This window comes from Neorhizobium sp. PAMB6630, from assembly GCF_058242775.1.
In genome coordinates this window covers 838,575-1,066,090 of record NZ_CM177836.1, presented here as the reverse complement: position 1 = coordinate 1,066,090, position 227,516 = coordinate 838,575, and the positions used below count along the sequence as shown (strand labels likewise).

The window sequence follows — 227,516 nt, the reverse complement described above, 5'->3', positions numbered from 1 at the left end:
CCGGCGTATGCTCTATGAATTGATGTGCCGATCCGGAATGCGGGCATTTTCCGAGCGCGCCTACCGGTAAGCGGTGATCCCAAGACCTTACGAAACCGTAACATCATAACAGGGACGTGACCGGCGCCAGCGCTTGAATCACCCAACGGCTGCACTTATCTGTTAGCTGGATGGGTGCGGGGTCGAGGGAAGGACCTGCATCATACGGCTCGCCGAGCGATTTATAACAGTCGAGGGAGCCGGAACACGATCAGAAGGGGGTGCTTTATGGCCCGCAATTCTCTGCCTTCGATTACTGCCGGCGAAGCTGGCCTTAATCGTTATCTCGATGAAATCCGCAAGTTTCCGATGCTGGAGCCCCAGAAGGAATACATGCTTGCCAAGCGTTATTCCGAACATGGGGATCGCGACGCCGCGCATCAACTCGTCACCAGCCATTTGCGCCTTGTTGCCAAGATCGCGATGGGCTATCGCGGTTATGGCCTGCCGATCGGCGAAGTCGTATCGGAGGGCAATGTCGGCCTGATGCAGGCGGTGAAGAAGTTCGATCCGGAGCGCGGTTTCCGCCTTGCGACCTATGCCATGTGGTGGATCAAGGCCTCGATCCAGGAATATATCCTGCGTTCGTGGTCGCTGGTGAAGATGGGCACGACGGCCAACCAGAAGCGTCTGTTCTTCAACCTGCGCCGCCTCAAAGGCCGCATCCAGGCCATCGACGAAGGTGACCTGAAGCCCGACCAGGTGACGGAAATCGCCACCAAGCTGCGGGTCTCCGAGGAAGAAGTCGTTTCGATGAACCGTCGCCTGTCCGGCGATGCTTCGCTGAACGCGCCGATCCGCGCTGCCGAAGGTGAAGCTGGCCAGTGGCAGGATTGGCTGGTGGACGAGCACGAAAGTCAGGAAGCCGTGCTTATCGAGCAGGACGAGCTGGAAACGCGCCGGCGCATGCTGGACAAGGCGCTGAGCGTGCTCAACGAACGCGAACGCCGCATCTTCGAGGCCCGTCGCCTGTCGGAAGATCCGGTGACGCTGGAGGAATTGTCCACCGAGTTCGACATCAGCCGCGAGCGCGTGCGCCAGATCGAGGTGCGTGCGTTTGAAAAGGTGCAGGAAGCGGTGCAGCGGGAAGCGCTGGCTCAGGCCAAGGCACTCAGAGTGGTTGACGCCTGATCCAGGTGTCCAGCGAGCGTCATGCCTTGCTTCCAATCGATAACCATCGAAGCCCGGCCCGTGCCGGGCTTTTCCGTTTCTGCCGGTCGGTCCGTCAGGCCACCGTCACATCCTTGCCTTCGGCGTAGCGGCGCAGGCGCTCCTCGAGCGTGCCGGTATGCAGTTCGAACATGTGGTTGTCGTCGTCGTAGAAATAGATCGAGTGCCCCTCACCTTCGACGCGGGCCCGCCCATCGCGCAGGTCAAGGCCCAGCGCCTCGATGGCGGACAGTCGCTCCGCCACTTCATCGTCGCGGATCTTGAAGGCGACGTGGTTATAGCTTCGGGCCGTCACGGTGGCGCCTTCCATAATGGCAATCCACACCTGCGCACTCCCTTCGCCGACGAGGAAAAACCGCTCCTTCGACAGGGAGAACTGCTGTGCGCTACCGTCATAGACCTTGCGCGCCTTCAGCACCGCCGTGAGGATTTCCTCCATGCGGTCGACGTTTTTAGTAACCAAGGTGATGTGGCTCAAACCGTCCGCCATTGCTGCTCTCCCGCCTGCCAGAACCGCCCCTTGCAACAGCGACGGTTCCTTCCACCTTCGCCGCGATGATGGCGGCAGGATGACGTTTTGGAACACCCCGCACGAAAAAAATCCGCCGGGCGAACCCGGCGGATTTTTGATAGAGTGTCAGCTCTGGAGCGAAACCTTACTGGCCGTTCGGGGCAAGGGCTGCCCATTCGCTGATGGCCTGATCGAACGCCTTCACGCCTTCCGGACTCTTCTGCAATGTCAGAAGCGCGCGGCGGCCTGTGCCGTAGATGATCGGCACATCCAGCCAGTTGCGGCTCTTCAGAAGTTCCATGTTGCGGGCACGCGCATCGGGGAAATCATTGAGCGCGATCATGTGGAAGTCCGGCGTGATCTTGGCCGGAACCGCAATCAACGGATCGCCACGATCCTGCTCGGTGGCCTTCATCGAAATACGCTGCACGCTTTCGATGGCGCCGCCCTCGAAATCAGCCGGAAGCGAGAAGACGAATTCCACCAGATGGCTGGCCGGAAGCGACGCATCCGCATTGCGCTTGAAGGTGACGAGCGCCGTCAGCCCGCGTTCCGGTAGGTTGATGCGTCCCTGCACCACAGGCTCAGGCTTGCCGTTTTCGCCCGTTTCGCTCTGCAGCGACCAGGAGACGCTGCCTTCGATGGCGGTCGGCGAGGATTGGCCGATGCGTTCTTCGTAAAGGAAGATCTTTTCACCGGAAACGGCAGGCGTTGCGGCGGGGTTTGCAGCCGGGGCACTGCTGCTTGGCGCGGCCGGTGCAGTCGCCGCATTGGTGTTAGCGCCAGCTTCCGGCGCTGCAGCCGGGGCGTTCAGCTGGGCAATCGACTGGCTGGTGCTGCCCACTGCCGGGCCGCCGACGCCTTCATCGACTTCCGTTCCGTTTGCCAGAAGGCGCTGCGTGAACTTGTTGGGCCCGGCGGCCTCTGGCGTGACGGCACCTGCAGCACCTGCAGGCGTGCCGTTTGCCGGTTTGCCGGCAGCGCCCGTTGCGACGTTCGTTCCGGTTTGCGGCGGGGTCGCGGGTGCCGTGCCCGTCTGGGCAGCCGGCGGTGCAGAGGCCGTCTGCGGTGCCGCAGTCTCACCCGTCACGTTGCCGACGATGTTATCGAGCGCATCGCGGTTTTGCCAGATGGCGTAACCGCCGCCGCCAAGCACGGCAAGGCCGAGCACGGCCAGCACCAGAACGCCGTAATTGCGCTTCGGCTTGGACTGGACGCGGTAGGCACGCGCCGGTGCGGCATCTGCAAGATCGGGTTCTTCCGACGGCAGATCTTCCCCACGCCCACCCTTTTCAGCGGCCGTCTTGTCGTAACCGATCAACTGCTCCAGATCGTTCCACGGATCGCTTGCCTTGGCAGGCGCTTCAACCCTTGCCGGCGTCTGGACCGGCTGCAGATAGGTGGCCAGCGGATCGTTTTCCGGCGGCACCGCCTTGTCGGTTGCCGGATAATCCGGCAGATCGGCGACAGCCGGCATCTCGACACTTGCCCTTGCATGGGCTTCCCGGTCGAAATGCGCATCAAAGAGATCGGCGGCCTGACGATCATCGAAGTTCGATGCCGGCGCAACCGGTTCGTCATTCAGCTTTTCGTCCGGCAGCTTTTCGTCCAGTGCCTGCCAATCAGCACTGGCATTCCACTCGGTCGTGGTGTTCCAGCCGGAAGACGGGGCCGGATCGGCGACATGCTGGCTATCCTCGGCAAGCGGCTCGGCAGTGCGGTCCAGCTCCTGCGAAGAGGCCGGCGTCACAGACCATGGATCGCTCGCCTGCTCCTGCACGCCAGCCTCTGCGGGACGCGCATGGGGATCGTCGAGATCGGAGGCAAAGGGATCAGCCGTTTCGAGCGAAGGGGCCGTCGATGGCGCATCCGGCCAGGCCGGCGCCATTTGCGAGCGGCTGCGCGGCGGCTCGTCATAGGCTGGAAAGCGCGGTTCCTCGACGGCTGCAACGGGCGCGGCAACCTCCTGCGAGGTCGCGAGCGGCTCGTCGTCAGCAAAGGGGTTTTCGTCGCGCGGCGCATAAGTCTGCGGTGCATCGGCCGGCAGATCCGTCAGATCCTGGTGTTCTTCCAGCGCCTGCGGTGCCCGGGCATAGGAGGCCGGCTCTTCAACATAAGGTGCAGGTTCCGGCTCAACCGGCAGCTGGGTAACGGGCTCTTCTGCGTAATGCGACGCAGGTTCCGGCTCGACCATGGGCTCAGGCGCCGAATAGGCCGGCTCCACCTCTTCCGGTGCCACTTCGGCGTAAGCCTCAGCGTCTGCAGGGTATTCAACTTCCTGCACAGGCTCCGCAACGGGCGCCGGTTCATAGGCAGCCTGTTCCGCAACCGGCTGTTCTACAACCTCTTCAGGGGCATGCTCTTCAGCCGCTGGCTCCTGCCAGGCCGCAACGGCCGGAGCCGCCGCCATGACTGCCGGCGCTGCATCCTCAAACGGAACATCTGGCGCGTCAGCGGCAGGCGCAGCTTCCCGATGCTCGGCCTCGACCTCGCGGATCGCAGCTTCCAGCTTGTCCATCTGGCGGCGCAGCATCTCATCGGAGGGGCGCGGCTTCATGTTCTCCAGCTGCCGTTGAACGGCGCCGCGAGCCTTCTCGTAAACCCGAATACGCATTTCGGGATTATTGTTCGCCAGGCCATCCACGGCCCGGCGAATAACCGCTACAAAATCAGCCATTGATACTTTCTCTTGATCACCGGCAGCGCGCCGAGTGAAAAGGTAGATAGCGCTGGACTTTAATCTTCAAAAGGGTCTGTCACAAGTATCGTGTCATCCCGCTCGGGGCTGGTGGACAGAAGCGCCACCGGCGCGCCGATCAACTCCTCCACCTGACGGACATACTTGATTGCCTGAGCCGGCAGATCCGCCCACTTGCGGGCACCGACGGTTGAACCCTTCCAGCCTTCCAGCGTGATGTAAATCGGTTCGACACGCGCCTGCGCCGCCTGGGCAGCCGGCAGGTAATCGATTTCCTGTCCGTCGAGCGTGTAGCCGACGCAGATCTTCAGCTCATCCAGGCCATCGAGCACGTCGAGCTTGGTGAGCGCGATGCCGGTGATGCCGTTGGTGGCAACCGACTGGCGCACGAGTGCGGCGTCAAACCAGCCGCAACGACGCTTGCGCCCGGTGACGGTGCCAAATTCATGGCCCTTTTCACCCAGGAACTGGCCGATTTCATCGGTCAGTTCCGTCGGGAACGGGCCTTCACCGACGCGCGTCGTATAGGCCTTGGTGATGCCAAGGATATAACCGAGCGAGCCCGGACCCATGCCGGAACCGGCAGCGGCCTGGCCGGCAACCGTGTTCGACGAGGTGACAAACGGATAGGTACCGTGGTCGATATCCAGAAGGGACCCTTGCGCGCCTTCAAACAGGATGCGCGAACCCTTGCGGCGTTCCTTGTCGAGCAGGCGCCAGACCGAATCCATGAAGGGCAGCACGCGATCGGCAATCGAGGTCAGCTCTTCCATGATCGTGGAATGCTCGACTTCCGGCGCGCCAAAACCACGGCGCAGCGCGTTGTGATGGGTGAGGATGCGTTCCACCTTGGCTTCCAGCGCATCGAGATCAGCCAGATCCATGACGCGGATGGCACGGCGGCCGACCTTGTCTTCATAGGCCGGGCCGATGCCGCGGCGGGTGGTGCCGATCTTGGTGCCGCTGTTGGAGGCGGCGTCTTCGCGCATGCCGTCCAGTTCGCGGTGGAGAGAGAGAATGAGCGTGGCGTTTTCGGCAATGCGCAGGTTTTCCGGCGTCACTTCAACGTTCTGCGCCTTCAGGCGGCCGATTTCGGCGATCAGCGCATGCGGATCGACCACAACGCCATTGCCGATGACGGCCATCTTGCCGGGGCGCACAACGCCCGAGGGGAGAAGCGACAGCTTATAGCTGACGCCATCAATCACCAACGTATGGCCGGCATTGTGGCCGCCCTGGAAACGCACGACGATATCGGCCCGTTCCGAGAGCCAATCGACGATCTTGCCCTTGCCCTCGTCACCCCATTGCGAACCGATTACCACGACATTCGTCATCTTAAAGCTTTCCTGCTCTGTCGCCAGGCTTCAACGCCCTGCCCAAACCGGCGCATCTATACTGTGTGATTTCCGGGAAAGCGACCCGTTTATGACCTTTTCGCCTGTTTTTACGTGACAGGCTGGCGTTCAAGCGGTTATTCCCACGATAAAACAACCGGAAAGCCATGTTCTTTCCGGGGTCTCGCCCGGGAGAGCACCCTTGCATATCAAAGCCTATGCCTATCTCATCATCGCCACGCTCTGCTGGGGCGGCAATGCCGTCGTGGGAAAGCTCGCGGTCGGCCATGTCAGCCCGATGATGCTGACCATGTGGCGCTGGATCTTTGCCTGCGCCATCATTTTTGCCATTTCGCTGCCGCAGTTGAAGCGCGACTGGCCGGTGGCCCGCAAACATCTGCCGCTGATGATCTTTTTAGGCGCTGTCGGATACACGCTGTTTAACGTGCTTTTGTACAACGCCGTGCATTATACGACGGCGATCAATGTCGCCATCGAACAGGCCGGCATTCCGTTCCTGATCTTCCTTGCCAATTTCGTGTTTTTCCGCATCCGCGTATCACTGGCACAGATTCTCGGATTTTCGCTGACCCTGATCGGTGTGGCGCTGACCGTCTCGCATGGGGACCTCACGACACTTCTGTCGTTGACGGTGAATTTCGGCGATGCGCTGATGGTGATCGCGGTCATCGCCTATGCCGCCTATACGATCGTGCTGCGCTGGCGCCCGCCGGTGGACTGGCGCACGCTAATGGCCATCCCGGCGCTGGTGGCACTGATCTGCACGTTTCCGCTGGTCTTGTGGGAATATTCGGCCGGAACCATGATGTGGCCGGACGCATCCGGCTGGACGGCGGCGCTTTATACGGGCCTATTTGCCTCGCTGGTGGCGCAGATCTTTTATATCCAGGGCATCGGCCATATCGGCGCCAACCGGGCCGGCCTGTTCATCAACCTGGTGCCGGTGTTCGGCACGCTGTTGTCCGTGCTTGTGATCGGCGAACAGCTGCAGCTGTTTCATGTGCTGGCGCTGGTGCTCGCCCTTGGCGGCATTGCCATTGCCGAGCGGTGGAAGCCGGCCCAGTCCGTCCCATAATTCTCTCTGGCGGTCTGCAATGGCATTTTCTCTACGCCAGAGAGAATTCTTGAACAGACTGTGAGAGCAGAAAATCAGATCTGCGGCACGCGGTTGTCGAGCACGAGGTCGCCATTGCCGGTGGACACGATCAGCACACGCTCGACCGTTCCGGCCGGCGTCATCAGAAAGCCGATGCGCAACTCGTCCGCCGGCTGGCCGCGCTCAACCAGCGCCTCCTGCTTGATGCGGGCGCAATCGGTGCAAAGGCCGGGACCGGCCGGCTTGCCGGTGGCATCGGCCGCAAGGCTGTCAAAATAACCGTCCAGCGTTCCGATGGTCTCGTTGACGGCAATGTTCAGCGCCTGCACCGCCTGGTAATCCGTCTCATACGGTGCTGCCGGCGCAACCTCGGCTGTCGCAAGTTCGTGGTGCTGCGACAGGCCAATGAAAGCGCTGCGGGCAAAACCACCGGGACCGGCTGCTTCGGCTGTACCGCAGGTGAGGACCGAGAGAAGGGTCGCTACGGCTACAATGGTTTTCGACATGTCGTCTGCCCTGTCGTTTCGGACTGCGTGGAGGCGCCGTCCCGTTTCGGTTCACCGGCCCCGCTTGCGGCGCCGCCCGGACATCTGTTCCGAGAATGACCCCGTTATAAACCGCTGCTTTTGCTGGCCGCTTAAGCCAGTTTCGACAATTTTAGCGAAACGCAATTTTTTCCCGAAACGGGATTGGTCCAAAAAGAACCAGCTGACGTGCGCGCAAAAAGGCATCAAGCCGCACGAAATTTGGCGCTTTTCGGACCCGCTGCGATTGCCGTATCCAAGAGAACAAGAGCGCGAGAGGATATGCGATGGCCAAGCCGTTTTACTGGAATGAACTGAACACCCATGATTTTGCCGGCCTTTCGCCCGACCGAACCATCGCCATCCTGCCGCTTGCCTCCACCGAACAGCACGGGCCGCATCTGCCGATCGCAACCGACGTTGCGATTGCAAACGGCATGCTGGCGGAGCTGAAGACCCAGCGTCCTGACGATCTCGACATTCTGGTTCTGCCGACGCAGGAAATCGGCAAGGCAAACGAACATGTCCATGGCCCCGGCACGCTGTCGCTCGGCGCCGATATCCTCATTCCCGCCTGGACCGCCATCGGCGGCAAGGTGGCCGAGGCCGGCGTGCGCAAACTGGTGATGGTCAATTCGCACGGCGGCAATCTCGACATCATGAGCATCGTGTCGCGCGAAATGCGGGTGCGTTTCGGCATGGCCGCGGTTGCCACGCAATGGGCACGCTTTGGCCAGCCGGAGGGTATGATCAGCGAACACGAGCAGAAATTCGGCATCCATGGCGGCGAGGTGGAGACATCGCTGATGCTGCACTTCCGCCCCGAACTGGTGCGGATGGACAAGGCTGAAAATTTTGCCTCGCGCGCCGAGGAGATGAAGAAAAGCTCGCGCTTCCTGCAGCCGCTGCCGCCGCATGCGCTGGCCTGGATCGCCCATGACCTTAACCCGGCAGGCGTTGTCGGCAATGCGGCGGCCGGCACTGCGGAAAAAGGCGCTGCCATCTGCCGCCATCAGGTGGCTGGCTTTATCGAACTGCTGCGGGATCTCACACACTACCCGCTCTCCAACCTCTATACGCCGTGATCCTCAATCGCGCGCACTCGCCTCGCGGCCGTGTTGCGGCGGCACATGGCCCTTGGCCTCCAGCTCGGCCACCTGCGTGCCCAGTTCGGCGAGCAGGAATTCGACAAACAGGCTGGTTGCCGTGTCAAGCGTGGCGCGCGAGCGGGCAAACAGCTTCATCGGCTGGTGACGACGCTGCGATTCGGCAAGCGGGCGAAACACCAGTTCGCCGCGGCTGCAATCGCCGATCACATCGAGCGGATTGAGGAAGGTGAGGCCGGTTCCGCGCTTCACCAGATGGCGCAGCGTTTCCGGCGCGCCGGTTTCCACCACCGGCTCCACCGACATCGGCAGCGGTGACAGGATGAGGTTGATCATGGTGCGAAGGCTCATGCCGGGCTGGGCCAGAACCAGCGGTTCCTGCAAGACTTTCGCCAGATCCACCGGCCCCTCCTCGCCTGCCAGCGGATGATCGGGCGGCATCACGACGCCGATCGGGATATCGAAGGTGGCAAGCGTGCGTAGCCCCGGTGTTGCGGGGATATTAAAGCCGATGCCGAGATCGACCTCGCCTGAGAGCACCGGATTGGCGGTGGTGGTCGCCCCGTCAATGGCCAGCTGGATGCGCATGCGCGGATGTTTTTCGACGAAACGTGCAATAATTTCCGGCAGCGGGCCGGCCGCAAGCCCGACCGTGGAAATCATCGAAACACGGCCCACCTGCGGCATTTTGAGGCCGCGCACCCGCGTTTCCAGCTTGTCATAAGCCTTCAGCACCTCGCGGATATGTTCGATGCACAATTCCCCCGCAGCCGTCAGCCGCAGGCCGCGCGGCAGGCGTTCGAAGATCTGCGCGCCAAGCTCCTCCTCCAGCGCCAGGATCTGACGGTTGATGGCAGACGAGGCAACATTGAGCCGCGCCGCCGCCTTGCGAATGGAGCCGCAGCGGGCGATTTCATCGATGTACTGGAGTTTTCGCGAGTGCAGCATGACAGGTCCCATTGCTTAAGTTTTGATCATGACGCACAATTTGTGCAGCGGCTAGACCACCGCTGCCATAAAGGCATCAATCCGTGCGAATTTTGATGCTTTTCAAAGCGCGAAAGCAATGGCTGAAATGTTTCAAAGGGACGCCGCAAAGAGCATCCCGGCACCGAAAAAGGGAACAGGTCGAATGGACACGCTGCGAAATTTGAAGACCACTCTGGCCGGCATGGCTCTTTGCACCGGCATCGCGCTGGGCGGGCAGGCTTTTGCGCTGGATGAAGTGACCTATGGCACGAACTGGCTGGCGCAGGCCGAACATGGCGGCTTTTACCAGGCCGTGGCCGATGGCACCTATGAGAAGCATGGCCTTAAGGTCACCATCGTACAGGGCGGGCCGAATGCGGCCAACCGGTCGCTGCTGATTGCCGGCAAGGTGGATTTCTACATGGGCGGGCCGCTCGGCGACATGGATGCCGTCAAGCAGGGCATCCCGCTCGTCTCGGTTGCCTCGATTTTCCAGAAGGATCCGCAGGTGCTGCTGGCGCATCCGGATGCCGGCGTCGAAAAGTTCGGTGACCTTGCCAAGCTCGATACCATCTTCATGGGCAAGGAAGGTTACGTCACCTATTTCGAGTGGATGAAGAAGAACTTTGCGGGCTTCAAGGAAGAGCAGTACAAGCCCTACACGTTCAACCCGGCCCCCTTCATCGCCGACAAGAAATCTGCCCAGCAGGGTTATCTCACCTCCGAGCCTTACGAGATCGGCAAGCAGGCCGGCTGGACGCCAAAGGTGTTCCTGCTGGCTGACGCCGGCTACAGCCCCTATTCGACGATGATCACCACCACACAGACGATGATCGACACCAAATCGGATGTGGTGCAGCGTTTCGTCGATGCCACGATCGAGGGCTGGTACACCTATCTCTACGGTGACAATTCCAAGGCGAACGCGCTGATCAAAAAGGACAATCCGGAGATGACGGATGGCCAGATCTCCTATTCCATCGAAAAGATGAAGGAATACGGCATCGTGGAATCCGGCGATGCGCTCACCAAGGGCATCGGTTGCATCACCGACGAGCGCTACAAGAAATTCTTCGAGGAGATGGTGCAGATTGGCGTGCAGCCGGCCGACCTCGATTACAAAAAAGCCTATTCCACCAAGTTCGTCTGCAAGGGCGTCGGCATGGCGCTGAAGAAGTAGGCGGCAAAGTCCCCTCTCCCCGTCTTGACGGGGGAGAGGGCCAGGGTGAGGGGGCGCTTTTTGGGAATACCCGCAAAGGCGATCTTTCTGGAAATCCTGTTGGCAAACCAACCAGACGTTGCCGCCGGCTTTCCAGCCCCCCGCCCCACACACATGCCAATCGAACAAGGCCTTTCATGACCGAGACTGAAGCCACACCGCCCACCGCCTCCCACAAGCGTCCGCTGGTGGCGATGCGCAATGTGTCCAAGAGTTTTTCGAGCGGCACGCTGGCGTTGTCGCAGATGTCGCTGACCGTACAGGGCGGCGAGTTCGTGAGCCTGCTCGGCCCCTCCGGTTGCGGCAAGTCGACGGCGCTGCGCATCATTGCGGGCCTTGGCGATGTCACCACCGGCGAGATCGATTGGCCAAGCTCGCGCATCAATTCCAAGGGCCTGCCGGAGGGCGATATCTCCTTCGTTTTCCAGGAACCGACGCTGATGCCGTGGCAGACGGTGTTCGGCAATGTCTACCTGCCGCTGCGGCTGACCGGCATATCCAAGGCCACCGCGCGCGAAAATATCATGGCCTGTCTCGATATGGTGGGGCTCAAAGATTTCGCCGACGCCTATCCGCGCGAGCTTTCAGGCGGCATGAAGATGCGCGTTTCGATTGCCCGCGCGTTGGTGACCAAGCCGAAGCTGCTGCTGATGGATGAGCCGTTTGCCGCCCTTGACGAGATCACCCGCCAGAAGCTGAACGACGACGTGCTGCGGCTCTGGCGCGAAACGGGCATCACCGTCATCTTCGTCACCCATTCCGTGTTCGAAAGCGCCTATCTCTCCAACCGCATCGTGGTGATGAAGGCGCGGCCCGGCCGCGTCCATGCGGATTTTCCGCTGGTCACCAGCCTCGACCGCGGGCCCCTTTACCGCACGTCGGAAGAATACCGCGCCACCTGCGAGAAGGTGTCGCATTCGCTGATGGAAGCGATCGGCTTTCCGCTCGCCGACGGCATGGAGATGCATTGATGAGCCAGACCGCCATGCCTCCATCCTTCCTCGCCCGCAACCGCGAAACCCTGCTACGCATCGCCATTCCAATTCTCGTCGTCGTCTGCCTTATCCTCCTCTGGCAGATCCTCGTCACGGCGACCGGCGTGCCACAATATATCCTGCCTGGCCCCGGTGCGGTGTCTGTCGCCCTCGTCAAGGACTGGGGCACGCTGTCGCCGGCGCTTTGGGTCACCACAAAGATCACGCTGTCGGCTTTGGCGCTGGCACTAGTTGGCGGCGTTGGCATCGCGGTGTTTCTCGTCCAGTCGAAATGGATCGAGACGGCGTTTTATCCGATCGCCGTCATCCTGCAGGTCACCCCCATCGTTGCCATTGCACCGCTGATCCTCATCTATGCCCCGACGACGCAGGTGGCGCTTCTCATCTGCGCCTTCCTCGTTGCCTTCTTTCCGATCCTCTCCAACATGGTGCAGGGGCTGAAGAGCGTCGATCATAACCTCTTGAACCTGTTTGATCTCTACGGCGCCTCGCGCTGGCAGACGCTGATTTACCTGAAACTTCCGGCGTCGCTTCCCTATTTCATGACCGGACTTCGCATCGGCGGCGGTCTGTCGCTGATTGCAGCCGTGGTGGCCGAATTTGCCGCGGGCTCGGCCGGTGCCGGCTCCGGCCTCGCCTTCCGGCTTCTCGAAGCCCAGTACCGCCTCAACATTCCGCGCCTGTTTGCGGCCCTCATTCTCCTCTCGGCGCTTGGCGTGGTGATCTTTGCCATCACCTCCTTCATCGCCTGGCTCGGGCTTCACCGCTGGCACGAGAGCAGCATAAGGAGAGAAAACTGATGTCCTTTCTCGATCTTCCAAAGGCCGACCATTTCGTTCTGGCCAATGCCACCCTGCCCGCGATCACCGTCGAAGGTTATGACGCCCCAGCAACGGAAGGCCTCGTTGCAGCCGACCTGATCATTGCCGGCGGCAAAATCGAAAGCATCGTTTCGCCCGGCACGGCACCGGCTGCCCTTCCCCGCGCCGATCTGCGCGATGGCATGGTGTTTCCCTGTTTTGTCGACATGCACACCCATCTCGACAAGGGCCACATCTGGGAGCGCCGCCGCAATCCGGACGGCACCTTCTTAGGCGCGCTCGAAAACGTCAGTGCCGACCGCACGGAAAACTGGTCGGCGGAAGACGTGCGCGCCCGCATGGAATTTTCGCTGAAGACAGCCTATGCCCACGGCACGAAACTCATCCGCACCCATCTCGACAGCATTCCGCCGCAACACGGCATTTCCTTCGAGGTCTTCTCCGAACTGCGCGCGGAATGGCAGGACCGTATCGCCCTGCAGGCCGTGGCGCTTCTGCCGCTGGAGCAGGTGCTGAATGAACCGGTGTTTGCCGATATCGTAGCGGTCACCAAACGCCATGGCGGCCTTCTCGGCGGTGCCACCCGCATCCTGCCCGACTTCGAAAAGATCCTCGAAACCCTGTTTCGGGCAGCCGCCGACCATGGCCTCGACATCGACCTGCATGTGGATGAGACGGAAGACCGGCAGGTCTTGACGCTGAAAACCATTGCCGAGACAAAACTGCGGCTCGGTTTTGAGGGCGCTGTCACCGTCGGTCATTGCTGCTCGCTGGCGCGCCAGGACGAGGAACTGGCCAAGCGGACGGTGGATCTGGTGGCCGAAGCCGGCCTTTCGGTCGTGTCGCTTCCCATGTGCAACATGTATCTGCAGGATCGCCATGCGGGGCGCACACCACGCTGGCGCGGCGTCACACTGTTTCATGAACTGACGGCGGCCGGCGTCAAAACCTCCGTCTCCTCCGACAACACCCGCGATCCCTTTTATGCCTATGGCGACCTCGATGCCGTGGAAGTGTTTCGCGAATCGGTGCGCATCCTGCATCTCGACCATCCGCTCGATGAGGCCGCGCGCGTGGTGACGACGACCCCCGCCGACAGTCTCGGCCGCTCCGATATCGGCCGCATCAAGGCGGGCCTTGCCGCCGATCTCGTGTTGTTTTCGGCGCGCCGCTGGAGCGAATTTCTTTCCCGTCCGCAGGCGGACCGCATCGTGATGCGGAATGGCATGGGCATCGACCGCCGCCTGCCGGATTACCGTGACCTTGACCCCATTCTGGACCGATAACATGGCCGATTACGCGCAGATCAAGAAAGACCTCGACGGCATTGCGGTCGAAGATAATCCGGCGCTGGTGCGCCAGAAAAGCCGGGATTTCTACTGGTATTCCCCCATCCTGAAGGCCGAGCTTGACCATGTGACGGCCGATCTCGTGGTGTCGCCAACCTCGGAAGAAGAGGTCATCCGCACCCTGAAAGTGGCTTATGCGCATGGCGTGCCGGTCACGCCGCGCGGAGCGGGAACCGGCAATTACGGGCAGGCCATGCCGCTTGCCGGTGGCATCGTGTTGAACCTCATCAACATGAACAAGGTGAAGGAAATCCATCCCGGCCGCGTCATCTGCGAACCCGGCATCGTGATTGCCGAACTGGACCGCCAGACGAAAGCCCATTCCGGACAGGAGCTGCGTTTTCACCCCTCCACGGCGCAATCGGCCACCATCGGCGGGTTCGTGGCCGGCGGCTCCGGCGGCGTCGGCTCCATTCATTGGGGCGGGCTTCGCGATCTCGGCAATATCCTGTCGCTGCGCGTCGTCACCATGGAGGCGGAACCGCGCGTGCTCGACCTCAAGGCCTGGGACCTGCAGAAGGTGACCCATGCCTATGGCACCAATGGCATTATCACGCAGGTGGAAATGCCGCTGGCCCCCGCCTATGACTGGGTGGATGTGCTCGTCGGTTACGACGATTACATGGATGCCGTCCGTCTTGCCGATGCGCTCGCCCACAAGAACGGCATTTTGCTCAAGGAAGTCGCGCCGATTGCAGCGCCGATCCCGTTCGATTTCTTCCCCCGCCACAAGCCGTTCATCCGCCACCGCGACCAGTCCATCGTGGTCCTGATGGTGGCGCCGCAGTCCATGGAGCCGTTCCTGGCGCTGACGGACAAGATGAAGGGCGAAGTGCTGTTCCGCTCCGATACCGTGGAGAGCATGAAGGGCATTCCACATGCCTACGAACTCGGCTGGAACCACACGACGCTGCGGGCGCTAAAAGTCGATCCGAGCTTCACCTATCTGCAGGTGCAATATCCGGGGCCGGACCATGTGGCAAAGGTTGCCAAGATGACGGAGATCTTTGGCGACGAGGTGCCCGGCCATCTGGAATTCATCAAGTTCGACGGGCGCATGCAATGTTCCGGCCTGCCGCTGGTGCGCTACACTACAAAAGAGCGGCTGGAAGAGATCATCCGCATCCACGAGGAGAATGGCTGCCCGGTGTTTAACCCGCACCGCTATACGCTGGAAGAAGGCGGCATGAAGCAGACGGACGAAGTCCAGCTTGCCTTCAAGAAGGAAACCGATCCGCAGGGGCTTCTCAACCCCGGCAAGATGATCGCCTGGGACAATCCGGATTTCGATTTCAAGGCGGGCCAGAACTACCTGTTTCCGGGCCTGCAGGCCTTTTCCGAAGCGGGGGAGTAAGATCGCGCAGGTTTTCGTCCAGGGCTCCCCCTCACCCGCCCTCCGCTTCGCTCGGCCACCCTCTCCCCAAGGGGAGAGGAGAGCCACAAACGGTGCGGCTTCCTCCCTTCTCCCCCTCGGGGAGAAGGTGCCGGCAGGCGGATGAGGGGGCTGCCCCGCTCTCAACATCGCATCACACGAAGGACCTTATTTAACAATCACCGCCACTTTACTCACTCCGAAGGTACTCCCGGCCGGTCTTTCCGGCCCATGCAGGATTTCCGGCATGGCAGCTTTGATCCCCGGCCTGGCGGCGGTGGATAAAGGTGCTGGGACAAACGGCGCGGAAGTTTTGACCTGAAGCCCGAGTGCGATTGCATCGGGCGAAGATTTGGAGCTTTTCTCATGCGCGTACTCGTTCTGCATTCCCATCCCGTTGAGGAAAGTTATGGCAAGGCGCTGTTTCGCCAGACCTGTGAAAGTCTGGCGCAGGCAGGTCATGTCGTTGACGCCTGCGATCTTTATGCGGAAGGGTTCGATCCGGTACTCTCGGCCCACAGTCGGCGCATCTACCACGATTATCCCGAGAACATGGCGGGGCTTGAACCCTATGTGGAACGGCTGAAACAAGCCGAGGGTCTGGTGATCTGCACGCCGGTGTGGAATTTCGGCTTTCCTGCGATGCTGAAGGGTTATTTCGACCGGGTCTGGCTGCCGGGCGTGTCCTTCGCGCTCGAAAACGGCAAGCTGACGCCGACGCTTCGCCACATCCGCAAGCTGGCTGCGGTGATGACCTATGGCGGCACACCGATGCGGGCTTTTCTCGTTGGAAACCCGCCGAAAAAGGTCATCAAACGTGTCATCCGGGCACAGATCGCCATCGGCGCACCGGTGAAATTTCTCGCCCATTACGACATGAACAACTGCACCGAGGCCACGCGCGCCGCATTCCTTCAGCGTGTAAAGACCGAAATGGCACGCTTCTAAAGTTGTATCGTTTAAAGACATAATTAAATTTTCATCGCTATAAATCTCTTGGAACAAGAGGTTAAGCGATGCGCATTGTCCTACTAATCGCCCTTCTGATGCTCGTTGGGTGCGGTACCGCCCCCAGCAGGATCGACAATGCCTGCGCCATATTCGCACAACGTGATGGACTGTTTAACAACTGGGCCCGCGAAGCCAAAAATGCTTCACAACGATACGGTGTGCCGGTGCCGGTTCTGATGGCGACGATCTATACGGAATCCGGTTTCCGCGCCCGCGCACGGCCGCCCCGCACGAAGCTGCTGGGCTTTATTCCCTGGACACGCGCGTCGTCTGCCTATGGTTATGCGCAAGCGCTTGATGGCACCTGGGAAAGCTATCGCCGCGAAACCGGGCGCTGGGGCGCCAGCCGCTCCGACTTCGGCGATGCCATCGATTTCGTCGGCTGGTATCACCGCAAGAGCCATGACCGTAACGGCATTCCGCTCGAAGACGGCTACCGTCTTTATCTCGCCTATTATTCTGGCCATAGCGGTTATGAGCGTGGCGCGTTTTCCTCCGGCACCCGTCAGGCAGCACAGCGTTCGGCCAGCATGGCAAGCCGTTACGAAAACCAGTTGCGCGCCTGCGGCTACTGAGGACGAAAGACCTCCCGGACGACGCTGCCGCAGCGTCGTCCTTGCGCCAAGACGTCGCAGCCTCAACTCCTGCCGGCTCCATTTGCGCAAACGCAAGGCGCGCCCCTTTTCTGTCATGCCATCGTCAACTCCGCAGCGCAGCCTTGGCGCCAGACAATGCGGAGACCAACATGCTTCAGGTACAGACCTATAACGAAATCGCGGATGACGCTGCGGAAGCGGCGGCCACCAAGGCCATCGCGGCGCTCGGCGGAGATACGGCCGATGCCGGCGAGTTGAAAGCCGTGTTTGACGAGGTTGCGGCGCTGCGTTCAGCGATTGCCGATGCATCTCAGCCGCTGGCCGAAGAGCTTTTCGGCGCAACGCCCCTGCTTGCCGCAGATGCCGCGCGTCTTGCCAATCTTTCCCACTACCTCACGCTGCGCCGGCGCGACATCCGGCCCCTGCAACGCCAACTGATGCGCCTTGGCTTTTCCTCGCTCGGACGGCTTGAGAGCCGCGTTCTGCCCACGCTCGATGCCGTTCTGGCAAGCCTTGCGGCCGCAACGGCTTCTGCACCGCCCTTTTCACGCCCGACGGAAGAAACGTTCTTTCACGGGGAGCAAGCCCTTGCCGCAGCGGCAGGCGATCTGCTGGGGGCCGCGCCCTCCCATCGCCGTTGCCGCATCATGGTCACGCTGCCGAGCGAGGCCGCCGATGCGCCCGACATGGTGGCCGATCTCGTCAAGCGCGGCATGACGATTGCCCGTATCAACTGCGCCCACGACGATCGCGATGCCTGGCTTGCCATGGCAGGCCACGTGCGCGCAGCCGGCGAAAGGCTGGCACGCCCGGTAAAGGTGCTGATGGACATTGCCGGCCCCAAAATCCGCACGGAAACCGTGGCGCCGGCAAAGGGCGCCAAGCTGCAGGTGGGCGACCTGTTTCGGCTTGCGGCCGAGGGAGAACCCGGCCTTGCCGGCGGCGCAAGGGTCTGCGCGTCCGTGTCGCTGCCGCAGATCGTGACCCGCCTCTCGCTGGGCGACCGCATCCGCTACGACGATGGCAAGCTGGAAGGCGTGGTGGAGGCCCTGTCGGAAACGGCCGCCCTGGTGCGCGTCACCCGCTGCAAGACCGGCGGCGCCAAGATCAAGCCGGAAAAGGGCCTCAACCTGCCCGATACGGCGCTTGGCCTGTCGCCACTCACCGCCAAGGACGAAGCAGACCTCATGAGCGTTGTCGAATGCGCCGACATGATCGGTTATTCCTTCGTCAGCCGGCCGGAAGATATCGATCTTCTGGAGGCAGCCCTTGCCCGCCACGATGGCACAACGCCCGGCGGGGCAGAGAGGGCCGCCATGCGAAAAGGCAAGCTTGGCCTCGTTGCCAAGATCGAGCATCCGGATGCCGTGCGCAACCTGCCCGCCCTCATCGCAACAGCACTCCGCCACCGGCGCCCGTTCGGCGTGATGATCGCGCGCGGCGATCTGGCGGCCGAAATCGGCTTTGAACGGGTGGCGGAAATGCAGGAGGAGATCCTGTGGATCTGCGAGGCCGCCGCCGTTCCCACCATCTGGGCGACCCAGGTGCTGGAAGATCTGGTAAAGACCGGCCTACCCTCGCGCGGCGAAATGACCGATGCAGCCATGGCCGCGCGCGCCGAATGCGTGATGCTGAACAAGGGCCCGGCCGTGGCCGAGGCCGTCTCGCTGCTTGACCATCTGCTTTCGCGTATGGACGGCCACATGATGAAGAAGACGCCAATGCTGCGGGCATTAAAGAGCTGGCCCGACTGAGCCAACCCCAAGCCGCCGTCAAAACACTTTGGCGGCGGTGACTTCCACCTCGACCAGAAATTCCGGCCGGGTAAAGCCGCCAACGATAATCAGCGTGGAGACCGGCTTCGGCTCCGCCGTATAGCGATCGCGCACGGCCATATAGGGCGCAAAATCCTCGCGCTTCGTCACGAAACCGGAAATGCGGATGACATCGGCAAAACTCATACCCGCCTCGACCAGAATTGCCTCTATCGCCTGAAAACACAGCTCTGCCTGGCCTGTCACATCGGGGGGAATGCTGTCGTCTTGCGCAATGCCGAGCTGTCCCGACGTCACCAGCAGCGAAGCGCCCGGCGGCACGAGAAGCCCATGATTATAGTGCCCGAACGGCTTTCTGACCGAGGGGGGATTAAAGACCTGTTTGTCCAAGAAAACTCTCCGGAATGGCTGCATGCATGGCGGGTGGAGAGACTATCGGCCAGGGTTTTTGCCCATGCAAGCGGGAATACGGGCAAGCGGGAATGATGTCGGGCGGGAAATTGGAATTGGCCGGTCGCTTTGCCGCAAGGTGCCCCTCATCCCGTTGCCGCGACCTTCTCCTCGTTTTGACGGTAGGGCTACCGTATCTGAAATAAGACCCTCTCTGCCCTGCCGGGCATCTCCCCCGCAAGGGGGGAGATACGACGTGGCAATCGTCCCATTCTGCAAAAAGGGGCGCGGCGGGGTTAAGCCCTCCCCCTTGTGGGGAGGGTTTGGGAGGGGACTTGCGTCATATGCGATTGTCCTGGATCGGACGGGGAGAAGGGAGCATGCGGCCACCCAACGCGACCAGACCATTTGCCCTCCCGATCAGGCGCCGTAGGGCTGAAGGAAAGCCTTGAGCGCTTCGATTTCGTTGGGGCGGATTTCGTGGCCGCCGGGGTGCCAGTCCAGCGTCACGTCTTCGCCTTGCGCAACGAAATAATCCGCCAGCGCCTGTGTGAGCGGGACCGGGCAGATCGGATCGCGTTCGCCGGCGGTGATCAGCACCTTGCCGGATCCCGGACGCGGTTCTGGCGCGAACGGGATCAGCGGATGCATGAGCACAGAGGCGGCAAAAAGGTCCGGCTGTTCGATCACGACATTGGCCAGAATATTGGCGCCGTTGGAAAAGCCGAGACCGAGAACCGGCCCCGCCTGGTATTTGTCGCGGTTGGCGGCCACAAACTCCGCCATCCGCTGGGTCGCCCGCGCCAGATCGTCGAGATCATAGATGCCTTCCGCCTTGCGGCGGAAGAAGCGGGCGGCGCCGTGTTCGGCAACGTCGCCGCGCGGCGAGATCACCGTTGCCTCCGGCAAAAGCCGGCTGCCGAAATCAAAAAACTGGTTTTCGTCGCCGCCCGTGCCGTGAAACACGAAGAAGATGGGTGCGCCCGGTTTTCCCGAGCGCACGCGGTGCAGATAACTTTCCGTGCTCATGATGCCTCTCCTCAGCCTTCCAGCTTTTCCAGATGCTCTTCGAGATAGGAACGCAGGTGGCGGTGCTGGGCCGGAAGCTGCAGCGCCTGACCGAGATGCGCGGTGTCTTCATCGCGATCGAAGCCCGGTTCGTTGGTGGCGATTTCGAAAAGAACGCCGCCCGGCGTGCGGAAATAGATCGCCCAGAAGTAATCGCGGTCGATGACAGGCGTGACCTGATACCCGGTGTCCATCAGCGCCTTGCGCACTTCCAACTGCTTTGCGCGGTTTTCGACGGCAAAGGCAATGTGATGCACGGAGCCTGCCCCCTGCTGGGCACGCGCAATGTTCGGCATGGTCTCGATATCGATCGTATCGGCGCCATTGCCGCCGGGAATGGCCAAGCGTGTAACGCCATCCTTGCGGTCGACTTCCTGATAGCCCATGAACTTCAACAGCTCGACGGTTGCCCCTTCATCGCGAAGACGCATGGAGGCCGAGTGAAAGCCGCGGATGGCATGATCGGCATCGACACCGTTTCCGGTCCAGCCGGCGCGGGCATCGTCCTTGACTTCGGCAAGCGCAAAACCATCGCCATCGGGGCCAAAAAAGTTGAGGCGCTTTTCGCCAAAGGCTTCATCGGCCGTCATCTCCAGGCTGCCCTTGGCGGCAAGACGGTTGGCCCAGTAACCGAGCGAACCATCCGGCACGGCAAAGACCGTCGTGCCGACTTCGCCGGTGCCGGGACGGCCCTTGGCGATGTGCGGGAACGGGAAATAGGTCATGACGGAACCGGGTGTGCCCTGCTCATCGCCATAATAGAGATGGTAGACGTCAGGCGCATCGAAATTGACCGTCTGCTTGACGCGGCGAAGGCCGAGCGTATCGGTGAAGAACTTGTTGTTGCCGCGGGCGCTTGCGGCCATTGATGTAACGTGATGCAGGCCCTTGATCTGGTCGATCATGTGAAAAACCCCTTGTTTCCAGCGATCCGTCAACCGGCCCGCTTGTCTGGGGTGAAGATGGCCCTCTTCGGCTAAATTGCATAGAGTGAACGATCAGAACGGATCGTTCACAAAATAGAACTGGACGTCCTCATACATCCTGAACCGGCGTAGCGGGCAATTGCCAATCAATGGGATCACGCCCGTTGGAGATCAGGTAGGCGTTCGCCTTGGAAAAGTGCCCGGAGCCGAAAAAACCGTTATGGGCAGACAGCGGCGAGGGATGCGGCGCCTTCAGCACCAGATGCCGGCGCTGATCGACAAACCCCGCCTTCTTCTGGGCGTAAGCGCCCCAGAGCATGAAGACGACATGGGCGCATTCCTCGTTCACCACGCGGATCACCGCATCGGTAAACCGTTCCCAGCCCTTGCCCTGGTGGGCGGCGGCGCGCCCCTCCTCCACCGTTAAAACGCTGTTGAGCAACAGCACGCCCTGTCGCGCCCAATGCTCCAGAAAGCCATGCGCCGGCTGTTCGATGTGAAGATCCGTGCGCATTTCCTTGTAGATGTTGACGAGCGAGGGCGGCACGCGCACGCCGGGGCGCACGCTGAAACACAGGCCATGCGCCTGCCCTGCCCCATGATAAGGATCCTGCCCCAGAATCACGACCTTCACCTGGGGTAAAGGCGTCAGGTCAAGGGCGCGGAAATATTCCGGCCCCTTCGGAAAGATGTGCTTTCCCGCCTCTTTTTCCGAGAGCAGGAAAGACCGGAGAGCGCCCATGTAAGGCTCTGAAAATTCAGGCGCCAAGGCCTTTTTCCAGCTCTCTTCCAGTTTGACGCCCGTCTCCGTCATCGCGCTACCCTTTATCAGTTCAGGTGGAAATTGGCCTTGGAATGCCAGTCCCAGGCAGAGCGGATGATGTCGTGCAGCGAATATTGCGGCTCCCAGCCCAGCACGGCCTTTGCCTTGTCGTTGTTGGCAACCAGTGTGGTGGAATCGCCATCGCGACGGCCGACATACTCGACCGGGAACGGCTTGCCGGAGACTTCGGAGATCGTCGCCAGCAGTTCCTTCACCGTCGTGCCGGTGCCGGTGCCAAGGTTCAGTTCCACCGTCTCGCCGCCGGCCAGCAGATAATCGACGGCGCGCACATGGGCGTCAGCCAGATCGAGAACGTGGATGTAATCGCGCACGCAGGTGCCGTCGCGCGTGTCATAATCATCGCCGAACACCTTAAAACCCTGGCGGCGGCCAAGGGCTGCCTCGATGGCAAGCGGAATGGCATGGGTTTCCGGCGTATGCCATTCGCCGATGCGACCTTCGAAATCGGCGCCGGCCGCGTTGAAATAACGCAGCATCACCGAGCGCAGGCCCTTGTAGGTGCCGTAATCCTTCAGCGCCTGTTCGACGATAAATTTTGTGCGGCCATACGGGTTGATTGGGGCCTGCGGATGGGTTTCATCCATCGGCACCTGCACCGGCAAGCCGTAGGTGGCGCAGGTGGAGGAGAAAACGAAGGCTTTGACGCCGGCATCCATGGCAGCCGACAGAAGTGTGAGCGCGCCGATGACATTGTTGTCGTAGAAGGCGACCGGGTTCTTCACCGATTCGCCGACCTCGATCAGAGCTGCAAAGTGCAGGACGGCATCCGGCTTGTACTTTTCAAACACCTCGTCCAGACGCGCCCGGTCGCGGATATCGCCCTGTTCCAGCGGCCCCCATTTAGCAAATTCGGCATGCCCGTTCGACAGGTTGTCGAAAACAATCGGCTGATAGCCGCGCTCTGCCAGAAGAAGGCAATTATGCGAGCCGATATAACCGGCACCACCGACAACAAGAACCTTCTTCTGCGACATGGGGAACTGCAACTCCATTGATGTTGCGCGGCAATATAAACGGCGAAAACAGGATTACCAGCGCGGAAGTTCCACGATGGTCACCTTGGAACTGCCACCCCCGCACAATCGTTGGCAAAGAACATGATTGCGAAAGGCAGGTTTCCCAATCACCGGCTTTCCGCTATCATCGTCTCCACATACCTCTCAGGATTTCTCATCAATGCGTTGGTTGTTTCTGGGCCTCGGCTGGCTGTTCGTGGCGCTTGGCGTGGTGGGCGCTTTCCTGCCGGTCATGCCGACGACGCCGTTTCTGCTGCTGGCAGTTGCCTGTTTCACGCGCTCTTCGCCTCGGTTGGAAGCGTGGCTTTTGAACCATCCGCGCTTCGGAAAACCGTTGCGCGACTGGCGCAGCAATGGTGCGATTTCGCGCAAGGCCAAGATCGCCGCCGTTTCGTTGATGAGCGTCAGCTACGGCATCTTCTTCTTTGGCATGGCGCCGCCTCTGTGGCGGGCGTTGCTGGTGGCGGCAGTGATGGCCGGCTCGTCGCTGTTCATCCTGACAAGGCCGGATGCAGCTTGAGTTTTTAAAGCGATGCGCGGTGGCGCGATTGCGGCAGCACGAAGGGAATGTGGGCGGCGGGCATGCGCCCGACGGCACCGGCGATGCCATAGACATCGGCAACGACCGTATCGCTCAGCGTGTCCGCCGCCGGCCCCTCCGCCACCACTTTTCCGCGTGACAGTACCACCACCTGATCGGCAAATTCGGCGGCAAGGTTGAGGTCGTGCAGGATGGCAAGCACGGCCCCGCCGCCGCGGGCAAAACCGGCGGCAATTTCCAGCACCGAAATCTGGTGGCCGAGGTCGAGGCTTGCCGTCGGTTCATCGAGAAACAGTGCGCGCGGCCGGCCCCCTTCCACCGGGTTCGGCACCTGTGCCAGCGCGCGGGCAAACTGCACCCGCTGCTGTTCGCCGCCCGATAGCGACGGATAAGGCCGCCCCTCGAAACCGGCAAGACCGACGCGGGCGAGCGCCCGGCGTGCTTCGGCCGCCGGATCGAGCGCACCTCTTGCCACCGCCCCCATGCGCACGATTTCCAGCGCTGAAAAGGGAAAGGCAAGCTCGCTTGCCTGCGGCAGCACGGCGCGGCAGGCGGCCAGTTTTCTCGGATCGAGCAGTGATACATCGATGCCGTCGTAACGGACATGGCCGGCGGTCAGTGCAATCTCGCCGGAGAGCGCCTTCATCAGCGTCGATTTGCCCGCACCGTTCGGGCCGATGACAACCGTCACCTCGCCGGGGCGAAGGGTGAGCGACACGGTATCGATAAGGCGCCGGCCGGCGCGTTCGATTGTCAGCGAATGGGCACGGATCATCACAAACCTCCCATGCCGGCACCGCCCTTGCGGCCCAGCAGCAACATCAGGAAAACCGGCGCACCGAAGAGGGCGGTGATGATGCCGATCGGCAGTTCAGCAGGCGACACGATGGTGCGCGCCACGCTGTCTGCAATGAGAAGAAGGGCTGCACCGCCAATCGCCGAGCCCGGCAGCAGGAAACGGTGCGATGGACCGATGACGAGCCGCAGCAGGTGCGGCACGACGATGCCGACAAACCCGATGGAGCCGGCAACGGCAACCGTTGCACCACAAGCGGCAGCGACGGCCAGAATGACCAGCCGCTTCAGCCGCTGCACCGGAATGCCCATGTGAAAGGCTGCCGCATCGCCGAGGATCAAAGCATCGAGCCCGCGCGCCACAAACGGAATGATGCCGGTAACAACAACGACGAAAGGCAGGATGGAGATGACGCGGGTAAAAGTGGCACCGCCGAGCGAACCAAGATTCCAGAAGGTGATGTCGCGCAGCTGCCGGTCATCGGCCATAAAGATCAGGAGGCCCATGGCGGCAAGGCTGAGGGCCCCGACGGCGATGCCCGACAGGATAAGCTTTGACGTAGAGGTTTCGCCATCGCGGGTGGCGATGAGATAAAGAACCCAGGTGTTCAGAAGCCCACCGAGAAAGGCCATCAATGGCAAAAAGTGGCTGCCGAGTAGCAGTGACACCGGCGCAAGGATCGTGGAGCCGAGCACGATGCCGGCCACCGCAAAAAGCGCCGCCCCGGATGTGACGCCGACAATGCCGGGATCGGCGAGCGGATTGCGAAACAGCCCCTGCATCATGGCGCCGGATACGCCAAGGCCGGCCCCGACGAGAACGCCAAGCGCCGTGCGCGGCAGGCGCACCGCTTCCAGCACCACCCGTTCCTGCACGGCCAGTTCTGCACTTCGGCCTGTGAGGTAAAGCCAGAGATGGCCAAGATCGGCGCCGGTCGGACCGCTGCCGAGCGAGATGAGGCAGGCGACCACCAGAAGCAGCGTCAACACGACGAGCATGATCATGCCCTGGCGCGAGCGGTCGCCGTTATCCTCGCCGAAATGGAAGGGGAGCGTCAGGCTTTTCATCCCGGAAAGGCTTCCGGATAAAGATGGGCGGCAAGCGAACGTCCGGCTTCCGGCGTGCGCGGCCCAAAGCCTAAGAGCAGCAGGCCATCCATCTGGATCAGCGATTTCGTTTCGGCCGCCGGCGTCGACTGGAAGGCCGGGAGTGCAAACACTTCATCCGGCTTTACGCCATGATTGCCCGATTGCATGACGAGGATGACATCGGGCCGCGATCCAATCACCGCCTCATCGGTCAGCGGCTTGTAGCCCGAAATGCCCTCTGCGGCATTAATGCCGCCAGCCATCTCGATGATGGCAGCGGCTTCCGTATCCTTGCCGCCGGCCATGATGCGGCCGCCGGAGAGAGACAGCACGAACAGCACGCGCTTGCGCTTTTCCGGCAGCTTCGCCACATCTGCGGCAAGCGACTTCAGATCCGCATCGGTCTTGTCGGCAAGCACGGTTGCCTTGTCATCAAGGCCAACGGCATGGCCGACATCGCGGATCTTCTTGCCGATGGCAGCACCTTCAGGCGGTGTATCGATGGTGACGACGGCAATTTCGCTGGCTTTCAGAATGGCAAGCGCATCCGGCGGGCCGGCACCGTCTTCGGTGAGGATGAGATCAGGCGTCTTGCCGAGAATGCCTTCGGCCGAGAGCGCGCGCATATAACCGACATCCGCCTTGCCCTTGGCTTCAGGCGGATAGCTGCTGGTGGAGTCGACCGCGACGATGCGATCGGAAGCGCCCAGCGCATAGAGAATTTCGGTGACGGTACCGCCGATGGACACGATGCGTTGTGCCTTGGGATTTTGTGCTTCCGAGGCAAACACGGCCGTGCCGGAAAGCGGCCATGCGACCAGAAGCGCCAGAAAACCCGTCTTGAGAAAAGCCTGCATCGTCTTATCATCCAGAAAAGGCGGGCGCGCTCACCGGTCGATCCGACTGTCGCTTCCCGATATAACATGAGTAATGGCGACAAGATTTAGGGCTTTTCAAGCGACGGGGCAACAGATATCTTGAGCCATCACCACCACTTTAAATGAGGATCTTCCATGTATATTGCCATGAACCGTTTTCGCGTCGTCCCGGGCTTTGAAGAAGCGTTCGAAGAGATGTGGCGCAGCCGCCAGCGCCATCTGTCGACGGTTCCGGGCTATATGGAATTTCACATGCTGAAGGGGCCGAAGCACGAGGATCACTCGCTTTATGCCTCGCACACGCTGTGGGAAACCCAGGAGCATTTCACCGCCTGGACGAAGTCGGAACAATTCCGCGCCGCCCATGCGCGCGCCGGCGAAAACCGCGGCAAGGTGGAATATCTTTCCGGCCCGCATTTCGAAGGGTTTGAAGTCATCATCCACGAGGGCCGCGACGGCAATTCGGCGGAGGCCGCATGAGCGCGGCGCTCTCGATATCCTCAAGCGACGATGAGGCGCGCCGGGCCCGCGCGATTGCAGCACTTGGCGAAAAGCCGGATGGCGTGGTGGAAGCGATTGCCGCAAAAGCCGAGGTGACGCCAGCCGAAATTCTGGCGCTGCTGCCGGATGGTGCCGCGACATCGGCACCGGAAGATGCGTTCGAGGCGATCTGGGCCGAGATGACCGGCTGGGGCGAGGTTCTTTTTATCGTCCACACCGATGATATCGTGCTGGAGGCCGAGGGCTCCCTGCCCGCCGGGTCCGAAGGTCATGGCTGGTTCAACATCCATGGCGATAGCCCCATCGGCGGCCATATCGCGCGAAAGAACTGCGCCGGCATCACCTTTGTCGACCGCGCCTTTCACGGTCGCCGCTCCTGTTCCGTCTGGTTCATGAACCAGAAGGGTGCGGCCATGTTCAAAGTCTTCGTCAAACGCGATGCGGCCCGCGAACTGATCGGCGAACAGCTCGCAAAGTTCGAGGCGCTGCGCGACAGTTATGCCAAGGCCTGAATAACCAGTGCCGGAGCGGGCGATCCGCTCCGGCACATTGAGGCGCTTACGAGCCCTGATTTTCCTGTCCGCCATCCTGCAGAAGATTGGCAAGCACGGCGCAGTTCGGATCGCTCTGGTCGAGAATCTGCGCCGGCGCGGTCCAACCGATGGTTACGCCGATGGCGGTGGTTACCGCCCACATCGGTTCCTGTCCCGCCCGCTCGATCAACTGGGGACCGTGGGTGGAAATACATTGCTGAACCTGCCGTGCGGTCTCGGCAGAGGCGTTGGCGTTCTGCAGATGCGATTGCACTTCTGACTGGATGGGGGTGATTACGAACATGGTGATGAACCACGCGGTCATTTCCGAGAGCATGTCTGGCCTTCAAATCGACGGTGATGTCGTAAAAAGGTCCGACATCGTGAAAGCGTCGATTTCTTTCACCAGAGGGGCCCGGACCATCGGGTCTAGCCTCTAGATGGTGATCGCCAGCGGCGGTTCAAGATGATGATGCCGATCAAAGTGCCGGCACCCACTTCCACATGACCGCCTCCTTACGCTCGGCATAATGCTTGAATTCGCAGTCATGGCGGCGGGCAAACTTTTCCGCCGCATCAAGCGCCTCGGGACTGACCGGGTCCATGCCGGTTCCCGGCGCAAACCAGTCTTCCAGCAGGTCATCGGGCACGTAGACACCTATGCGCAGGGGAAGCGATTTTAGCGCCTGCGAGAGGGCGGCAAGCTCTTCTTCGGCGACAGGCAGATCAATCATGATTTCGATGCGTGTTGCGGTTTTCCCTCGCGGCTGGTGGCCGCCATGTCATGCAGCGCCTTTTCCGACATGGATTTCTCCATGCTTTTGGAAGCGCCTTGAAGTTCGCTCTTCTTGATATCGCCGCGCTTGGCGGCAAGGGCAGCCCCCGCCGCCTTCTGCTGTGCCTTGGATTTGGCCGGCATAGTTCTCTCCTGTGTTTTGCCCGCTTCGAAAGCCAAACCGGCGGCCGGCGCGGTGGTTCCATCGCCGTGACCGTCGGCTCCAAGGGAACCGCAGGCCATGCCTGCGGGTTTCTCTCGCGAACCGGATATTCCCCGAAAGGAACAGACATCATGACTGCCAAGGAAAACCAGGACGCCAGGGACAAGATGACCGACGAAGGTTCGCGCCGTTTTACCGAAGATGGCCGCGAACGCGTGGAAGACGCGCTGCATGGACAGATCGACCAGACCAACCTCAAGGCCCAGCAAGAGGCCTCGCGCCTTGGCGGCGGTGATACCTATCTGGTCAAGAGCGACCTTGAAGACCAGGATGAGCGGCTTGGCGAAGACCAGCCCGATGGCCGCCCGAGCCCGATGGCAAATGCCGACAATCCGGAGCGCTGAGCGCTTCGTTTGAAGGACATCTGCTTGCCCCATGCGCTGGAAACGGCGCATGGCGCGTTTAATTTTTTCGGCGTCGGCGTGGTGTTGCGGAACCGGCATGCCCTCTCCACGTTGGGCAGGCTCGAACTCTCTCCCAGAGATAGACCACAAGCGTCGGAGGCGCACGAGCTTGACGATCCCCACATCGACCTACCGTATTCAGTTCCGCAACGGCATGACTTTCGACCGCGCGGCGGCGCTCGTGCCTTACCTGAAGCGCCTGGGCATCAGCCACCTTTATGCCTCGCCAATCTTCACCGCCGCGGAAGGTTCCACCCACGGGTATGACGTGGCTGATGCCAACGAAATCGCCGAGGAGCTTGGCGGACGCGAAGGGTTCGAGCGCATGAGTGCCGCGCTGCAGGAAAACGGCCTTGGCCTTATCCTCGATATCGTGCCGAACCATATGGCAGCGGCGCTGGAAAACCGTTGGTGGCGCAGCATCATCGAATGGGGACAGGAGAGCCCCTTCAGCCATTTCTTCGACGTCAACTGGCAACGCCGCCTGACACTTCCGGTCCTGGGCGAAGATTTTGATGCTGTGGCGGAAAAAGGTGATCTTTCCGTCGGCTTCGACACCAAGGCCGCCTGCCTGACGCTGTCCTATTTCGACAGCCACTATCCGCTTTCCCCGGCAAGTTATGGGCAGGCGCTGGACGGCATCGACCTTGCGCTCGCAGACAAGATCCGCGCCGCAGCCGCCTCTGCCACGGCGGCCGGCGAAGAGGCATTTCATGACGCGATGCGCGCGTTTGCCGCCGATCCCGAAGCCTCACGGCTTGCGCAAAAGCTTAGCGATCGCACACTCAACCAGGAGCAGATCACCGCCCTCCACGCGGCGCAGCCATACTGCCTGATGAACTGGCGCAAGGCGCCGAGCGAGCTGAGTTATCGCCGTTTCTTCGAAATCACCGGCCTTGCCGGCTTGCGCGTCGAGACCGAGGAAGTGTTTCTTGAAAGCCATCGCCTGATCCTCGATCTGGTGCTGTCCGGCAAGGTGGATGGCTTGCGCATCGACCATGTGGATGGTCTGGCCGATCCGCGCGCCTATCTGCAGCGGTTGCGCGAGGCGGTCGGTCCGGATTGTTATCTGGTGGTCGAAAAGATCCTCGGGCACGGTGAGCGCCTGCCGTCCGACTGGCCGGTCTCCGGCACAACCGGCTACGAATTCATTGCAAGCCTGTCTGATGTTCTGGCAGAGCCGGAAAACCTTGCCGCCTTCCACAGCCAGTATAGCGAGGTGACCGGCCGTCCGCTCGATCTGGATGCGGAAATGCAAAAGGCCAAGGGGCTGATGGTCGATGTCAATTTCGCCGGCGAAGTCAGCACCCTCCTGTCGATCGCACTCGACATTGCCGCCGGCCATCAGGATAGTGGCCGCTTTGACGAGGATGCGATGCGGGATGCCCTGCGCGCACTGCTGATCGCCTTTCCCGTCTACCGCACCTATGGCAACACCCTTGGCCTTGAGCCGGCGGACCGGCAGCGCCTGAGCGACGTGCTCTCGGAGGTGCGGTCGCGAAAAGATCCGCCGCAATCGCAACCGCTCGGTTTCCTCGCCCGCATCATCGTCGGCGATGTCAGTGAAGAATTCGATGCGCAGGCCGGTGAATTCCGCACGCGCTTCCAGCAGCTTACCGGCCCGTTGATGGCGAAATCGCTGGAAGATACGCTGTTTTTCCGCATCAACCCGCTGATTGCGCTGAACGAAGTGGGCGGAGAACCGCTGCCGCCGCTGAACGGCGTCAGCCAGTTTCACGCCGAAATGCAGGCAAGGCTGAAAGATGAGCCGCAGGGGCTTTCCGCCAGCTCCACTCATGACACCAAACGCGGCGAGGATGCCCGCGCCAGGCTTTATGCGCTGTCGGAAGCGCCCGATCTCTGGCGCGCGGCATTTGATCGCTGGCGCCAGATGAACCGGGATCTTGTGGTGGAGCTTGATAACGGAAAAGCGCCGGAGCCGGAGGTGGAATGGCTGATCTACCAGGCGCTTGTCGGTGTGTGGCCGCACAATCTTGGCGCCGACGACACGCAGGGCCTGAAGGCACTGGAGGAGCGATTTGTCGTTTATCTCGAAAAGTCGCTGCGCGAAGCCAAGCTGAAAACCGGCTGGAACGACCCCGACAGCGCCTATGAAGAGGCGGTAACCGGTTATGCCCGCCATCTGCTGGGGCCGGATGGCGAAGGTTTCCGGCAGGATTTTATCGCCAGCATGCAGCCCGTGTTTGCCGCCGGCGGTTTAAACAGCATCACTCAGACGCTGATCAAGCTTGCCGCACCCGGCATTCCCGACATCTACCAGGGCAGCGAAGGCACCGATCTCAGCCTTGTCGATCCGGATAACCGACGCGCGCCGGATTTCGAAGCGTTGATGGCCGGGCTCGATTGTGCCTGGGATCCGGCCGATCCGGAAGCCTGGCTGGATGGGCGGCTGAAGCAGCGGGTGATCGAGGCCGTTCTGCCCTTGCGGGCGCGCGAGCCGGCACTGTTTCTGGAAGGCAATTATGTGGCGCTGGCGATTGCCGGTGAAAAATCCAGCCATCTCGTCGCTTTCGCGCGCAAGTTCCAGGACAAGGCCGTGATCGTCGTCGCCCCGCGCCTGATGCTCCAACATCTGCTGAGCGAGGCAGTGCATCTGCCTTCTGCCGATTTCTGGACAGATGCCGTTTTGAAGCTTGATGCGAGCCTTGCCCACCATAGCTACCGGGACCTCCTGTCGGAGGACATCATTCAGCCGACGTCCGAACTTGCCCTTGGCGAACTTCTGGTCAAGCGGCCGTTCTGCGTGCTGCTTTCGGCCTGATCTTCACCCAGCGCAGGGAGGACAGTTCCTTCCTGCGCTGGGCACGGATGCGGGCTTGAATGCGCCCACGAAAAAAGGTGCCGCCCGAGGAGGACAGCACCTTTTAAACAACGTTCCAAAGTCAGTCGTCGAGGTCAGGCAAGACCGACAAAAGACAGGATTGCGATCACGATAACCACGGCGCCAACGAGCCATACGATGCTGTTCATGTTTCTCTCCTTTGATCAGATTGCCGCCACTGCCGGCAGCTCTTGAGGTTCGAGATCAGGCGAACCCGACCAGATTGAGGACCGCAATGACGATGACAACGGCTCCAACAAGCCAGACGATGCTGTTCATACCCAAGCTCCATTTTGTTTCGCTCCATCAACGACAGAGCACGCCAAAGGTTCCATCGCCGGTAGCAGGAACCTTTGGCGCAACAACGGGTTCGGGCGCCGCGTCCGGGCTTTGTCGCAACCGGACACGAGAGGAATGCCGATGAGCTTTCACCCCTATACCGCCACGCTGCAAAGCGATCAGCCGATGCCGGCCACCAGTGGAACGGACTTAAAAAGGCCGCAGCGAGTGGTGATCATCGGCGCCGGCTTTGGCGGGCTTGCCGTTGCCCGCGAGCTTGGCAATACCGTGCTCGACGTGACGGTCATCGACCGGCGCAACCACAATCTTTTCCAGCCGTTGCTCTATCAGGTGGCAACGGCAGCACTGTCGCCGGCCGATATTTCCGAGCCGATCCGCCGCACGCTTGGCCGCTATCACAATATCAAGGTGATGCTGGCCGAGGTGACAGGGATCGATACCGTGACCAAGACCGTGCAGTTCGCCACGGCGCCGTCCGTTCCCTACGACCGGCTGATCATCGCCACCGGTTCGGAATATAATTATTTCGGCCATGACGAATGGCGGGCGCTGGCACCGGGGCTCAAAACCATCCATGAGGCACGCCAGATCCGTCACCGGTTGCTGCTGGCCTTCGAGCGCGCCGAGGTTTCGCAGGACCATGAGGAAAAGAAGGCGCTGCTCACCAGCGTCATCATCGGCGGCGGGCCGACCGGCGTGGAAATGGCCGGCGCGATTGCCGAGCTTGGCCGCTTCATGATCACCCGGGATTTCCGCAGGCTGGCACCTGAACATTTCCGCGTGCTGCTGCTGGAGGCGGGGCCGCGTATTCTGGCCGCCTTCCCCGAGGAGTTGACCACCTATGCCACGCGCGAGTTGGACCAAATGGGCGTGGAGGTGATGACCGGCCGCATGGTCGAGGACATTTCAGACGGGGTTGTGATTGCCAATGGCGAGACGATCCGCACCGCAAACGTCATCTGGGGTGCAGGCGTCAAGGCATCGCCGGCGGCCGGCTGGCTCGGCATCGAGGGCAAGGCGGGCGGGCGTATTCCTGTCGATGGCGATCTGAGGGTCACCGGTTTCACTGACGTGTTTGCGCTCGGCGATACGGCGCTTGGTGTCGACGAGGCGGGAAAACCGCTGCCGGCGCTGGCACAAGTGGCCAAGCAGCAGGGCCAGTATCTGGGCAAGGCACTCCGCCACGAACTGCTCGATGCTACCCCATCAAAACCCTTCCATTTCAACAATCGCGGCAATACCGCCGTCATCGGGCGAAACGCCGCCATCTTCGATTTCGGCAAATGGCGCCTCAAGGGGCGGCTCGCATGGCTGCTCTGGGCGCTCGTCCATGTCTACCTGCTGGTCAATTTTGAAAAGCGGCTGCTGGTGACGATCCAGTGGATCTGGCGTTATCTCACCCGCCAGCGCGGTGCGCGCCTGATCGACGAAAATGTGACGCGATCCATCAACCCCGGGAGGGAGCCATGAACACCGCCAATCCGCAGCTGGAAGGCCTTTATCTGGCACTTGCCGCCATCAACCGCCTGCTGGTGGAAAAACAGCTGCTGACGCATGAGGAAATACGCGAAACGCTGCGCGAGGTGGAGGCTGGCGTGATGAAGGCAGAGGAGCCGGATGTTTCCAGCGCGCACCGCAAGGCCGTTGCCTTCCCGATCCGTCTTCTGATGCTGGCCGATGAGGCGGCAGAACGCGGAGAGGAAGCGAATTTCGACGTTCTCGCCCGACAAGTTGGCCGCAACAACTGACACGTTTTCGGGCTGACGAAAAAGGGCGACGGGTATCCCCCGCCGCCCTTTGCACATTTTGACATCGATCAGATGATCGGCTTGCCGCCGGTCACCGCAATCGTTGCACCGGAGACGTAGCTGGAGAGCGGATCGGCCAGCATCACATAGGCAGTTGCCAGTTCCGCCGGCTGTCCCGGGCGCTTCATCGGCACCTGCTGGCCAAAGGATTTAACCGATTCCTCCGGCAGCGTGGAGGGAATGAGCGGCGTCCAGATCGGGCCGGGCGCAACCGCATTGGCACGAATGTCCTTCTCCGCCAGCAATTGCGCCAATCCTGCGGTAAAGTTCTGGATCGCGCCCTTGGTGGTGGCATAGGCGAGCAGCGACGGGTTGGGGCTGTCGGAATTGATCGAGGCGGTGTTGATGATGGCACTGCCCGGCTTCATGTGCGCGACGGCAGCCTTGGTGAGGTAGAACATGGCGTGGATGTTCACCTTGAAGGTCAATTCCCACTCCTCGTCGCTGATCTCCCCGATTGTCGGAAACGAGGCCTGGTGGGCTGCGTTGTTGACGAGAATATCGATACCGCCAAGCTGTTCGACAGCCGTGTCAATCACCTTGCGGCAATGGGCGGCCGATTGAAGATCGCCCGGCACCAGCACGGCCTTGCGGCCAGCCTCTTCCACATGGCGTTTCGTTTCCGCCGCATCCTCTTCCTCGTTGAGATAGGAAATCAGCACGTCGGCACCTTCGCGGGCAAAGGCAATGGCGACGGCGCGGCCGATGCCGCTATCGCCACCGGTGATGACGGCCTTCTTGCCGGCAAGGCGGCCGGAGCCCTTATAGGAGCTTTCGCCGTGATCCGGCACCGGCTGCATCTCTTTCGTCAGACCCGGCATCTGGATTTTTGGCTGCGGAAAGGGCGGCGTGGGATATTGCTGTGACATGAGTCAACCTCGCTTTTAATCTGGGGTTCGCGGGTCCAACTCGCGCCAAGGGGTGGATGTTCCAACAGTGCCCAACCGGCGTCCGGTGTGCAGGCAAGGCAAATCACCCTCCCCGGCCGCATTCAAAATGGCCACATCTCGCGCCCTGCCTGTCATTGGCGTGGACAGGCGCGAGATCGGCATGGCACGTCTGCCATCGCGACAGCGGTCATAAAAATTCTGTCATCCATCCGTGTTAGGGGCCACAATCCTGCGCGCTTGCCGTTCGACAAAGGGCGCTTGTTACAGTTGAAGGTATCGCAATGCTTCTCCACTCCCCGCCCGGTCTCGAAATCATCCACGCCGGGCACCGCACAAGGCTCAAATGGCACCGGCTGCGCCTTGGCCTTTCGGCGCCGCTTTTTTCAGCCGAAACCATGGCACTGGGGTTTGAAGCGGGCGCTTCGATGGAGCTGGATCTTCGGATGCGCGGCGATGGCGGTTTCGTGGTGCTGCATGATGCGGACCTCGAAGGCGAAACCAGTGGCCATGGCCCGGTGCGAAAAGCCTCGGCACAGGATCTGCGGAAACTTACCATAACGGCCGGCGGCACGCCGCCGATCCTCAGCGAAGACCTGGCGCAAATGCTGACGACGGCACATCCGGACGCGCTTTTGCAGTTTGACATGAAGGACGATCTTAAAACGATCGGCAGTGCGGGACTTGCGCATCTGGTGGAGTTTTTTGGCGCCGCCGGGCGCTCGATCATCGTCAGCGCCGGCGATCTCGACCTTATCGTTGCCATCCGCAACCACCTGCCCAACCTTGCGCGCGGCATAGACCCCACAGACAAGCTGGTGGCGATCCTTGCGCAACAGGGACCGGCCGCGGCACGGCAGGACCTTCTGTCTGATATCAAGGGAGAAACCGCGCCGGACACGGTTTATCTGTCCTGGCCGCTGGTTCTGGAGGCCGCCGCGCGCGATCTCGATCTCATCGGCCTTTGCCATGAGAACGGCTGCAAGGTGGATGCCTGGACCTTTAACCTGAAAAACCCCGACATGGGGTTCAGCGATGCGGAATGGGCGCAGTTTTCCGCCCTGATGGCTCTGAAGCCCGATCAGGTGACAACGGACGAGGCTCCGGCAACCGAACGTGCCTGGAACGCCCGGAGCACCGGCTGAAAATATGAAAAAACCCGCCGGACGGGCGGGTTTTCGAGGCATGAGCCGGTTGCGCGCTGGCGATCAGATTTCCGGGCAGCCGCGTTCATTGGCAAACGTGATGCGGCTCGGGCCGCGGCGGGTAAACCCCTGCACGACAACGCGGCCGGGCGTTACGCGCACAACTTCCGGATCGCGCAGGCCCGCATCGCGGGCAGCAGAGCGGGCTTCGCGCTCGCTGCATCCGCGGCGCGGCGGCGGTCCACGACGGTCGCGATCGTTTTCGCGGATCACCGGACGGATGCCATCCGGCCCGACCCGCAATTCCATCTGTTGCGCCTGCGCCGACGTGCCGGCACAAACGCCCGCAGCCGCCATGGCAAGAGCAAGCCCCGCCGTCTGGATCACCTTCAGCATGATAGTCTCCTTGCTGCACGCCTGATGTCGGCGGCCCTGTTATTTAGCCAGCCCAAAACGCGGTGCCGGCTCATTTGTTCCAATACCTCCCTCAACTGTAACGACGAGACAAAGTGGAGAAAAACAACACAAACACGCGCAAATGCCGCCGCGATTATTATAGTCTGTCATGATTGTTATACGCAGGCTTAACCAATTTGCCCGAGTGTCCGTGACGGGCAGGATGGAAAAATTTCTTTGATCGAGCGATTTGCTGCCTTTTCCCGGCAGGAAGGAGGAGACAGGACGTCGCCTTGCTTCAGCCTTTGCGTTTTCACGTAGGTCAAAGATGTTACGACACCTGTCGATTCGGACAAAAATCCTATCCGTCATCCTGTTTCTCGGGCTGGTCTCACTGGCCGGTTTGTCTTACCTCAGCAGCCGTTTTGATGGCGTCAACGATCGTTATGCGGATTTCATCGCCAATAACGCCGCCGCCGCCGTTCTTGGCGCGCGCTCGTCTGCGGGCATGTGGACGGCCGTCAACGCCATTACCCGCGTTGCGCTGAACGAGACCGGCTCGCCGGCTTACGAGGAAGGCAAGGCCGCCTTCGTGCGCAACCTTGATGGCGCAAAGGCAAAAATGGTCGATATCGGCCGCATGGTGCCGGCGCTGAAGCCGCCGTCGGATGAACTGATGGGACTGATGGACCAGTTCGGTGCTGTCTACGAAAAGATCGTGGTCGCCAAGCAGGCCGGACGCAATGACGAGGCGGTGGCCCTGGTGCGTTCGCTCGATCAACTGGCGCCAGCCTTCTCCACCAAATCCGGCGCCAACAACACCGCGCTGAACGAAATGGTGGCCAATGGTGGCAAGACCATTTCCAGTGATACGTCCTCGATCATCTTCACCAGCATGGTGGCGCTTGGGCTTGCCGTGATCGCCACGATCGGCCTTGCCTATTATGTCGCAAGCGCCGGCATCACCCGCCCGATGGAGGCGCTTCGCCAGCGCATGGCAACGCTTGCCGGCGGCGAAACGGAGGCTGCTGTTTCCGGCACCGATCGCCGTGACGAGATCGGCGCCATGGCCCAGACGGTGGAAGTGTTCCGCAGCAATGCCAAGGAGCAGGCGCGCCTTTCGGCCGCAACCGAGGCAACCCGCCGCCAGGCGGATGCCGAGCGCGCCTCACACGAGGCAATCCGTACGGAAGAAGCCGGAACGCTGGCGGATGTGGTGCAGGCACTGGCCACCGGTCTGAAGGCCCTGGCCGACGGCGACCTGTCACACCGCATCGAGCGCCCGTTCACGGCCAAGCTCGACACCCTGCGCACCGACTTTAATCATTCGGTGGAAAAGCTGAACCAGGCCATGCAGCTGGTCGGCACCAATGCCCATGCCATCACGGCCGGGGCCAACGAGATCCGCACCTCGAGCGACGATCTTTCGCGCCGCACCGAGCAGCAGGCGGCTTCCGTCGAGCAGACGGCAGCGGCCCTGGAAGAGATCACCACCACCGTGCGCGATGGCGCAAAACGTGCCGAAGAAGCCCGCAAGCTGGTGGTGGCAACCGGCGAGGATGCCCGCAATTCCGGCACCGTGGTGCGCTCGGCGGTTGACGCCATGCACGCCATCGAAAAATCCTCCGGCGAGATTTCCAACATTATCGGGGTGATCGATGAAATCGCCTTCCAGACGAACCTCCTGGCGCTGAATGCCGGCGTGGAAGCGGCACGTGCCGGTGAAGCGGGCAAGGGTTTTGCCGTCGTTGCCCAGGAAGTGCGCGAGCTTGCCCAGCGCTCCGCGCAGGCTGCGAAAGAAATCAAGGGCTTGATCAACACGTCCAGCAGCCAGGTGGCCAATGGCGTGACGCTGGTTGGCAATACCGGCAAGGCGCTGGAAGGCATTGTCAGCCAGGTGCAGCACATCACCGGCCATGTGCAGGCGATTGCCGATGCCTACCGCGAACAGTCGCTCGGCCTGCAGGAGATCAACACCGCCGTCAATACGATGGACCAGGGCACCCAGCAGAACGCCGCCATGGTGGAAGAGGCAACGGCGACGGCCCACCAGCTTTCCGGCGAAGCCGAAACCCTGACCCGCCTGCTCGGCCAGTTCCGCCTTGCCGAAGCCCAGCGCTCCAACCAATACGGCCGCGCGGCCTAACGGCTGCGGGCATCGTCTTCAAATCGGTGAAAAGGCTCCGGGTCATTCCGGGGCCTTTTTCATGGACCGCTTGCGACATCCGGAAAGCCAGCTCAACAGCGGCAGGATGAACAGAAGCCCCTGCCATTCCGGCTGATCCAGCGGATCAGACAGCGGATGCCTGACGCCGCGGCTGCCCGGCCTCGCCCGCTTCAATTCAAGCCATAGAACCACCCCTGCGAGCAGCATTTCCGTTCTCCCCTTGCACAATATGTGGCGCTGAGGAGACCGATAAGACACCGAGGCAGACCGCCCGGTGTAGACCCATGTTTGCAACGGGTCTTTCATCCATGCACGATGGACCCGCCATCAAGGCGCGGATAAACTGACCTGATGCAGCACACCGACTGGGACGACCTCAAACTCTTTTTCCATGTGGCCCGCGAGGGTGGCCTGTCGGGTGCTGCCGAACGCACTGGCTTCAGCGCACCCACGATCGGCCGGCGCCTGCAGGCGCTGGAGCGCCAGATGGGGCGCACGCTGTTTATTCGCAGCCAGCAGGGTTATCGTCTGGCCCCCGATGGAGAGATCCTGCTCGGCCAAGTGCGCGCCATGCAGGAGGCCGCCGAAAACATCACGCAATGGCACCAGCGCGCCTTCACCCTGCCGAACGTCTCGATTGGCAGCGACGGCTGGTTATCCGGTTTCATCGCAGACCGCACTGCAGAGATCAGGCATCCCTCCGATCCGTTTCGGCTGTGCTGCAAGACGGCAAACGATGTGGGGGATCTGGCCTTTCGCGCGACGGATGTCGGCGTGGTGGCGCGGCGGCCGCAATCGGGTAACCTTGCTGTCCGTCGTTCCGTCGACGTCACCTACGCCGTCTATCACGCGGCCATTCATGAGGATCCGGAGCGGCTGCCCTGGACCTCCATTGGAACCGAAAGCGCCGTCACGCCCTCGGATAAATGGGTCTTTCAGAATTTCGAGGCGGATATCACCACCTGGACGAACGCACCGCAGCTTTTGCTGCGGCTTCTTCTGTCCGGAAACGGACGCGGCGTGCTGCCCTGTTTTGTCGGCGATGCCTTGCCGGATCTGCACCGCGCCGGCCCCGTCATCGCCGATCTCACGCACACGCTGCATATCGTTGCCAATGACGACGACCGTCACCGGCCGGAAATGCGCACCGTGATTGAGCGGCTGGCGGCTCTTCTGAAGCGGGAGGAAAGCCGGCTGAAGGGCGAAAGGCACCCTGCCCCTTAAGCCGCCGCGTCACACATCCAGCGCATCCTTCAGAGCAAGGCCTTCGCGCACGCGCAGATCAAGATCGGCCTCGATGTGGTCGATATGGTGCAGCATGAGAGCCGAGGCGCGGGCGGCATCCCGGCGTTCCAGCGCATCGAGGATCTCGCCGTGTTCGCCATGGCCGCAGCGGGAGACGCCGGTGCTGCCATAAAGCGCGATGACCAGCGAGGAGCGCGCCACAAGCTCATCCATGAAACGCTGCAAAATCGCATTTCCGGCAACGCTTGCCAGCATCAGGTGAAAATCTCCCGAAGCCTTGATTTCGGCGCGGCGGGCGGCCGGGCCGTGCTCGCTCATGTAACGCGCCTCTTCCTGCAGCTGGTGGCGAAACGTATCGAGATCAGCGCTGGTAATGCGTTCGATGGCGGCAGCGACAATGCCGGGCTCGATCAGACGGCGTGAAGAGAAAACCTGACGGGCTTCTTCCGGCGTCGGATTGGAGACAAACGCGCCGCGATTTCGCTCCGCCCGCACCAGCCCTTCGAAGGCCAGCATCTGCAGTGCCGCACGCACCACCGTGCGGCTGGCATCAAACAGCGCGCCGACTTCACTTTCCGACAGTTTGGTGCCCGGCACGAGGCGGCGATCGACAATGGCGTTGCGCAGGGCCTCTCTAATGGCGAGCGCCCGATCATCCGGCACCAGGTCGAAGGGGCTGATTTTGTCGCTGATCTGCATTGCGAGTTCCCGTTTTGCCCTTTTGTAACGCGAACGGCCGTCAGTGCAAAGCGGGAAGCGCGGCTCATTCGCGCGTTGAATACAATCGGCCTACTGCATCGTACACAATCGTCTATTTTTTACGCAGACATAGCTCAGTCTGTGTGCATCCAATTGGGCGCGCCGCACGTCGACACCGATTAAGTGCCCGAGATTGCAGATAAAGCGGCAACTGGCACGGCGCATGCATTGCTGTTGGCCAAGACAAGGGAGTTCCCATGACAAAAGCCGCAGAAATAGACATCGCTTCGGTCTCGAAGGTCTACGGCACCACCACGGCCGTACATTCGATCAGCCTGAAGATCCCCGCCGGCAGTTACTGCTGCCTTCTCGGGCCCTCCGGCTGCGGCAAGACAACGACGCTGCGCATGATTGCCGGCCATGAAACGATTACGACCGGCGATGTGCTGCTCGGCAACAAGAACGTCACGGATCTGGCGCCGGCCGAACGCGGCACGGCGATGATGTTCCAGTCCTATGCGCTTTTTCCGCATCTCGACCTCGTCGACAATGTCGCCTTTTCGCTGAAGATGAAGGGCATCGACAAGGAAACCCGCCGCGCCAAGGCGATGGAGATGCTGAAGCTGATGCAGCTTGAAGCCTATGCCTCGCGCCGGCCCGCACAGCTTTCCGGCGGCCAGCAGCAGCGCGTGGCGCTGGCTCGCGCGCTGATTACCGATCCGGAAGCGCTATTGCTCGACGAGCCGCTGTCGGCGCTCGATCCTTTCCTCAAGGTGCGCATGCGCGCCGAGTTGAAGAAGCTGCAGACCTCGCTCGGCATCACCTTCGTCCACGTCACCCACAGCCAGGAAGAGGCGATGGCGCTCGCAGACATCGTCGTCGTGATGAATGACGGCCGCATCGAGCAGGCAGCGCCGCCGCGCACGGTGTTCGAGCGTCCGGCCACCGCCTTCGTTGCCCGTTTCATGGGCGATCACAACGTGATTTCCGGGCGCGTGACCGACAAGGACGACACGAGCCTGACGCTTGCAGTGGCGGCCGGCGCCAGTTTTTCGGCACCTGCGGACAAGGTCGAAATCGGCCAGCCCGCCGATATCGCCATCCGCACGGATCGCGTCACTGTTGGCGCTGAGACGGCTGCCGGTTACGGCTTTACCGGCACGATCAGCAATATCGAATACCGTGGCTCCTCCGTGAAGCTCGCCGTCAGCGGCGCCGGCATCGAGGATTTCACGGCGATCCTCAGCGACAAGGTGTTCTTTGCCCAGCCCGTCAAGGTTGGCGAAGCCATCCAGCTGTCCTGGAACGCCGAGGACGTGATCGTTCTCGGGCGCCCGCACTAACCACCACAACAAGCACAATCAAAAACCTTCAGAGGAGACATGGCATGACGAACACTCCCATCAAGCCCACGGGCATCAGCCGCCGCAGCCTGCTGAAAACGGCTTCTGCCGCAGCAGGCCTCGCCGCCGGCTCGGGCGCCATCACCGGCTTCCCGACCATCTGGGCGCAGAACCCGATCACGCTTCGCCAGTTCGGCACCGGCGTGTCTAACATCAATGCCATTGCCGAAAAGTGCAAGGCAGACCTCGGCATCACGCTGGAAATGACGGCAACCGATTCGGATGCTGCCGCCCAGCGCGCCGTCACCCAGCCGAATTCCTACGACATCGCCGATATCGAATACTGGATCCTGAAGAAGGTCTTTGCCGCCGGCGTCATCCAGCCGATGGATGTGAAGAAGCTGAAATATTACGACAAGGTCGTTCCGCTGTTCAAGAACGGCAAGCTGAAGCCGGACAGCGTGATTGCGCAAGGGACAGCGCCGCACACGGTCGGCTTTGTCGAAAAGCCCGGCGACAAGAAGTTCGCCAAGGGTGAGACCCAGTGGTTCACCATGATGCCGACGATCTACAATGCCGATACGCTCGGCATCCGCCCCGACCTCGTCGGCCGCGAGATCACCTCCTGGGCCGATATCATGGACCCCGCCTTCAAGGGCAAGACCTCCATCCTCAACATCCCCTCGATCGGCATCATGGACGCTGCCATGATCATGGAAGCGATGGGCAACATCAAGTACAAGGACAAGGGCAACATGACGAAGGAGGAGATCGACAAGACGATCGACTTCCTCATCAAGGCCAAGCAGGCCGGCCAGTTCCGCGCCTTCTGGAAGTCCTTCGACGAATCGGTCAACCTCATGGCATCGGGCGAAGTCGTCATCCAGTCCATGTGGTCGCCGGCGGTTGCTGCCGTGCGCTCCAAGGGCATTGCCTGCAAATACCAGCCGCTGAAGGAAGGTTATCGCTCCTGGGGCGGCGGTCTGGGTCTGGCCTCCCACCTCAAGGGTGCGCAGCTGGAAGCCGCTTACGAATATATCAACTGGTACACATCCGGCTGGGTCGGCGCCTACCTCAACCGCCAGGGTTATTATTCGGCCGCCATGGAAACGGCAAAGGGCCATATGTCGGCTGACGAATGGGGCTACTGGATCGAAGGCAAGGCAGCCCAGGGCGACATTCTCTCCCCGGAAGGCAAGGTCATGGAAAAGGCCGGCGCCGTGCGCGATGGCGGCTCTTTCGAAGACCGCATGGGCAAGGTCGCCTGCTGGAACTCCGTGATGGACGAAGACCGCTACATGGTCCGCCGCTGGAACGAGTTCATCGCAGCCTGATCTCGGCACCGACCCTTTCTGCCGGGGTGGCCCCTCACCCTAACCCTCTCCCCGCATGCGGGGAGAAGGAACGCCGCAGACGAAGGGGCAGTGAGACTTGAAAGAGTGCGGCCCATCCTTTCCCGCTTGCGCAGGAGAAAGAACAATGGCGCCGCGGGCAGTGCTAAAAATCCCTTCTCCCCGTTCTTGACGGGGAGAAGGTGGCGGCAGCCGGATGAGGGGCTGCGGCACACATTCCGATCTGGAGACGAGACGACATGACCACAGTACGCTTTCTCGGTGTCGGCGAACCGAAGCCGAAACGCAGCATCCGGCTGCCGCTCAAGCTTGTCTCCTACATGCAGGCAACGCCGCTGACCCTCATCCTTGCGGCATTCCTGCTTTTGCCGCTGCTGATGATCGTCACCGTCAGCTTCTGGGATTATGACTTTGCCCAGATGTATCCCGATTTCGTCACCTTCAACTATACCGAGACGCTGGGCTCGTGGGTGACCTGGAAGACCTATCTCAACACGCTGAAATTTGCCTTCCTGGTCTGGGTGATCACCCTCTTCATCGGCTTCTGGGTCGCCTATTTCCTTGCCTTCCACATCCGCACCGCCGCCATGCAGATGGTGCTGTTTCTCGTCTGCACCGTGCCGTTCCTCACTTCCAACATCATCCGCATGATCTCGTGGATCCCGGTTCTCGGGCGAAATGGCCTGATCAATTCCGGCCTCGTCAATTCCGGCCTCGTGTCGGAACCGGTGGAATGGCTGCTCTATTCAGATTTCGCCGTCGTGCTCGCCATGGTGCATCTCTACACGCTGTTCATGGTCACGCCGATCTTCAACACGCTGATGCGCATCGACAAAAGCCTTGTGGAAGCCGCACGCGATGCCGGCGCCTCCAGCCTTCAGGTGCTGACAAACGTCATCCTGCCGCTGGCAAAACCCGGCATGGCGATCGGCACCATCTTTGTCGTCACGCTCGTCATGGCCGATTTTTCCACCGTGCAGGTGATGTCGGGCGGGCAGAGCGCGTCGGTTGCGCTGATGATGAAGAACCAGATGTCACTGCTGCAATATCCGGCCGCTGCCGCCAATGCCGTGGTGCTGCTCGTCCTCGTTCTCCTGATGGTCGCCGGCATCCTGCGCATCGTCGATATCCGCAAGGAGCTTTAACCGATGTATGCCGACAAACGCTCCCGCGAATTTTATATCCTCGCCATCTTCTTCGCCCTCTTCGTGCTGTTTCTCTACGGCCCGCTGTCTGCCATCGTCATTCTCTCCTTCCAGGGGCCGAACGGGGGGCTTACCTTTCCGCTCAACGGCGTGTCGCTGCGCTGGTTTGCCAATCTCATGGAAACGCAGGCGGTGGGCGATTTCGGCGGCTCGTTCCGGCGCTCGCTGATGCTCGGCATCATGGTGATGCTGGTCACAGTCACCGTATCGCTGCTCGCCGGCCTTGCCTTCCGGCGCAAGTTCTTTGGCGCAACCGTGCTGTTTTATCTGTCGGTCGCAAGCCTTGTCGTGCCCTCCATCATCATCTCGCTCGGCATCGGCGTCGTCTTCCAGCAGTTCGGCTTCCAGCCCGCCTGGTATTCGTCGGCCTTCGGCGCCCATCTCACCTGGACGCTGCCGTTTGGCGTGCTGATCATGTTTGCCGTGTTCAACCGCTTTTCGCCCTCCTACGAGGAAGCCGCACGCGATCTTGGCGCCACCTCCTGGCAGACGTTTCGCTACGTCGTGCTGCCGATGATTGCGCCCTCCCTCATTGGTGTCGGCCTGTTCGGCTTCACGCTCTCCTATGACGAATTTGCCCGCACGCTGATGACATCTGGCACCTACAACACGCTGCCGCTCGAAATTTACGGCATGACGACCAATGTCACGACGCCGGTGCTTTATGCGCTCGGCACCGTCACCACCGTCTTTTCTTTCCTCGTCATTGCCGGCACGCTCGGGCTGATCATCGCCATGAACCGCCGCCGGTCCAAAGGCTGATTAATGCGCATTCTCCTGATCAATCCGAACACGACCGCAAGCATGACGGCAACGGCGGCGGATGCCGCCCACCGCGTGGCCGCTGCCGGCACCGAGATCCTGCCCGTAACCTCCACGATGGGGCCGGTTTCCATCGAAGGTTATTATGACGAGGCGCTCGCCGTGCCCGGCCTGCTTGTGGAACTCGCCAAGGGCGAAAAGGCCGGCGCCGATGCCGCCATCATCGCCTGTTTCGATGATACCGGGCTCGATGCCGCACGCGCCCTTGCCGGCATTCCCGTCATCGGCATCTGCGAGGCAGCCCTTGCCTGCGTGTCCTTCATTTCCCAGCGCACCACCATCGTCACCACCATGGAACGCTCGCGTCTGCCCATCGAACATCTGGTGCATCGTTATGGCATGGCCGGCCGAGTGAAGGTGCGCGCTGCCGATATTCCGGTGCTCTCGCTGGAAGACCCGTCTTCCAATGCCGGTGAACGGTTGCGCGCCGAAATCACGGCGGCTCTCCGCGACGACCGGGCAGATGCCATCGTGCTTGGCTGCGCCGGCATGGCGGATCTCACGGCCGAACTCTCCCGCGAATTCGGCGTGCCGGTCGTGGATGGCGTGGCCGCCGCCGTGAAGCAGGCGGAAGCGCTGGTGACACTCAAGCTTTCCACCGCCAAGCGCGGCGCCTATGCCTTTCCGGTCGAAAAACCGTACACGGGGATCCTGGAAGCGTTTCAACCAAAAGCGATGACCGCATGACCACGACCGGGATCCGGGTGCTGACACCTGCCGAACTCAGCCAGTTGCTCGGTTGGGCAGAGGCGGAAGGCTGGAACCCCGGTCTCGATGATGCCTTGGCCTTTCACGCCGCCGATCCTTCCGGATTCTTCGGCTGTTTTGTCGAAGGGCAGATGGTCGCCGGCATCTCCGCCGTCGCTTATGGCAAAAATTTCGGCTTCATCGGGCTTTACATCTCTCACCCCGATCACCGCGGCAAAGGTTATGGGCTGAAGGTGTGGGATCACGCCATGCACTCTCTTGCCGGCCGCAGCATCGGGCTTGATGGCGTGCCGGCGCAGCAGGCAAATTATGCCCGCATGGGTTTTGCGCCGACCTATGGCACCGTGCGCTGGAGCGGTCACACTCCGGCGCTGCCGGCAAGCCATCCCGACGTCGTCGCGGTGACACCAGACCATTTCAAGGACATCGAGGCATTTGACGCCCGCGCCTTTCCGGCGCCGCGTCCGGCTTTCCTCAAAGCATGGCTACAGCCGCCGCATATCGCCCGTGCGATTTTTCGGGACGGTCAGCTCACCGGCTACGGTGTGGCGCGCCGTTGTCATGACGGGTTCAAGATCGGGCCGCTGTTTGCCGAAACCGATGGCCATGCGGAAGGTTTGTTTTCTGCACTGGCCATGGCGGCAGGGTCAGAAATCCTGCATATCGACGTGCCGGAAAACCGAACCGTGTTCTCCGCCCATCTCTCGGGCCTTTGCTTTACGAAGGGTTTTGAAACCCGCCGCATGATCCACGGCGCTCCCCCTGATGATGAGGAGCGCCTTGTTTTTGGCGTAACGACGCTGGAGCTTGGCTGATCAGCGGGCAATCAGAACCGGCACGGGTGCCGCTTTCAGAAGCGCCTGCGTGACGCCGCCAAAAACCCGCTCGCGCAAGCGTGAATGGCCATAGGCTCCCATCACGATGAGATCGGCACCGATCTCGCCCGCATGGCTTTTCAGCACATCCTCGACGGGACGCCCGCCGCTCGGCAGTTGGTCGACCACCACATTAACGCCGTGGCGCGCCAGAAACGCTGCCACATCCGCCCCCGGTTCGCCGCCATTGGCACTGTAGGAGGCATCGGGATCGATTAGCGTCACATGCACGCTTTCGGCCTGAGACAGGATATCGATGGCTTCGCGTGCGGCGCGGCCGGCTTCAGCGCGGGAATTCCAGGCGAGCAGCACCGTCTTCACCTTGACCGGCGCATCGCCGGCCGGCAGCAGCAGCAGGGGGCGTCCTGCCTCGAACACGGCGCCATCCACCACCGCATTGATAAGACCGGATTGCGCCCGCAGTTTCTGGCCCACCACGACGAGATCGGCGTAAAGCGCGCGCTGGAAGATCGTGTCGGCCAGAAAAGTCCGCTCGGTGTAATAACGGTCGATGTCGAAGGGAATTTCCGCCGTTTCGCAATGCGCACGCGCCATGTCGGCGACAGCGTGAAGCCGCTTCAGGTCCTCGACGCGCTGATCGAGCCAGGCGGTGCCGACCGGATAATCGCCAACCGTAGGCGACACGGCAATATCGACGACCAGCAGCGAGAGATGCGCGCCAAGCTGCGCGGCGAGATCCGTGGCGCGGTTGATGTCGGCCGCCTCTTCATGGCTGCCGATAATGGCCAGAACTGTCTTGAACAACATGATGATGCTCCCTTTCCCTTGGCCAAGGCCGCATCGGCCTTGTTGAGACTGAGCTTAGGAGCATCCTGCCCGCACCAATATGATCTCCGTCAAACCGGTCGCAGAAACCCAGGGCCTTAACCCAGTGCTTTGTCAGTTTGCGTTGACCGAAGGTCTCAGGCGCTTGCCAGCCAGGCGGCCGCCTGTTCCTCGTGGCGGGCAGCGCAGGCGTCTGCGCAGAGCTTCAGGATATCGGCCCGGCGGCAAAGCTGCGTCCCCTCCGTCATCACCGCAGCGGCGCCCGCAGCAAGGCCGAAGCGGAAGGCTTCCCGGATATCCTGCCCCTTCGACAGCGCCCAGACGATGGCACCGACAAAGCTGTCTCCGGCGCCGACTGCCGAGCGCACCTCGACCTTGATCGCTGGCATCAGCAGGCGCCCTTCCGGACCAACCAGCATGGCACCGTCCTCGCCCAGCGTCAGCGCCACGTAACGGGTGACGCCACGCGCGACGAGGTCTGCGGCAAACGCACCTGCCGTCTCGATATCCAGCCCGTGGCCGACGAGCCGTTCCAACTCGCTCAGGCTTGGCTTGAAGAGAAAGATGCCGCCCTCGGCAATCGCTGCCGAAAGCGCCTCGCCGGACGCATCCAGCACGAAGCGGCCACCGGTTTCGGCCGTGCGGCGTGCCATGTGGGCATAGGTATCGGTGGACACGCCGCGCGGCAGACTGCCGCTTGCCACGACATAGCCGGCTTTCTGCCGGTCTATGAGGCGCATGACCGGTTCGATCTCCAAGGCCGAGACCACAGGGCCTTCCGGAACGAAACGATATTCCAGCCCGCTTTCGTCCTCATGCACCATAAAGGCGATGCGCACCGAGCCCTTGATCGGAAAAATGTGCAGCCCAAGCGGAAGCGCTTTCAGCGCTTCGACAAGAATAGCGCCTGTTGCACCGCCGGACAGCACCGCCACATCCGCCTCGCCCCCCATTTCGGCAATCACCCGCGCCACATTGACACCGCCTCCCCCAACCTCCTGGCGCTGATTGCGCACGCGCATCTTGTGGGTCGGCACGATGCGCGTGACATCATTGGAGAGATCAAGCGTCGGATTGAGGGTGATGCAGAGAATGGCGGTCGATGACATTGGCGGGGAGATCAATGGGGGCATCGGCGGGGCTCCTGAGCGGGATCAACGGGCGCAACCATGATCAATGGCGCGCAAGGCTTCACAGCGCTAACACGCACAAGGCAAAATGGTTTGATCCAGCGCATCCGAGAGCCGGCATTTTTCCGGACTTCGCCGGTGCAGGCAGCGCGTTGAGACGGCGTTGTCCGGGCGGCGATTGCCACGTGAGCACGGCCACGTCCCGCCCGGGATTTGCCCATTATACAAGATATTTCTAATTTACACTAATCGGCAAGCATCTCGCTAACTGGCGCCGTGTATACAAGGATGACGGGCAACCATTCCCGAACGCGGAACAAAATATGCACGTGTGCGGCCCTGCCGCCTGCGCAAAACCTTGGACTCTGCGGCAGAAAAGACTATCTATGTTGCGCTGCAGCAAGTTCACAGCGTATCGCGCAGCGTCCTTTGAGCTGATGCCCAAATTTTCCGACTTCGGTCGGCACTACCAAAGGAGTTGATAATGACCATGTCCCAAACAAATTTTGATGAAAGCCAGCCCGTATCCATCGCCGACACGATCGCCGAAGGTCGCCGCGCGTCCGGTTACAGCCTAGAAGACCTCGCCATTACCTGTGGCCTGACGGTTGAAGAACTGGAAGCCATCGAAGCTGGCGCGGATCAGGATCCCGCTCATGTCCGCCGCGTCGCCGCGGCGCTGCAATTGCAGACACTGACCATCTGATCAGCCGCCTATCGCAGAGCGGGCCAAAAGCCCGCTCTCATACGCCCTGCTGGCCGCAAGGCTTCACGAACATCTTGATAAACTGGAGAGTTTGGTAGCGGGGGGCGGAATTGAACCGCCGACCTCAGGGTTATGAATCCTGCGCTCTCACCAACTGAGCTACCCCGCCAAGAGCGACTGCCGTGTGTCTGTTTCGTGACCCGTCCGGCGTGCTGGGGGGCTTATAAAGGGATGCTCCGACCAAAGTCAAGCACGCTTGCGGCAAAAACCAAGCCTTTGCGACAGCGAATTTCGAAACGCCGTTCAGGCCGCCGCCGGCGTCAGGAGAAGCGCCTTCAACGAGGCTTCCGCTGCCGCATCCCGTTCGGACCGGTCGATGAAACCGCCGCCATAAACGCGCGCATCCGCACCTTCTGCCGAATAGAGTACGCAGGCCTGGCCGGGCGCGACACCGGCTTCACCGATGGCGAGATCGACATAGATGCCGTTTTCATCCGCGTGCAGCGTGGCAGGCGTTGGCGGGCGCGTGGAGCGCACCTTGGCAAAACAGTCAAAGCCATCGCGCGCGTCGTCAAACAGCGCGGAATCGCCGATCCAGTTGACGTCGCGCAGGTAGACGCGGCGGGTTTCCAGCGCTTCCTTCGGGCCGACGATCACACGGCGACCACGGGCATCGAGGTAAACCACGTAGAGCGGCTCGCCTGTGGCGACGCCCAGACCCTTCCGTTGGCCGATGGTGTAATGCAGGATGCCCTCGTGGCGACCGAGCACACGTCCGTCGATATGGACGATCTCGCCCGAAAGTGCAGCGTTCGGCTTCACCTTGTTGATGATATCGGCATATTTGCCCTGCGGCACGAAGCAGATATCCTGGCTGTCGGCCTTTTTGGCAACGACAAGCCCCATGTCTTCAGCCAAAAGCCGTACATCGGCCTTCGACATGCCGCCCAGCGGAAAGCGCAGATAATCGATCTGCTCCTGGGTGGTCGCAAACAGGAACCAGCTCTGGTCGCGATCGGCATCGATGGGACGGAACAGCGCGCGGCGGTTCGGGTTTTCCGCAGAGGGGTTGAGGCTGGAGCGGATGTAATGGCCGGTCGCCAGCGCATCGGCGCCGAGATCCTTTGCCGTTGCCAGAAGATCGGCAAACTTAACGGTCTGGTTGCAGGCAACGCAGGGGATCGGCGTTTCGCCCATGGCATAGGCTTCGGCAAACGGGTTGATCACTGTTTCGCGAAAGCGCTTTTCGTAATCGAGCACGTAATGGGGAATACCGAGCGTTTCCGAGACACGGCGCGCATCGTCGATATCCTGGCCGGCACAGCAGGAGCCGGCGCGGTGGACGGCGGCACCATGATCGTAGAGCTGCAGCGTGATGCCGAGCACGTCATAACCCTGGCGTTTCAGAAGACCGGCAACCACGGAGGAATCCACGCCGCCCGACATCGCCACGACGACGCGCGTATCCTCCGGCCTCTTGTCAAAATCCAGCGTATTCACAGGAACTCTCTTCGTCATCTCGCCGGGTTGCCTGCACGATAACATCGCGCCCCGCTGCCACGGCCCATCTCGGTGCCACGCATTTAGAGTGTGGATATAGAAAGGACGCGGCAAAAACGCAAGGTTCGTCGCACTTGCAGGCGATTGGCGAGCAGCCGTTACTGCTGCATCATGCGGCCTTCAGTGCCGGCGGCAACACCTGCGGTGCGCAGGTCTTCGCCACCGGAGCCTGACGCGCGCACCTTGGGCAGTGCATGCGGATACTCGCGCTGGATGAAATCCACCAGCTTTTCACGCACTTCGCAGCGCAGGTCGAACGCCTTGCCGGCATCGGCTGCCGAGACGAGGATGCGGATTTCCATGACGTTCTGCTTGAAATCGGTCACCGCGACATTGACCACCTGCCGGTCCCAGAGTTTGGAGGCGGCAGCGATCTCCTCCACCTTCTGGCGCAGAACCGACACCGGCACCGTATAATCCAGATAGATCATGACAGTGCCGATGAGGGCTGCCCCTTCCCGCGTCCAGTTCTGGAACGGGTTTTCGATGAAATAACCGAGCGGCAGGATCATCCGCCGCCAGTCCCAGAGTTTCACCACCACATAGGTGGCGGTGATTTCCTCGACCTTGCCCCACTCACCCTCCACCAGAAGCGCATCATCAATGCGGATCGGCTGGGTGATGGCAAGCTGAATGCCGGCAAACAGGTTTTTCAGCACCGGCTGCAAAGCAAGACCGAGAACGATACCGGCCACACCGGCTGACGCCATCAGCGACACGCCATACTGGCGCACCGCCGGAAAGGTCATCAGGGCAAAGGCGAGCGTGAAGGCAATGATGAGTGTCGCTGCCACACGCTCCATGATGCGCGACTGCGTGACGTGTTTTCGCGCCAGAAGATTGTCTTCCGCATCCAGCTTGAAGCGGCGCAGATAGACGGTCGTCCAGATGTGCAGCGTCGTGCGCGCCATCCAGCCGATCAGAACGATGAAGCAGAGCAGCAGTCCGTGGCGGAGAAGGCCCGTCTGCTGATCGGTCAGCGGCGCGATGCCGATGGCCGGCACCATGACCCAGGCGACGATGGCAAGCCGCATCGGCCTTTCCGTGCGCGAGACGAGCGAGCGCAGGAAAAGATCGCGATCCTTGACGATACGGGTGAGAAGCCGAAAAACGAAGCGGTGAATAAGGGAGCCCACCAGCACCGCGAGGATGAGCACGATCATTGCCAGAAGCCAGTTGGGCAGCCAGGCGATGACGATATAGAAATATTCTTCGAGACGCTGTTCCATCTGAAGGCACTTAGGGTGCAGTGCAGCAGAGGAAAGGGAGAAGGGCTGACATTCCCGTGAGGCCGGCGCATCACCCCATTTGAAACACAATGGCGGCCGCAGCGTTCGGTGTCCGGTATCAAGAGTGCGATTTAAGGCGGAGGCTTAAAATGGCGGATCAGGGATCTTTGCGGCGGTTCATCGAGGCGCAGGCGCCCGTTTACGCGCAGGCGCTGGACGAGTTGCAACAAGGCGCCAAGCGGTCCCACTGGATGTGGTTCATCTTTCCGCAGATTGCCGGCCTTGGGCATTCCTCGACTGCTCGCTTCTACGCCATTGCCGACCGGGCGGAGGCGGAAGCCTATCTTGCCCACCCTCTCCTCGGCAGCCGGCTTGTCGAGTCGACGCAGGCCATGCTGATGCACCCGGAAAAATCGACCCACGCCATCCTCGGCTCACCTGATGATATGAAGTTCCACTCGTCCATGACGCTGTTTAACGCCATGTCGGAAGCAGACGGCAAAAAGGGCTCGCCTTTCGGCCAAGCCCTTCTGACATTTTATGATGGCAGGCCGGACGAAGCGACGCTTGCCCGGCTCTAGCCTCAGTTGACGCCCTGAATGGCGGATACCTTCCAGTCCTCGCCGCCCTTGCGCACGAAGGTCCAGATTTCCGTCGCCTCCGTCGCATGCGCCGGGTCGCCAGAGACGACCTTGCCGGTATCACGGTCCACCATCACGTCGATGCTCTGGTAGCGCATGGCAACCGTTGCATATTCGAGGCCGTTTTCGCGCCAAGCTTCGGACAGATCGCCCTGCAGAAGCTGCACGTCCTTAACGTCATTGCGGTGGCCGTTGGTGGCGTTTTCGCCCAGTTCCTCGGCGAGATAGGACATGGCTTCCGGCGTCGTCAGGGCGCGCAGGCGGCCGTAATCCTCTGCACCATAGGCGCTCTGCACCTCGGTCAAACGCTTTTCGAACTGATCGAAATCGCGGTTGGTGATGCCGATCTCATCCGTGCGGGCTGACGCGACACGCGGCTTTTGCGCAGCCGGTGCGGAACCGCCACCGAGCGAACCCATTTGCGGGATCTTGAAGCCACCGAAATTATTGCCCTGCGGCGCCTGCGAATTATAGCGATCGAGACCGCCGGCCGGGCCGCTGGCGGCCGGCTGCTGGCGACGCGCAAAGAAGCGCATGGCAAGGAAGATCAGGCCACCGATCAGCAGCATCTGGAACAACATGCCGAACATGCCGGCCATGCCGCCGAAGCCGTTGCCCATCAGCATGCCGAACATGCCGCCAAGGAGCAGGCCGCCGAGAATGCCGCCGCCGAAACCGCCGAACAGGCCACGGCGCGGCTGAGTTGCCTGCGCACCGGCTGCTGCGGAAGGATTGGTTGCCTGGTTATTCGGCGTCATGGAACGCTGGATCGGCGCAGCCGTCGTCGGTGCGGTGCTGGTGGAAGGCGGGGCGGAATAGGTGCGTGTGCCGCGGCTGCCGAAACTGCTGCCGCCACCGGCGCGACGCGCCTCGGCGAAATCAACCGCCGCCAGCGACACCACCATTCCGAGCGCCAGCACGGACAGAACGTGCTTGAAGCGTCGAAGCGTTGAAAACATCTCTCTCTCCTCATAGATCCGCTTTTAAGAGCGTGCCATCTATATAGAGAGCGTAAGTTGCAGCTGTTAGGGAGGCGGGGCGATTTTTCGAAATCGTGATCAGTGTTGATCGGCTTTTCCCCCACGGCTCCCTTTCATTCGCGCAACAAAAACCCGGCGCGAAAACATCCGGCCGGGTTATTGTCGTTCAAAATGTGGAAAGGCTTATTCGACGTTGAACGTAAGCGGCTTTGCCTGCTTGATCGCCGGATTGGCGGTCAGCTGGTCGAGCACTGCCTGAGCCACGGGACCATCGACATAAAGAAGCGCGATGGCGTCGCCATTTTCCTTCTCGCGGCCGAGCTGGAAGTTGGCGATGTTGACGCCGGCATTGCCGAGCGTCGTGCCCATGAAGCCGATCATGCCGGGAACGTCGGTGTTGGAGATGTAGATCATGTTGGTGCCGACATCCGCATCCATGTTGATGCCCTTGATCTGGATGAAGCGCGGCTTGCCATCGGAGAAGACAGTGCCGGCAACCGAACGCGTCTGCTTTTCGGTCGTCACCGTTAGCTTGATGTAGCCGTCATAAACGCCGGTCTTGTCGCGCTTGACCTCGGAGAGCACGATGCCCTTTTCCTTGATCATGATCGGGGCCGAAACCATGTTCACATCGGCGACCTGATTGCGGATCAGGCCGGCGAGAAGTGCTGAGGTCAGCGCCTTGGTGTTCATGCCGGCGGTGATGCCGTCATAGAGGATCTCGATCGCCTTGATCGGGCTCTCGGTGACCTGACCGGCAAACGAACCGAGCACATCGGAAAGACGAATGAACGGCTTCAGGATCGGGGCTTCTTCCGCCGTGATCGAGGGCATGTTGATGGCGTTGGAAACGGCACCCTTCACCAGATAGTCCGACATCTGCTCGGCCACCTGAAGCGCCACGTTTTCCTGCGCTTCCGTGGTGGAAGCGCCAAGGTGCGGCGTGCAGACGACGTTCGGCAGGCCAAACAGCGGGCTTTCCGTGGCAGGCTCCACTTCGAACACGTCAAAGCCTGCACCGGCGACATGGCCAGCCTTGATGGCATCGGCCAACGCGGCCTCATCCACCAGACCACCACGGGCGCAGTTGATGATGCGAATGCCGGGCTTGGTCTTGGCAAGCGCTTCCTTGTTGAGGATGCCGCGCGTCTTGTCGGTCATCGGCACGTGCAGCGTGATGAAGTCTGCCTTGGCAAGCAGCTCATCCAGCTCAACCTTGGTGACGCCCATTTCCTGCGCCCGCTCAGCCGAGAGGAAGGGGTCGTAAGCGAGCACGTGCATCTTTAAGCCGAGTGCGCGCGAGCAGACGATGGAACCGATATTGCCGGCGCCGATGACACCGAGCGTCTTGCCGGTGATTTCGACACCCATGAATTTCGACTTTTCCCACTTGCCGGCCTGGGTGGAGGCATCGGCCTGCGGCAGCTGGCGGGCAACGGCAAACATCAGCGCGATAGCGTGTTCAGCCGTGGTGATCGAGTTGCCGAACGGGGTGTTCATGACGATGATACCGCGGCGCGAGGCGGCGGGGATATCGACATTGTCGACGCCGATGCCGGCGCGGCCGATGACCTTGAGATTGGTCGCAGCGGCAATCAGCTTTTCCGTTGCCTTGGTGGCGGAACGGATGGCAAGGCCATCATAATTGCCGATGATTTCAGCAAGCTTGTCCTTGTCCTTGCCGAGCTTCGGCTGGAAATCAACTTCAACGCCGCGATCGCGGAAGATCTGGACGGCAGTTTCCGACAGTTCGTCGGATACGAGAACGCGAGGTGCCATGAGAGGCCTCCTTCAGAAGGGTTCAATCTGTATGGGGAAAAGCGGCTTCGCCCTGATGGCGAAGCCGAAAGCACTTCAAAGCTTTAAGCGGCAGCCTTGGCGAGCGCTGCCTTCTGGGTCTCATAGGCCCAGGTCAGCCACGGCATGACAGCCTGCATGTCGGCAGTCTCGATGGTCGCACCGGCCCAGATGCGAAGGCCGGACGGCGCATCGCGGTAGGCGCCGATATCAAGCGCGACATTTTCCTTTTCCAGAAGCGCCACGACGCCCTTGGCAAAGGCTGCCTGCTGGTCGGCGTCGAGGTTTGCCACCTCGGGATCAACGATCTTCAGGCACACCGACGTATTGGAGCGGGTGGCCGGATCGACGGCGAGATTGGCAATCCAGTCATTGGCGTCGACGAAATCGAAGATGACCTTGGCGTTCGCATCGGCACGGGCGATGAGCGCTTCAAGGCCACCGAGCGACTTTGCCCAGTTCAGCGCATCGATATAGTCCTCGACGCAGAGCATGGAGGGCGTGTTGATGGTTTCGCCGACAAAGATGCCTTCGATCAGCTTGCCGCCCGAGGTCATGCGGAAAATCTTCGGCAGCGGCCAGGCCGGTACATAGGTGGTCAGGCGCTCGACAGCGCGGGGGCTGAGAATGATCATGCCATGACCGCCCTCGCCGCCCAGAACCTTCTGCCAGGAGAAGGTGGTGACATCGAGCTTGGCAAAATCGAGTTCCTGCGCAAACGCCGCAGACGTGGCATCGCAGATCGTCAGGCCCTTGCGGTCTGCCGGAATGAAATCGGCATTGGCAACGCGCACGCCAGAGGTGGTGCCGTTCCAGGTGAAGACGACGTCGCGGTCGAAATCAACCTCGGCAAGGTTCGGTAGCAGGCCGTAATCGGCATTGAACTTGCGCACATCGGCCAGCTTCAGCTGCTTCACCACATCGGTGACCCAGCCGGCGCCAAAGCTTTCCCAGGACAGCATGTCGACGCCGCGCTCGCCGAGCAGCGACCACATGGCCATCTCGACAGCGCCGGTATCGGAAGCCGGCACGATGCCGATGCGGTAATCCGCCGGCACATCTAAAATTTCGCGTGTGAGATCAATGGCCTGCTTCAGCTTCGTCTTGCCGACCTTGGCGCGGTGCGAACGACCGAGCGGGGCATCGGAGAGAGCATCGAGCGACCAACCGGGGCGCTTCGAGCAAGGGCCAGAAGAAAAATGGGTATTATTCGGACGGGTGTCCGGCTTCGCGATGTTCGCCATTTTGGCTATCCTTCCAGATAGAAAGCCCTTCGTTGGGGAAGGGTGTCCCGCCGCTGGTGTTAGTGGAAGCCGCTTTCCTCGTCAAGTCGCATTCGAAACGGCCGCTGTCTTTTCCGCGCCGGATATCGGCGATTTTCAAACTTGATTTGAATCAACATGTTTTCGCGTCGACAGGCCTACAGTCTCTTCATCGGGACCGTGAAACGACGCGCGCCGAAGTCGAGCGCAGCTTCAGCAAAGCCGCAGCCGACCACCTGAAGACCAATCGTTTCCTGACGCATTCATTTAAAAATCAAAGAGGTTCGCCATGACACTGCAGACAACCGCATTTGCCCCTGAACAGCAGAAAACCCGTTATTACCTGCCCTTCCTCGCCGGCTTCTACGAAAGCTTTGCCCAGCCCTTCGCCTGGACGGCATTCCGGGTTGCCATCGGCGGCATGCTGATGGTGGAGGGTTATCCGAAAATCATGGCGCCGATGGCGCAGATCGGTTTCGTTGAAAATCTCGGCTTTTATCCCGGCTGGCTCTGGTCGCCGACGCTGGCGGCCATGCAGTTCTTCGGCGGACTGATGATTGCCCTCGGGCTTTTCACACGACCCATCGCGCTTGCCAATGGCGTGATGCTGGCGATCACCCTGTGGTTCCACTACGCCCACCCCTATGGCCATGCCCTTCTGACGGATGGTGGAATTGCCGCCTTGAAGGCCGGCAGCGATCTCTTCACGCCGACGGCCACCGTGCGTTTGATGGATGGCGGCACGAAATTCCTCGAACAGGTGCAGACCAAGGCCGAACTTGCCTCGCTGTTCTGGACCGGCGGCGCCTTCCTGTTTGCCGCCTGCGGCGCCGGCTCATGGTCGCTCGACCGGCAGGTGCTGAAGCGCGAGTTCTAAACACGGTTTCCAAATGAAAAAGCCGCCTCGGGCAACCGGGGCGGCTTTTGCTGTCTGCAGGCGTGCAGCACGCTTACTTGTAGATGAGCGGCTGCGCCGGAACGTCTTCCTCTACATAAGGCTTGGCGCAGCTGCCGAACAGGTAACGGGCGCCGACGCGGGCTTCGTGTACGTCAAAACCCTTGTCGTTGCCGGGGCCGCCGTTCGAAGCAAAACCGAACATGTCGCCGCCTTCGACGTGGCGATAACGATAGCCAACGTCGGCCTTGAGGTTGCAGGTGACATCGATGGTGGCGCCGGCCATCAGCGCATAGGTGAAACGCCAGTTGCCCTTGCCGCCATGTTCCACGGTGCTGTCGCAGCCGCTGCCATCATCGGCGCAGGACGTATTGCGCAGCTTATCCCACTTCACATAAGTGCCGCCGAGGCCACCGCCGACGTAAGGCGTGACATAACCGAAGGTGCCGAGATCGACATAGGCGTTGGCGAGAAGGCTATAGGCACGCATGTGCGAGATATCGCTGGACGTGCAAGGACCAACGCAGGCGCCGAAGGCAGCACCACTGCCCTTGGTGGAGCCCTCGAACTTGCTCTTGGAGAGGTAATCGAAGGTGAGATCGGTGCGCAGCGCGCTGTTGATCTGGTAGCCGACCCCTGCCCCGAGCAGGAAGCTGTCTTTCAGGTCGGTGCTCGAAAAATCCGTCTTCGAGGCGGAAGAACCGCCCTGATAGAACTCGGCGCCCTTCAGATCCTTGAAGGCATAACCGACATCGCCGCGCAGATACCAGCCGGTGGCGGCCTCCTGCACGGTGACCTCAGGTGCATTCATCAGCATCGGATCCATTTCGGGCTGAGCGACATCGGCGGCCTGGGACACGCCCGCGGCAAGCATCAGCGCAAAAGCGCCGGACAGGGTTCTTCTCATGGAATCAGGCTCCGCATTCCAAAATCGTAAAGCGCGCAAGGTGGCGTCGTTCTTCAAATCTGGAGCGATCATTAACCAAAAAGGTAAAGGAGCAATTAAGCCTAACAACATATAAACGCTTGCGAATTCAAGCCTTTTATCGTTTACCTCCGGTTAACCGGTGTGTCTCTGCCATCAAAAAAACCCGCAAGGACAGGCCTTGCGGGTTATCAAATGCGCTCGGAAAGGTAAAAGCTCAGGCGGCGGTGCGGACGTTGGCGATCACGCCCACGAGATCGCCAACGATGCGTTCGATCTGGCTGCGATCATCGCCTTCCGCCATGACGCGAATCAGCGGCTCGGTGCCGGAGGGGCGGATAACGAGGCGGCCCTTGCCACCCAGTTCCGCCTCGGCGCTATCGATGGCCTGACGCACGATGATATCCTCCAGCGGCTTGCCGCCGGCAAAGCGGACATTGCGCAGAAGCTGCGGCACCGGCTCAAAACGGCGGCAGACTTCGCTCACCGGCTGGCCGAGACGCTTGACGCGGGCCAGCACCTGAAGCGCTGCCACCAGCCCATCACCGGTCGTGCCGAAATCCGACAGCACGATATGGCCGGACTGTTCGCCGCCGACATTGAAATCATGGTGGCGCATATGCTCGACCACATAACGGTCGCCGACCTTGGTGCGGGCAAGCGTCAGGCCCTTGTCGCCGAGAAAACGCTCCAGGCCGAGATTGGACATGATGGTGGCGACGATGCCGCCGCCGCGCAGTTTTTCGTCATCGGCCCAGCTTTCGGCAATGACGGCCATCAGCTGGTCGCCGTCAATAATCTCGCCGCGCTCGTCTACGATGATGACGCGGTCGGCATCACCATCGAGCGCAATGCCGATATCGGCGCGCACTTCATGCACCTTCTTGCGCAACGCATCCGGGCTGGTGGAGCCGCAATCAAGGTTGATATTGGTGCCGTTCGGCGTGTTGCCGATGGTCACGACATCGGCGCCGAGTTCCCAGAGCGCTGTCGGTGCCACCTTGTAGGCAGCGCCGTTTGCGCAGTCGATGGCGATCCGGAGGCCCGACAACGTCACGTCGCGCGGCAGGGTGCGCTTGACGAATTCGATATAACGATAGATGTCGCCATCGACGCGCTTGGCACGGCCGATTTCTTCCGGCTTTGCCAGCTGCGAATAAAGATCCTTGTCGAGCAGGTCCTCGATTTCCTGTTCCAGCTCATCCGACAGCTTATAGCCATCCGGGCCGAACAGCTTGATGCCGTTATCGGCAAAGGGATTGTGCGAGGCCGAGATCATCACGCCGATATCGGCGCGCAGCGAGCGCGTCAGCATGGCAACGGCGGGTGTGGGGATTGGGCCGAGCAGGAAAACATCGAGGCCGGCGGCCGTAAAACCCGCGACCAGCGCGTTTTCGAGCATATAGCCCGACAGGCGCGTATCCTTGCCGATCACCACCCGGTGGCGATGGTTACCGCGCCGAAAAATCGTGCCGACGGCAATTCCGACGCGCATGGCCAGATCCGGTGTCATCGGAAAAACGTTCGACTGTCCGCGAATACCGTCGGTGCCAAAATAGCGGCGTGCCATGCATGCTCCTTGGAGTTTGCGCGCCTTGTGTCGCGCGTCTCATTCTGAACTGGCGGCCGGTTTTGCGTGTTTCGCGCGCGGCGCCGATGCTGCCTCATGCCATAGATCCCGGCACCAGGCACATAAATTACCGTCAAAATCGATTATATCTCGTTACCTAAACGGTAAGTATCGCCGGACTTAAACAGGAAAAGACCGCCCGGACAAACCGGACGGTCTTTTTTTCAACGCAGACAGCAGACCCGTTAATGCGGCTGGGGTTCCAGGCCGCTTTCCGGCTCGCCGTCGCCTTTCGGCTCATCCTTCTTGGCGCCGGCCTTCGGGACAGCAGAGCCACGCGCGGGCGGCGCATCGTCGCCGAGATCACGCGACGGCTTCTGGCCCCTGATCAGCGCCTTGATTTCCTCGCCGGACAACGTTTCATATTCCAGCAGGCCTTCGGCCAGGATGACGAATGCGTCGTGCTTTTCGGTGAGGATGCGGCGGGCTTCGGTATAGGCCTCGTCGATCAGGCGGCGCACTTCATTGTCGATCTTCTGGGCAGTTGCTTCAGAGACGTTCTTCGACTGCGACACCGAATGGCCGAGGAACACTTCCTGCTGGTTTTCGCCATAGGAAACCTGTCCGAGAATATCGGAAAAGCCCCATTGCGTGACCATGGCGCGGGCAAGCTTGGTGGCCTGCTCGATATCGGAAGAGGCACCGGAGGTGATGTTTTCCTTGCCGAAGGTCAGTTCTTCGGCAACACGGCCGCCCATCATGATGACGAGACGCGACACCATCCACTTGTAGCTCATGGAATAGCGGTCGCCTTCCGGCAGCTGCATGACCATGCCGAGTGCACGGCCGCGCGGAATGATGGTGGCCTTGTGCAGGGGATCGGCGACCGGCACTTCGAGCGCGGTAATCGCGTGGCCCGCTTCGTGGTAGGCGGTCAGCTTCTTTTCGGCTTCGGTCATGGCAGACGAACGACGTTCGGCGCCCATCATGATCTTGTCCTTGGCGTCTTCGAATTCTGCCATGGTGACAACGCGCTTGTTGCGACGTGCCGCCATCAGAGCTGCTTCGTTGACGAGGTTCATCAGGTCGGCGCCGGAGAAACCGGGCGTACCACGGGCGAGAACCTTCAGATCGACATTCGGTGCCAGCGGCACGTTGCGCGCGTGAACCTTCAGAATGCGCTCGCGACCGACGATATCGGGGTTCGGCACGACGACTTGGCGGTCGAAACGGCCGGGACGCAGCAACGCCGGGTCAAGCACGTCAGGACGGTTGGTCGCGGCAATCAGGATGATGCCTTCGTTGGCCTCAAAGCCGTCCATCTCGACCAGAAGCTGGTTCAGCGTCTGTTCGCGCTCATCGTTACCACCGCCAAGGCCTGCGCCACGGTGACGGCCGACGGCGTCGATTTCGTCGATGAAGATGATGCAAGGGGCGTTCTTCTTGGCCTGCTCGAACATGTCGCGCACGCGGCTTGCGCCAACGCCGACGAACATTTCAACGAAGTCCGAACCAGAAATCGTGAAGAAGGGAACGTTTGCTTCACCCGCGACAGAACGCGCCAGAAGCGTCTTACCGGTGCCGGGAGGGCCAACCAGCAGCACGCCGCGCGGAATACGACCGCCGAGACGCTGGAATTTCTGCGGGTCGCGCAGGAATTCAACGATTTCCTCAAGGTCTGCCTTGGCTTCATCGACGCCTGCGACGTCGTCAAACGTCACGCGACCATGCGCTTCGGTCAAAAGCTTAGCCTTGGATTTGCCAAAGCCCATCGCGCCACGCGAACCGCCCTGCATCTGGCGCATGAAGAACAGCCAGACGCCGAGAATGAGCAGCATCGGCAACAGCGTGCCGAGATAGCTCAAAAAACCCGAGGAGCCGTCTGATTCGGGCCGTGCCACGATGGTGACGTTCTTCGCCTGAAGACGCGACATCAGCGAATCATCGATGACGGGCGAATAGGTCTGAAAACCCGTGCCGTTTTCGGCATAGGTGCCGAGAACGCGGTTGCCGGTCACCACCACATCGCGCACACGTCCAGCATCCACATCGCGCAGGAACTGCGAATAGGGAACTTCCCGTGAGCTCGTCTGCGTCGGCGCCGTCTGGAACATGCTGAACAGAGCGATCAGCAAGAGGGCGATTATCGCCCAAAGGGCGAAATTACGAAAGTTTGGGTTCATCGAACTCCCCGGACAATGACGGCTCGCTCATCGGCAGCCGCCTTACTTGTCGCTTAACATAGGATTGCCGCAGGGCCTTGCCAAGGCAACACGACCCGTCGATCACCTTTTACGGTCGAAAACGTTAAATGGTAATGCCGCAAATGCACGTAATCCCATCAGAGCGGCCAAAGAATTGGCAATATCCACGTCAAACGCCGGCAGAAATGCGTGGTAAGGCTGGAGGACAGGCTCGATGAGCACACCATCCGGTGCCTGAATTCCATCATAAGAGTTGGGCAGACTTCGAAACGCCGCGAGCGAAAGCGCTGGCGGCGCCTGTGGAAACAGCGCCTGCGCAGCCGTCCGGTCCGCCGCACCGGGCTTCACAGGCCCGCAGTAACCGGCAGGCAATCGCACACGAAAACGGCCATCCCAGAGCATGTCTTGCGCGTGCCCGAGGGTGGATTCTGGAAGGTCCCGGCTTTCTCGGGCCATAAAAAGCGCGCTCTTCTGCCGCTGAAACAGCACCCGGCCAACCGTCAGCCGGCCCGGAGCCCCCTCCCCGACAAACGCGACAATCCGTCTCAGGCTCTCCCGCCCCGGCAGATGCGCACGCCCGCCTAAAACGGCGGTGAGACTTGCCAGCGCATATGCAAGGACGGCGGGTTCGGCTAAAAGCGCCGGCACCTCAAGGCGCGCCAGCACGCCGCGTTCGATCGTGAGGTGCCGGGCAAACAGGTCAGCTGCCGCATTGCCGAGGCGAACTCTTTCGGCCCCCACATCGGCTGCGGCTTGAATGAGCGCGGCTCCGGCCTCTGGTCGATCCGTCAGAACCCGCCGCGTGCGGGCCCTTTCCGAGCGCGGATCGACATTCGAGGGATCATCGATCCAGCCGATGCCGGACGCCTCAAGCTGCGCGCGGATCTCTGCGCGCCGCACATTGAGAAAAGGCCGCAGCAACCAATGCCGGCGCTCCACAAGCACGGCAGGCGCCATGCCGGCCAGACCCAGATTGGACAGGTTTTCCGCCGACAAGGCGTTGAGGTCAGGTGCGGCGTCTTCTGCCAAACAGTCACCCTCGTCACGCACGCGGGCTTTTCGCATGACAAGCGTCTCGATCTGGTCGTCAAACGTGTGGCCGGTGAGGATGGCGGTCGCCCCAACCGCGTCTGCCGTCTGGCACAGAAGCCTGTATCGGGCGGCCCGGGCGGCAGCGGAGAGGCCGGTGACCGGCTTTTCGCCTTCCCAGCGACGGATAAAATGGGGAACGGCAAGCTGTTGGCAGAGCCTTGCGACGGCCTGCGCTTCACCGGCCGATTGCGGCCGCAGGGCGTGATCGACGGTCACGGCCAGAAGTTCGATATGGCAGGAGGTTCCCGCGCTGAGGACGCTGTTGCGGAGCGCGACAAGGAGGCCGGTCGAATCGCTGCCGCCGGAAATCGCGACAAGCAGGCGGGCAGGTTTTGGCAGGTCGGCCAGAAAATGCGTGATCGCCGCTTGCGGCGACAGGCGATCGGTATTTGCGGTGGCAGGTGTCGTCACGGCCCGCAGGACAGGCGCTTCTGCTCGCTCGTCACCTTGCCCAACACGGCGCGCGCTGCATTCGGATAACGCTTGGGAACCTCGCGAAGGGTGGCGCAGGCGGTTTCGCGGTTGTCGAGGGCGGCCAGCGACATGCCAAGCTTCAGCAGCATTTCCGGCGCCTTGGCGGAGGTGCCATAGGCCTGATGCGCATTGAGGAAGGTTTTCGCCGATTCATTGTACTTGCCCTGCGAGAACTGCGATTCGCCGAGCCAGAAATTGGCGTCGGCTGCCCGCGCACTGCTTGGATAGGCCTGCAGGTAGCTGGTGAATTCGGTTTCGGCGAGCGGATAATCGCCGGAGAGCACATGGTTATAGGCGGCGCGATAGGCATCGCTTTCAGTGCCAAGCGATGCCGTTTTCGTCGGATCGGCCGTCGCCGGCCGAGAGCCGAGATCGACGCCCGGAAGAGCCGACGAATTACGCCCGGCATTATTGGCTGTGGCACGCACGGGGGCGCCGCGGCTGTCCATCTCGATGGAGCCGAGCGTGGTTTCGGCGGGGGCCGTGGACGGCGTGGATGAAACGGCACCGTTCGACGCGCCGGCAGGCGCGCCAGACGGTGATGGCTCGATCAGCCGCCCGATTTCATCGTTTTTTTTTGAGCCGGCTGCCGGCGCGGCAGCAACAGAGGGAGCAGCAGAGCCGCCGCCGGAGCTTTTCTCAAGCTCCTGGAACCGGAACTCGTTGTCTTCCTGCGTCTTGCGCATCTGCTCCTGCATCTGCAGCAGCTGGAAGCTCATTTCCTCGACGCGACCGTTCAGCTGGCGCACGACCTCTTCGAGCTGCTGGATGCGCACCGCATCACCGCTGCTCTGGGCAAGAATGACCGGCCGTTCGGCGGCCTGGCGTGAAGACGGCGCAACGCGTGCCGAACCGGGAACCAGTTCGGACATCGAAAATGCACCGGCCTGCCCGCTCGTTGCCGCAAGCCCCAGCATCGCTGCCAAGACAAGTTTCTTCATATCGTTCGTCCTGCGTTATCTGACGCTGCGCCCTTCAAGGCATCAGCAGAGTTTTCCAAATATCGGCAAAAAGCAATCGCGTTGACTGTAAAAGAGAACGCAAGTTCGGCCAAACTATGAACGAAAGCAAGAAAAGAAAAGGGCGGCCAAACGACCGCCCTTCTTATCTGCCCGCGCGGCCGGATCAGGAACCGGCGCCGCCGAGAACCGTGACGGCGCGACGGTTCTGCGACCAGCAGGAAATGTCGTCGCAGACGGCGACCGGACGTTCCTTGCCGTAGGAAATGGTCTTCATGCGGTTGGCCGGTACGCCGCGCGACGCGAGGTAATCGCGGGTCGCGGCGGCACGGCGGGCGCCGAGTGCCAGGTTGTATTCGCGCGTGCCGCGTTCGTCGGCATGGCCTTCAACCGTGATGGCGTAACGCGGATAACGCGACAACCACTGGGCCTGACGGTCGAGCGTCTGCTGGGCATCTGCGCGGATCGAGGTGGAGTCGGTGTCAAAGAAGATGCGGTCGCCAACGTTGACCGTGAAGTCCTGGCTGGAGCCGGGCGTTGCAGCCCCTGCACCACCAGCGCCGAGGCCAAGCTCGCCAGCGCTGTTCGGCATATTCTTCTTGTTGGCGCAACCGGCCAGTGCCAGCGCAAGCGTCAGCGCAAGGACGGCGGGGTTGCGTGCGAGTTTCTGCATGCGGCTCATCGCCGGGGTCATCGTGCGGCTCATGGCCGGGCTCTCCTTGATCAAGATTTCAGCGTTGCCAGACCGTAACTGTTTCTGGTTAACCCTAGTTCAACAATTATGGTTAACGATCCGCTACCAAACTACATTTCTTCGCAATTTCAGCCGATTGCGGCGACACCGTGGCAGAGCGCCACAAGATCCCGCCCGTGCAAGTCAGCATACCGGCCGTCAAACCCGCCTAACCGCAGGCTGAACGACAAATGGCCGCACATCTGAAAGACGCGCGGCCATGGATAAAGCTATTCGAGAAGTGGCGACCAGGCGGGGTCGGAACCGTAGCTCGGGGTCTTGACCAGCTGCTCGTTATAACCGGTCAGGTCGATCGAGTAGAGCTGCGGACCACCGGCGCCGGCTGCCTGGCGGAAGAACATCAACACGCGGCCATTCGGCGCCCATGTCGGGCCTTCGTTGTGGAAGCCCGTCGTCAGAATACGCTCGCCCGAACCATCCGGCTTCATCACGCCAATCGAGAATTTTCCGCCCGACTGCTTGGTGAAGGCGATCAGATCACCGCGCGGCGACCAGACCGGCGTCGAATAGGAACCGTCGCCGAAGGAGATGCGCGTCTGGCCCGAACCATCGGTGTTCATGACGTAAAGCTGCTGGCGTCCGCCGCGATCACTTTCGAACACGATGCGGGCACCATCCGGCGAATAGGACGGCGATGTGTCGATGGCGGCCGTGTTGGTCAGCCGTGTTGTGGTGCGCGAGCGCAGGTCCATCGTGTAGATGTTGGCATTGCCATCCTGCTGAAGGCTCATGATGACCTTCTGGCCATCCGGCGAAAAGCGCGGCGCAAAGGTCATGCCCGGAAAATTGCCGACCACTTCCCGCTGTCCGGTTTCCAGCTGCAGCAGGTAGACGCGCGGCTGGTTGCCCTCGAAGGACATGTAAGTGACTTCCTGACGGCTCGGCGAAAAACGCGGCGTCAGCACGATGTCCTTGGCATTGGTCAGCATGCGGACGTTGAAGCCGTCCTGGTCCATGATCGCCAGCTGACGCTGACGGGCAGTTTTTGGACCGCTTTCGGAAACGAAGACAACGCGCGTATCGAAATAGCCATCTTCACCGGTGATCTGCTTGTAGATCGCATCGGCGATGATATGGGCGACGCGGCGCCAGTTTTCCGGCTGCGTGAAGAACTGCTGGCCGGTCAGCTGCGATCCGGCAAACGTATCCCACAGGCGAAACTCGGCGCGCAGACGGCCATCGTTTTCGCGCGTCACGCGACCGGTGACGAGCGCCTGTGCATTGATGACCTTCCAGTCTTCAAAGCGCGGCGCCTTGTTGGGATCGCTGATTTTTTCGATGAAGGCGCTTCTGTTGACCGGCGCAAACAAACCGGAGCGCTGAAGATCTGCGGCAATGACCGCCGAAATCTGCGCACCCAGTTCGTTGCCGGAGAGGAAATCGGTCACAGCAATCGGCAGCGGCTCGACATTGCCCCGGTTGATGTTGATTTCCACGCGCGCCTGCGCCGGTGCGGTATACATCACGGCCATCGCGGCAAACGCCGCAAGCACGCGGATGAAAGAACGTTTCATCATGAGAACATAGCCTTTCAAAGCAGTTCGCTTGGATCGAAGTTCACGACGACTTCGCTCCAGGAGTCGTATTTGTCGGCGGGAAGGTTTTTGAACGGCGAAGAGCGCATGACGGCGCGAAGCGCGCTGCCCTCCAGCATGCGACGTGCGCTGTCCGATCCGCCGGTGGTGCTGACTTCCGGGCGGCCAATGATCGCACCGGTCTCGTCGAGCTTCATGGTCACGGTGATCACCATGCCCTGCGCGCCCTCGATACCGGCGATCACCGACCAGTTGTTCTGGATCTGCCCTTTAAGGGCATCCATCTCGCTCTGGCTGAGCGTGGAGCCGCTGGTGGTTTTCTTGCCGCCGAGGGCTGCCGGCTGGGCCGAACGTTTTGCGCCGCCACCGGCCGCATCCTGCTTGTTCAAGAGCGAGGCAATCTCGTCAGCGTTAAAATCGCTCTGCTTGGACGACGCGGATTTCGCCGTTTCCTGCTTTTTGTCCGCCACCTTCTTGTCGGGCGTCTTTTCAGCCGGCTTTGCGGTTTCGGTCTTCTTCGGCTCCGGCTTTTCAACCGGCTTTGCCTCTTCGGGCTTGGGCAGTTCCGGGCGCGGACGCGCGGCCGGTACCGGCACGCTATCGGGCAGCGGAATTTCCTCGGCCTGCTGTTCGGCGGGCTTTGGGGCTGGCTGCGGCGGCGGTTCGGGTGTGGGCGGCGTCGGCTCGGGCTTGGGCTGCGGCAGGGCTGCCACTTCCTGCGGTTTTGGCGCGGTCTCCTCCGGCACGACGTCCTTCACCTTGTTGGTTTCGGGCGTCGGCTTCGGCAGGGGCTTTTCGGCCTTTTCAGGCGCGGCCGCTGTTTCCGTTGCCACGGGCTTCTTCACCGGCGTCGGCGGGTTCTTCAGGTCAACATCGTTGTCGCCGGCATTTTCGGCGTTTTCCACGATGTCAGGGCGCTTGGTCGGCGTCGGCGCGGATTTCTCCGCCATCGGGGCCTTCTTGTCGCCCTGCTGGATCTGGGTGATCGATTCCACCGGCACGATATCCACCGGCAGCGCCTCCACATCGGCAACGTTCAACGCCGCCGGCGGGCTGAGCGAAAAGAGCGCCCAGGTGAGAACCAGCGTATGCAGAACCAGCGATGTACCAAGGCTCGTCTTCATCGAAAAACGATCACTTCTCCTGTTCCTGCAGCGTCACAAGACCGATATTCTTGAAACCAGCTGCAGAAATGCGCGCCATGACCTTCATGACCACGCCATAGGCGGCGGCCGTATCGCCGCGCACATAAATCCGTTCATTGTAACCGGTCGTGGCGATTGCCTCGAGCTTCGGCACCACTTCTTCAAGCGGGATGGCGCTTTCCTGCAGATAGATCTCGCCAGCCGGATTGACCGAGATGGTGATCGGCTGCGTATCGGAATTCATCGCCTTCGCCTGCGTTTCCGGCAGGTCGATCGGCACGCCAACCGTCATCATCGGCGCTGCCACCATGAAGATAATGAGCAGCACCAGCATGACGTCGACGAGGGGCGTGACGTTGATCTCGCTGATGGCGCCGCCGCGACCGCGACCGCCCCGGCGACGACCGCCACGACCACCGCCTCCGCCTTTGCCTCCGCCTGCCGACATACCCATATCATCTACTCCTGCGCGTCACGCTTATTGGGCAGCCTGACGCGGCTGCAGTTTTTCATCGATCTGGCGCGAAAGGATGGCCGAAAACTCATCGGCAAAACCTTCCATGCGCGACGACAACTTGCCGGCATCGCCCATGAACTTGTTGTAGGCCATGACGGCGGGAATAGCGGCGACAAGGCCGATGGCGGTTGCCAGAAGCGCTTCGGCGATACCCGGTGCAACGACGGCAAGGTTGGTCGACTTCGATCCGGCAATGGCCTGGAACGATGTCATGATACCGACGACCGTGCCGAAAAGGCCGATGAAGGGGCCTGCCGAGCCGATGGTGGCAAGCGAGCCGAGCCGTGCTTCAAACACTTCGCCCTCGCGGGCAATCGTCACGTCCATGGCGCGATCGATGCGCATCTGGAGGCCGATCGGCGAACGGGCGCCGCGCTCAAAGCTTTTTTTCCACTCGCGCATGGCCGCCACGAAGATCGCCGCAAGACCGGTGTTCTGGCGTTCCGCAAGGGTGCGATACAGTTCTTCCAGAGACTGCCCCGACCAGAAGACCTGTTCGAACTGGTCGAACTGGCGCTTGGCCTTGGTGAAGCTCATGTATTTGTCGATGACGATCGCCCAGGTCCAGACCGATGCGCCGGCAAGACCGAGCATGACCAGCTTGACGATCAGGCCGGCCTGCATGAAGAGCGACAAGAGGCTTACCGAGCCTGCGGCCGCCGCCAAATCCGCGTGTTCCATCTATCCACTATCCCCGAATCCAATCGCCCGGCACGCAAAATACGAGCCGGTTCGCAAGCGCAGTCTTTGAATGCGCGCACGCGCTGAAATGCCCGTTTACCTGAAGGTTTCACTGGCCTTCTCGCCTTCAATTTTGGTTAAACGAAGGCGTGCAGCGCACAATTTCCATGAGCGCCATTAAGACAATATTATCGTTAAGAATGTGTTACAGCACCGCGCAGTTGAACGCATCACCCCGGACGGAAGGCGTCAGCAATGCTGTCAGGCAGGCGTCGCGGACGGCCCACGCGGTTAATGACGGCGATGATCACGCGCGCGGCAATCAGCAGCGTTTCTCCACGGCGGATCTCCTGCACCAGCACCATCTTGGCGCCACCCGCCTTTTCTGTGCGGGTATCGATGGTCAGAACATCGTCCATCCGGGCCGGCGCCTTGAAATCGATCTCCATGCGATGCACCACAAAAACAAGCCCTTCCTCATCGACAGACAGAAGCGCGCTCTGTTCGCAACCAAGGCAGCGCAGGTAATCGGTGCGGCCACGCTCCAGAAAATGCAGGTATCGCGCGTGATAAACGAGACCGGAAAAATCCGTGTCCTCGTAATAGACCCGCTGCACGAGGCGATGCGCACCGTCGATCAATTCTCCGGCAAGCGAAACAGTGATCCGGTCCATCGGCAAGGTCCCATTAGTCTCAAGATTTGGTAGCGGCCCTTCTAGCGGCAGTGCTGTCGCAAGACCAGCGGGCACGACCACGCAAAATCAGGGTTTTGCGTCGAGATTGCGGTCATCCCACACCAGATGACGCGGTGCGGCGGGCAGGTTTTCGATCTCGTCGGCGATGAAATAGGGCGGAATGTCCAGCGCCGTCAGGGCGCTGGCTGTCGCCTCTACCCATTTGAATTCCAGATCGTTGTCGCCATCGCGGATGTTATGGACGATGCCTTCAGGCGCAAACGGAAAGCTCTCCGGCACGCTCATGAGGTAATAGACGCCAAGCTCGTGCCAGTCGCGGCCCTCGTAGTGAAAAAAATTCTCGACCACCCAGAGCAGGCGCTCGACGGTGACGTGAACGCCGATTTCCTCGACCATCTCGCGCTTCAGCGTTTCTTCCGAGGTCTCGCCGATTTCGACACCGCCGCCGGGAAAGGTCCAGAATTTTTCGTGGGTCGCGCGATGGACGAGCACATGGCCATTGCGAAACCCGAGGCCGGCCACCCGCATCTGAAACGTGCGCTTCGGTTTGGTCTTGATGCGAACACGGGTCATGGCGGTTACTCGTCGTCCAGGCTGAGGCGAAACTGCGCAGCTTCCAGATCTTTTGGCGGCTGCAGGCCGAGATGTTTCCAGGCGGTTGGCGTCAGCACGCGCCCGCGCGGCGTGCGCTGGATAAAGCCCTGCTGGATCATGTAGGGCTCGATGATATCTTCGATGGCATCGCGTGGCTCGGAAAGACCCGCCGCAATCGTTTCGATGCCGACCGGTCCACCGCCAAAATTGACGGCGATCATCGAGAGATAACGTTTATCCAGCTGGTCGAGACCCATATTGTCGACATTGAGCCGCGTCAGCGCCTCGTCTGCAATCTGTTTTGTGACCGCTTCGGCGCGCGCCACTTCGGCAAAATCGCGCACGCGGCGCAAGAGGCGTCCGGCAATACGCGGCGTTCCGCGCGCGCGGCGGGCAATTTCGCGCGCGCCGTCCTCGGTAATGCCAAGCCCCATCAGCCGCGCACCGCGCCGGACGATGAGTTCCAGTTCCTCCACCGTATAGAAATTGAGGCGCACCGGAATGCCGAACCGGTCACGCAACGGCGTCGTCAGCAGGCCAAGACGCGTGGTAGCCGCCACCAGCGTGAATTTTGACAGGTCGATCTTCACCGAGCGCGCCGCCGGCCCCTCCCCGATGATGAGGTCGAGCTGGAAATCTTCCATCGCCGGATAAAGGATTTCCTCGACCGCTGGGCTCAGACGATGGATTTCATCGATGAACAACACGTCGCGGTCTTCGAGATTGGTCAGAAGCGCTGCCAGATCCCCCGCCTTGGCAATAACGGGGCCGGAGGTGGAGCGGAAATTGACGCCGAGTTCCTTGGCCATGATCTGGGCAAGCGTCGTCTTGCCAAGCCCCGGCGGGCCCACGAACAGCACATGATCCAGCGCCTCGCCACGGTTTTTAGCCGCCTCGATAAAAATCTTCAGGTTGGCGCGCGCCTCCGCCTGGCCGGTAAACTCGTCCAGCGTCTGCGGGCGCAGCGCCACATCGAGATCTTCCCCCTTTTTTTCGGGCGAGAGGATGGAATTGGGGAGGGTCATGCAAGCAGTTCCATACCGGGCACGCGGGCTGCGGCTTTCTGGTCGAAGGTTTTGACGGACCGGCAGCCCGCCTGCAATGAGCAGGCGGCAATCAGGCTATCGGCGAAATCGGCATTCTGCCGCAACGCAAGCTGCAGGGATCGCACCACGAGATCATGATGTTCAACGTCCAGTCCGCGCGTGTGCAGCAGTTTGTCAATGGCACCGAGGGACGCCTTGCGGCTGAAGCCGAGCCGCGCCCTTAGCGCCCAGTCCAGTTCAAGAATGGCAATCAGAGAAACAAACACGCTGTAGTCTCGGCCGATACCGGCGCCAAATCGCAAAGCCGCATGCCGCTGTTGCGGATCATCGTCCGTCAGCAGCCGAATAAGCACATTTGTATCCAGGCCATAGACCGTCATGCGGCCACATCGCCCTTTCCGGGGCGCGACACGTCAAAAGCATTGGTGCCGGCCGCATCCAACACGGCCTGATCGATTTCTTCAAGCGTCGCAGAACCGCCGGGGGCCTTGCCCAGATAGCCGGCAAGGTCGCTGAAATCCACGTTCTTCGGCGTTACCACAACGTCTCCATCAATCAGGCTATAGACAAGCGTATCGCCGGGCCTCAGATTGAGGGCTTCCCGCATTTCCTTCGGAATTGTCACCTGCCCCTTGGGTGACAAAGTGCTTTCCCAGATCGGCATGACAATCTCCGTTCACATCCTCAACGGGAAGACGATATCACATTTTTCAAACAAACTGAAAAATGTCCGACTTACCGCGAAAGTTCCTTCAGCCCGAGCCGGATCAGCTTGGCGCTGTCGCCGCCCTCGCCGCCGTTCTTCAGGGCCGCTGCCACCGCATTGGCCGCCTGATCGCGCGAATAACCGAGATTGGTGAGCGCCGAAACCGCATCGGAGACCGGAGCAGACGCAACGCCCTCCCCCAATTCCTGCTTCAGGCCGATATTGGAGCCGGCATCTCCGGCAAAGGCGGGCGCCTTGTTCTTCAGCTCCGTCACGATCCGGATGGCGACCTTGGGGCCAACACCGGGGGCGCGCGAAATCGCCACCTTGTCCTGCAGCGCAATGGCATTGGCAAGCTCGGAGGGCGTCAGCGTCGAGAGCACGGCAAGCGCTACCTTCGCGCCCACACCCTGCACGCTCTGCAACAGGTTGAACCACTCCCGCTCCAGCGCTGTCATGAAACCGAAGAGTTTCAGCTGGTCCTCGCGCACATAGGTTTCGATGAACAGCACGACGGCTTCCCCGGGCGAGCCGATGCGCGAGAGCGTGCGAGAGGAGCAATGGGCGACGTAACAGACGCCATGCACATCTACGAGCACATGATCGTCGCCAATTTCGTCAATGGTGCCTTTGAGCTTGCCGATCATGGAAAAGTCCGCCGCGCAGGATTTCGGGAGAAGGCGCCGCCCGCCTCATCCTCAAGCGCTAGAGCCGGAACCGGAACAAGTCAAGAACAAACTCGCGATCTGCCCGGCCGTGGCAGACGCCTCACATGCTCAAGCCGAGGCCAGGATCTGGCGCATGCGGTGGCCGCCGCGGTTATGCGCATGGCAGATAGCGATGGCCAGCGCATCGGCAGCGTCATTGCCTTTGAACTCCGCCTTCGGCATCAGGATCTTCAGCATCATGTGGATCTGCTGCTTTTCGCCGTGGCCGACGCCGATGACCGCCTTCTTGACGGCGTTCGGCGCATATTCGGCAACCTGCAGACCCGCACGGGCCGGCACCAGCATGGCGATGCCGCGCGCCTGACCAAGCTTCAGCGTCGCCACAGCGTCCTTGTTGACGAAGGTCTGCTCCACGGCCGCCTCATTGGGCTGGTAGGCATGTACCACTTCGGCAAGGCCATCGTGCAACTGGCAGAGCCGTGAGGCGAGATCCATGTCGCCATCGGAGGTCACTGTGCCTGACGCCACGAAGCGCAGGCTATTGCCCAGCGTCTCGATCACACCCCAGCCGGTGCGACGAAGGCCCGGATCAATGCCGATAATACGAATCGTCTGTGTCATGGCCTGTATCCTATCGCGCCACACCGGCATCTTGCCAGCGACAAATCGAACAAAAACAGAACAGGTAATATACGGACCTTAACTGTACGTTAAAGATAACAATTCATTCCGCACACAAGAACGGCAAGTTCGGCAACAGTATCGCTCGAATCACATTAGGTGATTGCTCACAACAAGATTGGAGGTCCATCATGATGATGTTCACCCGCTTGAAGAACAGGCCGATCGAGACGATCCTTCTTTTCGTCACGTTCAATCTCGTTGCGGTAAACCTGATCGCCATCAAGGCGCTTCACGTCTCGCCAGAGATACTGGGCTTCAGCATTGCCGCGGCACTGACCGCGGGCGCAGCGATTGTCACGCTTGCCTATAAATTTGGCGATCCGCTGTCGCGGCTTGCACGCCACGCAACCGACTGGAACGCCGGCGAAAGCCAGGCTGACCTTGCCGACCAGGCCCGCAAGGACCATCTCGGCACGGTTGCGCGTGGCATGGCGCAAATGAAAACGATGATCCGCGAAAACGATGCGCAGCAGTCTGCCCCGCTTGCGCGGCTGGAAGACAGCCTGCGCCGGCTGTCGAACGGCGATCTCGGCGGTGCTCTGCAGCAGCCGTTTCCGGATGCGCTGGACGGCCTTCGCGTTCGTTTCAACCGTCTGGCCTCGATGCTGAACCTCAACCTATCGGTGGTGGCACGCAGCGTTCGGTCCATTCGCGAGCAGGCCCGTTCCAGCCAGGCGGATATGGCCGTCATTGCCGAGCGGCTGGCAAACGTGCTGCCAACCGTGCAGAAGGCGCTCGGCTCCATCGAGATCATGCAAAAGGCAACGCGGCTTCGTGGCGAAGATGCCGCCAGCGTTTCGCGCCATGCCACGGAGGCTGCCAACAGCAATGCCCGCCTGCAGAACGCTTTTGCACGCGGCCACGCGGCCACTGCTGCGGCGCATGCCTCCTTTGCCAGGTTGAATGAACTGGTGGACCAGGTTGCCACGCTTGCCATCCGGGCCGAAACCCTTGCCGCAGATCTCGACGCGCGGCCGGGCGCGACGGATACCGGTTCCGGCACTCCATCCGAGCAGGCGATCCTGGCGCTTACCGTGCGCAGGTTCGCCGAAGACTGCACCGGCACCGCCCGTGGCCTGATGCTGCACGCCCGCGATGCCGGCCATGATCTCGACGAAGCCCACCGGGGCCTTGCAGCGCTGCAGAGCGAAACACAGGCGATGGGCGAGGCCTTGTCGAACCTTGCCCCCCCTGCCGAACGCCTGTCGCGTAATGTCGACCTGGAAGGCCAGCGGCTGTCGCTTGCGCACCTTGCCGTCGGCGAAAGCGAAATCGTTCTTTCACGGGCGCGGGACATGGCCGAGGCGACGGAAAACGCCCTGATCCGCATCATGAGCGAGGCCGGCACGGCCGATACACGGCTTTCGCTGTTTTCGCTCGATACTCCGGGCGACGAGGCAAGCGGCCAGGGCCAGTTCGGCGGCATGCGGCCGAACCTGCGCTGCGTCACCTGATGACAGGACGCGGCGTGTTCTGAGGTCCAGCATACCCCCTCACCGCCTTATGGTGGTGAGGGGTTTTCGGGAAGGATCTCCCTCCGGTTTCACATCCTCTCCAGAGAATTCCTCCACAGGTGGTTAGAAACGGCCTCCCCTCTGCCTACATGAGAGGAAAGCACGATCCACCATTTGCAGAGAAATTCCATGATCCCCTTTTCCATTCTCGATCTGTCGCCGGTCCCGGAAGGCTCGACGGTGCGTGATGCGCTTCAGCAGTCCAGCCGTCTGGCGCAGAAGGCTGAAGCGCTCGGTTACAACCGTCTCTGGCTTGCCGAACACCACGGCATGCCGGGCATCGCAAGCGCTGCCACCTCCATTGTCATCGGCCATGTCGGCGCGGCCACCACGCGCATTCGCATCGGCTCCGGCGGCGTAATGCTGCCAAACCATTCGCCGCTTGTGATTGCCGAACAGTTCGGCACGCTGGAAGCGCTGTTTCCCGGCCGTGTCGATCTCGGTCTCGGCCGTGCGCCCGGAACGGATATGCGCACCGCCCGCGCGCTGCGCCGCAATCTCGATGCGGGTGCGGAAAATTTCCCGCATGACATCGTTGAACTTCAAAGGCTGCTTGGCACTCCCGTTGAAGACCAGTCCATTCTCGCGGTTCCTGGAACCGATGCCCATGTGCCGCTCTGGCTGCTCGGCTCCAGCCTCTACAGCGCGCATCTGGCCGCAGCACTCGGCCTGCCTTATGCGTTTGCCTCACATTTTGCCCCGGACATGCTGTTTGATGCGATCGCCATCTACCGCGAGCGGTTTCAGCCCTCGGCAGGGCTGTCGAAGCCTTATGTGATGGTGGGTGTGATGGGCGTTGCGGCGAACACGGACGAGGAAGCAGCTCACCTCTTCACGTCAGCCCAGCAGCAGTTCGTCAACCTGCGCCGCAATGTGCGCGGCCGTTTTCCGCGTCCGGTTGCCAGCATGGACGGCTTCTGGTCCGAGATGGAGCGGATCAATGTCGAGCATACACTGCGTTTTGCAGCCGTCGGCTCTCCCGCCACCATCGAACGGCAGCTGACCGAATTTCTGGCAGAAACCGGTGCCGACGAGCTGATCATTTCGATGCCGATCCACGACATCGAAAAACGCCTGACCTCAGCTGAACTGTTTGCCGGCCTGCCGCTGATGCAGCCGGTGCTGGCAGAAGCGGCGGCCTGACTGTCCTCGTGTGATGCGTGATGGCGCTCGCAGCACCGGGTTCGATGCCCGTCGCTGCGGGCACTCTTTATCGTGCCTTTACGCCTGGGCGGATTGCGAAGAACCGGAGGCCGCAGTCCAGGTCAGGTAATAATACTGGTCGCCAATCATGCCGAAATAGGCACTTTTGCCTGTTGCACGATCGATATGGCTCTGATCAGCATTGCGCTGATAGGTGCCGCCGCTGGCGCGCGCCAGATGCTCTCTCAAGAACGTGCTCCAGTCATCGGTGTCCGTGGATGTGGCCGTCTGCGGTACGGCGTCCTGCGCCTCCACGTCCCAGGCCGTGACCTCGCGGCCGTTGACGGCATCGGTCACCTTTAGCGTGCCGTCGTCCAATGCCTTGAGCATGGCTGCGGCCTGCGCGCTTGTGTCCGGGGCAGCTTCCAGATCCTTGAGCTTCGCCTTCAGCCCCGCCATGAAGGAGGCGGTTTCGATATCCGTGGACATCGCAGGCTCTTCAACAGCCGCTTGCGGGTCGGACTGGGTGCCACCGGTCAGGATGTCAGCCAGACTATAGGTCGTGGCATCATCCCCATCATCGCTGTCCATGCCGTAACTGGAGATGATCCGGCTTGCGAGACTGCCCTGGCCCGCATCGGTCTCCGGCGATGTTTCCTTAAAAACTCTGATCGCTGTCTGCATCGACCAGATGCGCACCGTATCAATGGACGAAACCATGGCTGTCACCTCGTTGCCGCGATGGGTCAACAGACCAATCGCGAGGAGGAAAATCTTGCACGGTAACCCTGCTCCAGGCTGGAAACTGTGACCCATCATCAACTTGACGCCGCATCAGATTATCCGGATACGCAAGGGCCAGATGCGCCCGAGACACTATCGGCGCGATAAAAGCATCACGAGGCGACGCGCCGTTCTGCCGCAACCTTGACTTCCACCCTCACGCCGGAATGCAGGCCTGCGCCTGTGCGACCAGCTTTCGAGGCGGATTGAAACGCGCCGCGTCCCGCGCACACCTGATCAGAACCGGCTGGCAGCCCCCACCCTGACGCCAAGCCCGATATCTCCATCACCTTCGATGTCAAACAGCAGGCGGGCATTGATGGCGAGTTTCGAGGTGGTTTCCATGGCAAGGCCGGCAGACACCGTAGCAAAGACACCGGAGCCGTCGAGGCCTGAAAAACCGAGGTTGGCGCCCAGAACAGGCGTCATCTGCGTCCCGTTTTCCAGGAGGAAATTGCGCGAGATTTCCGCCCCGAGGCTTGCCCGCAACTGCTCCGTGGTAAATTCGTTCAGCTCGATCTCATCGCCCCCGTCGTTCGAGATCGTATAGCTGTCCACCGTTTCGGAGAGATAAAGGAGCCTTGCCTTCGGGCTGAGGATGACATCGTCTCCAAGCTGCCATTCGCCCTTCAGCGCCGTGTCGAACGCAAAGCGCGTCGTGTCGAACGTGCCATCCCAGAAGGCCGTGTCGATATCATTCGACGACCCGCCATAGAGAACACTGGCGTCGAAGAACACGCCCCGGCCAAGTTCCAGCGAGGCATAGGGACCGGCAAACCAGCCATTGCCGGTCAGTTCGGCATCCTCATCGCTCGGGTCGGTCATCCGGTCGTAATGGAAGGACACACCGATCAGCGCCTTTTCCGTCAGCAGATAATCGACGCCTGCGGAAATCATGGCGAACTGCCCCCACCGATCGCCGTTGTCCTCGCGATTGTGGGCCATGAATGAGCCGTCGATCCACAGGTTGAACGGCAGGAGGTCACCCGCGGCACCATCGGCGTTATCCCGGGCCGCCTCGATCTGCGCAAGGCTCGTCGAAAAGCCAAGCGTCATGCCATCCTGCGAGGGGGCCATGCGCATCGTGACAGGATCGGTCGAGGCCGCCATACGCCGGCGCTCCAGAAGGCCCGGCACCTTCAGGGTCGAAGCGATGAGGTTCTGTCGGCTGCGCACAAAACCGCGCACCAGCACATCGATATCCTGCACCACCTCATCGGGATCATAGCCGAGATTATAGATGACTGTGCCGGTGTTGGAAATGCCAAGCGCGCTCGTCAGCCTGAAACCCACCCGCACCTGGCCGGAATAGGCCGGATTGGGCGTGAACTGCAGATACCAGCCGACCGGAGTGACCGGCCCGGCCTGCGCCACTTGTCCCTGGATCAGCGTCGCCGTTCCCGCATTGGCGGGCTCGACGAAGGTGAGGTCCGCAGCAACGAACGGCCCGCCGGTGGCGCCGCGGTTGAGATAGACATCGGCAGGTGTGGCGCCGGGTGCCACATCGACAACCTTGTCCGACACCGTCACCGCCCGCGCCACCACCTTCAGCGTATAACTTGCCGTCGCCGTGTCGCCATTGCCGTCGCGCACCGTCAGCGTAAAGCTGTAATCCCCTTCGCTGTCGTTTTCGAGCGGTCCGGTGAGCGCGCCGGTGGACACGTTAAGCACCATACCATCCGGCAGGGCACCGGCCGACAGGCTGAACACCAGGGGTGCGATGCCACCGCTGACACTGATGTCCTGACTATACGCCTCTCCCGCCATGGCCTCCGGCAAGGCACCGGACGCAGGCGAGAAGCCAAAGGAAGCCGGAGCCGCCCGCGTCACCGTGACCGTATAGGTTCTTGTCGTCGTGCCATCCTGCGCGGTGACCACGACATCGATGCTGTTTGACCCAACCGACAGCGACTGCGCACCCGAAGCGGTGCCGGAAGTGACCGCTGTTGCGGCAACGGTCACCGTCGCTGTGGCATCACTCACCGTCGGCGTCAGCGTCAACGACGTCGTCGCATTGGGGACCGATACCGTATAACTCGTCGTGCCCGAGGCGAATGTTGGCGAGAGCGTGCCCGAGGACAGGGACAGGCTGGAGAGGTCGGCATTCGTGGAAGCCGGGGCCGCCCGCGTCACCGTCACCGTATAGGTTTTTGTCGTCGTGCCGTCCTGCGCGGCGACCACGGTGGTGATCGTGTTGGCGCCGACGACAAGGGAAATGGCGCCAGAAGCATTCCCGGACGTCACGGTGACACCGTTCACCGTGACCGTCGCAGTGGCGTCGCTCACCGTTGGCGTCACCGTCAGCGACGTGGTGGCGTTGGAAACCGAGGCCGTATAACTCGTGGTGCCCGTGGCAAATGTTGGCGACAGCGTGCCAGACGACAGGGAGAGCGCAGCGAGATCGGCATCTGTCGAGGCCGGGGCCGCCCGCGTTACCGTGACCGTATAGGTTTTTGTCGTCGTTCCATCCTGTGCCGTCACCACCGTGGTGATCGTATTGGAGCCGACATTCAGCGCAATTGCGCCTGAAGCATTCCCGGAGGTCACGGTGACACCGTTCACGGTGACCGTCGCAGTGGCGTCGCTCACTGTCGGCGTTGCGGTGATTGAACTCGTTCCGTTGGATACGGAGGCCGTGTAGCTTGTAGTGCCCGTGGCAAATGTTGGCGACAGCGTGCCTGAAGACAGGGAGAGCGCAGCGAGATCGGCATCGGTGGAAGCCGGAGCCGCCCGCGTGACTGTCACCGTATAGGTTTTTGTCGTCGTGCCATCCTGCGCCGTCACCACCGTGGTGATCGTGTTGGAGCCGACGGCAAGGGCTATCGCCCCGGAGGCGCTGCCGGACGTGGCCGTGACACCGTTCACCGTCACCGTCGCAGTGGCGTCGCTCACCGTCGGCGTTGCAGTCACTGATGTGGTCGCGTTGGGAACTGAGGCCGTGTAGCTCGTGGTGCCCGCGGCAAATGTTGGCGTGAGCGTGCCTGATGACAGCGAGAGTGCAGCGAGATCGGCATCTGTCGAGGCCGGGGCCGCCCGCGTGACTGTCACCGTATAGGTTTTTGTCGTCGTGCCATCCTGTGCCGTCACCACCGTGGTGATCGTGTTGGAGCCGACATTCAGCGCAATTGCGCCTGAAGCATTCCCGGAGGTCACGGTGACACCGTTCACCGTCACCGTCGCAGTGGCATCACTCACCGTTGGCGTTGCTGTGATCGATGTGGTCGCGTTGGGAACGGAGGCCGTGTAGCTCGTGGTGCCCGTGGCAAATGTTGGCGACAGCGTGCCTGAAGACAGGGAGAGCGCAGCGAGATCGGCATCGGTGGAAGCCGGAGCCGCCCGCGTGACTGTCACCGTATAGGTTTTTGTCGTCGTGCCATCCTGCGCCGTCACCACCGTGGTGATCGTGTTGGAGCCGACGGCAAGGGCTATCGCCCCGGAGGCGCTGCCGGACGTGGCCGTGACACCGTTCACCGTCACCGTCGCAGTGGCGTCGCTCACCGTCGGCGTTGCAGTCACTGATGTGGTCGCGTTGGGAACTGAGGCCGTATAACTCGTGGTGCCCGTGGCAAATGTTGGCGACAGCGTGCCAGACGACAGGGAGAGTGCAGCGAGATCGGCATTCGTGGAAGCCGGAGCCGCCCGCGTCACCGTGACCGTATAGGTTTTTGTCGTCGTGCCATCCTGCGCCGTCACCACCGTGGTGATCGTATTGGAGCCGACGGCAAGGGAGATGGCGCTCGACGCCGTGCCGGAGGTGACCGCAACTCCGTTCACCGTGACAGTCGCAGTGGCATCACTCACCGTTGGCGTTGCTGTCACTGATGTCGTCGCATTGGGAACCGAGGCCGTATAACTCGTGGTGCCCGAGGCAAATGTGGGCGACAGCGTGCCTGAAGACAGCGAGAGTGCAGCGAGATCGGCATCGGTGGAAGCCGGGGCCGCCCGCGTCACCGTGACCGTATAGGTTTTTGTCGTCGTGCCATCCTGCGCCGTCACCACTGTGGTGATCGTGTTGGAGCCGACGGCAAGGGCTATCGCCCCGGAGGCGCTGCCGGACGTGGTCGTGACACCGTTCACAGTCACCGTCGCAGTGGCGTCGCTCACCGTCGGCGTTGCAGTCACTGATGTGGTCGCGTTGGGAACTGAGGCCGTGTAGCTTGTAGTGCCCGTGGCAAATGTTGGCGACAGCGTGCCAGACGACAGGGAGAGTGCAGCGAGATCGGCATTCGTGGAAGCCGGAGCCGCCCGCGTCACCGTGACCGTATAGGTTTTTGTCGTCGTGCCATCCTGTGCCGTCACCACCGTGGTGATCGTATTGGAGCCGACGGCAAGGGCTATCGCTCCGGAAGCGCTGCCAGAGGTCACTGTGACACCGTTCACCGTCACTGTCGCAGTGGCATCACTCACTGTTGGCGTTGCTGTGATCGATGTGGTCGCGTTGGGAACGGAGGCCGTGTAGCTCGTGGTGCCCGCGGCAAATGTTGGCGTGAGCGTGCCGGACGACAGGGAGAGCGCAGCGAGATCGGCATTCGTGGAAGCCGGGGCCGCCCGCGTCACCGTCACCGTATAGGTTTTTGTCGTCGTGCCGTCCTGCGCCGTCACCACCGTGGTGATCGTATTGGACCCGACATTCAGCGCAATTGCGCCCGAAGCATTCCCGGACGTCACGGTGACACCGTTCACCGTTACCGTCGCAGTGGCGTCGCTGACCGTTGGCGTTGCAGTCACTGATGTGGTCGCGTTGGGAACTGAGGCCGTATAACTCGTGGTGCCCGTGGCAACTGTTGGCGACAGCGTGCCGGACGACAGCGAGAGCGCAGCGAGATCGGCATTCGTGGAAGCAGCACCTGCCGGAGTACAGGTCGCCACCATGGTGACAGAGGCAACGTCCGATGCTGCGGCGAAACTCACGGCCGTTTCCAGGGCAAAATAGGTAATCGTTCCGTCGAATGTATAGGATCCAGTCGCGGCATAAGGCCCTGTTCCCGTCGAACTGCCGGAATTTTCTTCCTTGTCATAATCGCCGGCATAATAGTTAACAAGGGTTGAACCGGAGACATTCAAAGACACGTTACCATTGACAGACCATGAAACCGTCTCTCCCACCGAAAAACCGTTGTAGTCCTTGTAATCATTTGACAACACGCCGGGGGGTAAGGTGGTGGTGGTCAGCGTCCGCCCCGAACCGCTCCAGTCCGCATTCAAACTCGTACATGCTGAAGATGGATCAGCAGCCTCAGCAGGCGAGCCCATTACGCCCGCAGCCAATGCGAGAACAAGAAGACCGACAATTTTTCGCCAAAAGCCAGGCGCCAAAGCCCGAAGGCAAAAGTGCGCCATCGCCAAACCTGCGCGGCCGCAGAAAAACGACAGTAACTTCAAGAATAGAACCATGTAAATTCTCTGCCGAAAGGCGCCGTTTTCGAAAAAGACCATTATAAGGCTTAAAGAACAGCTGTCTGATTCTTACTTCGATTTTCGGGCAGCAGGAAACACCAAACTCAAATTTAAGATGCAGAGCGGCCAATTCACAACCAATAACTTTTTGCTTGCGCGAAATATGCAACACAATTGCAATCTGGGATGGTTTTTTGACATTCTCACACGAATACAACCTGAAGAGGAAATTTTTAACCGACAAAGATGGCAACCGAGGATCATCCGCGTTTCCTCCCGCTGCCTGAGCGTCCTCCCCAGCGACAGCGGCCTTCCGTCTGCAGCAATGCCTATACTCTTTTTTGATGTATCGTATTTACGATGCACTTTTTAGATGTATATTTGCCATGGCTTTCGCCGCAGCGTTGAGCGCAGGCCCATGAGCAAAGGGAGAACACCATGATCGACGTGCAGAAAATCACCCATTTCCTGGGCAGGGGCCTCGCCACCACCGGGACGATGGCCACACTTGTCGCAAGCGGCAGTGTGATATCGATGACCACGGCATCGCCCGCGGCGGCCTGCTCATCCGAAGCCTACATCGGCTCAGTCTGCATCATGGCTACTAAATACTGCCCATACGGCTATGTCGCCGCCAACGGACAGACGATTCAAGTCAATGAAAACCAGGCCCTGTACGCGCTCATCTACGGCGTCTATGGTGAGACGTCCCAAACTTCGTTCGCCGTGCCGGACCTGCGCGGGCGCAGTCCGATCGGCTCTGGCACCGGAACAGGCCTTACGCCCGTTGACCTGGGTGCAAAGGTGGGGGTGCAGCAAACCCTTCTGCAGCCGGCGCAAGTTCCGGTGGGGCAACATATCCATTCGACCACGTTCACCGGCACCGGCAGCACAACGCAGACCGTGGAGGTGCCGGCACAGCCCTCAACCCTTGGCGTCAGCGCAAAGCTGGTTGCCAAGCAGATGGCGGGCGGGACGAATGCCGTCAATGGCGCCTTTCTTGGCCAGGGATCGACGACAGGTGGAGGCCAGGCTTCCATCTATGTGGACCCGAGTTCGGTGACACCAACAACGGTCAGCGCCGAACTGGGTGGGCTTGACGTGCAGTTGACGGGAGCGCCGGGCAGCCCGAAGATCAGCGTCACTGTGCCGACCGGGATCACAGGCGGCAGCGTTACGGTTCAGCCAAACTCGGTGATTCCAGCGACAGTCCCTGTCAACACCCAGTCTCCGGGTCTCGGCCTCACCGTATGTATCGCAGTGATTGGCCTCTATCCACAGCGCCCTTGACATCGATGCCAAAGCGAAAAACGCCGGCCCGTGAATGACAGGGCCGGCGTTTTTATAAGATCGATGTTGATCAGGCCGAAAGCTTGGCCATGACCTCGTCGGACACCTCGAAGTTGGAATAGACGGTCTGCACGTCGTCATCATCTTCCAGGTTATCGATGAGCTTCATCAGCGACTGGGCCTTTTCCTCGTCCACAGGCACGGTGTTCTGCGGCTTCCAGGCGGATTTGACCGTCTGGGCTTCGCCAAGCACAGCTTCGAGTGCCTTCGATACTTCGCCCATGCTCTCGAACGCGCAGATGATGGTGTGGCCGTCCTCATCGGAAATCACGTCGTCGGCGCCGGCCTCGATCGCGGCTTCCATGATCGTGTCGGCATCGCCGGCCGAGGTCTTGTAGACGATTTCGCCGACGTGATCGAAGGAGAAGGACACCGAACCGGTTTCGCCAAGCGCGCCGCCGGCCTTGGTGAAGATGGAGCGCACGTTGGAGGCGGTGCGGTTGCGGTTGTCGGTCAGCGCTTCCACGATGATGGCCGTGCCGCCCGGGCCATAGCCTTCGTAGCGGATCGCATCATAGGTCTCGGCATCGGCACCGGAGGCCTTCTTGATGGCGCGGTCGATATTGTCCTTCGGCATGGACTGGGCCTTGGCGTTCTGGATCGCCAGACGCAATGCCGCGTTCATGCTCGGATCGGGCAGACCGGTTTTTGCAGCAACGGTGATTTCACGTGCAAGCTTGGAGAACATCTTGGACCGGATGGAATCCTGACGGCCCTTGCGGTGCATGATGTTCTTGAACTGTGAATGGCCAGCCATGGCACCCCTTCATGCGTAAAAATGTCCAGAATGGCCGGCTTATAGGCACGAATGGCCCTGCTGTTCAAGGAAAAAGCGGCTCACCACAGCTTTGCCTCCGCCCCTTGAGACTGCCTTCCCGCCCGCGACCGCACTCTTTGCCATCGGAACAAAGCACGGCGGGCAACGTTCTTGACCCGACCTCCACATCACGAAAGGATCGGCTATGGTAAGTCTGACGGAAGCGCGCGAGCAGCCTGCGCGCCAGCTCTGGGAAGAGATCAACGCAATCCATGCCGGCATGCTGGGCCTTGAAGGCTCCTCCATGCACATGCAGCCGATGGCACCCCATGGGGACCCCAAGACCAACACGGTCTGGTTTTTCACCCGCAACGATACCGATCTTGCCAAGGCGATCCGCCCCGGCACGCGCGCGCATTTCTGCGTCACCGGCAAGAACCACGATTATCATGCGTGCCTTGCAGGCGTCATCGAGTTGCGCAAGGACATGGCCAAGATCGACGAATACTGGAGCGCCGTGACCGCCGCCTGGTTCGAACACGGCAAGGACGACCCTGCCCTCACCATGCTGGCATTGCATGTCGATGATGCCGAAATCTGGGCCTCGACGGACAGCAGCCTGAAATTCGGCTGGGAAATCGCCAAGGCCAACATGAACGAGGAAAAGATGCCTGACGTCGGTGTGAAGCAGCACCTGACATTCGCCTGAGAACTCTGAATATCCATCAGGCATTTTGCGCCGCGTATCCAACAGGGATGCGCGGCGTTTCTTATAGCCCCTGCGGCACGATGATCTGCGGCTTGCGTGGCAGGTTGCGCAGGGACACAGTCAGGGCGGGGCGATCGGCGTAAACGATGTCAAAGCGGCTATCGAACATCGCAAGAAACCGGTCAAGCGACGGCCCGCCGCGGTGCATCGGCAGGATCAGTGATGAGCGCAGCCGTTGCACCACACGGCTCATGCTATCCGCCCCCATCGTCAACCCGCCATCGGTGGGCACCATCAGCACGTCCAGGCGACCGATTTCGGCATAGTGCGTATCCGTCAACTCATGATGGAGATGGCCGAGATGACCGATGCAGAGGCCCGCCATTTCGAAGATGAAGATGGAATTGCCGTTTTCTTCAAAACCGCCGTAGGCGCGAATATCGGTGGAGACATTGCGGATATAGCTGTCGCCGACCATCACATGATGTTCGGCCTTTTCGCCGGGCACGTCACTCCAGCCGGGCAATACGTGTTCGATGGCAGGATCGGGCGACAGGGTAAAATGGGTGGAATGCGCCTTGTTCATCGTCACCACGTCGGGCGTCACGGTCGGGCGGTGATAACCGCTGTAATCGGTGGCGATCACCACGCCTTCAGGGCTTTCGATCTGGTAGGTGGAATGGCCGATGAAGGTGATCTTCACGTCTTCGCGGTTCACCTTTGCCTGCGCGATCTCATAGGGCGCAAAGCTTGCAAACGTGGCTCTGGGCACCGCCTGCGCAATAGCCTGGCACTGGCTGACGGGCATTTGCGAAGGGGATGGTCGCGGCGATGGAAGAGATGACTGGGCGTGCGCCGTGGCAATAAGCGCCGTCATCGACAGCAGAGCGAATGCGACAGTCCGCAGCATCATGCCACTCCCTCGTCCGGTCCGGTTGAGAAAAGATGCGGCATGTCTTGAACAGCGTCCAGCCGGAAGTTTTAACCCCGGCTCACAATCGTGTCATTGTGTCATCCCGTCGCCTGATCAGCGCGCCTCGCCATCGGCAGGGGCACGCGGATCGAGCATCAAGCTCTCAGGCGTGGCAAGCGGCGCATTGGCGGCAGGCGCCGTTGCGTAATTGTCCTTTTCGGCGCGGGGCAAGGCGGCCCTCTGCCGGCTGCGGAAAATCGCATGGGCGACAACGGCGATATGGGCGCAGGCGGTGACGGCAAACAGCGCGTGCGGGCCGAAATGCGTCATGACCGGGCCGCCCAGTGTCGGACCGATGATCGTGCCGATGCCGAACAGCAGCAGCAGACCGCCGGACACTTTTACGAAATCTTCCGAGGAGGCGAAGTCGTTGGCGTGGGCAACCGCAATGGGATAAAGCGCGTTGGCGGCCGCCCCATAGACCGCCACAAGCGGAATGATGACGTAGACATGCATCGGCTGGAACACGAAGAGCAGCGCACCGGCCACAGCCGAAAGGCCCGACAGCCCCGCCAGCACGAAACGCCGGTCCATGCGGTCGGACAGGCGGCCTGCCGGAAACTGCATGATGGCGCCGGCAAAGATGGTGATGCTGACCATGATGGCGATGGTGGACTGGTGCATGCCGGCCTGGGAGGCAAAAACGGCCACCAGCGTACCATAAGCGCCATTGGCGATGCCGATCATCAGGATGCCGACGAAGGACACCGGCGAATTTCGGTAGAGCGCCGGAAGATCGAGGCTCACCCGTTTCAACGGTTGCGGAGAAGCGGCCGTCGACAGCGTCGTCGGCAGGATGGCGAGGCAATAGAGAATGCCGCAGACCATGAACAGGAACGGTGTCGTGACATCCGCCAGTCCGACCAGAAGCTGCCCACCAACCACGCCCATCAGGGTGATGGAAATGTAGAGCGAGAAGATCGCGCCACGGCTTTCATTGGTCGCCCGCTCGTTCAGCCAGCTTTCGATGATCATCGAGGTGCCTGCCGTGCAGAAACCGGTGACGGCCCGCAGCGTCAGCCAGGCGCCGTCATGCACGACCATGCCGGTGACGAGAACGTTGAGGCAGATGATGGCGCCGAAGCCGGAAAAAGCCCGGACATGACCGATGCGGCGCACAAGCTGCGGGGCAACAAAACACCCGAGCACAAAGCCGCCGGCCCAGGTGGTGCCAAGCAGGCCCAGCACCTCGTTGGAATATCCTTCATGCGTTCCGCGCACCGGCAAAAGCAGGCCCTGCAGGCCATTGCCCAGAAACAGGAAAAGCGTACCGATAAGAAGACTGAGAACAGGCAGGATATTGCGAGGCATTGAGAGAGACCGTTGGCGTTCGGTTCAGTTTCTGCCCTGCAACAAAGCACGGCAATGGTTAAACTTGCAGTGCCAAACGCCCCTGATGCAGCAGTTATTTCCGCATGAAACGACGATTGGCGGCGCAAAGGACAGCGAGCCGGCTTCCAACCACAAAAGAATTGGTATCGAATCTCTCTCCCCACGCCTATCTGTGGTGCAGACCAAAAATGTCCAGCCTGTGGCTGACCTCGCATGAGCCGGAAAAATCATGACGAAACTGATCGGCCTCCTGCTCATCCTGGCCATGATCGTACATCTCATCAAGCCGCTCGGCCTGCCCTTCCTGAAGCGCCGCAGCGATTTCTGGCGGATCGCGGTTCTGGCTTTTGCGCTGTGGGCCGTGACGCTGCTGCTGCGCGATTTCACCTGAAAACCGGCGATAAATTTTCCCGCCCATGCGCCCTTGAAATCTCTACCGGATCGATAGAGATTAAACTCTTGGCAAGCGGAACCACCGGTTCATGATGACCGGCGGGCAACCAGGAGCGCGCATGAAGTATGATGTCGCCGTCGTCGGGGCCGGATTTTCGGCCATCGCAGTCACCATCAACCTGATGCGGCACCTGCCCGCATCCGCCCGCATTGCCGTCGTCGGAGACGATCCCGGGTTCGGGCGCGGAACGGCCTATCGCAGCGAATTCCACCTGCACCGCCTCAACGTTCCGGCCGCGCGCATGTCGATCGACCCGGATGCGCCGGAGGATTTTCTCGACTGGCTGCGTGACCACGAGCGTCCGATTTCCGGCAGCGACTTTGCCCCGCGCAGCGATTTCGGCCTTTACCTGCGCGACCGGCTGGCATCCCTGCTGCGCGAGCGCGACAGCCGCGCCAAGGTGGATTTCATCAAGGCAAAGGCCGTCGGCTGCCTCGATATCGGGCCGGAAACGACCCTCATCCGGCTGGACAACGGCGATGGGCTGGCGGTGAAGGCAACCGTGCTCTGTCTCGGCGTCGGCAGTGCGCCGCTTCCGCTCGGCGGCGATACCATCGCCCCTGCCGCGCGCGCCGTCATCGTTGAAAATCCGTGGCGGCTGAGCTGGCTGTCGAAGGTCGGGCGCCATGAGCGCGTCGCCATGCTCGGATCGGGGCTGACCATGGTGGATCAGGTGCTGGCGCTGCGCGCCACCGGCCATCGCGGCCAGATCCATGTCCTCTCCCGGCGCGGGCTGTTGCCGCACGCCCATGATGTCCATCACGGCACGCCCGTTCCCTTGGACGTTCCCGAAACGGACCGGCAGATCAGTACGCTTCTCGCCCACCTGCGTCGCAAGGTGCGCGCGGGCGCCCCCTGGCGCGCGGTGATGGACGGGCTTCGGCCGCACACGCAAAACCTTTGGCAACAGCTGAACGAAGAGCAGAAGGCACGGTTTCTTCGCCATGCCCTTGCCTGGTGGACCATCCACCGCCACCGGCTGGCACCCGATGTCGGCGTGGAACTGAAGCAGCTTGTGGCAGATGGCACCGTTCGGGTTCATGCCGGTTTCCTGCAGCGTATCGAGGCGACCGATCCGGGTGTAACCCTCACCTATCGCAAACGTGGCACAAGCGGACTGGAGCGCCTCAGCGCCGACTGGATCGTCAACTGTACCGGCATGGAACGGGCCGGCATTCGCCATTCGCCGCTGTTGCAGGCGATGGCGTCGCGCGGCCAGTTGCAGGGCGATCCGCTCGGGCTTGGCATCGTCGTCAACGGACAGTCGCAATTGGTGGCACGCAGCGGCGATACCCATCGTCACATTTATGTGGTCGGCGCGCTGACGGCCGGGCGGTTCTGGGAAATCACCGCCGTGCCGGATATTCGCGTGCAGGCGCAAGGTGTGGCCCGCTCCATTTGCGCAGCGCTTGAGCGGCAGCCGGTTTAAGGCCCATCAGAACGTGATGCGGCCTTCCATGACGCTGACGCAGCGGCCGCTGATGCGCACATCGCGCGCAGTGCCCGCCTCCTTGGTCACGGCAAGCTCGATCAGGCTGCGGCGGCCCATTTCCACGCCCTGCTCGATGGTGACCTGAAACTCGGCGTCGGCTCTGTCGTCGAGACTTGCCAGAAACGCCGACAGGGCGCCGGACGCGCTGCCGGTGGCGGGGTCTTCGATGACATTGTCGAGCGGCGCAAACATGCGGGCCCGCAGATGCCACGGATCGTTGTCGTCCCGCACATAGAGAAACAGCGAAAATTCATGCGGCGACGGACCATGGCTTGCGGCGGCATCGCCAAAGGCGGCAAGGTTCGGGCGGGCGCGGCCAAGGGTGGCCAGATCGGTTACCTCCGCCACGACAAAAGGCAAGCCAACGGAGGCGGATCGTGGCAGATGACGGTCCAGCCGTAAGGCACCCTCCGGCAGGCTGGCGCAGGCGAGGATGACGTCTCCCGGCACCGCATCACCGATGACCAGCGGTTGCGGCGCGCGGATGGTGGCACCCACCACCGCAGCGTCGTCTCGCTTCAGAACCACCTCGACCAGGCCTGCCTTTTCTTCAAACCTCAGCACATCGCCGATGGCGCGGCCGAAGAGATGGCTCTCTTGCCCAAGGACGAAGGCGGTTCCGACATTGGGGTGGCCGGCAAAGGGAATTTCGGCGGTTGGCGTAAAAATCCGCACCCGCGCATCGTTTGCGGGATCTTCCGACGGCAGCACGAAGGTGATTTCCGAATAACCGAACTCGGCGGCAATCTTCTGCATGGCTTCGTCACTGATGCCGCGCGCATCGGGAAATACCGCCAGCGGATTGCCGGCAAAACGCTCCGTGGTGAAGACGTCGGTGGTAACGAATGCTGCTGTGCCCATTCCTGCTGTGCCCATGCCTGCCGCTCCTGATGTTGAGCCGCATGGCTATCGCAGCGGCTGCCGTTTCACCAGCCAAAGCTTTTGACGCAATCCATCAGAAAATGTGAAGGGCCGCCCCCTCTCGGGAGCGACCCTTCTCCTCCTCCAGAAAGGCGAGGAATCAGATTTTGTTGACGCTCGCCGCGCAGATCTGATCGATAGTTGCGCCGAGGCTCGTATTGAACTCTTCGTCGCTCATCGAAACGCGCAGGCCTTCCGTCAGGCCGCGCGAGAAACTGGCGATCATGCCATGGTTGTGGCTGAGCTTCTCGCAGGCATCCACCGTGCTGTAGCCGCCCGACAGCGCCACGAGGCGCACGACCGACGGATGGGCAACGAGCGGCGCATAAAAATCTGCAACCGTGGGGATCGTCAGCTTCAGCATGACGGTGACGCCAGAAGGCAGCTTGTCGAGTTCGGCGATGATCTCGTCGCGCAGAATGGCTTCGGCTTCTGCCTTGGTCGGGCTCTTGATGGAAACTTCAGGTTCGATGATCGGCATCAGGCCCTGGCCGATGATCTGGCGGGCCACCTCGAACTGCTGCTTGACGACGGCGGCAATGCCGGCTCTGTCCGCATGGGCAATGACGGAACGCATCTTGGTGCCGAAAATACCCTTTTCGCGGCCACGGATGAGGAGCGCGTCGAGATCGGGCATCGGCTTCATGGTCTGAACGCCGTTTTCTTCCGCATTCAGGCCCTTGTCGACCTTGAGGAAGGGCACGACGCCGCGGTTTTCCCAGAGATAGGAGGGAACCGGCTGGCCATCCACATCACCATCCATCGTGCGCTCGAACAGGATGGCGCCAATGACCTTGTCGCTCGAAAATGCAGGGGCGGTCATGATGCGCACGCGCATGGCGTGCATCAGCCGGAACATGTCCTCTTCACTGCTGTAATCGCTGTCGGACACGCCATAAAGACGCAACGCTCCGGGTGTTGAACCACCACTCTGATCCAGCGCCGCAATAAATCCCGGCGCGGAACTCATCCTGTCCAACATCTTGGCGTACCCCATGCTTACACTCCTGTCCCTAAAGTCGGCGCACTATGCGTTCATATCTCGCAAGATACCATCCGCGGATAACAGAAGTTTTTATGCAGGGAAATCCTATGCTTAGGAGTTGAAACGATTGAATTTATTTCAATCGTTTAAAATATCTAAAATAATTTAAATCTGTTTGTATCCGCAGGCGAGGTGCTTGGAAAAGACCTCGCCTGCGCTAACATGTCGCGCTTATGCGCTCTTCTGCAGAACGGCAACGCCGGGCAGTTCCTTGCCTTCCATCCATTCCAGGAAGGCGCCGCCGGCTGTGGAGACATAGGAGAAATCGTCGGCAACGCCCGCATGGTTGAGCGCCGACACCGTGTCGCCACCACCGGCGACGGAGACGAGCTTGCCGGCCTTGGTTTCTTCAGCCGCAAGCTTTGCAGCCGCGACCGTTGCCTTATCGAAGGGCTCGATTTCAAACGCGCCAAGCGGGCCGTTCCAGACCAGCGTCTGCGCCTTTTCGATCCAGCCGCCGATCAATTCGATGGTTTCGGGGCCGACATCCAGCATCATCGCATCGGCCGGGATCGCCTCGATATCGACGACTTCATTGGCCGCGCCCGCCTTGAACTCGCGGGCAACGACGCCGTCGACGGGCAGCACGATGGCGCAATTGGCGTTTGCCGCTTCGATCATGATCTTCTTGGCAAGATCGGCCAGATCATGTTCGCAGAGCGACTTGCCGACATTCGTGCCACGCGCAGCGATAAACGTGTTGGCCATGCCGCCGCCGATGACCAGCGCATCGACGCGCTTCACAAGGTTCATCAGGAGATCGATCTTGGTGGACACCTTGGCGCCGCCGACGATGGCAACGACCGGACGGGTGGGGTTGCCAAGGCCCTTTTCCAGCGCTTCCAGTTCCTGCTGCATGGTGCGACCGGCATAGGCCGGCAGAAGGTGCGCAAGGCCTTCCGTCGAGGAATGCGCACGGTGGGCGGCGGAAAAGGCGTCGTTGATGTAGATATCGCCGTTTTCAGCAAGCGCCTTGGTAAAGGCCGGATCGTTCTTTTCCTCGCCGGCGTGGAAGCGGGTGTTTTCGAGAAGCAGGATATCGCCGTTTGCCATGCCCGACACGGCGTCTGCGGCGGCCTCTCCGATGCAATCAGCGGCAAAGAGGACCGCATGGTCCAGCACGGCCTCGACGGCCGGCGCGATCAGCTTCAGCGACATGTCGGCGACCGGCGCACCCTTCGGGCGGCCGAAATGGGCGAGCAGGATCACCTTGGCGCCCTTGCCCGACAATTCCAGAATGGTGGGGGCCACGCGCTCGATGCGCGTGACATCGCTCACCTTGCCATCCGATACGGGCACGTTGAGATCGACGCGCACGAGAACGCGCTTGCCGGCAATGTCGGAAAGGTCGTCGAGGGTCTTGAAGGCCGCCATGGTCTGCATCCGTTGTTTAGGGTTGTGATTTCGATGCGGACCATACCCCACCTGACCGATGACGCAAGCCCGGGACGGGCGGCAATCAGGGCTGATTTTCGCCCGGCCCGGCAGACGGTGGCGGGTCCGTTTCGAAAGGCTCCGCAACAGTCGGTGCGGCCGACGCAACGGCTGCGGCAGGCGTGGGTTTGCCCCGGTAACGACGCAGCGTATCGCGCACGCGATGGGCGATTTCGCGAAAGTTGATGAAGATCGGCAGAGAGATGGCCGGCTCCACCGGTTCTAGCGAAATTCCGACGGAACGGATGTGGTCGTTCTCATCGAGTTCGCGCACGATGAGGATGATCGAGCCGAGGCGCACGCGGTCGGCATATTCGGCATTGCCGCCGAGACGGTAGGTCATGAGGTCGCCGATGGTCATCGCCTGTTCGGCAACGGTCAGCAGGCCCGGCCCATAGGCGGCATCGAGTTCGCGCGAGGGACGGCTTGCCGAGATGGCAAAGGCGCCGAAGAAGTCCGCATCGTCCTCATCGACAGGCGCGCGGCTGGCAAACAGCCGGTCGAGTAGGCGCGAATAGCCCGGCGCGATGAAGAGATAGACATAATCCTTTTCCCGGAGACGCCCGGCATACTGATAGCGCATGCTGCGGCCATCGCGCACGACGAGCGAGGGCGTTGCCCAGCGCGGGATGCGCTCGCCGCGCAGCACCGGGCTATCCCTGATCACACGGTAGGAAATCAGTTCGTGCGTGGCGCGGCCCGGCAGGTCCAGCTCCACCTTGTCCACCTCGCCCATGCGCTTGGGTATGATGAGGCCGAGCCGTTCGGCCACCGGCTTGATCGTCCAGCCCTGCACCAGAAGCGAGACCAGCACGATGATAAAGGCCGTATTGAAATAGACATGACCGTCATCGATGCCGCCAAGGATCGGCATGATGCCAAGCAGGATGGAGACCGCGCCGCGAAGCCCGACCCAGGCGACGAAGCCGATTTCCTGCTGGGTAAAATCGAACGGCAGAAGGCTCAGCCACACCGCAATCGGGCGGGCGACGAAGATGAGAAACAGCGCAAGGCCGATGGCCGGCAACAGGATGGCGGGAAACTGCGAGGGCGTGGCAAGCAGGCCGAGCAGCAGGAACATGATGATCTGGGCAAGCCATGTCAGACCGTCCTGGAAACGGGTGATGGCTTCCTTGGCAAAGATCTTGCGGTTTCCGGCAAAGATGCCCGCGACATAAACGGCCAGGAAGCCGCTGCCGCCAACGGCACCGGTGAAGGAAAACACCAGCAGCGACAGTGCGAGAACAAAAATCGGCGCCAGCCCCCGGTCAACAGGCAGGCGGTTGAGCACGGCAACGATCATGATGCCGCCGAGAAGGCCAAGCGCCCCGCCAAGGCCCATCTGCTTCACGAACATCGTCAGCAGATCGAGGTTGAAGCCGGAGGCGCCATGGCCGGAACTGATCAGCTCCACCAGCGCAATCGTCAGAAACACCGCCATCGGATCGTTGGTGCCCGATTCCACCTCGAGCGAGGAGCGCACCTTGTCGCGGATATGAATGCCGCCGATGCGCAGCAGGAAGAATACGGCGGCCGCATCGGTGGAGGCAACGATGGAGCCGAGGAGCAGGCCTTCCAGCCAGCTCAGCCCCAGAAACAGCGAGGCGGCGAAGGCAAAGATGGAGGCTGTCAGCACCACGCCGAGCGAGGCCATGGTGATGGCGGGCACGGCGGCGATGCGGAAGGAATGGAGGGACGTGCCGAAACCGCTATCGAACAGGATGACGGCGAGCGCCAGAGATCCCATCATATAGGCGACGGGGTAATTGCTGAACTCGATGCCGATGCCATCGACCCCAGCCACAAGCCCGATCAGCAGGAAGACGAGCAGCAGCGGAGCGCCGAACCGGAAGGCGAGAAGACTGGAGAAGGCGGCCGCCAGCACCAGGATCGTTCCCACCAGCAGGATGATGTAAAAGGCCTCCAAGGCTTGCGCTCCCCTCTTCCGTTCTTCAGGTCACCGCAACTCTCAAACGTGGCGCGGCAACAGTCTTGCTTATATCCCCTGTCGCATCCCTCCCCTTCGCATACGGCTTCATCATCACGGCATTCGCATCATGCGTGCCGCGCGACCGCTTCGACAAGAAGCGGAACAGGAAAAAGATGCAGGTCCGGCGCTCACCGGCAAGAATCAGGCAATAGCCAATTAGGCACGATCAAATCCGGCAAGAGAAGGGCGAAGCGGCAAAAAGCGGCAGATCACCCGCGCATATTTCCAGGAGGCTACCAGACTTAGGTGCGCGATGCGCTTTACGCAGAGCGTGCAAGATCCGAGGAGACAAAAGGGCGCCCACGAAAAAGGCGGCAGGATTTCTCCAGCCGCCTCGAAGGGATTGCCGTGCAGTGGGATCAGATGGTCTTTGCCAGCGCCACAGCCGTATCTGACATGCGGTTGGAGAAGCCCCATTCGTTGTCGTACCAGGTGAGGATACGCACGAAATTGCCTTCGAGAACCTTCGTCTGGTCAAGGGCGAAGATCGAGGAATGGCTGTCGTGGTTGAAGTCGCGGGAAACCAGCGGCTCGTCGGTGAAGCCGAGGATGCCCTTCAGCGCGCCGTTGGAGGCAGCGATGATGGCGTTGTTGACTTCTTCAACCGTGGTGTTCTTCTTGGCAACGAACTTGAAGTCGACGACCGAGACGTTCGGGGTCGGCACGCGGATCGAGGTGCCGTCCAGCTTGCCCTTCAGGTGCGGCAGAACCAGGCCAACGGCCTTGGCAGCACCGGTCGAGGTTGGGATCATGGAAAGCGCTGCCGCGCGGGCGCGGTAGAGATCCTTGTGCATGGTGTCGAGCGTCGGCTGGTCACCCGTGTAGGAGTGGATCGTGGTCATGAAACCATGATCGATGCCGATGGCGTCGTCGAGAACCTTGACGACCGGAACCAGGCAATTCGTGGTGCAGGACGCGTTGGAGATGACCAGGTGTTCGCTGGTCAACTGGTCGTCGTTGACACCAAAGACGACAGTCAGGTCAGCGCCATCGGCCGGTGCCGAAACGATGACGCGCTTGGCGCCAGCCGTCAGGTGGGCAGCAGCCTTGTCGCGCGAGGTGAAGATGCCGGTGCATTCCAGAGCGATATCGACACCGAGTTCGCCATGCGGCAGTTCGGCCGGGTTGCGCACAGCCGTAACCTTGATCGGCTTGCCGCCGCCCACGATGATGGTATCACCAGACACTTCGACCGAGGCCGGGAACTTGCCGTGGATCGAATCGTAACGCAGCAGGTGTGCATTCGTCTCGACCGGGCCGAGATCGTTGATGGCAACCACTTCGATATCCGTGCGACCGGATTCGACGATGGCGCGCAGGACATTGCGGCCGATGCGGCCGAAACCATTGATGGCAACCTTGACAGTCATATGCATTCACTCCCTCGAAAATGGGCTTTTATCGAAACTGCGAGGCGCCGGCGGCACCTCGCCTGATGGATGCGGCGGCGACGCCGTCACCTGGACTTTAGAGCGCCGACGGCGCTCCTGCCTGAACCTAGATCAACTCAGAGCTTGGCTTCGGCTGCGGCGACGACGGCCTCGACCGTGATGCCAAAATGCTTGTACAACTCCTTGGCCGGACCGGAGGCCCCGAAGGACTTCATGCCGATAAAGGCGCCGTCATTGCCGATGAAGGCATCCCAGCCTTCGCGCACGGCTGCTTCCACGGCAATCTTCACCGGGGAATGGCCGATGATCGCTTCGCGGTAGTCGTCGGACTGCTCGAAGAACAGTTCCACGCACGGAACCGAAACGACGCGGGTGGCAACACCCTTGGCTTCGAGAGCCTGAGCCGCCTTCACCGCAATCTCGACTTCCGAACCGGAGGCAAAGATCGACACCTTGGCATCGCTCGACGAGACCAGCTCGTAGGCGCCCTGGGCGCAAAGGTTCTTTTCCTCGTATTCGAGGCGAACCGGCATCAGGTTCTGGCGGGTCAGCGCCAGGCCCGAGGGGCGATGCTTTTCGTTGAGCGCAATCTGCCAGCACTCGGCCGTCTCGGTCTCGTCGGCCGGACGGAAGAGCATGAGGTTCGGGATGGCGCGAAGGGCTGCCACGTGTTCCACCGGCTGGTGGGTCGGGCCGTCTTCGCCAACGCCGATCGAATCATGCGTCCACACATGCACAACGCGGATGCCCATGAGGGCCGCGAGGCGCACCGACGGGCGGCAATAATCGGAGAAGATCAGGAAGCCGCCGGAATACGGGATCAGGCCGCCATGCAGCGCAATACCGTTCATGGCAGCAGCCGTCGCATGTTCGCGAATGCCCCAGTGCATGTAGCGGCCGGAGAAATCCGTCGGCGTGATCGACGTCATCTGGCTGGTCTTGGTGTTGTTGGAGGGCGTCAGGTCGGCCGAGCCGCCAAACGTTTCCGGCAACAGGCCGTTGATCACTTCCAGCACGTCTTCGGAAGCCTTGCGGGTGGCAACCGTCGGGTTGTTGGCGGCGACCTTCTTCTTGAAGGCATCGATGGCGCTGTCGAAACCACCGGGCAGATCGCCGGCGAAACGACGCACGAATTCGGCGCGCTTTTCGGAAGCCGTTGCAGCCAGACGCTCTTCCCATTCCTTGCGCGCCTTGGTGGAGCGCAGGCCGGCCAGGCGCCAGGCATCCAGCACGTCGGCTGGAATGGCAAAAGCTTCCGATTCCCAGTTCAGCGACTTGCGGGCCGCCGCAATTTCTTCCGCACCCAGCGGATTGCCGTGGACCTTGTGGGTGCCCTGCTTATTGGGCGCGCCAAAACCGATAATGGTCTTGCAGGCAATGAAGGTCGGGCGGTCGGACTTCTGAGCCGCCTCGATGGCAGCGGCGATTTCGTCCTGGTTATGGCCATCGACTTCGATCGTGTTCCAGTTGACCGACTTGAAGCGGGCAATCTGGTCGGTCGAATCCGACAGCGACACGGCACCGTCGATGGTGATCTTGTTGTCGTCCCAGAACACCACGAGCTTGTTCAGCTTGAGGTGACCGGCAAGCGCGATGGCTTCCTGGCTGATGCCTTCCATGAGGCAACCGTCACCCACCAGAACATAGGTGTGGTGGTTCTGCAGGTCGGTGCCGAATTCGGCGCCAAGCTTGCGTTCAGCAATCGCCATGCCCACGGCATTGGCAATGCCCTGGCCGAGCGGGCCAGTGGTCGTTTCGATGCCGGAGGCGTGACCGTATTCCGGATGGCCGGCGGTCTTGGAGCCCAGCTGGCGGAACTGCTTGATGTCCTCGATCGTCATATCCTCGTATCCCGTGAGATAGAGGAGCGAATAGAGAAGCATCGAGCCGTGGCCGGCCGACAGCACGAAGCGGTCGCGGTCGGGCCAGAGCGGGTTCTTCGGATCAAACTTCAGGTAACGGCTGAACAGGACCGTGGCGACGTCGGCCGCACCCATCGGAAGGCCCGGATGGCCGGAATTGGCCTTCTCGACAGCATCCATGGCAAGGAAACGGATCGCGTTTGCCATCCGGTTATGTTTTTCTGGAGAGGTCATGGCTAGTCCGCTGGTTCGCAGTGTCAATCACGGCCCTTCGAAAGGACCAAATGAGGCGCGGTCGATCCTTATCAGGTGCAACGGCCAAGTCAACAAACGGCACGTTCCACAATGTGTTCCCGCGACAAATGGTGCAGGGCGAGAATGACCCCGCGCCCGCCGTGCCAGCTTTTGCGCGCTCGCCGGAAAAACGGTGTAAAACAACGCGATCCACAGCTAAGCGAGGGCTCACCCGCCCCGGCTTTATTGACCGCCTCCTTTGCCACGCCTAGTGTACGTGGACGACGACACAGCGGGTCATCACGATTCGTGATTGCCCTGGCGGGCTTTGAGTACCAGCAGGATGCCGGTGGAAAAAACGTTGAATGCAGCCCTATCCGAGCTTCGCAACGCCGTGAACGGCCTGGAAAACGCCATCGATATGCGCGTTGAACGCCAGCGCGAAGCTTCCGACGTGGAAAACGAGGTGCGCCGCGTCCATGCCGATCGCGCCCGCCTTGCCCAGGAACTCGACCAGTCCGAATTTCGCGCAAACCGGCTGGAGGAAGTCAACCGCGAGGTGTCCCGCCGGCTGGTGACGGCGATGGAAACCATCCGCGCCGTTCTCGACCGATAGCCAGCAGAAGGTAGAGTTAAGCGCATGGCGCAAGTCACAGTGATGATCGACGGCAAGGCCTACCGCATGGCCTGCGAGGAAGGCCAGCAGGGCCATCTGGAAGATCTCGCCGCGCGTTTCGACCGCTATGTCGGGCACCTGAAAAGCCAATTCGGCGAAATTGGCGACCTGCGCGTCACCGTCATGGCCGGCATCATGGTGATGGACGAACTCTCCGAAGCCGAGCGGCGGATCGCAGCACTTGAAAACGAACTGGCTGGCCTGCGCAACACCCGTGAAGGTGCAGCCGAACAGCAGCAGCGCAGCGAAGAGGCCATTGCGGCGGCCATCGGGGAATTGGCTGCCCGGCTGAACGGCATCACCGCCAAGCTGAATGCCCGCCCGCAGGCGCCGTCGAATTAACGCGACAGCCACTGGCGGCGACGTCAATCCTCACCTATATTGCTGATGCGGTCTGCGCTTCCCGACAGGAACCACAATCCCTGGGGCCATACTCGATCCAAAGGGAGCTGTCCCTGACCAGGCCCGTGGGCTTGGACATATGGCGCCCACCTACGTTTGTAGGCACCCAGGATCGTAAAAATCCATCGGTCGCCGTGGATCGCACCTTTTTCGACTTTCGACTGCATTTAAAGGCTTTGCCCGTCGAGGCAGGCACACAAGACGCAGCACTTGGTATCCATTGCCAAGATGTCGACGCCAACCCTTCGAATTCAGGGGTAAATGGCGGTGCGGCGTCGAAGACCCTCTTGAAATACGCGAGTGGTGAACCATGTCCCGCAACCAGGGGACAGGTTTTTCGCGTACCATGCCATTTACAAATACCAAGTTTGCACGCTCATCGCTGCTGATGCTGTTCATCGGCGCTGCGGTTCTCGCAGCCATTGTCATTGCCTCCGTCGTTCTTTCCCGCATGACACAGAGCTATTTTGATGACGTCGTTCGCCTGCGCGCGCTCAGAAGCGCTGCCGCCGATACGATGCTTTACCTGCGTTCGGCGGAAGCCGGCCAGCGCGGCTACCTCATCACCGGCGACGAGAGCTTCCTGAAACCGTACACGGCGGCCATCCAGGGCATGGCGGACCAGCGGCAGCGGCTGGAGAGGACTTATGCCAACCAGACGGCCGTGACCTTTTCCATGCAGCAGTTCGATGCGCTGCTGGTGGCCAAGCTCAACGAGATGAAATCTACGGTGGATCTGGCAACCGCCGGCCGCTTCGATGCCGCGATCGACATCGTGCGCAACGCCGCGGGCCGGCAAATGATGGACGATATCAGTGCCCAGCTTGCGACGCTGACCGGCGATCTCGACCGCAAGCTGACCTCCGGCGTGCAGGAACTGCGCGATGTCGCCTCCATGCTGCAATGGTTCACCATCGGCGGCGGACTGGTCATCATGGCCGTCGTAGGAGGCGCGATCTTCGTCGTCATGCAGCATGTGCGCGAGCTTTCGCGCGCCCACCACGAGGTGGAGGAACTGAATACGGGGCTTGAGGAGCGTGTCAACGAGCGCACCGAAGACCTCATCCAGGCCAATCGTGAAATCCAGCGTTATGCCTATATCGTCTCGCACGACCTGCGTGCGCCGCTCGTCAATATCATGGGTTTTACCAGCGAGTTGGAACAGACGCTGAAATCCATCCGCGTTTACGTGCTGGCCGAAAACACCCAAACGCTTCGTGACGATGAGGTGCGCGAGGCGCGTCTTGCGGTGGAGGAGGATCTGCCGGAAGCGATTTCGTTCATTCGCTCCTCGACCAAAAAGATGGACGGCCTCATCAACGCCATCCTGAAGATTTCCCGCGATGGGCGCCGTGATCTGAAGCCGGAACGGGTCGATCTGCAGTCTCTGCTGGAAGCGACCGCCGACAGCATCAACCACCAAGTCAGCGAAGGCGGCGGCGAGGTGTCGATTTCGGTGTCTGCGGCACGCTCGCTGGTCACCGATCGGTTTTCGCTGGAGCAAATCTTCGGCAACCTGTTTGACAATGCCGTCAAATACAAGGACCCTTCCCGCGCACTCAATCTCATTGTGCGCGCCTTTACTGTGGGGCGAAACGCGCTGCGCATCGAAGTTTCCGACAATGGGCGCGGCATCGCACCGGAAGACCATGAGCGTGTATTCGAGCTGTTCCGCCGCTCCGGCCTGCAGAACAGCCCTGGAGAAGGCATTGGCCTTGCACATGTCCGATCATTAGTCAGAAATTTAGGCGGGGAAATTACGGTGACATCGACGCTTGGCGGCGGGTCGACTTTCATCATCCGCCTGCCGATGGATTTATCCCAGTATGTCAGGAGTAACGGGTCATGAAGGCAGCAGGCCGCGAAGTCACCATCGTGATGGTCGAGGATGATGAGGGCCATGCGCGCCTCATCGAAAAGAACGTGCGCCGCGCCGGCGTCAACAACGAGATCGTGCCGTTCACCAATGGCAACGAAGCGCTCGACTATATTCTGGGCACGGATCGGACCGGCGACAATATCCAGAACCGCTACATGCTGATCCTGCTCGATCTCAACCTGCCGGATATGTCGGGCCTCGACATTCTGGAAAAGGTGAAATCCAACGCGCATGCCAAGCGCCTGCCGGTGGTGATCCTGACGACGACGGATGACGAGCGCGAGATCCAGCGCTGTTACGATATGGGCGCCAATGTTTACATCACCAAGCCGGTGGATTACGACAGCTTTGCAAATGCCATCCGGCAGTTGGGCCTGTTCTTCTCCGTCATGCAAATACCCTGAACACCCCGTGGAGCCGATGCCGCAGAAGACCATCCTTTATGTTGACGACGACGTGGCGCTCGGGCGTCTCGCGCAACGGTCTCTCGGTCGCGTCGGCTACTCTGTTAGCCATGTTATCGACGGTGAGAGCTGCCTTGCAGCGCTGGGCGCGCAGAAGTTCGATGCCGTGGTGCTCGATCATTATCTACGCACGGAGACCGGCCTCGATATTCTCCGAACCTTCCACAACCGGGGGATCACGGTGCCGACGATCTATGTCACCGGCTCCAGCGAAGCGACGATTGCCGTCGATGCCTTGAAGAGCGGCGCCTCGGACTATGTGATCAAGACCGTCGGCGACGAATTCTGGTCGCTGATGGACAGCGCGCTGACGCATGCGATTGCCACCGCCGAGCTTCGCCGCGCAAAGGAGCGCGCCGAACAGGAGATACGCCTGGGCAAGGAGCGCGCCGAGGTTCTGTTGGCAGAGGTCAACCATCGTGTGGCCAACAGCCTTGCGCTGGTTGCCGCCCTCATCCGCCTGCAGGCCACCAACAGCCGTGACGAAACCGTGCGCGAGGCGCTGTCGGAAACGCAGGCACGCATTTCCGCCATCGCCGGCATGCATCGCAGCCTCTACACCTCTGATGACGTGCGCCATGTCGAAATGAACAAATATCTCGGCACGCTGGTGCAGGAGGTGCAAAGCTCCGTCAATGTGGAAAGCCAGGGGCCATCGATCCGGCTCTCGGCGGAGCCCGTCTCGCTCACCTCGGACCGTGCCGTTTCCGTCGGCATGATTGTTACTGAACTTCTGACCAACGCCATCAAATATGCCTATCCGGCAGGCGTCGAGGGCGAAGTGCGGGTAACGCTCACGCGCCAGGGCGACAACGAGGCATTGCTTGCCGTCGAGGATGATGGCGTCGGGCTGGAGGAAGGATCGAGCCCGAAAGGCACCGGTCTTGGCAGCCGGATCGTGCGCTCCATGGCCACCACGCTGGGTTCCGCCATTCGTTACGTGCCCTGCGCCGTCGGCACACGCGCCGAACTCAGCCTTGAACTGGCGGCCAATCCCGGCTGATCCTGTTGCAATGCAAAGGCTGCGCCGCTAAGATTGCCGCAACGTCAGCCTGCCACTCCGCAAGATTTTTGTGCGGGTTTCGGCCGGCAGGATCGGCCGGTTAGCGTGCCGATCCGGGATCGCCGTGTATTGTGCGGCCAAGATCCCTGGCGATAACCGAAGAGTGTCTCTTGTTTACCGAAATTCTGATTGTCGTCTGCCTTACCATTCTGAACGGCGTTCTTGCCATGTCGGAACTGGCGGTTGTCTCTTCGCGCACCATCCGTTTGAAAATGATGGCCGAACAGGGCAATAAAAGCGCCGCCATGGCCATGCGCCTTGCGGAAAACCCTGGCCGCTTCCTCTCCACCGTCCAGATCGGCATCACGCTGGTCGGCGTGCTCTCCGGCGCCTTTTCGGGTGCAACGCTGGGTGCACGTCTGGCCGGCTGGCTACAGGAACAGGGGCTGTCGCCGGCCCTGTCCGATGGCCTCGGCGTCGGCACGGTGGTTGTCGCCATCACCTATCTGTCGCTGATCGTCGGCGAGCTGGTGCCCAAGCAGATTGCGCTTCGCGCCCCGGAAAATGTCGCCGCCCGCGTGGCGCCCGCCATGGTGATCCTGTCAAAAATCTCGCTTCCCCTCGTCTGGTTGCTGGATGCGTCCGGACGCGCGGTTCTGAAGCTTCTCGGCCAGCAGGGTCAATCGAACGACCGGGTGACAGACGAGGAAATCCGCAGCGTGCTTGCCGAAGCCCATAGCGCCGGCGTGATCGAATCGGAAGAATCCGCGATGATATCAGGCGTCATGCGCCTTGCCGACCGCACCGCCCGCGGCCTGATGACCCCGCGCCGCGACGTCGAAGTGATCGACATCGAGGACGATCTGTCCGAAATCCGCGAACAGTTGCGCAACACACCGCGCTCGCGCCTTCCCGTGCGCAACGGCTCGTCCGACGAAATTTTGGGCGTCCTGTTCGTGAAAGATGCCTATGAAGCGATCGTGCAGGGGGTCGACCTCGACATCCGCAATCGCATGCGCGAGGCCCCCGTCGTGTCCGACCTCACCGGCGCCATCGACGTAATCCAGGGCCTGCGCCGCACGTCTGCACAGATGGTGCTGGTCTATGACGAATACGGTCATTTCGAAGGTATCGTCACCTCCGGCGACATTCTGGAAGCCATTACCGGCGTCTTTGAGGAAGACAATGTCGATGAGCCGGCCGTCGTGCTGCGCGAGGACGGCTCCTATCTCGTGGCCGGCTGGATGCCGGTGGACGAGTTTGCCCACCAGATGGGCTTTCCCATGAAGGATGACCCCGATTACGAGACCGTCGCCGGCTTTGTGATTGATGAGTTAAAGCACCTGCCGCAGCTCGGCGAAAGTTTTGTCTGGAACGGCTGGTCCTTCGAGGTGATCGACCTCGACGGCCGGCGTATCGACAAGCTTCTGGTGCGCAAGCTGGCCGACGCATGACGGATAAGGTCCAGGAAAAGGTTCTGCTGCGCAAGGAGCGGCTTCTTGCGCGCGATGCCCTTGCCGAAGCCGAGCGCATCGAAAAAAGCCTGTCCATCGCAGACCATGGCGAGGCAGCGTTCCGCGCCGGGACGCCATTTTCCGTCGTCTCCGGCTTTCTGCCGATCCGCTCCGAGGCCGATATCCGGCCGCTCCTCTCCTCGCTGCGCCAGACCGGTGCCCGCATCACGCTTCCCGTCATCCTCGACAAGCAGACCATCGTGTTTCGCGAGCTGGTGCCCGGTGCCGAACTGGTGTCCATGGGCTTTGGCACCTATGGACCGGGGCCGGAAGCGGCCGTGCTCGATCCCGACCTGATGCTGGTGCCGTTGGCCGCTTTTGACGCAACGGGCCAGCGGATTGGTTATGGCGGCGGTTATTACGACCGCGCCATCGATCGTTTGCACAGAAAAGGCTTAAATCCCCGCCTCATCGGCATTGCCTTCGATTGTCAGGAAGTGGCATCTGTGCCGGCAGAACCTCATGACGTCCGGCTGCACGCGGTTTTGACCGAAAGTGGCCTTCGGCGTTTCAACACTTGATCGGATCGGCATGCGACTTCTTTTTCTCGGTGACATGGTAGGCAAGACGGGCCGCACGGCCGTATGGGATCGCCTGCCCGGCCTCGTCTCCGACCTCAAACTCGATTTCGTCATCGTCAACGGCGAAAATGCCGCCGGCGGCTTTGGCATTACCGAGGACATCTTTCTGGAAACCGTCAATGCCGGCGCAGACGTGGTGACCACCGGTAACCACGTGTGGGACCAGAAGGAAGCGGTCAGCTTTGCAGGGCGCCACGACCAGTTTTTGCGCCCGGCCAATTATCCAGCAGGCACGCCCGGCCGCGGCTCCGGCATCTTCTACGCCAGGAACGGCGCGCGCGTGCTGGTGGCCAATGTCATGGGCCGCGTCTTCATGCACCCGGAGCTGGACGACCCCTTCAAGAGCGCCGAAGCCATCCTTGCCGCCTGCCCGCTGAAGGAACAGGCCGACGCGATCATCTTCGATTTCCACGCGGAAGCCACCAGCGAAAAGCAGTGTTTCGGCCATTTCGTCGATGGCAGGGCAAGCTTTGTCGTGGGTACACACACCCATGTGCCCACCGCCGACCACCAGATCCTGAACGGCGGAACCGCCTATATGTCGGATGCCGGCATGTGCGGCGATTACGATTCCTCGCTTGGCATGGAAAAGGAAGAACCGCTTAACCGCTTCATCTCGAAAATGCCAAAGGGCCGTTTCGAAGCGGCAAGCGGCCCCGCCACCATCTGCGGCGTCGGCGTTGAAATATCCGATACGACGGGCCTTGCGGAAAAGATCGCGCCGCTGCGCATCGGCCCGCGGCTTTCCGAAACCATTCCGGAGTTCTGGCGCTGACGCGAGGTTTTTCATGAGCCTGTTTGACGACGACCGCCCCAAAAAGCCCTCGAAACACGAGATCGGCTCGGACCTTTCGCTGCTGTCGGTTCAGGAACTGGACGAGCGGGTGGCCCCCTTCTTCACGCGGAAATCGAACGTCTGAAGACAGCAAGGGCTGCCAAGGAAACCGGGCTGAAGGCCGCCGAAAACCTGTTTCGCAAGTGAACGCCACTCGCGGGAAGTGTTACCGCTGGGGTTCAACCAGAGCGAAGTTTAAATGTATATTAAGCATTTTCGTTGATGATCGGCATGTTCGGTTCTGCCGGACGCAGACGGTTTCTCCAGTCGGTGAATTGGTCTGATTTCTCCCTGTTTTACCTTGAGAGCCGCTTTTGCGGCTCTTTTTTTTGCAAGCCTGTGTAAACTGTGGGAATTAACCCTTCCTTAAGAATTGGCTTGCGGATTTCGGCTAGTGGTATCATCTTCACGGCATGAACGACGGGGCGCGGAACTTTTTGCCCGCTTCCGTCATTGCCTGAACAAGTGAATGCGTTAGCAGGATAATCTCGATGTCAGAACAGGTATTGAATACCGTCAGTTTCGCAGGCCGCGCCGCTAACTCGTCGCAGTTCAAAGCTCTGTATGCCGAGGGCATGTCGCTGGTGGAAGAAACCGCGGCCTATCTCGATGGCCCCGGCCGCGCTGCTTCAAAAGTGCTGCCGCGCCTTGCCACAGTTCTTTACGCTGCCGAGTCAATGCGCCTGACGACCCGCCTGATGCAGATGGCATCGTGGCTGCTCCTGCAGCGCGCCGTCAACAATGGCGAAATGAGCCATGACCAGGTTCTGTCGGAAAAGAGCAAGGTGCGCCTCGACGGCTTCAACGTCGACCGCATGGCACCGGGCTGGGGTGACCTGCCGGAATCCTTCCGCGATCTCGTCGAACGCTCGCTGCGCCTGCAGAACCGCGTCGCTCTGCTCGACCGCGAAATCTACCGTCCGAACGACACGATCGTTCCCGACAACGAAAACAGCGTCCGCGCCCAGCTCGATCTGTTGCGCACCGCGTTCACCAGCTGATCCATCGCCGGACCTATACGACAGACGAAAAAGCGGGCTTTGCCCGCTTTTTTGATTCTGTCGATCAACGGTTAGAGAGGGACGCTGCCCTTCCCTCTCAGGTCTTGGGCTTTGTCGTTTCGACCGCCACCGTCTTGCTGGACGGTGCCTTGGTGGCAACCGGAGCCGCTGGAAGAACGGCCGGCAGGTGCCGGTCCATCATCGCCATCATGTCCGCATCGCGCTCATGCGCGCTCTTGCCGCCCAGCACGACGCCGACCAGATGATGGCCGGCGCGATCCACCGAGGTGACGAGGTTATAACCGGAGGCATCCGTATAACCGGTCTTGATGCCGCTTGCGCCGGGATAGGCGTTCAACACGCCGTTATGGCCGCGCAGCTTCATGCCGCGAAAGGTGATGGTGCGGTTGGAGAAGAGCTTGAACTCCTCCGGATAATCACGCATCAGCGCCAGCCCGAGCTTGGCCATGTCTTCAGCCGTCGTCACCTGCTCAGGATCGGGAAGGCCGGCCGGATTACAGAACACGGTTTTCGACATGCCCAGCTGATGCGCCTTCTGCGTCATCAGCACACCAAAGCCTGCCTCGGAGCCGCCAAGCGTTTCGCCCATCAGCACGGCCGCATCATTGGCCGAAAGCACCACCATGCCCAGCACCGCCTCGCGCACGGTGATCGTGCGACCGGCGCCGACGGCAAACTTGAAAGGCTCCTTGTTATTGGCATTTTCCGACATCACCACCTTCTGGTCCCAGGCGAGACGGCCCTGATGCAGGGCCTCGAAGGTGAGGTAAAGCGTCATCATCTTGGTGAGCGATGCCGGATAGTTCAGCTCGTCGGCGTGATCCGATTCGAGCACCTTGCCCGTCTGCGCATCCATGAGAAACCGCGCCTGACCGCTGATAGCAGAGGATGTGCCGGCGGAGAGAAGACCGGCGGACAGGAAGGCGCACGCAACGAGACGGGAAAAGGGCAACATCAGAACCTCGAAACACGAAAAAGCCGGCTGCCGGCGAAGACAGCCACAGAAGAGTGAGGGATAAAACGTGAAAAACCGCCCGAAGAACATTCCCCGGACGGTTTCAAATACATCACGTCAACCGCACCGGGACAAGGCCCGATGAGGGGATCAGAGGCCGAGGCCGCCGAAGCGCTTGTTGAACTTGGAAACGCGGCCACCGCGGTCCATCAGCTGCTGGTTGCCGCCGGTCCAGGCCGGGTGCGACTTGGAATCGATTTCGAGGTTCATGACCTGACCTTCCGAACCCCAGGTGGAGAAGGTTTCGTATTCTTCGCCGTCAGTCATGACGACCTTGATCTTGTGGTATTCCGGATGGATGTTGGCCTTCATGACACTCTTCCTGTGTGCGGGGTCTATATGTCGCAATTGCAGCGAGAGACCCTATCCCATAAATGAAGCCGTAGACCGATCCGGCCACGGCTTCCCAATTCGATGCGGAGCCTATACAGGAAGGTCTCCAAAAGCACAAGTACCCGCGCCCGAGAGTTAACGGGCCAAAATACGGGGCCATCGTGAGCGATAGTCAGACCACCATCGACAAGAAACGCCGTTCGCCGCAACCCCTTCTGCGGCTCGCCCCATACGTACTCCGTTACAAGCCGATGGTGCTGGCGGCCTGCGCCTTTCTGACGCTGGCGGCCGCGACCACGCTTGCCTTGCCGCTTGCCGTGCGGCGCATGATAGACCACGGTTTTGCAGCCTCCGACGGCACCTTCATCAACAGCTATTTCGGCATGCTGCTGGGGCTGGCCGCGCTTCTCGCGATCTCCAGCGCCATGCGCTATTATTATGTCATCACCATCGGCGAGCGCGTGGTGGCGGATCTGCGCAATGAGGTGTTTTCGCGCGTCACGGCTTTGTCGCCGTCGTTCTTCGACGTCAACCAGTCCGGCGAGATCGTCTCGCGGCTGACAGCGGATACGACCCAGATCAAATCCGCCTTCGGATCTGCCGCCTCGCAGGCGCTGCGCAACACCATTCTCTGTCTCGGCGCCATGGGCATGATGATCCTCACCAGCCCAAAACTGTCGGCGCTGGTGCTGGGCGCCATTCCGCTCATCGTGTTTCCGCTGGTCGGCTTTGGCCGCTCCGTCCGGGGCCGCTCGCGCGCCGCACAGGATACGCTGGCCGCAACCTCGGCCTTTGCCTCCGAAACCATTGCCGCCACGCGCACCGTGCAGGCCTTCGGCGCTGAAAAGGCGTCCTCTGCCCGCTATGAAAGCGCCGTCGAACAGGCCTATCAGGCCGCCCGTTCGGCCATACGTTCCCGCGCGCTGCTGACGGGCTTTGCCATTCTCCTCATCTTCGGCAGCATTGTCGGCGTCCTCTGGTATGGCGCCCAGAGCGTGCTCGCGGGCACCATGAGCGCCGGCACGCTTGGCCAGTTCGTGCTTTATTCGGTGATTGCCGCAAGCTCGCTCGGGCAGCTGTCGGAAGTCTGGGGTGAGCTTTCGCAAGCCGGTGGTGCTGCCGAACGGCTGACCGAACTGCTGCGCGAGGAACCGGCGATCCGCGAACCGGCAAACCCCGTCAGCCTGCCGATGCCGGTGCGCGGCGAGGTGGACTTCGACGACCTCTCCTTTACCTATCCGTCTCGCGTGAACGGCGTAACGCTGGAGCACCTGTCCTTCAGGGTTCGCGCCGGCGAAACAGTTGCCATCGTCGGCCCGTCCGGTGCCGGCAAAAGCACGGTTCTGTCGCTCCTCATGCGGTTCTACGACCCGACGGGCGGCGCAATCCGGCTTGATGGCGTCGATCTTCGCCAGGCAAAACTTGCCGATCTGCGCGCCCGCCTTGCCATCGTGCCGCAGGATGTCACCATCTTTGCCGCAACGATCCACGACAACATCGCGTTCGGCCTGCCGAATGCCAGCCGCGAAGCGGTGCGTGAGGCCGCCATTGCCGCCCAGGCGGACGAGTTCATCACCCGCCTCGACAACGGTTATGACACCATGGCCGGCGAACGCGGCGTGACGCTCTCCGGCGGCCAGCGCCAGCGTATCGCCATTGCCCGCGCGATCCTCAAGGATGCACCGGTTCTGCTCCTCGATGAGGCAACCTCGGCACTCGATGCCGAAAGCGAAACGCTGGTGCAGAAGGCGCTCGACGGGTTGATGCAGGACCGCACCACCATCGTCATCGCCCACCGTCTGGCAACCGTGCTGAAGGCCGACCGCATTCTGGTGATGGATGGCGGGCGCATTGTCGAGGAAGGCACCCACAGCCAGCTGGTGGCCCGTGGCGGGCTTTATGCAAGCCTTGCGCGGCTGCAATTCGATGCCGGCATGGAAGGTTTTATCGCCGCGCAATAAACCCATGGCTCGATAACGGGGGTCAGCACGGCCCCCGGACCGACCGAAACAGACATTCTGCACATCCCTGCACCGGGACGTTGTGCGCGGCGCATTTTACCTCCATTGTGAGATGACAGCATGTCGTCATCTCTGGGAGGAGTTTCCATGTCACTGTTTAAATCCATCGCCGCAGCCGCCGTGTTTGCCGGACTGCTGGCGGCCGGCTCTGCACGCGCGGAATATCCCGAGCGTGTGATTACCCTCGTCGTGCCCTTTGCGGCCGGCGGATCCACCGATGTCGTGGCGCGCATCATCGCACAGCGCATGTCCACGGATCTTGGCCAGCAGGTCGTCGTACAGAATGTCGCCGGTGCCGGCGGCAGCCTGGGGGCCGGAAACGTCGCGAATGCGCAAGCTGATGGCTATACGATTCTCATGGGCACCGTTGCCACCCACGCGCTCAATCCGCTGATCCTGAAGCAGAAACCCTACGATGCGGAAAAGGATTTTGCGCCGGTTTCGCTGCTTGTCGTCGTGCCGAACGTGCTGGTGGTCAATCCGCAATTGCCGGCAAAGACGGTGGCGGAACTGCTGGCGCTCCTGAAGGCCAATCCGGACAAATATGCCTATGCGTCTTCCGGCAATGGCACGCCGCTGCATCTGTCGGGCGAATTGTTCAAGATCATGGCCGGCGTCAGCATGCAGCATGTGCCCTACAAGGGCTCAGGCCCGGCGCTGAACGATGTGATCGGCAACCAGGTGCCGATCATGTTCGACAACCTGCCCTCCTCCTCCGGCCATATCAAGGCCGGCACGCTGAGGGCACTGGCGGTCACCACGCCGCAGCGGGCGCCCTCCTTCCCGGATGTGCCGACCATCGCCGAATCCGGCATTCCAGGCTACGAGACCTATACGTGGAACGCGCTCTTTGCGCCGGCCAAGACGCCGCAGCCAATCGTTGCCCGGCTGAATGCCGCCGCCAAGGTGGCGATGGCCGATCCGGCCGTGGCGGAGCGCATGAAGGAATTCAGCGCCACCATCGTCGCCTCATCCCCGGAAGAGCTTGCGACCCATGTGAAAGTCGAAATCGCCAAATGGACGCCCGTGGTGAAAAACGCCAACGTGCAGATGGATTGATCTTTTTGTGACCCTGCAAGAGGACGGAGCGGATTACCGCTCCGTCAGCTTCAACTCGATACGCCGGTTCTGGGAACGGACATCCGGCGTGTCACCCTCGGCAATCGGCTGATATTCACCAAAACCTGCGGCGACCAACCGGTTGGCAGCAACACCCTTGGAAATCAGGTATTTGACCACCGACGTGGCGCGGGCAGAGGAAAGCTCCCAGTTGTCGCGGTAACGGCCGGAGCCGGATAGAGGCGCGTTGTCCGTATGGCCGTCGACGCGCAGCACCCAGTTGATCTCCGGCGGAATCTCTTGCGCCAGTTCCAGGATTGCGGTGGCGAGCTTGTCCATTTCGGCGCGGCCGGCATCATCCAGATCGGCGCCGCCGACAGGAAACAGCACTTCCGACTGGAAGACGAAACGGTCTCCGACGATGCGGATGTTCTGCCGGTCGGAGAGGATTTCGCGCAGGCGGCCGAAGAAGTCCGACCGATAACGGTTCAACTCCTGCACGCGCTGGGCAAGTGCGACGTTGAGGCGGCGACCGAGATCGGAAATGCGCGCCTGCGACGACTGGTCCTTGGCCTCAGACGCCTGCAGCGCCTGTTCCACGGCAGCGATCTGGGCCCGCAGTGCGGCAATCTGCTGGTTGAGCAGTTCCACCTGGCTCATGGCGCGGGCGCTGGCCTGCTGTTCCTTGGAAAGCTGGTCGGTGAGCGCGCCGACGCGGGCATTGGCGGCATCGCTGGAGCCGGCACCGCGTTCCAGAAGCGCCTGAAGGCGGGAGCGTTCGCTTTCCGATTGCGACAGCGACGCCTGGAGATTGGCAAGCGTATCCTCGACATCCTGCTTGCCGCTCTTTTCCAGCGCCAAAAGCTCTGTCAGTTCGGCGATCTGGCTGTTCAACTGGTTCAGCACCGTGTCGCGGCCGGAAATCTCGCGGCCGAGAATGAACTGCGCCAGCACGAACACCGTGAGCAGAAACATGATGGCCAAAAGCAGCGTCGACAGGGCATCGACGAAACCGGGCCAATAATCGACGCTGCGTTCACGCCGGCGGTTGCGGCCAAGGGCCATCGCTTATTTCCCCCCGATCTTGTCGGACAGGCGGTCGAGCGTGCGGCGCATGGCTTTCGATTCTTCCTGCTGCGCCTCGATCCAGTCGCGCAGCATCTGCTGTTCGTTGCGCATGTTCTTGACGAGGCCCTGAATGCCCTCGGCAAGGCTGTTCATGGCGGCCAACGACCGTTCGTTCTGGGCCGTTTCGGTCTTGGACTGTGCAGCGATCAGCTTGCGCAACTGGTCAGCAACGCGACGCAGCTCTTCGGCCGAGCCATCGGCGGCGGGCACGCCAGCGACCGGCAATTCGCCACCGACTTCGGTGACCGATGACAGCCAGTTTTCCAGCTCCGTATAAAACCGGTTCTGGGCGCGGCCGGCCTGCAGATCGAGAAAACCGAGAATCAGCGAACCGGAGAGGCCGAGCAGCGAGGAGGAAAACGCCGTGCCCATGCCGGAAAGCGGTGCCGTCAGCCCGCTTTTCAGCGCCGTCAGGATATCGTTGTTGTTGCCGGAGCTGGGATCGAGGCTCTGGATGACCTCGCTGATCGAGCCAATCGTGCCGATCAAGCCCCAGAAGGTGCCGAGCAGGCCGAGAAAGACGAGAAGTCCAATCAGATAACGCGAGATATCGCGTGATTCGTCGAGCCGGGTTCCGATCGAATCAAGGATGGAGCGCAGCATGTTGGTGGAAAGCGCCAGCCGCTGGCTTCGCCCGAGAAGCGAGCGCATCGGCGCCAGAAGCCGCGGATCGCGCCCGACGCGGTCGGCGCTTCCGGCGGCGCGGAACGAGTTGAACCAGCGCACTTCCGGAATAAGGCCCGCGACCTGCACGAAGATCAGGATCACGCCGATGGCGAGAACGCCGAGGATCAGGCCGTTCAGGCCCGGATTGGTCATGAAGGCCGTATGGGCCTGCCGATAGAGGATGGCCGCAATGAAGCCGATGATGATCAGGAAGATCATCATGGTCCAAAGGAACGGCACCGGGTTTGAAAGCTTGTAGCCCTGTGAGCGGGGTGCCAATTCCGAACCGTTCACATCCCCGAGGGTCTCATTCGCCATGGTGCACGCAACCTCTCCGCATTACAACGCGGCGGAAGCTAGTGCAAAAATGAGACGAATTGAAGTGATGGGCACTCGGAAATCGACGCAATGCCCAAGGCTTTCATCTTTCATTCACCCTGTAACGGATGAATACGCGATCAGCGGGTCGGCACCGGGCGGTTGCTGACCTCGAGAAGCTGCTTCTGGATCAGCTCGTTGCCGGCCACCACACTTCCCTCGTCCATCATGTCGTTGCCGCCCTTGAAATCGCTGATGAAGCCACCGGCTTCGCGAATGAGGATAAGGCCGGCTGCCATGTCCCAGGGGGCAAGGCCGACTTCCCAGAAACCATCGAGACGACCGGCCGCCACATAGGCAAGATCGAGCGAGGGCGCACCGAAGCGGCGAACGCCGGCCACTTCGCCCATCACATGGCGCAGTTCCACCAGGAACTTGCCGTGGTTGCCGCGACCGAGATTGGGGACACCGCACCCGATGACGCAATCGGACAGAACGCGGCGGGCGCCAACGCGGATGCGGCGATCGTTCAGAAATGCGCCGCCGCCCTTTTCAGCGGTGAACAGCTCATCGGTTGCCGGGTTGAAGATCACGCCGGCCACCACTTCGCCATTACGCTCCAGCGCGATGGAGACGGCAAACTGCGGAATGCCGTGCAGGAAGTTGGTCGTGCCATCGAGCGGATCGACAATCCAGCGATGCGCACCGTCGGTGCCCTTTTCCTCTTCACCCTCTTCGCCGAGGAAACCATAGGTGGGGCGCGATTTCATCAGCTCGTCATGGACGATCTTCTCGGCCTTCATATCCGCCTGCGAGACGAAATCGCCCGGCCCCTTCACCGATACCTGGAGGTTCTGCACTTCGCCGAAATCGCGAGACAATGACTTGCCGGCCTTGATGGCGGACTGAACCATGACATTGAGAAGGGCTGAACGAGCCATTGGGGGTTCCTTGCGGGTATAGGGCGGGTGTCCCTGTCGAACAGGAACGAACGTCGATCTGAACTTTTATGAATAGGCGCGTTCAGAACCACAAAACCGGGGATAATTCAAGTGACGCGACCGGATAAGGCCGCAATGGATGGCATTACGGTGAACGGCCGGCAGCAAAGGCGCCGGTTCAGCCGCGCCGGAAACGGTTTGCGGCATCGATCGCCTGCTTCTGCTGGTCCTCGTTGATGCCGAGATAGAAGTCCTCGAGAACGGGATCAGCAAGGCCGGCGCGGCGAGACAGAACATACCATTTGGCCGCTTCGACCGGGTTGGGGCGGGTGCCGAGCGCGTTGATGTAGAGATGCGCAAGCTTGTTCTGCGCCACCACATTGCCGCGGGTGGCAGCAATCCGCAGCCATTCGAAACCCTTGTCGTAGTCGCGCGGGCCGCCCACACCATTGACGAACCAGATGCCGGCATCGAGCTGGGCGGTGTCATACCCGGCCTTTGCGGCGCGGATCAGCCATTCGCGGGCCTTTGCCTTCTTTTCCGGCGCAATGTCCTTGATCGCCTCATAAAGCTGGGACACCGCATATTGCGCATCGGCCACGCCCTGCTCGCCGGACTTTTCGTAAAACGGCAGAGCCAGCTTCAGGCCTTTTTCGCCGGGATTGTCGGCAACCAGGATCTGGCCCCAGTTGAACTGGGCCGATGCGTTGCCGGCATCTGCGGCGCGGCGCATGTAATCGTCGGCCTTCGTCTTGTCGCGCTCGACATTGCGTCCCTCCATCAGGAGAAGCGCATACTGGAACATAGCTGCCGGATCGCCGCGTTTCGCCGCCTCGCTGTACCAGAAGGCAGCGCCCTTGGGATCATGAACAATGCCAAGGCCGCGGGTCATCATTTCCGCCACCAGCGTCTGGGCGGCGGCATCGCCGGCCTCGGCGCGCGGCAGGGCCTTGTTCAGAGCCGTCACATAAAGACCGCGCTGATAGGCGCCGTAGGCCTCGTCAATTGGGCCCTTGTAGGGTTTTTCCGGAGGAACCGGAGGAAGGGCCGTGCCCATACGCTGGTAAAGCGTCACACCGGAGGACGGGTAAGGGTCATCGCCGGGGCGGGCAGCCTTGTCACCGGTCGCACCGGCTGCGGCACCATTGCCGGCATCCTTCTCTTTTGCGGCATCCCCGGCGGCAGCCGGCGCCTTGCGCAGAAGATCGGCGCCTTCAGGTACGGGGCGGGTGACCGCGCGCTCTGATCCTTGCGCCTGCGCCGGGCGCACCCCTTCCTGCCCGCCGGCCAGGCAGGCGAGAAAAACGGCGGGGGCGATGAGCAGGCGGGATCTGAGGCGCATGCCGATCTTCAAGCGTCAAACCGTGGCGCTTTTTCGTCCAACAGTGCGTTGATTTCAGAGATTGCGGCCGCAGTGCCCGCCGGATGATCGAAAACGGCCAAGCGAAGGGCGACAAACTCGGCGCCGGTTTCGGCCACCTGCAGCACGGAGGCGATATCGGTGCCGCCCATCACGATGCAGGGGATCTCCACCATCGAGGCCCACCATTCGCCAAGCGCCAGGTTCTTCGGATGGGCATCCGGCTTGATATCGCCGTCGAGCTTGCCGAAAAAGATGTAATCGGGACGCGCCTCGCCCACTTCCAGCGCCGTGTGACGGTCGGCGGCGGAGCCCGCGCCGACGATCATCTTCGGCGTGAATTTTTCAATCGCCTCTGCCAGCTCCTCGACCTTGCCGACAATGTGGAGACCGTCCGCCTTGGCGCGACCGGCAACCCGGCTGTCGCCGGCAACAAGGGCAGCAGCGCCAGCTTCCTGGACGATGGCCACCAGCTTTTCCGCGCGCTTCTGGAAGGACACCTCGTCCAGGCCGTATTGCGGCACGATGACCGAGGCCACGTCGCCGCCGCGCAAGGCATGCTCCAGCTTTTCGGAAAGAGCTGCATCGTCTTCAGCATCGGGCACGATCAGCACGAGGCGGCAGCGGTCTTCCGGAAGTGTCATGGCGTGTCCAATCTGGCAGGTCTCTGGCCGGGGATCTGGCCAATATCATGTCTGTGTCTATGGGTCTGCGGCGCCTTGACCGACTGCATGTCTTAAAATGCAGGCTCGATCCGGTTTGGGGCTCGTCATCCCGTCCTAAGTCCGATAGACCGGTCCGGCCTTCCGATCAACACCCTAGACTTGCCCCCTGGCGCTCCATGCTCGGCTTTGCTCTCCCCAGTCTCACCTTTTTTGCCGCAGCCGTCCCGGCTGTTGCGTTGGTCGGCCTTTCCAAGGGCGGCCTTGGCGGTGCGTTCGCGCTGATCGGCGTGCCGCTGATGGCGCTGGTCGTCAGCCCCGTCGATGCAGCCGCCATCTTCCTGCCGATCCTCATCGTGATGGACATGGTGGCGCTCTACGCCTGGCGCAAGCATAACGACCGCAAGCTGCTGCTTGCCTTCCTGCCCGGTGGCATGGTGGGCGTGGCGCTCGGCTGGGCGACATCGGCTTATGTGCCGCCGGATGTGCTGCGCTTCGTCATCGCCGTCTCGATGATCCTGTTTGCCCTGCGTTATTTCTATCAGGTCTACGGCCCGAGCAAGGGCGAACTGCCCGCCCCTGCCGGCCATCGCACCGGGCCTGCACTGTTCTGGGGCACGCTCTGTGGCTATGGCAGTTTCGTGGCCCATGCCGGCGGCCCGCCGTTCCAGATCTATGCGCTGCCGCTGCGGCTTGACCCCAAGGCGTATACGGGCGCCAGTGTGCGGTTTTTTGCGCTGGTCAACGCCATCAAGGTCATTCCCTATGTGGCGCTTGGCGCACTCGACACGAAAAACCTGTCGATTTCGCTGACGCTCCTGCCGGTCGCCCTTGTGGCAACCATGGCCGGCGCCGTGATCGTGCGGCGATTGAAGCCGGAGGTGTTTTATCCGCTGGCGTATGGATTAGGACTGCTGGCCGCGCTCAAATTACTTTGGGATGTGATGCCTTTCTAAAAAATACAACTAATTTTGCTTTGGATGCTGCGGCGCACAAGAATAGTCTTGCCGCGATAAACTTCCTCGCGTAAGTTGCATCCCATGACGACAATCGATCCATTTTCCGCTATTGCTGATCCAAACCGGCGTTACTTGCTGGAGGAGTTGAGGCGTGCCCCGCGCACAGTCAACCAGCTGGCGGAAGGCCTGCCGATCAGTCGGCCCGCAGTATCGCAGCACCTGAAGGCGCTGCTCGACAGCAATCTGGTCACGGTGACGGCCGAGGGCACAAAGCGCATCTATGCGTTAAACAGCAAGGGCTTCCAGAAGCTCAACCTCTGGCTCGATCAGTTCTGGTCCTGAAGGATTGTCTGGACGTGGGCGCTTGCGAGCTGAAAGCATTGGCGCGCCGGCCAGCCTTCAAATCAGACGCGCGCCGGAACGCACGAAACTTCCCAAAATAAAACCGCCGCCTCGTGTGGCGTCTGGCCTTGAGCGGGCGGCGGCTGGGTTTGGTCAATAACGCATGCAAGAACTCATAGGCTCTCGTCGAAAGGTCAGTGGCGTGTGTCGCTCCTCAACCGCTCCATCTGATCCTTGATGCGCAATTTGCGGCGCTTCAGGTCAGCGATTTCCTTGTCATCGGAGGATGGGGACGCAAGAATAGTCTGAAGCTCCTCCTCAAGAGCACCATGCTTCTTTTCGAGCGATGCGATATGAGCCTGTATGGTCATGTGGCACGTCCTTCCCTTTTTTCCTGCCACCGGCTCTCCGTGAGCCCGTGGCTTCAGGTTTGCAAAGGAATTGTGACACGATCCGATGGCTTTGTCGAAGGCGAAATCGTGACATCTCCGCGGCAAATCGGTGCGCGTGTTTAAAGACAGATGAAGGCTTGGAAAATTCTTCGCCTGCCCTGCCTCGCTTGAGAACACTGCGAAGCATTTACCCAAAGTGACATTAGGCGTTGATTAATCGGCGCGTCTCTGGCTCGAATGGGGCGGAGATTTGCCGCCCATCGCTCTAGTCGTTCACACGGTTTGATGGTAGGAGCTTGCGGGCATTCCCCGGCGAGACAAAGACCGGAATGAAGACAAGGGGACACGGGATCCATGGCTGATCAGGAACAGGCGGATATCAGGCTGACGCTGGCGCGGCTGCGCCAGGAACACGAAGACTATGACGCCGCCATCAATGCCATGATCCAGACAGGCTGCGAGGCGCTGCGTATCCAGCGCATGAAGAAAAAGAAGCTCGCCATCAAGGACAAGATGACGCAGCTCGAAGACCAGATCATTCCAGACATCATCGCGTGACGACAGAGGACGTGAGCTTGCTGCAAGAGAGACCGCCCGTTGCCATCATCATGGGAAGCCAGTCGGACTGGGAGACCATGAAGAACGCCGCCGACACGCTGGATGCTCTCGATGTCGGTTATGAAGCGCGGATCATATCCGCCCACCGCACGCCGGAGCGCATGGTGGCCTTTGCCAAGGGCGCACGCGCAGAAGGGTTCCAGATCATCATTGCCGGAGCCGGCGGTGCTGCCCACCTGCCCGGCATGGTGGCGGCACTGACGCCGCTTCCGGTGTTTGGCGTTCCCGTGCAATCGAAGGCCATGTCCGGTCTCGACAGTCTTTATTCCATCGTGCAGATGCCGGCCGGCATTCCTGTCGGAACGCTTGCCATCGGCCGCGCCGGCGCGGTGAATGCCGCGTTGATCGCTGCGGCCGTTCTTGCCCTTTCCGATGACGACCTGGCCGACCGGCTGGACGATTACCGCGCCCGCCAGACGGCCGCTATTGCAGACTATCCCATCGACGAGGCGCCATGACGCTCAAGACCCTTGGTATCATCGGCGGCGGCCAGCTGGGCCGCATGCTGGCGATGGCCGCCGCCAGGCTTAATTTCCAGACAGTGATTCTCGAACCGCAGCCGGATTGTCCGGCAGCGCAGGTGGCGAACCGCCAGATCGTTGCCGCCTATGACGATCCGGCAGCGCTCGATGAACTCGCCGCTGCCTGCGACGTGATCACCTACGAATTCGAAAACGTGCCGGTCTCGGCCGCCATGCATCTCTCAGCCTCGCGCCCCGTCTATCCGCCGGCCAAGGCGCTTGATGTGGCGCAGGACCGATTGAGCGAAAAACGTTTTCTCAACGGCTGCGGCATTGAGACGGCCCGCTTCCATGCGGTCGACAGCGATGCGGATCTTGTCGCAGCACTTGCCGATTTCGGCGGCCAAGGTGTGCTGAAGACACGCCGCATGGGTTATGACGGCAAGGGTCAGCGCGTGTTTCGCGGCCCCGGCGACAGCGCCGACGGCGTCTTTGCCGCGATGGGTAGCGTGCCGCTGATTCTCGAAAGTTTCGTGGCCTTCGAGCGCGAAGTGTCCGTCATTGCCGCCCGCGCCATCGACGGCACGGTCAAAAGCTTCGACGTAGCCGAAAACGTTCATCGCAACGGCATTCTCCATACCTCCACGCTTCCGGCGAGAATCACTGCCGAGACGCAGGAGATGGCCAGAACAGCTGCCGAACGGCTGCTGTCGTCGCTCGATTACGTCGGCGTCATCGGCATGGAATTTTTCGTGATGCCGGATGGGACCTTGATTGCCAACGAGATCGCGCCGCGCGTTCACAATTCCGGCCACTGGACGGAAGCGGCCTGCGTGGTCTCGCAGTTCGAGCAGCATATTCGCGCCGTGATGGGGCTTTCGCTCGGCGATCCCGCCCGTCATTCCGATTGCGTGATGACCAATCTCATTGGCGACGACATGAACGACGTGCCGCAATGGCTGGCAAAGCCCGATGTGCTCGTCCATCTCTACGGCAAGAGCGAGGCGCGTCCCGGCCGCAAGATGGGCCATGTCACACAGCTTTTGCGGTGAAATGCCTTGGCTGCCAAGGCAGGCGCGGTTGACAGGCAGGTGGTGAACCTGTATCAGCCTCCCATCCTAAAGGGGGTGCCCATGGCATCCTTTGTTTGTCAGAGACATGAGTGGCCCAAGCGCCCTCGATACCGCGGATCAGAACAATGAAGATCAAGAACTCGCTTAAAGCGCTTAAGGCCCGTCACCGCGATAACCGCCTGGTTCGCCGCAAGGGTCGCGTTTACATCATCAACAAGGCTAACCCGCGTTTCAAGGCTCGTCAGGGCTGATCGGCGGTCGAACCGGCATGATCTTGTTATCGCCGGCTCCTGAAGATCACTTTCTCGAAAACCTTCGAAATTTCGGTTTCCACTAGAGCGCATGCGGATTACCTTATCTGCATGCGCTTTTTCCGTTTCCCCCTCGCGATTCTTCTGACCAGCCTTGCGGCCTTGGCCCCTGCCCTTGCGCAGGATCAAGGTTCTGAAAGCGCCAAGCCGGCGCCTACAGAAGCACCGGCTGCCGCCAACGCGCCTTCCGCCCATGCCACGCAGCAGACGCTGTTTGACGCCCTGAAGCGCGAGCGTGATGCCGACAAGGCCCGCAGCATCGCCCAGCAGATCGTCTCCAACTGGCGACAGTCCGGCAGCGCCACGGTCGATCTCCTGATGCAGTGGGCGTCCAAATCCGTCAACGACAAGAACAATGGTGCAGCGCTCGATTTTCTCGATCAGGTGACGGTGCTGCAGCCGGATTATGCGGAAGCCTGGAACCGGCGCGCCACGCTGCATTACACGATGGGTGACCTGCGCAAATCCATGGCCGACATCAATCAGGTTCTGCGCAAGGATCCGCGATATTTTCCAGCCATTGCCGGCATGGCGACGATCCTCACCGATTCGGGCGAGGATGCGCTTGCCCTGAAGGCATGGGAGCGTTATCTCGCGATTTATCCCGCCGACCGCGATGCCCAGGAGAATATGCTGAAACTCTCCGACAAGCTCGCCGGCAGCCGCACCTGAGGCGCATCCCCTGTCTTATATCCTGATTTCCCTTGCCATTCTCGCCATGCTGCTTGCCGCTGCCTTTGGCTTTACCGCCTATGAATCGGCAAAAATCGAGCGCGAATTTCCCAATACCGGCACGCTGACCGATATCGGCGGCTACAGCCTCAACGCGCTCTCCGTGGCGCCGGGGCAAAATCCGGACTTGCCACCCATCGTTTTCATCCACGGCGCCAGCGGCAACCTGCGGGACCAGGAGGCCGCGTTTCGCGCACCCCTTGAGGGCCGTGCCGAACTGCTGTTCGTTGACCGCCCCGGCCACGGTTATTCCGAGCGCGGCGGGCCGGAAAATGATCTTCCCGATGGGCAGGCGGATGCCATTGCGCGCCTGATGGAAAAGCGTGGAATCGCCAAGGCGATCATCGTTGCGCATTCCTTTGGCGGTGCGATTGCCGCAAGTTTTGCGCTCACCCACCCCGACAAGGTGATCGGCACGGTCTTTCTCTCAGCTGCCACGCATCCGTGGCCGGGCGGCATAGACTGGCATTACCGGCTGACGGCAACGCCCATCATCGGCTGGCTGTTCAGCCACACGCTGGTCATGCCGGCGGGCATGATGATGCTGGACCCCGCCACCCGCGGCGTCTTCCGCCCCAACCGCCCCCGCGAGAATTATCTTGAAGACGGCGGCCCCGCTCTTGTGCTGCGCCCGGAAACCTTTCGCAACAACGCTAAGGATGTCGCAAACCTGCTCTCCTACGTGACGCGCGTTGCGCCGCGCTACACGGAGATCAAGAGCCGGGCTGTGATCATCACGGGTGACCAGGACCCGATCGTTCTCGCCAATATCCACTCGACCGGCCTGAAGCGCGATCTGGAGCATTCCGAACTGATCTGGGTAAAAGGCCTTGGCCACAAGCCGGATTACGTCGTGACCGATCTTGCCATCGCCGCGATGGAAAAGCTGGCGGGCCAGGACCGCGACCTGCAGGCAATTGCCGACCTTGATGAAAAGCGCCTTGCCGCGGAAAATCTGACGCAGGCGCAGGCCGAGTAAGCGAAGTAAACGCAGTCAGCGTAACAAGAGGGCGGCGGCAACGGTCGCCAAAGAAAAAAGAGGGCGAAATCGGCGCCCCTAACCGAGATGCGGAATCCAGGCAGATACGGGTGCCGCCCCCTTGTAGAATAGGTGTTTGGGGCGGTTTATCTTGCGGGAAATATCGCCTTGAAGCATTCTGCACCCTCACCTGGCGCAGCATGCTGGCTTTTGCGACCTTAAAAAATTCAACCGCAAACCGACGCTGTCATTGGGTTGTTTGCGACTGCATAGAAGAGCGGTCATTGATGGGCTATGATTTTTTCTAGGTCAGACTAACCCGAGGACGCCATGGAATTCATGTCTGTTGCCATCTTTGCCGGTGCGCTGCTTCTCAATGCGGGAACGCCAGGCCCGAGCATCGCCGCGCTGGTATCGCGTGTGATGACCAGCGGTTGGCGCGACGTTATTCCTTTTGTCGCTGCCATGTGGATTGGTGAGGTGATCTGGCTCACGATGGCGATGGCTGGACTCACCGCGCTGGCGCAGACATTTCAATTCGGTTTTCATGTCCTGAAGTGGCTCGGCGTCGCCTATCTCTGCTGGCTGGCGTTCAAGATGTGGCGCACGCCGGTGGGCGAGGCTGCTGACGATCTTCCTCGACGGGCTTCGCCCTTGTCCATGTTCGGTGCGGGCATGGCGCTTACCTTGGGCAATCCGAAAATCATGGTGTTCTACCTTGCCCTTCTGCCGTCCCTGGTCGATCTTTCGGAGACGGGAGTTCGGGAATGGGCCATCCTCGCCGCCGTCACGCTGATGACGCTGGCCGCGATCGATCTGACCTGGACCTTCCTTGCCCACAAGGCGCGGCTTCTGTTGCGAACCCCTCGTGCCACACGGATTGCCAACCGGATTGGAGCCGTCGCTCTGGGCGGGGCAGCCGCGGCTATCGCAACACGACATTAATCATCGAGATAAGAGAAGCGCGCCTGTGGACTTGCCGGTCCGTGTGGCTCAGTCGTCCTCGCCAAACAGTCCGGTCGGCAACCCGTCGAGGCTGATGCGATTCTTTTCCCGCCAGTACTGCTCGATGCCATCGGTGCCTTTGGATCGGGCCCAGGCATCCATTTGCGGACGCTCCTCCCGGTAGTCGAAGAGCGGCACCCCATAACCGCAGGATGTCTGGACCATGTGGATATCGAGATGGACCATCTGGCGCGCGCCAAGCGGCGCATTGTCGTTGAAATGCTGCGCAAGCCGTGCGGCAAACTCAGGATCCTCCCGGTGAATGACCCGGCCCGTTCCGTAAAGGCGCATGATCAACGGCGGGCCATCCACGGTACAGAACATGATCGTCAGGCGACCGTCTGCCTTCAGGTGTGCTGCGGTTTCATTGCTGCTTCCCGTTCTGTCGAGATACATCACGGTGGTGTCCGACAGGACCCGGAACATGTCCGTGCTTCGCGGAGACACATTCACATGGCCAACGGGTGCAGCCGATGCGGTGAAAAACAGATGCTGGTCGGCAATGAACCGAACATGATGATCATTCAACTGCTGGAATTGTTTTGCCATAGCTGTGCCGAGAGTTTCTCTGGAATGGATCGCGTGCCAAAGCCTCCTGAGCGTCTAGGATCAGCCGAGACCGCTTCAACAGACAACAAAAAAGGGGGCGAAAACGGCGCCCCCTTCTTTTAATCCGGTGTCAGACGCCCGACTGGCCGTCGGGGCCGATATAGGCGATGCGCAGCATGTTGGTCGCACCGGGCGTGCCAAGCGGCACGCCGGCCGAAATGATGACGCGGTCGCCCGGCTTGCCGAACCCTTCGGAGGCAACGATGCGGCAGGCCTTGTTGACCATGTCGTCCATGTCCGCCGGCTCTTCGGCCACCACGCAGTGCAGGCCCCAGACGACCGACAGGCGACGGGCTGTCTGGACGATGGGCGACAGCGCGATGATCGGCACCTGCGGGCGCTCGCGGGCGGCGCGAAGGCCGGTCGTGCCGGATGAGGTATAGGTGACGATGGCCGACAGTTTCAGCGTTTCGGCAATCTGGCGGGCAGCGAGCGAAATCGCATCGGCGCCGGTTGCTTCCGGCTGCGGGCGCTGCGCGTAGATGATGTTGGAATAATACGGGTCTTTTTCGACGGTGCTGGCAATCGAGGCCATGGTCGAGACGGCTTCGACCGGATACTGGCCAGAGGCCGATTCGGCAGACAGCATGATCGCATCGGCGCCTTCGAAGACGGCCGTTGCAACGTCGGAGACTTCAGCGCGCGTCGGAACGGCGGCGGTGATCATCGATTCCAGCATCTGTGTGGCAACGACCACAGGCTTGCCGGCACGGCGACATGCGCGGGTCAACTGCTTCTGCAGGCCGGGAACCGCTTCCAGCGGCATTTCGACGCCGAGATCGCCGCGGGCGACCATCAGCGCATCGGACAGCTCGATGATTTCCTCGATACGTTCGATGGCCTGCGGCTTTTCAATCTTCGACATCAGGCCGACGCGGCCGCGCGAGATCTTGCGCACTTCGGCCAAATCCTCAGGGCGCTGCACGAAGGAGAGAGCGACCCAATCCACCTCGTTGGTGGCAAGCACGGCGTCGAGGTCCAGGCGGTCCTTGTCGGTCAAGACGCCGACGGCGAGCAGCGTATCGGGAAGGCTCACGCCCTTGCGGTCGGAGATCGAGGTGCCGGAGACGACCGTGGTGACGATGCTCTTTCCATCGCATTTTTCAGCGCGCAGGTGCAGCTTGCCATCGTCGATCAGCAGGCGGTCGCCCGGCTTCACCGATTCCAGAATTTCCGGATGCGGCAGGAACACGCGGTTGGTGTCACCAGGCGCTTCGTTATTGTCGAGCGTGAAGGTCTGGCCGGCAACCAGCGTGACCTTAGTTTCGGCAAATTTGCCGACGCGCAGTTTCGGGCCCTGAAGGTCGGCCAAAATGCCGATCGGGCGGCCACAGCGGGCTTCGACAGACCGGATGCGGGCGATCAATGTGCGCATCACGTCATGGCTGGCATGGCTCATGTTGATGCGGAACAGATCGGCGCCGGCCTGATGCAACTTCTCGATCATCGCCTCTTCGGAAGACGCCGGTCCGAGGGTTGCAAGGATCTTTACTTTGCGGTTGCGCTTCATCAATTCTGGCCTTCTTGCGTACCCGGTGTATCAGACAGCTGGACCATCCAGCTTCCCTGACGACCGGTGTCATATTCCTTGAAACCCATGCGCTGGAAACCGCGGGCAAAGCAGTCCCCGACGCCGGTGATCTTGAACTCGTTTTCGGCGACGCACATGTTGACGTCGCCGGTCCAGCGGCCGCCGCGTGCGGCATCCTCCGCGTAGAGATAATAATAGCGAGACTGCAACTCGCCCTCGATCAGCGTGGCGCAGCTGGAGGCGGGAACCTGCCACCAGCCTTCCGAAATCCATCCCTCGCCGGCGCGGTAGCCAATGGCCACCCCGACAAGGTTCTGCGTGCCGTTGCACACACGAAAATCAGCATGCGCGACATCGGCAATCATGACGGCGGGAACACTGACAAAAGCAAACGCAAGCGAGGGCAGCAATTTCAGCGATATCTGGGACAATAGACTTTTCGACACGGCTTCCGCTGGGACTCCATGAGAGATCATATGCACTGTCTTCGCCTGCCGTCGGTGGAAAGTCAATGAAATCTAATCGATTATAAGTGCGTGGTTACCGGTTGACTTCATCAGACACGCGCTTGCGCGGGGGGCCTCTGGCATGCGAACAGCATGGGTTAGAGACATCTTAAATCAGGCAAGCGGATGGCGATGCAGACTTTCAGTTCGCATGAAGTGATACACGGCAATCGTGACAGCGGCATGGTGCTTCTGGGTGACCATGCGATGAACCGGCTGCCACCTCGCTATGGCACGCTCGGGCTTGATGCGAGCGCCTTTGAGCGTCACATCGCCTACGATATCGGCGTCGAGGGGTTGACGCGCCAGCTTGCCGAGCGCCTTGGCGTTCCAGCCGTCATCTCCTGCTTTTCGCGCCTGTTGATCGATCCGAACCGCGGTGAGGACGATCCGACGCTGATCATGAAGATCTCCGATGGCGCGATCATCCCCGGCAATCATCCGATAACGCCGGACGAATGGCAGCACCGGCTGGACACCTATCACCGGCCCTATCACCGTGCCGTGGAAGAGGAATTGCAGGCGGTGGCGCAGGCAAGCGGCAAGGCACCGCTGGTTCTGTCGCTGCATTCCTATACGCCGGCCTGGAAGGGCATCCCCCGCCCCTGGCATGCGGCGGTTCTGTGGGACACGGACGACCGGGCGGTTCTGCCGCTTCTCGATCTTCTGCGCCGCCCCGGCGATATCCTTGTGGGAGACAACGAACCTTATGATGGTGCGCTGAAGGGCGATACGATGTATCGTCACTGCATGGAAAAAGGTCGGGCGCATGCGCTTCTGGAAGTGCGCCAGGATCTGATCGGCGACGCAGACGGGATTTCGGCCTGGGCAGACCGCCTCGCGCCGATCTTTGCCGAACTGAACGCGGATCCTCGCCTTCACGACACGCAACTCTTTGCCTCGCGCACCGGGCCTTACGCCTGACAGACGCGGCAGAAGGAGATTTCGATGACAGACTTGAGCGAACAGCAGCGCATGGAACTGGAGGCGGCAGCCTTTCGCCGGTTGGTGCAACACCTTCGCGACCGAACCGACGTGCAGAACATCGACATGATGAATCTGGCCGGCTTCTGCCGCAACTGCCTGTCCAACTGGTACCGCGAGGCGGCCGAGGAAAAAGGCCTTTCCGTCAGCAAGGACGCCGCGCGCGAAATGGTCTATGGCATGCCCTACGAGGACTGGAAAAACCTGCACCAGGCCGAGGCCGACGCCACACAAAAAGCGGCATTTGCCCTCAACACCCCGCACAAATAAACCACGGCGCATGCGAAACGCCTTGACCTTGCCGGGACTTCACGGCAGGTGACACCACTCACACAGATCGCCCTTTAAGAAACAGGAGACCCCGATGTCTGATGCTGCCCACGGCGTCGCCCGTGACCAACTCCGCGCCTTTGTCGAGCGCATCGAACGGTTGGAAGAAGAAAAGAAGACCATCGCCGACGACATCAAGGACGTCTATGGCGAAGCCAAATCGATGGGCTTCGACACCAAGATCCTGAAAAAGGTCATCGCCCTTCGCAAGAAGGATGAGCAGGAGCGGATGGAAGAGGACTTGATCCTCGACACCTATCTCGCCGCTCTCGGCATGGTGCTGGCGCCTGAAGAAGAAGCCGCATAATCGTCTTTTAAAACTCTGCGCATACGAAAAGGCCCGCCGCTCACATCTGAAACGGCGGGCCTTTTCTGTTTTATCTGGCAGATATGAGCCTTACGGCTTCACCTGGTTTGCGCCGCTGAAACGGTTGGGGTCTACCGCCACGGCCGCCGAGACCGGCCGGAAACCGCCGCTATAGGCTGCGGAATATTCGCTGTTCAGGGCGCGGGTGATCAGGCGCGGCGCCTTCATGGAGGCGACGGCTTCGGTGCGATTGTTGGCGCTTGCCCATTGGGCCAGCATATGGCCGGTCAGCACCTTCGGCCCGGGCGTTGCCGGATTGCCGCCAAGTTTGGTGACCGCGCCGCCCTTCACCACCCTGGTCGGGCCGGGTTTTGCAGCGGGCTTCGGCGTATCGAAACCGTCGTTGAACACCATGGCGCCGCTTGCCGCAGGGCTTGGCGAAGCCGACGCCATCTGCATCGGCTTTTCAAGCCGGGCGGGTTTTTCAACAGGCACTGCCGGGGTTCTCGAATAGTCGGCGCTTGCCGCAAGGCTTGCCACCAGTTCCGGCGTCAATTCACGCTGTTCGGAGGCAGATGCTACGGCTGGCGGCGGCGCAGGTGGCGCAGCAGACAGGCTGGCAGTCCGGGCTGCTGCCGGGGCTGCAATCTCCGGCCGGTGGGCCGGCACCGGAATGGCGGCCATCAACATCGGATCGCCTTCGACCGGACCGGCAGACGCGGTCATCAGGCCGGTTGCCTCCGCATCCCCCTTGAGGCCACGCGGGCCGAGCAGGGTCGGAACGGGAATGCTCATGCTGGCCAGATCGACGAAGGTTTCACCCGGCGCGTCCGGACGCGCCATCGGCAGAACCGGGGTGGCCGGCAGGGCCGCCTGCAGCGCATCCTGGGCGGCATTGCGCGGTGGCTGGTAAAGCGCGGTCGCCAAAGCGCCCTGCGATTGCGGGCCGGCCTGCAATTGCTGGAGATCCGGGCGCGAAACGGGAACGGGGGCTGCAACATTCGGCATGGCGGGTGCTGCAGACGCCACGGCAACGGGCGCCTCTTCGTCGGGTTCGGCAGCAACCGGAGCTGGCGGTATATTGCGTTGGGCCCTGGCGACGGGTGCTGCAACCGATTCGGAATCTTCCTCCTCGTCGGCACCGCCGCCAAACAGCATGGCCGCCAGCGTGTTCTGGCGTTTTGCGCGCGTCGCCGTCGAACCGCCTGCCGTGCTGGCCAGCTGGATGGAGTCGGAGGAAACGCGGCGTTTGTAATCTGCAACCGCCTGCTCATAACCCGGCAGCGGATTGCCATCGGCCGGCAGGTGCATGGTATTGCCCTTGGGGAAAAGCTGCACCAGTTCCTGGCGCGACATGCGCGGCCAGGCGCGCACGCCGCCCACATCCAGATGCACAAAAGGCGAACCGGAGGTCGGATAATAACCGACGCCGCCCACCTGCATCTGCATGGCAATGCCGCGCAGGGTGGCCAGCTTCACACCGGGAATGAAAAAGTCCATCGCCTTGCCCAGCATGTGCTGGCTGCTTTTTGCAACGCCCTTGGTGCGCGAGCGCAACATGCCGTTGGTGGCTGGCGAGCGATACGCGGAAACGACGTGGATGTAATCGGTGGCACCGGAACGGCGATAGACTTCCCAGACGAGATCGAAAAGGCGCGGATCCATGCGCGTTGGCTCGTTGCGGCGCCAGTCGCGCAGGAAGCGGTTGATTTCCTGCAGGCCCTTGGGGTCATACCGCCCGTTGCGCTTGAAGGTGATCTCAGCCCGTTCGCCGGTGTGGACGAAATAAAGCTTCAACGTGCGTGTTTCGCCGGCCGCTGCCGCTGTGGATGCCGGAACGGCGACCGCTGACACGATGAGTGCCAGCGACATGAAAACAGCGGCTATACGCTTGACGAAAGACCGGACCATGCGCGCCAGGGGACGCCGTCCGTTGTCACCCGTAGGCGTTGAATGTGCATACTGATACGGCAAGTCGTTCCCCGTCTGATTGACAGCATCCGGTGCTGCCTCACATGACCGTGAATTGCGTTTACACGATGGCAAATGTGCCACACATGCACACGCGCTACTTTCTTAGTCAATAAATGACTACCGAAAGGTTGACGAGGTGTAACAAAACATACTTGCCTGAAAATTAACAGACCCGCATCTGCCCCAGGGGACCAAGCGAACGCGGCATGCCGCGTCCGGTCTGTTTGTCATGGATCGTCCGGTTGAGGCGACGTGGGGTTTACGCAGCCTCCTTCAAAGGGTCGTCAGGGTCTATCCCGTAATCCTTGAGCTTGCGGTAGAGCGTCGAGCGGCCGATGCCGAGCTTGCGCGCCACCTGGCTCATCTGCCCGCGATAGAATTTCAGCGCAAAGCGGATCAACTCCTCTTCCACATCGGCAAGCTTTCGCACTTCGCCGGCGTCATCGGTGCTCACGATGATGTTCTCGGGTCCCCCGAACATCTGCGTCAGCGCCGATTCGGCGCGGGCAAGGCGCAAGGCCTCCGACATGGCCGCTTCGGCCGGGTCGTTGTCGATTGTGATATCGTTCGCAATCGCCGTTGCGCGCAGTTCCGGGCTCTGGAAATCCGGAATCTGGGCAGCAATCTGCGGAAAATCCTTTTCCGTCAGTTCCGGCCCTTCGGCCAGCACCACGGCGCGGAAGATGGCGTTTTCCAGCTGGCGGATATTGCCCGGCCAGTCATAGGCGGTCAAAAGCGCCATGGCGCCTGCGCCCACCTGCAGCACGTGCTCCAGCTTCTGTTCGCTTGAAAAGCGCTGGGTAAACACCCGCGCCAGATGCGGAATGTCTTCCTTGCGACGACGCAGCGCCGGAATGGTGATCGGGAAGACGTTCAGGCGATAATAGAGATCCTCGCGGAAGCGTCCGGCGCGAACCTCTTCGATCAGATCCCGGTTGGTCGCTGAAATCAGCCGCACATCCACCTTCTGCACCTTGGCGGCACCGACGGTTTCAATCTCGCCCTGCTGCACCGCGCGCAGAAGTTTCACCTGCACATCGAGCGGCAGATCACCGATTTCATCCAGGAACAAGGTGCCGCCATCGGCTTCCATGAACTTGCCGGTGTGGCGTTCGGTCGCGCCGGTGAAGGCGCCCTTCTCATGCCCGAACAGGATGCTTTCGACGAGATTGGAGGGAATGGCGCCGCAATTGACCGTGATAAACGGTTTTGAGGCCCGCTCGCCGCTGGCCTGGATGGCCCGTGCGATCATTTCCTTGCCAACGCCCGATTCGCCCTCAAGCACGACCGGAATGTTGGAATGCGACGCGCGCTGCGCCAGATCGATCACCCGCAGCATGTCCGGGCTTGCCGAGACGATATCGCCAAAACTGACATTGGCGGGCTTTACGCCGCGCACCGCGCGCACCTTTGCCTCGCGGTGATCAAGCTTCAGCGCATTGGAAATGGAAGCGGCGATGCGTTCCGGCGAAACCGGCTTCACCACGAAATCAAAAGCGCCGGCCCGCATGGCCTGCACCACGGTCTCGATACCGCCCTGCCCCGTCTGCACGATCACGGGAATATCGATACCCATTTCGCCGGTGGCCTGAAGGAAACCCAGGCCATCCAACTCCGGCATCATCAGATCCAGCACGATGACGTTGAACTGTGTTGGGTTTCTCTTGAGGAACTCAAGAGCGATGCGGCCGTTCTCGGCAAGATGCGCCGCATGGCCATACCGCTCGACCGCGTTCTTCAAGAGGCGCCGCTGAACCGGATCATCGTCGACAACAAGAATATGGGCCGTCATGCTCGCTCCAAAATCATGTCCTTGTCCCACAGCGGGACCCTGTATGCAAGGTTGTGTCACGCGGGCTTAAACATCCCGTTTTGAGAAATGCTTGCATTTTACCTGCCGGCCGTGAAAACAACCGGATGAATGACAGACGAGAGAGAACAGGGAGCTAGAACGTGACATCCCCCACCTTCACCCACCATGCAAACCTCCTCCGACACGCGCGTTTCGCAGCAGCAGACGCTGTTTCCTCGATCACGGCCGATGCCGCCCTAGGTAACTTGCCCACCTGGCGGCTGGAAGATCTCTATCCGTCCCGCGATAGCGCAGTATTTGTTAACGATGTTTCGCGTGCGGATGCAATGGCCCTTGCATTCGAAATAAAGTGGAAAGGCAAACTTGCCGATGCTGCGGCCAAGACTGGCACCGAGGGACTGGGGGCCGCAATCGCCGAATATGAAGCGATTGACGACCTTGTGGGCAAGATCGGCTCCTTTGCCGGCCTCACCTATTTTTCCGATACGTCCAATCCCGCCAACGGCAAATTCTACGGCGACATCCAGTCGAAACTGACGGATCTCTCCGCGCATCTCCTGTTCTTCGTGCTGGAACTGAACCGAATCGCGGATGATGTTGTCGAGACCTGCCTTGGTCGTGACCCGCAAGCCACCCATTACGCACCGTGGCTGCTCGACCTTCGCAAGGACAAGCCATTCCAGCTGGATGACCGGCTGGAACAGCTGTTTCTCGAAAAATCCATGACGAGTGCGGCCGCCTTCAACCGCCTCTTCGACGAGACGATGGCGGAACTGCGCTTCGAGATCGACGGCGAGATGCTGCCGCTGGAGCGCACGCTGAACCTCCTGCAGGAACCGGACCCGGAAAGCCGCGCCAGGGCAGCGAGCGCCCTTTCTAAAACATTCGGGGAAAACCTGCGCGTCTTCACCCTCATCACCAATACGCTCGCCAAGGACAAGGAAATTGCCGACCGCTGGCGCGGCTTTGAGGACATCGCTGATTCGCGCCATCTGTCGAACCGGGTTGAGCGCGAGGTGGTCGATGCGCTGGCCGCTGCCGTGAAGGACGCCTATCCGCGCCTGTCGCATCGTTATTATGCGATGAAGGCCAAATGGCTGGGCATGGAGCAGATGAATTTCTGGGATCGCAACGCCCCGCTGCCGGAAACGCCGAAGGCGCTGATCCCCTGGAGCGATGCGCAGGAGATGGTGCTGTCCGCCTATGGCCAGTTCTCGCCCGACATGGCAGGCATTGCCCGCCGCTTCTTCGATGAACAGTGGATCGATGCGCCGGCCCGCCCCGGCAAGGCACCGGGCGCCTTTGCCCATCCCGTCGTGCCCTCCGCGCACCCTTACGTGCTGGTCAATTATCTCGGCAAACCGCGCGATGTGATGACGCTTGCCCACGAACTTGGCCATGGCGTGCATCAGGTTCTGGCCGGTGGACAGGGCGCGCTGATGTGCCAGACGCCGCTGACGCTTGCGGAAACCGCTTCCGTGTTCGGCGAAATGCTGACATTTCGCGCGCTCCTGGAAAAGACCACCGATCCGCGCGAACGCAAGGCAATGCTTGCCCAGAAGGTGGAGGACATGATCAACACGGTCGTGCGCCAGATCGCCTTTTACGATTTCGAGCGCAAGCTGCACACGGCCCGCAAGGAGGGTGAACTCACCTCCGAGCAGATCGGCGAACTCTGGCTTTCCGTGCAGGAAGAAAGTCTTGGCCCGGCCATCCGCATTTCCGAGGGTTATGAGACCTGGTGGACCTATATCCCCCACTTCATCCACTCGCCCTTCTACGTTTATGCCTATGCCTTTGGCGATTGCCTGGTGAACTCGCTTTATGCCGTCTACCAGAACGCCGAGGATGGTTTTCAGCAAAAGTATTTCGATCTCCTGAAGGCCGGCGGCACCAAACACCATTCCGAACTTCTCGCCCCGTTCGGGCTCGATGCCACGGACCCGACCTTCTGGTCGAAGGGCCTGTCGATGATCGAGGGCCTGATCGACGAACTGGAGGCGCTGGACCGGCAGTTACAGGCAGACCAACAGGCCTGACGGGCAAAAACCATGCGCCCCTGCCCTTGCAACGGGCGCATGGTGCCCCCCCCCTGTTTTCTCCTGTGCCGCTGCGATAACAAGGCGAAAGCCGCAACCAGCCGGGACCGAGATCCCGCCCCATCAGGACAATGCAGACCAAAACCCCCTTTGCCCTTTTCCGCGACGACCGCGCAGGAAAAAGCCTGGTCTTTGACCGGCCGCTGGAGATCGTCACGGCCCGCACGGCCGAGGAGATCCGGCCTGCACTGGCGCGTCTGGAAGCGGCACGACAGGACGGGCGGTGGCTTGCCGGCTATCTCTCCTATGAAGCCGGCCATGTGTTCGAGGAAAAGCTTGCGCCGCTGATCGTGGCGAACCGGGACACCCCGCTGATTTGCATGGGCATCTTTGAGGCGCCGGCCGGCGAGGCCCATCCGCTGTCGCGCCCGCCTGAAAACATCGTCTCCGACGACGAGGCCGAGGCGCCGTTCATCAGCGACCCGCGCGCCGCATGGGACCTTGCAACCTATCGCGCGCGGTTCGATGCGTTGCACGCCCATATCCGCCGGGGCGATTGTTACCAGGCAAACCTCACCATGCCGATCACCGCCCGCTGGAGCGGCGATCCCGTCGCCGCCTTCTGGTCGCTCGTGGCGCGCCAGCCGGTGCGTTATGGCGCCCTCATCGATCTCGGCGGCCCAAAGATCCTGTCGCGCTCGCCGGAACTGTTCTTCAAGGTGGATGAGGACGGTTTTATCGAAACGCATCCGATGAAGGGCACGGCCCCGCGGGGAAAGACGCCCGAGGAGGATAAGGCGATCATTGCCGCCATGCTTTCAGACGAAAAGACGCAAGCCGAAAACCGCATGATCGTTGATCTCCTGCGCAACGACGTCTCGGCGATTTCTGAGGTGGGCACGCTCACCGTGCCAAAGCTGTTCGACATCGAAACCTATCCGACGGTCCACCAGATGGTGAGCCATGTCAGGGCAAAACTCCTTGATGGCATCGGCCTGCCGGATATTCTTGCCGCCCTCTTTCCCTGCGGCTCGATTACCGGTGCGCCAAAGATGTGGGCGATGCAGATTCTGGCCGGACTGGAAGATGGCCCGCGCGACATTTATTGCGGGGCAATCGGCTGGTGCGATCCGAAGGGTCCGATGCGTTTTTCGGTGGCCATCCGCACACTGACCCTTTTCAACACCGGAAATGCCGTCTTCAATGTCGGCGGCGGCATTGTCTACGATTCGAAGGCCGAGACGGAATATGAAGAATGTCTGCTAAAAGCGCGCTTCGCAGTAAGCCATCAGCCGATTTCTCGCTGATCGAGACCCTGCGCTGGGAACCGGATGCGGGTTTCCTTCGGCTCGACCAGCACCTGCGCCGGCTTGCCCGCTCGGCCGATGCGCTGGGATTTCGCCAGCCACAGGATGCATCGGAACTGCTTGCAGACGCCGTCAGCGGCGACACCCCTTTGCGCGTTCGCCTCACCATGACCTATCGCGGCAAGATCGAGATCACGGCGACACCCTTTGTCGCGGAACCGCCGGAAAAAATCTGGCGCGTGCGCATCGCCCGCCAGCGGCTGTCCTCCGACGATACGCTCTACCGCCACAAGACGACGCGGCGCGAGCCTTACGAGGCGGCACGCGCGGAATTTTCAAAGGATGAGGCCGACGAGGTGCTGTTGCTCAACGAGCGCGGCGAGCTTTGCGAGGGCACCATCACCAATCTGTTTGTCGAGGCAGACGACGGACAGTTGCTGACACCCCCGCTCAACAGTGGCCTCTTGCCCGGCATTCTGCGCGCCGACCTCATCCGCGAACGCAAGGCCCGTTCCGAAACGCTGCGGCCAGACGATCTGCTGGGGCGCCGGATCTTTGTCGGCAATTCGCTGCGGGGACTGATGGCTGCGGAACTGGTGGCGGAAAGCTGAAGACAAAGACAGCACTCAGGTGAGCGCGGTTCTTGGCTTTCTGCGTCTTGCGTCAAAAACCTCTAGTATTTCGGTTGCTTCGGGGGTGATCCTGTAAATCAGGACATAGACCGAACCGCCAACGACAAGTCGTCTGTATCCAGGCCTCGCAAGAGCTGTGCCCAGATGAGGATTTGCCGCCAGCAGTTCCGCCGTCTCGACCATCTCGGCTGCGAAACGCCGGGCGGCCGGCGGATGGTGAACATCAATATAGTTTCGGATCGAGACCAGATCCTGAACTGCAAGCCTAGCCCAGAGGACGGGCATGGTCAGGATGGGTTTCGGATGTCAGCCACCGGTGCATCGGTTTCATCGGCTGTGCCCCAAGTCTTCAGCCAACCAAGAACGGTTGCGTTGGAGACGAAAAGTTCCGGCTCCTGAATAGCTGCGTCTCGCGCATCGAGATAATCGCTCAGCGCCTCAGTCGCGATATCCGACATCGGGCGTTGCGTCCGGCGCGAGAGGGCATCGAGGCGACGGAGAACATCGGCAGGGATCTCCACATCAGCGGCTTGTTTCATTGATCAGCATCCCGTTTGCTTGACGACAAGATTAGCAATACCGATGCTGGGCAGCAAATGAAGATTGAGTGTTTCATGTCCTCTCTGCCCTATACCCCCTATGACGGTACGTCCCAGCCCTTTACCATCGGGCTTTCGCAGCTTGCGGCGGAGAACTGGATCGAGCCGGATGAGCGGCTTGGCGCCGCTCTCCGGGAAAAAGCGCGTCTGCTGGGTGAACACCGCGAGGCGATCTTTCGTGCCGAGGCGGGGACGCAAGAGGCGCAACAGGAATTGCTGGCGCTGCTCTCAGATTATCTGTCGGCGCGCTATCCCGAGCTTTATCGCCTTGCCGGTGACCGGATGGAGATTGCCGGTGCGCCGGATGTGGACGTTGCCGATGAGGCGATGCCCGCTCTCATCCGCGCAGGCCTGCTGGTGGCCGATGATCTCGTTCTGATGCGGCGCGGCGAAAACGGCTGGCGTATTGCCGCCGCCTTCGTTGCCTTTCCCTCCTCCTGGTCGCTTCAGGAAAAATTCGGGCGGGTGATGGATGAGGTCCATGCCGAGGTGCCGGATTTTGAAGGCGGCAGTCGCAATGCCGAGCTGATCAACCGCATGTTCGACAAGCTGCCCGGCGACCGGCTGGTCAGCCGGATGAACTGGTCGGTGAATGCCACCAACGACCTGTTTTTACCGAAATCCAAGAGCCAGCGGGTTATGGCCGATGTGGCCCCCGGAGCGCATTTTTTGCGCGTCGAGCGTCAGACGCTCCGCAAGCTGGAAGGCTCGGGCGATATCGTCTTTACCATCCGCATCTATCTCGATCCGCTGGCGCAGTTGGCCCGTGAACCGGATGCGGCCCGGCTCATGACATCGCTTGCGGCACAACTTGCGGCAATGACCCCGGAACAGGCTGCCTACAAGGGGCTGTCGCACAAACGCCCGGCGATGATCGCGCTTTTGCAGAAAGCCGCGGAAACCGGTGATTATTCGCCGCTTCTGCCATAGGCTTGTTGTGTTCGCCCTCTTTATTGTGAAGGCGTTTTATGATCTAGACCGCCGCCAATCAGCGCATGCGAAACTTGCGTAGGAAACACGGTCCTCAGCGGCACCAAGCCGCGGGCCGAAGGAGCAACAGATGACTGAAACTACCCATCCGGTTTATGCCGAAATCACCGGGCCCATCGTCATGATCGGCTTCGGCTCCATCGGCCGCGGCACCTTGCCGCTCATCGAGCGTCACTTCAAGTTCGACAAGAGCCGGATGGTCGTCATCGACCCGCGCGAGGAACCGTCCGATATGGCGATCCTTGAAAAGCACGGCGTGCGCCACATCAAGGCCCACGTGACCAAGGAAAACTACAAGGAGCTGCTGAAGCCGCTCCTGACGGAAGGCGAAGGCCAGGGCTTTTGCGTCAACCTGTCGGTCGATACCGGCTCGCTCGACCTGATGAAGCTGTGCCGCAAGCTGGACGTGCTTTACATCGATACCGTCGTTGAGCCCTGGCTCGGTTTCTACTTCGACAAGAACATGAAGAATTCCGAGCGCACCAATTATGCGTTGCGCGAAACCGTGCGCACCGAAAAGCGCAAGAACCCGGGCGGCACGACCGCCGTTTCCACCTGCGGCGCAAACCCGGGCATGGTCTCGTGGTTCGTCAAGCAGGCGCTGGTCAACCTTGCCAACGATACCGGCCTGAAGTTCGACGAGCCGGACCAGAACGACCGCGAAGGCTGGGCCAAGCTGATGAAGAAGCTCGGCGTCAAGGGCATCCACATTGCCGAGCGCGACACGCAGCTGACCAAACATCCGAAGCCGCTGAACGTGTTCTGGAACACCTGGTCGGTCGAAGGCTTCATCTCGGAAGGCCTGCAGCCCGCCGAACTCGGCTGGGGCACCCATGAAAACTGGATGCCGAAGAACGCCAAGAAGCACAAGAAGGGCTGCAAGGCCGCCATTTATCTGGAACAGCCCGGCGCCAACACGCGCGTGCGCACCTGGTGCCCGACGCCCGGCCCGCAATACGGTTTCCTCGTCACCCACAACGAATCCATCTCGATTGCCGATTATTTCACCGTCGAGAAGGACGGCGAAGTCGTTTATCGCCCGACCTGCCATTATGCCTATCACCCGGCCAATGACGCGGTGCTTTCGCTGCACGAAATGTTCGGCAATGGTGGTCACCAGCAGCCGGTCCTGCACGTTCTCGACGAGGACGAGCTGGAAGAGGGCATCGATGAACTCGGCGTGCTGCTCTACGGCCACGAGAAGAACGCCTACTGGTTCGGTTCGCGCCTGTCGCTGGAAGAAACGCGCCGCATCGCCCCTTACCAGAACGCAACCGGCCTGCAGGTAACGTCTGCGGTTCTCGCCGGCATGGTCTGGGCGCTGGAAAACCCGAACGCCGGCATCGTTGAAGCCGACGAAGTCGATTACAAGCGTTGCCTTGAAGTGCAGTCGCCTTATCTCGGCCCGGTTGAAGGCCACTATACCGACTGGACCCCGCTTGACGGTCGCCCGGGTCTCTTCCCGGAAGATCTCGACGAGAAGGATGCCTGGCAGTTCAAGAACATCCTGGTTCGCACCTGATCCTTGAACCCTCCCGGCAGTCTGCCGGGGAAAACAGGTCAAAACCTTGCAAGGCGGACTGTGCAACCGCCCGCCTTGCATTAGATTAAGGGTTCGCAGCATCGTGGCCGACCGCACGATGCATCCGAATCGCGGGAGACCACGTTATGAAGATCAAACAGAGCCTCGTGCTCGTGTCCGCCGCCCTGATGCTGAGCGCCTGCGTATCGCAGCCGACGCAACGTGCGCTTCCCCCTGTTGCACAGCCGCAGGGCGTAGACGGCAGCTGGATCGATCCGAACGGCATCGTATCCACCTTCCAGGGCGGCACATTCAGCACACGCTCGACGGACAACAATGCGCTTCTGGCCAGCGGCACCTACACCAATGTGTCGCCGACGCTGGTGGAGATCAACATGACCTCCATCGTGCGCCAGACCCAGTCGCGTGTGAACTGCGCGCTGGTTTCGCCAAGCCAGCTCAACTGCACCGCCGATACCGGCTCGCAGTTCTCGCTGACGCGTCGCGGCTGAGACCACCGTTATCCACAGCCGTCTCATTTCGCAAAACCCCGCTTCGGCGGGGTTTCGTGTTTTGATTGTACGCCAAGCCTCCTGCACCATTGTCATATTTCGCTTGAAGTCGCTTTCCCTTGATGGAAACATGAAAAGCGAAACGGGTGTCACAAACCAAAACTACAATCAGGCGGAACAGCGCGTCGACACCGCGCCTTGCAACAGGAGCAGACCAGGATGATCAGACGTATAGGTTTCAGTGTAATCGCAGCGACGGTGCTCGCTCTGTCCTCCGGGGTGGCCTTTGCCGATTACCAGCTCGATATCCTGCACATCAACGATCTGCACTCGCGCATCGAGGCGATCAACAAGTCCGACGCCACCTGCTCGCAGAAGGAAGCCGACGCCAAGGAATGTTTTGGCGGCATCGCGCGCGTCAAAAGCGCCATCGATGGTTTCCGCAAGGACAATTCCGGCGCCAACATCATCGTTCTCGATGCCGGTGACCAGTTCCAGGGCTCGCTCTATTACTCCACCTTCAAGAGCGCCCCTGTTGCCGATTTCATGAACGGCATCGGCTTTGATGCGATGGCAATCGGCAACCACGAATTCGACGACGGCCCGGAAGAGCTTAACAAATTTATCGGCGCGCTGAAATTCCCGATCATCTCCGGCAATACCATCGCCAAGAAGGGCTCGCTGCTCGACGGCAAATACAAGGGTTATGTGGTGAAGGACATCGGCGGCCAGAAGGTCGCCGTCGTCTCGGTTCTCGCGACCGATAGCGGCGAAACCTCCTCGCCCGGCCCGGACATTTCGTTTGAGGACGAGATCACCTACCTGAAGAGCGCCGTTGCCGACCTGCAGGGCCAGGGTGTCAACAAGATCATTGCGCTCACCCATGTCGGCTACAACAAGGACAAGGAAATTGCCGCTGCCGTGGATGGCATCGACGTGGTGGTTGGCGGCCACAGCCATACTTATCTGTCCTCCACCGACCCGAAATCCTCCGGCCCCTATCCGACGCTCGTCAAGAACCCGTCTGGCGCCGAAATCCCTGTCGTGACGGCTTATGCCTATTCCAAATATCTCGGCGAACTGAAAGTCACCTTCGACGACAATGGCGTGGTGAAATCCGCAACCGGCGCGCCGAAGCTGCTCGACGCTTCCGTCACCCCGGATGAAGCCTATACCGCCAAGGTCAAGGAGCTTGGCGCACCGCTGGAAGAGCTGAAGAAGAAGGTTGTCGGCACGTCCGAAGGCCTGATCGATGGCGACCGCAAATCCTGCCGCGCCGTCGAGTGCTCGATGGGCAATCTTGTGGCCGATGCGTCGCTTGCCAAGGTCAAGGAACAGGGCATCACGATTGCCATCGTCAACGGCGGCGGTCTTCGCGCCTCCATCGACCAGGGCGATGTGACGATGGGCGAAGTACTGACGGTTCTGCCGTTCCAGAACACCATTGCCACCTTCCAGATCAAGGGTGCAGACCTCGTGGCCGCCCTTGAGAACGGCACGAGCCAGATGGAAGATGGCGCCGGACGTTTTGCGCAGGTCGGCGGCATGAAATATTCGTTTGACCGTTCCAAGCCGGTCGGCAGCCGCGTCAGCGCGGTGATGGTCAAGGAAGGCGATGCCTTTGTCGCCATCGATCCGGCCAAGACCTACGGTGTCGTTACCAACAATTATGTGCGCGGCGGCGGCGACGGCTTCAAGATGTTCGCAACCAATGCGGTCAACCCTTACGACTTCGGACCGAACCTCGAGCAGGCCGTGGCTGACTACATTGCCGCCAACTCGCCCTACAAGCCTTATACGGACGGCCGCATCACCGACCTGACGCCAGCCGGTTATGTCGCGCCTCCCAAGGCACCTGCTGCTGCCCCCGCTCCGGCAACGGCTGCTGCAACGCCTGCTCCAGCCGCACCTGCCGCTCCGGCTGCCCCTGTTGCTGCCCCCGCAGCGGCTCCGGCCCCTGCTCCGGCTGCTGCCGCTCCGGCTGCACCGGCACCGGCTGCCGCTTCGGCACCGAAGACATACACGGTCGTCAAGGGCGATTCGCTCTGGAAGATCGCTGAAAGCACCTATGGCGATGGCGAGGCATGGACGAAGATTGCCAAGGCCAACACGCTGCGCAACCCCAACATCATCGCCATCGGCGCTGAACTGGAACTGCCGGCGAAGTAACCGCAGGTCTTTAAGGACCAATTGCCACGCGCAAGAAACCGGTCCGGGGCTTCCCCGGGCCGTTTTTTATTTCTAGATAGAACCGATTGCATCTGATCTGCGTAACCATCGGTGCATCCACACGACATGTCCGGGAAAACTTTCGATGATGAACGCCGCTGAAAATCACCTTCCGTCCGATCACCCTCCGGTTCGCTTCGGCAAGGTTGGCGTTCTCCTGGTCAATCTCGGCACGCCCGATGGCACCGATTACAAGTCGATGCGGCGTTATCTCGCGGAATTCCTGACCGACCGGCGCGTCATCGAATGGTCGCGGCTGCTGTGGTATCCGATCCTCTACGGTATCGTTTTGAACAAGCGCCCGCAAAAGGTGGGCGAGGCCTACAAGAGCATCTGGAACAACGATCTCGATGAGAGCTACCTGCGCACCTACACGCGCAGTCAGGCCGAAAAACTCGCTGAATCGCTGAAAGATCTGCCGCATGTGCATGTCGATTGGGCCATGCGCTACGGACAGCCCGCCATCCAGGCGAAGATGGACGAGATGCAGAAGGCCGGATGCGAAAAGATCCTGCTTTATCCGCTCTATCCGCAATATGCCGCCGCCACGACCGCAACCGTCAATGACGAGGCCTTCAAGGCGCTCCTCAAAATGCGCTGGCAGCCGGCGCTGCGCACCGTGCCGCGTTACCATGACGATGCCGTTTATGTCGACGCGCTCGCCAATTCCATCGAGCAGCATCTGGCCAAGCTCGACTGGGAACCGGAACTGGTGATCACCTCCTATCACGGCATTCCGATGTCCTATTTCAAGAAGGGCGATCCCTATCACTGCCAGTGCTACAAGACGACGCGCCTGCTGCGCGACCGTCTTGGCTGGCCGAAGGAAAAGCTGATGCTGACCTTCCAGTCGCGCTTCGGGCCGGAAGAATGGCTGCAGCCCTATACCGACAAGACCGTGGAACAGCTCGCCAAGGACGGCGTCAAGCGTATTGCCGTGCTGAACCCTGGCTTCGTCTCCGATTGCCTGGAAACGCTGGAAGAAATCGCCGAGGAAGCCGGCGAGATCTTTCTGCACAATGGCGGCGAGAAATTCACCCACATTCCGTGTCTCAACGACAGCCCCGATGGCATGCGGGTCATCGAGCATGTCGTGCGCAACGAGCTTAAGGGCTGGGTGTAAGGACCGGCCGGCGGGCACGGTGGACTGGGCAGGGGCTCCTTGACTTTTAAGGCCCGGATCCGTACAGAATTGCGTACAGATCCCCCACCAAGGGAGCCACCATGCCTCATGTCCGCTTTACAGAATTCCGCCAGAACTTTGCCTCGCATTTCGATGCCGTGCTGGAATCGCGTGCGCCGCTTCTGGTGACGCGGCAAGGCAAGGAGGCGGTGGTCGTGGTGGCGGAAGGCGAGTTTGAAAGCATGCTGGAAACGCTGCATCTTCTCTCCAACCCCGCCAATGCCGACAGGCTGCGCGAGAGCCTGACGCAGCTTGCGCAGGGTAAGACCATCGAGCAGGACCCGACGGCTGAATGAAGCTCGTCTGGACGCAAAACGCCTGGGACGACTACGAATTCTGGCTGGCGACCGACCGCGACATGGTGATCAAGATCCACGCCCTGATCAAGGATGCCAAGCGTTCACCCTTTTCGGGGCTTGGAAAACCTGAACCGCTGAAAGGGGATCTCACCGGTTTCTGGTCACGCCGCATCACCGGCGACCACAGGCTCGTCTACGAAGTCGCCGGTTCGGGAAGCGAACAGCGCCTGCAGATCATCCAATGCCGCTACCACTATCGCAGCCGGTAACGACACCGGCGGCGGCCCGCAGGCGGGCGGCATCATTATTCCGTGAGGAAATGCGTCAGCTGCATGAATTCGGCAAGGCCGAGCGCACGGGCAAGCTGCAGCGACGGTTCATTGCTCTCCTCCGCCACGTAACGGCCCTGCAGGCCGCGCCTTGTCAGTTCTGAACATGCCGCACGCACCACCCGCGCCGCAAGGCCCTGGCGGCGGGCGGCGGGATGTGTCGCAAGGCCGCCAATCTCCCAGATGCCGGGACTGTTTTCGAAGGCAAAGCAGGCAGAGGCCGTGGCACCGCTCAAGTCTGCCTCCACCACGAAGGCAAGGTTTTTGCGGATCAGCCCCAGCAACCAGTCTCGCTCATAACCGCGCTCCTCGAACAGGCGCCAGCCGGATTCGCTTGGGGATTTGCGCACCAGATCTGGCTCTCCGGCCCATGCCGGCTGATCTGCAAGGCAGAAGGAATGGAAGGCCGTGGTGCGCTGCAGGCAAAAATGTTCGGCAACCACCGCATGATCCGCCGGCTGCGACAGCTTGAAGACCAGGGGTGCCCCCCGCGGCACGTGGTCGAGCAGCCGTTCGGTGAGGCGCGGATGGTCGCTTGCGATGAAACAGACATGGTGCGCCGTCGGATAGGTTTCGTGGTCGTAAGCACTCACTGCCGCCCGCAACACCACAAGCACCGCTTCGCCTTCGTTCCCGCCGGCATGAAAGCTTGTCGTATCCTCGGGATACGCCTGCAGATACTTTAACAGCGAGATCGTCTTCAGCGGCTGGCGGCTGAGATAGGCTTTCGAAATCTCGTCCCCTGTCATCGTTTTCCCCGCCCCGTTGGTATCTGCCCAGGTTCGCGCGGGATGCGGTGATGGTCCAATCAGAGGTTTTTATGGATCACACCCCGCGCCGGTTACCCCACAAAAGCACATGCAGTTGCGGCAAAACGGTTGCTGAAAACCAGCGGTCTTCCATCACCTTGTCCACCAGCCAATGCATGCGCATCATGATGCCGTCGAGATCGATCACCGCATCCTCGGCCTCGGGCGGCGGAGGCGTGTGGTTGCCGGGCTGGAGATAGACCGGCAAATCAGGATGGCGGGCGGCGACATCGCGGGCAAAGGCATAATCGGCATCATCGAAGATGACGAATTTCAATACCGTGCGCGGCTTTTCTCCCGCCTTGTCCAGACAGTCGGCAAGCGCTGCAAAATCCGTTTCCATGCCGCTCGATGGCGGTTTTGGCGAGAGGACCAGCACGTCGAGATCGGCAAACCAGGGTTTCGCGATAGAGCCTTGGGTTTCCAACGCAAAACGATAACCGAGCCCGTGACCATGGGAGATCAGCGGCGCGAGCGGCTGGATGGCCGGATTGCCGCCGGACAGCGACACCATCAGCGGGCGGCCGCCGGAAAGCGTCGATACGTTCTGCCAGATCATCTCCACCGTCATCGGCTGCCAGTCGGCGCGAAAGCGGCTTTCCACCGCATGCAGGCTGTCGCACCAGGAGCAGCGGTAATCGCAGCCGCCGGTGCGAACGAACACGGTCGGCTGGCCGATGAGCACACCCTCGCCCTGGATGGTCGGTCCAAAAATTTCGGCGATCCGGATCAGCGCCGTTTCGGCCACCGTCACGGCCGGTACTCCGCCCAGGTTTTTGGCGTTTCGCTGACCTTCACGGCTGATGTTTCGGGAAAGCGAGCCTTGCACCAGTCGTAAAAATGCCGGGCGAGGTTTTCGGCCGTCGACATCGACGTGCCCATGACGTCGTTGAGGTGGCGGTGGTCGAATTCCTCATCGATATAGGTCTTCAGCACCTTCAACTCATGATAATCGCGCACGAAACCATCGGCATTCAGGGTTTCGCCGGCAAGCTCCACCACCACGATGTAGTTGTGGCCGTGAAGCCGGGCGCACTGGTGGTCGGCCGGCAGGTGGGTCAGCTGATGGGAGGCGGAGAAGTGGAATTCCTTGGTGATGCGAAACATCGACGTTAGACCTCCTCGGCCTTGAAGCCTGATGTCGCGGCCTTCCAGAAATCCGGGTCCGTGTAGTCTGTGGGGTCTTCGACACCGGCGAGGAAAAAGGCTTCGCGCCGCTCGACGCAGGTGCCGCAACGGCCGCAGTGCTTTTCGCCGCCCTTGTAGCAGGACCAGGTTTCGCCAAACGGCGTGCCGTGGCGCGTCCCTTCGGTGACGATATCGGCCTTCGACCCGTTCACGAACGGCGCCATCAGCGTGACGTCGGCATAACCGTCCAGCGCCTCCTTCTGCATCGCCTGAAAGCTGCCGATGAAGCCGGGGCGGCAATCAGGATAGATGAAATGATCGCCGCCATGGACGGCAACCGCCACCGCATCCGCCTTGCGGGCAGCGGCCAGACCAAAGGCGATGGCGAGCATGATGGCGTTGCGGTTGGGCACCACCGTCACCTTCATGGTCTCCTCGGCATAATGACCGTCGGGGACATCGAGATCATCCGTCAGCGCCGAGCCGGAGAGATGGCGGCCGATGCCGGAGATGTCGATGACATCATGGGGAACGCCGAGACGGGTGGCGGCACGCGCGGCAAACTCCAGCTCCTTTTTGTGGCGCTGGCCATAATCGAAGGAGATGAGGCCGATCAGGGTGTGTTCTTTCGCCACCTTGTGGGCAAGCGAAACGGAATCGAGTCCGCCGGAGCAGACGACGAGTGTCTTCATAGGTCAGGGTCCTTGTTTTAACCGGGTAGGCTGCGACCGGATATTTCTGCGCACGGCGGATACAGCAAAAGACGCGCGTGCGCAATTCACTGTCATCCCATGCTTCGCCTCTGGCCTCGGCATGTCGCATGGCCTACATGAGGAACACCTGCTTAAACCTGTTTGGAGGGGCTCATGGAATTTTCCGGCTTCGATATTGTCGTCCTCGCACTCGTCGCCTTTGTGGTTCTGGTGCTGATTGCCGGCATCAAGACCGTGCCGCAGGGCTATCGCTACACGGTGGAGCGTTTTGGGCGTTATACGCGCACGCTCGATCCCGGCCTCAACCTCATCATCCCCTTCATCGATCGCCTCGGCGCCAAGATGAACGTGATGGAACAGGTGCTGGATGTGCCGACGCAGGAAGTGATCACCAAGGACAATGCCAGTGTATCCGCCGATGCCGTGGCCTTCTACCAGATCCTTAACCCCGCGCAGGCCGCCTACCAGATCTCCAACCTCGAAAACGCCATCCAGAACCTCACCATGACCAATATCCGCTCGGTCATGGGCTCGATGGATCTCGATGAACTTCTGTCGAACCGCGAGGTCATCAACGAACGGCTGCTGCGTGTGGTGGATGATGCCGTCGGCCCCTGGGGCATCAAGGTCACCCGCGTCGAAATCAAGGATATCCAGCCGCCGCGCGATCTCGTGGAATCCATGGGGCGGCAGATGAAGGCCGAGCGTGAAAAGCGCGCGCAGGTGCTGGAAGCAGAAGGCTCGCGCAATGCGCAAATCCTGCGCGCGGAAGGTGCAAAGCAGGCCGCCGTGCTGAAGGCCGAAGGCGACCGGGAAGCCGCTTTCCGGGAGGCCGAAGCCCGCGAGCGTCTGGCCGAAGCCGAAGCCAAGGCCACCCGCGTCGTCTCCGAAGCGATAGCTGCCGGCGACGTCAACGCCATCAACTATTTCGTCGCGCAGAAATACACCGAAGCCATGGCCGCCATCGGCACGGCGCCGAACTCCAAGATCGTGCTGATGCCGATGGAGGCTTCCTCGCTGATCGGGTCGCTGGCCGGCATCGGCGCTATTGCCCGCGAGGTGTTTGGCGAGACGCCGAATGCACCGCAGCCGAAGCGTATGCCCGCACAGACTGTACCAGCGCAGCCGCAGCAGGGCTCTGCCCGCACCACGCCTAGCGTGAACCCGTTTAACCAGCCCAGAACCGAGACCTGAGGTCATGCTGATTACCCTCGTTGCAAGCCTTGGGCCGTGGAGCTGGTGGATCCTCGGCATGGTTCTGCTGGCCGCTGAACTCGCGGCCCCCGGCGTCTTCCTGATCTGGATCGGGCTTGCGGCGATGGTGGTCGGCGCGGCCTCCCTGGCGCTCTGGGGTGAGGTCTGGTGGAGCTGGCAGCTGCAACTGGTGCTGTTTGCCGCTCTTTCGGTGGCACTTACCCTTGCTGGCCGCAGTTACTTTGCCCGCAAGGACAGCGAAAGCGATCAGCCGCTGCTGAACCGGCGCGGCGACAGTCTTGTCGGGCGCACATCAACGCTGGTGGAACCGATCCGCGAGGGGCGCGGCCGCATCCGTCTTGACGATACCTGGTGGTCGGTGACGGGGCCTGATCTTCCCGCCGGCATGCGCGTGCGCGTGGCCGACTGGACGGGAAGCGAGCTGATCGTGGAGCCGGTCGCCTAATCTTTCGTCAGGCGACGCCGATCCGCAGCAGATCGTGAAAATGCACGAGGCCGACCGGATGGCGTTCCTCGTCGAGAACGATCAAGGCGCCGATATTGTGCTTGTTGATGAGGCCAAGCGCTGCCGTTGCCAGCGTGTTCGGCGCAATCGTCTTCGGCGTCCTCGTCATCACATCATCGACGCAGAGTTCCCCGAGATTGCGGGTGAGGTTGCGCGCCATGTCGCCTTCCGTGACGATGCCAGCCAGACGGCCGTCGCCATCCAGCACGATGACGCAACCGAAATGCTTGTGCGACAGCGTGCGCACAGCCTCCACCATCGGCGTTCCCTCAGCCACCAGCGGCAGGCGCTCGCCGGTGTGCATGATGTCGCGCACATGGGTGAGGCTCGCGCCCAGTTTGCCGCCGGGATGGAAGACGTGGAAATCGGTCGGCGTAAAACCGCGTGCTTCCAGAAGCGCCACCGCCAGCGCATCGCCGATGGCAAGCTGCATCAGCGTCGAGGTGGTGGGTGCAAGCCCGTGCGGACAGGCTTCCTGCTCGGCGGGTAGAAGCAGCACGACATCGCTTTCGCGCGCCAGCGACGAGGACGGCGCGCAGGTGAGCGAGACGAGCGGAATTGAAAAGCGGCGCGTATAGGCGATGATGCTTTTCAGCTCGGCACTTTCGCCGCCCTTGGAAATCGCCAGCACCAGATCATTGCCGGCAATCATGCCGAGATCGCCGTGATTTGCTTCCGCCGCATGGACGAAAGAGGCCGGCGTGCCTGTCGAGGCAAGGGTCGCGGCGATCTTGGCGCCGATATGTCCGCTCTTGCCCACACCCGTCACGATGACGCGGCCGGTAATGCCGGAGATGCGCGTGATCGCTTCGCGCATGGGCGCGCCAAGGCCACCGGCCAGCGCCGTCTCCAGCGCCGCAAGGCCGCGTTTTTCGGTGGCAATGGTTCGCAACGCCGAAGCCACGGCGTCGAAACCTTCAGAAAGCAAGGCGTTCGTGTTCATGAGCGATGCCATAACGCTGTTTTTTGGCGAAGTCCATGCGCCGAACGTCGCGCAACGCAAGGGATAAAGGCCGGTAAGGCCTCAGCGCGCGACAAGGCGCAACCCCTGGGCAACCAAACGTTAACCACGCTGCTTTAGCTTTGGCTAACTCTGTTCCCGTTCCATGCCCGTTCCCCCGTCAGGCAGCGTAATGACCCTCTCCCCTCACCTCGCCGCTCTTGTTGCCCGGCACCGGATGCCGGCTGCGCGGATGATGGCGACGGCGGTGCTTGCTCTGTCCACAGGCATACTTGCTCTGTCCTCGGGAGCACTGGCGCAGACGGGCGATGTGGCGCAACCCTTTGCGCCCGCTGCGGCCGGGATCAGCGCCGAGGCTCCGGGCGAGACGCAATTGCGCGGCGGCATGATACAGGGTGTTCCGCTTGCGGGGGCCGATGGGACAGATGCCGACGATCTCAACCAGCTGATCGAAGGACCGGAGAACCAGCCGGAACCCGGCATCGATGCCGGCGACGGATCGGCCCGGGCGGATGATGGCACCGGCATCCGGCTCGGCACCTTCACCCTTCGCCCGACGATCAACCAGAGCATTAACAGCGAAACGACGAAAAGCGGGGGGATAAAAACCACCCGCAGCTATCTCGCCACCACCGCCAACGGCACGCTCACCTCCGACTGGGGCCGCCATCAGCTGACGGTCTCAGGCGAAGGCACCTATGAGCGCAATGTCAGCGGGCGCGGCAGCACAGATCCGGAAGGACGGCTGGATGCCGACCTGCGTCTTGATCTCTCCGGCAACACAACAGGCCACATTACCAGCGGTTATGCCTTCGAGCGCGAGGATACCGGCGATCCGAATGCCGTGAGTGGTGCCACCACACAGGCCGGCGTCAACCGCTATACGGGCGGCGCTTCGCTGGAGCGGGATTTTGGCGTGTTGCGCGGCACCGCCGCCATCGATGCGACGCGCACCACCTATGGCACCGCCCGTCTTGCCGATGGCAGCAGCCTGTCGCTCAGCGACCGCGACCGCACCGCCGTCGAAGGCCGTATCCGCCTCGGCTACGAGCTGTCGCCGGCGCTGATCCCGTTCATCGAGGCAAGCCTTGGCCGCGCCGTCTATGACGCCAGACGCGATGCCGCCGGCTACGAGCGCTCGTCGATGAGTTATGGTGGACGCGGCGGGCTGCAGTTCGATTTTAGCGAAAAACTGCGTGGCGAACTCGGCATCGGGTATGCGACGGTGGATTACGAGGATTCCCGTCTGGCAAGCCTCAATGCCCTGACACTCGACGGAACCGTGTTTTGGTCGCCGCACCGGGGCACGGATGTGGATCTGGGGCTTCGCACCACGCTTCAGGATGCCGCAACGGCGGGCGCCAGCGGCTGGAGCGAATATCTCCTCACCGCCGGCCTGTCGCACCAGATCCTCAACAACCTCACCGGCCGTTTGACCGCCTCTGCCACGCGGCGCGATTTCCCCTCGGCAACGGATGAAACCGACTGGCAGGCCGGCGCCGGTCTCATCTGGAGCGTCAACCGCTATTTCGACGCGACGGCGAACGTCGGTTACGAGCACACCGCCAATGCCGGCGGGACCGACAGCAATCTCTGGCGCGTCGGTTTGGGCCTCAGCCTGAAGCGCTGACGGGGGCGGGGCACAAAAAAGGCCCCGCGTCTGCCGCAGGGCCTTTCTCAATCAGACGATCGTGAGATCAGATCTTGGAGACCATGTCCTTCAGCGGGCCTTCGATCAGCGGGCGGATGTCGCCGCGCTTCAGGGCGAAGGCAAGGTTTGCCAGGATGAAACCATCCTTGGCGCCGCAGTCATAGGTTTCGCCCTTGAAGTGGTAACCGGCGAATTCCTGTGCCTTGGCAAGCGCCAGCATGCCATCGGTCAGCTGGATTTCGTTGCCGGCGCCACGTTCCTGGGTTTCGAGGATCTTGAAGATTTCCGGCTGCAGGATGTAGCGGCCGTTGATGAAGAAGTTGGACGGGGCAGTGCCCTTGGCCGGCTTTTCGACCATCTCGGTGATCTTGAACCCTTCGTCGCCAACCTTGTCGCCAACGCCGACGATGCCATATTTGTGGGCCTGGTCGGGAGCGCATTCCTCGACGGCGAGAACATTGCCGCCGGTCTTGTCATAAAGCTCGACCATGCCCTTCAGGCAGCTCTTTTCCGACGACATGATCATGTCGGGCAGGAGAACCGCAAACGGCTCGTCACCGACGATATCGCGGGCGCACCAGACAGCGTGGCCGAGACCGAGCGGAACCTGCTGGCGGGTAAAGCTTGCAGTGCCGGCAACCGGCAGTAGATCCGACAGCAGCGTCAGTTCGGCATTCTTGTTGCGCTCGCGCAGCATCTGCTCGAGTTCGAACTGAATATCGAAATAGTCTTCAATGACACCCTTGCCACGACCGGTGACAAAAACGAAATGCTCGATGCCGGCTTCTGCCGCTTCATCGACGACGTACTGGATCACCGGCTTGTCGACGACAGTCAGCATTTCTTTCGGAACAGCCTTGGTGGCCGGAAGGAAGCGAGTTCCCAGTCCTGCGACGGGGAATACGGCTTTACGAATTTTCTGTTGTGCCAATCATGCCTCCTAAAGCACTTACACTCATTGTGGTGCGACGCAAAAAACTGCTAACGGATAATCATCACATAATCACAAACAATGACAGATCCGTGTTCACATGGTAAAGAATTTATTGACATTGTCCGTCTAACCTCCGGTCAATGCCAGGGCGTGGTTCCCGATCCTGGCGATTTTCAGACCGGACAGAAGGAACGCGACTGCCGATGAGCATTTTCTCCAAACATCGTTTCGCTGGGTTGGCCCTCTCCGTGATCGCCGCGATCACGTTTTCGGGCACCGCAATAGATGCCAGAGCGGATCAGGGTTTCAAGTCCTGGGTTTCCAATTTCTATCAGACCGCAGCTGCCAGCGGCATCACCCGCGCGACCTATAACAAAGCTTTCGCCGGCATAACAGGTCCTGACGAAGACGTTTTGCAGAAAGCAGGTTACCAGCCGGAGTTCAAATCCGAAATCTGGCAGTATCTGGATTCGCGCGTCAACCCGTTTACCGTGCGTATCGGCCGCGAGATGCTTGCAAAACATGGACGTCTGCTGGCGGGTCTTGAGAATCATTTCGGCGTCGACAAGCATATCCTGCTCGCCATCTGGTCGATGGAATCCAATTACGGCTCTGTTCTGGAAAAGCCCGATCGCCTGCACCATGTGCCGCAGGCCTTAGCAACGCTTGGCTGGGCCGACCCCAAGCGCTCGAAATTTGCCCGCACGCAGCTTGTGGCAGCGTTGAAGATCCTGCAATCGGGCGATATCACGCCGCGCCACCTCACCGGCTCCTGGGCCGGCGCCATGGGCCACACGCAGTTCATTCCGACAAGCTACCTGCTTTATGCGGTGGATGCCGATGGCGATGGCCGCCGCGACATCTGGAATTCCATTCCCGATGCGCTGGCAAGCTCGGCCAATCTTCTCGCGAAGAATGGCTGGCAGGGCGGCAAGACATGGGGTTATGAGGCGGTTCTGCCGCGCGGCGCCGCCCGCTACGAGGGCCAGACGAAGACACTTGCGCAGTGGGAATCACTCGGCTTCACCCGCCCGAACGGCAAGGGCTTTCCCCGCCACAGCGATCGGGCCGAACTGAAGCTGATGGCCGGCGCCAATGGCCCGGCATTCCTGATGGTCAAGAATTTCTTCGTCATCAAGCGTTATAACGCCGCCGACAGCTATGCGCTGGCCGTTGGCCTTCTGGCTGACGAAATTGCCGGTTACGGCGGGGTGGCGCAGTCCTGGCCACGCCCGACCGGTGCGCTCGACATGAAGGAAAAATTCGAGTTGCAGAGCCGCCTGAAGGAGCTTGGTTATTACAATGGGGAGATCGACGGCAATTTCGGCTCCGGCTCGAAGGCTGCGATCAGCGCCCTGCAATCACGCCTTGGCATGGAAGCGGACGGCGAGCCGTCGCAGACATTGCTGAAGCGTATCCGCAAATAACCTGAAGACGTGGCGTGAAGCGAAAAGCCGCCAACACGGAAAGGCGCGTGGTGACGAGGAAGAACGGCAGCAACGGGCGGCTGTGGCGACGCGTGCTTTTATGCACCGTGCTGGCCTTCCCGCTCGGCCTGCCGGAGGCTTCCGCCCAGGAGCGGCGCACGCTGATGGACCTGTTTTTCGGCAATCGCCGACAGGTACAGGAACGTTCGATCATCAACCTCAACAGCCAGCCGCAGCGCCGACGCCAGCCGGCAAGAACAAGCGCACCCCGGCCCGAGCGCGCTCCGGCGACGGGCGCCAGTGCCGCCGCCACACCCGCCGTGACCGCCACCCCTGTGGTCGAAAAAATGGAAAACGCCCGCAAGATCCTCGTCGTTGGCGATTTTACCGCCATGGGTCTTGGCAAGGGACTTTCGGAAGCCTTTGCGGAAGATCCGTCTGTGGTGGTCGCCGAACAGGGATCGGTCGCCTCCGGCCTGGTGCGGGACGACCACTTCAACTGGCCACAAGAACTGGAACGGCTGATTGCCGCTGAAAAACCGAAGCTGGTCGTCGTGATGATTGGCGCCAATGACCGCCAGACGCTGCAGGTTGACGGCGGGCGCGAACGTTTTCGCACGGACAAGTGGCTCAGTGAATATGAAGCCCGCGTGTCGCAGCTTGCCGGCATCGTCACCGCGCACAAGCTGCCGCTGCTCTGGGTGGGCCTGCCGCCGTTCCAGTCTCCCTCACTGACGGCCGATGCGGTGACGCTCAACAGCATCTACCAGAAGCAGGTGGAGACGGCGGGCGGCGAATTCGTCGATATCTGGGACGGGTTCGTCAGCGAAGGCGGCCAGTTCATCGTCAGCGGATCGGATGTCAACGGCCAGCCGGTGCGCCTGCGTTCCCAGGATGGGATCGGTTTTACCGATCCAGGCAAACGCAAGCTGGCCTTCTACGTGGAAAAGCTCGCCCGCCGCCATCTCGGCGACCTCAGCATTTCTGATCTGATCCGCCTCGATGCCGGGGACCTGCCGCTTCTATCCAGCCTGCCGCCGCAGGCCGAGATACCGGTGAAGACCCAGCCGATCAGCCTCTCCGATCCCGCCCTCGACGGGGGCGACACACTTTTGGGTGCAAGCGCCAGCCCGCCGAAAGCGGCGGCGACAGACAGTCCTCGCGATCTGCTGGTGACCAAGGGGGAAGTGAAGGACGCGCCCATCGGCCGCGTCGATTATTATCGCACCGAGGTCACCGGCGCGACCCAATGACGATCACGCCTTGATGGCGGCCTTTACCGTCTGGCTCCTTGCCAGAACCGCCAGACATTCCTCGAACGCCGTCAGATCCGTGTAAAGCACATCGGCTGCGGCATCATGCACGGCAATATGGCCGCCGCGCCGCTCGATTCCGCCATGCAGCATGAGGTTCTCGATCATGTCGAAATCCTCGAGCGACAGGCCGTCCGGACCGCGCTTGCGCCCATCTGCGCCTTCGCGGATATCGCCCGCATAAAAATCACGGGTGCGGGCAAAATGGTTGGCGGTCATGTTCGTGTAAGCGGCCACCAGCTTGCCCTGCGCGCACATATACCCCAGCTCGAAAGCAGTACCGACATCGGCGGCAATGCCGCGAAACGGCGTGAGGTTGGCGATCACGCCATCGGCGCGATTCATCATGTCCTCATCGACACCGCTGATCTTCAGGCCAAAACCGTGTCGCGTAGGTGCCGGCTCTATGGTCACATCGCCGGGGCAGATCGGTTCGAAACCGTAAGCGCGGGCCATGGCGGCCTTGGCATCCAGAGTTTCGCGGGCGTTGGGCAGAAAAACCTCCGGCCCGGCAAGATAGAGTTTCAAAGTCATGAGCCGGTATCCGGTAAAAAGAAGGGTTTGAAAAAGAATGGTCTTTAAAAAGGGTCAGCCCGGCGAACCGGGCTGACAGGCGGGGAAATGGTTCAGGCCGGCAGAACGGAGGCGCCCATCAGCGCCTCGTCAATGGCGCGTGCCACCTGACGACCCTCGCGGATGGCCCAGACGACCAGCGACTGGCCGCGGCGCACGTCGCCGGCTGCCCAGAGCTTGTCGACAGAGGTCTTGTAATCGCGTTCGTTGGCAATCACGTTGGTCGAGCCGCGACGGTCGACATTCAGCGCCAGCTTGCCTTCCATTTCGGAGAGCACGCCATCCGTTGCCGGGCCGGAAAAACCGATGGCGATGAAGGCGAGATCGGCCTTGATGATAAAATCGGTGCCGGCAATCGGCTTGCGACGCTCGTCCACCTGGCAGCAGCGCACGCCGGTCAACTGACCGTCCTCGCCGACGAATTCAAGCGTTGCCACCTGAAACTCGCGATTTGCGCCTTCGGCCTGCGAAGACGAGGTGCGCATCTTGGTGGCCCAGAACGGCCAGACGGCCAGCTTGTCTTCCTTTTCCGGCGGCATCGGGCGGATGTCGAGCTGGGTGACCTTCACGGCACCCTGGCGAAACGCCGTGCCGACGCAGTCCGACGCCGTATCGCCACCACCGACAACGACGACATGCTTTGCACCGGCAAGGATCGGCTCCGACGGCCAGCCGACGCTATCGATGTTTTCGCGACCAACACGGCGGTTCTGCTGCACGAGATACGGCATGGCATCGTAGACGCCGTGCAGGTCGACGCCTGGAATGCCGGCCGGACGCGGGGTTTCCGAACCGCCGCAATAAACCACCGCATCATGCTCATCGATGAGCTGCTGCATGGGCAGGTCGACGCCGATATTAACGCCGCAATGGAAGGTCACGCCTTCGCCCTTGATCTGCTCGACGCGGCGATCGATGAAATTCTTCTCCATCTTGAAGTCCGGAATGCCATAGCGCAGCAGCCCGCCGGGCTTCGACTCGCGCTCATAGACATGCACTTCATGGCCGGCGCGGCCAAGCTGCTGGGCAGCGGCAAGTCCTGCGGGACCCGAGCCGATGACAGCGACCTTCTTGCCGGTGTGGATGGTGGCCGGCTGCGGCGCTATGAAACCCAGCTCATAAGCCTTGTCGGCAATCGCCTGCTCGACCGTCTTGATGGCGACCGGCGCATCTTCCAGGTTCAGCGTGCAGGCTTCCTCGCACGGCGCCGGGCAGACGCGGCCGGTGAATTCCGGAAAATTGTTGGTGGAATGGAGGTTGCGGATCGCCTCCTCCCACTTGTTGTTATAGACGAGGTCGTTCCAGTCGGGGATCTGGTTATGGACCGGACATCCGGTCGGGCCGTGGCAATAGGGAATGCCACAGTCCATGCAGCGCGCGGCCTGCTTTTGCACTTCCGGTTCCGACATGGGGATCGTGAACTCGCGAAAATGGCGAATGCGGTCAGACGCCGGCTGGTACTTTGCCACCTGCCGGTCGATTTCCATGAAACCCGTAACCTTGCCCATGTTTCATCCCTCACATCAAAGAAGGGGTCCCGCAGGTCCCCAGTACCGGTCGGCTCCGTTTGCGACCGCCCCGGCACATTGAATTCTGTTTTGATCTCCCGCAGACCGCAGGACGTTGCTTTGTCTGCGGGACGATCAGGTGAATGACAGCGAAGCGGCGCTTATTCCGCCGCAACGCCCATGCGCATGCGTTCCATTTCCTCGAGCGCACGACGGTATTCAACCGGCATGACCTTGCGGAATTTCGGGCGGTATTCCGTCCAGCGGTCCAAAATCTCCTTGGCCCGGTTGGAGCCGGTGTAGTGGAGATGGTTGGAAATCATCTGGTAGAGGCGTTCCTCGTCGTGGCGCGTCATGTCTTCGGAGACATCGACGCGGCCCTTGTGCATGAGGTCGCCGCCGTGATGGTGCAGCTTCTCCAGCATGTCGTCCTCTTCCGGAACCGGCTCGAGTTCCACCATCGCCATGTTGCAGCGCTTGGCGAAATCGCCGGTTTCATCGAGAACATAGGCCACGCCGCCGGACATGCCGGCTGCAAAGTTGCGGCCGGTTTCGCCCAGAACGACGACGATGCCGCCCGTCATGTATTCGCAGCCGTGGTCACCCACGCCTTCGACGACGGCAATCGCACCGGAGTTGCGCACGGCAAACCGCTCGCCGGCCACGCCACGGAAGTAGCACTCGCCGGTGATCGCACCATAAAGAACCGTGTTGCCGACGATGATCGAGTGCTCGGCGGCAAGCCGTGAATTTTCCGGCGGGCGCACGATGATGCGGCCACCCGAGAGCCCCTTGCCGACATAGTCGTTGCCGTCACCCACGAGATCGAACGTGATGCCGCGGGCAAGGAAGGCGCCAAACGACTGGCCGGCCGTGCCACGCAGCGTGACATGAATGGTATCGTCCTTCAGGCCCTTGTGACCCCAGCGCTTGGCAAGTGCGCCCGACAGCATGGCACCGGCGGAACGGTCGACGTTCTTGATCGGCACTTCGAAGACAACCGGTTCCTTGGATTCCAGTGCCGGCAGCGACTTTTCGATCAGCTTGCGATCGAGCACGTCGTCGATCGGGTGCTTCTGGCGTTCCGTCCAGAAGGTTGCCGCCTTCGGTGCGTCGACCTTGTGGAAGATCTTTGAGAAGTCGAGCCCCTTGGACTTCCAGTGGGCGATCATCTCGTCCTTTTCCAGAAGCTCGGAGGCACCGATGATCTCATCGAGACGGCTGTAGCCGAGGGCTGCCAGCATCTCGCGCACTTCTTCCGCCACGAAGAAGAAGTAGTTGATGACATGTTCCGGCGTGCCCTTGAAGCGCTTGCGCAGAACCGGGTCCTGCGTCGCCACGCCAACGGGGCACGTGTTCAGATGGCACTTGCGCATCATGATGCAGCCGGCGGCAATCAGCGGCGCCGTCGCAAAGCCGAACTCGTCAGCGCCCAGCAGCGCGCCGATGATGACGTCGCGGCCGGTCTTCAGGCCGCCATCCACCTGCAGCGCGATGCGCGAACGAAGGCCGTTCAGCACCAGCGTCTGTTGCGTTTCGGCAAGGCCGATTTCCCACGGCGAACCGGCATGCTTCAGCGAGGTGAGCGGCGATGCGCCGGTGCCACCGTCGAAACCGGCCACCGTGATGTGATCGGCGCGCGCCTTTGCAACGCCTGCCGCCACCGTGCCGACGCCGACTTCAGACACCAGCTTCACCGAGATATCGGCTGTCGGGTTGACGTTCTTCAGGTCGAAGATCAGCTGCGCCAGATCCTCGATCGAATAGATGTCATGGTGCGGCGGCGGCGAGATGAGGCCGACGCCCGGCGTGGAATGGCGGGTCTTGGCAACCGTTGCATCCACCTTGTGGCCGGGCAGTTGGCCGCCTTCGCCGGGCTTTGCACCCTGCGCCACCTTGATCTGCAGCATGTCGGCATTCACAAGATATTCCGTGGTCACGCCAAACCGGCCGGAGGCGATCTGCTTGATGGCCGAGCGTTCCGGGTTCTGGTTGCCGTTGGCGAGCGGCAGGTAACGATCGCTTTCCTCGCCACCCTCACCCGTGTTCGACTTGCCGCCGATGCGGTTCATGGCGATGGCAAGCGTGGTATGCGCCTCGCGAGAAATCGAACCGAAGGACATGGCGCCCGTCGAAAAACGCTTGACGATGTCGACGGCCGGCTCGACCTCATCGACGGAGATCGGCGTGCGGCCGAGCTGTTCGGCGCTCTTCACCTTGAACAGGCCGCGAATGGTGTTCATCCGCAGCGCCGTCTCGTTCATCATGGCTGCAAATTCGCGGTAACGATCCTGGCTGTTGCCGCGCACGGCATGCTGAAGCGAGGCAACCGCATCCGGCGTCCAGGCATGGCTTTCGCCGCGCATGCGATAGGCATATTCGCCGCCGATATCGAGCGTGGTGGCAAGGATCGGGTCCTTGCCGAAGGCTGATGTGTGGCGGGTGACAGTTTCCTCGGCGATTTCATTGAGGCCGATGCCTTCGATGGAGGTGGCGGTGCCGAAGAAATACTTCTCCACCAGTTCCGACGACAGGCCGATCGCATCAAAGATCTGCGCGCCGCAATAGGATTGGTAGGTGGAAATGCCCATCTTGGACATGACCTTGAGGATGCCCTTGCCGACGGCCTTGATGTAGCGATAGACGACCTCGCTCGCATCGACTTCCTTCGGGAATTCGCCGCGTGCATGCATGTCGGTCAGCGTATCGAACGCGAGATAGGGGTTGATGGCTTCCGCGCCGAAACCGGCGAGACAGCAGAAATGATGGATCTCGCGCGGCTCGCCCGATTCGACCACGAGGCCGACGGAGGTGCGAAGCCCCTTGCGGATCAGGTGATGGTGAACGGCAGCGGTCGCAAGAAGTGCCGGGATCGCGATGCGGTCCGGCCCGATCTGGCGGTCCGAGAGCACGATGATGTTATAACCGCCCTTGACGGCCGCTTCCGCCCGCTCGCAGAGGCGATCGAGCATTTCCGGCATGCCTTCGGCACCCCGCTCCACATCATAGGTGAAGTCGAGCGTCTTGGTGTCGAAGCGGTCTTCCGTGTGGCCGATGGAACGGATCTTTTCGAGATCGCCGTTGGTCAGGATCGGCTGGCGCACTTCCAGGCGCTTGGCCTTGGCTGCCCCTTCATGATCGAGAATGTTCGGGCGCGGACCGATGAACGAGACGAGGCTCATCACCAGTTCCTCGCGGATCGGATCGATCGGCGGGTTGGTGACCTGGGCGAAGTTCTGCTTGAAATAGGTGTAGAGCAGTTTTGACTTCGACGACATCGCCGAAATCGGCGTATCGGTGCCCATGGAGCCAATGGCTTCCTGGCCCGTCGTTGCCATCGGCGACATCAGGATGCGGGTGTCTTCCGAGGTGTAGCCAAAGGCCTGCTGGCGGTCGAGCAGCGACACGTCGCGGCGCAGCGCACGCGGCTCCACGGGCTTCAGTTCTTCCAGGATCAGCTGGGTGCGATCGAGCCAGGTGCGATAGGGATGCTTGGTGGCAAGCTCCAGCTTCACTTCCTCGTCGGAAACGATGCGGCCCTTTTCCATGTCGATGAGCAGCATCTTGCCCGGCTGCAGGCGCCACTTCTTGATGATGGTTTCTTCCGGCACCGGGAGAACGCCGGCTTCGGATGCCATGATGATACGGTCGTCGTCGGTGACGACATAACGGGCCGGACGCAGGCCGTTGCGGTCGAGCGTCGCGCCGATCTGGCGGCCATCGGTGAAGGCAACGGCAGCGGGGCCATCCCACGGCTCCATCAGGGCGGCGTGGTATTCGTAAAATGCCTTGCGCTCGGGGCTCATGGACTGGTTGCCAGCCCATGCCTCGGGGATCAGCATCATCACGGCATGGGCGAGCGAATAACCGCCGCGCACCAAAAATTCGAGCGCGTTGTCGAAGCAAGCCGTATCCGACTGGCCTTCATAGGAGATCGGCCAGAGCTTGGAGATATCGTCGCCGAAAAAGGGCGACGAGACCGATGCCTGGCGCGCCGCCATCCAGTTGACGTTGCCGCGCAGCGTGTTGATTTCGCCGTTATGGGCGACCATGCGATAGGGGTGCGCCAGCTTCCACGAGGGGAAGGTGTTTGTGGAGAAACGCTGATGCACGAGGGCAACGGCGGATTCAAAACGCGGATCGGAGAGATCCTTGTAATAGGCGCCCACCTGATAGGCGAGGAACATGCCCTTGTAGACGATGGTGGAGGACGACAGCGAGACCGGATAGAAGCCGGTTTCCTGGCCGCCGAAGGCATCGTAGATGCGGTTGGAAATCACCTTGCGCAGCAAAAACAGCTTTCGCTCGAAATCATGGTTCGTCGCAGCATCGCGGCCGGCGCCGATGAAGACCTGACAGTGATAGGGTTCGGTCGCGGCAATATCCGGCGCCTTCGACAGCGAGGAATTGTCGACGGGCACATCGCGGAAACCGAGGAACTGCTGGCCCTCTTCGGCGATGACCTCGATCATCACCTTCTTGAAGTGTTCGATCTGCTCAGGCTCTGCCGGCATGAAGATGTGGCCGACCGCATATTCGCCAGCCTTCGGCAGGGTGACACCCTGCTTTGCCATCTCTTCACGGAAGAAGCGGTCAGGGATCTGCACCAGAATGCCGGCGCCATCGCCCATCAGCGGATCGGCGCCGACGGCACCGCGGTGCGTCAGGTTTTCCAGGATGAACAGGCCGTCCTTGACGATCTGGTGCGACTTCTGTCCCTTCATATGGGCGATGAAGCCAACGCCGCAGGCATCGTGTTCGTTCTTCGGGTCGTAAAGACCTTGCGCCAGCGGCACGCCGGAGGCGGACAGGCGGCGGAAAGGCATGGCGGCTTTCACGGTTTCGGCCGAGCCGACCGCAGAACCTTCTGGTGCATGAACCTTCGTCATCGTCTTTCCTCCTACAGGCCGCACAAGCGGACAAGGTTGACCGGATTGATGAACCCGCGCCCCGAGCCCACCGTCATCATAGAGGCCACACGCGTAGCGCAGAAGACAGCAACCCTTCAAAAACAAAGGTTAACGGAATTCTACGCCCTCATCTGGCAAATTAGGACAGTAAGGCTGCCCTAATTCTCATTTTCTATGACAGAAATACGGTGATCGCGCAAGGTGGCCGCCACAAAATTCTGAGCGCCGTTTCGCCCGAAAATTTCCGGATCGCACACACGCAAGCAATAATATTACGCATAGGTGAGGCTTTTGATCATCTTTCATACCTCAGAAACAGGACCGCACTTCCAACACGGCCAAAACCTATTGATCGCAGTCAGGATCGGCCTAATCTCCGGGCAAGAACGGCTGCCGTCGCGTTGTCGTCTCCACGCCCGATCCCATGCTTCTTTGAAAGTCTTAAATCCCATGTTTTTTGCTTCGGACAACTGGGCTGGCGCCCATCATGCCATCAACGAGCGGCTGATGAAGGAATCGACCCGCTTTGCCGCCGCCTATGGCACCAGCGCACTCGACCAGGCCATCGAGCAACGTTTCAACGAGATCTTTGAGCGCGAGGTTTCTGTATTCTTTGTCGCAACCGGCACCGCTGCCAATTCGCTATCGCTGGCAAGCCTTGCCAAGCCCGGCGGCGTGACCTTCTGTCATTCCGAGGCACATGTGATCGAGGATGAATGCGGCGCGCCGGACTTCTTCAGCGGCATGCGCATGTCCCCCGTCGAAGGTTCTGGCGGCAAGATGGACCCCAAGATCCTTGCGAGCCGCATCGCCCGTTATCCGCAGGATGCCGTGCATCACGGCCGGGCCACGGCCGTTACCATGACGCAGGCGACCGAAGTCGGCACGATCTACACGCTTGCCGAAATCGAGGAGATTTCCCGCGTCGCCAAGGCAAACGGCCTGCCGCTGCATATGGATGGCGCCCGTTTTGCCAATGCGCTGGTGCAGCTGGACGTGACGCCGGCCGAGATGACATGGAAACGCGGCGTCGATGTCTTGTCCTTCGGCGGCACGAAAAACGGCTGCTGGTGCGCCGAAGCCATCGTGTTCTTTAATCCTGATATGGCGAAGGAACTGCCCTTCATCCGCAAGCGCTCGGCGCAACTGTTTTCCAAGTCGCGCTTCATCGCCGCCCAATTCGAGGCCTATCTGCAGGACGACCTCTGGCTTGGCCTTGCCCGCCACGCCAATGCCATGGCCGACCGCCTGCGCGCCGGCCTTTCCGCCTCAAACAGCGCTCGCCTGGCCTGGGACACCACGTCCAACGAGGTTTTTGCTGTCATTCCGAAGGAGACCGCCAAGGCCGCGGACGCCAAGGGCGCCAAGTTCTATGACTGGCTGGAGCCGCGCGACATGGCAGAACCGGTGCAGGACGGCGAAATGCTGATCCGCCTCGTCACCAGCTTTGCCACGGAAAAGGAAGACGTCGACGCGTTCCTCGATGTGATCGCCGCCGGCTGAGGCAAGAGACAAGACATGGCCATCACGCCGCCGCCTGCGGCGTGATGTGCTGCACGATGAGGCTCGACAGCGCCTCGACCAGGGCCTGGTCAGCACCGCGCCGGGCCACCGCGACAAATTCCACATCTTCGAGAACCGGAAGGCGCGCGCCGGTCACTTCGCGAAGGCCTGATGGTGCCATGCTGCGCGGCTGCACCAGCACGCCCATGCCGGCGCGGGCCGCTGCCGTAAGCCCGCTGAGGCTCGCGCAGGTACAGACGATCCGCCACGGGATTTTTTCCCGGTCGAGCGCATCTTGGGCTGCCTTGCGGGTAATGCTCGGCGGCGGAAAGGCAATGAGCGGCAGCGGCTTATCCTCCTGCAGGCGCACCAGATCCGGATCGCGCGCCAGCCAGACCAGCGGTTCGCGATAGAGAAACCGCCCATGCGTTTCGCCCGGATGGCGCTTGGCAAGCACGAGGTCGAGATCGCCCACCTCCTGCATCTGGGTGAGCGTTGCGCTGAGCGCCACCGTCAGCTCCAGATCGACCAGCGGATAAAGCCGGATGAAATCCTCGAGAATCCCGGTCAACCGGTTTGCCACCACATCCTCGGAGACCCCGAGCCGCAGGCGCCCGCGCAGCCGCGTTTGCGAAAACAGCGATATCACCCTTCCGTTCATGTCCAGCATGCCGCGGGCATAACCGATCAGCGCCTCCCCCTCCGCCGTCAGCTTCACCTGATGCGTCGTGCGATCGATCAACTGGCGCCCGAGCGCCTTTTCCAACCGCTGGATATGCTGGCTGATGGTGGACTGGCCAAGCCCGAGACGCTCCGCCGTCAGCGTAAAACTGCCGGTCTGCTGCAGCATGACGAAACTCGAGAGGTGGGTGAGGTTCAGCATTTATCGCGATCCGTGATAACTGTTAGTGTTTGCATCTTGCTTCATGATGGGTGAGACGTAAATCCTTGCTTGCACGATAGGATGCCCCCATGAGCCGTTTTCTGCCGGATCGTTTCACCCTGATGCTGGTGACGACGGTCATCATCGCTTCGCTTCTGCCGGCAAAGGGTGATTTCGCCGAATATTTCGGTGTCGCCACCGATTGCGCCATCGCTCTTCTGTTTTTCCTGCACGGCGCACGCCTGTCGCGGGATGTGGTGGTGGCCGGCGTGCTGCACTGGCGCCTGCACCTCACCATTCTCGCCGTCACCTATGCGATCTTTCCGCTGCTCGGGCTTGCCGCCGGTTTTATTCCCGGCGAGATCCTGAAGCCGGAGCTTTATGTCGGCATCCTGTTTCTCTGCGTGCTGCCATCCACCGTGCAGTCGTCGATTGCCTTTACCTCGATTGCCGGCGGCAATGTGCCGGCTGCCATCTGTTCGGCATCCGCCTCCAACCTGTTCGGCATGTTTTTAACGCCGCTGCTCGTCGGCTTGCTGATGACGACAAGCGGCACCTCCGGCTTTTCGCTCGATGCGCTGGAAACCATTCTTCTCCAGCTTCTCGCGCCGTTCATCCTTGGCCAGCTGCTGGAGCCGTGGATCGGCAAATGGATCCGGGCGCGCAAGAAGCTTTTGATGCCTGTCGATCGTGGCTCGATCCTGATGGTGGTTTATCTCGCCTTTTCTGAATCGGTGAACGAAGGTCTGTGGCAGACCTTTTCCATCACCGATATCGGCGTGGTGATCGCGCTCGATGCGGTGCTGCTCGCCATCGTTCTTTCCATCACCATGTTCGGCAGCCGGCTTCTGGGCTTCAACAAGCAGGATGAGATCACCATCACCTTCTGCGGCTCGAAGAAAAGCCTTGCCTCCGGTGTACCGATGGCTGGCGCCATCTTTGCCGGGCAGAGCATCGGCGCCATCGTTTTGCCGCTGATGCTGTTCCACCAGATCCAGCTGATGGTCTGCGCCGTCATTGCCCAGAAATACGCGGCAAGGCAGGCCGCTGTCAGCGTCGACATGGCCGTCGATCCCGCCAAGGTGTAACCGCCGGCGGTACTTGCGCAGCTATGTTACGACCCATACCAAAAAGGCCCCTCCCATCTGGGAGAGGCCCTCAAAAATTCCCGGATCGGGAATGTGTGGATCAGTTGACCTGCTGCGGAACCGGCTGGGCCTCGATGGTCTTCGGGGCATCCACCACGTCGGCAGCAATGGCGATGCGACGGGGCTTTAGCGTTTCCGGGATGTTGCGCAGAAGGTCGATGTGCAGAAGACCGTTCTTCAGCGAAGCGGCCTGCACTTCCACATGGTCTGCCAGCTGGAAGCGGCGCTCGAAGGCGCGCTTGGCAATGCCGCGATAGAGATATTCGCTCTTCTCGGCACCCTCTTCCTCGGACTTTTCACCCTTCACGGTCAGCACATTGGCATGGGCCTCGATGCTGAGTTCGGTTTCATCGAAACCGGCCACGGCCATGGTCACGCGGTAGGTGGTCTCGCCGGTGCGTTCGATGTTGTAGGGCGGATAGGTCTGGGCCTGCTCGGGCTGGCTCACGCCATCGAGCATGGAAAAGAGACGGTCGAAACCGACGGTGGAGCGATAGAGCGGCGAAAAATCGACGTGACGCATGATGTCCTCCTTGAAGCGACGTTTGCGAAGTTTTGTCTGGAGGCGGCACCCCGTTCTGGCGGTACCACCCTTGGGTTACGGACCCGTTTGGCGTCCGTGACAGACAGATGGGAGTTGGAAAATTCGGCTTCAAGACCTTTGCGTTTGAAAAAATGGGAGAGGCCCCGGCCGCCGGATTTGTCCCTGAATGGCGGGTGAACGGTCGGTTCCGGCAGCGTTCAGGCACCGCCTTGCATAAAGGCGGTAACCGGACGGATCTGCCTCCGGCCACTGAAGTCACGTCCCTTCTCTTCAGTGTCATTTGGTCGGGGCCGGCGATCCGGCTCCGGCTTTTTTCTTTGACGCGCGCAGCGCAAGATCCTATCGCTTTGACGATACAGCCTGTGCGATGGTGTGCGACAACAGACCTCCACCAGCCGGTTGAAGCAGAAACGCAACTTCTGTCGTGTTTCCTGGGGCATGTGTTGTACAAGCAGGACGGCAAAGCCGATGGACGACATCCTCTTTTCCACACCCGGCAATCCCGTTCCGGAAAACCACACCGCCGGTTTTTTCGAAGGCCATCGCGGCACGCGACTGCGTTACGCCCTGTTTCGCTCGGACGTCTCGCCGGCACGCGGCACCGTGGTGCTCGTTCAAGGCCGCAACGAGTTCATTGAAAAATATTACGAGACGATCCGCGATCTCAACGCGCAAGGGCTGTGGGTGGCCACTTTCGACCTGCGTGGCCAGGGCGGTTCGGAGCGGCTGCTGAAAGAGGCCCGCAAGGGCCATGTGCGCCGCTTTGCCGATTATGAGCGGGATCTGGAACTGTTTCTTGAAAAGATCGTGCTGCCGGATGCCCGCCTGCCGTTCTTCCTGATCGCCCATTCCACCGGCGCGCTGATTGCACTTGCGGCGGCCCCGCGCCTGCAGAACCGTATCGACCGCATGGCGCTGGCCGCCCCCTATGTGGCGCTGACCGGTCAATCGCTTCCCGAGCCCTGGATCCGGCGGCTTTCGACGCTCCTCTCCACCCTTGGCTTCGGAGCAAGGACGCTCGGCGCGGACCGCAGCCGACGTCCGTTTCAAAACAACCCGCTGACATCGGACCGGCAGCGCTTTGACCGCAATGCCGAAATGATTGCCGCACGGCCGGACCTGACCATCGGTCCACCGACGGCCCGCTGGTTGTATGAGACGCTGAAAACGGCAAGCCGCGTCTCGGCCCAGGCGCACTTAACAAAAATCACCATACCGACACTGTTGATCGCGCCGATGCTGGATGGCGTCGTGCCCTATCTGGCGCAGGAACGACTGTCGCGCAATTTTCGCGCCGGACAATTGATCACCATTACCGGCGCCCGCCACGAGATCTTTCAGGAGCGCGACATTTTTCGCGCTCAGGCTCTGGCGGCCATCCAGGCCTTTATGCCCGGCAGCGAACCGATGCCGGAGTTTTCCGAATCGGCCGCCTGATCTGCCCGCTTACGTCAGATAGGCGATCGCCTCGTCATAAACGGCGCGGCTGCCGGCCGCGATAATGCTGCCGCCCGCTTCCGGCCGACCGCCGTCCCAGGTGGTGATGATACCGCCGGCCTGCTCGATGATCGCAATCAGCGCACCCACATCATAGGGCTTCAGGTTGTTTTCGATGACGAGATCGATGTGGCCTGCCGCCAGCAGCGTGTAGGCATAACAATCCATCCCGTAGCGGAAAAGCTGCACCTTTTCCTCAACGGCACGGTAGCGCTTGAGGTCATCGCCCTCGAAGATGTGCGGCGAGGTGGTAAACAGCGTCGCATTGGCAAGCGTCGCGCAATCGCGCGTGCGGATCTGTCGCTCGCCATCGGGGCCGCGATACCAGGCGTTGTTGCCATCGGCGAAATAACGCTCGCCGGTAAACGGCTGGTCCATCAAGCCCATCACGCTGCGACCGTTTGAATAAAACCCGATCAGCGTGCCCCAGGAGGGAACGCCGGAAATGAAGGCACGGGTGCCGTCGATCGGATCGATGACCCAGACATGCTCGCGGTCGAGCCCAACCGATTCGTGCTCTTCGCCCAGCACGCCGTGATCGGGAAAACTCGCGGTGATGAGGTCACGGATGGCGGTTTCAGCGGCGCGATCCGCCTCCGTCACCGGATCGAACCCGCCTGAGAGCTTGTTCGCAACAAGCGTTCCAGTGCGAAAGCGCGGCAGGGTTTCGCGGCGTGCGGCATCGGCAAGGGCATCGAAAGAGGCGCGGTCAGGCAGCATGGGACATCCCGTTCTTGAAGCGATCCATCCTTTCTAGCCGAACGTTGCTGCCGGGCAAGGCTGATCTGCCAAAAGGCATCTGCCTCAAAGTTAATCACGAACAATAAATGCTTGACAATTGAGCAATATCGCGGCAAAGTCAGTCTCGCAGTCTTAGGACTGTAAATACCCTCCTTGGGTGTTTCCTCCCTAGACTTAGCCGCGCCCGTAGGCGCGGTTTTTTTTGGCCGCACGTCAGCGGCAGGCGCGCAAAGGCCTGAAGGAACAGCGCAAGGGTTGCAGAAAAGAAGTGGGAAAAAGGCGGCGTTATTCGGCCGCCAGCGCCGCATCGGCGCTGAAGCCGACGGAAAATTCCACCATCTGGCGCATGAAGGTGGAGAGCGCACCGGCAATCAGATCGAAATCCGGCCGCCGCTGCAATGTCACCTCGTCCACGTAGAGCGCACGGTTGACCTCGATCTGCAACGCATGCAGTCCGCGCACCGGACGCCCGTAATGTTCGGTGATGAAACCGCCCGCATAAGGTTTGTTGCGAACGGCGTTAAAGCCCATGTCTTCGAGAAAATGCAGCGCCGCGCGTGACAGCTCGGCCGATGCGCTGGTGCCGTAACGGTCCCCGATGATGAAATCCGGGCGCACGTCCGAGCCCGCAAGCCGGATCGTACCCGGCATCGAATGGCAATCGATGAGGATGGCGAGGCCAAAGCGCGCATGCGTTCGCGCAATCAGCCGGCGAAGGCAGGCATGGTAAGGCTTGTAGATGGTTTCGATGCGCGACAGCGCCTCATCCACCGAAAGCCGGCGCGCATAGATTTCCATGTTTTCGGCAACGATGCGCGGCACAGTGCCAAGGCCGCCCGCCACCCGCATAGAGCCGATATTGGCATAGGATGGCAGCGCGCCATCGAACATGCGCGGGTCGAGTTCATAGGGCTCGCGATTGACATCGAGATAGGCGCGGGGAAAATTTGCCACAAGAAACGGCGCACCCAGCATGGTCGCATCGGCAAACAGCTCATCGACATAATGGTCTTCCGAGCGGCGAATGCCGATCTGGTCGAGACGTGAGGCCTTCAGAAACTCTGCCGGATACTGGCGCCCGCTATGGGGAGAGTTGAACACGAAGGGAATTGTCTGCGTGTCAGGCTCGCGTACCTCGAAGGGGTCAAAATCGCCCGTCACCCAATCCATCTGCCCTTTACCATGCCGTGAACTTGTCTTAACCCCATGTTGCCAGTTGCCAGCAGTGAAGTCCATACTATCTACAACCACGCCCATGGACGTTGTCGCCGCGCGCATTCACAGGTTTTTTACTGCGGATCCGTAAGGTGCAGAACCTCCGAACCATGAGAAACCATAAACGGTCCTGATGATGCAAAAAATCCTTCTTGCCGAAGATGATAACGATATGCGCCGCTTCCTGGTGAAGGCGCTGGAAAAGGCCGGCTACAAGGTGGCGTCCTTCGACAATGGCGCAAGCGCCTATGACCGGCTGCGCGAAGAACCGTTTTCGCTGCTGCTCACCGACATCGTCATGCCCGAGATGGACGGCATCGAACTGGCGCGCCGCGCCACCGAACTCGATCCGGACCTGAAGGTCATGTTCATCACCGGCTTTGCGGCCGTGGCGCTGAATTCCGATTCGAAGGCCCCGAAGGATGCCAAGGTGCTGTCCAAGCCCTTCCACCTGCGCGATCTTGTGGACGAAGTGAACAAGCTTCTGGCCGCCTGAGCCGGGATTCCGGGCTTCCGGAAGCGACTGTCAAAAAACAGTCATGACCGGCGAAAAAAGCGGTTGACGGGCAGAGCCTGTTATGGTCTATGCCGCGTCACGGAAGGGCGTGTAGCTCAGCGGGAGAGCACTACGTTGACATCGTAGGGGTCACAGGTTCAATCCCTGTCACGCCCACCATTCCATTCTAAACGTTGAGAAATCCGCTTCGGCGGATTTCTCCGTTTTAGGGCTTTCGACGGGTTTTCATCGCCTTCTTTCTCCGCCTGTTAGCCGGCCGCCCTGTCGGCAAAAAAGCACCGCTGCTCGGTGCCGCCGCTTGCCCTTCAGCACCGTCTTTGAAACTTACCCACAGGGTGAAGCCCCACCTTTCACATCCGCTGCGAGAATGCCGGGGATGCATTTTTCCATCGGCTGCCTATCTCTTGCTCATCAACCACCTGCCATGGGAGCGAGACGATGGGACTTTTTGATAGCCTGATGGGACATGGATCCAAGGTGGATCCTGCCGATCTTGCCAAACGCCTCGATGGCGTACTGATCGATGGCGAGGCGCCGCAGCTGGCATTTCGCATCGTGCGGGATTTTTTCGTCTTCACCCAGCACCGGCTGATCCTTGTGGATATCCAGGGCATGACCGGCAGCAAGGTCGACTATACCAGCGTGCCCTACCGCGCCATCACACGCTTTTCGGTGGAAACCGCCGGCACGTTCGATCTCGAATCGGAACTGCGGATCTGGGTCTCGGGAAGTGCGACCCCGATCCAGCGGACGCTTGGCAAGGGAAGCGACGTGCGCGGCATCCAGCGGGCGCTTGCCACCGGCGTCTGCCGTTAAATGGCTTCACCGGCTCCGCCCTCCCCTTCAAGCCCTTTGCCTGATCGGGGCGCACGCGTTCCCAGGTAAAAGTCCGGCCGTGTTCCGAGACCGCTTGAGAACTTCTCTTCACAATTGCGTTAACACCTCCTCCACTCGGAAACAGACTCGTCATTCGTGTCGTTCTACCACTGCACAACTTTAAAAAGTGGAGGAGAAAATGCAAAAATTCATGAGTGTACTGTTGGTCAGTGCCGCTTTTGCTGCACCTTTGCCATACCAGTCTTTCGCACAGGATATCGGCGTCTCCGTTGGCGGCATCAGCGCCGGCGTCGATGTGAACACGAGCAATGGCGTGGGTGTTGGAGCCGACGTGTCTGCTGGCGGCAGCAATGGCGTTAACGCCAGCGCGGATGCAAATGTCGGCGGCGGAAGCGTTGCCGGCGCCGATGTCAACGCCTCGGTTGGCGGCAGCAATGGCGTGAACGCCGGGGCCGATGCCAATGTTGGCGGTGGAAACGGCATTGACGCGGGCGCCACAGCCTCCATCGGCGGCAGCCGCGGCGTCAATGCCGATGTTGGCGTTGGTGTCGGTGGCGGACGCGGCGTTGATGTGGATGCAAATGTCGGGATCGGAGGCACGCGGCCCGGCGGCGGCAACCCGGGCGGTAATCCCGGCGGCAACCCGGGCGCCAATCCAGGGAATGGCACTCCGGGCAACGGTAGCCCCAGAAGCCTGACGCCCGCCCAGATGCAGACGCTGCGCAATATGTCGGGCGACGAGCGCCGGCAGATGATGGTGCGCTGCGCCACCATCAACGCATCAAGCTATGACGCGGCACTGGTCAATCTCTGTCGCCTGCTACGCCAGACAGCGTCGCGCTGATCCGCAACAGCTTAAAGACATACACTAGGGTCTGTGGGGATTCACAAATCAGCGCGAATGTGATTCACGCTTTGGATGGATCGTTTTGTACTGACAGACGCCCAATGGGCGCAGATAGAACCGCATTGTCTGGGAAAACCTATGGATCCCGGTCGCAGCGGCAGAAACAACCGGCTGTTCATTGAAGCCGTGCTTTGGATTGTGCGCACGGGCAGCCCATGGCGTGACCTGCCCGCTGCGTTTGGCAACTGGAGCACGGCATTCCGTCGGTTTCGCGACTGGCGTGAAGCCGACATTTTCAAACGCATATTCGATGCCCTCTCTGATGAACCGGACATGGAATACGCCATGGTGGATGCCACCATCGTCAAGGTCCACCGACACGGTCAGGGCGCAAAAGGGGGACTCAGAGCCAGGCCATTGGTCGCTCAAAAGGTGGGATGACAACCAAAATCCTGGCACTGACCGATGCTTTAGGCAATTTGGTCCGGTTCGAATTGCTGCCGGGCCATCGCTTCGACACGGTCGGCGTCGCGCCGCTCATCGATGGCATTGAGTTCGGTGCGCTACTTGCAGACAAGGCTTTCGATAGCAACAACATTTTGGCCGATCTCAACGAGCGCGGCGCGAAAATCGTCATCTCGCAACATCCACGTCGATCAGTGCCTCTCCAAATCGACACCGAAATTTACAAATGGCGACACCTGATCGAAAACTTCTTCTGCAAACTCAAAGAGTTCAAGCGCATCGCTATGCGAGCATGTAAAACGGACCAGAGCTTTCAGGCCATGATCTATCTGGCAGCGGCTGTGATCAACTCACGATGAATCCCCACAGTCCCTAAAGAACAAGGGCGGGCCTGATCTCAGGCTCGCCCTTTTCAATTGTTAGTCTCCTCATGCCTTGAGAGCTATCCTGGAGACATTACCAGCGGTCACCACCCCAGTGCCGCGGTGGCGGGCCCCAATCGCCCCGTGGCGGTGGGCCCCAATCGCCACGCGGGCGATGACGGGGCGGCGGCGGTCCCCAGCCCCAGTCGGGCGGTGGCGGGCGGTAGTAGCGCGGCGGCGGCGGACCGCGACGCGGCACACATTCGCCCCAGCGGGTCAGGCGCCAGCCGCGACCGCAGGCATAATCCACCTTCTGGACCAGACCGGGCTCAAAAGCCTGCTGTTGCGTGAAGGAAAACGAAGACGGCAGGGGCTGGGCAAAGCTCGTGCCCGTGCCCGTCAGGGCCGGTACGGTGGCAAGTGCGGCAGCAAGAATAAGGGCCTTCATGGTCATCTACCTCGTGTCAGTCGACGGGCAGAGAATTGAGCCGGCCGCCTGAACCTTCGCTGAATCCTCCATTCATCCTTCATCGGGCCTGCAGATGCTACAAACGGGCGGAAAACTGCCGGCCAACGTATGATTTTCATGAAAAACGTTGGTGGCGGCCTCGAATTCGACGGAAATCGCCTAGCTATGACTGGAACCGCGAGAAGAGCTTGAAACCCGGGCAGGACTTGTGCTTTGACCCGCCCGCGAAGCGTGGCGGAAAACCGGCGACACAGCCGCAACTGATTGCCATCAGGCAGAAGACCCATGCAGGAGGGCGAACAGCCCGATGAAGACGCTCTCCACCGCATCGTTTATCCGTCTGGTCCAGACCTGGACAAAACTTGCCAAGAAAAAGGCCTTTGCCCGCGGCAGCGAAATCGGCCTGGTGCTGTCGGCCATGGTGATCGGGCTTGCCGCGGGTGCCGCCGTCAGTTGCATGAGCTGGATTTCACGCAGCCTGCACAGCCTGATCTTCGGCATCACCATGGGGGATTGGCTCAGTTCCTCGACCATCGAAAACAAGCTGATCGTGCTCGTTGCCCCCATTGCCGGCGGCGTGCTTCTTGGCATCGTCCTCTTTATCCTGGCCAAGCGGCGCAAACGCGCCATCATCGACCCCATCGAGGCAAACGCGCTTTATGGCGGGCGCATTTCGCTGACCGACAGCATTATCGTTGCCGGCCAGAACCTCATCTCCAACGGCTTTGGCGCGTCCGTGGGGCTGGAGGCCGGTTATACGCAGCTTTCCGCGGGCATTGCCTCCAAGCTCGGAACCAAGCTCAACCTGCGGCGCGAGGACATGCGCATCCTCGTTGGCTGCGGGGCAGCCGGCGCCATTGCCGCGGCCTTCAATGCGCCGCTGACCGGCGCCTTCTACGCCTTCGAGCTGATCATCGGCACCTACAGCATGGTGGCGCTGGCGCCCGTCGTGGTGGCCGCCATTATCGCCACCTTTGCGGCGCGTGCCTTTTCCGGCAACAGTTTCATCATCGAAGTCGGTGAGATCGGTATCATCACACCGGCAGACTACGTGCCGGCCATTGCGCTTGGCGCCATCTGCGCTGGCGTCGGCATCCTCATCATGCAGGGCGTTGCCCTGGTCGAGGAGATGGCGCGCAAAAGCTCTTTGCCGCCCTACGTGCGTCCGGCGCTCGGCGGCATTGTCGTCGGGCTTCTGGCGATGATCACGCCACAGGTTCTGTCTGCCGGCCACGGCGCGCTGCACCTCAACCTCGACAGCGAGGCCCCGGCAAAAATCCTCATTGGCATCCTGCTCTTGAAATCGCTGGCCTCTGCCGTCTCCATCGGCTCCGGCTTTCGCGGCGGCCTGTTTTTTGCGTCGCTGTTCATGGGTTCGCTGATCGGCAAGATCTTTGGCACGCCGGCCGATTTCATCACGACCGGCACGCTGACGCCCACCGTCCTTGCCGTCGTCGGCATGAGTTCGCTGGCCGTTGCCATCATCGGCGGGCCGCTCACCATGACGTTTCTGGCGCTCGAAATCACCGCCGATTTTCCGATCACGGCGCTGGTTCTGGCGGCCGTCATCACCTCGTCGCTCGTGGTGCGCACCACATTCGGGTATTCGTTTGCCACCTGGCGTTTTCACCTGCGCGGCGAAAGCATCCGCAGCGCCCATGACGTCGGCTGGATCCGCAACCTCACGGTGGACAAGTTGATGCGCGCGGATGTGAAATGCGCAAAACTCGGCACCTCGCTTGCGGAATTTCGCGAGGCGTTTCCGCTGGGCTCGGCCAAGCGCGTCATCCTGCTCGACGACCAGGATCGTTATGCCGGCCTGATCTCGCTGCCGGATATCTATGCCGATGAGGCCGATGTTGCCCAGCCACGCACCGATGTCGCGGATTTCATCAGCCACAAGAACGATTTCCTGCTGCCGCAGATGAATGCCAAACAGGCCGCCGAAATCTTTGACCAGGCTCGCGCCGAAGCGCTGCCTGTGATCAACAACCTCATCGAGCGGCGGGTTCTCGGCCAGCTCAGCGAAGCCCATACCCTGCGCCGCTACAGCGAAGAACTGGACCGTCGCCGCCGCGAGGCCGTGGGCGAGGTCTGAAACTTCGGCGCGCCCAACCGCCACATTGTCTCTCTTTCCGCCACGCCCATGAAAAAAGGCACCGGATTGCTCCGGTGCCCGTTCGTCATGAAAAGTCTTGGGGTCAGAAGGCTTATGCAGCGTTCTTGGCGTAATCGGCAGTCGGTACTTCGGCGATCGTCTTCAGAACGACCGAAGCGATCTGGTAAGGGCAGCCCTGCGAATTCGGGCGGCGGTCTTCCAGGTAACCCTTGTAACCGTTGTTGACGAAGGAATGCGGAACGCGGATCGAGGCACCACGGTCAGCAACGCCGTAGGAGAACTTGTTCCACGGAGCGGTTTCGTGCTTGCCGGTCAGGCGCAGATGGTTGTCCGGACCGTAGACGGCGATATGCTCTTCCCAGTTCTTGGCAAAAGCGGCCATGAGGGCTTCGAAATACTCCTTGCCGCCCACTTCGCGCAGGAAGGTGGTGGAGAAGTTGCAGTGCATGCCCGAGCCGTTCCAGTCGGTATCGCCGAGCGGCTTGCAATGGAATTCGACGTCGATGCCATACTGTTCGCAAAGGCGCAGCAGCAGGTAACGGGCGATCCAGATCTGGTCGGCGGCGCGCTTAGAGCCCTTGCCGAAAATCTGGAATTCCCACTGGCCCTTGGCCACTTCGGCATTGATGCCTTCGTGGTTGATGCCGGCAGCAAGGCAGAGATCCAGGTGCTCTTCAACGATTTCGCGGGCAACCGAACCGACGTTCTTGTAGCCGACGCCCGTGTAATACGGACCCTGCGGAGCGGGATAACCCTGTTCCGGGAAGCCGAGCGGACGACCGTTTTCGTAGAAGAAATATTCCTGTTCGAAACCGAACCAGGCGCCCTCGTCGTCAAGGATCGTGGCGCGGCTGTTGGTTGCATGCGGCGTGACGCCATCGGGCATCATGACTTCGCACATGACCAGCGCACCGTTGGTGCGGGCCGGATCGGGATAGATGGCGACGGGCTTCAGGACGCAATCGGAGCTATGACCTTCGGCCTGCATGGTGGACGAACCGTCAAAACCCCAGAGCGGCAGCTGCTCCAGCGTCGGGAATTCGTCGAATTCCTTGATCTGCGTCTTGCCACGAAGATTGGCGACCGGCTTGTAACCATCGAGCCAAATATACTCGAGCTTGTATTTCGTCATAGTCATCTCTCGTTTCTATGCTGCGAGGTGTGAGCACATCCCGCGCCAGGGCACCACATCATGGGCGCCACCGCCGGGACTGTCAGAGGAAATGCATATTGCGTGCCAGTTGACGGCATCGGCCGCGTTTTGCGGTTTTCGAGGCCCGCACCATGCCGATTGCCGGCGCAATCCTGGGAGGCGACAGGGGCTTTCTGCCCCCGCTCCGGGGAACCGCTGGCACTGCGCGGTGTTGAAGGGGAAGGGTCATGGTGCGCGCAACAGCGGCTCCGCCCTCATTCCTCAGTCCTCACTTATCACAGTTGCCAAATGTCCAGATTCTAGGCATAATGCATAAAATTAGACCACCAAAAAGATGCAAAATAATGCATCGTGATCGAAATTTAGGCATAATCGCCTTTTGGAATGGAAGAATGTACAAAGGATAAGACCATGGCCACGGCAATCGAACCCACCACTGCGCAGATCATTCCCTTCCCCGTTGGCGGCGTCCGCCGACTGCGTGAGCGCAACCAGCGTCCCGAGGTCAAGCTCGAGGCTGAGGCTGCCCACCACACGGATCTCGCGTTCGGCGGTTGCTGGTATCATGAAGAAGCCATCTCTGGCCCGACCCCTCCGACCGGCAAGCTCAGCTGAGCACATTTGCACATCCGACAGGCACTTGAGCGCAAATATTGTGCGAAAGCCTTTTGATTGGGCATTTCGCACGCAATGCCCGCTTCCACGGTTCCGGGTCGCTCCCACAAGCGCCTGATATTAGGGCAGCCAGAAACATAAAAGGGCAGGAAATCAAGATCTTCGCACCATACAGCCGGGATCTTGTGAAAGGCCTTGGTGTGAAAACAACCATTATGGCCTGCCGTTTCGGAATCATCTTGCACTTTGCTTTGGCAAGGCGCGCCCGCTTTGCGGGATAAGCGCCGAAGTGCCTTGCTTTCTTCTCCTGCATTGCACAAACTCCGGCCCTTCATGCGCGCCGGGTCCATCTGAAGGGGCCCGACTAGGAGTTCCATGTCGATCAAGGCCAGTATTTATCACCTGACGCATTATAAATATGACAGGCCGGTCCGCCTCGGGCCGCAGATCATCCGCTTGAAACCGGCCGCGCATTCCAGAACGCGCGTGATCAGTCACTCGCTGAAGGTTTCGCCGGCGAACCATTTCGTCAATCTTCAGCAGGACCCTTACGGCAATTACCTTGCCCGCTATGTTTTCCCCGAGCCGGTGACGGAACTGAAGATCGAAGTCGATCTCGTTGCCGACATGACGGTCTACAATCCGTTCGATTTCTTCGTGGAAGAAGAGGCCAGCCGCTGGCCCTTCGATTATCCGGAAGATCTGGTCGAGGATCTCTCCATCTACCGCAAGCCGGAACCGGCAGGCCCGCTGCTCTCGGCCTTCATGAAAACGGTTGACTGGTCACCGGACCAGCCGACTGTCGATATGGTGGTTGGCCTCAACGCCCGCCTGCAGCGCGATATCGGTTATGTCATCCGCATGGAGCCCGGCGTGCAGACGCCGGAAAAGACGCTGGAGACGGCGCTTGGATCGTGCCGCGATACAAGCTGGCTTCTGGTGCAGGTGCTGCGTCATCTCGGTCTTGCCGCCCGTTTCGTCTCCGGTTACCTCATCCAGCTGACGCCGGACCTGAAGGCGCTCGACGGCCCCTCCGGCACGGAAGTCGATTTCACCGACCTGCATGCCTGGGCGGAAGTCTATCTTCCCGGCGCAGGCTGGATCGGCCTTGACCCGACCTCCGGGCTGTTGACCGGCGAAAGCCACATTCCGCTTGCCGCCACCCCGCATTTCCGCAACGCCGCGCCGATTTCCGGCGGTTATTTCGGCGAGGCGGAAACGGCGTTCGAATTCGACATGCGCGTCACACGCGTCGCAGAACATCCGCGCATCACCAAGCCGTTTTCCGAGGAAAGCTGGCAGGCGCTCGACACGCTCGGCCGCAAGGTGGATCAGGTGCTGGCCACTGAGGACGTGCGGCTTACCATGGGTGGCGAGCCTACCTTCGTTTCCATCGACGATTTCCAGTCGGAGGAATGGAACACCGCCGCCGTTGGCCCGACCAAACGCGACAAGGCCGATATCCTCATCCGCAAGCTGCGCGAACGTTTTGCGCCGGGCGGTTTTCTGCATTACGGGCAGGGCAAGTGGTATCCGGGCGAAAGCCTGCCGCGCTGGACCTTCTCGCTTTACTGGCGCCGTGACGAAAAGCCGATCTGGCGTGATCCCAGCCTGATTGCCGAGGAGGGCCAGGACTACGAGGTGACAGAAGAGGATGCCGGCCGCCTTCTGTCTGCCATTGCCAGCGAACTCGACATTACGCCTGACATGGTGGTGCCGGCCTTCGAGGATCCGGGCGAATGGATTTTGCGCGAGGCAAACCTGCCCGACAATGTCGATCCGGCCAATTCCAAGCTGAAGGACCCGGAAGAGCGCAATCGCCTCGCCCGCGTGTTCGAACGTGGCCTGACCCGCCCATCTGGGTATGTGCTGCCGGTGCAGGCCTGGAACAGCCGCGCCTCCGGCCCGCGCTGGGTCAGCGAAAAATGGCGCACGCGGCGCGGCCGCGTCTTTCTGGTGCCGGGCGACAGCCCCGTCGGCTATCGCCTGCCGCTAAATTCGCTGCCCTATATCCCGCCCTCGCAATATCCCTATATCAACCCGATGGACCCGAGCATCGAGCGCACGCCGCTGCCGGATTTCCACAAGGAAACGACGGCCGAGGGCAAGAAGGAGCGCAAGCTTTCGGCGGCACATTTCGAGCCGACCGCCGAAAATGCGCAGCCGCAACAGCGGGTGAGCGAAGAAATCATCGGCTTTGTGCGCACGGCCATCAGCGTGGAAGCGCGTGACGGGCGCCTTTGCGTGTTCATGCCGCCGACCGTCAGCATCGAGGAATATCTCGATCTCATTGCGTCTGCTGAACGCGCCGCAACCCAGCTTGGCCTTGCCGTTCACATCGAAGGTTATGCGCCGCCGCAGGACGAGCGGCTGAACGTCATCCGCGTCGCACCCGATCCCGGCGTCATCGAGGTCAACATTCACCCCGCCTCCAACTGGCAGGACTGCGTCGACATTACGACGGCGATCTATGAGGAAGCCCGCCAGAGCCGGCTCGGCGCCGACAAGTTCATGATCGACGGGCGCCATACCGGCACCGGCGGCGGCAACCATGTGGTGGTCGGCGGCGCCAACCCGAACGACAGCCCGTTCCTGCGCCGTCCGGACCTGTTGAAAAGCCTCGTGCTGCACTGGCAGCGCCACCCGGCGCTGTCCTATCTGTTTTCAGGCCTGTTCATCGGCCCGACCAGCCAGGCCCCGCGCATCGACGAGGCCCGCCACGACAGTCTCTACGAGCTTGAGATCGCAATGGCTCAGGTGCCCCTGCCCGGCACGGGGCCAGCCCCCCTGCCCTGGCTGGTGGACCGCCTGTTCCGCAATCTTTTGACCGATGTGACGGGCAATACCCACCGCTCGGAAATCTGCATCGACAAGCTGTTTTCGCCGGATGGCCCGACAGGCCGGCTCGGCCTTGTGGAATTTCGCGGTTTCGAAATGCCGCCGAATGCCCGCATGTCGCTGGCCCAGCAACTTCTGGTGCGCGCGCTCATCGCCCGTTTCTGGAAAAACCCGCTGCAGGGCTCCTTCGTGCGCTGGGGCACGGCGCTCGCCGACCGTTTCATGCTGCCGCATTACGTCTGGGCGGATTTCATGGACGTGCTCGCGGACTTGAGACAAAACGGTTTCGATTTCCGCCCGGAATGGTTTGCCGCACAGCTGGAATTCCGCTTCCCTTTCTTCGGCGAGGTGGAATACGAGGGCGTGAAGCTGGAACTGCGCCAGGCCCTGGAACCATGGAACGTGATGGGTGAACAGGGCGCCATTGGCGGCACCGTACGTTATGTGGATTCCTCCGTGGAACGCCTGCAGGTCACGCTGCAGACGGATAATCCGCAGCGTTACCGGGTCACCTGCAACGGTCGTGCCGTGCCGCTTGCGCCGACAGGCACATCCGGCGTTTCGGTGGCCGGCGTGCGCTTCAAGGCCTGGCAGCCGGCAGCTGGCCTGCATCCGGTTCTACCGGTCAACACGCCGCTCACCTTCGATATCTACGACACCTGGTCCAGCCGCTCCATCGGCGGTTGCGTTTATCATGTGGCGCATCCGGGCGGACGCAATTACGAGACTTTCCCCGTCAATGGTAACGAGGCGGAGGCCCGCAGGCTTGCGCGCTTTGAACCTTGGGGGCATACGGCTGGCCGTTACGACGTGACGCCAGAACGGGTCTCGCCGGAGTTTCCGCTGACGCTCGACATGCGTCGGCCGATAGGAGTGTGATGTGGCAGTGATCCGGGCGGGCGACCTGAAGGCGCAAAGCGAGGCGATTGGCGAGGATCCCATCCTCGGTTATCGCGCGCTGCCCGGCGTTTCCGACGAAATGCTCGACCGCGACGGTGAGATCCGGCCGGTCTGGCAGACCATGATCGATGCGCTCAGTCGCCTGTCGGAGGCCGAGCTGCACGAACGTTTTGCCCGCGCCGATCGTTATCTGCGCGATGCCGGCGTGTTCTACCGGGCCTATGGCCCCAAGGGCAGCGGCGAACGCAGCTGGCCGATCTCGCACGTTCCGGTTCTGATCGACGGCAAGGAGTGGGAAAAGGTCTCCGCGGGCCTTATCCAGCGCGCCGATCTTCTGGAAAAGATCGTGGCCGATATCTACGGCGACAACACGCTGGTGCAGGAGGGCATCCTGCCGCCGGCGCTCGTCGCCAACAATCCGGAATTTTTGCGCCCGCTCGTCGGCGTCAAACCGGCCAATGGCCATTACCTGCATTTCTGTTCGTTCGAGATCGGCCGCGGTCCCGATGGCAACTGGTGGGTGCTGGCCGACCGCACGCAGGCGCCTTCCGGTGCCGGTTTTGCGCTCGAAAACCGCGTGGCAACCACGCGCGCCTTTTCCGACATTTATGGCGAAACCCATGTCCATCGGCTCGCCTCTTTTTTCGGCGCCTTCCGCAATGCGCTGCAGGCGCACAAAAAAAGCCCTGATGATCGTATCGCGGTTTTAACCCCCGGCCCCGCCAACGAAACCTATTTCGAACACGCCTATATCGCCCGTTACCTCGGCTTCATGCTGCTCGAGGGCGAGGACCTGACTGTCGTCAACGACAAGGTGATGGTGCGCACGGTGGCCGGCCTCAAGCCCGTCGGCGTTCTCTGGCGCCGTCTCGATGCCGCCTATGCCGATCCGCTGGAGCTCAACCAAAGCTCGCATATCGGCACGCCCGGCATGGTGCAGGCGCTGCGCGCCGGTTCGGTCTCCATCGTCAATGCGCTGGGGTCCGGCATTCTTGAAACGCGGGCACTGCTCGCCTTCACGCCCACCATCTGTCATCATCTGCTGAACGAAGAGCTGATCCTGCCCTCCATCGCTACCTGGTGGTGCGGGCAAAAGGCCGAGCGCCAGCATGTGGCTGACAATATCGGCCGCATGGTCATCGGCCCCGCCTATTCGCGCCTGCCCTTCTTTGATGATGGCGGCCAGTCCGTTCTGGGAGCACCCCGCAAGAACGCAAAACAATCGGTCGAGGAATGGCTGACCGCCGAAGGCAACCAGCTCGTGGGCCAGGAAGTCGTCACCCTCTCCACCACACCGGCCTATGTCGATGGCAAGCTGACGCCGCGGCCGATGTCGCTGCGCGTTTTTGCCGCTCGCACCGAAAACGGCTGGCAGATCATGCCCGGCGGTTTTGCCCGCATCGGCTCCGGCGCGGATGTGGCAGCCATTGCCATGCAGGCGGGCGGCACGGCGGCCGATGTGTGGATCGTCTCCGACAAGCCGGTGGAGCGCCAGACGCTTCTGCCGCCGGAGGAAAGTTTTTCGCGCAACATGCCCGGCAGCCTGCCGAGCCGGGCGGCCGACAACCTGTTCTGGCTCGGCCGCTACATCGAGCGGGCGGAAGGGGCGCTGCGCATTCTGCGCGCCTGGCACATGCGCTACGCCGAATCCGCCGATCCCGAGCAGCCGCTGCTAGCCGACGTGGCGCGCTACCTCGAAGGCACCGACATGGAGATGGTCAAGGCCGTGCCGGAGCCTTTGATCCGCAACATCGACAGCGCCATCTATTCCGCCAGCAACATCCGCGACCGGTTTTCGCCCGATGGCTGGCTGGCGCTGAACGACCTTGCCAAGACCGCACGACGTTTCCATGAGGCGGTCCAGGGCGGCGACGATGCCGCCCATGCGATGACCGTGCTGTTGCGCAAGCTCGCGGGCTTTGCAGGCCTTGTGCATGAAAACATGTACCGCTTCACCGGCTGGCGTTTTCTCTCCATCGGCCGTTATCTGGAACGTGGGCTGCACATGACGCGGCTTCTCGGCCACATGTCCGGCCCCGATGCGCCCGATGGTTCGCTCGATATGCTCTTGGAAATCGGCGACAGCGTGATGACCCATCGCCGGCGCTACAATGTCAACACGGCGCGCCTCACCGTCACCGATCTTCTGGCGCTCGATCCGCTCAACCCGCGCTCGGTGCTGTTCCAGCTGAACGAGATCCGCACGGAAGTGGAGCAATTGCCGCATCCTTTCGGCAATGGCCAGATGTCGGCGCTGGACCGCGAAGCGATGCGCCTGCATTCCGGCCTTGCGGTGATGACGCCGGAAGGCATGAGCACCGACATTTACAGCAAGCTGGAGATGGAGATGGAAAAGCTTTCCGATCTCATTGGCCAGACCTATTTTGGATAATCCATGCTTTACGATCTGTCGCTGCACATGGGTTATCGTTATGAGGCGTCCGCATCCGGCGCGCGGCATCTGTTGCGCCTGATGCCGCTGTCGCTCACCGACCGCCAGCGGCTGATCGCCGGTTCGCTGACCGTGTCCCCAACCGCCGACGAGCGCACGACATTCACCGATTTCTTCGGCCAGCAGACGACCTCGATCCTGTTTCGCGCGCTGCACGACACGCTGGACATTCGCATGCAGGCGCGCGTGCAGGTGGACAACCTGCCGCTGGTGGCGGATCTTTCGCCGGAACTGCCACATCTGCGTGCCGAGCTTTCCGATCTGCTGTCGGTTGCATCGGGATCGCCGCATCATCTGGCCGGCGCCAGCCCGCTTCTGCCGGATGTGGCGGAAATCACCGCCTATGCCCGCGAGGGTGTAAAGCCGGGGCAGACGGTGCGCGAGATCGCCATTGCCCTCTGCACGCGCATTCATAAGGATTTCAAATATGATCCGGAGGCAACGACGGTGGACACCACGCCGCGCGAGGCATTTCGCCTCAAACGCGGCGTCTGCCAGGATTTTTCCCACATCATGATTGTCGCCCTGCGCAGCCTTGGCATTCCCGCCGGGTATGTCAGCGGTTTTCTGCGCACGCTGCCGCCGCCCGGCAAGGAGCGGCTGGAAGGGGCGGATGCCATGCATGCCTGGGTCAGGATCTGGTGCGGCAAGGCCGCCGGTTATATCGAGCTTGACCCAACCAACAATATTGCCGCCAGCTGCGATCATATCGTTGTCGGTTACGGCCGCGATTATTCCGATGTCGCGCCGGTGATTGGCGTGGTGAAAAGCTATGGCAAGCACAAGACCGAACAGGCTGTGGACGTCATCCCGGTCAAGGCCTGAGACGCCCGGTTCTGGTGCGGTTTGATCAAATACAACCGAATATATTAGGGATTTTCAAAGGCCTCGGCGCCTATCCAGTCCATCGGTTCTGATTGATGGGTTGATGGAGGCGATAATGGTGAGGTTTTCCCTTCACGGGCTGCTTTGCGACCGAAGCGGCAATTTCGCTCTGATGACCGCCATTCTCCTGCCGGTGCTGATCGGCGGCGCAGGCATTGCCGTCGATGTCACCCATGTCATGCAGCAGAAATCCAACCTGCAATCGATTGCCGACGCCGCAACGCTTGCGGCAGCGTCCCGCATGTCGAACGAAGATTTGAGCGAAGAGAGTGCCATGGCGATGGCGCGGAACTATCTCACGAGCCAGTACCTGGCCGATCTCGAGCAGTCGGGCGCATCGAAGGCTGAACTGGATGCGGCGCGCGAGGCGCTGGTGGCAAAAACGGAGATTGCCGCCACGACCACCGCCACCGGTGGCTCCTCAAAGGCTTTCGAGGTAACGCTTTCAACCGGCACCCTTGTGCCGCTGAGCGCCCTGACCCGCGTTCTCGGATTTGAGACCATGCCGGTCAACGTGACCAGCACGGCTGAGAGCGCACGCGAGGGTAATGCGCTATCAATGTTGCTTGTGCTCGACGAATCCGGCTCCATGGCAGAGGACACCACGACGCTCGATCCCGTCAACCCGACAAAGACGGTCAGCGTGCAGGAACAATATTCCTGCGGCTGGCGGACCTGCACGCGGCCGGGCACAGCAACCGTTGCCAATTACGTCACGAAGATCGCAGCCCTCAAATCCGCCGCAGCCGTGATGTTTGCCGAGTTGAAAAAGGCGTCCGCCCCGGACACGACAAATGCCAGCGCGCAGGAGACGGCTGCCCGCACCCTCATGCGCATCGGTTCCGTCTCCTATACCCACGAAACACAGACGCCGCAGGAACCGGCCTGGGGCACGACGGCGGCTGCCGCATACGTGACCGCCCTGCCGGCAGTGCCGGCCGGCGGCACGGATGCAAGCGGCGCGATGGCCGTTGCCTTCTCGGACCTGAAATCGACCAATCCTGCCGAAGCCAGGGCCCACAAGGCCAAGGGTAATGACAATTTTGCCCGTTTCATCGTGCTGATGACCGATGGTGAAATGACCGGCTACAGCAACACCTGGAACCGCTCGATCGACGACAAGGTGCGCGCCGCCTGCCAGCAGGCCAAGGACGACCAGATCACCATCTTTACCGTGGCCTTCATGGCGCCTGATCGCGGCAAGGCGCTGCTGCAGGCCTGCGCCAGCGGCCCCGACAATTATTATGCCTCTTCCGACATGAGCGACCTGGTGACGGCGTTCGGCGATATCGGCCGCAAGGCCGCAAGGACAGCGGTGCGGCTGACCAACTAAGCTCTTGCGGCAATGCAGCTTGCTGCGGCAGCCGATCAGACAGCCTGCGGCTTGTCGTTTTTTCTCAGGATGTTGAGGGGTTTCCAGCGCACGACACGATGAACGCCAAGAACATTGCAGAGGATGATTGCAAGTGCCTGCCAACGATGCATAAACTGTGTTCCGACACCATGGCGGATTGTTCGTTGAGAACCGTCCCTCCTCGTTTCAGAAAGCAAAGTTGGGTGATCTCATGAACAACAGCGTTTCCCCGGTCGATATCCCGCAGCCGGCACCCCGCAGCTCGAACCCGGAGATCATGGCCGAAGAAATCATCGAGCGCCTGACCTACCGCATCGGCAAGGATGCCAAGGTCGCAAAACCGCACGACTGGTTGACGGCAACGATCCTGGTGGTGCGCGACCGCATCATCGATCGCTGGATGGAATCGACCCGCAAGGTCTATGCGACCGGCGACAAGCGCGTCTATTATCTGTCGCTGGAGTTCCTCATCGGCCGCCTGATGCGTGATGCCGTGAGCAATCTCGGCCTGATGGAAGAAATCACCGATGCGCTGACCTCGCTCGGCGTCGATATCAACGTGATTTCCGGGCTTGAGCCTGATGCAGCGCTCGGCAATGGTGGTCTCGGTCGTCTGGCGGCCTGTTTCATGGAAAGCATGGCCACCGTCGAAATTCCCGCCTACGGCTACGGCATTCGTTATGTCCACGGCCTGTTTCGCCAGCAGATGGCTGACGGCTGGCAGGTGGAACTGCCGGAAACCTGGCTTGCCCACGGCAACCCCTGGGAATTCGAGCGCCGCGAAAGCTCCTACGAGATCGGTTACGGCGGATCGGTGGAAAGCGTCGGCGGTTACGACGATGTGCCGCGTTATGTCTGGAAGCCGGCCGAGCGCGTCATCGCCATGGCCTATGATACGCCGATCGTCGGCTGGCGCGGCAAACGCGTCAATACGCTGCGCCTCTGGTCGGCGCAACCGATCGACCCGATCCTGCTCGATGCCTTTAATGCCGGCGACCACATCGGGGCGCTGCGTGAAAGCAACAAGGCGGAAGCGCTGACCCGCGTTCTTTATCCGGCAGACGCCAATCCGGCAGGCCAGGAACTGCGCCTGCGCCAGGAATATTTCTTCTCGTCAGCGTCACTGCAGGACATCCTGCGCCGCCACCTGCAACAATATCCCGATTTCACCAACCTGCACGACAAGGTGGCGATCCAGCTCAACGACACGCACCCGGCCATTTCGATTGCAGAACTCATCCGCCTTCTCGTTGACGTGCATGGCATGGACATGGAAGAGGCTTGGGAAATCACCCGCAAGACCTTCTCCTACACCAATCACACGCTGCTGCCCGAAGCGCTGGAAAGCTGGCCCGTGCCGCTGTTCGAGCGCCTTTTGCCGCGCCTGATGCAGATCGTTTATGCGATCAACACCAAGATCCTGCTCGATGCGCGCAAGGGCAAGAAGTTCAGCGACGGACAGATCCGCTCGATCTCGCTGATCGACGAAAACGGCGACCGGCGCGTGCGCATGGGCAATCTTGCCTTTGTCGGCTCGCACTCCATCAACGGCGTCTCGGCCCTGCACACCGAACTGATGAAGGAAACGGTGTTTGCCGACCTTCATGCGCTTTACCCGGCGCGTATCAACAACAAGACCAACGGCATCACGCCGCGCCGCTGGCTGATGCAGTGCAATCCGGGGCTTACCGGGCTCCTGCGCAAGACGATCGGCGACAGTTTCGAGGATGACACCGACGCGCTGAAGGCGCTCGATGCCTTTGCCGACGACAAGACCTTCCAGGAAAAGTTCGCCGCCGTGAAGCGGGCAAACAAGGTGAAGCTTGCCAACCTCGTCGGCAGCCGCATGGGCATACGGCTTGATCCTTCGGCCATGTTCGACATCCAGATCAAGCGCATCCACGAATACAAACGCCAGCTCCTCAACATCGTCGAAGCCGTGGCGCTCTACGACCAGATCCGCTCGCATCCGGAACTCGACTGGGTGCCGCGCGTAAAACTGTTCGCCGGCAAGGCGGCGCCGAGTTATCACAACGCCAAGCTGATCATCAAGCTCGCCAATGACGTGGCCCGGGTGATCAACAACGATCCGGCCGTGCGCGGCCTGTTGAAGGTCGTGTTCATCCCGAACTACAATGTCACGCTTGCCGAAACCATCGTTCCGGCAGCCGATCTCTCCGAACAGATCTCGACGGCGGGCATGGAAGCGTCCGGCACCGGCAACATGAAGTTTGCGCTGAACGGCGCGCTCACCATCGGCACGCTCGATGGCGCAAATGTCGAAATGCGCGATCATGTCGGGGCCGAAAACATCGTGATCTTCGGCATGACGGCAGAAGAAGTGTCGCGTGTGCGGACCGAAGGGTATGACCCCCGCGCCATCATCGAAGGCTCGCGCGAACTTTCGCAGGCGCTGGCTGCGATTGCCTCCGGCGTGTTTTCGCCCGACGACCGCTCGCGTTTTGCCGAACTGATCGATGGCATCTACACCAGCGACTGGTTCCTGGTGGCAGGTGATTTCGACGCCTATGCCAACGCGCAGCGTGAGGTGGACCAGATCTGGGCCGACCCGACGTCCTGGTACGGCAAGACGATCCGCAACACCGCGCGCATGGGCTGGTTCTCTTCCGACCGCACCATCCGCCAGTATGCGACGGAGATCTGGAGAGCCTGATGAACCAGACGCCCACACACCTCGGCAAGGACGCACCAGGCACGACTGAACTTTCCCTTCCCGAGATCGAGGCGATCATCCGCGGTTCACACGGCAATCCCTTCGCAGTTCTCGGCACCCACAAAGCCGGCAGCGGGGTTATTGCCCGCTGTTTCATTCCAGGCGCCGAAGCCGTCACCGCGCTTTCGCTCGATGGAACAGAGATTGGCGAACTGAAACTGCGCCACGCCGACGGTTTTTTCGAAGGCGCGGTGTCGCTTGCAGCACCCCGCGCCATCCGTTACCGCGCAAGGCGCGGTGACGTGGAATGGGCGCTGACCGACCCCTATAGTTTTGGCCCGGTGCTCGGCCCGATGGATGACTATTTCTTGCGCGAGGGGTCGCATCTGCGGCTGTTCGACAAGATGGGTGCCCATCCCCTTAAACATGAGGGCGTGGACGGGTTCCACTTTGCCGTCTGGGCGCCCAATGCGGCACGCGTTTCGGTGGTCGGCGATTTCAATGCCTGGGATGGGCGTCGCCACGTCATGCGGTTACGCGTCGATACCGGCATCTGGGAAATCTTTGCGCCGGATGTGCGCCCCGGTGCCACATACAAGTTTGAAATCGTCGGCAAAACAGGCGAAGTGCTGCCGCTGAAGGCCGATCCTTATGCGCGCCGTGCCGAGCTTCGCCCGCAAACCGCCTCCGTTGCCACGCCGGAACTGGTGCAGAAATGGGAGGATGCCGCCCACCGCGAATTCTGGGCGAAGGCCGACCATCGCCGCCAGCCGATTTCCATCTATGAAGTGCATGCCGGATCGTGGAAACGCCGCGCTGACGGCACCTTCATGAGCTGGGACGAACTGGCGACCGATCTCATCCCTTACGTGGTCGACATGGGTTTTACCCATATCGAATTCCTGCCCATCACCGAACATCCCTATGACCCGTCCTGGGGCTACCAGACCACAGGGCTTTATGCCCCGAGCGCCCGGTTCGGCGAGCCGGAAGGGTTTGCCCGCTTCGTCAACGGCTGCCACAAGGTCGGCGTCGGCGTGATCCTCGACTGGGTGCCGGCGCATTTCCCGACCGATGCCCACGGGCTTCGCGAGTTTGACGGCACCGCCCTTTACGAGCATGCCGATCCCCGCCAGGGTTTTCACCCGGACTGGAATACGGCGATCTACAATTTCGGCCGGCTGGAAGTGCTCGCCTACCTCGTCAACAACGCGCTCTACTGGTCGGAGAAATTCCACCTCGACGGGCTGCGCGTCGATGCTGTCGCCTCGATGCTTTACCTTGATTATTCACGCAAGGATGGCGAGTGGGTGCCCAACGAATATGGCGGGCGCGAAAATCTCGAGACGGTGCGGTTTCTCCAGAAGCTCAATACCGTGAGCTACTCCACCCATCCCGGCGTCATGACCATTGCCGAGGAAAGCACGTCCTGGCCAAAGGTGTCGCATCCGGTGCATGAAGGCGGGCTCGGCTTCGGCTTCAAGTGGAACATGGGCTTCATGCATGACACGCTGAGCTACCTGAAGCGGGAGCCGGTGCATCGCAAGCACCACCACAACGAACTGACCTTCGGCCTGCTCTACGGTTTTTCGGAAAACTTCGTGCTGCCGCTGAGCCACGATGAGGTGGTCCACGGCAAGGGTTCGCTGATTGCCAAAATGGCCGGCGACGACTGGCAGAAGTTTGCCAATCTGCGCGCCTATTACGGTTTCATGTGGGGTTATCCCGGCAAGAAACTGCTGTTCATGGGGCAGGAATTTGCCCAGTGGAGCGAATGGAGCGAGGCGCGGTCGCTCGACTGGAACCTTCTGCATTACAACCCGCACGAGGGCATGCGCCGGCTGGTGCGCGATCTCAACTTCACATACCGGTCGAAAAAGGCGCTGCACCAGCGCGACTGCGAACCGGAAGGGTTCGAGTGGCTGATTGCCGACGATTCGGAAAACTCTGTTTACGCCTGGCTGCGCAAGGCGCCGGGTGAAAAGCCGGTGGCTGTCATCACCAACTTCACCCCGGTCCTGCGTGAGAACTACCGCGTGCCGCTGCCGAGCGCCGGCCGCTGGCGCGAGGTTTTAAACACCGATGCGGAAATCTATGGCGGCAGCGGCAAGGGCAATGGCGGCAAGGTGCAGGCGGTGTCTGCCGGCGGCGTCATCCATGCGGAAGTCACATTGCCGCCGCTTGCCACCATCATGCTGGAACCGGAAATCTGAGCACCAAAAACTATAGGGAGGGATATCAATGACAACAAAACGAGTACAGCCGCTGGCACGCGATGCCATGGCCTATGTGTTGGCCGGCGGCCGGGGGAGCCGCCTGAAGGAACTGACAGACCGGCGCGCCAAGCCTGCCGTCTATTTTGGCGGCAAGGCCCGCATCATCGATTTTGCCCTCTCCAACGCCCTGAATTCCGGTATCCGCCGCATTGGCGTTGCCACCCAGTACAAGGCCCATTCGCTGATCCGCCACCTGCAGCGCGGCTGGGACTTTTTTCGCCCGGAACGGAATGAGAGCTTTGACATCCTGCCGGCCTCGCAGCGCGTGTCCGAAACGCAGTGGTATGAAGGCACGGCCGATGCGGTGTTCCAGAACATCGACATCATCGAACCCTATAACCCGGAATACATGGTGATCCTCGCCGGTGACCACATCTACAAGATGGACTACGAGCTGATGCTGCAGCAGCACGTGGATTCCGGCGCCGACGTGACCATCGGCTGCCTGGAAGTGCCGCGCATGGAAGCAACCGGCTTCGGCGTCATGCATGTGGATGACAAGGACCGGATCATCGCCTTCGTGGAAAAACCCGCCGATCCGCCGGGCATGCCCGACAAGCCGGATTTTGCGCTCGCCTCCATGGGCATCTACGTCTTCCACACGAAATTCCTGATGGAATGCCTGCGCCGCGATGCGGCCGACCCCAATTCCAGCCGCGATTTCGGCAAGGACATCATTCCGTGGATTGTGGCGAACGGCAAGGCTGTCGCCCACCGCTTCAACGAATCCTGCGTGCGTTCGGATTTCGAAAAGCAGGCCTACTGGCGCGATGTGGGCACGATCGACGCCTACTGGCAGGCCAATATCGACCTGACCGGTATCGTTCCCGAGCTTGATATCTACGACAAGTCCTGGCCGATCTGGACCTATGCGGAAATCACCCCGCCAGCCAAATTCGTCCACGACGACGAAAACCGTCGCGGCTCGGCCGTCTCCTCGGTTGTCTCAGGCGATTGCATCATTTCCGGCTGCTCGCTTTACAACTCCCTGCTGTTTACCGGGGTCCGGGCCAATTCCTATTCGCGCCTGGAGGGAGCGGTCATCCTGCCGAACGTGCGCATCGGCCGTCATGCCCAGCTTCGCAATGTCGTCATCGATGCCGGTGTAACCATTCCCGAAGGATTGGTGGTCGGTGAAGATGCGGACATTGATGCAAAGCGCTTCCGCCGCAGCGAAAATGGCATCTGCCTGATCACGCAGGCGATGATCGACAAGCTGGACCTCTAGGGCGGATCACGGAGACACGATGAAGGTTCTTTCGGTTGCTTCCGAAATTTTTCCGCTGGTCAAAACCGGGGGGCTCGCCGACGTGGCGGGCGCCCTGCCGCTTGCGCTGAAGGCGCAAGGGGTGGAGACGAAAACGCTGGTGCCGGGTTATCCGGCCGTGATGGCAGCGATTGGCGCCGCGCAATCCATTCTGCGGTTCGAGGACCTTCTGGGATCGCCTGCCGATGTGCTGGAAGCCAGTGTTGGCGGGCTCGACCTGCTGGTTCTTGAGGCGCCTGCCCTTTTCGATCGGCCGGGCGGGCCCTATCTCGGCACCGATGGCAAAGATTATCCCGACAACTGGCGCCGCTTTGCGGCCCTTTCCAAGGCTGGCGCCGAGATTGCCGGCGGCGCGCTTGCCGGCTGGCAGCCGGATCTGGTGCATGTCCATGACTGGCAGACCGGGCTTTTGCCCGCCTACATGCTGTACGGCGAGAAGCCGGCTATCCCCAGCGTGATGACCATTCACAACATCGCGTTCCAGGGCAATTTTTCCGCCGCTATCTTCCCCGAGCTTGGGTTGCCGGCGCATGCGCTTGCCATGGAAGGCGTCGAATATTACGGCATGGTCGGTTATCTGAAGGCCGGCCTCCAGACCGCCTGGGCCATCAGCACCGTCAGCCCCTCCTATGCCGAGGAGATCCTGACGCCCGAATTCGGCATGGGGCTGGAGGGTCTGCTCAACCGGCGCACGCTCGACCTGCACGGCATCGTCAACGGCATCGACACGGATGTGTGGAACCCCGCCGTCGATCCTCTGATCGACCGCGATTATTCGGCCGCCGACATCTCGGCAAGGCGTGCCAACAAGCGGGCGATGGAGGCGCAATTCGGCCTTGATCAGGATGACGCGCCGCTGTTTTGCGTCATCTCGCGTCTCACCTGGCAAAAGGGCATGGATCTGGTGGCGGACGCCGTCGATGATCTGGTGGCGCTCGGCGGCAAACTTGCCGTGCTCGGCTCCGGCGACGAGACGCTGGTCGCTGCCCTTCGCGACGCCGCCGCGCGCCATCCGGGCCGAGTTGCCATCACCGTTGGTTATAACGAACCGCTGTCGCACCTGATGCAGGCCGGTTCCGACGCCATTCTCATTCCCTCACGCTTCGAGCCCTGTGGCCTGACCCAGCTTTACGGCCTGCGTTATGGCTGCGTACCTGTGGTGTCACGGACCGGCGGCTTGAACGATACCGTCATCGACGCCAATCCCGCAGCGCTTGCCAGTGGCAGCGCCACCGGCGTCTCCTTCGGCCCCGTCACGCTCGACGGGTTGAAGCGCGCCATCCGCCGCAGCATCCGGCTTTACCGGGAGCCCGGCACCTGGGCCTCCCTCCAGACACAAGGCATGGCCAGCGATGTCTCCTGGGACAAGAGCGCTGCCCTTTACGCCAAACTGTATTCCAGTCTTCTACCGAAAGGTTTGCATTGATGATCAAGACCGTTTCCACCACGCCCTATCAGGACCAGAAGCCCGGCACGTCTGGCCTTCGCAAGAAGGTTCCGGTTTTCGCCCAGGAAAACTATGCCGAAAACTTCATCCAGTCGATTTTCGACAGCTTGGAAGGTTTTGAGGGCAAGACGCTGGTGATCGGCGGCGACGGCCGGTATTACAACCGCGAAGTCATCCAGAAGGCGCTGAAAATGGCGGCCGCTGCCGGCTTCGGCAAGGTCATGGTCGGCCAGGGCGGCATCCTTTCGACGCCGGCGGCCTCCCACGTCATCCGCAAATACGGCGCCTTCGGCGGCATCGTTTTGTCTGCCAGCCACAATCCCGGCGGCCCGACCGAAGATTTCGGCATCAAGTACAATATCGGCAATGGCGGACCAGCCCCGGAAAAGATCACCGATGCGATCTTTGCCCGCACCAAGGTGATCGACAGCTACAAGACCGTTGATGTCGCCGATATCGACCTCGATACGGTCGGCAGCTTCGATCTCGCCGGCATGGTGGTCGAGGTCATCGATCCCGTGACCGATTATGCCGATCTCATGGAAACGCTGTTTGATTTTGCAGCCATCCGCGACCTCATCGGCTCTGGCTTCCGCGTGGTCATCGATTCCATGAGCGCCGTCACCGGCCCCTATGCCGTCGAAATCCTTGAAAAGCGTCTCGGCGCTGCCAAGGGCTCGGTGCGCAACGAAATTCCGCTGCCCGATTTCGGCCACCACCACCCGGACCCGAACCTCGTTCACGCCAAGGAACTTTATGACGACGTGATGAGCGCCGAAGGCCCCGATTTCGGCGCCGCTTCCGATGGCGACGGCGACCGCAACATGGTGGTTGGCAAGGGCATGTTCGTGACGCCTTCCGACAGCCTTGCGGTGATTGCCGCCAACGCCACCTGCGCCCCCGGCTACAAGGCCGGCATTGCCGGCATCGCCCGCTCGATGCCCACAAGTGCTGCCGCCGACCGCGTGGCCGAAAAGCTCGGCATCGGCATGTATGAGACGCCGACCGGCTGGAAATATTTTGGCAACCTGATGGATGCCGGCAAGGTGACCGTCTGCGGCGAGGAAAGCTTCGGCACCGGATCAAGCCATGTGCGCGAAAAGGACGGCCTCTGGGCCGTGCTGTTCTGGCTGAACATCGTTGCCGCCCGCAAGGAGAGCGTCAGCCAAATCGTGGAAAGCCATTGGGCGGAATACGGCCGCAACTACTATTCGCGCCATGACTATGAAGAAGTGGATACCGACGCCGCAAACGGCCTTGTTGCCAACCTGCGCGACAAGCTGGCAAGCCTGCCCGGCACGACGTTCGGCGCACTCACCGTCGAAAGCGCCGACGACTTTGCTTATCTCGATCCGGTCGATGGCTCGGTGTCGAAGAACCAGGGCATCCGCATCCTGTTTGCCGGCGGCAGCCGCATCGTCTTCCGCCTGTCGGGTACCGGCACGTCAGGTGCGACGCTTCGCCTCTACGTGGAACGTTATGAGCCGGACGCAGCGCGTCACGGCATCGAGACGCAGGCAGCGCTTGCCGACCTCATCGCAGTTGCCGACGAGATCGCCGAGATCAAGACCCGCACCGGCCGCGACGCGCCGACGGTCATCACCTGATCCGTAACTTGCGTGCTTCCCTTTGCCTGAAGCGAAGGGAAGCGCTCAGGCTTCGGAAATCTCCGGCTCCACCAGAAATGCCAGCTGCCGAAGCGATTCCTGCCAGCCGAGATAACAGGCGGATTCCGGGATCATATCCGGGATCCCCGCCTGCATGATGTGGATTTCCGTGCCGACGGTGACCGATTTAAATTCGACGGTGGTGATCATCTCGCCGGGCAGCGCCGGGTCGTCGAACTGGTCGGAATAGCTGATCTTGCGATCAGTGATGATTTCCAGATAGGTTCCGCCGAAGGAATGGCTTTGCCGGCTCGAAAAGTTGGTGAAGGACATGCGGAATTTGCCGCCCACCACCGGATTACACTCATGCATATGGGCGGTGAAACCATGCGGCGGGTTCCATTTCACCATGGCATCCGCATCGGTAAAGGCACGAAAGACACGTTCGACCGGGGCTTTGAAAACACGGTGCAGGCGAATGGTGAAAGGCATGGCTTTTCCTCCTCGTTAAGCGCCACAGGTTATGGTTCGAAAAGTTAGGGCGCACGCGCCACATTTCCCTGCCGGGCGGCGTTTTTTTTTAAGGCACCGCTTGAAAACAAAGCCGGAGTGTTCATGACCCATCGCCCGCTCGGCGCCGTTCTTCAGGATGACGGCATCCGGTTTACCGTCTTCTCCGCCCATGCCCAAAAAATCGACCTCTGCCTGTTCGACGGCGAGCGGGAAACGACCCGCCTGCCGCTTTTGCCTGACGGTGAAGGCCTGTTCAGCCTTCATGTGGCGGGTATCGAGCCGGGCACGTGCTACGGTTTTCGCGCCGACGGGGTCTACGATCCCGACCGCGGCCTGTGGTTTGATCCCTCCAAGCTGCTGACCGATCCTTATGCGACGGAGCTGGATCGTCCGTACCGGCACGATCCCCGCCTTTCGCAATTCGGCATCGATACGGCACCGCTGGTGCCGAAGGCCGTGGTGCGGCAGCACGCCCCTGTTCAACGCGAAAAGCCACGCTTTCAGACGGGCGGCCTCATTTATGAAGTTGCCGTGCGGCCCTTCACCATGCTGCATCCGGATGTGCCGGAAAACCAGCGTGGCACGGTGGCAGCCCTTGCCCACCCCGCCATCATCGCGCATCTGAAACGCCTCGGCGTCGATGCGGTGGAACTGATGCCGATCACCGCCTGGATTGATGAACGGCACCTGCCGGCACTCGGTCTCACCAACGGTTGGGGCTATAATCCCGTCGCCTTCATGGCGCTCGACCCGCGCCTTGTGCCGGGCGGTATGGCCGAGCTTGCGGCAACCGTCAAAACCCTGCACGACAACGGCATCGGCGTGATCCTTGATCTTGTCTTCAACCATACCGGCGAAAGCGACCGGTTCGGCGCGACGCTGTCGCTGCGCGGGCTCGACAACCTCACCTATTACCATCATATGCCGGATGATCCCGGTGTTCTCGTCAACGATACCGGCACCGGCAACACGGTTGCCTGCGATCATCCGGTGGTGCGCCAGCTGATTGTGGATACGCTGCGCCATTTCGTGATCCATGCCGGCATAGATGGCTTCCGTTTCGATCTCGCGACCATTCTCGGGCGCAGCATGCAGGGCTTTTCCCGCGACAGCGAAACCTTGGCCGCCATTCTTCACGACGAGGTGCTGACTGACCGGGTAATGATTGCCGAACCCTGGGACATCGGCCCCGGAGGGTACCAGCTCGGTCAGTTCCCCGCCCCCTTCCTCGAATGGAACGACCGGGCGCGCGACGATATCAGGTGTTTCTGGCGCGGCGATCCGGGCAAGACCGGAACACTCGCCTCTGCCCTTGCCGGCTCCTCGCAGCTGTTTTCAGCCCATGGACAGACGGCAACGCGCAGCGTCAACTTCCTCGCCGCCCATGACGGGTTCACGCTGATGGATCTCGTCTCCCACGACCACAAGCACAATGAGGCGAACGGCGAGGACAACCGCGACGGCCACAACGAAAACCACTCCTGGAACAACGGCGTGGAAGGTGAAAGCGATGATCGTGGCGTACAGGACGCGCGGCGGGACGATATAAAAGCCCTGCTGGCCACGCTCTTTGCCACACGCGGCACCCTGATGCTGACGGCAGGAGATGAAGGCGGGCGTTCGCAACGGGGCAACAACAATGCCTATGCGCAGGACAATGCCCTCACCTGGCTGAATTGGTCCTTGCTCGATGACACGCTGGTGACACATACGGCGCAGTTTTCAGCGATGCGCCGGCGATTTTCCGTGTTTTCTGAAACCGGTTTCTTCAAGGGGGATACCGGCGATATTGCCTGGCTGAACGCACTCGGCCAGCCCATGACCATTGCCGATTGGGAAACGCCGGACTGTGCGCAGTTGACGATGGTCCTGAAGACGCACGACCGGCAGGCCGGCGGCGAAACGCATCTGGCCGTGCTGTTTAACCGTGGGCGGACGCCCCTCAAGGTCAGCCTTCCCGACGGCGAGTGGCAGGATCTTGTCACGGGCGACAGATTCTCTCAGCCCGAACTGCCGCCCCGCAGCGTGGTCTGGGCAAGCAGATGCTGATGTGTGCACTGCACCCTATCGAAGCCTTCGATTTGCTGTAAGACTTTCCCGCAGGTTCATCAACGACAGGAAATGCCATGCCGCGCGAGATTTCGCTGAGCGATGTGAAAGATCTGGTCGGACAGGAAATCGGTATTTCCGACTGGATCACCGTGGACCAGACGATGATCGATACTTTTGCCGATGCCACGCATGACCACCAGTTCATTCATACCGACCCGGAGCGGGCGGCGGCCGAAAGCCCGTTTGGCGGCACGATCGCGCACGGTTTCCTGACGCTCTCGTTGTTGTCGGCCATGAACTATTCCGCCGTGCCCACGATCCGTGAACAGACGATGGGGCTCAATTACGGGTTTGACAAGATCCGCTTCGGCTCGCCGGTGCGCGCCGGACGGCGGGTGCGCGGTCACTTCACGCTGACCGAGGCCCGCTTTCGCGGCGCCCACATGCTGATGGTCACCTATGACGTGACGGTGGAGATCGAAGAGGAAAAGAAGCCGGCACTTTCTGCCTCCTGGACCACCATTATCCAGTTTGATCCGAAGGACCGTCCCGATTCGTGAGATGGTGCGCACCGGCCAGGGACATCTGCCGGGATGCACATTGTCGCCGATAACGGCGCTCCGCCAGAAGGCTGGCGGCAGTTCATGCCCGTAGGAATGGTAAACATACACGCCGATGAAAATTATTTCTTATACTAAGGTCTAATACAGCCTATAAAAAGAAACGTCATTTTTCCCGTAAGCCACTGGAGCATATCGGAATTATACCAAAAATCCAATATTTACCTGCCTTTCATCAATTAACTATCGCTAAAACACATAATGCGCATCCTCCCCCAGGACAAATGCTTGGGGACGAGATATATGCAATTCCGATCACTGAAAATGAAAATCGCCGTTCTTTCCGGCTTCTGCGTCCTCTCGGCGGTGGGCGGGTTATTGGGTTACGGCATTCTGGCGGCCTCCAGCAACCAGCGCTATGTCAGCGAAAATCTTTCGAAGCTGACACAGGAAATGACGATCAAGAGCTTGAGCACGATCGCTTCCACGCAGGCCGGAACGATCCAGGGAACGCTGAACGAGGCCTTCGATGCGGCGCGCAACACCGCCCGCAGCTTTGAGGCGATGGCCGGCAATACAGCCATTCCGAACGCCGAGCGGCGCGCGCAGTTCAACGCGGTCCTCCTGAACCTTCTCAAGGACAATCCGCAGTTCAACGGCACCTATAGCGCCTGGGAGCCGAATGCGCTGGACGGGCAGGATGACACATACCGCAACAATGCCAAGGTCGGGTCCGATGCGACCGGCCGTTTCCTGCCCTACTGGACCCGCGGCGCCGATGGCAAGATCGCCATCCAGCCGCTGGTGGAATATGACAGCGCTGACCTTCATCCAAACGGCGTGATGAAGGGCGGCTGGTATCTTGGCCCGAAGAGCGGCAAGGGCGAAAGCATTCTCGATCCGCTGCCCTATATCGTGCAGGGCAAGAACGTCTTTCTCGCCACCATGTCCGTTCCGGTCACCGTCAACGGCAAATTTGTCGGCGTTGCCGGCGCAGACTTCGACCTGTCCTTCGTCCAGCGCCTGGCAGGCGAGGTAAAGGCCGGCCTGTTTGATGGAAAAGCCTCGGTCAGCATCATCAGCTACAAGGGCCTCGTGGTCGCCTCCAGCGAGCGGCCGGATCTTGTTGGTGCCGCCGTTGAAAAGCTCGATCCGTCGCTGAAAGACCTATTGCCGACCATTCAGGCCGGAAAGCCGGATGCAGCAGGAGACACAAAGACCTTCAAGGCGCTGGCGCCGATCAAGCTTGGCCGAACAACAACGCCATGGTCCGTTCTCATTCAGGTGCCGGCGGATGTGGCGCTTGCCCAGGCGACCGCACTCGACACGGCTCTTGCAGGCCGCAACACGACCGCCGCCTGGACGCAGACAGCCGTCGGTCTTGCCGTGCTTCTCGCAGGCATTGCCGCCATGTGGCTGGTATCCCGTTCCATCTCGCAGCCGATTTCCGCCATGACCAGCGCCATGAAACGCCTGGCAAACGGAGAACTGCAAGTCGACGTGCCCGGAACCGGCCGCCCGGACGAGATCGGCAGCATGGCCGAGGCCGTGCAGATCTTCAAGGAAAACGGCCTGAAGGCCAGAAGGCTGGAAGAAGAGGCCAATCACAACCGCCAGATCAGTGAAGAAGAACGCAACCGCACGTCAACCCTTGACCGCAAGCGCTCCGATGAGATGCAGCACGCCACCACAAGCCTTGCGAACGGCCTGAAGCAAATTGCTGCCGGTGACCTGACCTTCAGTTTCCGCGACCCCTTCGCCAGCGATTTCGAGGGGCTGCGCAGCGACTTCAACGCCGCCGTGGAGCAGCTACGCGATGCGATGAACTCTGTTGCCGTCACGACAGCGGCCATCGACAGCGGTTCGCGAGAACTGAGCCAGGGCGCCAACGACCTGTCACGGCGGACCGAACAGCAGGCCGCAGCACTTGAAGAAACCGCCGCAGCGCTGGACGAGATCACCGTCAACGTGACCAATTCCAGCAAACGCACGCAAGAGGCGCGTGGCGTCGCCCTGCAGGCAACCAGTGCCGCCACGAAATCTGCCGAGGTGGTTTCTCAAGCGGAACTTGCCATGACGAAGATCGAGGAATCGTCACAGCAGATCTCCAACATCATCGGCGTCATCGACGAAATCTCTTTCCAGACCAACCTGCTCGCGCTCAACGCAGGCGTCGAGGCCGCCCGCGCCGGGGAAGCCGGCAAGGGGTTTGCCGTGGTGGCGCAGGAGGTGCGCGAATTGGCTCAGCGTGCGGCAAACGCGGCGCGCGAGATCAAGGGGCTCATCCAGAACTCCTCCAACGAGGTTGAGAATGGCGTGCGCTTGGTGCGCAATGCCGGCGGTGCGCTGAAGACGATCAGCGGCTTTATCGTGGAGATCAACGGCCACATGGATTCCATCGCGACCTCATCGCGGGAGCAGTCCACCGGTCTGATGGAGGTCAACTCGGCGGTCAATTCCATGGACCAGACCACCCAGCAGAACGCGGCGATGGTGGAGCAATCGACAGCGGCATCCTCGTCGCTTGCCCTGGAAGCGGCAAAACTGCGCGACCTTGTGGAACAGTTCCAGCTGGACAATGGCGCAGGTGATGCCCGCGCCTTGCGCGATGTCTCCCGCTCCATGGCGGCCGGCACAAACCAGGCATCGTCTGACCGGCCGGCACGCCGCATGGCCACATCAGGCGGTGCAGCCACCAAGGAATGGTCGGATTTCTGATCCAAACAAAAAGGCGCCGCCCGGATATTTCGGGCGGCGCCTTTATGTCTTGTAAACGTAGACGAAAAATCAAATCGCCGCATCTTCCGCGGCTTCGGCAAGCAGCCCGAAGGCGTAATCGGAGAAGGACCGCCAGAACTCCATGCGGAACTCTGTTTCGCCGGTGCGCAGCACCACCACCTCGATCTTGCCAAACAGCGTGCGCGCACAGGCGCCGACGGGAAAGGCCTTCAGCGACAGGTCGAGCGGGCAGCCGCCGTTCAGCGTCTTTGAAGCACCGGGGCCGGAGATGAGAACTGCCGTATTGCGGTGGGAGACATCGGTTGCCGAATGAAGCGCGCCCGATGTTTCAAGCGCCGCCATCAGCCCGCCCTCACCCTCATCAATCACCAGCCATTCGTCGGGGCCGAGCCAAAGCGCCGTGCGCTGGCCGGCGGACGCTGAGGTTTTCGCGCTGGTGGGAAGCGGGAGGCCAAGGGCTGCCGAAAGGGCTGCCACATCGTCCGGCCGGGCGCGCAGCGACACCCGCTGTGCGGCGGCGGCGGGCGTCAGGCTTGCGACGGAGGAGCCGCCGTGGAAGCCGGCAAGCGGCGGGGTGCGGGATGCAAACTCAACCATGGATGCGGCCTCCGTCCTTGTCGAAGAACACCATGTCGGTGACTTCGACGGCAATCGTCTTGTCCTTCATCGGCACGTAGAGCGTCTCGCCCACCTTCGCGCGACCGCCGGCCACCAGTGCAATGGCGATGGAGCGGCCGAGATTTTCCGACCAATAGGCCGAAGTCACATGGCCGAGCATGGTCATCGGTTTTGGCTGGTTCGGATCGGCAACGATCTGGCCCCCCTCTTCCAGCACTTCGGCCGGGTCCTTCGTCAGGAGGCCAACCAGCTGCTTGCGGTTGTCGCGGATGAGATCCGGGCGCTTCAGGCCGCGGATGCCAACGAAATCCGGCTTCTTCTTCGATACCGCCCAGCCATAACCGGCATCATCAGGCGTGACCGTGCCGTCCGTATCCTGGCCGACGATGAGATAGCCCTTTTCGGCGCGCAGCACGTGCATGGTCTCGGTACCGTAAAGGCAGGCGCCGAGCGCTTGCCCACGGTCCCAGATGGCCTTCCAGACGGACGCGCCGTAATCGGCGGGCACGTTGATTTCAAAACCGACCTCGCCGGTGAACGACACGCGGAAGAGGCGTGCAGGCACGCCCATAACCGTGCATTCGGCCACGCTCATGTGCGGGAAGGCCTCGGTCGACAGGTCCAGCCCCTCGACCAGCGGCGCGATGATGTCTCGCGCTTTCGGGCCCTGAACGGCAATCACTGCCCACTGTTCGGTGGTCGATGTCAGCCAGACCTTGAGATCCGGGAATTCCGTCTGGAGATAATCTTCCATATGGGCCAGCACACGCGGCGCGCCGCCCGTTGTCGTCGTCACATGGAAACGGTCTTCCGCAAGGCGCCCGACGACACCGTCGTCATAGATAAAGCCGTCCTCGCGGGTCATGATGCCATAACGGCATTTTCCGGGCTTCAGCGTATCCCAGGCATTGGTGTAGAGAAGATTGAGGAACTTGGCCGCATCGGGGCCAACGACCTCGATCTTGCCAAGCGTCGAGGCATCAAAAATGCCGGCCGTCTCGCGTGCCGTGCGGCATTCACGGTTGACGGCCTGATGCATATCCTCGCCGCGGCGGGGAAAATACCAGGCGCGTTTCCAGTTGCCGACATCCTCGAACTCGGCGCCTTCCTTCACCAGTTCGCCATGCAGCGGCGTCTTGCGGGCGGGATCAAACAGATCTCCGCGCGAATGCGCAATCAGCGTGCCGTAGCTCACGGGCGTATAGGGCGCACGGAAGGTGGTGAGGCCGACCTGCGGGATCTCCTTGCCTAAGACTTCGGCGGCAATCGCCAGACCATGCATATTGGACAGCTTGCCCTGATCGGACGCCATGCCATTCGTGGTGAAGCGCTTGATATGCTCAATGGAATGCATGCCTTCGCGCACCGCAAGACGAATGTCCTTCGCCGTCACGTCGTGTTGGAAATCGACGAAGGCTTTGACCACCGTGTCCTTGCCGGCTCCCTCGGCGGCACCGATCATGCCGCCCGTCCAGCCATAGGCAGAACTGCCGGAGACGGACAGTGTGCCGCCGCCGGCAGCCGCCGCCTCGGCAAGCAGGGCCGAGAGGTCGTCGGTGCCGTTGCAGGCGCCGATGGAAACGCCCTCCTGCACATGAATATCGGGCAGGAAGCGGTCATTGGCCTTGTCGAACTTCAGCTTGCCGCGCGATTGCGAGAAGAGATGCACGGAAGGTGTCCAGCCGCCGGACATCAACAGCACATCAATGGCGATGCGGCGCTTGGCATCACTGCCATTGGGCGAGACGGTCATGGAGGAGACGCGCAGGCGCCCGCTGGTATCCAGCACGCAATGGCCCGTCAGCACCTCGATGCCGAGCGCACGGGCCGCAGACACCACGGCTTCACCGGGATTGGCGCGGCAATCCACGATGACGGCAATCTCGACGCCAGCGTGTTTGAGGTCGATGGCCGCCTCATAGGCGCTGTCATGGGCGGTGTAGACGCCGATCTTTTCACCGACAGCCACACCATAATGGTTGAGATAGGTGCGCGCGGCAGAGGCGAGCATGATGCCCGGACGGTCGTTGTTGGCAAACACCATGTGGCGTTCGATGGCACCGGTTGCCATGATCACCTTTTTCGCCCGCACCTGCCACAGCCGCTCGCGCGGCAGGTTTTTGCCGGGGCGCGGCAGATGGTCGGTAACGCGCTCGGCAAGGCCGATAAAATTGTGGGTGTAATAACCGAAGGCCGTGGTGCGGGTCAGCACCGTGACGTTCGCCATGGCTTTCAGCCGGGCCAGCACGTCCTGCGCCCAGTCGTAACCAGGCTTGCCGTCAATCATCGTGGAGGTATCAAACAGCAGCGCGCCGCCGACATCAGCCCGCTCGTCGACGAGGATCACCTCGGCGCCGGTTTCGGCCGCAGAAAGGGCTGCCGTCAGACCGGCGACACCGGCACCGGCCACCAGCACGTCGCAATGGGCAAACCGGTTGGCGTAATGATCAGGATCTTCTTCCTTCGGCGCAACGCCAAGGCCTGCCGCACGGCGGATGATTGGCTCATAAAGCTTGGCCCAGGCCTCCTTCGGCCACATGAAGGTCTTGTAGTAGAAACCGGCGGCAAAGAAGGGCGACAGAAGATTGTTGATCGCGCCCGTATCGAAAGAAAGCGTCGGCCAGCGGTTCTGCGACTGGATAATGGCGCCGTCGAACACTTCCTGCACGCTTGCGCGCACATTCGGCTGGCGGCGGGCAGCATCGCGCGCCACGTCGATCAGCGCGTTCGGCTCCTCGGCACCGGCCGACAGCACACCACGGGCGCGGTGATACTTGAACGAGCGGCCCATCAGGTGGACGCCGTTGGCAAGAAGTGCGGACGCCACCGTATCGCCCTCATAGGCGGTATAGGTCTTGCCATCGAAGGTGAAGCGGGCGGTACGTGCCGGCGTCAGGCGACCGGCACCCTTGATGCGGAAGGATTTTTTCGTCATGCGGCACCGCCTTCAGGGGCATCAGGAGAAACCGGGGCGCTGCCCGGCACCGGCTGGCGCGGCAGGCCGGCCTTGTAGGTCAGGAGGAAATTATCGCTCACGGTATCGCGGATGGCGTTAAAGAAGCGGCCGCAGCCATGAATATGGCGCCAGCGCTCGTAAGCCACACCCTTGGTGTTGTCGCGCAGGAAGAAATACTCGGCAAATTCCTCATCGGAAATCGCCGCGATGTTTTCAGGCCGCGCAATATGCGCCTCACCGGCCCAGCGGAATTCCAGTTCGGAGCGATTCTCGCCGCAATAGGGGCATTTGATCAGAAACATGGTGTCCCTCCCCTCAATGCGCGACGGCGGCAGCCGCCGCCTCGTCGATAAGCCGGCCGGTGCGGAAGCGGTCGAGCGTCAGGCCGGATGCCAGACGATGCGGTTCGCCGCGGGCGATGAGATGCGCAAACAGATTGGCCGAGCCGGGTGTTGCCTTGAAGCCGCCGGTGCCCCAGCCGCAGTTGACGAACAGGTTCTTGACCGGCGTCACGCTCTGGATGGCCGAACGATCCGGCGTGTTGTCGGTGATGCCGCCCCACTGGCGCATCATCTTGACGCGCCGGAAGATGGGGAACAGTTCGCAGATCGCATCCAGCGTGTGGGTGATGATCTGCAATCCGCCGGTCTGGCTGTAGGAATGATACTGGTCGGTGCCGGCACCGATCACCAGTTCGCCCTTGTCGGACTGCGAGATATAGGCATGCACGGTGTTCGACATGACCACGCAGGGGAAGATGGGCTTCAGCGGTTCGGAAACCAGCGCCTGCAGGGGATTGCTCGTCAGCGGCACGCGCACATCGGCCATCTGCATCAGCATGGAGGAATGGCCGGAGGCTGACACGCCGATCTTTTTTGCGCCGATAAAGCCACGTGCGGTTTCAACGCCCGTCACTTCGCCATTCGGGCCACGGCGGATGCCGGTGACTTCGCAGTTCTGGATGATGTGGACGCCCATGTCGGAGGCGGCGCGGGCATAACCCCAGGCGACCGCATCGTGACGAGCCGTGCCGCCGCGCTTCTGCAGCGCTGCACCATTGATCGGGTAGCGCGCGGTCTTTGAAATATCGAGCGGCGGACAGAAGGCCTTTGCCTGTTCCGGCGTCAGCCATTCATTGTCGATGCCGTAGAGGCGGTTGGCATTGATGTGGCGCTTGAAGCTCTGCTGGTCATGGGTGTTGTGCGACAACATCATCACGCCGCGCGGCGAATACATGACGTTGTAGTTCAGCTCCTGGCTCAAGCCCTCCCACAGTTTGAGGGAGTGCTCGTACATATCCATGCTCTCTTCATAGAGATAGTTGGAGCGGATGATGGTGGTGTTGCGGCCGGTATTGCCGCCACCGAGCCAGCCTTTTTCGATGACCGCGACATTGGTGATGCCGTGTTCCTTGGCGAGGTAATAGGCAGCGCCCAGGCCATGGCCACCGCCGCCGATGATGATGACATCATAGCTCGCCCGCGGCTCCGGGGAGACCCATTGCGGTTCCCATCCCTTGTGGCTGCGCATGGCCTCGCGGGCCACAGCAAAGACCGAATATTTGCGCATGTTCGCCTATAGCTCCTTCGCCACCCCAAGCCTTGGGTAGAGCCATACTGATCGCAAATCAACCGGCGTCGCAATGGCTGCTTTGCGACGCATTTTGTCTCTTGTTTCGACACGGGCGGAAATAACGACACGCTTGTGCGTGCCGCCCCCATCAATCCTGAAGGCTGAGCAGAACCTTGCCCTTGCGGCCGGGCGCGGTGGCGGCGGTCATCGCGGCAGCAGCGTCCTTCATCGTATAAATGCCATCCACCTGCAGCCGCATCTCGCCGCTTGCCGCCCGCGTCACCAGTTCAGACAGCAGCCGGCGCATGCGTTCCGGCTCCATCACCGTCATCAGCTTGGCGAGCCAAAAGCCTTTCACCACCGCCTGCTTAAAGATGAGGTCACCGGACGAAATCTGCATCGGCTGGCCGGACATCAGGCCGAACGAAATCAGCTGCCCGCCCTCGCCCAGAAGCGACAGAAGATCGCCCGACGCCGTGCCGCCCACGCCGTCGACGCCGACCGCAATCGGTGCGCCACCGGTCATCTCGGCCACGCGATCCTTCCAGCCGTCCTCGGAGGTTGCCACGACATTGTCGATGCCAAGCTCTTTCAGTTCCGCAACGGCTTCGGCACGGCGAACGAGATTGACCACGTGGATGCCACGAGTGCGGGCAAGCTGCGAGACGACCTTGGCCACGGCGCCGTTTGCAGCATTCTGGATCAGCCACTCGCCTTGCTTGATGCCCGTGAAGTCCAGAAGCGTCAGCGCGCTCAGCGGCATCGCGATCAGCTGCGCGCCAACCTCATCGGAAATTGCATCCGGCAACGGCACGACAGAGACGGCACGCGCAATGGCAAAATTGCTCCATGCGCCCTTGAGACCGCTTGCGGCCACGCGCTGTCCGATGGAAATACCCTCGACGCCCTCGCCCAGCGCATCCACCACACCCATGCCTTCGCTGCCGGAAAGCGCCGGCAGGTCCGGCTTGTAGCCATACTGGCCGCTGATCGTCAGCAGATCATGGTTGTGGATCGGCGACAGATGCATCTTCAGCCGCACCTCACCGGCACTCGGCTGGGGCTGCGGCTGGTCCGAAAGCTCAAGCACATCGGCGGGCTTGCCGAAACGGGAATAGGATAAACTGTGCATGGAAAACTCCTTAAAGCGTGAAGGGGAGACTCAACCGAGACCAGGGGCTCAACATGGTGCCGGAGGCCCGGATTGCAAACCGCAAATCCCGTTTCGAGGCGCGTTGAAACGGCGTGCAGGCCCTATGGCATAAGGGATGCGGGGATTTCGTGAGAATTTCGTTTGGCGTGGCTGAAGGCCGCTAGACTTTGAAAAAACCTTCTGTTATGTGCCTTCCCGAATTGCACGGCCTTTGCCGCGCGACACATTTGTTTTGTTCCGGACTGGGCAGTTTCGGGGCGGTCGATTTTACAAAACCAAAGGAACGGGATTCACGTGCAGGTACTTGTCCGCGACAATAATGTCGATCAGGCTCTCCGCGCTCTCAAGAAGAAGATGCAGCGCGAAGGCATTTTCCGTGAAATGAAGATGCGCGACTACTACGAGAAGCCCTCGCAGAAGCGCGCTCGCGAAAAGGCCGAAGCCGTTCGCCGCGTTCGCAAGCTGGCCCGCAAGCGCATGCAGCGCGAAGGCCTGATTGCCGCACCGCGTCCCGTCGCCCGTTAATCGGCCGTTTTTTCGACGTTTTTCCGTGATTTAAGGGCGGGGGCGAATCTTTTCGCCACCGCTTTTTCGGTTTATCCGCACCGCCCCATTCCCTTGAATGACACGAGGATCTGCGCCTGATGGCTGCCAAGACCGCCGCAAATTCGCATGCTGCCTGCCCGTCCTTTGAACCGACTCGCAGAAAGCGCATTTCGCGCGGTGGCCTGCCCGGAGCAGCTCTTCTTCTGGCAGGCTTGGCCCTTGCCGGCTGCCAGACCAACACAAGCACAGACCTTATCCGTCTGGATCGTGCGCAGGGCTCCGAGCAGAACATCGCCTCGCTCTCCTCCGTCATCCAGTCCAATCCGCAGGATCCGGAAGGTTATAACGTGCGCGGCACGGCCTATGGTCGCGCCGGCGATTTTCGCAATGCGCTCGACGATTTCAACCGCGCCCTGCAGATCAACCCGCGCTATTATCAGGCTTATGCGAACCGTGCGCTCGTCTATCGCAACATGGGCAAGCCGAACGAGGCGGTAAACGATTACAACGCGGCCATTCAGATCAATCCGAATTACGACGTAGCGCTGATCGGTCGTGGCAATATCTATCGCCAGGCCGGACGCACCAACGAAGCGTTCAACGATTTCAACCGCGCCATCCAGCTCGACACGACCGATGGACGCGCCTTCCACAATCGCGGCCTGATCTACCAGTTGCGCAACCAGCATGCGCAGGCCATCGAGGACTTTTCCAAGGCCATCTCGCTGTCGCCCTCCTCGCCCGAGCCCTATAACGGCCGTGGCGTGTCTTATCTGGCGCTGAACGACGATGAAAATGCCTTTGCCGATTTCAACCACGCCATCGATCTCAACAACAAGCTGGCGGAATCCTGGGTCAATCAGGCGCTGGTCTATGAACGCAAGGGCGACATGGCCCGCGCCTTCAAGTCCTACAACCACGCCGCTCGCCTCGACCCCAAGTACAAGCCCGCGCAGGACGGTGTTGCCCGCACCCGCGCAGGTGGCGCTGACGGCTGAGGGCCGACAGCAATCCGCCTGTCACCGAGGGTTCATTCGCGCCTGATAGATCGGCCGTATGATGCATGTCGACGAACTCATTGTGGATGAGGAGGCGGTTTTCCGCCTCATCGCGGCGCAGGCGCCCGAATGGGCTGGCCTTGCCCTGTCTCCGCTTGCATCGACGGGCACGGACAACTGGCTCTTTCGCCTTGGCGACGCGCAGGTCCTGCGGTTGCCACGTCGGCCATCCGCCATCGCCCTGATGGCAAAGGAGCTTGACTGGCTGCCGCATTTTCAGGGCCTGTCCCTCGATGTCCCGCATCTTCGCTTCCGCGGCCATGCCGATCTTGGCACCCTTTGCGAATTCGGCATTTTCGACTGGATGGACGGCGATATCGCGTCCAACGATGCCATCACAAACTGGGCCGATGCGGCGCAGGCGCTTGCCCGGTTTCTCCTGTCACTGCAGGCAAAAAGCACGCTCGACGCACCAAGAGCCGGGCCGCGCAACAGCCGCCGCGGCGTGCCGCTCCAAGACCTCAACGACGTCACGCTGTCCTCCATCGACACCCTTTGCCATGAGATCGACGTGTCCGCAGCAAAAGCCATCTGGCACGAGGGGCTCGGCGCACCTTATGCCGGCCCCGGCGTCTGGCTGCATGGGGACCTGAAGGCCGACAACCTGATTGCGAGACGCGGCGCGCTTGCCGGCGTCATCGACTGGGGTCTGGCAGCGGTTGGAGATCCCGCCGCCGATTACGCCAGCGCCTGGTCCTGGGTAGACCCGTCCGCGCGCGAGGTCTTTCGCACGCACTGCGCGATCGAGGATGGCGACTGGCGCCGCGCCAAGGCCTGGGCACTCTACGGCGCCGTCATCGCCCTCAGCTATTACCGCGGCGGCAAGAACGAGGCCTTGTGCCGTCAATCGCGCCAGACGCTCACGCGGCTCGGCCTGTTGCTGTGATTAAAGTCGTTGCGCGACAGGCATGAAAAAGCCCGGATCACTCCGGGCCTCGTTCAGTGTCAGTGTTTCATTGCTTTCACGATGTCCTCGGTCATCTTCTTGGCATCACCGAGCAGCATCATCGTGCCGTCCTTGTAGAACAGCGTGTTGTCGATGCCGGCATAACCGGAGCCGAGCGAGCGTTTGACAAAGAGGCAGGTCTTGGCCTTGTCGACATCGAGGATCGGCATGCCATAGATCGGCGAGGTCTTGTCGTCGCGGGCGGCCGGGTTGGTGACGTCGTTTGCGCCGATCACATAGGCAACATCGGCCTGGGCGAATTCAGCGTTGATGTCTTCCAGCTCGAACACCTCATCATAAGGCACGTTTGCTTCGGCAAGCAGCACGTTCATGTGGCCAGGCATACGGCCCGCCACCGGATGGATGGCGTATTTCACCTCGACGCCGTGTTCCTTCAGCGTATCGGCAAGCTCGCGCAGCGCATGCTGTGCCTGGGCAACGGCCATGCCGTAACCGGGCACGATGATCACCTTGGTGGCATTTTGCATCAGGAATGCCGCGTCGTCGGCAGAGCCCTGCTTGACCGTACGCTGCGCGCCATCGTCAGCGCCAGCGGCTGCCGTTTCACCGCCGAAACCGCCGAGGATGACGGAGATGAACGAGCGGTTCATGCCCTTGCACATGATGTAGGAGAGAATGGCGCCCGAGGAGCCCACCAGTGCGCCGGTGATGATGAGCGCGAGATTGCCGAGCGTAAAGCCGATGCCGGCAGCCGCCCAGCCGGAATAGGAATTCAGCATCGACACCACGACCGGCATATCGGCGCCGCCAATCGGCACGATGATGAGCACGCCCAGCACCAGCGCCAGCGCCACGATCAGCCAGAAGGCCAGATGGCTTTCGCTCGTGGCAAGGCCTGCAATCGCCAGAACCGTCAGCACCAGAAGCGTGGCGTTGATGACATGGCGATAGGGCAAGAGGATCGGCTTGCCGGACATGCGCCCGTCAAGCTTCAGGTAGGCGATGATCGAGCCGGTAAAGGTAACCGCGCCGATGGCCGCTCCCAGCGCCATTTCAACCAGTGCCCGGCTGTGGATAGAGCCGATTTCGCCAATGCCGAAGGCGGCTGGCGAATACAGCGCTGCGGCGGCCACCATGATGGCGGCAAAACCGACCAGCGAGTGAAAGCCGGCAATCAGCTGCGGCATGGAGGTCATCGGAATGGTGCGGGCGATATAGGCGCCGCCGCCGCCGCCGATGGCAATGGCCAGCACGATCAGCACGAAGCCGCCGAAATTCGGCGTGGCCAGCAGAAGCGTCGTGACGATCGCAATCGCCATGCCCGCCATGCCGTAGATATTGCCCTTGCGGCTTGTCGTCGGATGCGAAAGCCCGCGCAGCGCCATGATGAACATGACGCCGGAGACGAGGTAGAGGAAGGCTGCAAAATTCTGTGACATCGGCCCGCCTCAGCGCTCTTTTTTCTTGTACATGGCCAGCATCCGGCTGGTGACGAGGAAACCACCAAAGATGTTGACCGAGACCAGCACCAGCGCCACAAAACCAAAACCGGTGGCAAGGCCGCTCAACGACACACCGACGGCCAGGAGAGCGCCAACGACGATGACCGAGGAAATGGCATTGGTGACGGCCATCAGCGGCGTGTGCAGTGCCGGCGTGACTGACCAGACGACATAATAACCGACGAAGATCGACAGCACGAAGATCGCAAGCTGAAAGACGAAGGGATCGATCGCACCGCCGGAAACGCCATGGGCGGCAAGGCTCACCGCATCGGGTGCCTGTTCAGCGGCAGATCTGACGGCAGCGACGGCCTGATCAAGGGCGTTCAGCGCCGTGTTCATGGTTTCGTTCGCCATCACAGCTCCTCCTTCTTGTCCAGAATGTCCATCGGGGCTTCAGGTGTTTCGATCTTCTCGGCCGCCTTGCGGCGGGCGCGCGGTTTTGGCGCGCTTGGCAGTTCCGTTGTCGGTGCCACGACAGCGGGGGCGGCAAGGCGGGCGGCATCGGCTGCCTCGCGGAAGTTCGGATGAACCACGGCGCCGTCATGCGTCAGCATGGTCGCCTTCACCAGTTCTTCGTCCGGGTTGAACGAAAATTCCTTCGATGCCTTGTCGACCATGGTCTCAAGGAAGGCATAGAGGTTGCGCGCATAAAGCGCAGAAGCCGAGGCGGCAACGCGGCCGGGCACATTGGCGTAACCGATAACCTTGACCCCATCGACATCGGCAATGGTGCCGGCAACCGAGCCCTCGATATTGCCACCGCGCTCAACGGCGAGATCAACCGCAATAGAGCCGGGCTTCATGGCAGAAAGCATCGCGCGGGTCACAAGCCGTGGCGCGGCGCGGCCGGGGATCAGCGCTGTCGTGATAACGATATCCTGCTTGGCGATATGCTCGGCAACAAGAGCCGCCTGTTTTGCCTGATAGGCCTCCGACATCGGCTTGGCATAACCGGCAGCGGTTTCGGCGGCCTTGAACTCCTCGTCCTCGACGGCGATGAATTTTGCGCCAAGCGAGGCGACCTGTTCCTTGGCGGCGGGGCGCACATCGGTTGCGGTGACGACAGCGCCGAGACGGCGGGCCGTCGCAATCGCCTGAAGACCGGCAACGCCGGCGCCCATCACAAACACCTTTGCCGCCGGAACAGTGCCGGCTGCCGTCATCATCATCGGCATGGCGCGGCCGTATTCATGGGCGGCATCGATCACCGCCCGGTAGCCGGCAAGGTTTGCCTGGCTCGACAGCACGTCCATGGACTGGGCGCGGGTGATGCGCGGCATCAGCTCCATGGCAAGGGCGGTGATGCCGGCATCGGCAAGCCGGTTCAGCGTTTCAGCGCTATCATAGGGGTTGAGCGTGGCCAGCAGCACTGCGCCGGGCTTTGCCAGCGCAACCACCGCTTCGGGCGGACAAGCTACCTGCAGCAGGATATCGGCGCGGCCCGCATCGGCAACCGACCCGATGGTCGCACCGGCTGCGGCAAAATCCGCATCCGGAAGGCCCGAGCGCAGACCCGCGCCGCTTTCAACGATGATCTCAAATCCAAGCCCGATCAGCCGCTTCACCGTTTCCGGCGATGCAGCGACGCGGCTCTCCTCCCCGGCCTCCCGGCCGACAAAAACAAGCTTTGTCAAATCCGTCCCCTCCACTTTATGAATAGTGCGGACATGCATCATCGATCGGCCGCAACGGGCCGTTCAGACGCCACCGCTGAAAGCATATGTCAACGCAGCAGGTAGAAACCGGCCGCGTTCAGGATGATGAAAAGAATGAGGCCGCCGAACAGGCCGCCGCCGGCAAAAAAGCCGCCGACCATGGCCAGAAGCAGCACGACCACCATCATCGTGCCCCACTTGGCACCGGCGAGGAACATGGAATAGGTCTTTTCGTGCTCCCGGTAATCCATGGGTGCGCCGGTTTCGACCGTTCCGCCGTGATGATCGTTCATATGCTGTTTCTCCCGAAAGGCCCTGCATCCGACAAACAGACGCGAGGCTCATGTCCTACCTACCAAGTATAGGCCTTACACAAAACGGCTGAAAAGAGCAATGTGGCGTGGCGCGCGCCTTTGCGGCCTTGCGCTATCCACCACCGACGTGAAGCTGCGCCAATCTCGCGATTGCATTTCTTTCCTTGCGTGCCTAGAGGCTTTTGCGAAACGAAATGCAGGAATACGAGCGCTCGCGACCTTGGTAGCGTTGCGCCATCAGGCGTTTTAGACATAGAAAAGATAAAACAAGACTAAATGGGTTGGGGGAAAACATGAGCATCCTGCTTGCCGTCAGCCGCATCATCGATGCGGTGACGAGTTTTATTGGCCGCTGGGTTTCCTGGCTGCTGCTTGCCGCCGTGCTGATCAGCGCCGGCAATGCCGTCATGCGCAAGGCATTCGACATTTCTTCCAATGCCTGGCTGGAAGTACAGTGGTATCTGTACGGCACCGTCTTCATGCTGGCGGCCGCCTATGCGCTCCTGAAGAACGAGCATGTGCGCATCGACATCCTGTCATCAAGCTGGACCAAGCGCACGCGCGATCTGGTCGATCTCGTGCTGCACATCATCTTCCTCCTGCCCTTCGCGGCCTTGATGAGCTACCTCTCCTGGTCGTGGTTCTGGCTGTCCTATTCCTCCGGCGAAATCTCTTCCAATGCCGGCGGCCTGCCGATCTGGCCGGCGAAATTCGTCGTTCTGGCCGGCTTCATGCTGCTTCTGGCCCAGGCTTTTTCCGAAATCATCAAACGTTTTGCCGTGGTAACGGGACGCATTGAAGATCCGCGCGAAGACAAGCACGCCGTCCCGGCAAACCCGGCTTCGGAGGTCTGAGATGCTAGCGGAAATCATCCATCTCATCGCGCATAACCTGCCGCTCGTGATGTTCACGACGGTCATGGCCATGCTGCTGCTCGGTTACCCCGTGGCCTTCACGCTGGCCGCCGGTGGCCTCATCTTCTTCGTCTTCGGCGTGGAACTGTCGACGATTTCGCCTGATATCCGCCTGTTCTGGCCGCTTCTGCAATCACATCCCGAGCGCATCTACGGGATCATGTATAATGACACGCTGCTGGCGATCCCGTTCTTCACCTTCATGGGCATCATCCTGGAACGGTCGCGCATGGCCGAAGACCTGCTGGACACGATCGGCCAGTTGTTCGGTCCGGTGCGCGGCGGCCTTGCCTATGCGGTCATCCTGGTCGGCGCGCTTCTTGGTGCCACCACCGGCGTCGTTGCCGCCTCCGTCATGGCCATGGGCCTCATCTCCATGCCGATCATGATGCGCTACGGCTATAACCGGCCGTTCGTGGCCGGCACGATTGCCGCCTCGGGAACACTTGCCCAGATCGTGCCGCCCTCGCTGGTGCTGATCGTCATGGCCGACCAGCTCGGCCGTTCCGTCGGCGATATCTATGTCGGCGCGCTCTACCCGGCCATCCTGATCGTCTTCAGCTATTGCCTCTATGTCTTTGCCGTTTCGCTGATCAAGCCGGAATGGGCGCCGGCACTGCCCAAGGAGGCGCGCACGCTGGGCAACGGCGTCACCTCGCTCATCGTGATGATTGCCATTGCGACAGGCCTTTATTACCTTGGCCTCCACGTGCTGTTTACCGGCATCGGCAGCGAGGAATGGCGTCTGGTGGCCGCCATGGCCTTTGCCGTGATTGCCACTTACGGCGTTGCCCTCATCAACAGCCGTATGGACAAAAAGATCATCTCCAGGCTGGCCGAACAGGTCATCATCGTTCTGGTGCCGCCGCTGGCGCTGATCTTCCTTGTGCTCGGCACCATCTTCCTCGGCATTGCCACGCCAACAGAAGGCGGCGCCATGGGTGCCACCGGCGCGCTGCTGCTGGCGCTGGCCAAGGGGCGGCTGACGCTCACCTCCGTCAAGACCGCGCTTGACGCGACCACGCGGCTTTCTGCCTTCGTGATGATGATCCTCATCGGTGCCCGCGTCTTCGGCCTCACCTTCTATGGCATCAACGGTAATGTGTGGATCGAGGAACTGCTGCTGGCGCTTCCCGGCGGCGAATACGGCTTCCTCATCGTCGTCACCATCATCGTCTTTATCCTCGGCTGCTTCCTCGATTTCTTCGAGATCGCCTTCATCATGGTGCCGCTTCTGGCACCGGTGGCCGACAAGCTGGGCATCGATCTCGTCTGGTTCGGCGTCATTCTCGGCATCAACCTGCAGACCTCGTTCCTGACACCGCCCTTCGGTTTCTCGCTGTTCTTCCTGCGCTCCATCGCGCCGGCCGGCAATTGGGTGGACAAGGTGACGGGCAAAACCATGCCGGGCGTGCGCACCAGTGAGATCTATCGCGGCGTCGTGCCCTTCATCATCATCCAGTTCATCATGATCATGGTGGTGATCTTCGTGCCGGGGCTCGTGATGCACTACAAGAGCGAGCAGACGACGCTGAGCCCCGCCGATGTGCAGATCCAGCTTCAGGGCCTTGGAAACCAGGGGTCGTCGTCGGGCAGTGGCACGATGCCGGCCTTCGGCCTGCCGCCGCTTCAGCCGGCTGGCGGTGCCGGTGGTTCAGCGCCGCAGATGGGCCTGCCGCCACTCAACTTCGGCAATGATGCGCCGGCAACGGCACCCGCGACATCCGCGCCGCCAGCCTTCGGCCTGCCACCGCTGGATGGTCTGCCCGGCCAGCAGCCTCCGGCACCGGCCGGTGCCAAGCCGGCACAACCGGATCTCAGCCAGCCGCCAAAGTTCTGACGGACGACACAGAAACAAGGCAGAGGCCCCCGCGTGGGGCCTTTGTTGTCTTCAGCGCAAGAGTGACCACCTTTGAGGCACAGGCCTTGCCAGACAGCACATGAAAAACCCCGGCGCGAGGTTTGCGCCGGGGTTTTTCAATTCACACGCGTTGTCGTAGATCAGAGCTTGCCGTTGCGCTGCTGGATCATCATGAACGTGTCATAGGTGTATTCAGACAGCTGCATCCACAGATAACCTTCCTTCTTGAACGCCACCTGGTCTTCGTAGATCTTCTTGAACCACTCGTTCTTGCCGCTGATATCGGCATAAACTTCCTTGGAGGCATTAAAGCAGGCCTCGAGGATTTCCTGGCTGAAGGGGCGAAGAACGGTGCCCTGCGAAACCAGTTCCTTGATGGCAATCGGGTTCTTGATGTCGTATTTCGCCATCATGTTGGTGTTGGCGAAGGCGCAGGCATCCTGCAGGATGGCCTGGTAGGATTTTGGCAGCGCTTCGAACTTGGCCTTGTTCATGAAAGCGTGGATAACCGGGCCACCTTCCCAGAAGGCCGGGTAATAATAATACTTGGCAACCTTGTAGAAACCGAGCTTCTGGTCGTCATAAGGGCCGACCCATTCGGCGGCATCGATCGTGCCTTTTTCGAGCGACGCATAGATATCACCGCCGGCGATCTGCTGCGGCACGACGCCAAGCTTCTCGACCACGCGGCCGGCAAGACCGGCGATGCGCATCTTGACGCCCTTGAAATCGTCGACCGTGTTGATTTCCTTGCGGAACCAGCCGCCCATCTGCGCGCCCGTATTGCCGGCGATATAACCGACGAGGCCATGCGTCGCGTAAAACTCGTTCAGCAGCTTGTTGCCATTGCCCTGGTAGAACCAGCTGTTGGTAAGGCGGGCGTTGAGGCCGAAGGGAATGGCCGTGCCGATCGCGAAGGTCGGGTCCTTGCCGACGTAATAATAAGAGCAGGTATGGCACATTTCGACGGTGCCGGCAGACACCGCGTCGGCCGCCTGCAGGCCCGGCACGATTTCGCCTCCGGCAAAGGTCTGGATGGTGAAATTGCCATCGGTTGCGGCGGCGACATGCTTGGCGATATCTTCAGCGCCGCCATAGATCGTGTCCAGCGACTTGGGAAACGATGAGGTGAGACGCCAGGTGATCTTCGGCATCGATTGAGCGATGGCCGGAGCCGCAAGCGCCACAGCGCCGGCAGCACCCGCACCGGTCACAGCCGCTTTCTTGAAAAATGAACGACGATCCATGAATACCCTCCCGTTTGTTGATGGCCCGCGAGAGGTCCATTCTCCCCCATCTCCCGGCCCTTCGCGAAAGTAACCATGGCAGGCAAAGACTGGCAAGGCGCCAGCTAATATTCATGCGTCGCAAGGTGTCCAAACGCACGAGACTTTCGTCTAATAAGGTTTGTTCGACAGAAACATAGCGTGGCCGACACACCTCGGAAGCAATCAAAGGTGCCACGCGCACGTGCTTGACTTGGACGATGCGGCGGATCAAGAACGCGGGCGATAATCCTGCCGGAGACAGACCCCATGCCGTTCATCGCCATTCCCGCCGACATCCGCAGTTTTGACAACACCATCTGGCATGGCGTGCAGCGGCAATATGTCGATGCGGCCGTCAAAGTGTCCGGAGCCATTCCGATACTCATCCCGGCGCTGGAAGACGGCCATGATATCGACGGTGTGCTGGACCGGGTAGACGGCGTGCTGATTTCCGGCTCGGCAAGCAATGTGCATCCCTCCCTCTACGGCCGCGAGGCAACCGAGGCTGACGGCCCGTTCGATCCGGCGCGCGATGCCACCTCTCTGCCGCTCATCCGCCGTGCTATCGAACGCGGCATTCCGTTGCTTGCCATCTGCCGCGGCATTCAGGAGCTGAATGTCGCGCTCGGGGGCACGCTCGCCAGCGAAATCCAGGAGCAACCGGGCATCTGGGATCACCGCAAGCCGCCGGTCGAAAGCCGTGACGAGATGTATGCCATCCGCCAGCCGGTGTTTGTGCGCGAGGGATCGTGCATTGCCAATCACCTTGGCCTGTCGGGTGCGGTAGAGGTCAATTCACTGCACCGGCAGGCGATTGCTGAGACGGCGCCGTCGCTGCAGGTGGAGGCAACGGCCGAGGACGGAACCATCGAGGCGGTCTCGGTCATCGATGCCAAGGGTTTTGCGGTCGGCGTGCAGTGGCATCCGGAATATTGGGCTGAGACGGACAGCCCGTCCCGCGCCCTGTTCGAAGCCTTTGGCGAAGCGGTGCGGACTTACGCCCGCACCCGCTGAATAAACCTTATCCCGTGACAGGCGTTTCCGGCACCGGCGTCAGCACCTTGCGCTCGGTGAACCAGCCGATGAGGTTGTCGACGACGAGATCAGCCATGTCATTGCGCGTCGGCACCGAGGCCGAGGCGACATGCGGAAGCAGGCAGGCGTTTTCGAGGTCAAATAGGCCTGCCGGCACACGCGGTTCATCATAGAAGACATCAAGGCCGGCAGCCGCGATCACCTTGTTCTTCAGCGCGTCGATCAGCGCCTCATCGTCCACGCTCGTGCCACGGCCGACATTGATGAACACGCCGTGTTCGCCAAGCGCTGCCAGAACATCGGCATTGATGATCTTGTGGGTTTCAGGCGTTGCCGGAATGATCGAGATCAGCGTGTCGACCGATGTTGCAAGTTCCATCAGCGAGGCGGCATAGGTATAAGGCACATCCTTGCGCTCGGTGCGGGTGTGATAGCTGATCTTCACCTTGAACGGCTCCAGCCGCTTGGCGATTTCAAGCCCGATGCGGCCAAGGCCGAGAAGGCCGACATGGCGGTTCTTCAGCGACAGCGGCGTCAGCGCGAACGGGCCTTCCTTTTCCCAGCGACCGGCCCGCAGATAGGTTTCCGCCACCGGCAGGCGACGTACGGTGTTGATCAGAAGCCCGATCGTGGTATCGGCCACTTCGTCGTTCAGCACGTCAGGCGTATTGGTGACGAGAACGCCCTTGGTCGCGGCATGTTTGGCATCGACGCCATCATAACCCACGCCGAAATTCGAGATGATTTCGAGGTTCGGCAATGCGTCGATCCATTCGGCGGACATGCGGTTCAGCGTCGCGACGCCACGAATTTTTGGAAGCGTTTCGGCCGGCAAGTCGAGTTCGGCACCGGGCGCGGTCTGCACGACATCAAAGGCTGCCTGAAGGCGCTCCAGTGCGCGGGGATGCATACGGCCCGGAATGAGCACGGTGGTCTTCTGTTCGGTCATCGGCTTAAATCCTGTTTGTGTCAGGCACGAGGGTGATGCGGGCTGGTGGATTGCCGGATGCGCATTTCCGGCTTGATGAGGTGAATGCCATCCGGATCATGACTGCCGGAGAGGCGATCGAGCAGCGCGCGAGCGGCAAGCCGGCCGACTTCCGTCTGGCCGTTCCACACGGTGGTGAGCGCCGGCGTTGCAATCGAGGCTTCCTCCAGATCGTCATAACCGGTCACCGAAATATCTTGGCCCGGCACAAGCCCGGCACGCGCAATGCCGTTCATCAACCCGATGGCAACCAGATCGTTCCAGCAGACGGCAGCCGTCGGTTTTTGCGGCAGCGACAGAAAATGTACCGCCGCCTCAAAGCCGCCCTGCTTGGAGCGAGGCCCTGGAATGCGCAGGTTCGGATCGACCTCAATATTGGCCTTGCGCAGCGCGTTGACATACCCCTGATAACGGTCGCGGCCAGTGGAGGTCTGGTCCGTGCCGCCGATCATCGCGATGGTGCGGTGGCCAAGGCCGATCAGGTGGTTGGTGGCCAGCGAAATGCCATAACTGTCATCACCGCGATAGGTCGGCAGATCGACGCCATCCATGGAACGAGCGACCAGAATGGCCGGCATGCCATTGGCTTCGGCAAGCTTCACATCCTCGATGGGCGTGCCGATGGCCGGCGACATGATAACGCCGTCGCCGCCGAGCTGCAGCAGCGTCTCGATGAAGGTACGCTGCTTTTCCACGGAATCATAATGGTTGGACAGGATGAAGGTGTGGCGGCTGCGATCCAGCTCGCTCTCGATGGCTTTGAGAATTTCGCCGTAGAACGGGTTCATGATGTCATGCACGACGACACCGATAATGCCGGAGCGCGAGGTGCGCAGGCTGGCGGCACGGCGGTTGTAGATATAACCCAGCGCGCGGGCCTGATCCTTGATCTTTTCACGCGTGTCTATGGCCACCAGCGGGCTATCTCTCAGCGCCAGCGATATGGTTGCCGTCGAAAGCCCGAGACTTTCTGCAATGGTGGACAGCTTTATCTTTTGAACCACAACCCCTCCCCTGGCGGATTCGCCCTACCGTTTTTAAATTATTTAAACATTTTAATTCCGGTAGGCAATCATTTGTCACAATGACGTTTCAATTCAATCCTCGTCTTCCTCCACGGCCACGCCATGGAGGTTGCGGTCGAGCGCTTTCAGGAGCTTGACCAGCGTGCGGACCTCCTTATCCGAAAAGCCTCGGATGGCCGCCGCGCCGCTTTCGGCAATGGCAGACTGGATCGCCTGCACACTCTTTTGCCCGGTTTCGGTGAGGAAAACCTTGATCAGCCGCCCGTCCGCGCCATCGGCCTTGCGCTCTAGGAAGCCTTGCGCCTCCATGCGTCCGATGGTGCGCGTCATCGTCGGCGCCTTCACCGCGAGGCGCTGGGCCAATTGCCCCGGCGTCAGACCAGGCTCGTCGGATAGAAGCAGGATCACGCCATCCTGGCCGGCATAAAGGCCGGCATCGGCGAGATGATGCGACAATGCGGTGCGTAGCGAGCGCGCTGCCTGCGTGAGGACCGGCGCCAGATCACCAAGTGACGAGAGGTCCTTCTTGCGGGTCCCCTTTTCCTTCTTTTCGTCCTTTTTATCGCCCTTCTTTTTCGCCATTGGCTCCGTCCGGGTTTCCCGCCTCGATCACACCCGCTATAGACGGTGCGCGACCATCCATAGCGAAAGCAGGAGGTTACCGCCAGATGCCGCTGCCCACACCCCGCTTTGACGACAATGACCGCAACCTTAGCTCGGCAGAGCGCGCGGACTGGATTGCCGTGCTGCCGCTTGGCGCGCATGAACAGCACGGCCCGCACCTGCCCTTCGATACCGACAGCCTGATTGCCCGCGGCATTGTCGAGCGCCTCATCGCACAAAAGCCGGCCGACCTGCCCGTCACTTTCCTGCCCGTCGAGCGTATCGGTTATTCGGTCGAGCATATGGATGTCTCGGGCACCCGCACGCTGACCTTTGGCCAGGCGATCAACCGCTGGCTGACGATTGCCGAAAGCCTCAACGATATCGGCATCCGCAAGCTGGTGATGCTGAACGCCCATGGCGGAAATTCCCCGCTGATGACGGTGGTGGCAACCGAGGCGCGGGTGCGGCTGAACATGCTGGCCGTTGCGACAAGCTGGACGCGCTTTGGCCAGCCCGACGGCTGGATTACACCGCAGGACAAGGCCATCGACATCCATGGCGGCGATATCGAGACGTCGGTCATGCTGGCGCTTTACCCGGATCGGGTGGACATGGCAAAGGCTGTCGCCTTCCCCTCCCGCCAGACAGAATTTGCCAAAGACTTCCGCCACCTGCGCGCCTACGGCCCGCACGCCTTCGGCTGGAAGATGTCTGACCTCAATCCCGATGGCGTCGCCGGCAATGCGGCGGCCGCCACGGCCGAACGCGGCGAGGCGCTGATGACGCACGCGGTGCGCGGGATTCTGGAGCTGCTGGACGACGTGAAGCGGTTTGACGTGTCTGGTTTCGCCTGATCTTGCGCGCCAGCATGGCCGGGCATACATTGGGTCACACCGGAGGTGAAGGCCCATGCAGATATCCGTGAAGGAAGCGCAGGAAAACCTCGATCAACTGCTCGACCGCGTTGAAAACGGCGAGAATGTTCTTGTCACCCGGGATGGCAAGACGGTTGCGCGGATCGTTCCGGCAAAACAGGGCCTTAGCCGCGAAGAACGTCACGCCGCCCTGGAAAGGGTCAAGGCCATGGCGCCACCGAGAAAGCCGGGCGAACCCACCGCCGACCGCAGCCATGACGATCTCTACGATGAAGACGGGCTGCCCGCTTGATCGTGGTCGACACGTCAGCACTTATGGCCATCGTGCTCAACGAACCCACAGCAGACACATGCGTTGCAGTGCTGGAAGACCCTGACCGGCGATTGCTGCTCTCGGCGGGCACATTGCTGGAGGCACAGATCGTGGCAGCACGCAAAGGCTGCCGGCCGGGGCTGGATGAACTGCTGGCCACAATCCCCTTCGAGATCATCGACGTCACCACCACCCGCGCCCAAGAAGCCGCCTCTGCTTACCGTCGCTTCGGCAAGGGTTTTCACCCCGCAAGCCTCAATTTCGGTGACTGCTTTGCCTATGGGCTGGCGCGCGAATTCTCCTGCCCGCTGGTTTACATTGGCGATGATTTTGCGCGTACCGATATCGCCGCGGCGCGGGCGAAAGCCTGATGTGATCTTATAACATACAAAAGCCTTTGAACTGCCGGACCCAAGGCCTTATATGGACCCCAACCGCTGCCGCTCCATCTTGCGAGCGCTCATCCCCGGAGGTTTTTATGGCCGATACTGCAATCGCAAAGCCCATTCCCGTCACCGTTCTCACCGGCTATCTCGGCGCCGGCAAGACGACACTGCTCAACCGCATCCTCACCGAAAGCCACGGCAAGAAATATGCCGTCATTGTCAACGAGTTCGGCGAGATTGGTATCGACAACGACCTCATCGTCGAGTCGGATGAAGAAATCTATGAAATGAACAATGGCTGCATCTGCTGCACCGTGCGTGGAGACCTGATCCGCGTGGTGGAAGGCCTGATGCGCCGCCCCGGCCGTTTTGACGGCATCATCGTGGAAACCACCGGCCTTGCCGATCCGGTGCCGGTGGCGCAGACCTTCTTCATGGACGAGGACGTGCGCGCCAAGACCGAGCTTGATGCCGTCGTGGCGCTGGTCGATGCGAAACACCTGCCGCTTCGCCTGAAAGACAGCCGCGAAGCCGAAGACCAGATCGCCTTTGCCGATGTCGTTGTCGTCAACAAGACCGATCTCGTGACGCCGGAAGAACTGGCCGTGATCGAGGATATCGTTCGCGCCATCAACCCGACGGCCCGCATCTACAAGACGACCCGCTCGGGCGTCGATCTTTCCCGCGTGCTGGATCAGGGAGCCTTCAACCTGGAGCGTGCTCTGGAAAACGATCCGCATTTCCTTGAGCACGGCCACGAAGACCATGTCTGCGGCCCCGACTGCGATCATCATGACCATGATCACGACCACCATGGACATGACCACGATCATCATCACGATCACGACCATGGGCACGACCATCATCATGGCCACGATCACGGCCATGCTGTCGCATCCGCCATTCATGACGTGACGGTGAAGTCCATCTCGCTGCGCGGCGGCGAGATGAACCCGGACCGCTTTTTCCCCTGGATCCAGAAGATTACCCAGACGGACGGGCCGAACATCCTGCGCCTCAAGGGCATCATCGCCTTCAAGGGCGACGAGGAACGGTATGTGGTTCAGGGCGTCCACATGATCATCGAGGGTGATCACCAGCGGGCCTGGAAGGATGGCGAAAAGCGCGAAAGCCGGTTGGTCTTCATCGGCCGTGATCTCGACCGCGCAAAGATCGAACAGAGCTTCTTTGCCTGCCAGGCAACGGCCTGACCCCCTGCCGGGTGAAGCGGTCTTCGGGCCGCTTTGCCCCGGAAAGCAAGATGTCCACCAGAAAGACTGCCTGATGCCCACCGTTGCCCCGCTCGATCTCGATGGCCATGTCATCGCCACGCATTTTCTCGGCGATGTCCCTTTCTTTGCCACGGCCGCCGGCGAAATCCGCCGGCTGGACGGGGGCGAAAAGGTGACGGAGGCCCATAACGGCCTTCTGACCTGCATCCGCGATCCGTTCAGCGTCAGCCTGATCACCGGCGGCGAAGATGGCAAGGTCATGCGCATTGCAGCCGATGGCAGCGCAACGCTTGTCGCCGAAGCGCCGCGCAAGTGGGTGACGGTTGTCGCCGGTGGCCCGCAGGGGGCTGTCGCTTATGCCTATGGCAAGGCGAGCACGGTTGTGCTGGCTGATGGCACGGTGAAGGAATTTGCCGAGGAGCGCACGGTAGAGGCGCTGGCCTTTGCACCGAAGGGCCTGCGCATTGCCGCGGCCCGCTACAATGGCGTCTCGTTACATTGGGTGGCCACGACCTCTGCGGCTGTCGATCTGGAGTGGAAAGGCGCCCATAACGGCGTCACCTTCTCGCCAGACGGCAAGTTCGTCGTGACCCAGATGCAGGAAAATGCCCTGCATGGCTGGAAGCTGGACGGAAAGCCCGGCGAAGCCCGTCACATGCGCATGACCGGTTATCCGGCCAAGGTGAAATCGCTGTCCTGGTCGGCCAAGGGCAAGTGGCTTGCCTCCTCCGGCGCGCCGGCGGCCATCGTCTGGCCGTTTTCCGGCAAGGACGGCCCGATGGGCAAGGCACCGCTGGAGCTTGGCACCCGCGCCAATATCATGGCCACCTGCGTCGCCTTCCATCCGGTCGAAGAGGTCCTGGCCATCGGTTTCATCGATGGCATGATCCTCGGCGTCCGGATCGGTGACGGCAAGGAGGCGCTGCTGCGGCGTCCCGGCAAGGGCGCCATCACCGCCATGAGCTGGAGCGGCAATGGCAAACTGATCGCCTTCGGCTCGGAAGCCGGCGATTGCGGCATTATCGACATTTCCGCATAACCGGTTCGTCTGCCTCAAGGACAGGCCCTGTCAGGGCGCGTAGATCATCTTGCGCGTCATGCCGCCGTCCAGCGTCAGCACCTCACCCGTCATGAAACCGGCACCCGTCAGATAAAGGACGGCGTCGGCAATATCCTGCGCGTGTCCGACACGGCCAGCCGGATGCTGCGCATGGTCTTCCCGCCGCAGATCCTCGTCGCCGGAAATCCAGCCCGGCGCGATGGCATTAACGCGGATTTTGGGGCCAAGGCTTATCGCCAGCGCATGGCTCAGCGCCACCAACCCGCCCTTTGACGCCGCATAGGCTTCCGTCTGCGGTTCCGACATGACTGCGCGGGTCGACGTCATGTTGATAATGCTGGCGCCCTCGTTCATCAGCGGAACTGCCGCGCGCGTCATCAGGAAGGCCGCTGTCAGGTGACTGTCGGTCACCCGCCGCCAATCCTCAAGCGACAAGGCCTCGATCGGGCCGGTTACCGGGGCTGCAATGCCGGCATTGTTGACGAGGAGATCAAGGTTTTCCCAGCCAAGCTCGGCAAAGGCACCGGCAACCGAGGCCTCATCCGAGACATCGCAGAAGACGTGGATGACACCCTTCTCCTGCAGGTCCTGGCTCGTATCCTTCATGTCGAAGGAGGCAACGTCCCACCCGGCCTCAACGAGAAGCCGGCAGATCCCTGTGCCGATAAGGCCGGCACCGCCTGTAATGATGGCTTTTTTCATGGGCAAGCAGATAGGACCGTGCCGGGGGTTCGTCCAGCCCGTCTGTCGACGCACTGGACGAACGGGAAAACTCAAAGCCAGTCGCGACCCTCTGATCCGGCCTGGCAGCCATAGGGCGGCAGCATAGTGCCGAAAGTCACGTGCAGCTTGTCGCATCCCCATTTGCGCAAAGGTCCGGGCATGCGGCTGTTGATCTCGATGCCGGTCTCGTTATAGGGGCTCTCCGTATTGGTGACATAGCTGTACCAGCGGCTGCCGATAACGCCTGCAAAGCCGATGGCAAGGATCAGGACAAGGCGGATCAATCTCATATCAATGGTCTTTCTTTATCGGACGTCTGCAGGGATGCGGTTCGCAAACCTTTGGCGTCTGCATCAGGAGCCGCCGTTAGAACGGAGAGCGCTTAACAAAACGTGTGCGGAAAACCCGCCCACCGTCAGGCGGTGGCCCCGATGATCCCGGCCAGAAGATCGTGAAGACGGTCGCGGTAACCATTGGCGGCTGAAGGCGAATCGGCTTCTGACGTCATGGTGACGGTGAGCCCGCGCGACGGCACGATATACAGCATCTGCCCGCCATAACCCCAGGCGAAGCGCACATCCTCACCGCCAATGCTCTTCAAGAACCAGCCGTAGCCATAACCATCGCCGGAATACCGCGAATTTGTGCGCGGCTCGAAAGAGGTGGCCACCCAGCCTTCCGGCACCACCTGCACGCCGTCTGCCGTGCGCCCGCCGCGTCGATAGACCTCGCCAAAAGCATGAAGAGACCGTGACGTCATGGCCATCTGGTTGCCGCCGAGATAGATGCCCTGGCGGTCGCGATCCCAGGAGCCGATGCGAAAACCGTTGATTGGCGCAAACCACGCGCGTGCAAGTGCAAGCGTCGACTGCCCGCCGACGCGGGTGAGAATGGCAGACAGAAGATGGGTGGAGGCGGTGGAATACAGCATCGGCCCGCCGGGATCCTGAACGAAATCCTGCGCAAGCGCGAAACGCACCCAGTTGCGGCTCGCAACAAACCGTCCGTAATTCGGGCCGGACAAGGGATCGAGACCCGATTGCATGGAGAGAAGATTGCCGATTGTCACGGTTGCCAGTCGCGGATCGGGATCTGCGGGAAGATCCGCCTTGAGGATTGGGGCGATGGGCTGGTCCGCTCCGTCCAGGAGGCCCTTGCCGATGGCAATGCCGACCATGGCCGACAGGATCGACTTGGAAGCGGACTTGATATTGGTCGAGCTGTCCGGCGAATAACCATGATAACCGCGGGCCGCCAGTTGCTCCCCCTGTCGCGACACCAAAACGGCCTTCAGCGGCGCCAACTCTTCGGCGCGCGCCAGCACGTCGGAGAGCGAACCGTTCGTGGGAGGGCTGCCGGAAGACTGCAACGCTTCCGGTGCGGTCTCCTCCTCGGCACGCGCGCCAATCCCGGCAAAGAGAAGAGGCAGTGCGGCAATGAAACGGCGTCTGTCCAGCATGGCCTCAAACATAGAGCGCTTTGGGGCCGGGACCATGGCAGGGCGTGCGGTTTCACACGCTTGTGACACCAGCGACAACTGCGGTCTCCATAACGGAAACGGGAACCGGTGCGAAAATCCGCACCAGTTCCCGTCCCTTCCCCTCAAGGCTGAAGCTACCTGCCACGGTGCCGGATGCCCCCATCCGGACGATGCTTCAGCCTGGGTAGCTCGCTAAGACTTAGAAGCGGTAGGTCACGCCGGCGCCGATCAGCCAGGGATCAAGCTTGGCCTTGCCGGAAATCGGTGTGCCACCCATGTCGGCGCTCCAATTGGTTTCGAGGAAAAGCTTCTTGGCGTCGACGTTCAGGCCCCAGTGTTCGTTGAGCATATAGTCGAAACCGACCTGCAGGGCGGCGCCGACATGCGAATCGACCTTCAGGTTGCTGAAGCCGGGTTGCGTGCTCTCATTATAGAAGAAGGTGTAGTTCACGCCTGCGCCGACATAAGGCTTGAAGGGACCGAAATCGGTGAAATGATACTGCAGGGTGAGTGTCGGCGGCAGGAGCCAGGTCTTTCCGACATTGACACCGGCAAGCGAACCGGCACCGGAAATCTTCGAACTGGTCGTGCCGAGAATGAGTTCGGCCGCAATGTTGTCGGTGAAGAAATAGCTGATATCGAGTTCCGGCGTGACCGAGTTCGAGTAGTTGAGGTCAGAGCCTGCAACCCCGTTGACCGAACCCTTGTCATTCGGGATGACGCCAAGGGCGCGCACGCGAACCTGCCAGGGGCTTTTGGCCGAGACCGCATCTGCGGCAACCGGTGCCGGGGCTTGCGGCGCCATATCGGCGGCCTGTACCGCGCCTGAAAGAACGACCGTTGCAGTTCCCAGAAGGGCTGCGATGGCGGCTGCGTTCCTGATCATGTCATTCTCCTTGCGACATCGTCTTTTGATGTCGCATGGCTATCAACCCCGCCAGGTCAGGCCGTTGATCTCGATCAACCCGACTTGATAGCGGTCAAATCCGTAGCGCTTTTGCGGCAAAAAAGTGTCTTTCGAACCTGTCGTCTCAAACGAAAATGCCCCTCCCCAGGTGGATCCGGGAAGGGGCAGACTGGAGAACTTGAACTTTCAAGCGATCAGGCGGCGCGACGCTCAACCTGCTGCGACAACTTGCGGCCGCTGGCGGTCAGCATGCCGGCGGCGCCATCGAGCCAGCCGGACTTCAGCTCAAGCGCCAGGAACCGGTGGCGCGCAAACGGACCCGGCATGACGAGATGCTGGGCCTTTTCGGCAAAAAAGCCGAATCGCTCATAATAGGGCGCATCGCCAACCAGCAGGATGGCGCCATGGCCACGGCCGTGCGCCTCGGCAATGGCGGCCCGCATCAGGGCAGCGCCGATTCCCTTGCCCTCATGGGCCGCATCGACGGCCAGGGGGCCCAGCAACAGCGCATCGACAGGCCCGCCGTGGCGGCCAACGCCGGCTTCGACGTTCCACAGCCGCACGGTGCCGATCACGTGACCATCGCGGTCACGCGCGACAAGGGCCAGCCCCTGCGCCGGCACGCGGCCACGGCGCAGCTTTTCCGACGACTTCTTGCGGCGGTCGCGGCCCATGGCGCGATCGAGCAGGTTTTCGCGGGCAACCACGTCTGCGGGGTTTTCTTCCGTGATGACAAAAGCATTTGGCGCGAGGAACGCGCGCACAGCGTCAAGAACAGCGGCCATCTTGGCCTCCGAAGCTCAAAACCGGTCTAAGCGGCACAAAAATTAAAGGGTGAGTGCGGCTCCGGCGAAACGGCCGGAGCCTGCGAAATCAGATCACATAGGCCTTCAGCGGATCAAAGCCATTAAAGGCAACCGCCGAATAGGTCGTGGTATAGGCACCGGTGCCCTCGATCAGAACCTCGTCACCGATCGAAAGCGTGATCGGCAGCGGATACATGTTCTTCTCGTACATAACGTCGGCCGAATCGCAGGTCGGGCCGGCCAGAACGCAGGGCTCCATGTCGTCGCCGTCACGCTCGGTGCGGATCGGATAACGAATGGCTTCGTCCATGGTTTCAGCCAGACCACCGAACTTGCCGATGTCGAGGAAGACCCAGCGATGCGTGTCATTGTCCGACTTGCGCGAGACGAGGATGACTTCCGCCTTGATCACACCGGCATTGCCAACCATGCCGCGGCCCGGCTCGATGATGGTCTTGGGCAGGCTGTTGCCGAAATGCTTGCGCAGGGCGGCAAAGATCGCCTGGCCATAAGCTTCGGCCGAAGGCACGTCACGCAGGTACTTGGTCGGAAAACCACCGCCCATGTTGACCATCTGCAGGACGATGCCCTGCTTGGCGAGCTGCGCGAAAACACGCTTTGCATCCGAAAGGGCGGCATCCCAGGCATCGACCTTGGTCATCTGCGAACCGACATGGAACGAAACGCCGTAGGATTCCAGACCCAGCTGATGGGCATAAACGAGCACGTCGACGGCCATCTGCGGAACGCAGCCGAACTTGCGCGACAGCGGCCATTCC

213 protein-coding genes, 2 tRNA genes, 1 other RNA gene and 2 pseudogenes (2 of these 218 cut by a window edge) are annotated in these 227,516 nt (G+C 61.1%); 112 read left to right on the top strand and 106 right to left on the bottom strand.

Translation table 11 applies throughout. The features are described from left to right. Positions 1-70, top strand: the final stretch of a protein-coding gene (locus tag AC4CWF_RS05010) for a class I SAM-dependent methyltransferase (RefSeq protein WP_491285221.1). It extends 716 nt beyond the left edge of the window; 70 of the gene's 786 nt are visible here — the last part of the coding sequence; its start codon lies off the left edge, out of view; the stop codon is at positions 68-70. 197 nt (positions 71-267) lie between these two features. Further along, positions 268-1,170 carry an RNA polymerase sigma factor RpoH gene (gene rpoH / locus AC4CWF_RS05005; RefSeq protein WP_491284034.1) on the top strand — a complete coding sequence of 301 codons (903 nt, stop codon included), beginning with the start codon at positions 268-270 and terminating at the stop codon, positions 1,168-1,170. Between the two features lie 94 nt (positions 1,171-1,264). On the opposite strand, the gene fosX is transcribed toward rpoH, so the two are convergent. From fosX to AC4CWF_RS04990, 3 genes are all read right to left on the bottom strand, one after another. Beyond that, positions 1,265-1,699 carry a FosX/FosE/FosI family fosfomycin resistance hydrolase gene (gene fosX / locus AC4CWF_RS05000; RefSeq protein WP_491284033.1) on the bottom strand — a complete coding sequence of 145 codons (435 nt, stop codon included), beginning with the start codon at positions 1,697-1,699 and terminating at the stop codon, positions 1,265-1,267. Between the two features lie 166 nt (positions 1,700-1,865). Continuing rightward, a complete protein-coding gene (locus AC4CWF_RS04995; RefSeq protein ID WP_491284032.1) occupies positions 1,866-4,397 on the bottom strand; it encodes a hypothetical protein in 2,532 nt (843 codons plus the stop codon). A gap of 59 nt (positions 4,398-4,456) precedes the next feature. Next, positions 4,457-5,755, bottom strand: coding sequence for an adenylosuccinate synthase (locus tag AC4CWF_RS04990; protein ID WP_491284031.1), 1,299 nt, complete (start codon positions 5,753-5,755; stop codon positions 4,457-4,459). Between the two features lie 202 nt (positions 5,756-5,957). Between AC4CWF_RS04990 and AC4CWF_RS04985 the strand changes: the two genes are divergently transcribed. Next, positions 5,958-6,851, top strand: coding sequence for a DMT family transporter (locus tag AC4CWF_RS04985; protein ID WP_491284030.1), 894 nt, complete (start codon positions 5,958-5,960; stop codon positions 6,849-6,851). Between the two features lie 74 nt (positions 6,852-6,925). On the opposite strand, the gene AC4CWF_RS04980 is transcribed toward AC4CWF_RS04985, so the two are convergent. Further along, entirely contained in the window at positions 6,926-7,378 is a 453-nt protein-coding gene (locus AC4CWF_RS04980; protein WP_491284029.1) for a transglutaminase-like cysteine peptidase, read from the bottom strand. Between the two features lie 305 nt (positions 7,379-7,683). On the opposite strand from AC4CWF_RS04980, the gene AC4CWF_RS04975 reads away from it, so the two are divergent. After that, a complete protein-coding gene (locus tag AC4CWF_RS04975) occupies positions 7,684-8,481 on the top strand; it encodes a creatininase family protein (protein ID WP_491284028.1) in 798 nt (265 codons plus the stop codon). Between the two features lie 3 nt (positions 8,482-8,484). Here the strand turns inward: AC4CWF_RS04975 and AC4CWF_RS04970 are convergent, their stop codons facing one another. Continuing rightward, positions 8,485-9,450 (bottom strand): LysR family transcriptional regulator, encoded by a 966-nt coding sequence (locus AC4CWF_RS04970; protein ID WP_491284027.1) that lies wholly within the window; start codon positions 9,448-9,450, stop codon positions 8,485-8,487. A gap of 223 nt (positions 9,451-9,673) precedes the next feature. On the opposite strand from AC4CWF_RS04970, the gene AC4CWF_RS04965 reads away from it, so the two are divergent. From AC4CWF_RS04965 to AC4CWF_RS04930, 8 genes are all read left to right on the top strand, one after another. After that, positions 9,674-10,651: an ABC transporter substrate-binding protein gene (locus AC4CWF_RS04965; RefSeq protein WP_491285219.1), complete on the top strand. Its 978-nt coding sequence runs from the start codon at positions 9,674-9,676 to the stop codon at positions 10,649-10,651. 176 nt (positions 10,652-10,827) lie between these two features. Continuing rightward, complete coding sequence (locus AC4CWF_RS04960; protein WP_491284026.1) at positions 10,828-11,661, top strand: ABC transporter ATP-binding protein; 834 nt, start codon at positions 10,828-10,830, stop codon at positions 11,659-11,661. Continuing rightward, positions 11,661-12,485 (top strand): ABC transporter permease, encoded by an 825-nt coding sequence (locus AC4CWF_RS04955; protein WP_491284025.1) that lies wholly within the window; start codon positions 11,661-11,663, stop codon positions 12,483-12,485. The genes AC4CWF_RS04960 and AC4CWF_RS04955 overlap by 1 nt, the downstream gene beginning before the upstream one ends. Continuing rightward, a complete protein-coding gene (locus tag AC4CWF_RS04950) occupies positions 12,485-13,792 on the top strand; it encodes a cytosine deaminase (protein WP_491284024.1) in 1,308 nt (435 codons plus the stop codon). The genes AC4CWF_RS04955 and AC4CWF_RS04950 overlap by 1 nt, the downstream gene beginning before the upstream one ends. A 1-nt stretch (position 13,793) precedes the next feature. Next, entirely contained in the window at positions 13,794-15,209 is a 1,416-nt protein-coding gene (locus AC4CWF_RS04945; protein ID WP_491285217.1) for an FAD-binding oxidoreductase, read from the top strand. Positions 15,210-15,593: 384 nt separating this feature from the next. Beyond that, entirely contained in the window at positions 15,594-16,175 is a 582-nt protein-coding gene (locus tag AC4CWF_RS04940) for an NAD(P)H-dependent oxidoreductase (protein WP_491284023.1), read from the top strand. Between the two features lie 68 nt (positions 16,176-16,243). Further along, positions 16,244-16,813 (top strand): transglycosylase SLT domain-containing protein, encoded by a 570-nt coding sequence (locus AC4CWF_RS04935; RefSeq protein ID WP_491284022.1) that lies wholly within the window; start codon positions 16,244-16,246, stop codon positions 16,811-16,813. 170 nt (positions 16,814-16,983) lie between these two features. Beyond that, the gene (locus AC4CWF_RS04930) at positions 16,984-18,588 is read left to right on the top strand and encodes a pyruvate kinase (protein ID WP_491284021.1); all 1,605 of its coding nucleotides are present in this window, start codon (positions 16,984-16,986) and stop codon (positions 18,586-18,588) included. 18 nt (positions 18,589-18,606) lie between these two features. On the opposite strand, the gene AC4CWF_RS04925 is transcribed toward AC4CWF_RS04930, so the two are convergent. The 5 genes from AC4CWF_RS04925 to galE form a co-directional block, all read right to left on the bottom strand. Next, positions 18,607-18,999, bottom strand: coding sequence for a RidA family protein (locus tag AC4CWF_RS04925; protein ID WP_491284020.1), 393 nt, complete (start codon positions 18,997-18,999; stop codon positions 18,607-18,609). 420 nt (positions 19,000-19,419) lie between these two features. Beyond that, entirely contained in the window at positions 19,420-20,028 is a 609-nt protein-coding gene (locus tag AC4CWF_RS04920) for an alpha/beta hydrolase (protein WP_491284019.1), read from the bottom strand. 11 nt (positions 20,029-20,039) lie between these two features. Beyond that, the gene (locus AC4CWF_RS04915) at positions 20,040-20,972 is read right to left on the bottom strand and encodes a VOC family protein (RefSeq protein ID WP_491284018.1); all 933 of its coding nucleotides are present in this window, start codon (positions 20,970-20,972) and stop codon (positions 20,040-20,042) included. A gap of 130 nt (positions 20,973-21,102) precedes the next feature. Further along, positions 21,103-21,807 carry a uracil-DNA glycosylase gene (ung, locus tag AC4CWF_RS04910; RefSeq protein ID WP_491284017.1) on the bottom strand — a complete coding sequence of 235 codons (705 nt, stop codon included), beginning with the start codon at positions 21,805-21,807 and terminating at the stop codon, positions 21,103-21,105. Between the two features lie 14 nt (positions 21,808-21,821). Then, positions 21,822-22,811 (bottom strand): UDP-glucose 4-epimerase GalE, encoded by a 990-nt coding sequence (gene galE / locus AC4CWF_RS04905; protein ID WP_491284016.1) that lies wholly within the window; start codon positions 22,809-22,811, stop codon positions 21,822-21,824. A gap of 202 nt (positions 22,812-23,013) precedes the next feature. On the opposite strand from galE, the gene AC4CWF_RS04900 reads away from it, so the two are divergent. Next, positions 23,014-23,373, top strand: coding sequence for a YbaN family protein (locus tag AC4CWF_RS04900; RefSeq protein ID WP_491284015.1), 360 nt, complete (start codon positions 23,014-23,016; stop codon positions 23,371-23,373). A gap of 4 nt (positions 23,374-23,377) precedes the next feature. On the opposite strand, the pseudogene AC4CWF_RS04895 reads toward AC4CWF_RS04900, so the two are convergent. From AC4CWF_RS04895 to AC4CWF_RS04885, 3 genes and pseudogenes are all read right to left on the bottom strand, one after another. Next, positions 23,378-24,136 (bottom strand): annotated as a pseudogene (locus AC4CWF_RS04895) (heme ABC transporter ATP-binding protein); the annotation flags it as partial. A 32-nt stretch (positions 24,137-24,168) separates the two neighbouring features. After that, positions 24,169-25,257, bottom strand: a complete 1,089-nt coding sequence (locus AC4CWF_RS04890) for a FecCD family ABC transporter permease (protein WP_491284014.1) — start codon at positions 25,255-25,257, stop codon at positions 24,169-24,171. Next, positions 25,254-26,135: a heme/hemin ABC transporter substrate-binding protein gene (locus AC4CWF_RS04885; RefSeq protein WP_491284013.1), complete on the bottom strand. Its 882-nt coding sequence runs from the start codon at positions 26,133-26,135 to the stop codon at positions 25,254-25,256. The genes AC4CWF_RS04890 and AC4CWF_RS04885 overlap by 4 nt, the downstream gene beginning before the upstream one ends. Positions 26,136-26,291: 156 nt before the next feature. Here AC4CWF_RS04885 and hmuQ point away from each other — a divergent pair, with 156 nt between their 5' ends. Both hmuQ and hutX read left to right on the top strand, forming a co-directional pair. Continuing rightward, positions 26,292-26,636: a heme-degrading protein HmuQ gene (hmuQ, locus tag AC4CWF_RS04880; protein WP_491284012.1), complete on the top strand. Its 345-nt coding sequence runs from the start codon at positions 26,292-26,294 to the stop codon at positions 26,634-26,636. After that, positions 26,633-27,169 carry a heme utilization cystosolic carrier protein HutX gene (gene hutX / locus AC4CWF_RS04875; protein ID WP_491284011.1) on the top strand — a complete coding sequence of 179 codons (537 nt, stop codon included), beginning with the start codon at positions 26,633-26,635 and terminating at the stop codon, positions 27,167-27,169. Before hmuQ ends, hutX begins: the two co-directional genes overlap by 4 nt. A 46-nt stretch (positions 27,170-27,215) precedes the next feature. On the opposite strand, the gene AC4CWF_RS04870 is transcribed toward hutX, so the two are convergent. The 3 genes from AC4CWF_RS04870 to AC4CWF_RS04860 form a co-directional block, all read right to left on the bottom strand. Further along, the gene (locus tag AC4CWF_RS04870) at positions 27,216-27,494 is read right to left on the bottom strand and encodes a hypothetical protein (RefSeq protein WP_491284010.1); all 279 of its coding nucleotides are present in this window, start codon (positions 27,492-27,494) and stop codon (positions 27,216-27,218) included. Between the two features lie 175 nt (positions 27,495-27,669). Beyond that, positions 27,670-27,924 (bottom strand): hypothetical protein, encoded by a 255-nt coding sequence (locus AC4CWF_RS04865; protein ID WP_491284009.1) that lies wholly within the window; start codon positions 27,922-27,924, stop codon positions 27,670-27,672. After that, positions 27,921-28,109: a DUF3008 family protein gene (locus AC4CWF_RS04860; protein ID WP_491284008.1), complete on the bottom strand. Its 189-nt coding sequence runs from the start codon at positions 28,107-28,109 to the stop codon at positions 27,921-27,923. The genes AC4CWF_RS04865 and AC4CWF_RS04860 overlap by 4 nt, the downstream gene beginning before the upstream one ends. Positions 28,110-28,259: 150 nt before the next feature. Between AC4CWF_RS04860 and AC4CWF_RS04855 the strand changes: the two genes are divergently transcribed. The 4 genes from AC4CWF_RS04855 to AC4CWF_RS04840 all read left to right on the top strand — a co-directional run bounded on the left by AC4CWF_RS04855 (position 28,260) and on the right by AC4CWF_RS04840 (position 33,482). Further along, entirely contained in the window at positions 28,260-28,532 is a 273-nt protein-coding gene (locus AC4CWF_RS04855) for a hypothetical protein (protein ID WP_491284007.1), read from the top strand. 169 nt (positions 28,533-28,701) lie between these two features. Continuing rightward, positions 28,702-31,374 (top strand): malto-oligosyltrehalose synthase, encoded by a 2,673-nt coding sequence (treY, locus tag AC4CWF_RS04850; protein ID WP_491284006.1) that lies wholly within the window; start codon positions 28,702-28,704, stop codon positions 31,372-31,374. A gap of 480 nt (positions 31,375-31,854) precedes the next feature. Further along, positions 31,855-33,204, top strand: a complete 1,350-nt coding sequence (locus AC4CWF_RS04845) for an NAD(P)/FAD-dependent oxidoreductase (RefSeq protein WP_491284005.1) — start codon at positions 31,855-31,857, stop codon at positions 33,202-33,204. Further along, the gene (locus AC4CWF_RS04840; RefSeq protein ID WP_491284004.1) at positions 33,201-33,482 is read left to right on the top strand and encodes a hypothetical protein; all 282 of its coding nucleotides are present in this window, start codon (positions 33,201-33,203) and stop codon (positions 33,480-33,482) included. Before AC4CWF_RS04845 ends, AC4CWF_RS04840 begins: the two co-directional genes overlap by 4 nt. Before the next feature lie 68 nt (positions 33,483-33,550). On the opposite strand, the gene AC4CWF_RS04835 is transcribed toward AC4CWF_RS04840, so the two are convergent. Further along, positions 33,551-34,411, bottom strand: coding sequence for an SDR family oxidoreductase (locus tag AC4CWF_RS04835; protein ID WP_491284003.1), 861 nt, complete (start codon positions 34,409-34,411; stop codon positions 33,551-33,553). Between the two features lie 302 nt (positions 34,412-34,713). On the opposite strand from AC4CWF_RS04835, the gene AC4CWF_RS04830 reads away from it, so the two are divergent. Beyond that, positions 34,714-35,574, top strand: coding sequence for a glycerophosphodiester phosphodiesterase (locus AC4CWF_RS04830; RefSeq protein WP_491284002.1), 861 nt, complete (start codon positions 34,714-34,716; stop codon positions 35,572-35,574). Between the two features lie 63 nt (positions 35,575-35,637). Here AC4CWF_RS04830 and AC4CWF_RS04825 read toward each other — a convergent pair whose 3' ends face one another. Next, positions 35,638-35,970: a hypothetical protein gene (locus AC4CWF_RS04825; protein ID WP_491284001.1), complete on the bottom strand. Its 333-nt coding sequence runs from the start codon at positions 35,968-35,970 to the stop codon at positions 35,638-35,640. 328 nt (positions 35,971-36,298) lie between these two features. On the opposite strand from AC4CWF_RS04825, the gene AC4CWF_RS04820 reads away from it, so the two are divergent. Then, positions 36,299-38,116, top strand: coding sequence for a methyl-accepting chemotaxis protein (locus AC4CWF_RS04820; RefSeq protein WP_491284000.1), 1,818 nt, complete (start codon positions 36,299-36,301; stop codon positions 38,114-38,116). A 42-nt stretch (positions 38,117-38,158) separates the two neighbouring features. On the opposite strand, the gene AC4CWF_RS04815 is transcribed toward AC4CWF_RS04820, so the two are convergent. Further along, on the bottom strand, positions 38,159-38,344 hold the full coding sequence (locus tag AC4CWF_RS04815) for a hypothetical protein (RefSeq protein ID WP_491283999.1): 186 nt from the start codon (positions 38,342-38,344) through the stop codon (positions 38,159-38,161). Positions 38,345-38,488: 144 nt separating this feature from the next. On the opposite strand from AC4CWF_RS04815, the gene AC4CWF_RS04810 reads away from it, so the two are divergent. After that, on the top strand, positions 38,489-39,361 hold the full coding sequence (locus AC4CWF_RS04810) for a LysR family transcriptional regulator (protein WP_491283998.1): 873 nt from the start codon (positions 38,489-38,491) through the stop codon (positions 39,359-39,361). Between the two features lie 9 nt (positions 39,362-39,370). Here the strand turns inward: AC4CWF_RS04810 and AC4CWF_RS04805 are convergent, their stop codons facing one another. After that, the gene (locus tag AC4CWF_RS04805) at positions 39,371-40,081 is read right to left on the bottom strand and encodes a GntR family transcriptional regulator (RefSeq protein WP_491283997.1); all 711 of its coding nucleotides are present in this window, start codon (positions 40,079-40,081) and stop codon (positions 39,371-39,373) included. Between the two features lie 257 nt (positions 40,082-40,338). Here AC4CWF_RS04805 and AC4CWF_RS04800 point away from each other — a divergent pair, with 257 nt between their 5' ends. From AC4CWF_RS04800 to AC4CWF_RS04775, 6 genes are all read left to right on the top strand, one after another. Next, positions 40,339-41,424 carry an ABC transporter ATP-binding protein gene (locus tag AC4CWF_RS04800; RefSeq protein ID WP_491283996.1) on the top strand — a complete coding sequence of 362 codons (1,086 nt, stop codon included), beginning with the start codon at positions 40,339-40,341 and terminating at the stop codon, positions 41,422-41,424. Positions 41,425-41,468: 44 nt separating this feature from the next. Beyond that, entirely contained in the window at positions 41,469-42,758 is a 1,290-nt protein-coding gene (locus AC4CWF_RS04795) for an ABC transporter substrate-binding protein (RefSeq protein ID WP_491283995.1), read from the top strand. 257 nt (positions 42,759-43,015) lie between these two features. Next, positions 43,016-43,921, top strand: a complete 906-nt coding sequence (locus AC4CWF_RS04790; protein WP_491283994.1) for an ABC transporter permease — start codon at positions 43,016-43,018, stop codon at positions 43,919-43,921. A gap of 3 nt (positions 43,922-43,924) precedes the next feature. Then, positions 43,925-44,743, top strand: a complete 819-nt coding sequence (locus AC4CWF_RS04785) for an ABC transporter permease (RefSeq protein ID WP_491283993.1) — start codon at positions 43,925-43,927, stop codon at positions 44,741-44,743. A 3-nt stretch (positions 44,744-44,746) separates the two neighbouring features. Continuing rightward, positions 44,747-45,490 carry an aspartate/glutamate racemase family protein gene (locus AC4CWF_RS04780; protein WP_491283992.1) on the top strand — a complete coding sequence of 248 codons (744 nt, stop codon included), beginning with the start codon at positions 44,747-44,749 and terminating at the stop codon, positions 45,488-45,490. Next, positions 45,487-46,326, top strand: coding sequence for a GNAT family N-acetyltransferase (locus tag AC4CWF_RS04775; protein ID WP_491283991.1), 840 nt, complete (start codon positions 45,487-45,489; stop codon positions 46,324-46,326). The genes AC4CWF_RS04780 and AC4CWF_RS04775 overlap by 4 nt, the downstream gene beginning before the upstream one ends. On the opposite strand, the gene AC4CWF_RS04770 is transcribed toward AC4CWF_RS04775, so the two are convergent. Both AC4CWF_RS04770 and AC4CWF_RS04765 read right to left on the bottom strand, forming a co-directional pair. Then, entirely contained in the window at positions 46,327-47,154 is an 828-nt protein-coding gene (locus tag AC4CWF_RS04770) for a universal stress protein (RefSeq protein WP_491283990.1), read from the bottom strand. 155 nt (positions 47,155-47,309) lie between these two features. Continuing rightward, positions 47,310-48,305, bottom strand: coding sequence for a 1-phosphofructokinase family hexose kinase (locus tag AC4CWF_RS04765; RefSeq protein ID WP_491283989.1), 996 nt, complete (start codon positions 48,303-48,305; stop codon positions 47,310-47,312). Between the two features lie 481 nt (positions 48,306-48,786). Between AC4CWF_RS04765 and AC4CWF_RS04760 the strand changes: the two genes are divergently transcribed. Then, on the top strand, positions 48,787-49,008 hold the full coding sequence (locus AC4CWF_RS04760) for a helix-turn-helix domain-containing protein (RefSeq protein ID WP_491283988.1): 222 nt from the start codon (positions 48,787-48,789) through the stop codon (positions 49,006-49,008). A gap of 92 nt (positions 49,009-49,100) precedes the next feature. Here AC4CWF_RS04760 and AC4CWF_RS04755 read toward each other — a convergent pair. The 3 genes from AC4CWF_RS04755 to AC4CWF_RS04745 form a co-directional block, all read right to left on the bottom strand. Beyond that, a tRNA-Met gene (locus tag AC4CWF_RS04755) sits at positions 49,101-49,177 on the bottom strand. Between the two features lie 134 nt (positions 49,178-49,311). Then, on the bottom strand, positions 49,312-50,508 hold the full coding sequence (mnmA, locus tag AC4CWF_RS04750) for a tRNA 2-thiouridine(34) synthase MnmA (protein WP_491285215.1): 1,197 nt from the start codon (positions 50,506-50,508) through the stop codon (positions 49,312-49,314). 158 nt (positions 50,509-50,666) lie between these two features. Then, complete coding sequence (locus AC4CWF_RS04745; protein ID WP_491283987.1) at positions 50,667-51,797, bottom strand: mechanosensitive ion channel family protein; 1,131 nt, start codon at positions 51,795-51,797, stop codon at positions 50,667-50,669. Positions 51,798-51,946: 149 nt separating this feature from the next. Here AC4CWF_RS04745 and AC4CWF_RS04740 point away from each other — a divergent pair, with 149 nt between their 5' ends. Then, on the top strand, positions 51,947-52,378 hold the full coding sequence (locus tag AC4CWF_RS04740) for a DUF1810 domain-containing protein (RefSeq protein ID WP_491283986.1): 432 nt from the start codon (positions 51,947-51,949) through the stop codon (positions 52,376-52,378). Positions 52,379-52,380: 2 nt separating this feature from the next. Here the strand turns inward: AC4CWF_RS04740 and AC4CWF_RS04735 are convergent, their stop codons facing one another. The 3 genes from AC4CWF_RS04735 to AC4CWF_RS04725 all read right to left on the bottom strand — a co-directional run bounded on the left by AC4CWF_RS04735 (position 52,381) and on the right by AC4CWF_RS04725 (position 56,459). Further along, entirely contained in the window at positions 52,381-53,397 is a 1,017-nt protein-coding gene (locus AC4CWF_RS04735; protein ID WP_491283985.1) for a Tim44 domain-containing protein, read from the bottom strand. 204 nt (positions 53,398-53,601) lie between these two features. Beyond that, entirely contained in the window at positions 53,602-55,197 is a 1,596-nt protein-coding gene (serA, locus tag AC4CWF_RS04730; protein WP_491283984.1) for a phosphoglycerate dehydrogenase, read from the bottom strand. 83 nt (positions 55,198-55,280) lie between these two features. Beyond that, positions 55,281-56,459: a phosphoserine transaminase gene (locus tag AC4CWF_RS04725; RefSeq protein ID WP_491283983.1), complete on the bottom strand. Its 1,179-nt coding sequence runs from the start codon at positions 56,457-56,459 to the stop codon at positions 55,281-55,283. 32 nt (positions 56,460-56,491) lie between these two features. Here AC4CWF_RS04725 and AC4CWF_RS04720 point away from each other — a divergent pair, with 32 nt between their 5' ends. Next, positions 56,492-56,770 carry a hypothetical protein gene (locus AC4CWF_RS04720; protein ID WP_491283982.1) on the top strand — a complete coding sequence of 93 codons (279 nt, stop codon included), beginning with the start codon at positions 56,492-56,494 and terminating at the stop codon, positions 56,768-56,770. Beyond that, a complete protein-coding gene (locus AC4CWF_RS04715; RefSeq protein WP_491283981.1) occupies positions 56,767-57,354 on the top strand; it encodes a DoxX family protein in 588 nt (195 codons plus the stop codon). Before AC4CWF_RS04720 ends, AC4CWF_RS04715 begins: the two co-directional genes overlap by 4 nt. 73 nt (positions 57,355-57,427) lie before the next feature. On the opposite strand, the gene AC4CWF_RS04710 is transcribed toward AC4CWF_RS04715, so the two are convergent. The 17 genes from AC4CWF_RS04710 to ruvC all read right to left on the bottom strand — a co-directional run bounded on the left by AC4CWF_RS04710 (position 57,428) and on the right by ruvC (position 73,558). After that, positions 57,428-58,279, bottom strand: coding sequence for an outer membrane protein (locus tag AC4CWF_RS04710; protein ID WP_491283980.1), 852 nt, complete (start codon positions 58,277-58,279; stop codon positions 57,428-57,430). Between the two features lie 235 nt (positions 58,280-58,514). Further along, positions 58,515-59,867 (bottom strand): phosphoglucosamine mutase, encoded by a 1,353-nt coding sequence (glmM, locus tag AC4CWF_RS04705; protein WP_491283979.1) that lies wholly within the window; start codon positions 59,865-59,867, stop codon positions 58,515-58,517. Positions 59,868-60,112: 245 nt separating this feature from the next. Next, entirely contained in the window at positions 60,113-62,050 is a 1,938-nt protein-coding gene (ftsH, locus tag AC4CWF_RS04700; protein WP_491283978.1) for an ATP-dependent zinc metalloprotease FtsH, read from the bottom strand. Between the two features lie 102 nt (positions 62,051-62,152). Further along, positions 62,153-63,574, bottom strand: a complete 1,422-nt coding sequence (gene tilS / locus AC4CWF_RS04695; RefSeq protein WP_491283977.1) for a tRNA lysidine(34) synthetase TilS — start codon at positions 63,572-63,574, stop codon at positions 62,153-62,155. Continuing rightward, on the bottom strand, positions 63,571-64,578 hold the full coding sequence (gene ybgF, locus AC4CWF_RS04690) for a tol-pal system protein YbgF (RefSeq protein ID WP_491283976.1): 1,008 nt from the start codon (positions 64,576-64,578) through the stop codon (positions 63,571-63,573). Before ybgF ends, tilS begins: the two co-directional genes overlap by 4 nt. Before the next feature lie 184 nt (positions 64,579-64,762). After that, positions 64,763-65,302 (bottom strand): peptidoglycan-associated lipoprotein Pal, encoded by a 540-nt coding sequence (gene pal, locus AC4CWF_RS04685; RefSeq protein WP_491283975.1) that lies wholly within the window; start codon positions 65,300-65,302, stop codon positions 64,763-64,765. A gap of 257 nt (positions 65,303-65,559) precedes the next feature. Beyond that, on the bottom strand, positions 65,560-66,867 hold the full coding sequence (gene tolB, locus AC4CWF_RS04680) for a Tol-Pal system beta propeller repeat protein TolB (RefSeq protein WP_491283974.1): 1,308 nt from the start codon (positions 66,865-66,867) through the stop codon (positions 65,560-65,562). A 14-nt stretch (positions 66,868-66,881) separates the two neighbouring features. Continuing rightward, positions 66,882-68,009 carry a cell envelope integrity TolA family protein gene (locus AC4CWF_RS04675; protein ID WP_491283973.1) on the bottom strand — a complete coding sequence of 376 codons (1,128 nt, stop codon included), beginning with the start codon at positions 68,007-68,009 and terminating at the stop codon, positions 66,882-66,884. Between the two features lie 10 nt (positions 68,010-68,019). Beyond that, positions 68,020-68,484, bottom strand: a complete 465-nt coding sequence (gene tolR / locus AC4CWF_RS04670) for a protein TolR (protein WP_491283972.1) — start codon at positions 68,482-68,484, stop codon at positions 68,020-68,022. Positions 68,485-68,508: 24 nt separating this feature from the next. Then, positions 68,509-69,228: a protein TolQ gene (gene tolQ / locus AC4CWF_RS04665; protein WP_491283971.1), complete on the bottom strand. Its 720-nt coding sequence runs from the start codon at positions 69,226-69,228 to the stop codon at positions 68,509-68,511. A 230-nt stretch (positions 69,229-69,458) separates the two neighbouring features. Then, on the bottom strand, positions 69,459-69,902 hold the full coding sequence (gene ybgC, locus AC4CWF_RS04660) for a tol-pal system-associated acyl-CoA thioesterase (RefSeq protein WP_491283970.1): 444 nt from the start codon (positions 69,900-69,902) through the stop codon (positions 69,459-69,461). An 87-nt stretch (positions 69,903-69,989) separates the two neighbouring features. After that, the gene (locus AC4CWF_RS04655; protein WP_491283969.1) at positions 69,990-70,496 is read right to left on the bottom strand and encodes an NUDIX hydrolase; all 507 of its coding nucleotides are present in this window, start codon (positions 70,494-70,496) and stop codon (positions 69,990-69,992) included. A 5-nt stretch (positions 70,497-70,501) separates the two neighbouring features. After that, the gene (gene ruvB, locus AC4CWF_RS04650; protein ID WP_491283968.1) at positions 70,502-71,542 is read right to left on the bottom strand and encodes a Holliday junction branch migration DNA helicase RuvB; all 1,041 of its coding nucleotides are present in this window, start codon (positions 71,540-71,542) and stop codon (positions 70,502-70,504) included. Next, complete coding sequence (locus AC4CWF_RS04645) at positions 71,539-71,943, bottom strand: type II toxin-antitoxin system VapC family toxin (RefSeq protein ID WP_491283967.1); 405 nt, start codon at positions 71,941-71,943, stop codon at positions 71,539-71,541. Before AC4CWF_RS04645 ends, ruvB begins: the two co-directional genes overlap by 4 nt. Further along, positions 71,940-72,227, bottom strand: a complete 288-nt coding sequence (locus AC4CWF_RS04640) for an AbrB/MazE/SpoVT family DNA-binding domain-containing protein (protein WP_491283966.1) — start codon at positions 72,225-72,227, stop codon at positions 71,940-71,942. Before AC4CWF_RS04640 ends, AC4CWF_RS04645 begins: the two co-directional genes overlap by 4 nt. Before the next feature lie 71 nt (positions 72,228-72,298). Next, positions 72,299-72,916, bottom strand: coding sequence for a Holliday junction branch migration protein RuvA (ruvA, locus tag AC4CWF_RS04635; RefSeq protein ID WP_491283965.1), 618 nt, complete (start codon positions 72,914-72,916; stop codon positions 72,299-72,301). A 129-nt stretch (positions 72,917-73,045) separates the two neighbouring features. Further along, a complete protein-coding gene (gene ruvC / locus AC4CWF_RS04630) occupies positions 73,046-73,558 on the bottom strand; it encodes a crossover junction endodeoxyribonuclease RuvC (RefSeq protein WP_491283964.1) in 513 nt (170 codons plus the stop codon). 191 nt (positions 73,559-73,749) lie between these two features. On the opposite strand from ruvC, the gene AC4CWF_RS04625 reads away from it, so the two are divergent. Together AC4CWF_RS04625 and AC4CWF_RS04620 are read left to right on the top strand one after the other, a co-directional pair. Beyond that, positions 73,750-75,075, top strand: coding sequence for a hypothetical protein (locus AC4CWF_RS04625; protein WP_491283963.1), 1,326 nt, complete (start codon positions 73,750-73,752; stop codon positions 75,073-75,075). Positions 75,076-75,264: 189 nt separating this feature from the next. Further along, entirely contained in the window at positions 75,265-76,278 is a 1,014-nt protein-coding gene (locus tag AC4CWF_RS04620) for an LLM class flavin-dependent oxidoreductase (RefSeq protein WP_491283962.1), read from the top strand. A 78-nt stretch (positions 76,279-76,356) separates the two neighbouring features. Here the strand turns inward: AC4CWF_RS04620 and AC4CWF_RS04615 are convergent, their stop codons facing one another. Next, the gene (locus AC4CWF_RS04615; protein WP_491283961.1) at positions 76,357-76,998 is read right to left on the bottom strand and encodes a hypothetical protein; all 642 of its coding nucleotides are present in this window, start codon (positions 76,996-76,998) and stop codon (positions 76,357-76,359) included. Positions 76,999-77,298: 300 nt separating this feature from the next. Then, positions 77,299-82,131, bottom strand: coding sequence for a cadherin-like beta sandwich domain-containing protein (locus AC4CWF_RS04610; protein WP_491283960.1), 4,833 nt, complete (start codon positions 82,129-82,131; stop codon positions 77,299-77,301). A gap of 765 nt (positions 82,132-82,896) precedes the next feature. Between AC4CWF_RS04610 and AC4CWF_RS04605 the strand changes: the two genes are divergently transcribed. Beyond that, positions 82,897-83,748, top strand: coding sequence for a phage tail protein (locus tag AC4CWF_RS04605; protein WP_491283959.1), 852 nt, complete (start codon positions 82,897-82,899; stop codon positions 83,746-83,748). 70 nt (positions 83,749-83,818) lie between these two features. Here AC4CWF_RS04605 and AC4CWF_RS04600 read toward each other — a convergent pair whose 3' ends face one another. Continuing rightward, the gene (locus AC4CWF_RS04600; RefSeq protein ID WP_491283958.1) at positions 83,819-84,565 is read right to left on the bottom strand and encodes a YebC/PmpR family DNA-binding transcriptional regulator; all 747 of its coding nucleotides are present in this window, start codon (positions 84,563-84,565) and stop codon (positions 83,819-83,821) included. A 205-nt stretch (positions 84,566-84,770) separates the two neighbouring features. On the opposite strand from AC4CWF_RS04600, the gene AC4CWF_RS04595 reads away from it, so the two are divergent. Further along, entirely contained in the window at positions 84,771-85,274 is a 504-nt protein-coding gene (locus AC4CWF_RS04595) for a pyridoxamine 5'-phosphate oxidase family protein (protein ID WP_491283957.1), read from the top strand. A gap of 61 nt (positions 85,275-85,335) precedes the next feature. Here the strand turns inward: AC4CWF_RS04595 and AC4CWF_RS04590 are convergent, their stop codons facing one another. Together AC4CWF_RS04590 and AC4CWF_RS04585 are read right to left on the bottom strand one after the other, a co-directional pair. Further along, complete coding sequence (locus AC4CWF_RS04590; protein WP_491283956.1) at positions 85,336-86,187, bottom strand: MBL fold metallo-hydrolase; 852 nt, start codon at positions 86,185-86,187, stop codon at positions 85,336-85,338. A 114-nt stretch (positions 86,188-86,301) separates the two neighbouring features. Beyond that, positions 86,302-87,558 carry an MFS transporter gene (locus AC4CWF_RS04585; RefSeq protein WP_491283955.1) on the bottom strand — a complete coding sequence of 419 codons (1,257 nt, stop codon included), beginning with the start codon at positions 87,556-87,558 and terminating at the stop codon, positions 86,302-86,304. A gap of 250 nt (positions 87,559-87,808) precedes the next feature. On the opposite strand from AC4CWF_RS04585, the gene AC4CWF_RS04580 reads away from it, so the two are divergent. Then, positions 87,809-87,970 carry a hypothetical protein gene (locus AC4CWF_RS04580; protein WP_491283954.1) on the top strand — a complete coding sequence of 54 codons (162 nt, stop codon included), beginning with the start codon at positions 87,809-87,811 and terminating at the stop codon, positions 87,968-87,970. 121 nt (positions 87,971-88,091) lie between these two features. Next, positions 88,092-89,462 (top strand): FAD/NAD(P)-binding protein, encoded by a 1,371-nt coding sequence (locus AC4CWF_RS04575; protein WP_491283953.1) that lies wholly within the window; start codon positions 88,092-88,094, stop codon positions 89,460-89,462. Between the two features lie 6 nt (positions 89,463-89,468). Here the strand turns inward: AC4CWF_RS04575 and AC4CWF_RS04570 are convergent, their stop codons facing one another. The 6 genes from AC4CWF_RS04570 to tkt all read right to left on the bottom strand — a co-directional run bounded on the left by AC4CWF_RS04570 (position 89,469) and on the right by tkt (position 98,402). After that, positions 89,469-90,386, bottom strand: coding sequence for a PhzF family phenazine biosynthesis protein (locus AC4CWF_RS04570; protein WP_491285213.1), 918 nt, complete (start codon positions 90,384-90,386; stop codon positions 89,469-89,471). Positions 90,387-90,546: 160 nt separating this feature from the next. Then, a complete protein-coding gene (locus tag AC4CWF_RS04565) occupies positions 90,547-91,443 on the bottom strand; it encodes a fructose bisphosphate aldolase (protein WP_491283952.1) in 897 nt (298 codons plus the stop codon). Positions 91,444-91,662: 219 nt separating this feature from the next. Continuing rightward, a complete protein-coding gene (locus AC4CWF_RS04560; RefSeq protein ID WP_491283951.1) occupies positions 91,663-92,865 on the bottom strand; it encodes a phosphoglycerate kinase in 1,203 nt (400 codons plus the stop codon). 85 nt (positions 92,866-92,950) lie between these two features. Further along, a complete protein-coding gene (locus AC4CWF_RS04555; protein WP_491283950.1) occupies positions 92,951-94,852 on the bottom strand; it encodes a potassium/proton antiporter in 1,902 nt (633 codons plus the stop codon). A 422-nt stretch (positions 94,853-95,274) separates the two neighbouring features. Then, entirely contained in the window at positions 95,275-96,285 is a 1,011-nt protein-coding gene (gap, locus tag AC4CWF_RS04550) for a type I glyceraldehyde-3-phosphate dehydrogenase (protein WP_491283949.1), read from the bottom strand. A 137-nt stretch (positions 96,286-96,422) separates the two neighbouring features. Next, on the bottom strand, positions 96,423-98,402 hold the full coding sequence (gene tkt, locus AC4CWF_RS04545) for a transketolase (RefSeq protein ID WP_491283948.1): 1,980 nt from the start codon (positions 98,400-98,402) through the stop codon (positions 96,423-96,425). A 343-nt stretch (positions 98,403-98,745) separates the two neighbouring features. Here tkt and AC4CWF_RS04540 point away from each other — a divergent pair, with 343 nt between their 5' ends. From AC4CWF_RS04540 to rcdA, 11 genes and pseudogenes are all read left to right on the top strand, one after another. Continuing rightward, positions 98,746-99,018, top strand: coding sequence for a DUF4164 domain-containing protein (locus AC4CWF_RS04540; protein WP_491283947.1), 273 nt, complete (start codon positions 98,746-98,748; stop codon positions 99,016-99,018). 24 nt (positions 99,019-99,042) lie between these two features. After that, on the top strand, positions 99,043-99,420 hold the full coding sequence (locus AC4CWF_RS04535; protein WP_491283946.1) for a cell division protein ZapA: 378 nt from the start codon (positions 99,043-99,045) through the stop codon (positions 99,418-99,420). Positions 99,421-99,466: 46 nt separating this feature from the next. Continuing rightward, positions 99,467-99,625, top strand: a non-coding RNA gene (gene ssrS, locus AC4CWF_RS04530) — 6S RNA. Positions 99,626-99,826: 201 nt separating this feature from the next. Continuing rightward, entirely contained in the window at positions 99,827-101,329 is a 1,503-nt protein-coding gene (locus tag AC4CWF_RS04525; protein WP_491283945.1) for a sensor histidine kinase, read from the top strand. Further along, positions 101,326-101,763, top strand: a complete 438-nt coding sequence (locus AC4CWF_RS04520; RefSeq protein WP_491283944.1) for a response regulator — start codon at positions 101,326-101,328, stop codon at positions 101,761-101,763. The genes AC4CWF_RS04525 and AC4CWF_RS04520 overlap by 4 nt, the downstream gene beginning before the upstream one ends. A gap of 16 nt (positions 101,764-101,779) precedes the next feature. After that, on the top strand, positions 101,780-102,826 hold the full coding sequence (locus AC4CWF_RS04515) for a sensor histidine kinase (RefSeq protein ID WP_491283943.1): 1,047 nt from the start codon (positions 101,780-101,782) through the stop codon (positions 102,824-102,826). A gap of 185 nt (positions 102,827-103,011) precedes the next feature. Next, positions 103,012-104,280, top strand: a complete 1,269-nt coding sequence (locus AC4CWF_RS04510; RefSeq protein ID WP_491285211.1) for a hemolysin family protein — start codon at positions 103,012-103,014, stop codon at positions 104,278-104,280. After that, positions 104,277-104,861, top strand: a complete 585-nt coding sequence (locus AC4CWF_RS04505; protein WP_491283942.1) for a 5-formyltetrahydrofolate cyclo-ligase — start codon at positions 104,277-104,279, stop codon at positions 104,859-104,861. Before AC4CWF_RS04510 ends, AC4CWF_RS04505 begins: the two co-directional genes overlap by 4 nt. A gap of 10 nt (positions 104,862-104,871) precedes the next feature. Next, a complete protein-coding gene (locus AC4CWF_RS04500) occupies positions 104,872-105,696 on the top strand; it encodes a TIGR00282 family metallophosphoesterase (protein ID WP_491283941.1) in 825 nt (274 codons plus the stop codon). Positions 105,697-105,709: 13 nt separating this feature from the next. After that, positions 105,710-105,903: pseudogene (locus tag AC4CWF_RS04495) on the top strand (DUF1192 domain-containing protein). Between the two features lie 344 nt (positions 105,904-106,247). After that, positions 106,248-106,757, top strand: a complete 510-nt coding sequence (gene rcdA, locus AC4CWF_RS04490; RefSeq protein WP_491283940.1) for a protease adaptor protein RcdA — start codon at positions 106,248-106,250, stop codon at positions 106,755-106,757. 97 nt (positions 106,758-106,854) lie between these two features. Here the strand turns inward: rcdA and AC4CWF_RS04485 are convergent, their stop codons facing one another. Together AC4CWF_RS04485 and rpmE are read right to left on the bottom strand one after the other, a co-directional pair. Continuing rightward, the gene (locus AC4CWF_RS04485) at positions 106,855-107,733 is read right to left on the bottom strand and encodes a D-alanyl-D-alanine carboxypeptidase family protein (protein ID WP_491283939.1); all 879 of its coding nucleotides are present in this window, start codon (positions 107,731-107,733) and stop codon (positions 106,855-106,857) included. A gap of 150 nt (positions 107,734-107,883) precedes the next feature. Next, positions 107,884-108,105: a 50S ribosomal protein L31 gene (gene rpmE / locus AC4CWF_RS04480; RefSeq protein WP_491283938.1), complete on the bottom strand. Its 222-nt coding sequence runs from the start codon at positions 108,103-108,105 to the stop codon at positions 107,884-107,886. Between the two features lie 182 nt (positions 108,106-108,287). Here rpmE and AC4CWF_RS04475 point away from each other — a divergent pair, with 182 nt between their 5' ends. Next, entirely contained in the window at positions 108,288-110,087 is a 1,800-nt protein-coding gene (locus AC4CWF_RS04475) for an ABC transporter transmembrane domain-containing protein (RefSeq protein WP_491283937.1), read from the top strand. A 147-nt stretch (positions 110,088-110,234) separates the two neighbouring features. Next, positions 110,235-111,206 (top strand): Bug family tripartite tricarboxylate transporter substrate binding protein, encoded by a 972-nt coding sequence (locus AC4CWF_RS04470; RefSeq protein WP_491283936.1) that lies wholly within the window; start codon positions 110,235-110,237, stop codon positions 111,204-111,206. 33 nt (positions 111,207-111,239) lie between these two features. Here AC4CWF_RS04470 and AC4CWF_RS04465 read toward each other — a convergent pair whose 3' ends face one another. The 5 genes from AC4CWF_RS04465 to AC4CWF_RS04445 all read right to left on the bottom strand — a co-directional run bounded on the left by AC4CWF_RS04465 (position 111,240) and on the right by AC4CWF_RS04445 (position 116,263). Then, positions 111,240-112,271 carry a peptidoglycan -binding protein gene (locus AC4CWF_RS04465; protein WP_491283935.1) on the bottom strand — a complete coding sequence of 344 codons (1,032 nt, stop codon included), beginning with the start codon at positions 112,269-112,271 and terminating at the stop codon, positions 111,240-111,242. 3 nt (positions 112,272-112,274) lie between these two features. Next, positions 112,275-113,318 (bottom strand): flagellar motor protein MotA, encoded by a 1,044-nt coding sequence (locus tag AC4CWF_RS04460; RefSeq protein WP_491283934.1) that lies wholly within the window; start codon positions 113,316-113,318, stop codon positions 112,275-112,277. Between the two features lie 140 nt (positions 113,319-113,458). Next, a complete protein-coding gene (locus AC4CWF_RS04455) occupies positions 113,459-114,259 on the bottom strand; it encodes an inositol monophosphatase family protein (RefSeq protein WP_491283933.1) in 801 nt (266 codons plus the stop codon). 178 nt (positions 114,260-114,437) lie between these two features. Next, positions 114,438-115,601: a tetratricopeptide repeat protein gene (locus tag AC4CWF_RS04450; RefSeq protein ID WP_491283932.1), complete on the bottom strand. Its 1,164-nt coding sequence runs from the start codon at positions 115,599-115,601 to the stop codon at positions 114,438-114,440. A gap of 8 nt (positions 115,602-115,609) precedes the next feature. Then, a complete protein-coding gene (locus AC4CWF_RS04445) occupies positions 115,610-116,263 on the bottom strand; it encodes a thiamine phosphate synthase (protein WP_491283931.1) in 654 nt (217 codons plus the stop codon). Between the two features lie 197 nt (positions 116,264-116,460). On the opposite strand from AC4CWF_RS04445, the gene AC4CWF_RS04440 reads away from it, so the two are divergent. Together AC4CWF_RS04440 and AC4CWF_RS04435 are read left to right on the top strand one after the other, a co-directional pair. Continuing rightward, positions 116,461-117,237, top strand: coding sequence for a sulfite exporter TauE/SafE family protein (locus tag AC4CWF_RS04440; protein WP_491283930.1), 777 nt, complete (start codon positions 116,461-116,463; stop codon positions 117,235-117,237). Between the two features lie 84 nt (positions 117,238-117,321). After that, a complete protein-coding gene (locus tag AC4CWF_RS04435) occupies positions 117,322-117,582 on the top strand; it encodes an ArsR/SmtB family transcription factor (protein ID WP_491283929.1) in 261 nt (86 codons plus the stop codon). A gap of 194 nt (positions 117,583-117,776) precedes the next feature. Here the strand turns inward: AC4CWF_RS04435 and AC4CWF_RS04430 are convergent, their stop codons facing one another. Continuing rightward, positions 117,777-117,953, bottom strand: a complete 177-nt coding sequence (locus tag AC4CWF_RS04430; protein ID WP_491283928.1) for a YdcH family protein — start codon at positions 117,951-117,953, stop codon at positions 117,777-117,779. Positions 117,954-118,328: 375 nt separating this feature from the next. Here AC4CWF_RS04430 and AC4CWF_RS04425 point away from each other — a divergent pair, with 375 nt between their 5' ends. The 7 genes from AC4CWF_RS04425 (at position 118,329) to AC4CWF_RS04395 (ending at position 123,093) form a co-directional block, all read left to right on the top strand. Continuing rightward, positions 118,329-118,532 (top strand): YdcH family protein, encoded by a 204-nt coding sequence (locus AC4CWF_RS04425; RefSeq protein WP_210105600.1) that lies wholly within the window; start codon positions 118,329-118,331, stop codon positions 118,530-118,532. Between the two features lie 50 nt (positions 118,533-118,582). After that, a complete protein-coding gene (purE, locus tag AC4CWF_RS04420) occupies positions 118,583-119,050 on the top strand; it encodes a 5-(carboxyamino)imidazole ribonucleotide mutase (protein WP_491285209.1) in 468 nt (155 codons plus the stop codon). After that, entirely contained in the window at positions 119,047-120,105 is a 1,059-nt protein-coding gene (locus tag AC4CWF_RS04415) for a 5-(carboxyamino)imidazole ribonucleotide synthase (RefSeq protein WP_491283927.1), read from the top strand. The genes purE and AC4CWF_RS04415 overlap by 4 nt, the downstream gene beginning before the upstream one ends. Positions 120,106-120,251: 146 nt before the next feature. Continuing rightward, positions 120,252-120,377: a type B 50S ribosomal protein L36 gene (gene ykgO / locus AC4CWF_RS04410; protein ID WP_062279996.1), complete on the top strand. Its 126-nt coding sequence runs from the start codon at positions 120,252-120,254 to the stop codon at positions 120,375-120,377. A 111-nt stretch (positions 120,378-120,488) separates the two neighbouring features. After that, positions 120,489-121,109: a hypothetical protein gene (locus tag AC4CWF_RS04405; RefSeq protein ID WP_491283926.1), complete on the top strand. Its 621-nt coding sequence runs from the start codon at positions 120,489-120,491 to the stop codon at positions 121,107-121,109. Between the two features lie 46 nt (positions 121,110-121,155). Next, positions 121,156-122,148 (top strand): alpha/beta fold hydrolase, encoded by a 993-nt coding sequence (locus tag AC4CWF_RS04400; RefSeq protein ID WP_491283925.1) that lies wholly within the window; start codon positions 121,156-121,158, stop codon positions 122,146-122,148. Positions 122,149-122,478: 330 nt separating this feature from the next. Next, entirely contained in the window at positions 122,479-123,093 is a 615-nt protein-coding gene (locus AC4CWF_RS04395) for a LysE family translocator (protein ID WP_491283924.1), read from the top strand. A gap of 48 nt (positions 123,094-123,141) precedes the next feature. Here the strand turns inward: AC4CWF_RS04395 and AC4CWF_RS04390 are convergent, their stop codons facing one another. Beyond that, positions 123,142-123,702, bottom strand: a complete 561-nt coding sequence (locus AC4CWF_RS04390) for a pyridoxamine 5'-phosphate oxidase family protein (protein ID WP_491283923.1) — start codon at positions 123,700-123,702, stop codon at positions 123,142-123,144. On the opposite strand from AC4CWF_RS04390, the gene AC4CWF_RS04385 reads away from it, so the two are divergent. After that, on the top strand, positions 123,607-123,825 hold the full coding sequence (locus AC4CWF_RS04385) for a hypothetical protein (RefSeq protein ID WP_491285521.1): 219 nt from the start codon (positions 123,607-123,609) through the stop codon (positions 123,823-123,825). The two genes, AC4CWF_RS04390 and AC4CWF_RS04385, sit on opposite strands and share 96 nt — an antisense overlap. Positions 123,826-123,832: 7 nt before the next feature. Here the strand turns inward: AC4CWF_RS04385 and pyk are convergent, their stop codons facing one another. Both pyk and AC4CWF_RS04375 read right to left on the bottom strand, forming a co-directional pair. Continuing rightward, positions 123,833-125,272, bottom strand: coding sequence for a pyruvate kinase (pyk, locus tag AC4CWF_RS04380; RefSeq protein WP_491283922.1), 1,440 nt, complete (start codon positions 125,270-125,272; stop codon positions 123,833-123,835). Next, positions 125,272-125,703, bottom strand: coding sequence for a DUF1036 domain-containing protein (locus AC4CWF_RS04375; protein WP_491285207.1), 432 nt, complete (start codon positions 125,701-125,703; stop codon positions 125,272-125,274). Before AC4CWF_RS04375 ends, pyk begins: the two co-directional genes overlap by 1 nt. A gap of 228 nt (positions 125,704-125,931) precedes the next feature. On the opposite strand from AC4CWF_RS04375, the gene AC4CWF_RS04370 reads away from it, so the two are divergent. The 3 genes from AC4CWF_RS04370 to AC4CWF_RS04360 all read left to right on the top strand — a co-directional run bounded on the left by AC4CWF_RS04370 (position 125,932) and on the right by AC4CWF_RS04360 (position 127,420). Further along, complete coding sequence (locus AC4CWF_RS04370) at positions 125,932-126,723, top strand: N-formylglutamate amidohydrolase (RefSeq protein ID WP_491285205.1); 792 nt, start codon at positions 125,932-125,934, stop codon at positions 126,721-126,723. A 24-nt stretch (positions 126,724-126,747) separates the two neighbouring features. Continuing rightward, the gene (locus tag AC4CWF_RS04365; protein WP_491283921.1) at positions 126,748-127,053 is read left to right on the top strand and encodes a DUF1244 domain-containing protein; all 306 of its coding nucleotides are present in this window, start codon (positions 126,748-126,750) and stop codon (positions 127,051-127,053) included. 94 nt (positions 127,054-127,147) lie between these two features. Next, entirely contained in the window at positions 127,148-127,420 is a 273-nt protein-coding gene (locus AC4CWF_RS04360; protein ID WP_491283920.1) for a DUF2312 domain-containing protein, read from the top strand. A gap of 90 nt (positions 127,421-127,510) precedes the next feature. Here the strand turns inward: AC4CWF_RS04360 and AC4CWF_RS04355 are convergent, their stop codons facing one another. Both AC4CWF_RS04355 and AC4CWF_RS04350 read right to left on the bottom strand, forming a co-directional pair. Then, positions 127,511-129,292, bottom strand: a complete 1,782-nt coding sequence (locus AC4CWF_RS04355; RefSeq protein WP_491283919.1) for a peptidoglycan L,D-endopeptidase MepK — start codon at positions 129,290-129,292, stop codon at positions 127,511-127,513. 361 nt (positions 129,293-129,653) lie between these two features. After that, positions 129,654-131,186: a sigma-54-dependent transcriptional regulator gene (locus AC4CWF_RS04350; protein ID WP_491283917.1), complete on the bottom strand. Its 1,533-nt coding sequence runs from the start codon at positions 131,184-131,186 to the stop codon at positions 129,654-129,656. A gap of 239 nt (positions 131,187-131,425) precedes the next feature. Between AC4CWF_RS04350 and AC4CWF_RS04345 the strand changes: the two genes are divergently transcribed. The 3 genes from AC4CWF_RS04345 to AC4CWF_RS04335 all read left to right on the top strand — a co-directional run bounded on the left by AC4CWF_RS04345 (position 131,426) and on the right by AC4CWF_RS04335 (position 135,164). Continuing rightward, complete coding sequence (locus tag AC4CWF_RS04345; protein WP_491285204.1) at positions 131,426-133,246, top strand: M3 family oligoendopeptidase; 1,821 nt, start codon at positions 131,426-131,428, stop codon at positions 133,244-133,246. 131 nt (positions 133,247-133,377) lie between these two features. Further along, positions 133,378-134,553, top strand: a complete 1,176-nt coding sequence (locus tag AC4CWF_RS04340; RefSeq protein WP_491283916.1) for an aminodeoxychorismate synthase component I — start codon at positions 133,378-133,380, stop codon at positions 134,551-134,553. Beyond that, positions 134,502-135,164: an aminotransferase class IV family protein gene (locus AC4CWF_RS04335; protein WP_491283915.1), complete on the top strand. Its 663-nt coding sequence runs from the start codon at positions 134,502-134,504 to the stop codon at positions 135,162-135,164. The genes AC4CWF_RS04340 and AC4CWF_RS04335 overlap by 52 nt, the downstream gene beginning before the upstream one ends. A gap of 15 nt (positions 135,165-135,179) precedes the next feature. On the opposite strand, the gene AC4CWF_RS04330 is transcribed toward AC4CWF_RS04335, so the two are convergent. Both AC4CWF_RS04330 and AC4CWF_RS04325 read right to left on the bottom strand, forming a co-directional pair. After that, positions 135,180-135,470 (bottom strand): type II toxin-antitoxin system RelE/ParE family toxin, encoded by a 291-nt coding sequence (locus tag AC4CWF_RS04330; protein WP_491283914.1) that lies wholly within the window; start codon positions 135,468-135,470, stop codon positions 135,180-135,182. A 2-nt stretch (positions 135,471-135,472) separates the two neighbouring features. Beyond that, positions 135,473-135,724, bottom strand: coding sequence for a hypothetical protein (locus AC4CWF_RS04325; protein ID WP_491283913.1), 252 nt, complete (start codon positions 135,722-135,724; stop codon positions 135,473-135,475). A 75-nt stretch (positions 135,725-135,799) separates the two neighbouring features. Here AC4CWF_RS04325 and AC4CWF_RS04320 point away from each other — a divergent pair, with 75 nt between their 5' ends. The 7 genes from AC4CWF_RS04320 to AC4CWF_RS04290 all read left to right on the top strand — a co-directional run bounded on the left by AC4CWF_RS04320 (position 135,800) and on the right by AC4CWF_RS04290 (position 142,788). Beyond that, positions 135,800-136,714, top strand: a complete 915-nt coding sequence (locus AC4CWF_RS04320) for a heme-dependent oxidative N-demethylase family protein (protein WP_491283912.1) — start codon at positions 135,800-135,802, stop codon at positions 136,712-136,714. A gap of 130 nt (positions 136,715-136,844) precedes the next feature. Next, positions 136,845-138,296, top strand: coding sequence for a homospermidine synthase (locus AC4CWF_RS04315; RefSeq protein ID WP_491283911.1), 1,452 nt, complete (start codon positions 136,845-136,847; stop codon positions 138,294-138,296). 146 nt (positions 138,297-138,442) lie between these two features. Next, positions 138,443-138,808 carry an outer membrane lipoprotein Omp10 gene (gene omp10, locus AC4CWF_RS04310; RefSeq protein WP_491283910.1) on the top strand — a complete coding sequence of 122 codons (366 nt, stop codon included), beginning with the start codon at positions 138,443-138,445 and terminating at the stop codon, positions 138,806-138,808. 219 nt (positions 138,809-139,027) lie between these two features. Continuing rightward, entirely contained in the window at positions 139,028-140,977 is a 1,950-nt protein-coding gene (locus AC4CWF_RS04305) for a 5'-nucleotidase C-terminal domain-containing protein (RefSeq protein ID WP_491283908.1), read from the top strand. Between the two features lie 148 nt (positions 140,978-141,125). After that, entirely contained in the window at positions 141,126-142,160 is a 1,035-nt protein-coding gene (gene hemH / locus AC4CWF_RS04300; protein ID WP_210105667.1) for a ferrochelatase, read from the top strand. A gap of 101 nt (positions 142,161-142,261) precedes the next feature. Beyond that, on the top strand, positions 142,262-142,516 hold the full coding sequence (locus AC4CWF_RS04295; protein WP_491283907.1) for a type II toxin-antitoxin system Phd/YefM family antitoxin: 255 nt from the start codon (positions 142,262-142,264) through the stop codon (positions 142,514-142,516). After that, complete coding sequence (locus AC4CWF_RS04290) at positions 142,513-142,788, top strand: Txe/YoeB family addiction module toxin (RefSeq protein WP_491283906.1); 276 nt, start codon at positions 142,513-142,515, stop codon at positions 142,786-142,788. The genes AC4CWF_RS04295 and AC4CWF_RS04290 overlap by 4 nt, the downstream gene beginning before the upstream one ends. A gap of 35 nt (positions 142,789-142,823) precedes the next feature. Here AC4CWF_RS04290 and AC4CWF_RS04285 read toward each other — a convergent pair whose 3' ends face one another. The 4 genes from AC4CWF_RS04285 to queC all read right to left on the bottom strand — a co-directional run bounded on the left by AC4CWF_RS04285 (position 142,824) and on the right by queC (position 145,477). Beyond that, positions 142,824-143,597, bottom strand: coding sequence for a GNAT family N-acetyltransferase (locus AC4CWF_RS04285; protein ID WP_491283904.1), 774 nt, complete (start codon positions 143,595-143,597; stop codon positions 142,824-142,826). A gap of 76 nt (positions 143,598-143,673) precedes the next feature. Further along, on the bottom strand, positions 143,674-144,429 hold the full coding sequence (gene queE, locus AC4CWF_RS04280; RefSeq protein WP_491285201.1) for a 7-carboxy-7-deazaguanine synthase QueE: 756 nt from the start codon (positions 144,427-144,429) through the stop codon (positions 143,674-143,676). Further along, entirely contained in the window at positions 144,408-144,764 is a 357-nt protein-coding gene (queD, locus tag AC4CWF_RS04275; RefSeq protein WP_491283903.1) for a 6-carboxytetrahydropterin synthase QueD, read from the bottom strand. The genes queE and queD overlap by 22 nt, the downstream gene beginning before the upstream one ends. 5 nt (positions 144,765-144,769) lie before the next feature. Then, the gene (gene queC / locus AC4CWF_RS04270) at positions 144,770-145,477 is read right to left on the bottom strand and encodes a 7-cyano-7-deazaguanine synthase QueC (RefSeq protein WP_491283902.1); all 708 of its coding nucleotides are present in this window, start codon (positions 145,475-145,477) and stop codon (positions 144,770-144,772) included. 174 nt (positions 145,478-145,651) lie between these two features. On the opposite strand from queC, the gene AC4CWF_RS04265 reads away from it, so the two are divergent. Both AC4CWF_RS04265 and AC4CWF_RS04260 read left to right on the top strand, forming a co-directional pair. Then, positions 145,652-146,692: an SPFH domain-containing protein gene (locus AC4CWF_RS04265; protein ID WP_491283901.1), complete on the top strand. Its 1,041-nt coding sequence runs from the start codon at positions 145,652-145,654 to the stop codon at positions 146,690-146,692. Positions 146,693-146,696: 4 nt separating this feature from the next. Further along, positions 146,697-147,158, top strand: coding sequence for an NfeD family protein (locus AC4CWF_RS04260; protein WP_491283900.1), 462 nt, complete (start codon positions 146,697-146,699; stop codon positions 147,156-147,158). A gap of 7 nt (positions 147,159-147,165) precedes the next feature. Here the strand turns inward: AC4CWF_RS04260 and AC4CWF_RS04255 are convergent, their stop codons facing one another. Further along, on the bottom strand, positions 147,166-148,161 hold the full coding sequence (locus tag AC4CWF_RS04255; protein WP_491283899.1) for a KpsF/GutQ family sugar-phosphate isomerase: 996 nt from the start codon (positions 148,159-148,161) through the stop codon (positions 147,166-147,168). A 190-nt stretch (positions 148,162-148,351) separates the two neighbouring features. Here AC4CWF_RS04255 and AC4CWF_RS04250 point away from each other — a divergent pair, with 190 nt between their 5' ends. Continuing rightward, on the top strand, positions 148,352-149,809 hold the full coding sequence (locus AC4CWF_RS04250; RefSeq protein ID WP_491283898.1) for an outer membrane beta-barrel protein: 1,458 nt from the start codon (positions 148,352-148,354) through the stop codon (positions 149,807-149,809). 67 nt (positions 149,810-149,876) lie between these two features. Here the strand turns inward: AC4CWF_RS04250 and galU are convergent, their stop codons facing one another. Further along, positions 149,877-150,761, bottom strand: coding sequence for a UTP--glucose-1-phosphate uridylyltransferase GalU (gene galU, locus AC4CWF_RS04245; RefSeq protein ID WP_491283897.1), 885 nt, complete (start codon positions 150,759-150,761; stop codon positions 149,877-149,879). A 206-nt stretch (positions 150,762-150,967) separates the two neighbouring features. Here galU and AC4CWF_RS04240 point away from each other — a divergent pair, with 206 nt between their 5' ends. Together AC4CWF_RS04240 and AC4CWF_RS04235 are read left to right on the top strand one after the other, a co-directional pair. Continuing rightward, a complete protein-coding gene (locus AC4CWF_RS04240) occupies positions 150,968-152,191 on the top strand; it encodes a lytic murein transglycosylase (RefSeq protein WP_491283896.1) in 1,224 nt (407 codons plus the stop codon). Positions 152,192-152,238: 47 nt separating this feature from the next. Beyond that, positions 152,239-153,444 carry an SGNH/GDSL hydrolase family protein gene (locus tag AC4CWF_RS04235; RefSeq protein ID WP_491283895.1) on the top strand — a complete coding sequence of 402 codons (1,206 nt, stop codon included), beginning with the start codon at positions 152,239-152,241 and terminating at the stop codon, positions 153,442-153,444. A gap of 3 nt (positions 153,445-153,447) precedes the next feature. Here AC4CWF_RS04235 and AC4CWF_RS04230 read toward each other — a convergent pair whose 3' ends face one another. The 3 genes from AC4CWF_RS04230 to gltB all read right to left on the bottom strand — a co-directional run bounded on the left by AC4CWF_RS04230 (position 153,448) and on the right by gltB (position 160,474). Then, a complete protein-coding gene (locus AC4CWF_RS04230) occupies positions 153,448-154,038 on the bottom strand; it encodes a nucleoside 2-deoxyribosyltransferase (protein WP_491283894.1) in 591 nt (196 codons plus the stop codon). 92 nt (positions 154,039-154,130) lie between these two features. Continuing rightward, positions 154,131-155,585: a glutamate synthase subunit beta gene (locus tag AC4CWF_RS04225; RefSeq protein WP_491283893.1), complete on the bottom strand. Its 1,455-nt coding sequence runs from the start codon at positions 155,583-155,585 to the stop codon at positions 154,131-154,133. A 161-nt stretch (positions 155,586-155,746) separates the two neighbouring features. Continuing rightward, the gene (gene gltB / locus AC4CWF_RS04220) at positions 155,747-160,474 is read right to left on the bottom strand and encodes a glutamate synthase large subunit (protein WP_491283892.1); all 4,728 of its coding nucleotides are present in this window, start codon (positions 160,472-160,474) and stop codon (positions 155,747-155,749) included. A gap of 471 nt (positions 160,475-160,945) precedes the next feature. Here gltB and AC4CWF_RS04215 point away from each other — a divergent pair, with 471 nt between their 5' ends. Next, complete coding sequence (locus tag AC4CWF_RS04215) at positions 160,946-161,998, top strand: threonine aldolase family protein (protein WP_491283891.1); 1,053 nt, start codon at positions 160,946-160,948, stop codon at positions 161,996-161,998. A 22-nt stretch (positions 161,999-162,020) separates the two neighbouring features. Here AC4CWF_RS04215 and AC4CWF_RS04210 read toward each other — a convergent pair whose 3' ends face one another. After that, positions 162,021-162,881 carry a LysR family transcriptional regulator gene (locus AC4CWF_RS04210; protein WP_491283890.1) on the bottom strand — a complete coding sequence of 287 codons (861 nt, stop codon included), beginning with the start codon at positions 162,879-162,881 and terminating at the stop codon, positions 162,021-162,023. 89 nt (positions 162,882-162,970) lie between these two features. Here AC4CWF_RS04210 and AC4CWF_RS04205 point away from each other — a divergent pair, with 89 nt between their 5' ends. Next, positions 162,971-163,969 (top strand): bile acid:sodium symporter family protein, encoded by a 999-nt coding sequence (locus AC4CWF_RS04205; RefSeq protein WP_491283889.1) that lies wholly within the window; start codon positions 162,971-162,973, stop codon positions 163,967-163,969. A 100-nt stretch (positions 163,970-164,069) separates the two neighbouring features. Here the strand turns inward: AC4CWF_RS04205 and AC4CWF_RS04200 are convergent, their stop codons facing one another. Then, positions 164,070-164,552, bottom strand: coding sequence for an Hsp20 family protein (locus tag AC4CWF_RS04200; RefSeq protein WP_491283888.1), 483 nt, complete (start codon positions 164,550-164,552; stop codon positions 164,070-164,072). Positions 164,553-165,041: 489 nt separating this feature from the next. Between AC4CWF_RS04200 and AC4CWF_RS04195 the strand changes: the two genes are divergently transcribed. Further along, complete coding sequence (locus tag AC4CWF_RS04195) at positions 165,042-166,010, top strand: alpha/beta fold hydrolase (RefSeq protein ID WP_491283887.1); 969 nt, start codon at positions 165,042-165,044, stop codon at positions 166,008-166,010. Between the two features lie 9 nt (positions 166,011-166,019). Here the strand turns inward: AC4CWF_RS04195 and hisN are convergent, their stop codons facing one another. Together hisN and AC4CWF_RS04185 are read right to left on the bottom strand one after the other, a co-directional pair. After that, positions 166,020-166,790, bottom strand: a complete 771-nt coding sequence (gene hisN / locus AC4CWF_RS04190) for a histidinol-phosphatase (RefSeq protein ID WP_491283886.1) — start codon at positions 166,788-166,790, stop codon at positions 166,020-166,022. A gap of 306 nt (positions 166,791-167,096) precedes the next feature. After that, positions 167,097-167,981 (bottom strand): N-formylglutamate amidohydrolase, encoded by an 885-nt coding sequence (locus tag AC4CWF_RS04185; protein ID WP_491283885.1) that lies wholly within the window; start codon positions 167,979-167,981, stop codon positions 167,097-167,099. 178 nt (positions 167,982-168,159) lie between these two features. On the opposite strand from AC4CWF_RS04185, the gene cpdR1 reads away from it, so the two are divergent. The 5 genes from cpdR1 (at position 168,160) to AC4CWF_RS04160 (ending at position 171,051) form a co-directional block, all read left to right on the top strand. After that, positions 168,160-168,522: a response regulator CpdR1 gene (cpdR1, locus tag AC4CWF_RS04180; RefSeq protein WP_210105567.1), complete on the top strand. Its 363-nt coding sequence runs from the start codon at positions 168,160-168,162 to the stop codon at positions 168,520-168,522. Between the two features lie 105 nt (positions 168,523-168,627). Continuing rightward, positions 168,628-168,702 (top strand) — tRNA-Val (locus tag AC4CWF_RS04175). Positions 168,703-168,981: 279 nt separating this feature from the next. Next, the gene (locus AC4CWF_RS04170) at positions 168,982-169,359 is read left to right on the top strand and encodes a PH domain-containing protein (RefSeq protein WP_491283884.1); all 378 of its coding nucleotides are present in this window, start codon (positions 168,982-168,984) and stop codon (positions 169,357-169,359) included. A gap of 211 nt (positions 169,360-169,570) precedes the next feature. Beyond that, positions 169,571-170,224, top strand: a complete 654-nt coding sequence (locus AC4CWF_RS04165; RefSeq protein ID WP_491283883.1) for a polysaccharide biosynthesis GNAT family N-acetyltransferase UppQ — start codon at positions 169,571-169,573, stop codon at positions 170,222-170,224. A gap of 75 nt (positions 170,225-170,299) precedes the next feature. Continuing rightward, a protein-coding gene (locus tag AC4CWF_RS04160) for an IS5 family transposase (protein ID WP_491283882.1) occupies positions 170,300-171,051 on the top strand; the annotation gives its coding sequence in 2 pieces (ribosomal slippage) (positions 170,300-170,630 and positions 170,630-171,051; 753 coding nt in all). Between the two features lie 97 nt (positions 171,052-171,148). Here AC4CWF_RS04160 and AC4CWF_RS04155 read toward each other — a convergent pair. Further along, positions 171,149-171,502 carry a hypothetical protein gene (locus AC4CWF_RS04155; RefSeq protein WP_491283881.1) on the bottom strand — a complete coding sequence of 118 codons (354 nt, stop codon included), beginning with the start codon at positions 171,500-171,502 and terminating at the stop codon, positions 171,149-171,151. Between the two features lie 328 nt (positions 171,503-171,830). Between AC4CWF_RS04155 and AC4CWF_RS04150 the strand changes: the two genes are divergently transcribed. Beyond that, the gene (locus AC4CWF_RS04150; RefSeq protein WP_491283880.1) at positions 171,831-173,621 is read left to right on the top strand and encodes a chloride channel protein; all 1,791 of its coding nucleotides are present in this window, start codon (positions 171,831-171,833) and stop codon (positions 173,619-173,621) included. A gap of 112 nt (positions 173,622-173,733) precedes the next feature. Here AC4CWF_RS04150 and AC4CWF_RS04145 read toward each other — a convergent pair whose 3' ends face one another. Continuing rightward, positions 173,734-174,774, bottom strand: a complete 1,041-nt coding sequence (locus AC4CWF_RS04145; RefSeq protein ID WP_491285200.1) for a glutamine synthetase beta-grasp domain-containing protein — start codon at positions 174,772-174,774, stop codon at positions 173,734-173,736. Between the two features lie 432 nt (positions 174,775-175,206). Between AC4CWF_RS04145 and AC4CWF_RS04140 the strand changes: the two genes are divergently transcribed. The 10 genes from AC4CWF_RS04140 (at position 175,207) to AC4CWF_RS04095 (ending at position 193,110) form a co-directional block, all read left to right on the top strand. Beyond that, a complete protein-coding gene (locus AC4CWF_RS04140) occupies positions 175,207-175,410 on the top strand; it encodes a DUF2735 domain-containing protein (RefSeq protein ID WP_491283879.1) in 204 nt (67 codons plus the stop codon). Positions 175,411-175,785: 375 nt separating this feature from the next. Beyond that, a complete protein-coding gene (locus AC4CWF_RS04135; RefSeq protein WP_491283878.1) occupies positions 175,786-179,127 on the top strand; it encodes a transglutaminase family protein in 3,342 nt (1,113 codons plus the stop codon). 10 nt (positions 179,128-179,137) lie between these two features. Further along, the gene (locus tag AC4CWF_RS04130) at positions 179,138-181,540 is read left to right on the top strand and encodes a circularly permuted type 2 ATP-grasp protein (RefSeq protein ID WP_491285198.1); all 2,403 of its coding nucleotides are present in this window, start codon (positions 179,138-179,140) and stop codon (positions 181,538-181,540) included. A gap of 3 nt (positions 181,541-181,543) precedes the next feature. Beyond that, complete coding sequence (locus AC4CWF_RS04125) at positions 181,544-182,425, top strand: transglutaminase family protein (RefSeq protein WP_491283877.1); 882 nt, start codon at positions 181,544-181,546, stop codon at positions 182,423-182,425. A gap of 115 nt (positions 182,426-182,540) precedes the next feature. Then, positions 182,541-183,818 (top strand): TadE/TadG family type IV pilus assembly protein, encoded by a 1,278-nt coding sequence (locus AC4CWF_RS04120; protein ID WP_491283876.1) that lies wholly within the window; start codon positions 182,541-182,543, stop codon positions 183,816-183,818. Between the two features lie 232 nt (positions 183,819-184,050). Continuing rightward, positions 184,051-186,513 carry a glycogen/starch/alpha-glucan phosphorylase gene (locus AC4CWF_RS04115; RefSeq protein ID WP_491283875.1) on the top strand — a complete coding sequence of 821 codons (2,463 nt, stop codon included), beginning with the start codon at positions 184,051-184,053 and terminating at the stop codon, positions 186,511-186,513. After that, entirely contained in the window at positions 186,513-188,726 is a 2,214-nt protein-coding gene (gene glgB, locus AC4CWF_RS04110; RefSeq protein WP_491283874.1) for a 1,4-alpha-glucan branching protein GlgB, read from the top strand. Before AC4CWF_RS04115 ends, glgB begins: the two co-directional genes overlap by 1 nt. Before the next feature lie 28 nt (positions 188,727-188,754). Then, complete coding sequence (gene glgC / locus AC4CWF_RS04105) at positions 188,755-190,017, top strand: glucose-1-phosphate adenylyltransferase (RefSeq protein ID WP_491283873.1); 1,263 nt, start codon at positions 188,755-188,757, stop codon at positions 190,015-190,017. 19 nt (positions 190,018-190,036) lie between these two features. Next, positions 190,037-191,482: a glycogen synthase GlgA gene (gene glgA / locus AC4CWF_RS04100; RefSeq protein ID WP_491283872.1), complete on the top strand. Its 1,446-nt coding sequence runs from the start codon at positions 190,037-190,039 to the stop codon at positions 191,480-191,482. After that, complete coding sequence (locus tag AC4CWF_RS04095; RefSeq protein ID WP_491283871.1) at positions 191,482-193,110, top strand: alpha-D-glucose phosphate-specific phosphoglucomutase; 1,629 nt, start codon at positions 191,482-191,484, stop codon at positions 193,108-193,110. Before glgA ends, AC4CWF_RS04095 begins: the two co-directional genes overlap by 1 nt. Positions 193,111-193,155: 45 nt before the next feature. On the opposite strand, the gene AC4CWF_RS04090 is transcribed toward AC4CWF_RS04095, so the two are convergent. Next, the gene (locus AC4CWF_RS04090) at positions 193,156-193,602 is read right to left on the bottom strand and encodes an SRPBCC family protein (protein WP_491283870.1); all 447 of its coding nucleotides are present in this window, start codon (positions 193,600-193,602) and stop codon (positions 193,156-193,158) included. A gap of 123 nt (positions 193,603-193,725) precedes the next feature. Between AC4CWF_RS04090 and glgX the strand changes: the two genes are divergently transcribed. The 3 genes from glgX to AC4CWF_RS04075 all read left to right on the top strand — a co-directional run bounded on the left by glgX (position 193,726) and on the right by AC4CWF_RS04075 (position 198,953). After that, positions 193,726-195,672: a glycogen debranching protein GlgX gene (glgX, locus tag AC4CWF_RS04085; protein ID WP_491283869.1), complete on the top strand. Its 1,947-nt coding sequence runs from the start codon at positions 193,726-193,728 to the stop codon at positions 195,670-195,672. 77 nt (positions 195,673-195,749) lie between these two features. Then, positions 195,750-196,235 (top strand): MaoC family dehydratase, encoded by a 486-nt coding sequence (locus tag AC4CWF_RS04080; protein ID WP_491283868.1) that lies wholly within the window; start codon positions 195,750-195,752, stop codon positions 196,233-196,235. 324 nt (positions 196,236-196,559) lie between these two features. After that, positions 196,560-198,953, top strand: coding sequence for a methyl-accepting chemotaxis protein (locus tag AC4CWF_RS04075; RefSeq protein WP_491283867.1), 2,394 nt, complete (start codon positions 196,560-196,562; stop codon positions 198,951-198,953). Between the two features lie 69 nt (positions 198,954-199,022). Here the strand turns inward: AC4CWF_RS04075 and AC4CWF_RS04070 are convergent, their stop codons facing one another. The 5 genes from AC4CWF_RS04070 to AC4CWF_RS04050 form a co-directional block, all read right to left on the bottom strand. Continuing rightward, positions 199,023-199,571, bottom strand: a complete 549-nt coding sequence (locus tag AC4CWF_RS04070; protein ID WP_491283866.1) for a sarcosine oxidase subunit gamma — start codon at positions 199,569-199,571, stop codon at positions 199,023-199,025. Further along, positions 199,564-202,527, bottom strand: coding sequence for a sarcosine oxidase subunit alpha (locus tag AC4CWF_RS04065; RefSeq protein ID WP_491283865.1), 2,964 nt, complete (start codon positions 202,525-202,527; stop codon positions 199,564-199,566). The genes AC4CWF_RS04070 and AC4CWF_RS04065 overlap by 8 nt, the downstream gene beginning before the upstream one ends. Next, positions 202,524-202,850 carry a sarcosine oxidase subunit delta gene (locus AC4CWF_RS04060; protein WP_377296679.1) on the bottom strand — a complete coding sequence of 109 codons (327 nt, stop codon included), beginning with the start codon at positions 202,848-202,850 and terminating at the stop codon, positions 202,524-202,526. Before AC4CWF_RS04060 ends, AC4CWF_RS04065 begins: the two co-directional genes overlap by 4 nt. Positions 202,851-202,863: 13 nt before the next feature. Beyond that, positions 202,864-204,117, bottom strand: coding sequence for a sarcosine oxidase subunit beta family protein (locus tag AC4CWF_RS04055; protein WP_491283864.1), 1,254 nt, complete (start codon positions 204,115-204,117; stop codon positions 202,864-202,866). Positions 204,118-204,268: 151 nt separating this feature from the next. After that, positions 204,269-205,252, bottom strand: a complete 984-nt coding sequence (locus tag AC4CWF_RS04050) for a zinc-binding dehydrogenase (protein WP_491283863.1) — start codon at positions 205,250-205,252, stop codon at positions 204,269-204,271. A 315-nt stretch (positions 205,253-205,567) separates the two neighbouring features. Here AC4CWF_RS04050 and rpsU point away from each other — a divergent pair, with 315 nt between their 5' ends. The 3 genes from rpsU to AC4CWF_RS04035 all read left to right on the top strand — a co-directional run bounded on the left by rpsU (position 205,568) and on the right by AC4CWF_RS04035 (position 207,763). Beyond that, complete coding sequence (rpsU, locus tag AC4CWF_RS04045) at positions 205,568-205,798, top strand: 30S ribosomal protein S21 (RefSeq protein ID WP_491283862.1); 231 nt, start codon at positions 205,568-205,570, stop codon at positions 205,796-205,798. 119 nt (positions 205,799-205,917) lie between these two features. After that, positions 205,918-206,817 (top strand): tetratricopeptide repeat protein, encoded by a 900-nt coding sequence (locus AC4CWF_RS04040; RefSeq protein ID WP_491283861.1) that lies wholly within the window; start codon positions 205,918-205,920, stop codon positions 206,815-206,817. A 58-nt stretch (positions 206,818-206,875) separates the two neighbouring features. Beyond that, the gene (locus AC4CWF_RS04035) at positions 206,876-207,763 is read left to right on the top strand and encodes a phosphotransferase (protein WP_491283860.1); all 888 of its coding nucleotides are present in this window, start codon (positions 206,876-206,878) and stop codon (positions 207,761-207,763) included. 59 nt (positions 207,764-207,822) lie between these two features. On the opposite strand, the gene AC4CWF_RS04030 is transcribed toward AC4CWF_RS04035, so the two are convergent. The 4 genes from AC4CWF_RS04030 to AC4CWF_RS04015 all read right to left on the bottom strand — a co-directional run bounded on the left by AC4CWF_RS04030 (position 207,823) and on the right by AC4CWF_RS04015 (position 211,237). Beyond that, the gene (locus AC4CWF_RS04030) at positions 207,823-209,223 is read right to left on the bottom strand and encodes an NAD(P)(+) transhydrogenase (Re/Si-specific) subunit beta (protein WP_491283859.1); all 1,401 of its coding nucleotides are present in this window, start codon (positions 209,221-209,223) and stop codon (positions 207,823-207,825) included. A 9-nt stretch (positions 209,224-209,232) separates the two neighbouring features. Further along, positions 209,233-209,643: an NAD(P) transhydrogenase subunit alpha part 2 gene (locus AC4CWF_RS04025; protein WP_491283857.1), complete on the bottom strand. Its 411-nt coding sequence runs from the start codon at positions 209,641-209,643 to the stop codon at positions 209,233-209,235. Further along, positions 209,643-210,923 (bottom strand): Re/Si-specific NAD(P)(+) transhydrogenase subunit alpha, encoded by a 1,281-nt coding sequence (locus tag AC4CWF_RS04020; RefSeq protein WP_491283856.1) that lies wholly within the window; start codon positions 210,921-210,923, stop codon positions 209,643-209,645. The genes AC4CWF_RS04025 and AC4CWF_RS04020 overlap by 1 nt, the downstream gene beginning before the upstream one ends. Positions 210,924-211,012: 89 nt before the next feature. Then, entirely contained in the window at positions 211,013-211,237 is a 225-nt protein-coding gene (locus tag AC4CWF_RS04015; RefSeq protein WP_491283855.1) for an aa3-type cytochrome c oxidase subunit IV, read from the bottom strand. A gap of 314 nt (positions 211,238-211,551) precedes the next feature. Here AC4CWF_RS04015 and AC4CWF_RS04010 point away from each other — a divergent pair, with 314 nt between their 5' ends. Together AC4CWF_RS04010 and AC4CWF_RS04005 are read left to right on the top strand one after the other, a co-directional pair. Continuing rightward, on the top strand, positions 211,552-212,112 hold the full coding sequence (locus tag AC4CWF_RS04010; protein WP_491283854.1) for a TRAP transporter small permease subunit: 561 nt from the start codon (positions 211,552-211,554) through the stop codon (positions 212,110-212,112). Positions 212,113-212,125: 13 nt separating this feature from the next. Continuing rightward, on the top strand, positions 212,126-214,012 hold the full coding sequence (locus tag AC4CWF_RS04005) for a TRAP transporter large permease (RefSeq protein ID WP_491285197.1): 1,887 nt from the start codon (positions 212,126-212,128) through the stop codon (positions 214,010-214,012). Between the two features lie 161 nt (positions 214,013-214,173). Here the strand turns inward: AC4CWF_RS04005 and AC4CWF_RS04000 are convergent, their stop codons facing one another. After that, a complete protein-coding gene (locus AC4CWF_RS04000; RefSeq protein WP_491283853.1) occupies positions 214,174-215,280 on the bottom strand; it encodes a TRAP transporter substrate-binding protein in 1,107 nt (368 codons plus the stop codon). 288 nt (positions 215,281-215,568) lie between these two features. Between AC4CWF_RS04000 and AC4CWF_RS03995 the strand changes: the two genes are divergently transcribed. Next, a complete protein-coding gene (locus AC4CWF_RS03995; RefSeq protein WP_491283852.1) occupies positions 215,569-216,315 on the top strand; it encodes a gamma-glutamyl-gamma-aminobutyrate hydrolase family protein in 747 nt (248 codons plus the stop codon). A gap of 7 nt (positions 216,316-216,322) precedes the next feature. Here the strand turns inward: AC4CWF_RS03995 and AC4CWF_RS03990 are convergent, their stop codons facing one another. From AC4CWF_RS03990 to AC4CWF_RS03980, 3 genes are all read right to left on the bottom strand, one after another. Continuing rightward, positions 216,323-217,285, bottom strand: coding sequence for a 2-hydroxyacid dehydrogenase (locus AC4CWF_RS03990; protein ID WP_491283851.1), 963 nt, complete (start codon positions 217,283-217,285; stop codon positions 216,323-216,325). Between the two features lie 20 nt (positions 217,286-217,305). After that, positions 217,306-218,328 (bottom strand): LacI family DNA-binding transcriptional regulator, encoded by a 1,023-nt coding sequence (locus AC4CWF_RS03985; protein ID WP_491283850.1) that lies wholly within the window; start codon positions 218,326-218,328, stop codon positions 217,306-217,308. A 93-nt stretch (positions 218,329-218,421) separates the two neighbouring features. Continuing rightward, positions 218,422-218,931, bottom strand: coding sequence for a MarR family winged helix-turn-helix transcriptional regulator (locus AC4CWF_RS03980; protein ID WP_491283848.1), 510 nt, complete (start codon positions 218,929-218,931; stop codon positions 218,422-218,424). A gap of 86 nt (positions 218,932-219,017) precedes the next feature. Between AC4CWF_RS03980 and AC4CWF_RS03975 the strand changes: the two genes are divergently transcribed. The 5 genes from AC4CWF_RS03975 (at position 219,018) to AC4CWF_RS03955 (ending at position 222,800) form a co-directional block, all read left to right on the top strand. Then, positions 219,018-219,809, top strand: a complete 792-nt coding sequence (locus AC4CWF_RS03975) for a creatininase family protein (protein WP_491283847.1) — start codon at positions 219,018-219,020, stop codon at positions 219,807-219,809. Between the two features lie 55 nt (positions 219,810-219,864). After that, positions 219,865-220,122, top strand: coding sequence for a type II toxin-antitoxin system Phd/YefM family antitoxin (locus tag AC4CWF_RS03970; RefSeq protein ID WP_491283846.1), 258 nt, complete (start codon positions 219,865-219,867; stop codon positions 220,120-220,122). Then, positions 220,119-220,514, top strand: coding sequence for a type II toxin-antitoxin system VapC family toxin (locus AC4CWF_RS03965; protein WP_491283845.1), 396 nt, complete (start codon positions 220,119-220,121; stop codon positions 220,512-220,514). The genes AC4CWF_RS03970 and AC4CWF_RS03965 overlap by 4 nt, the downstream gene beginning before the upstream one ends. A 107-nt stretch (positions 220,515-220,621) precedes the next feature. Beyond that, complete coding sequence (locus AC4CWF_RS03960; protein WP_491283844.1) at positions 220,622-221,740, top strand: CobW family GTP-binding protein; 1,119 nt, start codon at positions 220,622-220,624, stop codon at positions 221,738-221,740. 73 nt (positions 221,741-221,813) lie between these two features. Next, positions 221,814-222,800 (top strand): WD40 repeat domain-containing protein, encoded by a 987-nt coding sequence (locus tag AC4CWF_RS03955; RefSeq protein WP_491283843.1) that lies wholly within the window; start codon positions 221,814-221,816, stop codon positions 222,798-222,800. Positions 222,801-222,830: 30 nt separating this feature from the next. On the opposite strand, the gene AC4CWF_RS03950 is transcribed toward AC4CWF_RS03955, so the two are convergent. The 6 genes from AC4CWF_RS03950 to odc2 form a co-directional block, all read right to left on the bottom strand. After that, positions 222,831-223,523: an SDR family oxidoreductase gene (locus AC4CWF_RS03950; protein ID WP_491283842.1), complete on the bottom strand. Its 693-nt coding sequence runs from the start codon at positions 223,521-223,523 to the stop codon at positions 222,831-222,833. A gap of 71 nt (positions 223,524-223,594) precedes the next feature. Next, positions 223,595-223,834, bottom strand: coding sequence for a hypothetical protein (locus tag AC4CWF_RS03945; protein WP_491283841.1), 240 nt, complete (start codon positions 223,832-223,834; stop codon positions 223,595-223,597). 125 nt (positions 223,835-223,959) lie between these two features. Then, positions 223,960-225,003, bottom strand: a complete 1,044-nt coding sequence (locus tag AC4CWF_RS03940; RefSeq protein ID WP_491283840.1) for a serine hydrolase domain-containing protein — start codon at positions 225,001-225,003, stop codon at positions 223,960-223,962. A gap of 220 nt (positions 225,004-225,223) precedes the next feature. After that, positions 225,224-225,910, bottom strand: a complete 687-nt coding sequence (locus tag AC4CWF_RS03935; protein ID WP_491283839.1) for an OmpW/AlkL family protein — start codon at positions 225,908-225,910, stop codon at positions 225,224-225,226. Positions 225,911-226,125: 215 nt separating this feature from the next. Continuing rightward, positions 226,126-226,716, bottom strand: coding sequence for a GNAT family N-acetyltransferase (locus AC4CWF_RS03930; protein ID WP_491283838.1), 591 nt, complete (start codon positions 226,714-226,716; stop codon positions 226,126-226,128). 88 nt (positions 226,717-226,804) lie between these two features. Further along, positions 226,805-227,516, bottom strand: partial view of an ornithine/lysine decarboxylase gene (odc2, locus tag AC4CWF_RS03925; protein ID WP_491283837.1) — the 3' portion only. The gene runs 422 nt beyond the window's last position; only the last 712 of its 1,134 coding nucleotides appear in the window; its start codon lies off the right edge, out of view — the gene reads right to left on this strand; the stop codon is at positions 226,805-226,807.

Coding starts and splice junctions, on each gene's coding strand:
- rpoH (WP_491284034.1), top strand. CDS start 268: ATGGCCCGCAATTCTCTGCCTTCGATTACTGCCGGCGAAGCTGGCCTT.
- fosX (WP_491284033.1), bottom strand. CDS start 1,699: ATGGCGGACGGTTTGAGCCACATCACCTTGGTTACTAAAAACGTCGAC.
- AC4CWF_RS04995 (WP_491284032.1), bottom strand. CDS start 4,397: ATGGCTGATTTTGTAGCGGTTATTCGCCGGGCCGTGGATGGCCTGGCG.
- AC4CWF_RS04990 (WP_491284031.1), bottom strand. CDS start 5,755: ATGACGAATGTCGTGGTAATCGGTTCGCAATGGGGTGACGAGGGCAAG.
- AC4CWF_RS04980 (WP_491284029.1), bottom strand. CDS start 7,378: ATGTCGAAAACCATTGTAGCCGTAGCGACCCTTCTCTCGGTCCTCACC.
- AC4CWF_RS04975 (WP_491284028.1), top strand. CDS start 7,684: ATGGCCAAGCCGTTTTACTGGAATGAACTGAACACCCATGATTTTGCC.
- AC4CWF_RS04970 (WP_491284027.1), bottom strand. CDS start 9,450: ATGCTGCACTCGCGAAAACTCCAGTACATCGATGAAATCGCCCGCTGC.
- AC4CWF_RS04965 (WP_491285219.1), top strand. CDS start 9,674: ATGGCTCTTTGCACCGGCATCGCGCTGGGCGGGCAGGCTTTTGCGCTG.
- AC4CWF_RS04960 (WP_491284026.1), top strand. CDS start 10,828: ATGACCGAGACTGAAGCCACACCGCCCACCGCCTCCCACAAGCGTCCG.
- AC4CWF_RS04955 (WP_491284025.1), top strand. CDS start 11,661: ATGAGCCAGACCGCCATGCCTCCATCCTTCCTCGCCCGCAACCGCGAA.
- AC4CWF_RS04950 (WP_491284024.1), top strand. CDS start 12,485: ATGTCCTTTCTCGATCTTCCAAAGGCCGACCATTTCGTTCTGGCCAAT.
- AC4CWF_RS04945 (WP_491285217.1), top strand. CDS start 13,794: ATGGCCGATTACGCGCAGATCAAGAAAGACCTCGACGGCATTGCGGTC.
- AC4CWF_RS04940 (WP_491284023.1), top strand. CDS start 15,594: ATGCGCGTACTCGTTCTGCATTCCCATCCCGTTGAGGAAAGTTATGGC.
- AC4CWF_RS04935 (WP_491284022.1), top strand. CDS start 16,244: ATGCGCATTGTCCTACTAATCGCCCTTCTGATGCTCGTTGGGTGCGGT.
- AC4CWF_RS04930 (WP_491284021.1), top strand. CDS start 16,984: ATGCTTCAGGTACAGACCTATAACGAAATCGCGGATGACGCTGCGGAA.
- AC4CWF_RS04920 (WP_491284019.1), bottom strand. CDS start 20,028: ATGAGCACGGAAAGTTATCTGCACCGCGTGCGCTCGGGAAAACCGGGC.
- AC4CWF_RS04915 (WP_491284018.1), bottom strand. CDS start 20,972: ATGATCGACCAGATCAAGGGCCTGCATCACGTTACATCAATGGCCGCA.
- ung (WP_491284017.1), bottom strand. CDS start 21,807: ATGACGGAGACGGGCGTCAAACTGGAAGAGAGCTGGAAAAAGGCCTTG.
- galE (WP_491284016.1), bottom strand. CDS start 22,811: ATGTCGCAGAAGAAGGTTCTTGTTGTCGGTGGTGCCGGTTATATCGGC.
- AC4CWF_RS04900 (WP_491284015.1), top strand. CDS start 23,014: ATGCGTTGGTTGTTTCTGGGCCTCGGCTGGCTGTTCGTGGCGCTTGGC.
- AC4CWF_RS04890 (WP_491284014.1), bottom strand. CDS start 25,257: ATGAAAAGCCTGACGCTCCCCTTCCATTTCGGCGAGGATAACGGCGAC.
- AC4CWF_RS04885 (WP_491284013.1), bottom strand. CDS start 26,135: ATGCAGGCTTTTCTCAAGACGGGTTTTCTGGCGCTTCTGGTCGCATGG.
- hmuQ (WP_491284012.1), top strand. CDS start 26,292: ATGTATATTGCCATGAACCGTTTTCGCGTCGTCCCGGGCTTTGAAGAA.
- hutX (WP_491284011.1), top strand. CDS start 26,633: ATGAGCGCGGCGCTCTCGATATCCTCAAGCGACGATGAGGCGCGCCGG.
- AC4CWF_RS04870 (WP_491284010.1), bottom strand. CDS start 27,494: ATGTTCGTAATCACCCCCATCCAGTCAGAAGTGCAATCGCATCTGCAG.
- AC4CWF_RS04865 (WP_491284009.1), bottom strand. CDS start 27,924: ATGATTGATCTGCCTGTCGCCGAAGAAGAGCTTGCCGCCCTCTCGCAG.
- AC4CWF_RS04860 (WP_491284008.1), bottom strand. CDS start 28,109: ATGCCGGCCAAATCCAAGGCACAGCAGAAGGCGGCGGGGGCTGCCCTT.
- AC4CWF_RS04855 (WP_491284007.1), top strand. CDS start 28,260: ATGACTGCCAAGGAAAACCAGGACGCCAGGGACAAGATGACCGACGAA.
- AC4CWF_RS04845 (WP_491284005.1), top strand. CDS start 31,855: ATGAGCTTTCACCCCTATACCGCCACGCTGCAAAGCGATCAGCCGATG.
- AC4CWF_RS04840 (WP_491284004.1), top strand. CDS start 33,201: ATGAACACCGCCAATCCGCAGCTGGAAGGCCTTTATCTGGCACTTGCC.
- AC4CWF_RS04835 (WP_491284003.1), bottom strand. CDS start 34,411: ATGTCACAGCAATATCCCACGCCGCCCTTTCCGCAGCCAAAAATCCAG.
- AC4CWF_RS04830 (WP_491284002.1), top strand. CDS start 34,714: ATGCTTCTCCACTCCCCGCCCGGTCTCGAAATCATCCACGCCGGGCAC.
- AC4CWF_RS04825 (WP_491284001.1), bottom strand. CDS start 35,970: ATGCTGAAGGTGATCCAGACGGCGGGGCTTGCTCTTGCCATGGCGGCT.
- AC4CWF_RS04820 (WP_491284000.1), top strand. CDS start 36,299: ATGTTACGACACCTGTCGATTCGGACAAAAATCCTATCCGTCATCCTG.
- AC4CWF_RS04815 (WP_491283999.1), bottom strand. CDS start 38,344: ATGCTGCTCGCAGGGGTGGTTCTATGGCTTGAATTGAAGCGGGCGAGG.
- AC4CWF_RS04810 (WP_491283998.1), top strand. CDS start 38,489: ATGCAGCACACCGACTGGGACGACCTCAAACTCTTTTTCCATGTGGCC.
- AC4CWF_RS04805 (WP_491283997.1), bottom strand. CDS start 40,081: ATGCAGATCAGCGACAAAATCAGCCCCTTCGACCTGGTGCCGGATGAT.
- AC4CWF_RS04800 (WP_491283996.1), top strand. CDS start 40,339: ATGACAAAAGCCGCAGAAATAGACATCGCTTCGGTCTCGAAGGTCTAC.
- AC4CWF_RS04795 (WP_491283995.1), top strand. CDS start 41,469: ATGACGAACACTCCCATCAAGCCCACGGGCATCAGCCGCCGCAGCCTG.
- AC4CWF_RS04790 (WP_491283994.1), top strand. CDS start 43,016: ATGACCACAGTACGCTTTCTCGGTGTCGGCGAACCGAAGCCGAAACGC.
- AC4CWF_RS04785 (WP_491283993.1), top strand. CDS start 43,925: ATGTATGCCGACAAACGCTCCCGCGAATTTTATATCCTCGCCATCTTC.
- AC4CWF_RS04780 (WP_491283992.1), top strand. CDS start 44,747: ATGCGCATTCTCCTGATCAATCCGAACACGACCGCAAGCATGACGGCA.
- AC4CWF_RS04775 (WP_491283991.1), top strand. CDS start 45,487: ATGACCACGACCGGGATCCGGGTGCTGACACCTGCCGAACTCAGCCAG.
- AC4CWF_RS04770 (WP_491283990.1), bottom strand. CDS start 47,154: ATGTTGTTCAAGACAGTTCTGGCCATTATCGGCAGCCATGAAGAGGCG.
- AC4CWF_RS04765 (WP_491283989.1), bottom strand. CDS start 48,305: ATGCCCCCATTGATCTCCCCGCCAATGTCATCGACCGCCATTCTCTGC.
- AC4CWF_RS04760 (WP_491283988.1), top strand. CDS start 48,787: ATGACCATGTCCCAAACAAATTTTGATGAAAGCCAGCCCGTATCCATC.
- AC4CWF_RS04745 (WP_491283987.1), bottom strand. CDS start 51,797: ATGGAACAGCGTCTCGAAGAATATTTCTATATCGTCATCGCCTGGCTG.
- AC4CWF_RS04740 (WP_491283986.1), top strand. CDS start 51,947: ATGGCGGATCAGGGATCTTTGCGGCGGTTCATCGAGGCGCAGGCGCCC.
- AC4CWF_RS04735 (WP_491283985.1), bottom strand. CDS start 53,397: ATGTTTTCAACGCTTCGACGCTTCAAGCACGTTCTGTCCGTGCTGGCG.
- serA (WP_491283984.1), bottom strand. CDS start 55,197: ATGGCACCTCGCGTTCTCGTATCCGACGAACTGTCGGAAACTGCCGTC.
- AC4CWF_RS04725 (WP_491283983.1), bottom strand. CDS start 56,459: ATGGCGAACATCGCGAAGCCGGACACCCGTCCGAATAATACCCATTTT.
- AC4CWF_RS04715 (WP_491283981.1), top strand. CDS start 56,767: ATGACACTGCAGACAACCGCATTTGCCCCTGAACAGCAGAAAACCCGT.
- AC4CWF_RS04710 (WP_491283980.1), bottom strand. CDS start 58,279: ATGAGAAGAACCCTGTCCGGCGCTTTTGCGCTGATGCTTGCCGCGGGC.
- glmM (WP_491283979.1), bottom strand. CDS start 59,867: ATGGCACGCCGCTATTTTGGCACCGACGGTATTCGCGGACAGTCGAAC.
- ftsH (WP_491283978.1), bottom strand. CDS start 62,050: ATGAACCCAAACTTTCGTAATTTCGCCCTTTGGGCGATAATCGCCCTC.
- ybgF (WP_491283976.1), bottom strand. CDS start 64,578: ATGAAGAAACTTGTCTTGGCAGCGATGCTGGGGCTTGCGGCAACGAGC.
- pal (WP_491283975.1), bottom strand. CDS start 65,302: ATGAGCCGCACGATGACCCCGGCGATGAGCCGCATGCAGAAACTCGCA.
- tolB (WP_491283974.1), bottom strand. CDS start 66,867: ATGATGAAACGTTCTTTCATCCGCGTGCTTGCGGCGTTTGCCGCGATG.
- AC4CWF_RS04675 (WP_491283973.1), bottom strand. CDS start 68,009: ATGAAGACGAGCCTTGGTACATCGCTGGTTCTGCATACGCTGGTTCTC.
- tolR (WP_491283972.1), bottom strand. CDS start 68,484: ATGGGTATGTCGGCAGGCGGAGGCAAAGGCGGAGGCGGTGGTCGTGGC.
- tolQ (WP_491283971.1), bottom strand. CDS start 69,228: ATGGAACACGCGGATTTGGCGGCGGCCGCAGGCTCGGTAAGCCTCTTG.
- ybgC (WP_491283970.1), bottom strand. CDS start 69,902: ATGGACCGGATCACTGTTTCGCTTGCCGGAGAATTGATCGACGGTGCG.
- AC4CWF_RS04655 (WP_491283969.1), bottom strand. CDS start 70,496: ATGACCCGTGTTCGCATCAAGACCAAACCGAAGCGCACGTTTCAGATG.
- ruvB (WP_491283968.1), bottom strand. CDS start 71,542: ATGACCCTCCCCAATTCCATCCTCTCGCCCGAAAAAAAGGGGGAAGAT.
- AC4CWF_RS04645 (WP_491283967.1), bottom strand. CDS start 71,943: ATGACGGTCTATGGCCTGGATACAAATGTGCTTATTCGGCTGCTGACG.
- AC4CWF_RS04640 (WP_491283966.1), bottom strand. CDS start 72,227: ATGCCGATCTGGGAAAGCACTTTGTCACCCAAGGGGCAGGTGACAATT.
- ruvA (WP_491283965.1), bottom strand. CDS start 72,916: ATGATCGGCAAGCTCAAAGGCACCATTGACGAAATTGGCGACGATCAT.
- ruvC (WP_491283964.1), bottom strand. CDS start 73,558: ATGACACAGACGATTCGTATTATCGGCATTGATCCGGGCCTTCGTCGC.
- AC4CWF_RS04625 (WP_491283963.1), top strand. CDS start 73,750: ATGATGATGTTCACCCGCTTGAAGAACAGGCCGATCGAGACGATCCTT.
- AC4CWF_RS04620 (WP_491283962.1), top strand. CDS start 75,265: ATGATCCCCTTTTCCATTCTCGATCTGTCGCCGGTCCCGGAAGGCTCG.
- AC4CWF_RS04615 (WP_491283961.1), bottom strand. CDS start 76,998: ATGGTTTCGTCCATTGATACGGTGCGCATCTGGTCGATGCAGACAGCG.
- AC4CWF_RS04605 (WP_491283959.1), top strand. CDS start 82,897: ATGATCGACGTGCAGAAAATCACCCATTTCCTGGGCAGGGGCCTCGCC.
- AC4CWF_RS04600 (WP_491283958.1), bottom strand. CDS start 84,565: ATGGCTGGCCATTCACAGTTCAAGAACATCATGCACCGCAAGGGCCGT.
- AC4CWF_RS04595 (WP_491283957.1), top strand. CDS start 84,771: ATGGTAAGTCTGACGGAAGCGCGCGAGCAGCCTGCGCGCCAGCTCTGG.
- AC4CWF_RS04590 (WP_491283956.1), bottom strand. CDS start 86,187: ATGATGCTGCGGACTGTCGCATTCGCTCTGCTGTCGATGACGGCGCTT.
- AC4CWF_RS04585 (WP_491283955.1), bottom strand. CDS start 87,558: ATGCCTCGCAATATCCTGCCTGTTCTCAGTCTTCTTATCGGTACGCTT.
- AC4CWF_RS04580 (WP_491283954.1), top strand. CDS start 87,809: ATGACGAAACTGATCGGCCTCCTGCTCATCCTGGCCATGATCGTACAT.
- AC4CWF_RS04575 (WP_491283953.1), top strand. CDS start 88,092: ATGAAGTATGATGTCGCCGTCGTCGGGGCCGGATTTTCGGCCATCGCA.
- AC4CWF_RS04570 (WP_491285213.1), bottom strand. CDS start 90,386: ATGGGCACAGCAGCATTCGTTACCACCGACGTCTTCACCACGGAGCGT.
- AC4CWF_RS04565 (WP_491283952.1), bottom strand. CDS start 91,443: ATGGGGTACGCCAAGATGTTGGACAGGATGAGTTCCGCGCCGGGATTT.
- AC4CWF_RS04560 (WP_491283951.1), bottom strand. CDS start 92,865: ATGGCGGCCTTCAAGACCCTCGACGACCTTTCCGACATTGCCGGCAAG.
- gap (WP_491283949.1), bottom strand. CDS start 96,285: ATGACTGTCAAGGTTGCCATCAATGGTTTCGGCCGCATCGGCCGCAAT.
- tkt (WP_491283948.1), bottom strand. CDS start 98,402: ATGACCTCTCCAGAAAAACATAACCGGATGGCAAACGCGATCCGTTTC.
- AC4CWF_RS04540 (WP_491283947.1), top strand. CDS start 98,746: ATGCCGGTGGAAAAAACGTTGAATGCAGCCCTATCCGAGCTTCGCAAC.
- AC4CWF_RS04535 (WP_491283946.1), top strand. CDS start 99,043: ATGGCGCAAGTCACAGTGATGATCGACGGCAAGGCCTACCGCATGGCC.
- AC4CWF_RS04525 (WP_491283945.1), top strand. CDS start 99,827: ATGCCATTTACAAATACCAAGTTTGCACGCTCATCGCTGCTGATGCTG.
- AC4CWF_RS04520 (WP_491283944.1), top strand. CDS start 101,326: ATGAAGGCAGCAGGCCGCGAAGTCACCATCGTGATGGTCGAGGATGAT.
- AC4CWF_RS04515 (WP_491283943.1), top strand. CDS start 101,780: ATGCCGCAGAAGACCATCCTTTATGTTGACGACGACGTGGCGCTCGGG.
- AC4CWF_RS04505 (WP_491283942.1), top strand. CDS start 104,277: ATGACGGATAAGGTCCAGGAAAAGGTTCTGCTGCGCAAGGAGCGGCTT.
- AC4CWF_RS04500 (WP_491283941.1), top strand. CDS start 104,872: ATGCGACTTCTTTTTCTCGGTGACATGGTAGGCAAGACGGGCCGCACG.
- rcdA (WP_491283940.1), top strand. CDS start 106,248: ATGTCAGAACAGGTATTGAATACCGTCAGTTTCGCAGGCCGCGCCGCT.
- AC4CWF_RS04485 (WP_491283939.1), bottom strand. CDS start 107,733: ATGTTGCCCTTTTCCCGTCTCGTTGCGTGCGCCTTCCTGTCCGCCGGT.
- rpmE (WP_491283938.1), bottom strand. CDS start 108,105: ATGAAGGCCAACATCCATCCGGAATACCACAAGATCAAGGTCGTCATG.
- AC4CWF_RS04470 (WP_491283936.1), top strand. CDS start 110,235: ATGTCACTGTTTAAATCCATCGCCGCAGCCGCCGTGTTTGCCGGACTG.
- AC4CWF_RS04465 (WP_491283935.1), bottom strand. CDS start 112,271: ATGGCCCTTGGCCGCAACCGCCGGCGTGAACGCAGCGTCGATTATTGG.
- AC4CWF_RS04460 (WP_491283934.1), bottom strand. CDS start 113,318: ATGGCGAATGAGACCCTCGGGGATGTGAACGGTTCGGAATTGGCACCC.
- AC4CWF_RS04455 (WP_491283933.1), bottom strand. CDS start 114,259: ATGGCTCGTTCAGCCCTTCTCAATGTCATGGTTCAGTCCGCCATCAAG.
- AC4CWF_RS04450 (WP_491283932.1), bottom strand. CDS start 115,601: ATGCGCCTCAGATCCCGCCTGCTCATCGCCCCCGCCGTTTTTCTCGCC.
- AC4CWF_RS04445 (WP_491283931.1), bottom strand. CDS start 116,263: ATGACACTTCCGGAAGACCGCTGCCGCCTCGTGCTGATCGTGCCCGAT.
- AC4CWF_RS04440 (WP_491283930.1), top strand. CDS start 116,461: ATGCTCGGCTTTGCTCTCCCCAGTCTCACCTTTTTTGCCGCAGCCGTC.
- AC4CWF_RS04435 (WP_491283929.1), top strand. CDS start 117,322: ATGACGACAATCGATCCATTTTCCGCTATTGCTGATCCAAACCGGCGT.
- AC4CWF_RS04430 (WP_491283928.1), bottom strand. CDS start 117,953: ATGACCATACAGGCTCATATCGCATCGCTCGAAAAGAAGCATGGTGCT.
- AC4CWF_RS04425 (WP_210105600.1), top strand. CDS start 118,329: ATGGCTGATCAGGAACAGGCGGATATCAGGCTGACGCTGGCGCGGCTG.
- purE (WP_491285209.1), top strand. CDS start 118,583: ATGGGAAGCCAGTCGGACTGGGAGACCATGAAGAACGCCGCCGACACG.
- AC4CWF_RS04415 (WP_491283927.1), top strand. CDS start 119,047: ATGACGCTCAAGACCCTTGGTATCATCGGCGGCGGCCAGCTGGGCCGC.
- ykgO (WP_062279996.1), top strand. CDS start 120,252: ATGAAGATCAAGAACTCGCTTAAAGCGCTTAAGGCCCGTCACCGCGAT.
- AC4CWF_RS04405 (WP_491283926.1), top strand. CDS start 120,489: ATGCGCTTTTTCCGTTTCCCCCTCGCGATTCTTCTGACCAGCCTTGCG.
- AC4CWF_RS04400 (WP_491283925.1), top strand. CDS start 121,156: ATGCTGCTTGCCGCTGCCTTTGGCTTTACCGCCTATGAATCGGCAAAA.
- AC4CWF_RS04395 (WP_491283924.1), top strand. CDS start 122,479: ATGGAATTCATGTCTGTTGCCATCTTTGCCGGTGCGCTGCTTCTCAAT.
- AC4CWF_RS04385 (WP_491285521.1), top strand. CDS start 123,607: ATGGCCAACGGGTGCAGCCGATGCGGTGAAAAACAGATGCTGGTCGGC.
- AC4CWF_RS04390 (WP_491283923.1), bottom strand. CDS start 123,702: ATGGCAAAACAATTCCAGCAGTTGAATGATCATCATGTTCGGTTCATT.
- pyk (WP_491283922.1), bottom strand. CDS start 125,272: ATGAAGCGCAACCGCAAAGTAAAGATCCTTGCAACCCTCGGACCGGCG.
- AC4CWF_RS04370 (WP_491285205.1), top strand. CDS start 125,932: ATGCAGACTTTCAGTTCGCATGAAGTGATACACGGCAATCGTGACAGC.
- AC4CWF_RS04365 (WP_491283921.1), top strand. CDS start 126,748: ATGACAGACTTGAGCGAACAGCAGCGCATGGAACTGGAGGCGGCAGCC.
- AC4CWF_RS04360 (WP_491283920.1), top strand. CDS start 127,148: ATGTCTGATGCTGCCCACGGCGTCGCCCGTGACCAACTCCGCGCCTTT.
- AC4CWF_RS04355 (WP_491283919.1), bottom strand. CDS start 129,292: ATGTCGCTGGCACTCATCGTGTCAGCGGTCGCCGTTCCGGCATCCACA.
- AC4CWF_RS04350 (WP_491283917.1), bottom strand. CDS start 131,186: ATGACGGCCCATATTCTTGTTGTCGACGATGATCCGGTTCAGCGGCGC.
- AC4CWF_RS04340 (WP_491283916.1), top strand. CDS start 133,378: ATGCAGACCAAAACCCCCTTTGCCCTTTTCCGCGACGACCGCGCAGGA.
- AC4CWF_RS04335 (WP_491283915.1), top strand. CDS start 134,502: ATGTCTGCTAAAAGCGCGCTTCGCAGTAAGCCATCAGCCGATTTCTCG.
- AC4CWF_RS04330 (WP_491283914.1), bottom strand. CDS start 135,470: ATGCCCGTCCTCTGGGCTAGGCTTGCAGTTCAGGATCTGGTCTCGATC.
- AC4CWF_RS04325 (WP_491283913.1), bottom strand. CDS start 135,724: ATGAAACAAGCCGCTGATGTGGAGATCCCTGCCGATGTTCTCCGTCGC.
- AC4CWF_RS04320 (WP_491283912.1), top strand. CDS start 135,800: ATGTCCTCTCTGCCCTATACCCCCTATGACGGTACGTCCCAGCCCTTT.
- AC4CWF_RS04315 (WP_491283911.1), top strand. CDS start 136,845: ATGACTGAAACTACCCATCCGGTTTATGCCGAAATCACCGGGCCCATC.
- omp10 (WP_491283910.1), top strand. CDS start 138,443: ATGAAGATCAAACAGAGCCTCGTGCTCGTGTCCGCCGCCCTGATGCTG.
- AC4CWF_RS04305 (WP_491283908.1), top strand. CDS start 139,028: ATGATCAGACGTATAGGTTTCAGTGTAATCGCAGCGACGGTGCTCGCT.
- hemH (WP_210105667.1), top strand. CDS start 141,126: ATGAACGCCGCTGAAAATCACCTTCCGTCCGATCACCCTCCGGTTCGC.
- AC4CWF_RS04295 (WP_491283907.1), top strand. CDS start 142,262: ATGCCTCATGTCCGCTTTACAGAATTCCGCCAGAACTTTGCCTCGCAT.
- AC4CWF_RS04290 (WP_491283906.1), top strand. CDS start 142,513: ATGAAGCTCGTCTGGACGCAAAACGCCTGGGACGACTACGAATTCTGG.
- AC4CWF_RS04285 (WP_491283904.1), bottom strand. CDS start 143,597: ATGACAGGGGACGAGATTTCGAAAGCCTATCTCAGCCGCCAGCCGCTG.
- queD (WP_491283903.1), bottom strand. CDS start 144,764: ATGTTTCGCATCACCAAGGAATTCCACTTCTCCGCCTCCCATCAGCTG.
- queC (WP_491283902.1), bottom strand. CDS start 145,477: ATGAAGACACTCGTCGTCTGCTCCGGCGGACTCGATTCCGTTTCGCTT.
- AC4CWF_RS04265 (WP_491283901.1), top strand. CDS start 145,652: ATGGAATTTTCCGGCTTCGATATTGTCGTCCTCGCACTCGTCGCCTTT.
- AC4CWF_RS04260 (WP_491283900.1), top strand. CDS start 146,697: ATGCTGATTACCCTCGTTGCAAGCCTTGGGCCGTGGAGCTGGTGGATC.
- AC4CWF_RS04255 (WP_491283899.1), bottom strand. CDS start 148,161: ATGAACACGAACGCCTTGCTTTCTGAAGGTTTCGACGCCGTGGCTTCG.
- AC4CWF_RS04250 (WP_491283898.1), top strand. CDS start 148,352: ATGACCCTCTCCCCTCACCTCGCCGCTCTTGTTGCCCGGCACCGGATG.
- AC4CWF_RS04240 (WP_491283896.1), top strand. CDS start 150,968: ATGAGCATTTTCTCCAAACATCGTTTCGCTGGGTTGGCCCTCTCCGTG.
- AC4CWF_RS04230 (WP_491283894.1), bottom strand. CDS start 154,038: ATGACTTTGAAACTCTATCTTGCCGGGCCGGAGGTTTTTCTGCCCAAC.
- AC4CWF_RS04225 (WP_491283893.1), bottom strand. CDS start 155,585: ATGGGCAAGGTTACGGGTTTCATGGAAATCGACCGGCAGGTGGCAAAG.
- gltB (WP_491283892.1), bottom strand. CDS start 160,474: ATGACGAAGGTTCATGCACCAGAAGGTTCTGCGGTCGGCTCGGCCGAA.
- AC4CWF_RS04215 (WP_491283891.1), top strand. CDS start 160,946: ATGTTTTTTGCTTCGGACAACTGGGCTGGCGCCCATCATGCCATCAAC.
- AC4CWF_RS04210 (WP_491283890.1), bottom strand. CDS start 162,881: ATGCTGAACCTCACCCACCTCTCGAGTTTCGTCATGCTGCAGCAGACC.
- AC4CWF_RS04205 (WP_491283889.1), top strand. CDS start 162,971: ATGAGCCGTTTTCTGCCGGATCGTTTCACCCTGATGCTGGTGACGACG.
- AC4CWF_RS04200 (WP_491283888.1), bottom strand. CDS start 164,552: ATGCGTCACGTCGATTTTTCGCCGCTCTATCGCTCCACCGTCGGTTTC.
- AC4CWF_RS04195 (WP_491283887.1), top strand. CDS start 165,042: ATGGACGACATCCTCTTTTCCACACCCGGCAATCCCGTTCCGGAAAAC.
- hisN (WP_491283886.1), bottom strand. CDS start 166,790: ATGCTGCCTGACCGCGCCTCTTTCGATGCCCTTGCCGATGCCGCACGC.
- AC4CWF_RS04185 (WP_491283885.1), bottom strand. CDS start 167,981: ATGGATTGGGTGACGGGCGATTTTGACCCCTTCGAGGTACGCGAGCCT.
- cpdR1 (WP_210105567.1), top strand. CDS start 168,160: ATGATGCAAAAAATCCTTCTTGCCGAAGATGATAACGATATGCGCCGC.
- AC4CWF_RS04170 (WP_491283884.1), top strand. CDS start 168,982: ATGGGACTTTTTGATAGCCTGATGGGACATGGATCCAAGGTGGATCCT.
- AC4CWF_RS04165 (WP_491283883.1), top strand. CDS start 169,571: ATGAGTGTACTGTTGGTCAGTGCCGCTTTTGCTGCACCTTTGCCATAC.
- AC4CWF_RS04155 (WP_491283881.1), bottom strand. CDS start 171,502: ATGAAGGCCCTTATTCTTGCTGCCGCACTTGCCACCGTACCGGCCCTG.
- AC4CWF_RS04150 (WP_491283880.1), top strand. CDS start 171,831: ATGAAGACGCTCTCCACCGCATCGTTTATCCGTCTGGTCCAGACCTGG.
- AC4CWF_RS04145 (WP_491285200.1), bottom strand. CDS start 174,774: ATGACGAAATACAAGCTCGAGTATATTTGGCTCGATGGTTACAAGCCG.
- AC4CWF_RS04140 (WP_491283879.1), top strand. CDS start 175,207: ATGGCCACGGCAATCGAACCCACCACTGCGCAGATCATTCCCTTCCCC.
- AC4CWF_RS04135 (WP_491283878.1), top strand. CDS start 175,786: ATGTCGATCAAGGCCAGTATTTATCACCTGACGCATTATAAATATGAC.
- AC4CWF_RS04125 (WP_491283877.1), top strand. CDS start 181,544: ATGCTTTACGATCTGTCGCTGCACATGGGTTATCGTTATGAGGCGTCC.
- AC4CWF_RS04120 (WP_491283876.1), top strand. CDS start 182,541: ATGGTGAGGTTTTCCCTTCACGGGCTGCTTTGCGACCGAAGCGGCAAT.
- AC4CWF_RS04115 (WP_491283875.1), top strand. CDS start 184,051: ATGAACAACAGCGTTTCCCCGGTCGATATCCCGCAGCCGGCACCCCGC.
- glgB (WP_491283874.1), top strand. CDS start 186,513: ATGAACCAGACGCCCACACACCTCGGCAAGGACGCACCAGGCACGACT.
- glgC (WP_491283873.1), top strand. CDS start 188,755: ATGACAACAAAACGAGTACAGCCGCTGGCACGCGATGCCATGGCCTAT.
- glgA (WP_491283872.1), top strand. CDS start 190,037: ATGAAGGTTCTTTCGGTTGCTTCCGAAATTTTTCCGCTGGTCAAAACC.
- AC4CWF_RS04095 (WP_491283871.1), top strand. CDS start 191,482: ATGATCAAGACCGTTTCCACCACGCCCTATCAGGACCAGAAGCCCGGC.
- AC4CWF_RS04090 (WP_491283870.1), bottom strand. CDS start 193,602: ATGCCTTTCACCATTCGCCTGCACCGTGTTTTCAAAGCCCCGGTCGAA.
- glgX (WP_491283869.1), top strand. CDS start 193,726: ATGACCCATCGCCCGCTCGGCGCCGTTCTTCAGGATGACGGCATCCGG.
- AC4CWF_RS04080 (WP_491283868.1), top strand. CDS start 195,750: ATGCCGCGCGAGATTTCGCTGAGCGATGTGAAAGATCTGGTCGGACAG.
- AC4CWF_RS04075 (WP_491283867.1), top strand. CDS start 196,560: ATGAAAATCGCCGTTCTTTCCGGCTTCTGCGTCCTCTCGGCGGTGGGC.
- AC4CWF_RS04070 (WP_491283866.1), bottom strand. CDS start 199,571: ATGGTTGAGTTTGCATCCCGCACCCCGCCGCTTGCCGGCTTCCACGGC.
- AC4CWF_RS04065 (WP_491283865.1), bottom strand. CDS start 202,527: ATGACGAAAAAATCCTTCCGCATCAAGGGTGCCGGTCGCCTGACGCCG.
- AC4CWF_RS04060 (WP_377296679.1), bottom strand. CDS start 202,850: ATGTTTCTGATCAAATGCCCCTATTGCGGCGAGAATCGCTCCGAACTG.
- AC4CWF_RS04055 (WP_491283864.1), bottom strand. CDS start 204,117: ATGCGCAAATATTCGGTCTTTGCTGTGGCCCGCGAGGCCATGCGCAGC.
- AC4CWF_RS04050 (WP_491283863.1), bottom strand. CDS start 205,252: ATGCACAGTTTATCCTATTCCCGTTTCGGCAAGCCCGCCGATGTGCTT.
- AC4CWF_RS04040 (WP_491283861.1), top strand. CDS start 205,918: ATGGCTGCCAAGACCGCCGCAAATTCGCATGCTGCCTGCCCGTCCTTT.
- AC4CWF_RS04035 (WP_491283860.1), top strand. CDS start 206,876: ATGATGCATGTCGACGAACTCATTGTGGATGAGGAGGCGGTTTTCCGC.
- AC4CWF_RS04030 (WP_491283859.1), bottom strand. CDS start 209,223: ATGTCACAGAATTTTGCAGCCTTCCTCTACCTCGTCTCCGGCGTCATG.
- AC4CWF_RS04025 (WP_491283857.1), bottom strand. CDS start 209,643: ATGGCGAACGAAACCATGAACACGGCGCTGAACGCCCTTGATCAGGCC.
- AC4CWF_RS04015 (WP_491283855.1), bottom strand. CDS start 211,237: ATGAACGATCATCACGGCGGAACGGTCGAAACCGGCGCACCCATGGAT.
- AC4CWF_RS04010 (WP_491283854.1), top strand. CDS start 211,552: ATGAGCATCCTGCTTGCCGTCAGCCGCATCATCGATGCGGTGACGAGT.
- AC4CWF_RS04000 (WP_491283853.1), bottom strand. CDS start 215,280: ATGGATCGTCGTTCATTTTTCAAGAAAGCGGCTGTGACCGGTGCGGGT.
- AC4CWF_RS03995 (WP_491283852.1), top strand. CDS start 215,569: ATGCCGTTCATCGCCATTCCCGCCGACATCCGCAGTTTTGACAACACC.
- AC4CWF_RS03990 (WP_491283851.1), bottom strand. CDS start 217,285: ATGACCGAACAGAAGACCACCGTGCTCATTCCGGGCCGTATGCATCCC.
- AC4CWF_RS03980 (WP_491283848.1), bottom strand. CDS start 218,931: ATGGCGAAAAAGAAGGGCGATAAAAAGGACGAAAAGAAGGAAAAGGGG.
- AC4CWF_RS03975 (WP_491283847.1), top strand. CDS start 219,018: ATGCCGCTGCCCACACCCCGCTTTGACGACAATGACCGCAACCTTAGC.
- AC4CWF_RS03970 (WP_491283846.1), top strand. CDS start 219,865: ATGCAGATATCCGTGAAGGAAGCGCAGGAAAACCTCGATCAACTGCTC.
- AC4CWF_RS03960 (WP_491283844.1), top strand. CDS start 220,622: ATGGCCGATACTGCAATCGCAAAGCCCATTCCCGTCACCGTTCTCACC.
- AC4CWF_RS03955 (WP_491283843.1), top strand. CDS start 221,814: ATGCCCACCGTTGCCCCGCTCGATCTCGATGGCCATGTCATCGCCACG.
- AC4CWF_RS03950 (WP_491283842.1), bottom strand. CDS start 223,523: ATGAAAAAAGCCATCATTACAGGCGGTGCCGGCCTTATCGGCACAGGG.
- AC4CWF_RS03945 (WP_491283841.1), bottom strand. CDS start 223,834: ATGAGATTGATCCGCCTTGTCCTGATCCTTGCCATCGGCTTTGCAGGC.
- AC4CWF_RS03940 (WP_491283840.1), bottom strand. CDS start 225,003: ATGCTGGACAGACGCCGTTTCATTGCCGCACTGCCTCTTCTCTTTGCC.
- AC4CWF_RS03935 (WP_491283839.1), bottom strand. CDS start 225,910: ATGATCAGGAACGCAGCCGCCATCGCAGCCCTTCTGGGAACTGCAACG.
- AC4CWF_RS03930 (WP_491283838.1), bottom strand. CDS start 226,716: ATGGCCGCTGTTCTTGACGCTGTGCGCGCGTTCCTCGCGCCAAATGCT.